This is a genomic window from Mucilaginibacter rivuli, assembly GCF_019391655.1.
GTDB classification, from domain to species: Bacteria; Bacteroidota; Bacteroidia; order Sphingobacteriales; family Sphingobacteriaceae; genus Mucilaginibacter; species Mucilaginibacter rivuli.
The window spans coordinates 346,029-576,714 of sequence record NZ_JAHXPQ010000001.1; the positions used below are offsets into that span (position 1 = coordinate 346,029).

Here is a 230,686-nt window from a genome sequence, read left to right on the forward strand (position 1 = left end):
TAGCGAACGCGTTGTTGATGCCGCATAACAGCATCACGGCAAGTAAAATTCCGGTAAATTGTTTCATGGTTGTTGCTTAATTGTTTTTTATAAGACGGGTTCCGATTTGAATACGTTACACCTAAAAACAAAATATCTCAATACAGTATGCGCAAACCTTTTATCTCCCACTATAAGGGCCAAAAAACTCCCCCGGAGGGCTAATCTATCAGCACCCCGATATAATAATTAAACGTATCTACTTCCAAATTATCTTTAGTTATACCCTGCAGATCGATAGGCTTAAAAGTAGTTGATGGCGATATGAATTTATATTCGCCACCTTTGGCGCGTACTTTAACAGGCATGGTAAATCCGTTAACATCAGCTATCCAACGGCAAAGAGCGCGGTCTTTCTCAAACCTGAACTCCAACGTGGGAATATTTTTATAGCGCAGGTATTGGTCAAATATCGAGGTCAGGTTCATGCCGGCTTCTTTGTTAATGTAGTTCACCACTTGCTCAGTGGTCACCGTCTGATGATAGAACACTTTGTTCAAACCACGCAGTATGCCGCGCCATTTTTCATCATCGTTTATAATGGTGCGTATTGCATTAAGCATGTTGCCGCTCTTATAATACATATCGCCCGAGCCTTCTTTGTTCACACCATAAATACCGATGATCGGTTCATCATTCGCAATTGCGCGACGAGTACCATGAACGTATTCCTGACCGGCTTGTTTGCCATAATACATTTCAGTAAACAATGATTCCGAGTAATTGGTAAAACCTTCGTGTATCCACATATCAGCCGGGTCTTTATCGGTAATGTTATTGCCAAACCATTCGTGGCCGCTCTCATGCACCACAATAAAATCCCATTTCATACCCCAGCCCGTACCCGATAGATCACGGCCTAAATACCCGTTCAGGTATTTATTGCCATAAGCCACAGCGCTTTGGTGTTCCATACCCAGGTGCGGGGTTTCAACCAGTTTATAACCATCCTCATAAAATGGGTAGGGGCCAAACCAATGTTCAAAAGCTTTGAGCATTGGTTTAACGTTATCGCCAAATTGTTTGGTGGCTTTCGCGATATGCTCGGGCAGCACCCAGTAATCCAGTGTCAGTTTGCCTTTTTCGCCATCGTAGCTGTCGCTAATATGCTGGTAATCGCCAATGTTGGCAGCTACATCATAGTTATTGATAGGATTAGCAACAAACCAATCAAAACGTATATAACCATCCGGCAGTTCGGTAGTTTTGCGCAGGCGGCCGTTCGATACATCTTTCAAGCCCTTTGGCACGTTGATGCTGATGAGCATGCTGTCTACCTCGTCGGCTACCTGATCTTTATTAGGCCACCAAACGCTGGCGCCCATACCCTCGCAGGCAGTAGCCACCCAGGGTTTGCCTACAGAGTCTTTAGCAAACACAAATCCGCCATCCCAAGGCGCATTTTTTGCAACGGTGGGCTTACCCGAATAGTAAACAGTAAAAGCATCCTTAGCGCCCTTTAAAATGGTTTTAGGGAAGGTGATAAATACCGCGTTGAACTCCCGTTTATAAGGCAGCGCTTTACCCTTGTAAACTATCTTATCTACCTTCAAATTAGCAAACAGGTCAAACTGCAATTTGGTAAAATTGCGTGTTGCCGTAAACTTAAACAGGTTGCTACCGCTGATGAATTTCTGATCGATATCAACCTTCACATCCAAATGGTAATAGTTGATATCATAACAGGTGCGTAAAGGCGAGGTTGTGCTGCCCCGAAGGCTATCAGCCCGGGTGAATTTTTCTTTTGGGGTGAGTAGTTGGGCATGAGCGGAAATTGCTCCCAAAATTAGTGCAGATGTAAATAACCTATTAAATTTCATTTTTCTTTTCTATACCTTGTATACTTACCGAATACGTTATTGTATCTATCACCAAATTGTACTTTTGTTATCATCTCATATTCGATCACCCTGAGATTTTTATCAAATAAACCTGTCGGGTCGTAGTTGTGAAAAGTAACATCACTCTTACTTACTTTGATGATATGGCCAATTGAAAAACTGTTGTATTCTGTTCCTTCACACTCAATAATTATATTTGAACCGTTTTTTTGCAGCGATTTGAAAACAGATTTCCAGTTTTTGAGGGCAACAGTATAATTTATACCAACAAGCTCCAATTGATTTTCCAATCCCATTATTTTATGGTAGTACTTATCCCATTTGTTATATCTTAGGTGATCAATATCTTTGATGGGTAATACACTATACCCATCAAAGATAAAATCATCTGTTTCTTGAAGTAAGATAAAATCATCAGAATAATCCAACATATATCCGCTGCTAAACTGGATATTATGTTTAGAAACTTTCCTGGTTAGCCTGCAATACTTCTTTGTTTCACAATGAAACTTTATCTTCTCAATGATCTTATCTTTTTTCATAATTATTGCAGCACCGTAACCTTCAAGCTTGATGGTGCCATAGTATCGTGGTATATCTTGATGGTTTCTTTTACAAAATCCGAATCCTTGGCTTTGTAAATGTCCACAAACTTCTGCGGGTTGCGGTCGGCCAGCGGGAACCATGAGCTTTGCACCTGTATCATTATGCGGTGGCCTTTTTTAAACTGGTGGCCAACATCGGGCAGGGCGTATTTTACCTGGGTAACTTTACCCGGCACAAATGCCTCAGGCTTGCTGAACGAGTTGCGGTAGCGCCCGCGGAATATCTCTCCCCGCACCAGCATCTGGTAGCCCGCCATGGTAACGCCTTTAGGGTTTGTTGTTGGGTTAGGGTAATCATCAGGGAAAACATCGATCAGTTTCACCACGTAGTCGGCATCGGTACTGCTAATAGCAGAATAGATGTTCGCCATTACAGGGCCGGTCATGGTGATATCTTCGGCCAACACGTCGGTTTGGTAAGTCTTTACATCCGGACGACGCGAGGCAAAACGCTGGTCATCCAGCATGTACTCTCGGGTGCGGCGCTCTTGTATACCATCCTGGTAAGGTACGGGTGCGGCGGGGTCGCTCACGTATTCGTCAAAGCTGTTGGTAACCTTTGGCGCGGTGAAAGATAGCTTGCCGTTAGGTTGAAAGTACAGTGTTTTCTCCACTGTGTTTTTTGGAGGCCAGGTATCAAATTTATGCCATTGGTTTTCGCCGGTTACAAATATCGTAGCCTCGGGCAAATCCATGGCGCCTTTATCTTTCAGGTAATAGTTAAAAAAAGGCAGCTCCACATTTTCGCGGAACCAAACACTGGTTTTCGAACCAAAATCCTGATCGCCGAACAGGTCGCCATCGCCACGCTCCCAGCCACCATGAAACCAGGGGCCCAGTACCAGCATGTTTTTAGTGTTTTGCGAGTTTTGTTTTTCGATGGCTTTGTAAACCGCTTGCGCGCCAAAAGCATCTTCGGCATCAAAAAAACCGCCAACGGTCATTACCGCGGGTTTAACATTGGTTAGGTGCGAAGTAATGTTGCGCGTACTCCAAAAGGCATCATAATTGGGATGGTTCATCATATCATCCCAAAACTTAACAGAATCTCCCAGGAATTTCTTTTTGTAATTTGGTAAAGCGCCCAGGTCAAGGTAAAACTTATAATTATCATGTTGGGTGAATTTTATGCCATTTTTAAATTGCTCGGGTGTTAAGGGCTTGGGGCGCGGCACACCAAAGCTGGTGAGGAATGCGAATGCATCCATCTGGAAAAAAGCACCGTTGTGATGAAAGTCATCACCAATAAACCACTCGGTAACCGGTGCCTGCGGCGATACCGCCTTTAGTGCAGGGTGAGCGTTAGGTAATGATGCGGTAGAGTAAAACCCCGGGTAAGATATACCCTCGATACCTACGCGGCCATTGTTATTCGGCAGGTTTTTTACAAGCCAGTCTATGGTATCATAAGTATCGGTGCTCTCGTCAATTTTGGAAGTGTTTGTGGTGCCGTTTATTTGCGGGCGCACATTTACAAAGTCGCCTTCGCTCATCCATCGGCCGCGCACGTCTTCGTACACAAAAATAAACCCCTCTTTGGCCAGCAGCATGTTTTGCCCCAATGCACCTTTATAACCTTCGCCGTAAGGGCCAACGTTGTATGGTGTGCGGGTCATCATAATGGGGTACTTCTTACTTTGGTCTTTAGGACTATAAATGGTGCAAAAAAGGCGTTTACCATCGCGCATGGCAATATATTGTTCTGTTTTGGTGTAATTGGCCTTAATGTAAGCCGCATCGTCAGCAGCTTGTGAAGATGGTGCACCACCTCTTTGGGCATCAACAGCGGTAAAGCATGCCGCCAAACAAAAAGCGAGTAAGAGTTTTTTCATGATATTGAAGTCAGTTTGAGAAGCTAATTTAAGTAAACGGTTCCATAGTATATAATTGCTGTAAAATTTGATAAAGGGCGCGTTATATTTCATAACCCTATTCATAATCATTAACTTTGCCCCGCTTAAATATTATACACTATGCAATTTGATGTTATTGTTATCGGATCTGGTCCCGGTGGTTATGTAGCCGCTATACGTTGTGCGCAATTGGGTTTAAAAACCGCTTGCATCGAAAAATATTCAACCTTTGGCGGTACCTGCTTAAATGTAGGCTGTATCCCGTCGAAAGCTTTATTAGATTCAAGTGAGCATTACCACAATGCCGCCCACACTTTCGAAACACATGGCATCAAGTTGAAAGACCTGAAGGTAGATATGTCGCAGATGATCAAACGTAAGAACGAAGTAGTTCAAAAAAATACCGCGGGCATTACTTTCCTGTTCAAAAAAAACAAGGTAACATCATATCAGGGCATGGGTTCGTTTGTGGATAAGAACACCATTAAGATAACTAAGGCAGATGGTAGTACAGAAACCATTACCGGTACTAACGTCATCATCGCTACAGGTTCAAAACCATCGCAATTGCCGTTTTTGCCAGTTGATAAAAAACGCATCATAACCAGCACCGAGGCTTTAACCTTAACCGAAGTACCGAAACACATGGTATTAATTGGTGGTGGCGTTATCGGTTTGGAGTTAGGTTCTGTGTACGCACGCTTAGGTGCCAAGGTATCTGTGATAGAATTTATGGATGGCATCATCCCAACCATGGATAAAGGTTTGGGTAAAGAACTGCAAAAGGTACTTACCAAATTAGGTATGGAGTTTTACCTGGGTCATAAAGTAACCGGTGCAAGTGTAAAAGGTAAAGAAGTAACTGTGAAATTTGATAGCCCTAAAGGCGATAAAATGGAGCTTAAAGGCGACTACTGCCTGGTAGCCGTTGGCCGTGTTGCTTATACCGACCAATTAGGTTTAGAGAACATTGGCATTACTGTTGAAGAGCGCGGCAAAAAGATCACCGTAAACGACCACATGGAAACATCGGTAAAAGGTGTTTACGCCATTGGCGATGTGGTACGTGGTGCCATGCTTGCCCACAAAGCTGAAGACGAAGGTACCATGGTGGCTGAGCTGATAGCCGGACAAAAGCCACACATTAATTATAACCTGATACCGGGTGTTGTGTACACCTGGCCTGAGGTTGCATCGGTAGGCCAAACCGAAGAGCAGTTGAAAGAAAAAGGCGTAGCATACAAAACAGGTTCGTTCCCGTTCAAAGCCAGCGGTCGCGCGGTTGCCAGTGGTGATATGGATGGTTTTGTAAAGGTATTAGCCGATAAAACTACCGACGAAATACTAGGTGTACATATCATCGGCCCACGTGCCGCGGATATGATAGCAGAAGCTGTTGTAGCTATGGAATACCGCGCCAGTGCAGAGGATATCAGCAGAATGAGCCATGCACACCCAACCTACACAGAAGCGATGAGAGAGGCTTGTTTAGCCGCTACAGATAATAGGCCGATACATATTTGATAGATTTCGGATATCGAATGTTCGATTTCGGATTTAAGCCCATTTCTTGATTTAAGGAATGGGCTTTATATTTAACGTCATTGTGAACGATAGCTAAGCAACCTCTACAGATGCTAATCTATGAGGCTTATCGGATACCTATCGCGCAGAGGTTACTTCGTACCTCGTAATGACGGCTTTTTTATATCTTTATCCGCCAATGACCCAAATTGCCCTCATCGTTCACACTTGCGACAGGTACAAACTTCTGTACCCGGGGTTTGAGTATTTCTTTAAAAAGTATTTTCCTTCCGGTGATATTCCTGTAAGCTATTACTTTTTAACGGAGGATGAGGATTTTCACTCGGATATCTTTACAAATATTAAAACCGGCAAAGGGGAGTGGTCCGAACGGTTATTACGTGGGCTTGAGGCGATACCTGAGCCGTATGTGATGTATTTCCAGGAAGATATGTGGCTTTGTAAACCTGTTGATGCCGACACGGTGAACAAGATCATTAGTTTTACCATTGAGCACGAAGCAGACCTTTTTAAGTTATCCAGCAATAGCGTTTACAAAACAGTTACTGCAGGCAGGTACATTAACGGGTTAGCAGTTACCTTGCTCGATAATAACCGCAGCCAATACCTTATGTCGCACCAGGTATCGATATGGGAAAAGAGCTTTTTTTCAGGACAGTTGAGGTTTAAAGAACACCCCTGGCGTAATGAACGGAAAGGCACAGAAAGATTGAAAGTACTTAATCCCGATATATATCATATTGATTTGTTTGTCGAGAACGAACAGCAGCCTATTAACAATAACAAAGAAGGGGCTATAATAAGCCGTTATTATACCGTATCGCAAAACGCGCAACTCAATGCATTCGCTTTACCCTTTATTGAGGAGATGAAAGCCGATGACGCTACAAAAGAGTACGCCGAAAAGCTTGAGCATAACATGAAGAACCAGCTTACCCATGATGGTTTAACACAGCCCCGTAAGGATGATATTTTTAAGAAGATAAAACGCTGGTTTAAAAAGTAACCCCCACAAAAAAGGCCCCGTAAAACGGAGCCCTTATGTTAGATGTACAAGTGGTTCTAATATTATGCAGATAATGCTGCCGCGCCGCTTACAATTTCCGAAAGCTCGGTGGTGATGGCTGCCTGGCGTGCCTGGTTGTAGCTTAGTTTTAAAGCATTCAACAGGTCGCCTGCGTTTTCGGTGGCTTTATCCATAGCCGTCATACGGGCGCCATGCTCTGATGCATGCGAATCCAATACTGCACGGTATAGTTGTATTTTGATATTTTTTGGTATCAGTTGCTCAACAATTTCCTCTTGCGATGGCTCAAGGATGTAATCGATGTTTGATGTTTTGGCATCAGCCTTCTTTTCAGCCTTTGGTACCGGCAGTAATTGCTCCACGTTGATGAACTGCATAGCAGCATTCTTAAAGTGGTTGTAAACGATCTCTACACGGTCATACTCGCCTTTTAAAAAGCCGGCCATAATAGCCTCTGTGATGAGCGATACATTATCGAAAGTTAAAGCCGAGAAAATCTCGTTATTATTACCGATCACATTGTACTTACGGCGTGCGTAAAACTCTTGCGACTTTTTACCGATAGCAACAATAGATACGTTGCCTGCCTGCAATTGCTTGCTGTATTTATCCGAGATCAACAGGTTAGCCGCTTTAATAGCGTTGGCGTTGAATGCACCTGCCAAACCACGGTTTGATGTTACAACAACAACCAAAACCTTGTTAGGCTCGCGTTCCTGTAAAAACGGCGAAGAACCATCCTCTAAACTTGCCGACAGGTTACTTAGTATGTCGTTCAGCTTATTGGCATAGGGCCTTAACTGCACAATAGCATCAGTAGCACGCTTCAGCTTTGCCGCCGAAACCATTTTCATAGCTTTGGTGATCTGCTGCGTTGATTTTACCGACGCGATCCGGTTTCTTACTTCTTTTAAGTTTGCCATTTACTATGAGTACATAGTAGTTAGTACATAGTAGTTAGATTGATTTCAGACTTGTGTCTAAATACTCACTACTATGTACTACCGTACTACAAATTAATATTTTCCTGTCAACTCCTTAGCTACTGTTTCCAGTGCGTTGATAGCATCATCCAGTTTACCTGCTTTTAAGCTTACTAAAGCTTCGGGGTTACGTTGCTCTAACTGTTGTAAAAACTCAGCCTCAAACTCCCTAACTTTGTTAATAGGTACGTTACGCATCAGGTTTTTAGTACCCAGGTACAATATCGCTATCTGTTTCTCAACAGTCATTGGCGAAAACTGGCCTTGTTTCAATATTTCCACGTTACGCGCGCCTTTATCAAGCACGTTTTTGGTAGAAGCATCCAGATCCGAACCGAATTTAGAGAAAGCCTCTAACTCGCGGTATTGTGCCTGGTCAAGTTTCAGGGTACCCGCAACCTTCTTCATCGATTTGATCTGCGCGTTACCACCTACACGTGATACCGAGATACCTACGTTGATAGCCGGGCGAACACCCGCGTTGAACAAGTTAGACTCCAAAAATATCTGACCATCAGTGATCGAGATCACGTTGGTTGGGATGTAAGCTGATACGTCACCTGCTTGTGTTTCGATAATAGGCAATGCCGTTAACGAACCGCCACCTTTAACCAAAGGTTTGATAGATTCAGGAAGATCGTTCATGTCTTGCGCGATCTTATCCGAAGAGTTGATCTTAGCCGCACGTTCTAATAATCTGCTGTGCAGGTAAAATACGTCACCAGGGTACGCCTCACGGCCCGGTGGGCGACGTAATAATAACGACACCTCACGGTAAGCAACAGCTTGTTTTGATAAATCATCATAAACGATCAACGCAGGGCGTCCGGTATCGCGGAAGAACTCGCCGATAGCAGCACCTGCGAACGGAGCGTAAAACTGCATTGGAGCAGGCTCTGATGCTGAAGCGGCAACAATGATAGTGTACGGTAATGCACCGTTCTCTTCCAACGTACGTAAAACGTTAGCTACGGTAGAGTTTTTCTGGCCGATAGCAACATATATACAATAAACAGGTTTTCCTGCTTCGTAAAATTCTTTTTGATTGATAATGGTATCGATACAAACAGCCGATTTACCGGTCTGCCTGTCGCCAATAACCAACTCACGCTGGCCACGACCAATAGGGATCATCGCGTCGATAGCTTTGATACCGGTTTGTAAAGGCTCGGTAACCGGCTGACGGTAAATAACACCCGGAGCTTTACGCTCTAAAGGCATTTCGTAAGTAGCACCAGTAATTGGTCCTTTACCATCAATTGGCTCGCCAAGTGTGTTTACCACACGGCCAAGCATGCCTTCGCCAACTTTTATCGAAGCGATTTTGCTGGTACGTTTTACAGTGTCACCTTCTTTAACAGCGTCAGACGGGCCTAACAATACCACACCCACGTTGTCTTCTTCAAGGTTCAATACAATACCTTGCAGGTTGTTGTCAAAATCAACAAGCTCGCCCGATTGTACTTTTGTTAATCCGTAAACACGGGCAATACCGTCACCTACTTGTAGCACGGTACCTACTTCTTCCAATTCAGATTCTGACTTAAAGCCCGCCAATTGCTGACGCAAAATTGCCGATACTTCGTCTGGTCTTACCTCTACCATTTTTTAATTTATTTAGAGTTGTTTTTAATTATTCAATTACTTTATGGGCAAAATCGCTTTTAAGTTTCTTCAACTTATCAGCAATACTGGTATTCACCTGCCTGTCGCCAACCGTTAGTACAAAGCCGCCAATTAATGCCGGGTCAATCTTGGTTTGCAATATAATGTTACCGCCAATTTCGGCTGCTATTAAAGCAGATATTTTGGCTTTATTATCTTCTGATAAAGCTGTAGCCGATGTAATGGTAGCTTTAACAATATTCTTTTTAACGTTGTATTGATTAACAAACTCCTGAGCGGCAAAATACAATAACTCGCCACGGCTTTTGTTGATCATGATCTTAAAGAAACCATCGGTAGCTTTGCTGATCTTGCCTGCAAAAACCGCTTCCAGTATCTTTACTTTTTTATCGTGACTGATAATAGGGTTACGCAAAACTGCCTGTAACTCTGTATTAGCCTTTAATGTATGCACAAATAGGTCCATATCATTTTTTACTTCCTCCAGGGATTTTTGCTCCTCTGCAAGATCGATCAATGATTTGGCGTATCTGGCTCCTACTGTTAATTCAGACATATTATTTTTTTAGTCTAAAGTCTATAGTCTTTAGTCGGTAGTCAATAGTCAAGTATCTTCAAAAGACTCCGGACTCAAGACTTGGGACTCAAGACCCGGACTTAGTTTAACTTCACTTGTTTTAACAGATCAGCCACTAAAGCGTCCTGTTTGCTTTGATCTTCAAATTGCTTTTGCAATATCTTTTCAGCTATCTCGATAGAAAGCGAAGCCACCTGGTCTTTAACCTGTGCCATTGCAATAGCGGTTTGGTTATCGATCTCGATACGTGCTTTTTCTATCAAACGAGCACCTTCTTTGTTAGCGGTTTCTTTTGCATCGCTAACAATCTGGTCTTTCATCTTTTTAGCTTCACGCAAAATGTTATCGCGTTCAATGCGGGCTTCTTTTAATAAAGCGTCGTTCTCGCTGGTTAAACGTGCCATTTCTTCTTTAGCTGCTTCAGCTCTTGATAAAGCAGTTTCGATAGAGGTTTCACGCTCTGTTATAGCTAATAAAATTGGTCCCCAGGCAAATTTGCCTAAAATGAATAATAGGATGAGGAATGATACCGTGGTCCAAAAAACCAATCCAATTTCCGGTGTAACTAATTCCATAGTATATTTTAATTATTGTCTTTTTTTTAATCAAGTTTAAAACATGCCCGGGGCCAATCGCACCGGGCTGTTTTTTTCTTTTTTTTGCCTGTTATTACAACAGGGCAACTACCACGGCAAACAAAGCAACACCTTCTACAAGGGCCGCAGCGATGATCATGTTAGTTTGGATTTTTGAAGCAGCTTCCGGCTGACGGGCAATACCCTCTACAGCTTTACCACCAATTTGACCGATACCGATACCGGCACCAATTACAGCTAAGCCTGCACCTAAAGCGCCAATTTTACCTGTAATACCTGCTGCAGCTACCTGAGCAATCATTGCGATCATTCCAACCATTGTTTGTTAAATTTAAAACGTGTATATATAATAGATAATTAATTCAAAAAAAATTAGTGAGCCTCTGCATGGTGTTCTTCTACCGCCATACCTATAAACAAAGCGGTAAGCATGGTAAAGATAAACGCCTGTAAAAATGCAACCAGTAACTCAATGGTATCCATAAACACTACAAACAGAACCGATACCGGCGACATCCACAGTGAGTTAAAAATAAATATTAAAGATATTAAGCTCAATACAATAATGTGACCGGCGGTGATGTTGGCAAACAAACGGATCATCAACGCGAACGGTTTTGATATGATACCGATGATCTCAACAGGGATCATGATAGGATACAACCAAACCGGTATGTGTGGCAGGAAAATGTGTTTCCAGTAATTTTTGTTGCCGCTAAAGTTTACAGTAATTAAAGTAATAGTAGCCAATACGATAGTAACCGCGATGTTACCTGTTAAGTTAAAGCCTCCCGGGAAGAAAGGTATTAAACCCAATAAATTACTGATAAGGATAAAGAAGAACATGGTTAGCAATAACGGCATGTACTTTTTGTACTTGTGGCCAATGTTTGGTATAGCAACCTCATCGCGAACGAAGAGAACCAACGGCTCCATAAAGGATTGCAAACCTTTTGGCGCTTTGCCCGCGCGGGTTTTGTATTTGCCTTTAACGCTAAGGAAGATGATGAGCAATATTGCCATGCCCATCCACATTGAAGCTACGTTGCGGGTGATAGAGAAATCCCAAACACGAACGGTAGTATCAATTTCACCGGCTTCTGTTACCGGTTTGATTTTATCCTTAATCAGGGCGTATTTATAATTGCCCTGGTATTCTTCTTTACCATGTTCAAAAACATGCGAAGAAAATACTTCGATGCCTTTGTTTGTATACAATATTACAGGTAGGGGTAATGAGTGTTCGCCAAACATATGCCAGTAGTGCGAGTCGGCAATGTGCTCAAGAATTGGTCCTTTAGGATCGTACTGTTCAGTCTTTTCAGCCGCTTTTTCTTCCGCGAAAGTTGGTGTTGTAAATAACATCGACATTAAAAAAACGCCGAAAACAAGCTGTAGGGTAAATATTTTTATTTTCAAAACCGAGTTTTTATTAATTCCAATCAAGTTTTTACCTTAAATTTTGGTTGCGCAAGTTACGCAACAAACCATAAACTTCAAAGACAGTATTTAAGAAATATATATAAAAAAAGTCGCCCATAAAAAACAGCTTATCAACCTGGTTTTTTCGCAAAAAAATCACCATAAAAATAAGGCATGCCAGTATCTTAAAGGTGGTTCCGCCTAAAAATGCCTGCGCGTAAAATTCGCTGTTGCTTTTTTGCACCATTAGTACCAACACAATTACAATAAGGGTTAATATAGCCATGTACCAAAACAATACCCAGAAATGTGGCACCAGCAAATAGGCATAAGCGGTTTCGGTAAGTACCATTGGTGGGATGGCTATTACAATAACAAAACCCAAATAGTATAATATAAAACGGAACAAACTCATCCTTTTAACGATTTGAAAACAATATACATGGAAATAAAAACGCCAATTAACGCCAATAGTGCTGTAACCCATTGGGTTTTGTGCCCGGTCGATTGATCTATGCGGTAACCGACATAAGCGAAAACACCAATAACAGCAATCATCTGGAAAGCGACACCGCCATACTTGGCAATGCTGTTTGCCCCGGCGGCATTATCATCGTCCTTAGGTTCAGAATTTTGCATCCGCGAAATTATTTATTCCAATGGAATTATCTGTGATTTTTATCACATTGAAAATAAGAATCCTAAAGTCAGGTTAAAAAACCGCTCTCGTTTGCATCAATTCAATTATTATGGTGTTAAAATAATCTGAAACAAATAATTAATAAAATACCTTTGTAAAGCGTTATTATTGTTTAATCGAACAAACTGATTTGAAACTGCTATTACCAAGGCTTTTTAATAAGCTTAACCTGTTTATAATGTGTGTTTTAGTTGCCGGTTGTACTTTCGAAAAAGAAAGTGCCTTTAACCGCTCTATGCAAAATTTAACTACACGTTATAATATACTGTTTAACGCAAACGATGTTTTGCGCCAAAAGCAGGAGGCATACGCGGCACTGTACCCCGATAATTATACCGAAATTTTAGATGTTTACCCGGATACCACGCTACGCAGTAAAACGCCCGATAAGGACCTGGAGGCCGTGGTGGCCCGTGGTAACAAGATCATCAGCGATAAGGAGCAGAGCCGTTACATTGGTGATGCCTACCTGATATTGGGCAAGGCCAATTACCTGCAGGCCAATTATTTTAACGCGGCCGAGTTTTTTAGTTATGTGGTACGCAATTATCCTAAAGATAAAAACCTTACCCAGGATGCATTGGTTTGGAAGGCCCGTACCCTGATGCGCAATAACCAATATAGTATTGCCGATAGTGTATTGGATACTGCCATGCTGAACATTTTCCCCAAGCAACAAAATATTGCTGATGTATATGCTACACGTATGCAATATGATATTGACAAGGAAAAATACGCTCATGCCGAAGAAATGGGCAAACAGGCCGTACACTATACCCATGATACTTACCACCGCCTGCGCTGGACATTCATTTTGGCTCAACTGCAGGAACTGAACCATCATATTACCGACGCTTATAATAATTATGTACGTGTTGAGAACAGCAATGCCCAGTTCGAAATGTCGTTCAATGCCAGTTTGAACAGGATACGGATACAGGAAAGTAAAGACGGGCACCCCATAAGCCGGATCGACTTGTTGCGTAAACTGCTGAAGGATGATAAGAATGCAGATTTTATTGACCAGATATATTTCCAGATAGGCGAATTGTACCTGGCGCAGAATAATGTGGACGAGGCTGTAAAAAATTACAAACTATCCGTACGCAACAGTACCAAGAATTTTAACCAAAAAGGCTTATCGTACCTGCGCCTCGCCGAGATCAACTTTAAGAATAAGGCTGATTACACTACCGCCAAAAAATATTACGATAGCACATTAACCAGTTTATCACCAACCTATCCGGGCTATCAAACCATCCTGAAAAAGAGCAATAACCTGCAATTACTGGCCGATAGGTTACAGACCATATCGCGCGAGGACACTTTGCAGATGCTGGCTAAACTGGATGAGAACGCGCGTTTGGCAAAAGTGAAGGAAATATCCAATCGGCAGCTGTTGCAGCAGGCTACAACAGCTACTGCTAAAGGTAATATGGCAGTTAATAGTTCTTCGGGTGTTCCCTCACCGGCACGTAATACCGGGGGCATTAGCGCTGCAAATAATTTTTATTTTAACAATGCCAGCGCGGTAAGCCAGGGATACAATGATTTTAAACGTGTTTGGGGTAACCGCCCCAATGCTGATAACTGGAGGCGCAGTGTAAAATCGGGCAGCGAATCAAACAACGTACAGGTGGCTGCCATACAGCAAAGTATAGCCAATACCGGGGCAGGTACCGGCCCTGTAAAAACTACTGATGATGTTGCCCATACCAAAATACAGCAGGACTTGTTGCAAAATGTACCGCTCAGCGCGGCGCAACTGCAGCAATCAAATACACGTATTTATAATGCCTACTTAGATATTGCCAATTTTTATCGTGATATATTGGATGATAAAAAAGAGGCCATTGCAACATACGAGATGCTACTGGCCCGTTTCCCTAATAATGTAAACAAATCGGTATTGTATTATAACCTGTACAGGCTTTACAGCGATGTTGACGATGCCCGGTCTGAAAAGTATAAGAACATACTGTTAAAGGGTTATCCCGAAACAGATTTTGCTAAAGTTATCCTCGACCCTCAGTATAACCAGAAACTGAATGATAAGAACGCCGAGTTTTCGGCATTTTACAGCAAACTGTTCGACCTGGTATCAAAACGTAAATATGCCGATGCCATTAGCCGTGCCGATGAACTGATCAAACTTTATCCTAATAACGAGTTTTTGGCACAGGTGTATTACCTGCGCGCTGTGGCATTGGGGCATCAGCAAAAGCTGGCACCTTTCCGCACCGAGCTGGAAGAGATACAGGAGAAATATCCGAATGACAGGTTAATAACGCCACTGATAAAACAACACATCAACTTTATTATAGCTAACCAGGATAACCTTGCGGCACGTGATACCGTGCTGATGGATAGCGACCCTAACGAAGTGCCGTTTATGCAACAGCATGAAAAATTTGACCAACCACGCAATTACCCTAACAACCCGGTAATAACCAAAGTACAGCCGCAGCAGCCTAAACCCGTTACAAAGCCTGCTGAAGTAGTTAAGGTTACAAAACCACAATTGCCAAAACCGGATAGCGTAGCTGTTGTAAAGCCTAAGGTTGTTAAGCCCGATAGTGTTATCGCGGCTAAGCCCCTTATCCCAATAGTAAAAACAGATAGCACAGCGATAGTAAAAGAAGTTGAAAAGCCATCCATATTTTCATTGCGCGATAGTACCAACTATTATTTTGTAGTTAATGTAAATACAAACAGAACAAATCTGGCACCATCACGTTTTGGTATTGGTCAGTTTAACAGGGCCAATTATCCTAATAACAATAATATAAAACACCAGTTAAAAGCTGTTGAGGGTAACCAGTTAATATATGTAGGCCGCTTTAATAGTTTAAGTAGTGTAAAAGCTTACGCGCGTGCCATTGCCCCGCTATTGCCCCAAATTATGAATGTGCCTGCAGATAAATATACCTTTTTTATCATCACACAAGAAAATCTGGATAAATTAGCCAACAAAAATACCCTGGATAGTTACTTTGATTTTTATCAAAAAAAATATTGACATGTACATAAGGAACCAGAAAGAAAAGTTAAGCCCCGAAGACATTAAACGCTATAATTTAGTGATCTGGAAAGTTATAGGCGGCTGCTTTTTGTTTTTTGCATTGCTGATAACGCTAACATGGCTGGGTGCTTTTGGCACATTGCCATCGTTCCGCGATCTGGAAAATCCTAAGAGTAACCAGGCGTCTATCATATTTTCGGAAGATAAAGAGGAGCTGGGTAATTACTACGTACAAAACAGATCGAGCGTTACGTATAAGCAAATATCGCCAAATGTAATTAACGCGTTAATAGCTACCGAAGACAAGCGCTTTTACGACCATTCCGGTATTGATTTTCGCCGTAATTTTACCAGTATCCTTTATAACATGGTGGGTAAAAAACAAGGTGGCAGTACCATTACCCAACAGCTGGCGCTAAACCTGTTTTCTGATAAAAGCCGCGAGAAAAATCGCGTAAAGCGTGTATTTCAAAAACTGAAGGAATGGATAACCGCCGTACGCATTGAGCGCCGTTATACAAAAGAAGAAATCATTACCATGTACCTCAATACGGTTGATTTTGGTGCTTACAATACTTTTGGCATTAAATCGGCTGCGCGTACTTACTTTAATACCTCGCCAGATAAACTGCAGCCCGAACAGGCGGCCGTTTTGGTTGGGATGTTAAAAGGTCCCGGGCTGTACTCGCCTATAACACATGCGCAAAACTCATTGAACCGCCGTAATACCATACTGGGCCTGATGGCCGATGCCGGTTTTTTAAGCGATGGGCAGGCTGCGCAGTTAAAACAAAAACCATTAGGACTTGATTTTAACCCTACAGATCATAATGAAGGTTTGGCGCCATATTTTCGGGCGATACTTAAAAAGGATATCCAAAAAATATTTGAGGAGCAGAATATCACAAAGGATGGCGTGCCGTATGACCTTGACCGCGATGGACTGAAGATTTATACTACCATAAATTCAACCATGCAGGAGTATGCCGAAGGCGCGCAAAAAGAATACATGATAAACCTGCAGGCCCAGTTCAATAATCATTGGAAAGGTATAAACAAGGCAAAAACGATCAGCAATTTTGACTTGCTGATGGACCAGGGTATGAAACGCTCTGATCGTTACCATGAATTAAAAGCCGAAGGCAAAAGCGATGAAGAGATACAAGCCGATTTTGATACGCCTGTAAAAATGAACCTGTTTACCTGGCATGGCAATATTGATACCCTGATGAAACCGGTTGACTCGATATTGTATTGCAAAATGCTGCTCCAAAACTCGCTGATGAGTATGGACCCTACAACCGGCTACATCAAAGCATGGGTTGGCGGTATTGATTTTACCCACTTTAAATACGACCACGTAAAAGCCGGCGCAAGGCAGGTTGGCTCAACAGCCAAGCCGTTTACTTATTCGGTAGCAATTGATAATGGTTACTCGCCTTGTATGGAGGTGGATAATGTACCCGTAACTATTACCGGTTACGGCGATCCGTGGACACCCAGATCATCAGCCGAAGATGCAAAGCCAGGTTTGGTAACTTTAAGGCAAGCATTAGGGCATTCATTAAACTATGTAATGGCCTATGTAATGCGCGAAGTTACACCTACACCCGTGGTAAGCCTCATCAAAAAAATGGGTATAACAACGGATGTGCCACCATACCCGGCTATCTGTTTGGGTACTTTCAGCGCTTCGGTATTTGATATGACGGGCGCTTATAGTGTTTTTGCCAATCATGGTTTTTGGAACGAGCCATCATACCTGCTGCGTATTGAGGATAAAAATGGTAACGTATTATATGAACATAAGCCCAAAGGCGTACAAGCCATGAACGAGCAAACCGCTTATGTAATGACTTACATGCTTAAAGGGGTAATAGAAGATGGTACAGGCAGCCGTGCCCGTTACAAGTATGGTTTAACAAACCCATTAGCCGGCAAAACCGGAACTACGCAAAATAACTCGGATGGTTGGTTTATTGGTGTAACGCCACAACTGGTTACCGGTGTATGGACAGGTTGCGAAGACCCTGATATACACTTCCGCTCTACATATTTAGGCGAGGGTGCAAACTCGGCACTGCCTGTTTTTGCGTTGTACATGAAAAAGGTATATGCAAACCCTGCGTTAGGCATTAAAAGGAGTGTTGATTTTGACCCGCCTAAAGCACCACTCACCATTACCCTGGATTGCAGTTCGTACAAACAGCAACAGCCCGGAAACACAGAAACAGAAAAGAAACTTAACTTTTAAAGGATAGCAAATAACCAAACAAAAAGAGGGAGCCTGATAACAGATCAGGCTCCCTCTTTTTGTTTTATTAGAAACCGGTTTACGGCCTCTGAATTTTTATTTCTTTTCAGACTCTTCTTTCGAAGCAGTTTTCTCATCTTTTTTGCCTTCCGAAGCATCTTTAAACTCACGGATGCCCTGGCCTAAACCTTTAGCAAATTCAGGTATTTTTCTGCCTCCAAATAGCAATAGGACAACAACAGCGATAATGATCAGATCTTGCCCGCTAATAAATAAAAGGATCCCGTGTGCCATGGTGCGTTTTTTTAATTTTGATTGTCAAATAATTCAGTAAAGGTACAAATTATAATTAAATCCAATTATCATAACCGTTTAATAAAAATGCCCCGATGTGTATTGTTACAAACCGGGGCACTTATAACCTATGTTAATTTATAATTAGTTAGCCGGTGGATAATCATCCTGGGGCTGCTGGTTTTGATCAGGACCGGGATTGGTTTCCAACTGGCCATCTTTTCCGGCTATCTGGTAGCTCACGCTGCCATCTTCGTTAGTTACAGGCTGGTAATACACACCATTTAATTCATAATACTGTACGCCATCTATCATGATGCTTTTAGCGCCTGCAGGTAATTGATTTACTTCGGCACCAATTGGCGGGGCTACAACCTGGTAGTCGTTATTGCCATATTGCTGGTAAAAGAAACCATCGTTATAGTAATACCGGTTATCGCCATAATAAAATGGATAATATCCAAAAGGCAATACATTAATATGGAAACCTAAGCGCGGGGCATAATACCTGCTGTAAAAACCACCTGAAAATATAGGACGGTTATAACCGTAATAACGGCCACCCCTGTAATAGCCACTACCTTCATACCTGCCGCCACGGCCTGCATAATAAGGTGTGCGGTACGCACCATAGCCCGGCGCCCTGTAACTTGGCACTATACGTGGCGAAGAATACGACCTTGTAACAGGCCCACCCTGCGGATATGCCCTTGACTGTGAGCCACCGCCGGGTGTAAAACCATTTGTACGTGGCTGCTGGTACTGTTGCCCGCCACCATAAGACCTTTGGCCCGGCGACGAATAATGCTGGTTACCACCACCGCCGAATGAACGTTGGCTACCACCACCATTAGAACGCTGGCTGCCGCCACCAAAGTGGCCACCACCGCCATTGTTACCACGGCCATGCTGGGCGTAACTAAATGAGAATGTGAAAACCGTGATCATTACCACTGCAAGAGAAGTGAATGAATATTTATGTGCTTTTTTCATGTGTTTAAAATCAGTTTTTATATAGATAAGACGGTGTTAGAATTAATTGGTTTAGTGATTTTGGATGATATCATCCATTTTACAATTTCATTACAATTTAAAATATATCGGTCGGCGTAATATTTGATAAACGAATTTAACCTTCAATTAATATAAGGGAATCTAAAATAATGTTACAGTTTGCCTAAAATAAAGGGGCGCAAAAAAGCCCCGTCTTCTGTTTTAAAGACGAGGCTGTAATTAAATAGGTTGCACGAGTTTTAGAAAATATATTTCGTGCTTAAAAAGTTGGAATCATGATTGTTTACGATCTCGTTTACCAAACCTTTATTGGTATCGTTCAGCTTTGTTGCTACTAATGAGCGTATGGAGAATGCCCGCAGCGCATCAACAACCGAAAGCGTTCCTTCGGCGCTGTCTTTTCGTCCTGTAAAAGGGAAAACATCGGGGCCGCGCTGGCATTGCGCGTTTATATTTACACGACTAACCAGGTTTACAAAAGGATCGATCAGGTCGGATATTTCCTTCGGGTCATTACTGAAGATACTCACCTGCTGCCCGTGTACCGAGTTGATCTGGTATTGGATAGGTTCTTCAATCGATTCGAAAGGTACCACCGGGATGATCGGCCCGAACTGCTCTTCGCGGTAAAGCTTCATCTTCTCGTTAACCGGGTAAACAATAGCAGGGAATACGATGGATGCCGAAGTAGCCCCGCCATTCTCGTTGATCACTTTGCCCCCGTTAGCAATGGCGTTGTCAATACACTCTTTAATATAATCCGGCTTGTGCGGTTCTGGCAGCGGGGTTATGTTTACACCTTTTTCCCATGGCATGCCAATTTTTAGTTTGGCAACTTCGGCGCTAAGCAAAGCATTGAACTCATCAGCTACCGATTTGTGCACGAAGATGATTTTTAGCGCGGTACAACGCTGCCCGTTAAAGGTAAGCGCACCTAACACAATTTCACCTACGGCTAATTTCAGATCAGCATCTTTGGTAACGATGGCTACGTTTTTGGCATCCAAACTTAAAACAGCACGCAGGCGATTTACCTTAGGGTGCATTTTTTTCAATTCGTTAGCTACCTTGCTCGATCCGATCAGCGTAAGCACATTTACCTTGCCCGATTGCATCAATCCCGGCACTGTATTAGCACCACGACCGTAAATGCTGTTTACTACACCTTTCGGGAAAGAGGTACGGAAAGCTTCTAATAAAGGGTAGTGTAAAAGTGTACCATGTTTCGGAGGTTTGAAGAGTACGGTATTGCCCATGATAAGGGCAGGTATTAACGTGGTAAAGGTTTCGTTTAAGGGATAGTTGAACGGCCCCATACAAAGTACTACACCCAAAGGCGAACGGCGCGCCTGCGCCACAATACCCTGCTCTATCTGGAAGCGCGACGACTCACGGTCGATGTCCTTTAGCGCGTCAATAGTGAGGTTAATGTATTCCACCGTACGGTCAAATTCCTTGGTCGAATCGGCCCATGATTTGCCGATCTCCCACATGATGAGCTTGATCACCTTGATGCGTTGCTCCATCATTTTAAACGTGAAGTTCTCTACACATTTAATACGGTCGGCAACACTCATGGTTGGCCATTCGCCACGGCCATTGTTGTAGGCTAAGGTAGCGGCATCAAGTGCCTCCATAGCTTCTTTGTCGGTACAGATGGGGTATGTGCCTATCAGCTTACGCTGCAGGCCATCTGCGCCCGGTATACACACCGGCGAATAAACTTCCTGGAAAGGGCCAGCCCATTGGCGCATTTCCCCGTTGCAGAGGTACTCCCGCTGGTGCACCTCGCCATCCAGCCGGTACTCCTCCGGGATGGCATCTTCCCTGATAAACAGGGATGTTAATTGTTCTGTAAAACTCATTTTTGATTGTGTGATAGGTAATTATTAATTGATATAAAAAAAGCGTGAACAAAAAAAGGGGGCTTTAAGCCCCCTTTAATAAAATATATAAGGCCTTAATTATACGCCGGGAGTTCCGCCTGTGATGGGCTTCATCTTGGGTACTAAAAAGTGCATAATAACCCATGCCAGCAAATACGCCGAGGCGCAAATAGCGAACATGATATAATAAGCTGTTTCGATATGGCCAATGCTGCGATAGTACACGAACATTTGCTTTTGTACGAACAGCGATAAGGCTATACCCCCCAATCCACCTGCCATGCCACCTATACCGGTAACCGAGCCTGTTGCCCCTTTGGGGAACATATCGCTCACGGTGGTGAAGATGTTTGCACTCCAGGCCTGGTGTGCCGCTGCGGCTATACCTATAACACCTACGGCGTACCACATGTTCATTTTACCTAATATCAATGCAAACACGATAGGGATAACAAAGAAGGCATATACCAACATCGACATTTTACGTGCTTTGAATACGGGAACACCTCGCTTAATTAACCACAAAGGTATCCAGCCACCGCCTATACTACCCACGGTTGATATGATATAAACCGTAGCTACCGGCCAGCTTGCAGCGTCTAATTTTGAGTGGAAAACACTTTCGAAATAATCGGGTAACCAAAAGAGGTAAAACCACCATATCGGGTCGGTTAAAAACTTACCGATAACGAAAGCCCAGGTCTGTTTATAACCCAACAACTGTGCCCAGGTGTATGTATGGTCTTTCACCACTACATTATCTACAACTTCTTTGTCGCTTTCAATGTAAGCTAACTCGGCAGCACCAACGTATTTGCTTTTTTGTGGTGTTTCGTAAAACATCAGCCAGAATATTAACCACACAAAGCCCAGTAAACCTGTGCTGATGAAAGCCCAATGCCAGCCCCAGTTAACCAATATAATAGGTACAACTATTGGTGTAATAATGGCACCTACGTTAGCACCAGAGTTAAATATACCCGTAGCCAGCGCGCGTTCTTTTTTAGGGAACCACTCTGCTACCGATTTAATTGCCGCCGGAAAGTTACCTGCTTCGGCAAGGCCCAAAAAGCTGCGCACAATGCCAAATCCCAATACTGTGTTAGCCAATGCCGTTGCAACGCCGGCCAAACTCCATAAAAAGGTGTAAACACCGTACCCAATTTTAGTGCCTAATTTATCTACAATACGCCCGGCACCCAACATACCCAGCGAGTAAAAGATCTTAAAGGCTATCTCGATATTGGCATAGTCGCCATCCGTCCAGCCTAACTGATCATGAAAGGTTGACTTTAAGTATGCTATTACGTTACGGTCAATATAATTGATCGTAGTAGCAAAGAAGATGAGACCGCAGATGGTCCACCTGTACTTTCCTATTGTTTTTTGATTCATTTTTGGTTGGTTTATAAAGCTGTAAAGTTATAAAATTGCTAATTGGTTATATGTAATTTATTGGTTGGATTGTATTGCCGGTTTAAAAAAGGTTTTATTCACCACGGTTACGTACACTATCGCGCCTAATAAAATGATAGCAATAGCACCCACGATAAACTTAACATCGCTGGTGAACATGATGAAAAGCCATATAATAATGCCCAGTATGGCAGGTATAGGGAACAATTTCATTTTATAAGGGCGTGGTTCTTTAGGCTTGTTATAGTGCCAGTAAATAACCCCCGCCGACTGGCCCACAAATTGCACCAAAATCCTCATCGTAATAATAGCCGTTATCACTTCTTTCATTTTGAACAATAAACTGAACGCGAAAGCGATGCCGCCTATTACTAATAACGATACATGCGGGAACTTTTTGGTAGGATGCGTTTTACCGAATACCGGGAAAAAGTTACCATCAATAGCTGCCGCGTAGGGTATGCGTGAGTAGCCCAGCATGCCCGCAAATAATGATGCCGCCGCGATAATGAGTATTAGCCCCGTAGCAATATTAGCTACCTGTACATTATATATCTGCTCAAAGTACGTACTGATAACAAAATCCGACTTGGCTATTTGCTGCCATGGCATCGCGCCAAGCACAACCAGTTGCATTGCCAGATAAATAAATGCTATTCCCGCTATCGAAATAAATATACTGCGCGGGATATTTATTTCGGGGTTCTCAATTTCGCCGCCAAGGTTACATACATTATAATAGCCTAAGTACGAGTACACCGTTTGCAGTGATGCCTGGCCTAAACCAACAAAGAATATAGGTGTCAAATCGAAAGCGTCCTTTGAAAATGTAAAAGCCTTTTTCGCATCAAAACCCATAATGCCCGAGCCCAGCAACCAAACGAAAGTAACGCCGGTAACTATCCATAAAAAAACGGATATTTTACCGATGCTCTTCACATCGCGGTAAAGCAAAGCCACAACCAATAGGACCAATCCGCCGCTAACGGCTTGTTTGGCATAATTACTTAGGGGGATAAGGTAGGCTAAGTATTTTGAGAAACCAATGGCTCCGCTGGCAATAACCAGGGGCGCCTGTATGCAGGTTTGCCATATTAACAGGAAAGACATCAGCCTGCCCCATTTATTATTGTATAGCTTTTGCAGAAAAACATAACTGCCGCCTGCTTCGGGCCATTTGGCGCCTAACTCGCTCCAAACTGAGCCATCCATAAAAGCCAGCAACGCGCCTAATAACCAGGCAAGCATACATTGCGGGCCTTTCATGGCGCCAACTACTATTGAAAGGGTAACAAAGGGGCCAATGCCAACCATGTAGATCATGTTGAGCGACGTGGCTTGAGTGAGCGATAGCCCCCTTGTTAACTTACCCGGTGCAATCACTATCTGCTTGCGTTAACTATGGCAATAGCTTCTTTTGTAGCAGCAGTTAGTTCGGCATATTGTTTCTTTTCCATAACCTCTTTGGTGATGAGCTTGCTGCCCATACCAACAGCGCAAACGCCTGCTTTAAACCAGCCGCCAATGCTTTCTTTGGTCATATCTACACCACCGGTAGGCATAAACAACAGGTTAGGGAACAATTCTTTTATCCCCGAAAGGAAAGATGGGCCCAGCATGTTACCAGGGAATAATTTGATAACCTTGGCGCCTAATTTTTCGGCCTTGATAATTTCGGTAGGCGTCATACATCCCGGGAACCAAAGCATGTTAGCTTTATCTGCAACCGGAACAACATCTTCTACCAATCCCGGGCTGATAATATAATCGCAACCGGCATCAATAAATTTTTGGGCGGTTTCGCCATCTTTTATGGTACCAATACCCAGGTACATTCCTTTTAATTCGGTATCGCAAACTTTACGCAGAGTAGCAAAGTTTTTTAATGCTGCTTCGCCACGGTTAGTGTATTCAACTGTACGGATGCCTGCCGCGTATAAAGCATGTAATAGCTCTATGCTGGTTTGCTCGTCCTTATTAAAATAAAGTGGTAAAATACCTTGCTCTGGTATCAGCTTTAAAAGTTCAGCTTTTTTATCCATGATGATTTTTTGAAGTAATAATTGATTTGACGGCTAAAGTAGAAAGAAATAAGTTAAACATTAAAAGTATAGGTAATTAGTGGTAAAAAATTTACGCAATCGTTCCCGATGATTTTTTATTTAAAAACTTAGTAATTAATGAGGTTTAATGTACTTTTGAATCGCTTTACATAAACCTGAAGCTTAATTTTATCTATTTTTCAATTAAATCATATAAAATCGATGTCTAAAAAAGTTGTAACTCTTGGAGAGATAATGTTGAGGTTATCCACTCCTGATTTCAAAAGATTTGTAACCAGCGATACCTTTGATGTTACCTATGGTGGCGGCGAAGCTAACGTTGCGGCTGCACTTTGCAATTACGGATTGAATGGCACTTTCGTGTCTAAGGTACCGGCTAACCCTATTGGCCAGGCTGCTATTAACCACTTACGCCGTTTTGGTGTTGATACCCAATTTGTTGCCCGTGGCGGTAAACGTTTAGGCATTTACTTTTTAGAAACAGGCGCTTCTATGCGTGCTTCGCAGGTTGTTTATGACCGTGCCGATGCTTCGATAGCCGAAGTTGAAGCCAGCGAATTTGATTTTGACAAAATTTTTGAAGGTGCCGATTGGTTCCACACTACAGGTATTACCCCGGCATTGAGCGATAAAGCTGCTGCTTTAACTTTAGCTGCTTTAAAAGCTGCTAAAGCAAAAGGCATTACAACCAGTATTGACCTTAACTATCGTAAAAAACTTTGGAGCAAAGAAAAAGCCCAGCAGGTAATGAGCGAGCTTTGTAAATATGTTGACGTTTGTATTGGTAACGAAGAAGATGCTGATACTACTTTAGGCTTTAAAGCTGCCGGTACTGATGTTACCAAAGGCGAATTGAACCTTGATGGTTACAAAGACGTTTTTGCACAAATGAAAGCTAAATTTGGCTTTAAATACATCGCATCAACTTTACGCGAAAGCCACTCAGCATCTGACAACGGATGGAGCGCATTGGTATATGATGGTACCGAGTTTTACCACACTAAAGAATATAATGTACGTATTGTTGACCGTGTAGGATCAGGCGACTCATTTGCCAGCGGTTTCATTTTCGGTTTAGTTACCGGTATGAAAATGGCTGACGCTGCTGAGTTTGGTGTTGCTGCATCAGCAATTAAACACACCATCCCTGGCGACTTAAACCACGCTACACTGAACGAAGTTCAGGAACTGGTTAAAGGTGACGGTTCGGGCCGCGTACAACGCTAAGACCGAAAGTCCGAAAGACAAAATATAATAATCCGCCTTGGCCTCGCTGGGGCGGATTTTTAGTTTGCTAATTATAATCAAACCATGATTGACAAAGACGAAATACTAAACACGTATAAATGGATCAAAGTCCCCAAATATGTAGACGATGTTACGTTATCATGGGAGGAAAGATATAGCCGACTAAATGAACATCATATCAAAGAAACCACATTTTTGATAGATAAGATTCGAGAAATTGTGGCAGAATCAACAAACCATCAATAACTTAAAAATAAAATTATGATCATAGATACTTTAGCGAACGGCGACCAGTACATCGCTTTGCACCCGGGCTTTAAAGCCGCTTTTGACCACCTGGCTTCTATCGACCTGAACGCGCTTGAGGTTGGCAAATACGAAGTTGATGGTGTTAAATACGCGGTAATGGCAAAAGATGGCGCTACAAAAGAAGCCGCCGCCGAAAAATTTGAGTGCCACGATAAAAATATAGATATCCAGGTGCTGATCAGCGGAGTTGAAACCATGGGCTGGAAAGCCCGCAACGATTGTAAATCGCTTAAAGGCGAATACAATGCAGAAAAAGACGTTTCTTTTTATAGTGACGCCGCCGAAATGTATTTTACACTAAATGCCGGCCAGTTTGTAATATTTTACCCTAATGATGTTCACGCGCCAATGATAGGCGACGGTTTTATTAAAAAATTGGTTGTTAAGGTGAAGATATAATTTTAAGGCTGAAGAATACATAACCCTGAAATACAAAAGCCCGCACATCATTTTTGATGTGCGGGCTTTTTGTTATATATGCTCTTATTCTATAATAGCGAATTGCGACAAGCTTACAAATTCCTGTATGCGTGCCGAAACTTCGGCAGGGGTAAGGCTCGTTAAACGCTCGGTACCAAATTTCTCTACACAGAAGGAGGCCAATGCCGAACCATATATGATGGCATTCTTCATGTTATTAAAGTTGATAGTACCAACTTTAGCCAGGTAACCAATAAAGCCTCCGGCAAAGGTATCGCCAGCGCCTGTAGGATCAAACACATCGGCAAGTGGCAGGGCCGGCGCCGAAAATATCTTGCCTTCGCTAAACAGCAATGCACCATGCTCACCTTTTTTAATGATCAAATATTTAGGGCCCATAGCAGCTATTTTACGCGCAGCCTTTACCAATGAATATTCGCCCGATAATTGACGCGCCTCGCTATCGTTAATGGCTAAAACGTCAACCATCTTAATAGTTTCAAGCAGGTCATCCATGGCAATGTCCATCCAAAAGTTCATAGTATCCATCACAATAAGCTTGGGGCGGTTTTTAAGGCGTTTAATAACCGTTTGTTGTATTTGCGGGGTAAGGTTGCCCAGCATCAGGTATTCGCAATCCTGGTAGCTCTCAGGTATAATGGGGTCAAAATCTGCCAGCACGTTCAGCTCGGTTACCAAAGTATCGCGGCTGTTCATATCATTATGGTACTTACCTGCCCAAAAAAACGACTTTTCGCCTTGTTTAATTTGCAAGCCTTCGGTATCCACATTATGATTGTTCAGGTTTTTTATTTCGCTTTCAGGGAAATCATCACCAACAACGGCAACAATTTTCACCTTGTCATAAAAGTAAGAAGCGGCCAAACTTGCATAGGTAGCGGCCCCGCCAACAATTTTATCTGTTTTACCAAAGGGTGTTTCAATAGCGTCAAATGCCACAGTACCAATAACTAATAAACTCATATAAATAAATTTGAAATTTTTTTTTGACAAATATTGTGAATTTAGCTGGATAATCATACTTTTGCACACTCCAAACCGGAAAACACTCCTGAGTAGCTCAGCTGGTTAGAGCATCTGACTGTTAATCAGAGGGTCGCTGGTTCGAGCCCAGCCTCAGGAGCAATTAAAATCAATGATTTAACCCCGCTTAGACAAGCGGGGTTTTTTTATTCGCATACTTTTCGCATAGTCTAAAAAAAATCTACATTCCCTTCCCCTGCTTAAAAATGCCGACGATGTGAGTACTATGGAAGACCCTGAATATAGTATTATGTGGGAGTAGATCGATTGGATTTTACCTTTTGCAAGCACTACGTGGATTACCTTTGTTCTATCTCTTTCAAGCTATCCATTTTTTTGTAGGCCAAAAATCCTTTAATATCCTCAAAGTGTTCGCGCACGCGTTTGTTGCCAAACTCGAATACTTTTTGAGCCAGCCCGTCCAAAAAGTCCCTGTCATGCGATACCAGGATCAGCGTACCATCAAAATCCCTGAGCGCGTCTTTAATAATGTCTTTGGTCTTCATGTCCAAATGGTTAGTGGGCTCATCCAGTATCAACAAATTTACCGGCTCCAATAATAATTTGATCATGGCTAAACGGGTTTTCTCTCCTCCCGAAAGTACTTTCACTTTTTTGGTGGTATCATCGCCGCTGAACATAAACGCGCCTAAGAGGTCTTTTATCTTTACGGTGCCATCGCTTAACGGTATCTGGTCAATGGTATCGAATACGGTCAGGTTTTCATCGAGCAATGCGGCCTGGTTTTGAGCGAAGTAGCCTATCTTGGCATTATGGCCAACTTTTAAGCTGCCTTCAAAATCTATCTCGTTCATGATGGCTTTGATCATGGTTGATTTACCCTCACCATTTTTGCCGACAAAGGCTACCTTTTCGCCACGCTCTATCACCATCGACGCGTTTTTGAATACAACATGATCGCCGTAGGTTTTAGTCAGGTCTTCTACCATTACCGGGTACTGACCCGAACGCGGCGATGGCGGAAACTTCAATCGTAATGCTGATGTATCTACTTCATCTATCTCAATAACTTCCAACTTTTCCAGCATCTTTACACGCGATTGTACTTGTAAGGTTTTAGAGTAAGTGCCCCTGAACCTGTCTATAAATTCCTGATTGTCGGCAATAAACCGTTGCTGCTCTTCGTAAGCTTTTAACTGGTGAACGCGGCGGTCGGCACGTAATTGTAAATAATGACTGTATTTGGCTTTATAATCATATATCCGGCCCATCGTCACCTCAATGGTACGGTTGGTAATGTTATCTACAAAGGCACGGTCGTGCGAGATCACCATTACCGCCTTTGCCGAGTTGATCAGGAAATCTTCCAGCCACTGTATACTCTCAATATCCATGTGATTGGTAGGCTCATCCAGTAAAATAAGATCGGGCTTTTTTAACAGAATTTTAGCCAGTTCGATACGCATGCGCCACCCGCCCGAAAATTCGGAGGTTTGGCGGCCAAAATCCTTACGTTCAAAGCCCAAACCTTTCAGCACTTTTTCTACTTCTGCATCATAGTTTGTTTCTTCTACGGTATAAACTATCTCGCTCAGTTCTGATACGCGTTCGATCAGCTTCATGTAGTCATCCGTTTCGTAATCGGTACGAATGTTAAGTTGCTCGTTCAATTCGTCAAGCTCTTTTTGCATCTGGTTGGCTTCGGCAAAAGCTTTCATGGTCTCTTCAAAAACAGTAACCTTATCCTGCGTAAGCAAATGCTGTGGCAAATAGGCTATTACCGCGTCTTTAGGGCCGGTTACGCTACCGGTGGTAGGTTTGGCCTCATCGGCAATTATTTTGAGGATGGTGGATTTACCTGCACCATTCTTACCCATCAGGGCTATTTTGTCGTTCTCGTTTATAGAGAAGGTTACATCACTAAACAAGGTGGTTCCGCCAAATGAAACGGAAATGTTATTTACATTGATCACTGTATGGGGTATTGAATTAACGACAAAGATAAACCAAGGCAAACGATTATGGTAATTGAAATATTAAGACGGCTTTGGCGGGTATAATGGTGTAAGATTACGGCGGTTACCAACGCAATATAAACCATTTTTAATTAATGTTATAATAAATGGTACTTTGTATTGCATAGTATTATATAAATACATAGCTTTGTTTATATCATTTAAAATTTATGAGATTAGTTACGTTTATATTGGCTTTTTTTGCCACGCTTACTTGCTTTGGACAGGCAGCGAAATTTGACCTGGTTATAAAAAATGCAGAGGTATTTAACAGTAAAACCGGGAAACTTGAAGTAAAGCAAACGATACTGGTAAAAGAGGGTATCATTACTGAAGTAACAGGCGATCAAAAAAAATATGCTGCTACAAAGACTATTGATGCCGGTGGGAAACTGGTAACTCCGGGTTTTATCGATACGCACATTCATCCCACTGATGTTTACCGCAGCTATGGCCCTTTACCTGATTACCTGTCAAAAGACTCACTGGAATTTTACAGAAAACGACTCTCTGATACTTTTTTGCCTTATGGAGTAACTACCGCCATGATAATGGGGCAGCCCGAAAAATGGATGCAGCCGATATTGAGTTGGCATAATGATTCGCAGCCCAATTACCTGGACATTTATACCGTTGGCGGGGCATTGGTTTCCAGCCAGAGCCGTAAACCCTATATTAACCATGCCGTTGTTAATTCGCCTGCGGAGGCAAAACAAAAAGTTATAGCATATTACCAATTGGGCATAAGGCATATTAAGCTTTACTGGAAATTGCGAAGACCGGAATTTGAAGCGGCGTTTAAAACTGCTGATAGCCTGGGGATGAAAGTTTACGGGCATGTTGACCAGAATGTAATGTTTATAGATACCGCGTTTGATATTGGCTTGCGTAACTATGAACATGCTTTGACTTTGGTTAACAGTGTTTTTCATGTTCAAACCGATGGTAAAGACCTTGATTTAGATATGCGAAAATATTATGCCCCGGGCGCCGAAAAGAACGGGCAGTTAGAGCGTTTGGAGATGTTTCGTTTTATTCACGATAAAAAGCCTGCAGTGATGGATGTTTTGATAAGCAAACTTACCAAAAGCAATACTACATTTTCTACATCTATACACCTGATGGCCGAGCCATTTGGATTAACCTATTTTACTAACAAGCAGGATACCTCGTTATCCGCAGCGCAGTTAGCCAGGTGCAGGGAAAACTTTAAAATATTTATGGGCTACGTAAAACAATTATCTGCCAGGGGAATAAAACTCCGGATCGGTACCGACTGGCCCAACGGTGGCAAGGCCATTATTTCTGAACAGCTGCTTTTGGCGGAATATGGTTTTACTATTCCTGAAATTCTGCAGATATCAACCATAAACGGAGCCGTAGCCCTGGGCTTAAATGATAAATATGGTTCGATTGAAAAAGGAAAGAAAGCAGATATACTTATTTGGGATAAAAACCCGTTTGATAATTATAAAAACTTTATGGCCGATAAAACAATTATTAAAGATGGCGTTGTTTTAAACAACTAACAATACTTTGTTGATCATTCTGAATGGCAGGCTTACTTCGGCTTTTACTGCTTGCTTTTTTAACACAAAGCTTAATGCCATAAGTTAAAACATCTGATACTTTTTATAGGGGATTTTGTAAGTTAGCGGCTAAAATATTAGGTAAACTAATATTGCTAAATCGGATTAGTTTATATTTACAACATACAACGCTAATAACATGCCATCAGGTTTTTTTGCGATATTGGATGATATAGGGGCTTTGATGGATGATGTTGCCGTAACAACCAAAGTTGCGGCAACTAAAACTACAGGCATATTAGGCGATGATTTGGCTGTGAATGCCGAAAAAGCTACCGGCTTTTTGTCTTCGCGGGAGTTGCCTGTACTGTGGGCAATTACCAAAGGCTCATTTGTTAATAAGCTTATTATTGTACCCATAGCTTTATTGCTCAATGTGTTTTTTCCTGTTGCTATTAAAATGGCATTGGTTTTAGGTGGGTTTTACCTGGCTTATGAAGGCGTAGAAAAAATAATTGAATACTTTTTTCATCGCTCAAAAACGGCTCATGAAGTAGTTGCAGATACCGGCGATAATGGTACAGAGGCAGAAAAAGCAAAAGTTAGAGCGGCCATATTAACCGACTTTATCCTGTCTATCGAAATCGTTATCATCGCGTTGGGAACCGTGTTAGAAAAACCCCTGCTGATACAGATCACAACGGTTACCGTTGTCGCGTTTTTAGCTACAATTGGCGTTTATGGCATAGTTGCATTAATTGTACGGATGGATGACGCGGGATACCGGTTGATGAGGCACGCCAATAACAAAGGTTTCCTTGCGGCACTTGGTTTGTTACTTGTTAAATCATTACCCATTATTATTAAGCTTTTAGCCGTTACCGGCACAATTGCCTTGATCTTTGTTTCGGGGGGTATTTTTGTTCATAACATTGAATATTTACACCATATATTTCCAAACCTGCACACGATGATTAAGGAGTTCAGTGCCGGATTGATAGCCGGGTTGGTTATGGTAGCAATAGTAACGGGTAGTAAAAAAGTGATCTCAGTATTTAAACGATAACAGTACAATATCAATTATGTCACGATTAAATCTTTTAGAAGAAACACGTTTTGAAAAGTTGGCGGTAAAGGTATTTGTTAACCAACTGGAAGCAAGCAAAGTTGTAGCCCGCCGTATTGCCGATATTATTGTAAAAAAGCAAAAAGCAGGCGAAAAAGCAGTATTGGGTTTAGCTACAGGCGTTACACCCATTAACGTATATAAAGAGCTGATCCGTTTGCACAAAGAAGAGGGCTTAAGCTTTAAAAACGTTGTTACGTTTAATCTGGATGAGTACTACCCCATGAAAGCCGACGCGGTACAAAGCTATGTAACCTTTATGAACGAAAACCTGTTCGATCATATTGATATCGACCGGGCCAATATTCACATCCCCGACGGAACGCTTTTACGTGAAGATATAGAAGCGTTTTGCCTGGCCTATGAGCAAAAAATAAGCACTTATGACGGCCTTGATATACAATTATTAGGGATAGGCAGAACCGGGCACATCGGTTTTAACGAACCAGGATCGGCCCCAAACTCGGGTACCAGGCTGGTTACATTGGATGATCTGACCCGCCGTGACGCATCGCGCGATTTTGGGGGTAAAGCTAATGTACCTACCAAAGCTATTACTATGGGTATAGGCACTATTTTTAAGGCCAAAGAAATTATCCTGATGGCCTGGAATGCTAAAAAAGCCTCAATAGTAAAAAAAGCGGTCGAGGGCGAAATATCATCAGAAGTGCCAGCAACATATTTGCAACTATCAGATCATGTGGAGTTTGTGCTGGATGAAGATGCAGCTTCGGAACTAACGCGCTTTAATACCCCGTGGTTAGTAAAAGATTGTTACTGGGACGAGAACCTGATAAAGAAAGCGGTGATATGGCTGGCTAAAACCGTAAACAAGCCGATATTAAAATTAACCGAAGAAGATTACAACACCCATGGCATGGCGCAGCTGGCTACCGAACAAGGGCCGGTTTACAATATTAATATTAACATTTTCAATAAAATACAACACACCATTACCGGTTGGCCGGGAGGCAAGCCCAATGCCGACGACAGCCAGCGGCCCGAACGTTCGCAACCTAATAAAAAGCGGTCGGTTATATTCTCGCCCCATCCTGATGATGATGTGATATCGATGGGAGGAACATTTATTCGCCTGGCCGATCAGGGTCACGAAGTACATGTAGCCTATCAAACATCAGGAAATACCGCGGTGTGGGACGATGATGCTTTACGATATGTAGAGTTTTCTATCGATCTGGCTAAAAGCGAGGGCCGGGATACCACCGAACAGGAATCGCTTTATATGCAGATGCGTTCGTTCTTCCAATCAAAATTACCTAACCAGGCCGATACCAAAGCTATACAAACCATAAAAGGCTTGATCCGTAAAGGCGAAGCTATTGCAGGTGCAAGATTTGCCGGTTTACCGGATAACAATATCCATTTTCAAAACCTGCCTTTTTACGATAGGCTAAAAACACAGAAAGCGGTAAGCTATGAGGATGATATTGTACAAACCATGGCGCTGTTAAATACCGTTAAGCCGCACCAGGTTTTTGCTGCAGGAGATTTTGCCGATCCGCATGGTACCCATAAAGTTTGCTTTAACATTGTGTACCAGGCCTTGATCCGCTTAAAAGCTACCGAAGACTGGGTAAAAGATTGCTGGCTGTGGTTGTACCGTGGCGCCTGGCACGAGTTTGAGATACACGAAATAGAAATGGCGGTACCGCTTTCGCCGGAAGAAGTTAAGCGTAAACGCTTAGCCATATTTAAACATCAATCTCAAAAAGATATGCCGGTATTCCCTGGCGACGATGCGCGTGAATTTTGGGTTCGAGCTGAAGAACGTACCTGCGAAACTGCCAAAGCCTACGACGGGCTTGGCCTGGCTAACTACGAAGCCATTGAGGCTTTTAAGCGCTGGGAGTTTTAAAATTGTGGCAAATTAAAACAGGCTACGATAAAGTAAGTTCATACTATCCAGAGGCAACTTAAACCTTTGGTATAATCTTCGGCGGAAGTATTGCCACTATCAGTATTTCAGCTTTACTTCAAATATAATTGCCACATCCCTGCCTCGGGTATTGTGGAATAGCGGAAATAAATATAAAAACCAAATATTTGCCCTCATTGGTCAATTTTTCGACCTGTAATATATCTGTTACGTTTAAGTTTGCTATGCAATTCAATCGATTGCGCAATATAGCCTTGTAACAAAGGCACCTATATAAACCATTATTATTACCTGCTTAAGATAATCTGAAGCATTTTTTTTGTAACCAATTATTTTCCCGCTAACATAGTCGGGATTGTTCTTTGTTTTAACCAATAAAACTTAATACATGATGAGAAAATGTTTACCCTTCTTTTTTGTGCCTGCAGTGCAATCACTCAAGGCAATTCCACAAATCGGGCAAACCGACGAGAAATCGTTAAGAGGCCCTACTAATTTTACCGCCAGTACAATGCACTAAGGAGCGGTTATGGCATGCTAAATTCCTGCAATATAATCATGTGTTCCAATTTATTCAGTAACTCAATTACATCAATAATTAAAGATCGCCCAGCGCGCGCCGTCAAAACTTCCATTCCGCTGGGACCTTATTTATGAACCTCTTATAAAACCTACGTTAATTATGAATTTTTTTAATCAATCATTATCTGATGCTAAGCATTGGCGACAAAAAATCCAACTTTTTAATTGCCGCTTTTTTCTCAGTATCGTTTTTATGTTAGTAATGGCCTCCCAGGTATTTGCGCAACAGGATAAAACCATAAATGGTACCGTTCGTGATGATAAGGGAGAAACCATGCCAGGTGTTAGTGTAACTGTTAAAGGCACAACTAATGGAACCGTTACGGATGTTAAGGGTCATTATACTTTAAAAGTTAATAACACAGCAGGCACGCTGGTATTCTCTTTTGTGGGCTTTACTACCAGCGAAGTAACGATCAATAAACGGACAAACATTGATGCTGTTTTAAAAGAAAGCGACAAAACCCTGAGCGAGGTTGTTGTTATTGGTTACGGTACGGTAAAAAAACGTGACCTTACCGGTTCTGTAGCTTCAGTTAGTGGTAAAGATATAGCGGCTACGCCTGTTCCCAATATTGCCCAGGCTATGCAAGGAAAGCTGCCAGGGGTAAGTGTTGTTTCGCAAGATGGACGCCCGGGTGCAAGTATCAATATCCGTGTTCGAGGCGGGGGCTCCATATCTCAAAGCAACCAACCTTTGATACTTATTGACGGGATACCCGGCAACTTGAGTGATATTGCTCCTGACCAGGTAGAAAGCATTGATGTATTAAAAGAAGCATCAACTTCTGCTATTTATGGTTCAAGGGGAGCTAACGGTGTGGTTTTGGTGACCACAAAATCGGCAAAAGCAGGCAAAACCAGTGTTAGCTATAATGGTTATGCTAAATTTAATACCCCAACTAAATATTTAGAAGCATTAGCGCCATATGACTATTTGAAATACGTTTGGGCAAACTCTGCAGCCAACGCGGTTGCTTTTCAAACTCCGTTTGAGCAATTATTTGGCCTTGGCTCATATACCACTAAAAACCCCGGTGGGATAGAAAGTTACCGGGATTTGCCAACTGATGATATTCAGCGACAAGTGTATGGCAGGTCTACGTCTATGAGCCACGCCCTTACCTTAACAGGTGGAACAGATAAAACAAAAATGCTGTTCAGCATTAATTACGCTGATGACCAGGGTATGAAGTTAAATTCATACCAAAAACGTACTGCTGCAAACTTCAAGGTAAGCCATAAAGTGTTTGACAACGTTACATTTGATTTGAATGCACGTTATTCATACGTCCCTACACTTGGCGATGAAAGCACAACCAGCGGCAGCGGCTCAATTCTTTCTTCTTCTTACCGTTTCCGCCCTATTGCTACCAATCATATTTTAGGCGACCTGGCTGCATTACAAAATAGCAATATACAGCAATACGGTACAGCCTCAATGTGGGACACGCATAGCCCTGTTGCGCGTACCATTGATAATGAGCCCCTCACTACAAATCAAAATTTTATTGGTATTGCATCATTAAATTGGGAAGTTGTTAAGGGCTTGGTTTATCATACTGATTACAGTATGGGTGGCGGATGGGGCCAGCGGCAAAACTGGTCGGGCGCTACTTACAATAATTATATTGATGATGTTACCGGTAATAAATTATATGCAGGTAATGCCGCCTATACCAAATCTGACAATTGGAATTTGCGTTGGGCAAATACACTCGCATATGAGTTCAATATCAATAAAGCGAACAAATTAAATGTTTTAGTAGGTACAGAAGTATCAAATACGGGCGGTACAAGCTTATCTATAACAGCAACCCGCTTCCCTTCAAATTTTACTAAAGAAACAGCCTTCGCTCAAATTAACCAATATGATTCAGTTAATGGATCATTGTCATTCTCTTCGGGTGTAAATTTCCCTGTACGTCTTAATTCTTATTTTGGGCGTGCTAATTATTCGTTACTTGACCGTTACTTGTTCACTTTCACATTCCGTGAAGATGGTTCGTCACAATTTGCTCCTGGTCATCAATGGGGTTTTTTCCCGGGTGCGGCTTTTGCATGGCGGGTATCCGACGAATCATTTATGAAAAACATCAGTTGGCTTGATAATTTAAAACTCCGCGTAGCTTATGGTTCAATTGGTAATAATCAGATTCCTAATGCTACGCAACAGCTTTTCGGATCAGTAACAGATCAGAGATTGCAATATGCCATTAATCATACACGTACATCTGCTTACCAACCTTCGTCATACCTGGCAAACCCTAATGTAACCTGGGAAACCACCGTTACCCGCGGTATAGGTACCGATTTTGGCTTGTTTGGAGGCCGATTAACAGGTACTGTTGATCTGTATTGGAATTACACTAAAGACCTGCTTTTCAACCTGCCAGTTGCGCCAATAACCGGTTATTTAACAACTTATGCCAATGTGGGTCAAACCAGCAACAAAGGTATCGAGATATCGCTTAACGGTACGATCTGGAAAAACAAAGACTGGAAGGTTACTGCAGGTGGCAATATTAACTTTAACAAAAATAATATCGATCAGATAGATCCGAACGTGAACCCGTATTATTCTGCCGGGTGGGCCGGTTCGGCATCATATCCATCGTCAGACTATGTGTTGTTACAGGGCAATCCGGTTGGTTTGATCCGCGGTTTAACTTATGATGGTATATATACTCCTGCAGATTTTACGTATAACGCAACTAATGGTATGTATACGCTAAAACCCGGCATCCCTGATATTGGTACCTTTGTTGGCGTAGTGCATGGGTTAGTAACCACTGACCGTCCTTCGGGCCAGGTCGCTTATCCGGGTCTTCCTAAATTTGTAAACAGGGATGATTCCAATAATAAGATCGATGATAATGATCTTTCCGTTATCGGAAAAACAGTTCCGGTTCATACAGGTGGTTTCAACTTTAATGTAAGTTATAAAAATATAGACCTGGGCCTTAATTTTAACTGGAGTTATGGTAATGATATTTATAATGCAAACAAACTGGCTTCATTGTATGGGCCTAAAGAGGCGGGTGTTTACGAAAACAAACTGGCGATTTTGAATAACGCCTATAAAATTTATGATGTTGTTAATGGCCAATTGGTAAGGTTAAGAACCCCCGACCAATTAGACGCGGCAAATGCAAACGCTACCTTACCGCTATCGTATGGCGAAATGGGCGTAACTTCTACCCTGGGCATCGAGAAAGGCTCATTCTTACGCTTGAACACACTAACCCTGGGATACAGTGTGCCAACATCTATACTTTCAAAAATTCATATCAGTAACCTTAGGTTATATGGTAGCATTTATAATGTGGCTACTATTACAGGCTATAGCGGCCTTGATCCGGAGGTTAACGTTGATGAAGGCAGGAGCAGCCAGTTTCCAACTACAGGTTTGGATTATGGTACCTATCCGCGTGCACGTTCATTCATTATTGGTTTGAACCTTGGTTTTTAACAATTAAAAGTATTAAAAGATGAAAAAGTCAATAAAATATATAGCAGCAGTTGCATTGTGCCTCAGTTTCACACAATGCAAAAAAGATTTCCTTAATGTATCATCTCCATCCAGTGTAGATGATAGTTTTGTTACAGCTACACCATCAGAAACATTCAAAACATTATCATGGTGTTATGCTAATTACCGCCAAAATTGTGTTATGGGTGGCTACCGCTGGAACGATCCTGTGGGATCTGATGGTGAGTATTACCCGGAATCTGGTTCTACCAATAACCTAAATGCCATTTTACGTTCAGATTTACTACCGGTAAGTACCGCCGAGGGTGCATTTAATGCCCTTTATGCTACTATTGCTCAAGCGGCTAAGATAGCTGATGTTATTGCTACAAAACCTGCTTATCTGGCGGATGTTGCTGCCAACAAAACTACCGACTGGACCCACCTTTATGGCGAAGCCTTAACCATTCGGGCATTTTGCTATTTTCAGTTAATTAAACATTTTGGCGATGTGCCATATGGTTATGAAAATACGGTTGTAACAGATTATTCTTTATCGTCGCGTTTTACTATCTATGATAATTTGATAGAAAGCCTTAAAAAAGCCGAGCCATTAATGTACCGGTTAGGGCAAGGCAATATAAATGCCGAACGTATGTCGAGAACGTTTTGTGATGCCCTTATAGGGGAATTGGCACTAAATTCGGGCGGGTATCAAACCATCCGTACTGATGTTGCAGGTTTATATGGTAATTTAACCTTTACCAAAAAGGGCAACGAGGCCAACAAGTGCGTTTACGCCCGCCGTGCCGATTATTTACCTTATTATCAAACAGCTAAAACATATTTCCAGGCAGCTATTGACAATAAAGGATCCTCAGGTTTAATTACCACCGATAGCAGGAGTACATCCAACAACCCGTTTCAAAGGCATTTTCAATATTTTGCTGACTTAACGGTAAGCCCGGAGTCTGTGTTTGAGCTGGGGAATATACAGGGAGGCACGTTAACAACTACAAGTGAGTATCCTTATGCATTTGGAAGACCGTCTGATGGTGGTAGCACGCTTGCCGCTCCTACAAAAACGTTTGGTGCTCTTCGCATTGTTCCTACTGTTTATTTTGGTGAGTATTTAAACGCTGATAAGCGGAGAGATGCCAGTGTAGCCGTTACAGGAAGCAATGGTGACGGTAACGAAAAAATGTTAACATTTGTTCCGGGCAGTAAAACAGCAGGTGGCGTATCTACAAATAAATGGGATGAGAACCGCATGAACCCGCCATACGTTGCAGCACAGAGGAACTCGGGGATAAACTGGCCTATTTTAAGGATGGCTGATGTGATACTGATGCTGGCCGAAGTTAAAGCTGAGCTTGGTGAAAATGATGCCATTGCTTTAGTTAATCAAATTAGGGAAAGAGCCTTTGGTAACGCAAAATATGACTTTGGTGCGCTAACCGGCCAGGCATTAAAAGATGCTGTACTGCAAGAACGCAAGCTTGAATTAATAGGCGAAGGTACACGCCGTTGGGACCTGATACGCTCGGGTACTTTTTCTGAAAGAGCGATCGCCGTTCAACAAGAAATGGCAGCAGTGGTAGCTGGCCTTAATGCCAACGGATTTTATCATTTTGCTAATGGTAATGATTTCTCAAAATACATCTGGACAAAAAAGGTTGCCTTAACCAACCCGTTAACTTTTGATTGTGCGGCAGCGGATACCGTTGCAAACCCGGCAGCATATCCCGCGTGGAGAGGCCAATATAACTATATCACACTTTCAACTGTAAGTAGCAAAGTGGTGGGTACTACGCATAATATTGCCATACAGGGCATGTTTAAGTACATTGATCCTGCCGGCCCGGTAGCTGCTGCCCTGGTATTGCAGGGATATGTTAAAACCAATTGGGGCGTTGACCTTGTTACCGGTTATGCTGATTATCAAAGAAATATTCTTTCAGGTATAACAACTGCCAATGATCCACCAAGGTATTACTGGCCTATTCCTTTCTCAACCATCAGCCAATCTAAAGGAAAAATCAGCAATGGTTATGGACTGCCACAGCAATAAAAACAGCTAACAAATAAGCAAATAATTAAGGGCTTGCCGGTAATACCGGCAAGCCCTTTTTTGTTGGATGAAATGGGTTAAAGCAAGGGCAACGTAAACCAAAAAGTACTGCCAACGCCCGGTTGGCTATCCGCCCATATCTCGCCATTGTGCCTGCTTACTATCTGGTGAGAAAGATAAAGGCCAATGCCCAGCCCCGAAATATTGGGGTTAACATCATCTACCCTATAAAACCGCGAAAAAATGTGTTTTAACTTATCGGCAGCAATGCCTACGCCAAAATCTTTAACGCCAATTTTTACCTTACCGGGATGCTGCTCCAGGAATACCTCGATCTGATTGGTGCCGGGTGAATACCGTATAGCGTTTGTAAGCAGGTTAATAATAACCTGCTCAATACGGCCCGGGTCGCCCTGCATGTTCAATTCTTTCACATCGGAATATAGTGTTATGCGGTATTGGGTATGCGTATGCGATAATAGCCCGATGGCATCATCCACAATTTCGCGGATGTTTAAATTTTCTATAGAAATTTGCAGTTTGCCGGCCTCTATTTTGGAAATATCCAACAGGTCGGAAACCAACGTACTCAGTTTTTTAACCTGGTGCTGTGATTTTTTCAGAAATTGCAATGCTTTTTCATCGGTTATCATTCGCTCAAGTATATGGAGGTAGCCATTGATGCTGGTAAGCGGTGTTTTTAACTCATGGCTGGCCAGCCCAATAAACTCGTCTTTCTTTTCGTTCAGTTTTTTGATCTGCTCGTAAAGTTGCTTCTTTTCCTCCTCATCTGCTTGTTGAACAGATATGTCCCGCGCAATTTTTGATGCGCCAATTACTTTGCCTTCCAGATCGGTAATAGGAGAAACAGATACCGAAATAGGTACCAAATGGCCATCCTTTGCTTGCCGAATGGTTTGGAAATGATCTACTTTATTTCCTTTTCGTATTTCACCAATAATATAATCTTCCTCATTCAACCGATCTGCGGGGATGATAAGGGATATGTGTTTACCAACAGCTTCTGCTTCGGTATAACCGAACATTTTTTCTGCTGCTTTGTTCCAACTGGTAATGATCCCATCAAGGGTTTTACTAAGAATGGTATCATCAGACGTATCTACAATAGCTGCCAGCATACTTTGTCTTTCGGCTGCTTTACGCTGTTCTGTTATATTTCGTGCAATTTTAGATGCCCCGATAATTTTACCTGTTGAATCTCTGATCGGTGAAACAGATATTGACAGGTTTACCAACGATCCATCTTTACGTTGCCGCATGGTTTCGAAATGATTAACCTGGTTACCTTGTGATACCTGGCTGATAATAAAATCTTCCTCCTTTAATCGTTCCGACGGAATGATCATGGTAATGTGCTGCCCAATGGCTTCCACGCTTGTAAACCCGAACAACTTTTCGGCAGCAGGGTTCCAACTGGTTATAATACCATGCAGGGTTTTGCTAATGATAGCATCGTCTGACGATTCAATAATGGCCGAAAGTAATGCACTTGTTTCCTCACGTAAAGTTAGTATAGGCTGATTTGTTTGTGAGAATTTAGGTGTATCATGGTCCATATAACAAACATAACCAATAACAAGGTAGATTGTTATTAAAAAGTTAAGCTTTTTATAGGTTGCAAATCCCGCAAAGGATAATTAAAAATCATTATAGATACGCCGTTTGTATACTCCCGGCGATATGCCTGTGATTTTTTTAAAGGTTCTTGAAAAGTGCGATAAGCTTTCAAAACCGGTCATTTCAGCAATCTCCGAATAGGTATCCTGGCTGGTTACCATAAGGTATTGCGCCCGCTCAATGCGTTTTTCCTGCAGGTAAGCCAACGGCCTGATGCCCGTGCCCTGCTCAAACAGGCGCGAAAAATAATCGGGGTGCAGGTTTACGCGGCCGGCAAGTAAGCTAATGGTAATGGGAGTATGCAGGTTAACACTAATAAAACTAATGGTATCCAGTACTTTGGCAGGAATAAAGCGTACAGGTTTTACATTGAGCAATTCGGGAATGGCAAAGCGCGATACCAGCTGCAGTAATATACCCTGTGTCTCTAAAAAATTGGCCATATTTTGATGGTTGTTCAACTCCTGGTATTCCTGGTAAAACATGTCTTTCTCGTATATCTTCGGATTGTCAGACCGGTTGATGCCCCGCCCCGGGTTAATGGCCACCAACCGCTTAAAGTTAATTACATCATTATCAGTAGCTGCAACCCGCGCTATTGAATGGTTGTTTGCAAATAACGAAATGCCATCTGATGATTCTTCGAAGAATTGTACAAAGTATTGGCTCAGGTAGCTTTTACATACCATGTTACACAAAGTAAAACTCGGAATGATGTAAAGAAAGCCTGCCTCTAATTGCAGTGTTTTCTCCATATCCGATAATTCACCCTTGCCCTCGTCAATATAATATATGCGGTGATAAGGGCTTATCACATTTTGATAGTTCCAACGTTCCCCAAGCCGCACATGGTCAGTGTTTAACAATGAAAAGCTATGCTTGAGAATACGTTTGATCATATTGTAACAAATATATGCAATATCTTTTTCAGACAAAAAAAAGTCGGTTTTTGTAAAACTTTACAAAAGCAAACCCTATAGCTTTGATTTTATATAAACCATCATTTTATTACATAAGGCCAATACAATTATGCTCATGGCAAACCTGTTAGCTATTGCTATCAATTATACTTTGCATTATACCATAACATTAATTTAGAATATGAAAACCCCGATCAAAATTTTAATAACCGCCCTCTTATTTTTTGTTGGTGTTAACGTCTTTGCGCAAACCGATTCGGTAACCGAGGCTCGTAAAAAAGCGCCCGCCCGCCAAACATTAAAACTGCCCAATGGCCGTGCGGCAGCTGGCCCGGCTGGTCCGTATAAACCTGATTGGGAATCTATCAAAGCTAATTACCAGGTGCCTGAGTGGCTTAAAGATGGCAAGTTTGGTATTTTTATGCATTTTGGCGTATACACCGTTCCGGCACATGGCAGTGAGTGGTACCCACACCACTTGTACACCAACCAGGGTTTTACACAATGGCATATTGAGCATTTTGGTACGCCTGATAAATTTGGCTACAAGGATTTTATACCCATGTTTAAGTGCGAGAAATTTGATCCTGATGAATGGGCGGATCTGTTTGCAAAAGCAGGCGCCAAATACATTTGCCCTACTGCCGAGCACCACGATGGTTTTGCCATGTATGATAGCAAACTAACCAAATGGAATGCCAAGAACATGGGCCCGCATCGTGATATTATTGGCGATCTGAGCGTATCTGTACGTAAAAAGGGAATCAAGTTTGGGATATCAAACCACAGGATGGAAAACTGGGACTTTTTGTATCCAACCATCAAAATGAAAACCGACGTGTTAGATCCTAAATACGCCGATTTTTATGGTCCGCCGCAGCCACCGCCAATACGTGGTGCAAAAGCCGCGGCAGGCACACAGCCCGGTGTTGAAATGGTAACCGACCCGGCTGCACCGCAAAGCCAGGCCTTTTTAGAAGAATGGCTGGCCCGGAACGAAGAGATAGTAGATAAATATAAACCAGATATGGTGTTTTTTGATAATGGCGTTAATCCGCGCAGGCTCGATTCCATAAAACTGCGTTTTGCAGCTTATTACTATAACAGTGCTGCCAAATGGGGTAAACAAGTAACTATTACCACCAAGAGCGATGCCTATTTAGCCGGTACTGTTACCGATTTTGAACGCGAAGGCCGTGCACCAAAACAACTCACCGATTTTTACTGGCAGGTTGATGACCCTATTGCCGATAAGTTTGGCTATGTAGAGGGTATGAAAGTAGTATCGGCAGCATCGGTAGTGCGTAAACTGATAGAAAATGTGAGCCGCAACGGTAACCTGATGCTGAATATATCGCCCAAAAGTGATGGCACCATTCCGGATGACCAGCGCGCGGTATTGCTTGGCATAGGCAAGTGGCTTGCCGTTAATGGCGATGCTATTTATAGCACCCGTGCATGGACTAAGGCCAGCGACGGCGACTACCGCTTTACCACAAAAGGTAAAACATTGTATGCGATAGCTGTAAAGTGGCCGGAAGGCAACCAAGGAACAATAGTGCCATTTGGCACTGCCATTGGTAAGGTGAAAAAGGTGAGCATGTTAGGGCATACAGGTGACCTGGCATTTTCGCAGGATGAAAGCGGCTTAAGGGTGACTTTCCCGACCGAAAAGCCATGTGATATTGCCTATTCATTAAAAATAGAGCGCGAATAATTATTTACCAATTATAGTTTAAAAATGTATTTCATATCGCAGGCAGGTTTATTGAACGCTCAGCCGGTTAAAGACCTGAGTAAGAACTATATGTTACGGAGTGCGGCAAATGAAATGGAAGGGCATGTTAATGCTTTTAAAATGAGTGGCTTGCCACAGTTAGAGTATTGCCGGTTAAATAAGGTAAGTTACAGCAGGTTAGTTTACTGGTTAAGAAAAGTAAAACTTAAAGAACAGGCAGAAAACAAAGAAACAACGGGAGACGAAAAACAAGAATGCTGCGAACAACATTCCCCGGAATATCACTATTAAGGATAAGTAAGTTGGCGGCCTGTATAAGTAGTATTGTTTGGTAATTGATATCGGTTTAAGTGTAAGCTTGTTAGCCGGTGTATCAACACTCTTTTACAAAAAAATGCAAGCGATTGCATTTTCTTTTTTACTATTGTAAAATAAAACCAACACAGCCTTTTTTATCCCAATGAAAAAACATCTTGCAGCAGCAATTATAACGTTTGCAGCCTTTACGGCAATGGCGCAGCAAAAAAAAGTAACCCCGGCGGCAACTTCGGCACAACCCCGGTACGTATCGAAAGTTTGGGTGGCCGATAACGGAAATGGTACTTACAAAAACCCGGTATTGAATGCCGATTACAGCGACCCTGATGCGATACGTGTAGGTGATGATTTTTATTTGGTATCATCAAGTTTTGAAGATATTCCGGGGCTGCCCATATTACACTCAAAAGATCTGGTAAACTGGAGTATTATCGGTCATGCATTATTGCGCCAGCCACCGTATGATCATTTTAATAAACCACAGCATGGCAATGGCGTTTGGGCGCCGGCTATCCGTTTTCATAATGGCGAGTTTTATATTTATTATCCCGATCCCGATTACGGCATTTACCTGATAAAAGCCAAAAATCCGGCGGGCCCCTGGTCTGAACCCTTATTAGTAATGGAAGGCGCGGGCTTAATTGACCCATGCCCTTTATGGGACGAGGACGGGCAACTTTATTTAGCACATGCCTGGGCAGGTAGCAGGGCAGGTATAAAAAGTATCATTACTGTAAATAAAATGAACGCCGCCGGTACCAGGGTAATTGATGAAGGTGTAATGGTTTTTAATGGCCACGAAACAGACCCTACCATTGAAGGACCTAAAATTTATAAACGTAATGGCTACTATTACATTTTTGCCCCTGCGGGCGGTGTACCAACAGGATGGCAACTGGTGTTGCGGTCTAAAAATATATATGGCCCGTATGAGCGTAAAGTGGTAATGGACCAGGGTAAATCAACTACCAATGGCCCGCACCAGGGTGCATGGGTTGATACCCAAACCGGCGAAGACTGGTTTTTGCATTTCCAGGATAAAGAAGCTTATGGCCGCGTTACCCACCTGCAACCTATGAAATGGGTAAATGACTGGCCTGTTATAGGTATTGACCCAAAAGGAACGGGCAAAGGCGAGCCGGTATTAACTTATAAAAAACCCAATGTTGGTAAAGTATATCCCATTGAAACACCAGCCGAATCGGATGAGTTTAATAGTGTTGTGTTGGGTAAACAATGGCAATGGATGGCCAATTCAAAATCAACCTGGTACGCTACTACAAATTCAGGCGTGCTAACCTTGTTCTCGTACATGGACGACAGTGCGAAAAACCTGTGGGATACCCCAAACCTGTTATTACAAAAAACACCTGCCGATGAGTTTATGGTAACCACAAAATTTACCTTTAAACCTAATATTAAGCTTGATGAAAGAGCCGGTTTGGTAATGATGGGTTTTAGTTATGCCGGTTTAACCCTGCATAGTAAGAAAGGTGAAATCAGCCTTGAATATATTACCTGTAAAGACGCTGTTAAAGGCAATGCCGAAAAAGCTGAAACCTTAATGAAAGTAAGCAGCCCAACTATCTATTTCAGGATGAAAGTTAGCGCAGGTGCAAAATGCAAATTTAGCTATAGCCTGGATGGGAATACGTTTACCGATACGGGTACGGAGTTTCAGGCTGAAGTTGGGCGATGGATAGGCTCGAAAATGGGTATATTCTGCTCGCGTACCACACAGATAAACGACTCGGGTTATGCCAATTTTGATTGGTTCAGGGTTGAGCCATTAGTGCGCTAAGTTTGTTTGATAATAGGCTATAGTACAGCAACATAAAATTGTGATAACATGAAAGCAGTTGGTGTAATAACAGCGTTAAGTTTACTTGCGGGTAGTGTATTTGCGCAGCTTCCCGAACCGCGCGATACCTCGTTCACTACTTACAGTGCATATAAGGGCGCGTTAAAAAAGTATCCGAATATCACTATCGCTAACCCACCTGCTCCCGCTACCATCACATCAAAAATGAATGTGGTTTATTGCACCATCAATAAGCGCGATCTGCATTTGGATGTATTTTATCCTACAGCAAATAAAGCGCCTTTGCCTGCATTGCTCATTATACATGGCGGGGGGTGGCGCTCGGGCGACAGATCGCAGCATATTCCTTTGGCGCAGCAATTGGCCGCCAGGGGTTATGTTACCATTACTGTGGAGTACCGTTTAAGCACCGAGGCACTTTACCCTGCCGCGGTGAACGATTTAAAAACCGCATTAAAATGGATGCGTGCCAATGCCAAAGCTTATCATATCGATCCTGATAAAATTGCCGCCTGGGGATTCTCGGCAGGGGGGCAACTGGCTACTTTAATAGGAACAACCGCGGGTGATAAAACCTTTCCCGGCGATGGCTGCTATGATAAATTTAGCGATAAGGTGCAAGCCATTGTTGATGCCGATGGTACGCTGGCCTTTATCCACCCCGAATCAGGTGAGGGGGATGACAGTAAGAAAAAATCGGCAGGCACGCTTTGGTTCGGTGCAAACAAAACAGAGCGCCCCGATCTGTGGATACAGGCAGGCCCAATTAGCCATATTAATAAAAATACTCCTCCTATAGCGTTTATCAATAGCTCGGTTGACCGTATGCATGCCGGCAGAACGGATGTTATACATAAACTCGACTCGATGCATATTTACAGCGAGGTACATTCCTTTCCAGATACTCCGCACCCTTTTCTGCTATTCAATCCATGGTTTGAGCCGGTGCTTAATTATACTGCCAATTTTTTGGATAAGATGTTTAAGAACCAATAACTCCCTACGGTAACGTTTGCATAAAATAATTTAGGCTTATATGGCGGTTGTGTAGCAAAATCTCCTTAAAATTGCTTTATAAACTAAATATTCCCTAAAACACACTACGCCGGTGACGGCAATTATACATGCAAATGCAAAAAATATTTGATCTGAGTGGAAAAACCGCTCTTGTTACAGGCTGTAACCGAGGTATTGGCAAGGCAATGGCTTTAGCTTTGGCAGCTGCCGGAGCTGATATTATTGGTGTATCGGCAAACCTGGCGCTGAGTGGCAGCGAGGTTGAAAAAGAAGTAAATGCCCTTGGCCGTAAATTCAAAGCATATCAATGCGATTTTGGAAATCGTATATCATTAGAGGCTTTTGCTAAACTGGTATTGGTTGAAAATGCTAAAATTGATATCCTGGTAAATAATGCGGGTACCATTATGCGTAAACCTGCCGCCGAGCACCCTAATGATTATTGGGATACCGTATTGAACATTAACCTGGATGCACCTTTTATCCTGACAAGGGAAATTGGCCGCCATATGATAGAGCAGGGTTATGGTAAGGTAATATTTACAGCGTCGTTATTAACTTTTCAGGGTGGTATCAATGTGCCGGGTTACGCGGCAAGTAAGGGCGCTATCGGCAGCTTAACTAAAGCTTTTGCTAACGAGTGGGCATCAAAAGGTGTAAATGTGAACGCTATTGCGCCAGGCTATATCTCTACTGATAATACTGAAGCTTTACGTGCCGATCCGGACAGGAGCAAATCTATTTTAGACCGTATACCCGCAGCACGCTGGGGTGAGGCAAGCGACTTAGGCGGAGCAACCATATTTTTAGCAGCGCCTGCATCTGATTATGTTAACGGCGTTATTTTGCCTGTTGATGGCGGATGGATGGGTCGGTAATTTAATGTGCAAATGAGTAGATATGTGCAGGTGAATTAAAAAACTGTGCGAATGAATTGGATTGGGCGATAGGCAATGACTGACCCCGATGACTTAATGATAAAATAAAACAGAGTAATAAAAAATATAATGGAACAAAGATATCATAACAGCCCAAAAGAGGTAAGCACCATGACCACCGCCGAGATGCGCGGCAATTTTTTAGTTGATGGTTTGATGCAGCCCGGCGAGCTGAAATTTGTGTATAGTCATTATGACCGTGTGATAGTGGGCAGCGCTGTGCCAACTGATAAAGCAATTGTTTTGGGTAACTACCCTAACCTGCGCGCCGAATACTTTTTGGAGCGCCGCGAATTAGGCGCCATAAACATTGGCGGCCCGGGTGAGGTTATTGTTGACGGGCAAACTTTTGCCGTTGACAAGCTTGACTGCGTTTACGCGGGTAAAGAAAGCAAGAACGTAGAATTTAAAAGTGTTGACCCTAAAAACCCGGCGATGTATTACTTACTATCGTACCCGGCGCATATGGTTTACCCTACTCGTTTGCTAAAGAAAGAAGAAGCTATGCCGGTAAGTATCGGTTCGCCGGAAACATCTAACGCGCGTACTATCTATAAATATATCCATCTGGAAGGTATCCGCAGTTGCCAGTTGGTAATGGGTTTAACCGTGCTTTCTACAGGTTCGGTTTGGAATACCATGCCATCGCACGTGCATGACCGCCGTATGGAAATGTACTTTTACTTTGATGTACAGCCGGGGCAGATTGTAGTTCACCTGATGGGCCAGCCACAAGAAACACGCCATTTGGTAATGCAAAGCAACGAGGCGGTAATATCGCCACCATGGTCAATCCACTCGGGTTGTGGTACAGCTAATTACTCGTTTATTTGGGGTATGGGCGGCGAGAACCAGGTATACAGCGATATGGACCCTGTTGCTATTAACGAGTTGAGATAATCAGGATATGATAAAAAGGATTATTGGCTTTAGTTTTTGCCTGGTGTTTGGCGCATCGGCGGTAATGGCGCAATTTGGTAACATAACTTTGCCGGTTGTGCAGCAAACCAAATTTAAAGCCGATACCTTTAATATAAAAAGCTTTGGCGCTATTAGCGATGGTGTTACCTTAAATACCATCAGTATTAATAAAGCCATAAGCATTTGCAGCCAAAAAGGTGGCGGAGTAGTTTTGGTGCCCGAAGGTATGTGGGTAACCGGCCCTATCGAATTAAAAAGCAATGTAAACCTGCACCTAAACCGCAACGCGGTGCTGCAATTTAGCGCTGATTTTAACCAGTACCCAATTATAGAAGGTTTTTACGAAGGCTTAAGGGCCGGTCGTTGTAAATCGCCTGTATCCGGGCGCGATCTGGAGAATGTGGCCATCACCGGTAACGGTATTATTGATGGTAATGGTGATGCATGGCGCATGGTGAAAAAGGATAAGCTAAACGCTACCCAATGGGCCGCTAAAATAGCTTCGGGAGGCTTATTGAGCGTTGATGGTAAAACATGGTACCCTTCTGAAAAATCGCTGAAAGGCGCTATGGCTAAAAGTCCGGGCGTATTGGCTGACGGCGTTACCATTAAGGATTTTGAAGCGTATAAAGACTTTTTGCGCCCCAATATGGTGGCCTTATACAGCTGTAACAAAGTATTGCTTGAAGGCGTAACCTTTCAAAACTCGCCCGCCTGGAACCTGCACCCGTTTTTATGTTCAAACATTACACTAAGGGGCGTTAACGTTAAAAACCCCTGGTACGCGCAGAATGGCGATGGCATTGACCTGGAATCGAGCGACCACGCGCTGATAGAGAACAGCACGTTTGATGTGGGTGACGATGGCATTTGCATTAAATCGGGCCGTGATGAGCAAGGGCGTAAGCTGGGCAAGCCAACGCAGGATGTTATTGTACGCAATTGTGTGGTTTACCATGCGCATGGCGGCTTTGTGATAGGCAGCGAAATGAGCGGCGGCGCTAAAAACATATTTGTAGACAACTGCTCATTTATGGGTACCGATGTTGGCCTGCGTTTTAAAACCACTCGCGGCCGCGGCGGTGTTGTCGAAAAAATTTACATCAACAACATCAGCATGAAGGACATTGGCGCCGAGGCGATTTTGTTCGACATGTATTATGAGGCCAAAGACCCCGTGGTTTTGGCAGGCGAAAACCGCCAGGCGCCTAAAGTGGTAACCATGCCCGTTACCGAAGCTACCCCGCAATTTAAAGATTTCCATGTGAGCAATATTGTTTGCTCGGGGGCACAAACGGCGTTGTTTATTCGTGGGTTACCCGAGATGAGCATCAAAGGTTTGTACCTGGATAACATGGTGATATCTGCCAAAAAAGGCATAGTATGCACACAAGCGGAGGATATCCACATCAAAAACTTTAAGATGATCACAACCGATACTAACCCGGTGATCAGTATCGATGAAAGTAAGAACATGAGCCTTGATGGCATTAGCTATAATAACGACAGTCAATTACTGTTCAAGATATCGGGTATGCGTACTGCCGGTATAGCGGTAAGCAATACCAACACTGCATCGGCAAAAAAAGAATTGGTCTTTGCTGATGGAGCAACAAGCAAATCAATCGAAATAAACAAAAAATAGGGATGAAAAAACTAAAACAGTTACCTGTTATTTTGCTGTTGTTCGCGGTGGGCGCGAACGTGCAGGCACAGGAAATACCGATGTCGCAAAAAATGGCGGCAACGGTAATGAAGGTATGGACAACAGATACCGCCGATAAAACACAAAAGCCATTTAGAAGATGGAACTATGATGAAGGCGTAATACTGAAAGGTATTGAAGGCGTTTGGCAGCAAACAGCCGACAGGACGTATTTTAAATACATCCAGCAAAGTATGGATAACCTGATAAGCGCCGATGGTAGCCAGATAACCGGGTATAAAAGCGAGGCTTATACCTTAGATAACGTTTTATGTGGCCGTAATTTGCTGATGCTGTATAACGTTACAGGTTTGCCAAAATACTACAAGGCTGCCACTACGCTATATGATCAGTTGAAGAAACAGCCGCGCACACCCGAAGGTGGTTTTTGGCATAAAAAGATTTACGAAGAACAAATGTGGCTGGACGGGCTGTATATGGCCGAATCGTTTTATGCTGAGTATGCAGGAATGGTGCATAAAGATGCCGATTTTGACGATGTGGCCAACCAGTTCATTTTGATGGAAAAACATGCCCGCGATGCAAAGACCGGCCTGCTTTACCATGGCTGGGATTATAGCAAAAAGCAAAAATGGGCCAACCCGCAAACAGGCCTTTCGCCCGAGTTTTGGGGCCGCGCAATGGGCTGGTATGGTATGGCTTTAGTTGACGCGCTTGACTATTTGCCCGCTAACCATCCAAAACGCGCTGAAATTATCGCGATACTAAACCGTTTTGCTGCTGCTGTTACCAAAGTACAGGATGCCAAAAGCGGTGTATGGTATGATATTTTAGATAAACCAAAGGAAAAAGGAAATTACCTGGAAGCTTCGGCGTCGAGCATGTTTGTGTATGCTTTGGCTAAGGGCATCCGTAATGGTTATTTGCCCGATAGCTATTTAGCTGTGGCCGATAAAGGTTACAAAGGTATTTTGAAGGAGTTTATTGAGACCGACGCCAGTGGTCAGGTGAACCTGAAAGGTACGGTAAGTGTATCGGGACTGGGCGGTAACCCTTACCGCGATGGCAGCTATGCTTATTACCTGAGCGAAAAGGTGATCGTTAACGATGCCAAAGGTGTTGGCGCGTTCTTACAGGCTTCGGTTGAGATGGAGCGTTTAGCTAAGCGCAATTTGGGTAAAGGTAAAACTGTTTTGTTGGATTCATACTTTAACAATGAGCACCGTGCGGATAAAATTATTGGCGACCCGGCACTATCTTTCCATTATAAATGGGAAGAGCAGGATAATAATGGTTTTTCGTTCTTCGCGAACGCTTTCCACAATTATGGTGTGAAGACGGAAACCTTGTACCAGGGCCCGACCGCGGATAACCTGAAAAAGGCCGATATGTATATCATTGTTGACCCGGATATCCCGAAAGAGAACCCTGATGCAAAATATATTGAAACACCGCATATTACCGCCATTACTGAATGGGTGAAAGCGGGCGGAACGCTGATCGTGTTAAACAACGATACCGGCAATGCCGAGTTTAAGCATTTGAACAATTTGCTGGCTAAGTTTGGTATTCATGACAACGAGGACAGCCGTAACCATGTGGTAACTCCGCATTTTGAAACAGGCGCGGTAATGATACCTGCAACCGACCCTGTATTTAAAACAGCGAAAAAGATATACATTAAAGAGATATCAACCTTCGCGGTGAAAGCACCTGCCGTTGCAAGTTTGGTGGATAACAAAGACATCATCATCGCGACAGCTAAGTATGGCAAAGGCAAAGTATTTGTAGTTGCCGACCCATGGTTTTACAATGAGTATACCGATGGCAGGAAGCTACCGGCAGATTATGATAATTTAAAAGCCGCCAACGACCTTATAAAATGGGCGCTAACGGTAAAATAATATACTATTGAGGTAATTGAGGTTATAAAGTGTTTGTAAAAATTAAACAATTTTGTCAGGATTATAAGCCAAACAAACACAAAGTATGTAAAACGTGTTTAGTATTTAACTATCACAGCAATTAACCATCAAGTTTTATGAAACAGCGCATTTTAAAAGTACACCCTTCCGACAACGTAGTTGTTGCATTGACCGACCTGCAGCCAGGCGAGCAGTTGGAATATTCGGGTAAAACTTATACTGTTAAAGAGTTTATAGCCGCCAAGCACAAATTTGCCGAGCATGATTTTGCCGAGGGCGAGAAGATAATAATGTATGGTGTGTTGGTAGGCAAGGCACAAAACGCTATCGCTGCCGGTAGCCTGCTAACCGTTGCCAATGTAAAGCACGCGGCAAGCGGCTTTTTAGAGGCACAGCACCATGATAACTGGCAGCAGCCCGATGCATCGAAATGGGCGGGCCGTACTTTTAACGGTTACCACCGCGAGGATGGCAGCGTAGGTACAGGCAATTTCTGGCTGGTGATACCAATGGTATTTTGCGAGAACCGCAACATAGAGGTATTGCAGGATGCCCTGGTAAAGCAATTAGGCTACGGCCGTAAAAACACGTACGAAAGCAAGGCGCAGCAGCTGATAAACCTGGTAAAAAATGGAGGCAGCGTTGACGAAATTTTATACACCGAAGTAAAAGGCGGCGAAGCTACTGCTAAGGAAGAGCGCCTGTTCCCGAATGTGGATGGGATCAAGTTTTTGATACATAATGGTGGCTGCGGTGGCACGCGCCAGGATGCGCAGGCACTTTGCGGTTTGCTTGCGGGTTACATTACCCACCCTAATGTTGCGGGTGCAACTGTGATGAGCTTAGGCTGCCAAAACGCGCAGGTAAGCATACTGGAAGAAGAGATAGCAAAACGCAGTCCGAACTTTAAGAAACCGCTGTATGTGCTGGATCAGCAAAAGGTAGGTAAGGAATCGGATATGCTGGAGTTGGCTATACGCCAAACCATGGCAGGCTTAATGGAAGCGAATAACAACCAACGCCAGCCTGCTCCTTTAAGCAAAATTACCATTGGTTTAGAGTGCGGTGGATCGGATGGTTTTTCGGGTATATCTGCTAACCCGGCTATTGGTTATACGTCAGACCTATTGGTTAGCCTTGGCGGGACAGTTATTTTATCGGAGTTCCCGGAGCTTTGCGGTGTGGAGCAAAACCTGATAGACCGTTGCGTAACCAAAGACAAGGCAGACAGGTTTAGTCATTTGGTAAATTTATACAGTCAGCGTGCCGAAGAAGTAGGTTCGGGCTTTGATATGAACCCTTCGCCGGGAAATATTAAGGATGGCTTGATAACAGATGCTATTAAATCGGCAGGAGCCGCAAAAAAGGGCGGTACATCACCTGTGGTAGATGTATTGGATTATCCCGAAAAGGTAACCAAACCAGGCTTGAACCTGCTGTGCACACCGGGTAACGATGTTGAAAGTACCACTGCCGAAGTAGCCAGCGGCGCTAACGTGGTATTGTTTACAACAGGTTTAGGTACGCCAACGGGTAACCCGATAACACCTGTGGTAAAGATATCGACCAACACCACGCTCTTCAACAAAATGAGTGACATTATTGATATTGATACCGGGACGATAATTGACGGTACAGAAACCATTGAGCAGGCCGGTGAACGTATTTTAGATTACGTGATCAGGGTGGCGAGTGGCGAGATAGAAGTTAGCGCAGTAAGGCACGGCCAGGACGATTTTATTCCGTGGAAACGTGGGATATCGTTGTAGTGAGTTGTGGGTTTTGTGTTGTTGGTTATGAGTTTTTAGGGTTGAATTGCGTATTTTTGTAGTGGTCGCGAAGCGCATGGGACGTAGCGGAAAGCGTTATAAAATTGTTCTTTAAAATACCTGTTTTTACCTGCTTTTTAACCATGTCATTGCGAGGAACGAAGCAATCACTGGGGCAGGTTGACGACATACATAGTTCGAGACTTGCCTCAGTGATTGCCACGCCGTTGAAGGAGCGGCTCGCAATGACATGGTGGGTGATGCGTGTGTAAAATACCCATAAATACCCATAAATACCCATGTGTTGGCCTCAATCCGGCCTTCTCCAAAAAGAAGGTTTAGGTGAGGATAATTGAGAATTTGATAATTGACATGGGTAAATTAATCGAAAAATACCCATGAATACCCAAGGATACCCATGGTTTTTTAGATGGGTATTGCGAAAATGATAATAAATACCCTTAATATATAATCGGTGAAATCAACTCTCATCGGTGAAATTGAATAACACAATGAAGAAGTTCTTAGACGAAAATTTTTTACTGCAATCGGAAACCGCTATTAAGTTGTATCACAACTATGCGAAGGATATGCCTATCATTGACTACCATTGCCACCTGCCACCGGATCAGATAGCTAATGATATCAGCTTTGAAAACCTTACCCAGATCTGGTTATATGGTGATCATTATAAATGGCGTGCCATGCGTACCAATGGTGTGAACGAAGATTACATTACCGGTAAAAAAAGCGACTTTGAGAAGTTTGAAAAATGGGCCGAAACTGTGCCTTATACACTGCGTAACCCATTATACCACTGGACACATTTAGAGTTGCAGCGTTATTTTGGTGTAGATGCCATCCTTTCGGGAAAAAATGCAAAAGAGATATATGATACCTGTACCGCTAAGCTGCAAACCAAAGAGTTCAGCATCCGTAGCCTGGTTACAAAAATGAAGGTAAAGGTGATCTGTACTACAGATGACCCGATTGATAACCTGGAGCATCACCAAAAGATAGCTGCCGATGGCTTTGAAACCAAGGTATTGCCTTCATTCCGCCCGGATAAAGCGATGGCTGCCGATGATATACCCGGCTTAAACGCTTATATTGATAAAGTAGCCGCCATAACCGGGATCACCGTTGACACCTTCGACGCGTATTTAGCTGCTTTAAAGCAACGCCACCAGTACTTTGTTGATAACGGCTGTAAAGTATCCGACCATGGTTTGGAGCAAATTTATGCCGAGGATTATACCGATGCCGAGATCGTAGTTATTTATAATAAGATACGTGCAAACGAGGCCATCAGTTACCATGAAATGCTGCAATTTAAATCGGCTATGCTGGTTCATTTCGCACACTGGGACCACGCGGCAGGTTGGGTACAACAGTTCCACTTAGGCGCGCTGCGTAACAACAATGCCCGTATGCTGAACAAGCTTGGCCCTGATACCGGTTGGGATTCGATAGGTGATTTTAGCCAGGCTAAAATGCTGTCGAAATTTTTGAACAAATTAGATTCCACCGACCAACTGGCTAAAACCATATTATACAACTTAAACCCGGCGGATAACGAGTTAATGGCCACCATGATAGGTAACTTTAACGACGGATCGGTAGCTGGTAAGGTACAGTTCGGTTCGGGCTGGTGGTTCCTGGATCAAAAAGACGGCATGACCAAACAAATGAACGCGCTATCGAACATGGGTTTATTGAGCCGTTTGGTAGGTATGCTGACGGATTCGCGCAGCTTCCTGTCGTTCCCTCGCCACGAGTATTTCCGCAGGTTATTGTGTAACCTGTTGGCTGAAGACGTAGAGAACGGCGAATTACCGTACGATATTGAATGGCTGGGCAAAATTGTTCAGGACATTTGTTACTATAACGCTAAAAACTATTTCGGCTTTTAAGTATGATAACTAAGGTTTTATGTTTCGGCGAGTTGTTGTTGCGGGTTTCGCCTGCGGCAGATGATGCGTCGGACAAAAATCCTTTTTTATTATACATGGGTGGCGCCGAAGCCAACGCGGCCACCGCTTTGGCGGGATGGAACGTGCCGGTAAAGTACTGTACGGTATTGCCCGATAACTTCATGTCGCGCCACCTGATAGATTATTTAGAATACAAAGGGATATTTACATCGTCGATACTGTTCAGCGGGAACCGTATCGGCGTGTATTACCTGGAGCGCGGCGCCGATCTGAAAGGCAGCATGGTATATGACCGTGACCGCTCCTCATTCTCGGAACTCAAAACCGGGATGATAGACTGGGATAAGGTGCTGAAAGATGTATCGTGGTTTAACTTTACAGCGATAAGTCCGGCATTGAACCAGAACGTTGCAGATGTATGCCTTGAGGCTGTTGAGGCGGCATCCCGCAAGGGAATTACCATATCGGTTGACCTGAACTACCGCTCACGTTTGTGGAAGTATGGTAAGCAACCCATTGAAATTATGCCCAAACTGGTGGAGCATTGTGATGTGGTAATGGGCAATATATGGAGTGCTAACCATTTGTTAGGGACGGATATTGACGAGCACATACACGGCAAGCAAAGTAAAGCCGCGTATTTAGCTCATGCCGAAGAAACTTCCAAACAGATCATCAGTATGTTCCCCAAAGTTAAAACGGTAGCCAATACCTTCCGTTTTGATAGTGATGATAAGCATTTGTTGTATTACACCAGCCTGTACACCAATGGGCAGCAATACCACTCGCACGATTTTAGTTGCGCCGGTGTGGTTGACCGATCGGGTAGCGGAGATTGTTTTATGGCAGGCTTGATATACGGTTTCTACAACCAAAACAAACCTCAGGAAATAGTTGATTATGCTACCGCCGCCGCCTTTGGCAAACTGCAGGAGCAGGGCGATGCAACCGGGCAGGATATTTTAACCGTTAAGAAGGTAAAAGCAGAAAATTAATCAAGAAATATCTATATCTTGACCAGGAATTTAGGATGATCTGATAAGCAACCCCGTGCTTTGACTTTACGCGTTAACAAGTTATATGTATAAAGTTTTACTGGTTTCTATAGCAAGCTTTTTTGACTCGACAGGGGAAATACCGTTTATGTTTAAACGGGCGGGTTGCCAGGTTGATGTTTTTTGCGACAAGGCGTCGTGGCTGTTATCCAACAAATACTATGATAATTGGATAGAAAGCGTTGATGACCACGAAACATTTAAGAACGACCTGGTAGCGCTGATAGAAAAAGACCCCGGCTATTATGATTGGGTGGTACTATTGGAGGATATTGTTGTAAAACTGTTAAACGATTCCATCTCCTCGGAATGGATGTTCAAAAAGTTGTTGCCCATTACTAAAATTGAGAACAGGGAACTGTTATCATCAAAAATGGGGCTGTCCAATGTTTGCAATAAGTATGGGATTGCCACACCCCGGTTTATCAATTATTCTGAAGAGCATGATATCGGATACATTCAGCAGCAGCTTCATTTTCCTATCTTATTGAAAGAAGACTTTAGTTTTTCGGGCATTGGGGTGCATTATTGCGAAGAGCCTGCGCTGTTTGAAGAATGTTTGAGCAAAGTGCGGGTAAAGGAAAACCTGGTTTTGCAGGAGTTTATAAAAGGTGAAGATGTTGGTTTGGAAGCTTTATTTAAAGATGGCGAACTGATAACCTACAATTGCGCCGAGGTTTTGACGTATATGTATAACCGTTTCTCGTTCACTACACGCAGGCGGTACTATCAAAATGATGAGATAACAGCCTTGCTTAAAACGCTTGGGAAAAGCATTGGGTTAAACAGTTTTGCCAGCATACAGTACATATATCATCCCGAAAGGCAAATGTATTACCTGATAGAGCTGGATGCACGTACCAACGCCTGGATGCCATATTCGCGCTTTACAGAGAACGATTTTTCGGACGGTATTAAACGGATCATGGAGGGCAACATCAGCTTTATGCCGTCAAAAACTACCTCATCCAAGAGGGTTGAAGTATTGATATTTGACCGCGACATCAGACGCTGCATTAAGCACAGGGATATTAAGGGCTTGCTAAAATGGGTATTCAACTATAATGGCTACTGGAAATTCATCCCATTTTATGATGGGAAGATATTTAAACGGGTAACCAAAAAGATAGTTCACGATTTTACGGCCAAATTCAGAAAAAGCGCGGCTTAAATAATAGCTTACTTTTTCAGCACATCGTTATCAGGTGCCCACTTTTTTTGCCATGCGGGATAGGTATCTAGCACTTTTTGCGGGTTGTATGTATACCATGCATAACCATCGCGGCGCTCGCGGTCAACCTCGGCAAGGGAGTAAACAACTTTGCTATCGCGGTTACAGAACAATGGTTTGTGGGTTTTTAACTCGTAGTAGCGTGTCCAGATAGGTGGCGCGCCTTGCTCTTCAACCACTATCCTGTCGGCAGTTGATACACGGAAAGGCGTTTGCATACGCTCGGCCGGGATGGTCTTTACGCGTGTGTTGTAAATTTTAGATGCCTCAAACCATGATACCGCGCCCTGTATCGCAGCTACCAGTTCTTTTGAAGGATGGTCAATAGTCATCAGGAAGGTAACCAGGTTAGCGCTTTCGCCGTTGCAAATGCTTGGCGGTTCAAACTTGCGTGCCCAGGCAGGTTGCAGGGTTACCTCATCGTGCTGCTGGCACCAGGCGGTCAGTTTACCATCGTCTTTTATCTGGGTTTTAAGGATACAATCGAGCCCTTTATTATAGGCTTCGGTTAGTGTAGCACGACGTTTAGTATCAACAAAGGTATATTGTGGTTTGTTATCCGCAACGTCCTTCAGCAAGCGCATAATGCCCTCAAAATTGCCGTCGTTATAGGTAATGTATTTGCTGTAATTGTTTTCGAGCGGGTAATATTGCGGGAAACCGCCATTCTTATATTGCGAAGCCAATATATAATCGAAACCCTTTAATGCCGCGTCCTTATATTTTTCAACCTGGGTAACTGTATAAACGCCTGCAAGTGCCGCTATCTGCGTATAGGTACTGCCGTTATCATAGGTGGTATTAAGGGTATTTTTGGCAGCTGCAACACTGTCTTTCTGCGCATCGTTAAGTATGGCAAATACATCATAATTTTTAGGCCAGCCGCCATTTGCCTTTTGGAACAGCAGGATGTTATCGGCAATGTTGGTTATTTCGGTAGGTTTATATTTTGGCCTGCCGGGGAGGGCGTTTATCATGTTGTGCTTATCGGAAATAGAATACCAGTGTCCGGCGTTATCTGCAAAAGGGCCGGGGTTTATCTGTGTAAACTTAAAGGTGCTATTATCCTGTGCGGATACTATTTGGGTAAGCAATAGTGCCGAACAGGTAAGTATCGCCCGCAGGCTGATATTATTTTTCATGAATAAGCGATTTAAATTGGTATTGTAAATTTAGTGTTTTAGAGGTGTGTTACAGCCATTTAGTTTAAAACGACTCGGTAATAATTCAGTTACCCGGTTTTCGTAAGGTTACCTTTTAGCTTATAACGCATTAATAATAAACCATTAAACTTTAAAAATTATGAAAACCAAGCTATTTTATTGGGGTGGATTGCTATGCCTTTTTTTTATTGCCGGCTGCAGCGGTAATAAATCACATCACTACGAAACTGCATCTGCCGATACGACAGCTATTGTATCAAACAATAGCACTGAGCCGGGGATGCCCAAACTGCTTAAAGTGGCAGATATGCATTTTAAAGTTAAAGATGTGCGACACACCGGAGAGGCAATTTCAGTATTAACAGCAGCATTGCAAGGCACTGTAATGCATCATTCATTGGTAACAGCAATACAGCATAGTACCGAAGTCGCTGCCAGTATCGATTCCACAATGCGTCTTTCATCCTATAATGTTAGTGCTGATATGACGGTAAAAATACCATCTGACCGGATGGAAGACTTTATGAACCAGGTTGGCCACATGGCAGCATTTGTTGACACGAGCAATATGGACATACAGGATAAAACATTAGACTTATTGGCATCTCACCTTAAAGCACCTAATCGCGATGAATTGATCGCAAAACAAAAGCAGGCAAATAATATTGACGACCTGCTTGCTCAAAAAAGTGCAAGTGTTGATAAGCAAATGGATATCCGACGCGTAGAAGATGCGGTTAAATACAGTACTGTTGGCTTAAAGTTCTATCAAAATAATACCGTAACCAAAGAACTGGTTGCAAATGACGATGCATTAGCTTATAGCTTACCGTTCACTAAAAGGCTGGGAAATGCGTTTATAAATGGATGGGTTATTTTTGATGAAGGGTTGATAGCTATAGCGAACATTTGGGTATTGTTACTTTTCATAATTGTTGCTGTGTTTGGATACAAGCGGTATAAAAGGAAACCATCAACGGGGGTTTTGTAAATGATGTAATAAATTTGTTGTAGTTTGGCCCGTGTGCTTACCTTTACTATTTAATTGTAGTAAATGAAAGTAGCGGGCTTTACCTTTATCAGGAACGCAGTAAAAAATGATTACCCGGTTGTTGAGGCCATAACCTCTGTACTACCACTATGCGATGAGTTTGTTGTGGCCCTTGGCAAATGCGATGACGGAACCGAGCAACTGATAGCAACCATAGGTTCGCCAAAGATCAGGATCATTCATACCGTTTGGGATGAAAGCAAGCGTGAGGGCGGGGCGGTGTTTGCCGAAGAAACCGATAAAGCCTTCGCGGCGATAAGTGCCGATGCCGACTGGGCATTTTATATACAGGGTGATGAGTGCGTACACGAAAAATACCTTGATACCATTAAAAAGGAAATGGAGGATACTTTACATGATAAGGAAGTAGAGGGCCTGCTGTTTAAATACCAACATTTTTATGGCTCGTACGATTACTATAGCCACTCGCGCCGGTGGTACAGGCGCGAGATACGGATTGTAAGAAATAACAAAGCTGTGCATGCTTACCGCGATGCACAGGGCTTCAGGATAGATGGCCGCAAACTGAACGTTAAGCTGATAGATGCCTACATTTACCATTACGGCTGGGTAAAACCGCCGAAAGGCATCATCAATAAAATGCACAACTTCGACCATTTTTACCAGGGCGAGGGCTGGACGGCACCAGAACCGGAATCGTACGATTTTGACTATGGCAATGCCGATAAGCTGATCACCTTTACAGGTACACACCCCGAAGTGATGAAGAAAAGGGTTGCCGCGGCTAACTGGAAGTTGAACATCGATCAGAAAAAGATAAGGAAGCAAATGGGCGCGCGAAGGCGGTTTCTGCAGTTTATAGAGGAGCTAACAGGCTGGCGCATTAGTGAGTACAAAAATTACAACCTGATTAAGTGAGCACGGGCCAACATATCCTCATTAGCCGTACCGATGCCATTGGCGACGTGGTGCTTACACTACCTATGTGTGGCTATCTTAAAAAAATGCACCCTGATTGCAAGATCACATTTTTGGGTAGAACGTATACCGGCCCGGTGATAAACTGCTGCACTGCTGTGGATACTTTTTTAAACTATGACGAGTTAGAAAAACTGGCGCTATCCGAACAGATTGAAAAACTGAAGGAGCTGAAAATAGATACCATCATTCACGTTTATCCCAAAAAGGCTATTGCCGACCTGGCTAAGCGCGCAGGTATTAAAATAAGGATAGGCACTACCAACCGCATACCGCACTGGCTGTATTGTAATAAATTAGTAAAGCTAAGCCGTAAGAAATCGGATTTGCATGAGGCGCAGCTGAATATCAGGTTGCTGGAGCCATTGGGAATAAAGCACATTCCGGCCATTAATGAGCTGCCGGAATACTATTGTTTTCGATCCGCGGAAGCTTTACCTGCTGAATTTGCAGCTTTGTTGGGTAAGGATAAGATCAATATCATACTGCACCCAAAATCGGCAGGGAGTGGCAGGGAGTGGGATATTACTAAATTTGCCGAACTGATTACATTATTGCCTCCGGATAAATACCGGGTATTTATTTCCGGATCGCAAAAAGAAAAAGAGCTGTTGAAAGACTGGATAACTAAATTGCCAAAGCATGTGGTGGATATAACGGGAAAGCTTACCTTGCCGCAGTTTATTACCTTTATAGCTAATGCGGATGGTTTGATTGCCAGTGGTACCGGTCCATTACATATTGCCGCCGAAACGGGAATAAACGCTATAGGTTTGTTCCCATCTGTAAAACGCATACACGCGGGCAGGTGGGGGCCAATAGGTAAAAAGGCGGTACATATAGAAAGCGGTCAGGATAGCCTGGACAGCATTAGCGCGAAAAGTGTTTTTAACAAGATAAAAGACTGGATAATTGGAGAAAGATAAAAAGCCGTCGGTACTGGTAACTGTAGACTCGATGCGGTACCCCAATACGGGCCTGTATTATTTTGGCAGGAGCTTGGGTAAAGCGTTAGCCGCGCAAAACAACGGCCAGTTTAACCTGAATTACTACGTACATGCTGATGCTAACGAAAAGTTTGATGAGTATAACGTAGGGAAAGTAGTACTGAAGAAATTTGACAAGATCACTTTTTTGGATGAGAAACGGTTTGACCTGTACCACTTTGCCGACCAGTTTTCGCGCCTGAAACCAAAAAAGGTTTGGAGCCAAAAAAAGATACTGACCATACATGATATTAACCAGGTGCACGAAACAGATATAGCGCCCGAGAAGCTAAAGCTGTATCTTAAAAAACTTAAAGAACGTATTGATAAGAGCCATAAAATAGTTGCCATATCGCAGTTTTCGGCTAATGATGTGGCGCATTATTTTCCTGAGGCAAAAAATAGGCTGAGTGTAATTTATAACGGCGCGGATAAGTTAGAATTAAAAGCCGGGCACCAGCCTGCTTATTTACCCACAGGCCCATTTCTGTTTACCATTGGTATTGTATCGGCAAAAAAGAACGCGCATGTTTTGCCTGCTTTGCTGGCGGATAATAACCTGCAGCTTATTATATCGGGCATAGAAACAGATTACAAGCAAAAAGTGTTAGACCAGGCCAAAAAGTTTGGTTGCGAAGACCGCGTGATCATTACCGGTCCCATCAGCGATGATGACCGGGCATGGTACTATAAAAACTGCGAGGCCTTTGTGTTCCCATCTGTAGCCGAGGGGTTTGGGCTACCTGTTATTGAGGCCATGCATTTTGGTAAAGCGGTCTTCCTGTCCACAGCAACATCATTACCCGAAGTGGGTGGCGATCTGGCCTATTATTTTAACAGTTTTAAGCCGGAGGCTATGCAACAAGTTTTTGCTGAAGGTTTAGCGCATTACCATGCGATTAACCCTGCCGAAGCCATTATGAAGCATGCCGCCAAGTTCGACTGGAACAAAACGGCACAGCAGTACCTGCAGTTATACCACGAGTGTTTGGCTATGTAGTGTGTTTGCGGGCGCGCCTGCGGTCTTTAGCCCGTCGCACCAAAAATCTTACCCATAGCCTGAAGCCAAAATTCTTTAATACAAGCATGGCTTTATCTTTTTCGAAAACAAGATCAAGGCTTTGGCCGGATGCCCCTGTATCGGCAAAGTTGGCTATCGTATAATCAAGATAAACGAGTTTAAAAGCCTTATCATTAAATGAGGCCATATTGAGGGCATAATCTGCCGAGGTTTTGTATTTGAGGTTATAACTATACTTTTTAAAAACCGCTTTTGGGTATATAATAGATTGCTGAATGATGCCATGTTTAGCCAGGTAATAGGTAGATACCGGGCCTAACGGTTTTAAACCCCGTGTAAGCACGCTGCCGTAATAAATGGTGGCCGGGTCGGTTAGTTCATTGGCCATTTTCGAAAAATCGGGCAGTATATCATCATCAGCACCTAAAAAGTAAATATAGTCGCCGGTAGCTTGGGCTATACCTTTGTTCATGGCATCATAAATGCCGGTATCTGGCTCGCTGATGTGGTAATAAAGTTTGGCGGCATTGGCTTCAATAATTTCCGTAGTGCCATCGGTACTTTTACCATCAATAACAATGATTTGGATATGCGGGTATGTTTGCCCGAAAACGCTATCGAGACAGGCTTGTAAAGTTTTAGCAGCGTTATAAGTAACAATAATTATTGATACAACCGCGCTGTTAGTATTTTGGTTAGACATTTATATATTTGATTATATATGCACGGCGGGCTATTTGTTTGACGGATATTAATAGTTTGCCGGCTGCAATTTACCTTTTTGTAAACTTAATAAAAAAATGATCTTATCCATTTGTATCCCCACTTATAACCGTCGGAATAAAATAGGGGCCACGCTGAAGCTTTTTTACGACCAGATCATATCATCCGGCTATGCAGTTGATATTGAGCTGCTGGTAAGTAATAATGGCTCAACAGATGATACGAAGGCGTTGCTGGATGATCTGAACTACACGGATATCGCGTTCAGCGTTTTTCATCAGCCGCAAAACCTGGGGTTTGATTTGAATATCAAATTCCTTTTTGCTGAGGCCAAAGGTAAATACGTATGGTACTTTGGGGATGACGACATTGTATTTGAAGGCGCGGTTAAAACAGTGTTTGATTGCATAAAGGGTGAAAATTATGGTGGGATGCGTTTTGAGTTTATGCAGCCCATAGGTAACCACGATTTGGACTTTGGCTTTTCTGATGAACTAACATCAGTTATTACTGATCCCGAAAGGATCGCGAAACTCTGCTTTACATTGCCTAAGGTATCAACCTATATCATTAAGCGTGTTGAGCCGATAGAAGAACTTTTTAACCCGATAGCACAGTATGAAAATGAGGGTTACTGGTTTATAGCCCTTTCGGTTCGGGTGTTTGAAATGATGGGTGATGATAGCGAAGGTTTGCTGATATACCATAAGCAGGTGGCGTCATGCGATGATGATATTTTTGAAGAGCTTAACGTACCACCCGCAGTATGGAACAACAGGACACGAATAGCCGAATACCCTTTTGTGAAGATGCATGCACCCACATTTGCTGCTAAGTTATTTAAGGATGATTACCGGTACACTATAGACTTTTTATGGAAACATAAAAAGGGTGACTACAAGGTGCGTAACCCGGAAGAGAACGACAGGTTTATTAAAAGCCTTAAAATACGTCTGCCCTTGCTTTTAAGCCGACGTAAACTACTGTTTAAATTGATTGTGCTAAAACTTAACCTGTTTCCGTTGGTAAGCCGGTTATCAAAAGGCAAATAGCCGGTATCAATAAGTAAGATAATATGACAGGCTTATTGCTATCTAATCCTTAATTTTGCTGACTTTGATCTTTTAAATGAAAACTTACTTCAGGCTGCTATCGTTTGCAAAACCAATTGAAAAATTTGCAATTCCGTATGTCTTATTCACTATATTCTCTGTTATATTCAGTACGTTAAACTTTGTTTTACTGGCGCCGCTATTAAAAACACTGTTCAATAAAAATCCGCCCGATCCAAAATTGCTTAACCCCTCAAACTGGTTTGATGTATTGGGCAAGTTTAATTATTACGCCAACCTTGCCGACTTAAAATTTGGCGCTACCCAAACATTGAAGATAGTTTGTTTGGTTATTGTTGTGTCGGTTTTGTTGGGTAACCTGTTCAGGTATTTGTCGCAGCGGATCATGGAGAACCTGCGTATCCATATTTTACTTAACCTGCGTAAATCTGTATTTGATAACGTGATGGACCTGCACATGGGATATTTCAGTAATGAGCGCAAAGGGGATATCATATCAAAAGTAGCATCGGATGTGCAGGTAGTGCAGTTTTCGGTTACTTCAACCTTGCAGGTTGTATTTAAAGAACCGTTACAACTGATCGCCTTTTTGTATATGCTGTTCAGCATATCGTTCAAGCTTACCCTATTTTCTATGTTGGTGATACCGGTATCGGCTTTTATAATCTCGCGCATAGTAAAGCGCTTAAAGCAACAGGCTATCGAGTCGCAAAAATCGTATGGTAACATGATCAGCTACCTGGATGAGGCTCTTACGGGCATAAAGATCATCAAAGCCTTTAACGCGGTTGATTTTATCAAGAACAAATTTAACAGCGAAAATGTAAGGTATTCGAAAATAGGTAAGTCAATGGCTAAGCGCCAGCAAATGGCATCGCCGGTATCAGAATTTTTGGGCGTTACCATGATCTCGTCATTAGTTCTATATGGCGGGTCGCTGGTAATCTCTGGTAAATCAGAACTGCCTGCCGAGAACTTTATAGCTTACATTATCCTGTTCTCGCAGGTGTTGAGGCCGGCAAAAGCCATATCCGACTCGTTTAGCAATATACACTCGGGTGTAGCCGCGGGCGAGCGTGTACTGGAACTGGTTGATGAAAAACCAATGATTAACGATGCCGCGGATGCTGTGGCGATAGATGGTTTTAAAGATAATATCAGCTTGCAAAATGTATCATTTGCATATAATGAAAAACTGGTTTTAAATGATGTGAGCATCACCATCCCGAAAGGTAAAAAGGTAGCGTTGGTTGGCCCGTCGGGCGGCGGTAAATCAACATTGATTGACCTGATACCACGGTTTATTGAGCCACAGCAGGGCGAAGTATTGATAGATGGTACAAATATACAGCAGCTTACTTCAAATTCATTACGCTCGCTATTAGGCGTTGTTAACCAGGAGTCGATATTATTTAATGATTCGATATTTGATAACATTGCTTTTGGCAAACCCGGCACAACGCTCGATGAGGTAATTGCCGCTGCAAAAATTGCCAACGCACACGATTTTATCATGGCTACCGAAGAGGGTTACCAAACTAATATAGGCGATAGGGGATCAAAACTTTCGGGCGGGCAAAAACAGCGTATCTGTATAGCACGCGCGGTGCTTAAAAACCCGCCAATTATGTTATTGGACGAGGCTACATCAGCATTGGATACGGAATCGGAAAAGTTAGTTCAGGATGCGTTGAACAATTTGATGCAAAACCGCACATCGCTTATTATTGCCCACAGGTTAAGCACCATCCAGAATGCAGATATTATTATTGTTTTGGAGAATGGCAGCGTAGTTGAACAAGGCACGCATACCGAACTCATTGACAAAAACGGCTTATACCGCAGGCTAATAGATATGCAAACGTTTAATAACTAACGCTTAACTACGGCCGATACTCCATTTAAATTTGGTTTTGTTGATGCCCATTACCAGCAACAAAGTGCTGCCATAGATCAGGATAAACCGCAAAAGTATATATCCCATTACCTGCCATAGCGGAAGTATGTTAACATCGCGCTTTAGCGTGATAAATATCTCGGGCAGCACAGAGCAGGCTATGATAAAGTGGATGAGGTAAATGCCGAAGGTAGTTTCGCGTGGTTTTATCCAATCGAGGAAATCGAATTTCCTGATCCTGAAAAACAGGAAGAAGCACGCTATAGAGTAAAAAATATTGGTAATGCGCAGGCTGTTATATGGGTCGATACTATCACGATAAAACAAGTTAACTTCTTCGCCCATGCCAAATATGAATGTGATGATTACAAGGATAACCCAAATGTAAATAGGTGTGCGATTGATCCAGTTGTCTAACTTCTCCAGGTTTTTATTTAGCTGGGCACCTAACCATAAAAAGAATACAAACCCAAGCAGGGCCGTAGTGTGGCGCGGTTCTACCCATCCCACATAAATATTTACCGCATATAATAGCGTGAAAAGCAGGAAAACTGCACCGAGATAATAAGAGTACAGGTAGCGCTTAAACAAAAGCAGTATGGTAATGCAGCATAGGAAATTAGGGATGAACCAATAACTTGAATGCAGGTAAACCATTTTAACATGATCAATGAATTGATCGGCGTAATCTGCATCCATATGCCCGTTCCCAAATTTGAATGCCGCTACTACGTTGCCAAGCACTATGGTGAACAGAAATATTAATGACCAGAACAACCAGGGGAAGAGGGTGTTTTTTATGCGTTTTTTAAGATATTCCCAAGCTGATGAGGTGGAGAATTTTTCTCCGATAAGGAAACCTGCCAGTAAAAAGAAGCTAATGGTCCCAAATTTGGTGAGCTGTATAATAAATGCGAATGAGAGCACCCCGGTGAGATCATGCGGCTGGAAGCTGGTAGGATAGATAAACATGGAATGCTCCGCGACGATAGAGATCATGGCGAGGCCACGGATGGAATCAATAAAGGCGTAGTTTTTTTTAGCAGGGGTATTATCTATCAAATTTTGCATGTAAGGTAGCTGTATTTCTATTGTACTGTTTTTATCACCAAAGGTTTAGTGTACAGATGAAATCAATATGAAAACTAACGGGGAAGTCAGCATTAGTACCGGGGATAAGTACTAAAAAGCCCCCGAAATTACTATTTCGGGGGCTTGTAATAAAATTATGCGACGTAAGTTGTTTGTTACAACTTACGCTTCACTTCAACATTCTCGTAAGCTTCAACAATGTCACCTACTTCAATGTTGTTAAAGTTATGGATGTTCAAACCACACTCGTAACCGGTAGCAACTTCTTTCACATCATCTTTGTAACGTTTTAACGAAGCCAGCTCGCCGGTGTAAATTACCACGCCTTCGCGGATAATGCGGATCTTGCTGTTACGGGTTATCTTACCATCCAGCACCATACAGCCTGCAATGGTACCCACCTTGCTGATCTTGAAGGTTTCGCGTATCTCAACATTCGCAACGATCTTCTCTTCAAATGTTGGTGCCAACATACCTTCCATCGCTGCCTTGATCTCGTTGATCGCATCGTAGATGATAGAGTAAAGGCGGATATCGATCTGCTCCTGTTCAGCAAGCTTCCTTGCACCACCCGAAGGGCGTACCTGGAAACCGATGATGATCGCATCAGATGCTGAAGCTAACAATACGTCTGATTCGGAGATCTGACCTACCGCTTTCGATATGATGTTTACCTGTATCTGGTCGGTAGATAGTTTCAATAACGAATCTGATAGCGCTTCGATTGAACCATCCACGTCGCCCTTAACAATAATGTTAAGTTCCTTAAAGTTACCGATAGCCAAACGACGACCGATCTCATCCAACGTAATGTGTTTCTGGGTGCGTAAACCTTGCTCGCGCTGTAATTGCAAACGCTTGTTGGCAATCTCGCGTGCTTCAGGCTCACTGGTAAGCGAGTTAAATTTATCACCCGCGGTAGGCGCGCCTTGCATACCTAACACCTGTACCGGTGTTGACGGGCCTGCAAATTCTACCCTTGCGCCACGCTCGTTGGTTAAGGCTTTAACACGGCCGCTATAGCAACCTGCCAAAATCGGATCGCCAACACGTAGCGTACCGGCCTGTACCAATACGGTGGTAACAATACCACGGCCTTTATCTAATGCTGCCTCAATAACGGTACCTACGGCACGTTTGTTAGGGTTAGCTTTTAATTCTAATAATTCAGCTTCAAGTAATACCTTTTCTAAAAGCAACTCAATATTTAAACCGGTTTTGGCCGATATTTCCTGGGTTTGATATTTACCACCCCATTCTTCAACCAAAATATTCATGGTTGATAATTGCTCACGTACCTTATCGGCGTTAGCACCCGGCCTGTCAATTTTATTGAAAGCGAATATAATAGGTGCACCTGCGGCCTGCGCGTGGTTTATGGCCTCGCGGGTTTGGGGCATCACACTATCATCGGCAGCTATCACAATAATAACAATATCCGTTACCTGGGCACCACGTGCACGCATCGCGGTAAATGCCTCGTGACCCGGTGTATCAAGGAAGGTGATCTTACCTTTATTTTCAGGCAATGTTACCTCGTAAGCACCAATGTGCTGGGTTATGCCACCTGCTTCGCCACCAATAACATTGGTTTTGCGGATAAAATCGAGTAATGATGTTTTACCATGGTCTACGTGACCCATGATCGTAACTATCGGTGCACGAGGGATCAGATCTTCAGGAGCATCTTCCTCGTTAAGGTTAGCTTCTTCATCCTGTGGTTTAACAAATTCAACTTCAAAGCCAAACTCTTCGGCAACAATGCTCAGGGTTTCGGCATCCAAACGTTGGTTAATGGATACGAACATACCCAGGCTCATACACGTCGAGATGATCTGTGTAACCGATACGTCCATCATCGAAGCTAACTCGTTCGCGGTAACAAACTCGGTAACCTTCAATACCCTTGATAGTAGTTCCTGATCCAAAGCATCCTGTTCTGACATTGCAGCAACATCATCACGCTTTTGACGGCGGAATTTAGCACGTTGAGCAAATTTTCCCGATTTACCTGCGCCACTTAAGCGGGCAAGTGTTGCTTTAATTTGATCTTGAATTTCCTTTTCTGAAGGCTCTTCTTTTTGGCCACCTGCCGAAGTAGGTTGCTGGCCTTTATTCCTGAAATCAGGACGTGATATATTGCTCTGTCCTTTTTTAAACTCAGGACGTGGCGCGCCGCCTGCTTGTGGCTGGCCCGGTGCACCCGGCTGACCCGGTGCATTGGTTTGCGGCCTTTGGCCCTGACCCTGTTGACCCTGGCCCGGGGCATTATCTTTACGTTTACGTTTACGTCTTTGATCGGCAGCACTGTTTGATGATGCTACAGGCTGGTTGCGTTTAGGCTGGCTTACAGGTAACTCTATACGACCAATAATTTTTGGTCCGCTTAGTTGTTCTGCCTTAGCCCTTATTACTTCGTTATCATCGCCGCCATCCGCTGTTTCTGCTGCTGGCTCGGCCACAGGTGCAGTAGCAACGGGAGGCTCAGTTTTAGCAACAGGCGCAGGTGCCGGAGCAGGCTCAGCCTTAGGTTGTTCAACGACAACGGGCTTAGGCTCCTCCTGCAGCACAGGCTTTTCTGCAACGGGTGCAGGGGCCGGTGCCGGCTCGGGTCTTGGTGCCGGTGGCGCCGCAACTTCTTCAGCCTTCTTTTCGGGACGTGTTTTACTGTTAAGATTATCCAGGTCAATTTTACCCACTACCTTAACACCTGGCAAAGCCGCATCGTCCTTATCCTCAGCCACAACTGGCGCAGGTTTAGGTTTTTCAACAGCAGGTGCCGGGGGGGTAAAAGTGTGTAAGTTTTTAACCAGAATTTCTTCGTGTTCAAAATCTTTTGCACGCGATGGGGCCGGGGTATGCTCGGGCAAACCTGTCTCTTCGCGACGAATTTTACCAATGCTTATTTGCTTGGCTTCTTCTTTAATGATCTTATCAACCTGAAACTCTTTTAAAAGTGCATCATACATTTCGCCTTCAATTTTGGCATTAGGTTGTTTTTCTATCTTGTAACCTTTTGATGCCAAAAAATCTACGATGGTACCTGTACCAATGTTGAGCTCTTTTGCTGCTTTAAATAATTTTATGCTTTTGTCGTCTGACATTTATATTTTATTACCTCTTTATTCTTTTTTGCAAAAATACGTTTTAATTTGGTTATTCTGCTTATTCAAATTCGGCCTGTAAAACAGAAAGTACATCTTTTATAGTTTCTTCTTCCAGGTCGGTACGTTTTACCAACTCGCCAACGCTTAGTGCCAGTACAGATTTTGCCGTGTCTAAACCAATACGTTTAAACTCATCCAGTATCCAGCCATCAATTTCGTCGCTAAATTCTTCAATGTCCACATCCTCTTCCTGCTCATCGGCATCACGGTAAACATCGATTTCGTAACCTGACAATTTTCCTGCCAGTTTAATGTTGTGGCCACCGCGACCGATAGCTAATGATACCTGATCGGGCTTTAAATAAACCGCTGCCGTTTTTTTCTCATCATCTAATTTAATAGAGGTGATCTTAGCCGGTGATAAAGCACGGGTGATGTATAGCTGGATGTTGTTAGTGTAGTTAATTACGTCGATGTTCTCGTTCTTTAACTCGCGAACGATACCATGGATACGTGAACCTTTCATACCAACACAGGCACCAACCGGATCAATACGGTCATCGTATGATTCTACCGCTACCTTTGCACGCTCTCCCGGTTCGCGAACGATCTTTTTGATGGTGATCAACCCGTCGAATATCTCGGGAACTTCCAACTCAAATAAACGTTGTAAAAACTCAGGCGCTGTACGCGAGATGATAATTTTAGGATTGCTGTTCATCATATCAACCTTGTGGATGATGGCACGAACGCTATCGCCTTTTTTGAAATAATCGGCAGGGATCTGTTCTGATTTTGGAAGTAACAACTCGTTACCTTCATCATCCAATACCAAAGTTTCTTTTTTCCAAACCTGGTAAACTTCGCCTGTTACAATTTCGCCAACGCGGTCTTTATATTTTTTGTAGATCTCGTCTTTCTCCAGTTCTAAAATTTTAGATACCAGTGTTTGGCGCGCGGCTAAAATAGCGCGGCGGCCAAAGCTTTCCAGCGTGATCAGTTCGATATGCTCATCGCCAACTTCCAGGTCGGCATCTAATAACTTAGCCTCTGCCAGTTCGATTTCCAGGTCGTCATCCTCACTAAAGCCATCTTCCATAACCACACGTGTGCGCCAGATCTCCAAATCCCCGTTGTCGGTGTTTACAATTACGTCACAGTTTTCGTCGGTGCCGTATTTTTTCCTGATCATGCTTCTGAAAACGTCTTCCAGAACGCTCATCATGGTTGGGCGGTCAATGTTTTTGAAATCCTTAAACTCCTGGAAGGAGTCGATCAAATTAATATTGCTCATTGTTTTACTTGAATGATATTAAAACTTTTGTTTCTGCAACCTCGCTTAAAGGGATAGTGGCTTCAACCACCTCAACCTTTTTGCCTTTGGCTGCCTTTACTTTTTCTTCTATTATTATGTTATCGTTATCTATACTTTTTAATGTGCCTTCGCGCTTGGCGCCATCCAGCATTTTTATGCCCAGGTTGCGGCCCACGTTTTTGGTGTATTGCCTTGGCAGGATAAGCGGACTATCAATCCCCGGCGATGATACCTCCAGGTTATAAGCCTCGGCAATCACTTCCTCTTCTTCCAGCTTAAAGCCAACAAAGCGGCTTATAGCGGCGCAATCTGCAATGCCTATGCCGTTATCGCCATCAACTAAGATCATCAGTTTGCGGCTAGGCAGCATTTTTATCTCCACCAAAAACAAGTCGGGCCTGTCGGCGATCTTCTCCTCGACAAGCATGGCAACCCGTTGTTCTATTTTCTTTTCCGACATTAATTTTTTGAAAATAAAAGAGGGGACTATTGTCCCCTCGCACTTATTGAATGCAAATATACGAATATTTATTTGAAAGTCAAGAGGAGGAGGTAAATGTGCTAATGAGTAAATATGCAGATGTGCAGATTTTCAGCTTATGGTCGGTGTTATCACCGCACCATTTGTAGGGTTGTGGTACGGTGATAACACCGATCACAGGCTGAAAAAACTTAACTCATAACCCGAAACATGCAACCCACAACTCAATTAGCCCTCACCAACACCTCATCTATCATTCCAAAATCTCTCGCTTCATGCGCCTTCATCCAATGGTCGCGGTCGGCGGCATCGTGTATGGTTTGATAATCCTGCCCGCTGTGTTTGGCTGTAATTTCGCAGAGTTCTTTTTTTAGTTGTGATATTTGGTTAAATGCTATCTCGATATCAGAGTGCATGCCCTGTGCACCGCCTGATGGTTGGTGTATCATCACTCTTGAATGCGTTAAAGCCGCGCGTTTTCCGGGAGCACCGGCGCATAACAATACTGCCGACATAGATGCCGCCATACCTGTGCAAATGGTAGCCACATCGGGCGATATGAATTGCATCGTATCATAAATACCCAGCCCCGCGTATACCACGCCCCCAGGCGAATTGATATAGATCTGGATATCTTTTTTATTATCAGTTGATTGCAGGAACAGCAATTGCGCCTGTATGATATTAGCGATATGATCGTCAACAGCAACGCCCAAAAAAATGATGCGGTCCATCATCAGGCGCGAAAATACGTCCATTTGGGCTATGTTGAGTTGGCGTTCCTCAATAATATGCGGCGTCATGGCCATGGGTGTAAAAGCCCGTTCGGCTTGCGCGATGTAACGATCAGTATGGTGCATAGCTATCCTGTGGTGCTTCACCGCATAGCGGCGAAACTCCTCTTTATCAATATTCATAAGCTTATGTTTATTTAGTTTTGAATAGGTTTAATATCCTTGTCGCGAAACTCCGGTACTCCGTTTGCGTAAATAGTTTTTGATGTACGGCTTCAATTTCCCGCTTCAATTGCCTGCGCCCGTAAAAGCTGATCAGCTCATATGTCTTTTGTTGATAATGTACTTTTTCTTGCAGTTCATCATCTAAGATAAGCTGTGCCTCAAAAACCAAAGCATCTCCCGGCGAACTGCGTTTCAGCAAATGCGCTTCTATTTCCTGCACTTCATTCAATAAAGTCCGCATAGCTTAAGTGTTTTTGTTTAACTTCAGTTCTTAATTTCTCCAGGCACTTGTATTTCTGCACCGTGGCTGAGCGTTCGCTGCTATAGCCAAAGGTTTTGGTTAATTTTTGCAGAGGCAAATGGTCGTAATAAAAAGCCTTGAGTAGTTCCATGCACTTGCCGCCTGAAGTTTCAATAAGTGTGGTTATCTTACCATACAATAAAGTCTGTTCCTGTTCGCCGCTTAATCCATCTGTGTGCTCATCCAATGGCGACTGCCTGCTATTTTCGCGATACTTTTTGTTCCACAAATGCTTCACAATACCCATAATGTAAGCTTGTGATGTACTGTGTATGCCATCGTTTGATGCGCAAGCCATCTGGTAATAAACAGCTACAGCATCCTGGAAAATATCCTTCGCGTCATCAAAGCTGCCACCTCTGCGGGCAATATACTTAGCCGCCGCCGGGAAAACTTTTTTGTATAAACTGATAAATAGTTCTTCACGCTCAAGCGCCGCTTCTGTTAGCATTATCGTATCTTCCATAAGCCTCTTTTTAACTATGTGTAAGTTATAGGCAAAATATCACCCGGGCAAGTAAAATTTATTTTGATGATTTAGATTTGACAACTTTTGGAAAGTTGTCAAATCTTTACGAAGCGATACGATCGCCCCTTTTTTGTTGCATTAAGCCCTTACGACGATAGCTGCAGTGTTTTATCTTTGATACGTTAATCAACAAAATTCCAATGAGAAAAGTAACCTTCGGCGTTAACCTCAGTATCGACGCCTGCTACGACCACACCAGGTTTAATGGCGATGAAGAAATTCACCAATATTTTGCCGACATATCGCAAGATGTTGACCTGGTGGTGTACGGGCGTAAAATGTACCAACTGATTGTGCCTTACTGGACAGAAGTAGCGAAAAACAAAACCGGGGTAGAAGGCACCGATAAATTTGCAAAGGGTGTTAACGACGTTGAGAAGATCGTTTTTTCGCGAACCCTCGAAAGCGTGGAAGGAAACACCCGCATTCTTCGGGGTAACCTGGAAGAAGAGATACGCAAACTGAAACAGCAACCAGGCAAAAATATTTCTATCGCCGGCATGACCCTGCGCTCCCAATTAACGGCGCTTGGCCTGATAGATGAATTTCATTTTGTGATTCATCCCGGCATTGTAGGACAAGGGAAAAGGTTTATGGAAGATGAAGGGCTTACAGAAACACTCAACTTAAAACTGGTAGCCGCTAAGGTATTTAAGTCGGGATGCGTAGCGCTACATTACGTAAAACAGTAGCATGTGGTCAGATTTGACAACTTTCAAACAAGTTGTCAAATCTTTACGAATCCAAAAGGTATCTGCACATTTACTATTTCTGCCTGAAAAATATCTGTATCGGCACACCGGAAAAATCAAAGTTTTCGCGAAGCTTATTTTCGATGAAGCGATAATAAGGCTCTTTGATATACTGCGGCAGGTTACAGAAAAACGCGAACATTGGCGCGGTGCCCTGTATCTGGGTGATGTATTTAATTTTTACGTATTTGCCTTTGATGGCTGGCGGCGGGAAAGCTTCGATGATAGGCAGCATTACCTCGTTCAGTTTTGAGGTAGGGATCTTTTTATTGCGGTTTTCGTAAACCTTATTGGCAGCTTCAATAGCACGGAAGATACGCTGCTTTTCCATTACCGAAGTAAAGATGATAGGCACATCAACAAAGGGCGCTATTTTTTGATGTATCAGTTCTTCAAAAACTTTGGTGGTTTTGTTATTCTTTTCAATCAGGTCCCATTTGTTTACCACGATAACCAGGCCTTTTTTATTTTTCTCCGCAAGGTGAAAAATATTGATGTCCTGGCTTTCGATGCCTTCAACAGCATCTATCATCAACAGTACTACGTCGGCTTCTTCCAATGCTTTAATGGTACGCATTACCGAGTAAAACTCGATGTTCTCTTTTACCTTTGTTTTTTTACGGAGCCCGGCGGTATCCACCAACATAAAATCATGACCAAACTGATTGTAGTGAATATGTATCGAATCGCGTGTGGTACCGGCAATTGGGGTAACAATATTTCTATCCTTCCCGAGCAAAGTATTAATGAACGATGACTTACCCACATTCGGCCTTCCGGCAATGGTGTATTTTGGCAGCGTGTTAGGCTCCAAAACTTCGTCGTCAAAACATTTAACAACCTCGTCTAATAAGTCGCCGGTTCCTGAGCCTGTCATGGATGAGATGTTGTATATCTCGCCTAATCCCAAGCTATAAAAAGCAGTAGCATCAATTTGTTGTGATGTATTATCAACCTTATTCACTACCACAAAAACAGGCTTTTTGCTGCGGCGCAAAACAGTAGCTATATCATCATCAAGATCGGTAATGCCTGTAGTAACATCAACCACAAACAATAATACCGAAGCTTCTTCTATCGCGATCAACACCTGCTCGCGGATGGCGGTCTCAAAAACATCCTCGCTGTTGGCTACATAGCCACCGGTATCAATTACCGTAAAATCATGACCTGTCCACTCTGATACACCATAATGGCGATCGCGCGTAACACCGCTCTGGTCATCAACAATGGCCTTACGGGCTTCAATTAAACGGTTAAATAAGGTAGACTTACCCACATTCGGGCGGCCCACTATGGCTACTATGTTACTCATGTTTTATTAAGATTCAAGAATTAAGAACCAGGAACCAAGACCCGAGCAAAGATATTCTCTTTTCTTGGTTCTTGTATCTTGACTCTTGCTTCTAATTTTCGTACCCAAATTTTTTCAGGTAATTTTTTTTGCTGCGCCAGTCGGGTATCACTTTAACAAACATCTCCAGGAAAACCTTTTGCAAGAAAAACTCCTCCATGTCCTTACGGGCGTAGGTGCCAACTTTTTTCAGCATTTCGCCGCCTTTGCCAATGATGATGTTCTTTTGCGAATCGCGCTCCACAATAATTTCGGCACTGATGCGGTATATCTTCGCCTCTTCTTTAAAAGCAGTGATAATCACCTCGGTGCTGTAGGGTATCTCTTTTTCGTATATTTTAAATATCTTTTCGCGGATGATCTCCGAAGCGAAAAAGCGGTCGTTACGGTCAGTTAAAAAATCTTTTTCGTAATAAGCCGGGTGCTCGGGTATCATTTCCATCACCAGTGACATAATGGCCTGCACGTTATGGTTTAACGTTGCCGAAACCGCAAAAACCGCCTTTGGCTTTAGGGTTTCTTCCCAGTAAGCTATCTTTTGCTTAACCGTTTCCTCATCCGATTTATCGATCTTATTCACCACCACAATAAGCGGTGCCTGGCTGCCTTGCAATTTTTCCAGAACATCGGCCTCATCATGCTTTTCGTTAATGTCGGTTACCAGTATCACTACATCGGCATCAACTAATGAGCCGCTTACCTGGTGCATCATGGTTTCCTGCAAGGCATAGTGAGGCTTAATGATGCCCGGCGTATCGCTAAACACGATCTGGTAATCTTCCTCGTTAACAATACCCAAAATACGGTGGCGCGTAGTTTGTGCCTTAGGCGTAATGATGGACATTTTTTCGCCCACAAGCGCGTTCATGAGGGTTGACTTACCCGCGTTGGGTTTGCCAATGATGCTTACGAAACCTGCCTTATGACTCATTTAAAAATATTTGAAATTTTATTTGGACTGCAAAGAAACGAATTATATCTTTGCAGTCCAATAAAAACGGAATACAAATTGCATTTCGATAATTGGAAAGCTTATTTTGGAGTAATGATCCAAGCCATACAATAAGCAAACATAGTGCGGGATGGAGCAGTTGGTAGCTCGTCGGGCTCATAACCCGAAGGTCGTAGGTTCGAGTCCTGCTCCCGCTACCGAATTGGACAAAGCGAAATGATTAAGCCCAAAAGCAATCATTTCGCTTTTTTCGTTCAGGATAACTTGCTTCAAATGAGCAAGATGCAAAAACATCGGATTTATTCTTGTGGTTCGAGACTGGTCGTTTTCACGATCATAGGTAACCCCCTCGGGAAAGAGCATATTTTGCAGTCTTTGCTTGGTGTGGTAATCGGCAGAAAGCCACTTTTTAGGCATGTCTACAGCGAATTTCACCGCTAAGTTTACGCACTCCGTAAGGTTCGAGACTTTTTCAGATGCCTTTTGCAAGTTCTCTTCTATCTCCTCCATTTCCTCGTTATACTTTGCGATGTACTTATTAATACAACTCGCTGGTGATGTCCTCCTCAATGAATCGCTCTTCCAGTCGGGCTATTTTGGTGGTTAATTCCTTGTGCTTTTTCTGCAACACGCTATAGCCGTCCTCATAGCCCTTGGTAAACTGGTTAAACGTGGCTATGGCTTGCTGTTTGATAAGTTTTAATACGTCCTTACCCACATCGAGTTTCAAGACCTCCAAGACCTCCGCAAAGCGATTATTTAGCACGTTTGCATTTCGGTTAGTCCCGCATCCGACCGTTGAGCATTTATAGTAATGAATGCCTTTCTTTTTTACCACGTAGCCGTGCAACATCTGGTCGCACTTGCCACAGCGCAGAAACCGCTTTAGAGGCAGGTGGTCGTTTTCCTCCTGCACCTTGTACCCGTGGGTGTTGTTGTCCATGAGACCGTTTACCCGTAAGAACAGTTCCTGGCTTATCAGGGCTTCATGGTTGCCTTTCACTACCGCACCGTCAAGCAAGTTGTGGGCGATGAACCCTGCGTAGAAAGGATTGCGGAATATATGCGCAAGTTTTTGTTTGTAGAGGGTGATACCGTTTGAAGCAAGCCTTTTAAGGATTGCTTCATTGGAAAGGTGCTCTTCCGCTTTCCATTCAAACGCACGGCGTAAGAGTTTGCCTCGTTCGTTTATAACGATCGTTCGTTTGCCGTTTTTTCGAATGCTATCATAACCGTACGGTGCAGTGGTACACCAATCACCTCGCAAAAGCATTTCGCGCATCCCCGCTGTACATTTGCTTATGCCAGTTCGTTTTCCCACGTAGAAAAAAGCAGTGTCATGTTAGCGTGCATTTGCCCTACTGAACTGGTCATATCAATGGGCTGGGTTACGCTCTCCACCAATATATTCAGTTTCTTTAACTCGGCAGTTACGGCGATGGAATGGAGGTTGCGGGAGAACCTGTCCAAACTGAACACGATGATATGCGATATTTTCTCATGCGACTTTTTCACAAATGAAAGCATGCTTGAAAACTCCTTGCGCTCGCTGTCGCTGGTTGCCGATTCGTACGTGGCACCAAAGAATTTCACGACATCATAGTTTCTTTTTAGGGCGTATTCGATACAGGCCTTGCGCTGCGTGTCGAGGCTAAGATTTGTTGCCTGATCCTTAGAACTGACACGGGTGTAAATCACCGCCCTTTTGCCGATGACTGATTGTTCCTTCGCGCCTTTTCCAAAGGCCTTTAAGATGGTTGCTCCACTCATAATAGTGAGATTTTCAATGTATTTCTATGCCTTTAAGATACGGTTTTTTAAGGTGCTTTCCAAATTTTGACCCCGTTTTTTTGTGAAAATCGAACACTATTTTAGTGAAGGTTTTGAGGGTTTCGATGACCTGCTGTGCCTGCTCATCTGTGAAGTGGGAAAATGACGGACACGCCCGTACTTCCTCAATGGTGAGGTCGTGTTCCCGTGCATAGTCAATCCGCTCCATATCCCTTTACCGCTTACAGTTCGAAATCATTGTCCCAATCCTCGTTCCGTATTTCCGCTTCGGTGTCCAAGTCGGCATAGATGTCGTTGAACTCCTCATCATAGGGGAACGGCTGCCTTTTTTCAAACAGGCGTATGGTTTCAAGTGCGCTGTCCAATGCCTCCTTTTCCTGCGGGCTGATTTCCTCCTCAATGACTTGGAAGGGGTTGAACGACACGGTTGACTTGACCGTGCCGTTAAAGGTCGTCAGGCTCGGTTCGGCCTGCCGCTCGAACGCCTTTATGCGGCTGATTGCCCGCACGTAGTCGCTCTTTCTCACTTCCCGTATTTCGTTGAATACTGCCTGCTGTTTTTCGTCCATTTGCTTTTCCATTGTCTTGTCGTTAAGGGTTATTGTGTATGTATTCCAAAAGCGTTGTTTCCGCTGTTTCTAAAAGTTTTGATACAGAAAGGATTGAGTTTGTGGATAGTGCATTAGTAGCCATGCTCACCAACTGCAATACCCGCAACAGCGTGTCCCTATCCGCAATGAGGTGCGTTCCTTCCTCCTCTGCGATAATGACATTTCGTGCGTAGGTAATTGGGCGTTGGTTGTATTTTCGTGCCCGTGCCTTGATGATGCCGTATTGTTTGAGCGTTACCTCGAAGCGGATTTCCTTCCGTGGTCTGCTTTGCCTTTTCCATGCTCGTTTATACTGCGTTCTGTAGTTTCGCTTGGCTTGCACAATAGCCTCCTTAGTGCCGTGCAAGACATCGGCATCAAGTAAGAATTGATACAAGGGTTTGCTACGGATTTTCATTTATGCAAACAGTGGGATTTCTGTATCGGAGGCATTGGATTGCAATTGCACTGGCGGCATGTTGGCGTACTGCCTAAAGTTCAGGTTGCGCCAGTATGGGCTTAGATACCCACGAATAATGGGCACATTGGAGGCTATAATAAGCGACCTCCATTTTGGCAGTAACCGTGCTTCGGCAACGGTAACGAGGCTTTTAGTTTTCTTTGTACCGTCTTCGTCAATATAATTACACTTTCCACTAAGGGCTTCGATGTCCCTCAAAACGTCAATATTTGAATTGCCCCCCAAGAAAATTTTGGTGGCGCAGTTGACCGTAATGTTTGGGGCTTCTTCGCCGTAGCGGGACTTCAATTGGGTAACGCTTTGGAGGCACAACAGCGTTGATATGAGGTGTTTTCTGCCATTAGCCAAGGCGAGGGGTAGGATTTTTATGTAGTATGCCGCACACTCCTCCAAAATGACGTGTATGGGTAGTTCCTTTTTGGTCGGTATTCGAGATAAGGCGTGATTGAAGAATTGCTGAAAAAACATTCCCGTCAAAATTTGGCAGTATTCCGCTGTTCCAACGCTTCCCAAAAGATAGACTGCGGTCGGTGTACGCCGTAACTCTGCAAAATCAATTTTGGTAGTTGTCGAGGTAGCCTTGGCGATGTCGGGATCTGAGAAGATGACCAAAGCGGCCTTTGCGGAAGCCAAAATATTCTGCAATGTTTTTTCGCTGTTACCGATAAACGACATGTATTCGGTGATAAGCTTTTTGTCTCCCGTTTGCGCCACCAGTTCGTCTACTTTTTTTGACGAAGCAGGGGAACAGAGGCAGTGAACAAGGTGCAGAACGTTCGCAAAATTGCGGTATTCTTCGGGTTGATACAGCGTTAGTTGCGCCAGTAAGACCAAAATCGTCTTCACGGAAAGCGACCAGAATTTGTCCCCTTTGGAGCCTGCATCGAGCGTTGATGCTACCAGAATGTCAATGACCTGGTATATCTCGTTGGGATTTTCGATGTTGACTATGGGGTTGTACCCAACGCCAACTGTAGGGTCTGAAAGGTGGACGGGTAGTATCTTAGTGTGGCTTGATTTAAACCCGGAAGTCTTAGTTATCAACTCACCGCTTATATCTGTAATTAAAATACTGCACTGTCGGAGTAGGAATAAATTTTGACAGATTAACGTTGAAGTTTTGCCCGAACCTGACGGTCCGAACACGGCGGCGTTTGCCATCGAGCGCCTGCGGGACATTCTGCGGTTGCGCCCGATATACAGGCCCTTTCCCCACGGCGTGGCAATCCGCAGCGTGCTGCTGAATGAGGCGTTCTCGCCGTTTTGCCTGCTTAGCAGCAGACCAATTGCTTGAAAGAACTCCACGATAATCATTATCACGCCTCGTATGAAAGATAGTATGAATGAGGTTGCTGTTTCCATGGGTTTTAAATCAGGTGAATGTTTTTTTTGCTTGTAAAACAATGTCTAATGCCATTTTGAGGGTAAACTCTGCTACCGCCAACAGGCAGTAGCAGAGGAATTTCAGGAACTGAACAACTACCCTCATAGTAGTTGAAATTTGGTGGCTATGTGAGTGGTTGCGCCGTGTGCGGTGAGCATGTGCTGATAGAACCCTGCAATCTTCATATAAGTATTGTTTTGTGTGAAGGATTGCGGGTTATAGATAAACCACATTTCGAGGCCATGTAATTGTGTTAGCGATACTTCTGCCTGTAATTGGTTTTCTATATCGTGAGGCGTTGCGTGCAATCGGGCAATGGTGCGGGCATCGTAAAAATTGGCAACGTTGCTGTTCTCCATTAGGTCGCTGTAGATTAAGAGGTATTGATGTGTTGCTTGAGACACGGCAAGTTTATTGGCCTGCCTTGCGATGGTGCGAAATGCGATTGAGTAGGGTCGGGTGGTAGTGTGGATGCTGACGTCAAGGCCTTGTTGCACCTGTTGGATGAACTGCTGTATTTTCGCCTTACGCATGGGGAGGTTGCCCGTCCACTGGCTCTCTGCATCCAATGTTGCCACCTGCACATCATTCACGTCTAAGTCGGATATATAGGTGGTGGTAATGCGGACGCTTTGCCACGGGTTTGCCTTTAGCCCTAATTGCGAAACAACTTTTTGGGCTGTGGGTGTGACCGTCATGCTGTCCGTTATATCACGTACAATAACTATATCAGTATCAATAACGGCGGTTCTTCCTGTGCAACCTATCGCCAGCGTATACATACTATAAGCGAGGCGTATTTGATGATCGTTTTCATGGATTCGGTTGTTTGGGATGAAAATTGGTGTTGAACTCAAAAGGGTAATGATCAGCGTACTGTGGGTGTGCATTATCCCTTCGGTGCATCATGTTGTGCTTTATAAACAGTGACAGGCCTTCGTGTGCCTTGTTAATGATAATTGCTTCAAGCGATTGGCCGTATTCGATTATTGAGGCATTCAGTTGCCGAACTTCGAGATATTCAATTTCAATTGCTCGTTCCTCTTGTTTCAAGCGTTCTAGTTCGACCTCATTTTCAAGTTTGTCGCTTATCAACTTTCTATACTCCCGCATCTCGTGGCGCAGTTCTCGGGACGGCACATAGAAGTAGTTGATAGCAACCGTTGCGCTAAAGATGAGTTGTGAAATGATGATAAATGGAATAGGGGAATACTGAAAATGAACTTTGGTATTTTCGAGTGCCTGCTGTTCGAGGTATAAGGCACGGTGCATTGCCATGTAGGTGAACAGGCAGGCCATAACAGAAAAGATAACTGTCACTATGAGACGTTTTTGGAAGGGCGTTTTGCCAAACGATACAATCCATTTAAAGAAATGAGTTACAGTCGCCACTAAAAAACCAAAGAACAAGCCTAACACCATCGCTTCCGCATACCCCGATCCCCAGGCGGTGAATACCTGAATATTGTATATGCTGTCGAACATGCAGAGGATGCCAGTTGCCACGTGAGCCAACAATACTATGAGGTGGCTGTACGGTTCTTTCTTTCCTTTCAGGCGTACTTCTATCTGATGGCCTTTCTCTTTATTTGCTGTTTGGCGATTGTGGACATCTTGCAAACGGCTTTCGGTTACCTGCTTATGCTCGGCTACCTCATGGATACTCGTTTTAATTTGCAGGTGGCGATTAACTTCATCTACCAGACCTTGAAACTTTCGATGGTCTTCTCCCCAGTACACCCCTATATTGTTGTTGTCAGGAGGGGGTAGATTACGATGTGCGTAGGTCTCTGCGTTGATGGCAATCAGCCTGCGGATTTCCGCAAGCTGATGCGCTACCAGTTCGTCCAGTTCGGGCAAACAGTATCGGTTTTTACTTAGTGTCATGCTCTTTTGGCTTTATGTTATTGATTTGTGTTGGTTCGGTATATCGCTCCTTGAATAGCTGAGTTGCTTGCACGGCGTTTATTTTTGATTCGATTGCATATAAGTATGCAATACTTATCTTGTTATCGATTTCCGCTTCGAAGTGGGAAATGTTTTTCTTTTTTTGCTTTTTCATATCTTTCGTATCTTGTTAATACAAAGATTTCAATCTAAAAAATCACCATAAAGCCAATGATGCGCACATTGCGCCCTTTTGCGCGCACATTGGCCTATTTGAATCAAGAATATGAATGCAAGAAATCCTAACGGCGATCCTTATACTGTCAGTTTTCTTATTAACTTAAGAGATAAGATTATCTGGCGATATGGATTAAACAAAAAAGCGGAGAAAGATAATCCTACGTTGCTAATACCTGACAGTAAAAATAGCCCACACATAAAAAGACTGAAAGAGGATATTAAGATTAGGACTGGTAGAGAAATTTCAACCGGAAGTTTACATAATGCCTTATATCATGAAGATAACGATGACAACAGGAAGCTATTAAAGTGGTTAAAAAAGAAGACAATCGATACTCTAAATGATTATATATCTACGGTACACCCTAATGATTCAACTTTTGAAGAAGCGGGAGAAAACAATTTATTGGGAGCAAAGGAAATTAGCAAAGGGTATAAAAACTATCTTGAAAACAGCACATTGGCATTTTCTCCCGAAGACTTTTATATATACAAATTACTTGATGACTGCCAATGGTATGGCGTCGCTAAAGGTTGGGATAAGGAAAGAAAACGCCATGGTTTTGCAAAACAACAGATATTATTATCTTTTAAGGTGCCAAGCGCAGTATCCATAATTATGAATGGCGATCATGGCTCCGGCAAATCTACTTTCTTAAGGCGACTATGCCTTTCTATTACTGATTTCGATTTTAAGGTGCTTTGGATAACAGACTTTGTTTATTTTACCGACAAAGAACTGCTGGAACTATCGAAACAAAAAGAAACCAATTATATTCTTTTTGTTGAAGACTGGACTAAATACGCAAAGCACATTATCTCAACCCAATTTTTAGACCGTATCAATAACATCAAAAACGTCAGAGTTGTGATAGGTGACATATTGAGAACAAATAGGCAGGATTACGAAAATTATCTTAGTTCACCCAAAAATGTAATCACACTTAGAGCCAATGAAAATAAAATCATACTTGATCATGTTTTTGGTTATATGAAGACATGGAAGGAAATTTCCGAAAAAACGTTACCAGATGACTTTTTTAAAAGCCAATTATTTATCATTTTATTTGTTTTGGCTCGTTCTCAATCACAGGACGAAAACGCTTTTAATAAGACTGAACCAGTAGCAGGTCAATTTAGAAAGATTGTTTTTAAAGACTTGAATGTTTTGATGAACTTATGTCCAGCTATATGTTTGGGAATTTTTTTTCTACGCATTTTTATATTCAAAACATAAAGTAACAATAAGTCATAACTCGTTTTTGTGGCTTGTTCACCATGGTTCTCGCACAAAAGAAGAAGGATTAAAATTACAAGATCGATTTAGCAAACCTGACGAGAATGATCCTGTATGGCAAATACTATCTCGCTATATACATTTAAAGTGGGAGGTGCTTTCTAATCGCCGTGACGGATATTTTAGTTGCTTTCATCATGATTTGTTAGTCAGTGAAGGTTTTTTGCCTTATATCGAAGAAAGAGGCCTACCTCTTGAATCAATAGAGAACAAATTAATTGGGATATTACAACGAGCAGGTGAAATACATTTCTATGATACAAATGATGGGACTGTAAAATGGGACTGGATGAAGAATTTACGTTGGGGACAAATAATTGGTAATAAATTTGAGGGGATGAATGACGTCCTTAACGCAGCCTTAAAAGCTATGTTTTTGGATTCTTATGGCCCAATTAAACCCTGATATTTACAAATTCCAAGCAATTTAGTATACTGCCTGAAATCCTGCAAAATCATGTTGCTAGGTAATTAGAGTAAAGTCGAGAATTATTTACTCTAATTACCTAACAACAGAAACCATGAAAATAATATCTTTGACTGATGAACAACACACCCATCTAAAGAATCTCCACAATGAATTACTAACCTCAAATTCACTTACTATTGCTGATCGAGAATGTATCATTGACTTAATTTCCCCGTTTTTGACTTCAGATAATGTTATTTTCACTAACAATGTCCCAGAATTACCACCGCAACAGGATTATACGATAAATGAGCACATAAAGATGTTACTCAGTGATTGGAAAAAATTGTTGCTCAGTTTGCCTGGCTTCGACTTTTGCCCTACTTGTTATATCGTTAATGATGATGCAAAAGAGTTTTTAGAAAAAAATATAGTTATGATTTCTGAATTTTCTCCAACGATGTCTTTTAATATGAAAAGAGACAGTGGATTTGAATTGCGTCTAAAAAATGATGGAACAGGAGATTTTTGGTTCCCAACTTTCGAAGATGCAAAACAATATCCCGAACTGTACAACTTCAAAGGTTCGTGGAAAGAAGCGTACGACCTCCTTATTGAAACATTGAAAAAAGGCTGGCCGATGGAAGAGTTCCCCGAAGAGCTGTTACCGCTCTTGAAAAAGTAACACCCCAAGCACCGATATAAATGTATCGGTGCTTTTTATGGATTGGCAAATACATTGAGTAGCTTTAGCTATGGCAATCGTCAAAATTCTTGCTCGGCACAGTCCCTCCTACACTTCGCTTATCAAATACATTTTGAACGAAGCAAAGGCGGACAAGTTGCAGATGTTTACCAACAATCTGCGTTCTAATACTGTAGACGAATATGTGAAGGAATTTATCACTAACGAGGCTTTTCGCAAACAATCACGCTCCGACCAAATATACTTGTTCCATGAGATAGTGTCATTTAGTGCGGTTGAAAACAACACACTCCTTACACCTGAATTGCTCGATGATTTGGCGCACGAATATATGCGGCTGCGTGGTAATACTGGCGTGATGCTCGGTGCAGTGCATCGAGATAAAGGCCACGTCCATATTCATTTTTGCGTATCAGCCCTACATTTTCGCACAGGCAAATCGTTTGGACTTGGCAAGGCTCAATTGTTAGAACTAAAATCATCCTATCAGAAATACCACCAGTTACACTATCCCCAACTTTCAAACAGCGCACCCGCTCATGGCAAGGGTGGACGGTATATGAGCGACAGGGAACGCCGGGCTAAAATGAGGGAGAGCGTCAAAGAGAGGGTATCGCACTGCCTTTTGGAGGCTAAGTCCCAAAGCCACTTTCTCGAATTGCTTCGACAGGCAAGCCTGCCTCATTACGAGCGAGGTGCCAAGCCCGCTGGCGTGGAAGTCGAGGGGATAAAATTCAGGTTTTCCCGCATTCTTGAACCCAACGTGTTTGAACTGCTGCCAAATGAGCGAAGTGAGGAGCAAAGAGTGCTTTCGGAAATCGCTGCCATCAGAGCCAGGCAGAAAGGGCACGATAGGGATATTGAGGAAAGGGAGCGGTAATTTTGTACTTTTATCAATTATCAATTTGCCATGGCATTCAAAGCACTGTTCAGCATCCGCCACCTTATTCTCAGCGACTTGGAGGTGGCGCGAACCCCCTCATTTCACCTTACCAACCACCATCCGATCAAAAGCCGTATTCTCGATGGCGACATATTGCAAGTTGTCGGGGTAAAGGCGGCCCGTTCATTTTTAAAACACACCTTAGGATACGCGATATTTGACATAGGGAGCGATGATGCCAGCTATTCAGCCGTAAGCGGCAACGCCTTCAGAATTACGACATATAGCATACAGACGTTTCTTGCGTTCCTGTGGTTCGTAAGGGACAACAGCATAAAGGTGGAAGAGGCGTACTTCGTGGATAGCGAAACTGGACAATGGCGGTGGTGGAACAGCCACCCCGACTGCTCCCTTAGCGACGGCACGTCAGGGGACACGCCATTCACGAAAGCCGAAATACATGCAGCGACAGGCCTCTTGCTGACATATACCAAAGTCTGTCCGAAGGATTTTGCCAGCCCCAACCCTGATGACATTGTAACCGAGGCAAAAAATCTTGACGAAACCGTTTCAGCCCGCAAGTTAAACTCAGCGTTTGACAACAGCATCGAAAGAGCCATGGCGTTCCTAAACACCGCACGATGGACTTCGAATATCCCCCAGAAGATCACGCACTACATGTCAATTTTGGAATGCCTGTTCTCGGTTGACGCAAACGAGATAGTCCACAAGGTTTCCGAAAGGGTAGCGCATTATGTCGGTGGAAGCAGCACGGAAAAGTTGGAGATTTTTAAGCTCGTGAAGGCGGCATATGGAGTTCGGTCTACCTATGTGCATGGCGGTACAAGCAAGATGAGTTCCGTTCAATTGTGCGAACTGTCAAAACAGACCGATGACATTATTCGCAGGGTACTGACCAAAGTGATAACGAAAGACCATGTTCAGTTCTTGAAGTCAAACAATTCCATGACGGAATATTTCAACAGCCTCATTTTTCAATAGAGTGAGTAGGAGTAGCAAGATAGTGTGTCCCTCCGAGACAGATTGGTATCTTGCCTTGTCGTCGGGACACACTATCTTGCGGGGATATCCCCGTACCCCTTAGGCGCATCGCAAAAACTAAGCCCCTCAAATGCAAGGGGTGCAATTACGGGGAAAGAGACATTGGCCGAGTGTAATTGTACCGCATCACGCCGAGCGTGACGGAATCGCCGTTCACCGCACCTATTGATTGAGCAGCTTTTTCTTCTGAACGTCGTATTCTGCCGCCGTGATTGCGCCGCCGTCATACAGGGCCTTAAGCTTCTTCAACTGGTCAAACTTGTCACCGCCTTCCGCAGCCGTAGTCGCAGCGGCATTCGCCTTGCAGGCGGCGATTTCGCAGGAGGCTATGCAGTCCTCGATCCAGAGGTCGAAGTTGTTTGCGCCGCCCATTCCGACCGCAAACACCACCTTCTCTGCTCCGTTCGCCTTGGAGCTGTGAATCTTTTTAATCACGGTGTTGTACCCCGAGCCGTTCCGCTCCAAGTTGTGGCTGTCCGCACCCTTGGTAGCCGTGCTCATGAACGTCATCCACCCCGCATACTGCACGTACCGGAACGTCCCGTTTGGCGCGGAGCCCTGCCCGAGCCTTACGGTGTCGCCGATGCGATACGTGATGCCGTTTGACGCCTTGTATTCGGTGAGTTTCTTGCCCAGGCCCAATATCTGGGCGAACGACGCAAGGGGCAGCAGCAGGAGGAGAAAGGCGAGTTTTTTCATGATTTCTGGTTTAAGGGTTTAGTGCATTGATGGTTATGTTACTTGTTAGGCCAAATCTAAAAAACATAAATGAAAAATACAACTGATGCGTTGTACAACATGTAAGTTGTTTCCTATTCTTTTATACTTCCAATGGAAAAGGAAGTACTACTCAAAAAGCTTGGCGCGCGAATACGTGAAATTCGTTCTGGAAAGAACATTTCACAGTTAAAGTTGGCGCATAGCATTGGAAAAGACCAGCAATCAATACAGCGATTAGAGGCGGGCAATATAAATCCCTCCTATTATTACCTCTATGAGATAGCGACAGGGCTCGACATTACAGTCTCTGAACTGCTTGCGCCTTTGTATAATAAGGGTTAATCATCCTTTGAGGAACAGTTGATACCTCTCTTATCGCTGGAATGCAATGCAAACCCGTTAGTTTATTAATAAGCAATCACCAGCGAGGAAAGTTATGTGTTTAGGCATAATATCATGACGGTGCGTAATAATATCTTTATAATTCTTGGATTAAATAAATAATCTATATTTGGGTCTCTCAAACGATAACGATCGTTTGAAATGATGACCGTTTCCCCCTGTCATCTGAAACTGTTTCCTACTTAATTTAAAAAATATGAGAAAACTCATCCCTTTGGCTGCGCTGTGCGCAGTGACCATTTCTTTGAAAGCGCAAACTACCAACACCTATCCAACAAGCGGCAACGTTGGCATAGGGAGTCTTTTTCCAGATGCAGGCTTGGAATTGAGAAAAATCAGTGAACAATTAAGGATTGGCTATGATTCGACACACTATACATCCTTTACGGTAGCCAGTACTGGCGGGCTAAAAATACAATCGCCGTCGTCTCAAACATTCATCAATACACATAGGGAGCTTGCTGGTAACAATATAGGGTTAACAATAGATGTCTACCATGGGGTTAAAATTGCGCGGGGCACGGGGGTGCATGCGGAATCGCTTCTTGATATCTACACGGTAGATCCATATGTAACTGGAGCACCTTTATTAAGGGTGCGCAACAGTGACCATGATTTCTTTGGTGTGGCCAGTAGCGGTAATGTTGGAATAGGTGCCGATAATCCTTTATCACTCCTCCAAGTTGATGATGGGTGCACAAAAGCATCTATAGGCGATGCAAGCGGCGCAGGGTTGAACTGGGGAACAAGCTACTTGGGATTTAATGCCACAAGGTCTGACACGACTTGGCATATAAATAATGACACCCATTACAACGGCGGGGGCGTCATCTATTCGAACATTTACGGGGATATGTATTTTGCGCCAATCGCCTCAACAGGAACGGGCAACCAGACACTGACTGATTCACAGATAAAAAACAAAATCACGTTTCGAATAGCAGCCGACGGCATCACGTACGCCAAAAAGGTCAAAGTGGAAGCTACCAGTTGGCCCGATTATGTATTCCACCCAAAATATACGCTTAAGCCGCTTTCAGAAGTTAAAACATATATAGACCAAAATCATCATTTACCCGACATGCCATCGGCGGAAAAGGTGGAAAAGGACGGCTTGGATTTGGGCGAAATGAACAAGACGCTCGTCAAAAAGGTCGAGGAGCTGACCCTGTATCTTATTGAGCAGAACAAGCGCATTGAAAAGCTGGAGGAAAAATTAAGATCCACTCAAAAATAACACCATTACTCACTTCCAACCTGCCAACAAATGTTATTTAGATATCTTACCATACCAAAATTAGGAACGGTCTTCTTGCTTGTTTTGCTACTGTCCCAAAACGTGTTTGGTCAGCAGCCCAACCAGCCAGCCGTTTTGCCGCCGTCCCCGCAAGCCCATGCGCTCATTCAATACAATTCGCCTGAAATAGGGCTGAACACGGGCACGCTGCAACTCTCCATTCCCTTGTTCGAGCTGAAGGACCACGATTTCAGCATGCCCATAAGCCTCAAGTATGCGACCAACGGTGTAAAGGTTGATGAGGCCGCTTCGCGGGTTGGCATGAGCTGGGTGCTAAATTCTGGAGGCGTGATAATCAGGTCAGTGAACGGACGCCCCGATGAACTGAGCACGCGCATCCACCCGCCAAATGACGGAACCGCGTTAGACCAAAGCATGCTGACGTATCTCCAAAACGTTACCCAGATAGCGACATATGATTCAGACCCCGACGAGTTCTATTTCAATTTCAACGGGTACAGCGGCAAGTTCATATTGGACAGCAATATGCATCCCGTATGCATCCCCTACATGGGATTGAAAATCGATTACTCCGGCGGCACAACCCCGACGATTGCCATCACTACTCCTGATGGCACCGTTTACAGTTTCCAAGACATCGAGCAAAGCACCATTGTGCCATTCTGTTACGGAGACAGCAACCCAATCCAAGGTTCACCTATTCCCACCGCATGGTATCTTTCCAGTGCAATAAACAAGGATGGAAATGGATGCAATTTCCACTACGAGGACGTGAACCTGCAGCATATCACTGGGGTAACACAGACTACGCAACGTTCAGATGATCTTTGGAATCTAATAAACGGTGGAGATCACATAGGTGAGTCAACCTCTTGCCAAACCAATCAAACATCATTCTGTACCAGCTATGTTTACCTATCTACGAAGCGAATAGCCAGTATTAGCTGCGGTAGCGCAACAGTGAATTTTTATTATAAAGGCAGACAAGACTTGCTTGATGATAAGCTGGTAGATTCAGTTACATTAAAAACAGGTGCGAAACTAATCGACAGGTACAAGTTTGACTATACTACCGCCACGGCGAGCACCGCTTACGAAAATCCGCAATTGCTTATTGACACCACATTGGTGCATCGTCCGTTCCTAACTGGCATACACCACTTGGGCGGTTCAAACGGGCCCGATCAGGTGTATCACTTGACTTATAACGACATTCAGGCGTTGCCGCAACGTTCATCTTTTGCACAGGACTATTTTGGCTATGCAAATGGCAAGCACAACTTTAATTTCCTGCCCATTCAGACGGATTCTTTAATGGCGCATATTTTCCCCTCCAATGCGACTGCATCGGCCGATCGCTCGATAGATTCAGCATACGCGGCAAAAGGCGTTTTGAAAACGATACAATATCCTTCGGGCGGGTTGGATAACTTTTATTACAAGGGGAATGATTACCCTACAAGGGACACCATACCGCCAGGCAAAACCACCTTGGGTAACAACCAAACATCAGGTAGCACGGTTCCTGTTTCCCGCAATTCAGCTAACTTTCAAATACTTTATAATTACCCGCCATTCCTCAAGCTTTTTGCTGGCACGTTGATTCTTGCAGACGGTGATGGGAATACAAGCGTTGATCCCGATGCCGATTTGGTCAATGTACAAATAATCAGGACATCTGATAATGCCAGTATGTTCTCGCAAACATTGAAAGCGGGGCAACAAATCAATCAAAATATTACGGGGCTTTCACTGAGTACTAATTACTATCTCCATATCGAGGTGCTATACCCAAACATTAAAGCAACCAGCAACATTACATACCCCAATGGTGATGCGGTGGTAAGCAATGTAAATAAACCCACCGGAGGTGTTCGGATAGATAAGATCGTTACCAGTGACGGACTTGGCCATAACACCATTAAAAAATACTATTACTCCAACATCGACAGCCTAAGCGTGTCGTCAGGCGTAAAGCCCAAAGACCCGATATTTATCAGAATGATGGACTACATCTACAGGACTGGCATCCAATTGTATTTCTGCAGAAAGTATACCCTAAGCTCAAACACCTGCTATCCCTTATACCAGTACGGGCAATCAACTATTCAGTATGGGACGGTAACGGAAAGCCTGGGTGGTGACAGTTTCGAAGGCGGCGGGATAATGCACCAATTTAATTATCAAAGGGACGGGTTAACTAAAACTTTGATAGCGGCGACCTTTAACCTGGGATTTAAATATTCTAATACCGGCTATCTAAACGGATATGAAAAGGAAACGAATTACTACAAGCATTCAGGCGATATATTGTCCAAAGTCAAGCAGGTATTCAATTACTACTCTGTAAATTCAATCGTTGGAACTACAATACCAGCCTACATAGCGAACAGGTATTTCGATGGCCCGGATCATTACAGCCCTCCTATATGGATGGAGTTTGCGGGATACGAACTCTACAAATACACGCAAAACTCACGCTGGGTGATGCTTGATTCCACCAAGACACTGGATTATCAAACCGGCACTACACCGATTATTTCAACGGTAAAGCGAAGCTATGACAACATCTATAACCTACTGCCCACGCAGGTAAGCAAACTAACAAGCAAGCAGGAGAATTTGGTGTCTGTAACCCGTTATCCCCATGAAATGGTAGCGGCGGCGCATGATCCGCAAGGGACGTATCAGGACATGATCGACAACCATATTTACACTATTCCCATTGAAGAGTCGGTTACCCTGAACAGCTCACCCATTTCGCTGAAGCGGACTAATTACAACAAGCCCGGAGGTAAATTCAAGCCTGATTCAATAGAGTACCAAACCAACAGCAACCCAGTCCAAACCTATACGATTTTCAATTCGTATGATGCCTTTGGGAATGTCACTTCATTGAAAAACCACGGAGGGCCCACCACCTCCTATCAATGGGGATACAACCACGAATATCCAGTTGCCGAATGCAAGAACGCATCCAACACCGAGTTTTATTACGAGGGCTTTGAAGAAAGCACGGCAAGCGGTGTAACCACCGGAACGGCGCATACGGGCAGGAAATATTCAACCAGCGCCTCGGTAAGCTGGACACTGCCCAACAGCCGTACGTATGTCATCAGCTACTGGTACTTAAGTGGCGGTGCGTGGCTGTTCTCAGGCGAACAGGCGTTTACCGGATCGTTCACGATGCAAACCGCATCGGGATATGACGATATCCGCATACACCCTACAGATGCGCAGATGACGACATATACCTATGACTTGTTAGTGGGCATGACGAGTGCGATAGGTGGCAAGGGACAGACGACATATTACGAGTATGACAGCTTCCAGCGTTTAATTAACGTAAAAGACCAGGACGGCAAGATACTGAAACATACCGATTACCATTACCAAAACCAATAGCCATGAAAAACATGATCAAAAAATATCATAAGAGGTTATTGGTTGTAGCAGGTTTGCTATTCAGTATATCGACAGCCTATGCGCAGGTAGCGGATACGACGCTGCGTTCTGCCAATACTACGGGAAACATAATCGCCACCCACAGCATTATGCTTGACACGGGGTTTTCGGCAGGATTTACAGGTGCATTTAGTGCAACTATCGTCCCATCATCTTTGTTCAACTGCGGCGTTTTAGGTATTCCGAGCAGCACGATGAACTACGTAGCCACCTATGTGCCGAGGATACCCATCGCCGATGCAAGTACATTTGGCTCGCATACCATATGCGAGGTCAACCAGACAATACAATACCTTGATGGCTTGGGCAGGCCATTGCAGACGGTGCAGGTAAAGGCCAACCCCAAGGGCACAAAAGATGTAATACAGCCGGTGGCATACGACGCGTTGGGAAGAGAACCCATCAAGTACCTACCTTATACTACCAATGCAGGTACATCTGGCAATTACCGTTCGGATGCATTAACGGGGACAAGCGGATACAGTAACAGCGGACAATACAGTTTTTACAATCCAAGCACACCACAAAACTACAGTAGCAATACCAGCCCGTACGCAGTCACTATATTTGAGCCATCGCCATTGAACAGACCGTTGGAACAGGGTGCACCTGGCAGGGTATGGCGGCCTTCAAGCAGCCGCACCGATACGGCAGGCAGAACGGTAGTGATGGATTATGGTACCAATGCAACAAGCGAAGTATTGCTGTGGGTGGTGAACAGCACGGGTGCAACGGCAAGCGCAAGCTATGCGGCAAATACATTATACAAAACCATTACCAAGGATGAAAACTGGACAAGCGGGAAAATTGGTACGACGGAAGAGTTCAAGAACATGGACGGCCATGTTGTTTTAAAAAGAATATGGCAAAGCGATACCAGCAGTTTGAATACTTACTATATTTATAATGACAACAACCTGCTAAGCTATGTAGTACCTCCACTGGTAACAGCTACCACTTTTTCCGAAAGCAATGCTATATTTACCAACTTGATCTACGGTTATCATTATGATGAACGCGACCGCCTTGTACAAAAAAAGATTCCGGGCAAGGGTTGGGAGTACATGGTGTACAACAAAATTGACCAGGTTGTCGCCACACAGGATGCCAACCAAAGAACGAATAACCAGTGGATCGTCACTAAGTATGATGCTTTAGGCAGAACGGTGATAAGTGGCATACTGTCAACAACAGACAGCCTGACAACGCTGCGAACTACAGTAAACTCGGCCACTACCTTATGGGAGAGCCGTGCACCGGGAAGTGATTATACGAACGTAGCCTGGCCTACAGCTGCCATTACCAAATTATCAGTAAGCTATTATGATAATTACGATATTCCCAATTTGCCCTACGACCACCATACAGAGAACTGCATAATGACAAGGGGCCTGACCACAGCAACGAAAATAAACGTGCTGGGCACAACCGATATGCTGTGGACTGTGAACTATTATGATGACAAGGGCAGGGTAACCAGTACCTACGCGCAACATTACTTAGGTGGCACGATTAACACAGGTAATTATGATAAGATAGTAAATACTTACGACTTTACCAATGCTGTTACGGCCAGTACACGGAACCATTACACAGCGACAGCAGTCAGCAGCCCTGCCGTAACCATTGCCAATACCTTTGTTTACGACCACGTGGGCCGCAAACGCCAGAGCTTTGAGAACATCAACAGTGCGGCAAGCGCGACACTGATAAGCCAGGTTGACCTGAACGAAACAGGGCAGGCTTATCAAAAGCATTTGCACAGTACGGATAATGGTTCGAACTTTTTGCAGGATATAACATACAGCTATAACGAACGTGGATGGTTAACGAATAGCAGCAATAGCAAATTTAGCCTGACATTGGATTATAATACCAATATTAGCACAGGTGCAACACCGCAGTATAACGGCAATATAGCACAGATGTACACCACATCCGACCATACTGCTGCAGGCAGTAAGATGAAATACACCTACGATGCATTGAACAGGCTGACAGCAGCGGACCATTCCAACTCATTGTTAACAGAGAATGGCATCAGTTATGATAAGATGGGTAACATTTTAGGGTTAACAAGAAGCGGAGCGAGCGCGGCGGTATTGGCTTATACTTATACAGGCAACCAGCTAACCGCGGTTACCAACAGCGGAAGCGCATTCAGAAGTTACAGTTATGACGGCAACGGCAACGCGACGACAGATGGCACAAACAAGAATATCAGTTATAACATACTGAACCTGCCGCAAACAGTAACGCAAAGTTCAGCAACCTTAGCTACGTATACCTACGAAGCATCGGGAGTGAAGGTAAGAAATACAGGCAGCGATGGTACATGGGATTATGTCAGTGGCATAGTTTATCATAATAGTGCGATAAGTTTCATTCAAACCGAGGAAGGGCGCGCAGTGCCAAACGGGGCGAACTATAGTTATCAATATAACCTGAAAGACCATTTGGGTAATAATCGTGTAAGCTTTGATAAAAATGGCGTGTTACAGGAAGATGAATATTATGCCTTTGGTTTACGTAACCCTAAATACGATAATTCCAACAACAACCGTTATCTTTATAATGGAAAGGAGATGCAAACTGACCTTGCTAACCAATACGATTATGGCGCAAGATTCTATGATGCGGTGATTGCAAGGTGGGGGCATATAGACCCCAAGGCTGAACTTTATTTTAACTGGTCTCCGTATAATTATGCATTGAATACTCCAATCAACGCTATTGATCCAAATGGTCATTTAGTGATATTTATTAATGGATGGCAGGCGGGAAGTGGTGTAAATACCAACTATTGGTTAGATTCAAAATCGGGGAAAAGATTCGACTGGGACGTTCAATGGCACTTTAATGATTTGAAATCAAGATATTATGATGGCAATTTGGGCGGGTATGTAAATACCGCCGTATCGCTAATTACTGATGTTAATGAGGGAAATCTTTCGGGAAGTAACAGATATAATGCAGGTAAAAATCAAGGCGACCATGATGCAGAAGCAATTATTACAAGTTTGAGCAGGTCAGGTGGAGTCATTACGGAAAGCCTTAAAATTGTTAGTCATAGTATGGGAGGTGCTTACGCAAAGGGCTTTGTGCAGGCGATAGTTAATTATGCTGTAGCGCATCCAGAACTTTGCAATGGTCTTAAAATAAGTGAATTTGATTTTGACCCATTACAAGCTGCGCAACTGAGAGCAATAGCCGGTGTACACACACAACAATTTACACACAATGCTAAGAAACATGGCAAAACACACCTTAACGATCTGCTTAATAGAATAGCTGATGGCAAACAACAGGGGCTTGATGACGAACAAGGTAAAAAGGATGGCAATTCATACACAGAAGATCCGTCAAAGACCGAGCACTCCATTTCAACATTCGTCAATAATATTGCCCAATTAGAAGAGGGCAAATATGTTCTTCAAAACGGAAAATGGGTAAAACAATAAGAAAGCTATGAAAAATTTATTTTTTATTATCAGTATTTGCTTTGCAGTGTCTTGTAATAGTCAACCTTCAACTCTCTCAATGCAATATAAAAATGTCGTAAACGTCAGCAAAAAAAATTATTCGAAGGATTCTTTGCAAATTGACGGTGTTTTAAGAATGATGCTCAATAAACATCTTCATCCTTTTAAACCCGATGAGCAGTTCGATCTTAATACACGAATACTTATTGATTCAATAATATATAGTAAAGATATATTGCACATGATAGTGTTTGTTATCACAAAAAACAACACAAATAAATTATTAAAAAAGGAAAATAGTGAAATGTATTTTTACAATGGCAATTATCTGTTTTGTTCGAGAGAAAATAAAAACTCGCCAATTAAGGTTTATGATTACACAGGATTCAATCTTGTTTATTATTATAATTATAAAGATTTAAAAAAACGCTTGAGAGAATATTGTTTCATAGACATGGGAAAAGAAAAAGGAAAATACAATATTGATGATATTAGGTTTTGGAAATCAGATGATTTTAAATGGGTTATAAATAATTCTGAGGCAACGCAAATCCGATGATGGGTCACGTATCAAGGTTGCTTAGATAATTAATTGAAAAGCTACAGCTCAGCACAAATTGGGCTTTGTTGTTTACTTACCCCTTAGCATCTCTAATGAGGGCATCTACAAATTTAAAAATATGTTCTCGATCGGCATCAGTTTACAGGATCTATTGGTTCTTAGTGCTATTGGACTAAAATGATTGCCAAAGCATTATCAATTAACAGCAATGAATATAAAAAACAGAGCATTTCGCTCTGTTTTTTTACTAATACCTAACTTGGAAACAAGCAGGACTTGTCCGTCCGTTCGTAATAAATACGCGCAGCCAGTATTGCCTCGAACATCTTCTTGTAGTACCGCTGGTCGCCATCAGCAACTTTTTGATAGTAGGATGTCAATTCGGGATAGACAAGCCGTGCATATTCAAACAGAGAGCTTGTGGAGTGAAGATTAAGCAGGTTGCTTATGTCCTTCTTGGTAAAGAGGTTGAATGAGCAGTTATGCTCGATTGCAAGTGCCTCGATGCGGCCGATGAGCGTAGACACCGCCTTGGTGTGCTTTCTAATGGGTGGAATTTTAACTACGATAGCCTCCACTTTCCGCTTCCGCAGGTAGCGCTTGTATCGGTTGATGATGATGCGTAACTTGTTGTCCGACCACACCACCTGAAAGTTGTGTACGTTTCGGTCAAGCAGTACCCCGTCCTTTATCACGCAGACACCAGTCCTATTCGTCCCCACGCTAATTCCGAGTATGGTCATGCGTGTTGTAGATTGAGTTGGTAACGATGTTGGTGAAAAGGCGGGCGCGTGTTGTGTACACCTTGTGGTCGGGCAGTCCCATCACGTGGATGAGTTCGCCGAGCAGATAGTCCTTGGGGTATTTCTTCGTGCAGAACAGGTAGAATGCAAGCGACTTTTGGTCGTCAAGCGATTTGGCCAGGTTATGGGCCAGTTGCACCTCGTCAGGGGTGTAGATGGAACTTTTTATTGATTTCATAAGGAACATAAATTAGGCTGATAATCCACCTTTGACGTTCGAACGTAATATTTTTTTATAAATACGTTCGTTCGTTAGATTTTTTCAAAAAAAGGGTGTTTGCAAACCACGGCTACAACATATTGTAGATCCTGTCCGCTAATCTCTCAAAGTATTCAGGGTATAACTGCTTAGGCGTTTTATTGTAGATGATGCACAATTTCATAAGGTTGATACTACTTGGCATAGCCTTGGCATTTTCCCAATCAGAGAGCATTGCGGAGCGCTTGTGGCCTAACAACTTGGAGACGTGTTTTTGGTTCAAGCCCAGATTTTGGCGAATTACTCTTAACATATTTGGATAATGTCGGTGGTTGTAATTCACATCAATACAATAGCAATTGTATCAAATATTTGTAGTACACTCTTTTTCATGGTTTCAGGAAATTTCCTAAGCTAATGTTAAAACCAAAATCAATTGTGTGGATAAAGCTTAAATTATTCTATCAACTGCTCCTTGTCATGCTTCCATGTTTCGGTAATTGGAAACCACCTCGCATCAGGGTTTTTGATAAAGGAGTTCCTAACGTCCTGTAGTAGGGAGCACATAAAGGGACTTTCAAGCAAATTTTCAATTTTATTCTTATTTTCCAAGGGTGAAAGAGGTTCCAGCGTTGATAGTTCCTCATTTAGCTTTTTAGCTATCTGTTTTACGGGTTCTATCCAATCTTCCTTTGATAAATCAAGCTCCTTTTCAGTTATAGCGAGGTTCCAGCCTAAACTGATCATTATTCCCCTTTGGAGTTCTGGAGAAGCTTCCTTGAAGCGTGTAGCCGCTAATTCGGCAAACGTAAATAACTTGTCCGCTGTAGATAACCATGTAACTTTATTATCATCGGCATCTTTGACCAATTGTGACAGTCTTGCGTTCTCGTTATCTAAATCCGTTTTCCTTTCCTGAAATTCGTCATCGGTAATTAGGCCAGATGCTCGCATATCAATGAGGCCGTCTTTCTTTTTGACGTTAAAATCCAATGCCTTTTTGTTGCTATCGGAAATGCCGTCTATCGCCTCAAATTGCTTATTATTCTCTTTAAGCACCCATTGCATCAGAAAATCGTGAAGCGATTGCGGTATGGTGAGAAGGCTGAGTATTGTTTCGACATTGAGGATTATTTCTTTTTCAGTCAATGGCTTTTGCTTGCAAGGCCCTCTTTTCTTGGTACAGCCATAGTAGGCGTAATGGTGGACGTTGCCATTTTGTTGTCGCTTTGTTTTAGCCATGCCGACAATGGTACAACCGCACTCGCCGCAATGGAGACAGCGCCCGCCAAACGTGAAGTAATGTTTGATAGGTCGGGCATTGGTCTTTTTTCGCAACATTTTTTGCACTCTATCGAACTCTGCTTTTGTAATCATTGGTTTGTGATGACCTGGGTAAAATATCCCGCTCTTTTTTGGAAATTCAAACTCCCCGTAATAGAACGGATCATGAAAAATTTTATAAATGGTTGATTGAGACGGTATCTTGCCTGTTCGGGTGCGTAGCCCCCACTCTTCAATTGCAATGGTTAAAATTTGATACGGTGTATGTGTTCCCATGAGCATCAGTTCCCACATGCGCCGAACAATAGGAAAGTTAATTGGGTCGATAAGTCGTTTCCTTGCCCCCTTGATTCCGAATTTATCAGGCAAATAGCCCAAGGGTGGGCAAGCAGGGTAGATACCGTTTTTCGCGCACTTGACCATTCCGCCTTTCACGTCTATTGCCTTGTTGTCATTTTCAAGCTTAGCCTGCAAGCCGTGAAATCCGAGCATGAAAATATCCATCGGATTGTTCCGAAAGGTATGACTTTCAGTCACTATTTCTTTTAGTAAGCCAATATCGAAAAGATTGATTATCTCTCCTAAGTCGCTTACGTTTCGTGTTAGGCGATGGGGTGCCCACGTAACAATACCGTTTATTTTTCTTTGCTTTATCAAGGTCATCAGACGACCAAAACCCGGTCTTCCGGGTCGCTTTGCTGACATCTTTTCTTCGATAGTTTCAATGACGGCGAGGTTGTGATTTGTGTGCAACCTGTCGAGCACGTCCCGCTGGCTTCCCAACGAAAGCACCTGCTTTTCCTTGTCATCGGTGGATTTGCGCAGGTACTCGCCGTATCTCAATGGTGCGGTTGTTTCTGTTTTCATAGGCAATGTCAAAATTCAAAAGAGGGGAAAGCGGTAATCGTCTTAGGTTGCTACACATAAGACTCCCGCTTGCCCCCTCTTTTGAACCTAAAATCGATTAGCTGATAATCTTATGTGTAGCTTTTGCAGTATATCATAAGTGATTGGCGGTATGCGGTGCTGAATTACGGCGTTCAGGAAGTATGTCTGAAAGATATACCAGTTTGTATAACTGGCGTAATTTTGCCAATTCTTCTGTAGCCTCGTCCGTAGAGAGGGTTCGGGTATACTCCTTTTGATACAACTCTATAAAGGCCAGTAATTCATCTTGCGGAACTTCCATATTCTAATAATGGCAATAAGTGGTGACTATTGGTAGTACCAACAAATTCGCGAAACCATGAAAAAGAGGGTACTACTATAGTATTCCCAGTTTCGCTACGCTTATTGCATGTATGAAATGAAACCATTTACACCAATAGCGAAAACCAACTTTCGAAATCATAATCAGTTATTTGGAATTAAACCCGCTGATAGATTGCACCACATATATTGCCTCGGCAAAACGGGTATGGGAAAGTCGCATTTGCTTATTAACATGGCGCTTGACGACATCATCAAGGGACAGGGGATATGTGTACTCGATCCGCACTCTGATACGGTAACGGCAATCCTGAAACGCATTCCCGAATACCGAAAAAAGGACGTGGTGTATTTCGATGCGACTAACAAGGTCTCACTTCCTGCCTTTAATCCGCTGTATAATATCGCTGAAAGCCAACGGCAGTTGGTAGCATCTGAAATAATCGCAACATTCAAAAAGCTGTTCTTGGAATCGTGGGGGAACAAGCTTGAATACATCTTGCGGTTCGCAATTCTCACGCTGCTTTCATACCCAGGCGCAACGCTTTTGGATATAAATGCCCTGCTGCTTGACAGGGATTTCAGGGCAAAGGTGTTGGGGCATATCAATGACGAGTACATCATTAACTTTTGGGTGCGAGAATACAATCTGTATAACGCAAGCACGCAAGCCAGCACCGTTTTGCCCATTCTCAACAAGGTAGGCGTGTTGATCGCGAACGATACCTTACGGGGCATTTTTGGGCAAAATGAGGGTATCTCAATAGAGCAGTGCATGAAAGAAAACAAGATTGTGCTGTGCAACTTGTCGAAGGGAGTTATTGGGGAGGATGTTTCAACGGTGTTGGGCAGTTTCCTTATCACCATTATTCAGGCGACCGCCATGCGCCGGGCAATACTGCCGATACACGAACGCAAGCCATTTTATCTGTACATTGACGAAGCGCATAGTTTTATCTCCACCACGTTCGCCACCATGCTTTCACAAATCAGGAAGTTCGGTGTTGGGCTGTTTCTCACGCACCAATACCTTGACCAGTTGGAGCCTGAAACTAAAAGCGCGGTACTCGGGAACGTTGGTACAATAATCTGCTTTCGCTTGGGTTTGCCCGATGCAAAAACAATGGAGAAGGAGTTTTACCCCGTGTTCAGCTACAACGATTTTGCCACGTTACCGAAGTACAATATTTATTTGAAACTGCTTATTGACGGGACGGAGAGTAAAGGGTTTAGTGCGGAAACGTTGCCAAATTTTTAGCATAAATAAATTGTCGATTAAATTTTTTCGTCAATGATTTGATATTCTGACGGGACATTTTGATTGAGATATTTTATCATTGCTACTCTGATAGTATTTATAGAATTGATATAGCCTTGTATGTCGGTAACACCGTTTGTCATTATAGGATAGCCATATTTTTCAGTATCATAAGAAAATGTAATTTTTATTTTTCCTCTAAATTCATTTTCAGCCAAAAATTCTAATCCTTGTGGCAGGTTGGACAAAATCAGCATTTTCAATTCATATGGGAAATAATGGTGTTCCAATTGATTTTGAAAATCCATTAAATATTCAAGTATTTCGAGTGATAAGATTACAGGCTGCGTTTGACAATTATCTTCATTCAGTACCTGTAAGCAGTTATCAAGCCGCTGTTTGGTGTTATATGAGAAAAAGGTATGTTCTCTATCAGTTATTATCAAAAATCGTTTCGTAATGAAAAAAGCTAAAGCACTATCTACTAATTCAAATCGCTTTTTTTGAATGTCTGCTGGGGCATTGTATGTTATGAAAATTACATAGGCGACATACAATGTAGCAATAGTTCCAAATGAACCAAGACAGGCAATACTCAAAGCCAATTTATCATTGTAGTTAAATAAAAAGGGAGTAGCCACACTTACAACAAGAACGGCAATACATAACAGAAAGAATTTTAATTGCGACATATCATGGGAAGGTTAGCGATCACATATATACTTATTTAATAATGAAGACGGGTAATTGAAGTTTATATAAATTACTTGTTATGAAGATTTTTATAATGTGCAGTCTAATAATTAGGTAATTTATTTTAGTTGAAAATATTTAAGTAAATAAGCACCAAGAATTGAGGCCGCGACACCAAGAACTAACAATGGAAATACTTTATCCCAAAAGTAATGTGAGACTTTTTTTAACGACTTTATCGTTCTATAAAATTTAAAATTTTTGAATTTCTCGCCACTTTCGGACAACTTTGAATTATAGTTTTCGTCCATTTTTTTCATCAAATTCATTTCGTATAATTCATCAAGTATTACCTTCGCCACGAATATGTCTAAACGCCTGTCGCCGTCGTTATTTCTCCTTATTAAGTAGCCTCCTAAATGCAACCAGTGGTTGGAGTTTTTTTGTGTGTACTTAATTATTTCCTCTGCTAATTTCTCCTGGTTCTCTGTCATCTACGGTGTCCTTTTCCGAAATAATAATTAAATATCGTTAAAATCTTCTTCAACAGTTTTTGGGATAAACCAATTCTTAGTAACATCGTTGTCATTACTATGCGGAGTTGGGTATGCATTATTTACCTTAAACAGTGTCGGAATTTGAACGGCGTGCCCAAATACCAAAGCATGTTGCCTTGGTATTGAAGGTAGTCTACTTAAAATACCGGCAGAAATATGAGGCGTCATTTGTCTAATCTGGGACAAATCCTCGGGGTTCTGAATACGATGAATAATAAAGTTACTGCATTGTGAAAGTACTGTGCGAGAAAGTTCACTTGGTCTTTGGGAAGATGCCAATAGAAACAAGCCATATTTTCGACCTTCTTTTGCAATTCTTTCAAATATTTTATTTGCGCTTCCAAATACGCTTTTAGGGTCATTGGAAATATAGCGATGTGCTTCTTCCAAAACAATATTTATGGGAAAGGTATTGCGAGGTTCTATCTTTTTCAACTTTTCAAAAATCATTCGTGAAATCACACAAGAAATGACCTCCACTATTTCATCTTCGACAGAGTTTAGATCAATGATCGAAATTTGAGTTTTTTTAGTTTTATTGGGATTAATACCCAATAAGTCATCTATAAATTTACTTTTATCAATATCTTCATTATTTGCTGTTAAAAAGAGAAACTCCTCACGCTCTTTAAGACTTTTATATCTTGTTACAAGACTTGAGCAATAATCTCTGATTTGTTTATTACCATGATATTCTTCATAAAGTATTGCATCTTCAATATGTTCTTCCAAAGCTGAAAACTCAAACATATTGTTACTGTATTTTGGAAACACAAATTCATCAATTTTGATGTTTGCCGAAATTGCAGATTTAAAGGCATTTTCTTGGGCAGGCGATTCGAAGTTTCCATATCTTGCACTGTAACCAGCAACATTTACATCTGAAAAATTACTTTTACCAATTAAAGAAAGAATCCTTTGTCGCTTTGCTACGGGTGAATCCCAATTTTCAAAAACATACATAATATTACTTGCATAGATGTGGTTTTTTGAAACGTCATTCATGTTTTGGGAGAACCCCAACGCTGAACGCAACATTGGCATTTGAGTTTTTTCACTCGCCTGTAATAGTAAAGCCCATTCATCAATATTTAAAAACCAGTGTGGTAAAGTGAATTTCTCATATGAAATATTGTCGCAAATACCACAATCTTCACCATAATTAAAATTGTCTTTATCCTTTTGAGTATCTAATGAATAGTATTTAATTTCAATATCGGGGTTTTTAATTTGACTAAACGCTTTATGGTATTCGCCATTAACATCAAAAAAAATGAATGATGCTCCTACGGCACTAAATCCTTCTTTAACCAAAAGACTTTGCATCATTGAAGCTATAGTGCAAGATTTACCACTACCTGTATTTCCAAGAATGGCAGAATGTGCTCCAAAGAAACTATTAATATCTATCTTCACTTTATAGTCCGGAAAAATCGTTGAGGTACCGATATCCAATAAGTTCATTTTGGTGCCCTCAACTTCTCCAACCGTAATTTCAACAGTTTCATTTAGTACCTCGAAAACGATATCTAATTCTTCTTTTTTTACATAAAGCACATCTGAATATAAAGTAGGGAAAACAGATACCCCATATTTAAATTTGTTTCCTTGAATTGTTCCTATAGGGGTTATATCTAAATACTTCACAGAATTTGACTTACTCAGTACTTGTTCTTTGACGCCTCTCCAGTTAGTATCAGAATCCCTCTCTCGCACGCCAAAAATTTCCGCAACTATGTAAAAGTCCTGATAGGGCAGAATTACATAGCCATTTATCTGAGCATATTGATATATGTCATCAAATCCATTAACAGTAAAATTAATGGATTGATTGAGTAATTCTACGGTAAACTTTTCAGAGTTAATATTTACCAATTTACCTATTACCCGTTGTTTGTCGTCTCTAATCATTAGTTGCTCCTTCGGAATTGCTCTTTTTGGAATTGATAAGATTTAATATTTGTTCGTTGTGATCCTCTATAATATTTTCAGACCAATCCGGTAACAAATCATCACATATTGTATTGAAAAAATGCAAGTGCTTTTCTGATTTACCCGCTGGCGTAGTTGTTGTGGTTTCAGGCTTTTCGAAAGTCTCCTCGTCTAAGGAAGTCGTTGTAGGTAAAACCGTTGTATCTTCCTGATCAATCGTTACCTGATGTGAATTAGTTTCATCATCACTCCCTATAATCCAAATTCTTGGGTCATTTAATGCTTTTAATTTTTCAATGTTTGCTTTCGTTGATATATGCTTACCGTCGGAATGGTAGCCTAAATCTGAAAATATTACCAATCTAAAAGTTGGTATTGTTAATGCCTGAAATATCAAGTTATTAATGTGTTCATCAGCAAAGCTGTATCCCATTGTTACTAATACACTTTGATTTTGGGCTATCCGTTTTTGAAATTCTCTAAATAAATCGGTGTAGGGTGTACCCAAACTTGCATTTTGCTTTATTGGAGAGGGGTAAATCATCAAGTTAGTCTGCTCTTTCAAAAACTCAAATTTAGAATCCTGTAATTCTTTAATTCTAAATAACTTATTACTGTCCTCTACTTCTATCCAGTTAACCGAACCATGTATTTTGAATAGGTAAACATAACTATCTATCACATTCCACTTTGATGAACTTACATCCATTTGCTCGGCCAAAGCATAGTTAAAAATTGAAGGGTTAAAATACCGTTCAATAAAACCTGAAAATCCATTAGTATAAGTAATACCTAATTCGTCCATTGCTTTTTCAGAATACAAATCGTAATTCGTGGTAAACACGTTCGGCTTTGGTAAATTACTATCTCTAAGTGAAAGTTTTCGATAAAAACTTTTATAGTTATTTTGAATATCTATGTCTTTACCTTCATTGTCCTTATTTAGGCATTGATAGAGGATAAAATGCTTAGTTTCATTTATTACTATATCAACTTTGACTAATTGAACGTCATCTTTAATCTGTTCGAGATAAAACCTTAAACTGTACAATGTGCCTAAAAACGTTTCAAGATTTTTTACAAAAGGGTCTTGATTAAATGCGATTTTGTATTCTCCTAATAATTTTTTGCTTTCATCAGACAATATCAACCCCCTTAATTTAGGAGACATTGCCAATGTAATTTCTTCAGTTGGTTCGAAAAAACCTTCAGCTAATTTCATCATTGTAGGTATGCCATGTGCCCCTAATGAACAACCGGAGCCAATAAGAAATGAAAGATTGCGACTTTCCAAAAGTTTAGAAAAGTCCTTTTTTACGATTTTTATTTTTTCACCAAATTCCTCTAAATCTTTCGATTGCAGGACGTTGTTTTTTCCTTTGTAAAAAAAGTGTTTCATAAATTATCGAGATTTGATCTTATAAATGTAGACATATTATATTCTTGATTATTATAATTAATGTTACACAAACTAACTTATACTATTGGTTGATAGTATCATTAAATAAAAGTATTTCATACATTGCATGAAACTACTTTTCATGAGTGAGGCAAGCTTTAACATCGGGACAAAATTGCAATCGGTCAAGATTACGCCGACTAATATCAATGGCAGTAATGATAATCTAAATGCATATCTTATAGTACCTATTCAATTTATTTTACGGCCTGAAAAGGAAGGATATGGTTTTGATATTCCGTCAATTTCGACGAAATTGAAGCTACAAAGTACAGGGCAATTCTTGTCCGAAACCTTTTTGCAAACAGATATGTCTGTAGGTAGAAATGGGACGGATCGGACATTTTCTCCCCTTTTTCTATTAAACGAAAATGCACTTCAACATATTGAAAAAAGTAGGTCAGGGGATTTGTTGTTTTCGGTCGAAATTACAATTCAAAGCTATTTAAAATATATTCCTGATGTTGGTAATGGCGTGAAGTTTTACGTGCCAACAAGTATTCAAGTTGATAAGATTCAAATTTTAGTGAATATCCCTCGTTCAGAGTGGATTGATAAATTGCTACCGTCTTTAGGGTATCGCAATTTGCGTTTGATTGAATTACCTATTTTTCACCCGAATATTACGGAAGCGTACGAGGGGATTATTAAGGAGTTTAATTTGGCGGAAAAATATTTTAATACGCACGATTACAATAAATGTGTGGGGCATTGCAGAAATGCAATGGATAAGCTCACCAATAGTTTGAAGGCAATTAAAGAACAAACCAAATCAAAAACTGCTTATAATTGGCTAAAAGATGTTAATAGTGAAACCATGACATGGATTGATAATGTGAATAGGGCAACCTCCACGATAACTTCGAAATCACATCATGCTGGGCAAGACGTTGACTTTAAGCGGTATGAGGCAGAATCCATTTATATGGTGGTCTTAGGAATACTACATTACATAGGAAATAATGGAAAATAACAAGTTTATCGCCCAAATTTAATTACTATATTAGTATTAGAGATGACAATAATAATTTCGTTGAAAAAGGAACATGAAAAACAATAAGAATAAATCATCTAAAGACGATAAGAAGGAAAAAGCAACCGTTAGAATAAATCTTGAAGATCCCCAAACATTTGAGTATTTGGATTTATTAGTCAAAACAGCAAAAATTAAAATGGATACAGATGAGAACTTAATGCAGGGTAGCATTTCGGGAACTTATTGGGCGGATAGTTTGGCTGATAAAATAACACAGGAGAGCGGCGATTTAGTTAACGTAAGAAACGAAAGCAATTCTATTTCGATAATATTGGATCGAGGAACTGCCAATGATAGTGATATTGCAGATATTTTATCAGATATTTCTTTGCTCTATAAAATGAAAGGTGGTTCAGGAGTAAATTTTGAACTTGTAGGGGTGAAAGCCATAGACAACGCTTAACCATGGAACAATCAAACGAACTAAAAACTGATATTACTTTGGAAAAGTATCAGGGCGTTCCAAAAGGTAGCTCACTTAAAGACAAATCAAATTGGCGCAAATTCGTTGAATTCTTTTTGCCTTGGCTGAATGAAAAACGTAAATTAGGTGAACGATATCTTATGGCTGAAGTTATTAATAAAGAGGCTGATGCAATGAGTAAATTTGCAGATGTCGAATTAAAAAACGAGCAGGCAAATAGAATCAGAGTTGAAACAGCCTTACTTGAAAAAGATAAGCTGGAAAAAGTTAATGTTGAAAGGATGTCCGAAAATGACATTACAGAATTTATAAACAGTTTTCATGACAAGCTTAAATATTTGTCAGCAGTTAAAGGTTTAAAAATTGAAATTATCATCACAAAAGAAAAAGCAAAAGATTGATAAGTTATTAAATAGGCTCAAATCGAATATCAAGCCCATTGACGCTCATAAAGGGTAAACATTGGATTTTTAGTAATTGAAATTATTTTAAGATACTTTTAACACTTTTCACATCCTCTAAAAAGTTCGATATTTGGCCTGTTCCTCTTACCTAAACAGAAAAGTTCAAAAGGGGTATAGCAAAATCACCGTTTTATAATTACGTATTATTCTTATTATTAATATGTTAATGTTTTTTCTAAATTAGCATAATGCATAATACATAATACTTAAAATAATCATCATGAAAACAAAAAATCATCTTTTGGTGCTTTTGATCATGCTTAGCTTCAACGCCTTTTCACAATCTCAATGGCTACGATTAAATTACCCTCAGTCAAACATCTTAGGAAAAGGCGTAATATCATACAGAGCCGGTGAAATCACTTTTAAATTAGATGGTGATAATATTGAAAATCCCCAAATTGACAATTCAATTAGCGCAGATGAGTTAAGCGAGTATAATCAAGAATATAAAAATTTCATCACTAAATATTTTTCCATTAACCGGTACAAAATAACACAAGTTAAAGCCAAAAAAATGGTAATTAAGAGTTTAAACTATGTTTCGCTTTTGAAAATGAATGTTGGAAGCAATTATGTTTATTCGGGATTATCTGCAGACAGTGTAGAAGTTACCGTAAAAACGCGCAAAGACAATAAGTTTAATTATTCAAAGGTACTAAAAGACGTAACAAGTATAATAACTGCTGGTCAGGAAGTGTCCATAGTATCAAAAATAATCCCTCTTCTTGACAGCATATCTTCAGAATCAAAAGACAGTGTGTCCTATAAAATGCTTGTTGCAAATCCTGACGTTTTTTATAAGGTCAAAATAGTCAAACTATTAAACGGGTCGTCCCATGATTGGAATAAATATTTTCTATACTTTTCAAGTAATCTCCATGTTAGAGACGATGGACAAAATGCACCTACCAATATTGATAGTACCTTCGAATTAGAGTGGACACCTAATGAAACACGAAACGCATCCTATTCTCGTTATCCTGAATTTTGGGGGAAAGATCGAAAAGATGTGGAATTTCGACTTTTGACCAAGAAAATCAGCAACGATTTAAGGCTGTTTATTTCCTATAAAAGTGGGAAATTTAGCAATAACTGGGTCAATATAGAAGTACCGTACTCAGTCATTGATAACAAAAGGTATTGGAATATGGACAGGCAATTAGTTTATACTTTTGAATTTAAAAACGTCATTAAATTAGTTTACGTTCAAATTCGTGCGTATCAAAAAAATGATAACGTTATTACTATAATTAGCAGTGATAGTGGCGATAAGCAAACCTTTATGCAATATCCGGAAGTTAGCCTCGAATATATTAAAGGTTAATATCATACCCAACAATTTTTAGTCATCTACATGATATTTGCCTCTTTGATTGATTTTAAATCTCCCAAAAAGTTCGAGATTTGTCCAATTCCGCCTACCTCAAATAAATGAAGCCTTTAGCTGAAAAGTTAAAGGCTTTTTTGTGGTCTAACATTTTTGGTAGCTCTTTGGATGGACACCCATAGAGTTGACAATTTAGTTTTTGAGCGTTATTCAATAAAAATAAACCCCTCCAAAATGGAGAGGTTTTGTTAAATTAAGAGAAAGAAGGACTTTTTGAGTTGTTATCCGTTTACAGCGCCTATTTTTTTAAGCAGTTTGCGGTTCTCTCGCTTATGTATCAACCGGTGTACCAATGCGTAAATGCAAGGTAAAATCAACAGGGTTAATATCGTCGAGGTAACCAGGCCACCTATTACTACCACTGCCAGAGGTTTTTGAGTTTCGGAGCCTATACCGGTTGATATGGCGGCAGGCATGAGGCCAATGGCGGCCATCAGGGCCGTCATTACTACGGGGCGCACGCGGGATATTACGCCCTGTAATATGCCTTCGTCAAGGTGCATGCCGGCTTCCAGGTTCTTTTTAAATACCGATATGAGGATAACCCCATTCTGGATACAAACGCCAAATAAGGCGATGAAGCCGATACCTGCCGAAATGCTGAAATTAATATTGGTGATATGTAGTGCCAATATACCGCCAATGAGCGCGAAGGGGACGTTCATAATCACCAGCGTGGCATCCTTAACATTGCCAAAGGTGATGAACAGGATAAGGAATATAGCCAGCAAACATAAAGGCACCACGTGTGCCAGGGTGTTTGAGGCGCGGGTCTGGTTTTCAAACTCGCCGGCCCAGGTAATAGAATACCCCTGATCAAGCTTAACCAGCTTTGCTACTTTTTGTTGCGCTTCGGCAATGGTACTGCCTAAGTCGCGACCACGGTTGGAGAATTTTACGGCAATGTGACGGGTATTATTGTCGCGATAAATAAACGCCGGGCCGGTAAGTGTTTTGATGTCGGCTATCTCTTTGATGGCTATTTTTGAGCCGTTCAGTGTGGGCACCATCAGGTTTTCAATTTTTTCCTGTGTATCCCTGTAATCCTTTTGATAACGTATCCTGATATCAAACCGGCGTTCGCCTTCGTATAGTTCGGTAGCAGCCTTGCCGCCTATAGCCATTTCAATAACGGCATTGGCATCGGCTGTAGCCACACCATAAAGCGCCATTTTGCGCTGGTCGAGCTCTATCCTGAACTCGGGCTGGCCCAGGTTGCGCAATACGCCCAGGTCATCAACACCCTGCACCGTTTTGAGTACTTTCAGTACTTCGTCGGCTTTTTCGTCAAGCACCTTAAAATCGGGGCCGAATATTTTAACGGCAAGGGCGGCATTCACACCGGCAACAGCTTCTTCTACATTATCACGTATGGGTTGCGAATAATTGAAAACCGCGCCCGGTATCTTTTTCAACTGTGTGTCCATCTGGTCGATAAGGTCATCTTCTGATAATCCTTTGGGCCAATCTTTTTTATTTTTCAGGTCAACCTGTATCTGCACATCAAAAAAACCTTTGGGGTCAGTGCCATCATTGGTGCGGCCCACCTGTGCCAGGGTTTGTTTTACTTCCGGAAACTTTTCCAATATCTGCATCATCTTTTGGTTGATGCTTTCCGCTTCGGGTAACGACACGCTCATCGGCAATTCGGCTTCCACCCACAACGCGCCCTCGTTCAGGTCGGGCAAAAACTCAGTACCTAAAAACTTGGCCGAAAAGAAAGTAAGTGCCATAAATATAACCGCCACCAGTATACTTGCTTTGGGGAATTTATAAGTGTAGGTAAACATGCGCCGCACACCGTTCTCAAAAAAGTTAACCACCGGGTTGTGCTTTTCGCGAACGTTTTTGTTTAGTAAAATGCTCGATAAAGCGGGTACCAGTGTTAAGGTAAATATTAAAGCGCCCAGCAAAGCAAAGCCCAGGGTATAGGCCAGCGGCGAAAACATTTTGCCCTCTACCTTCTGGAAAGCGAAAATGGGTACCAAACAGGTAATGATGATGAGCTTTGAGAAGAAGATGGCCTTACCCATTTCGGCACCCACATTTTTAAACAGGCCCAGTTTAGCCAGGTTGTTAAATTTTTGCATACCAACCTCTTTGGCCCTATGGTCGAGCGCGACGAAGATACCCTCCACCATCACCACGGCACCGTCTATAATAATACCAAAATCTACCGCGCCCATGGAGAGCAGGTTGGCGCTCATGCCTTTTATGCGCATACAAATAAAAGCGAACAGCAGCGACAAGGGGATGATGATGGCTACGGTAAGCGTAGTACGCCAGTCGGCCATAAACAGAAATACGATAACTGTTACCAGGACAATACCTTCCAGCAGGTTATGTATCACCGTTTCGGTACAATAATCCATCAGGTTGGTGCGATCATAAAAGGTATCTATCTTCACATTTTTGGGCAGCACGCTTTCGTTCAATTCTTTTACTTTGGCACGTACACGATCCAATACCTCGGCGGGGTTTTCGCCTTTGCGCATCACAATGATACCTTCTATCACGTCTTTTTGCTTGTCGCGACTAACCTGCCCTAAACGCGGCAGGCCCGCTTCTTTGACTTCGGCAACATCTTTGGCAAGAATGGGAACATTGTTCACGTTTTTAATGATGATGTTTTGCATCTCATTAATGTTGTTGATCAACCCGATGCCCCGAACCACATAGGCTTGATCGTTTTTCTCAATCACATCGCCACCCACATTGATGTTGCTGCGGTTGATGGCACTATATACATCCAGCGATGTAAGGCCGTACTTTTGGAGCAATGCCGGGTTAACACTTACCTCGTAAGCTTTCTCTTCGCCACCAAAACTGTTCACATCGGCCACACCCGGCACAGATTTAAACTGGCGGTCGAGTACCCAATCCTGTATGGCGGTCAATTCATGCAGCGATGCCGTTTTGCTTTTCAGCGTGTAGCGGTATATTTCGCCGGTAGGGCCATAGGGGGGCTCTATTTCAGGCTTTACACCATCAGGCAGGTCGGCATTAGCCAAACGGCTCAGTACCTGTTGCCGGGCGAAAGCGTCATCCACATCATCATCAAAAATAATGCGGGTATATGATAAGCCAAAGGCCGAGGTAGTGCGCAGATTGGATTTCTTCTGCACCGAGTTAAGCACCGTTTCTATCGGGATGGTGATGAATTTTTCCACCTCCTCGGCACTGCGGCCGGGCCATTGCGCTATGATGATGATCTGTGTATTGGTAACATCTGGAAATGTTTCTATCGGTGTATTGCTATAGCTCCATGCCCCTATCACCACCAGGACGGCGGTCATACAAAACACAAAATAGCGGTGCTTGAGCGAAAAGTAGATGATATTTTTTATGAACTTATTCATGTTGGTTGATTAAGTGAGTAGTTGGTTGAGAGAATGGTTTTTGTGTTGGTTATGAGTTTATGCCCGGCAGATAGTAGTAATTATTACCACTCACTATTCACCGCTCACTACTAACTAATTAATCCCCCGTTATGGCATCATACAATAGCAATTGGTTTTTAGATATTACCTTATCGCCGGGCTGCAGGCCCGAGCCTATATAACTTACATCATTAACTGTTTTTATCACACTTACCTCGCGCACCTTCAGGTCGCATTTGCTGTTGTACACTACCACAAAATTTTTGCTGTTATCAAAAACGATAGCTTTTGCCGGCACCGATACCGATTGGCTATGTTCATTATTGGTGATAACCACATTGGTGAACATTTGCGGCTTAAGCAACATATCAGGGTTGGGTAAGGCTATCTTTATCTTCATCACCTTATTATCCGGGTCGAGTACTGAGCTTACCTCGTTTACCTTGCCCATAAATACCTTGCCGGGATAAGCGATGGTGGTTACCCTGGCAATATAGCCGGGCTTTACCTTGCTGATGTCGGACTCAAAAACATTTGCCCAGATCCAAACATCCTTCATATCCGAGATGGTGAACATGCTGCCGTTGTTATCCTGCCGGATAAAGCTGCCCGAAGTAATATTCTTCTCTACAACATAGCCACTTTTTGGCGCCCTTATTACCAGCATGCCATTGGCGCTTGTATTACCGCCGCCGTTTATGGATAGCTGCGATTTTACTTTGTTGTTGGCTGCCACCGCCTTATTGTAGTTCTCCTTAGCTTCGGTAAAATCGCGCTCGCTGGCTATGCCGTTTTTGTAAAGGTACTCGGCTTGTTCGAGCTGCCTTTTGGTTACCGCGATATCAGATTGGGTTGACGACAGATCGGTATAGTTACCTGCCACATCGGCACTGCGCATTACCGCCAGCGTTTGCCCTTTGCTTACTTTATCGCCAAGCGAAACCTTAACTTCCAACACCTGCCCGCTACTAAAGGGGAACACCTTTACTACGTTATTATCATCATTTGCCACTTCGCCCGAAAGATTCAGTTCATCTTTCATGGCGGTAGTTTTTGCGGTATCTATCGTTATCATTTTCGCCAGCGAGTCGCTGATGCATACCTGTTTACTTTCGGTAACTTGTTCAACTTTTCCCTTGCAGGCAGCAAGTAATGCTAAAGCGGTAAATCCGGCCAATAATTTATGTGTATTCATTATCTTAATCTATCAGGAGTGTATTTTATCAGGGTTTAATTACAGTGGTGCCAGTGGCTAAATTCAGGTCGGTAATTGCTTTTTGCAGGTTATATTGCTGTTGCAGTATCTTTAGTTTGGTGTCTTTATAGGTATCAAAAAAATCAACAAACTCAACCAGGCTTATCTGTCGTTCTTTAAAGCCCTTCATCATGTTTTTAAACAGGGTGTCGTACTGATCATTAAACTCCAGTTGCTGTGTAGAGAATAGTTGCTGATTAAGCTGATACTCGTTAACCGCGGCAACCACATCATTTTTCAGTTTGGCTTCATTGTCTTTCAGTGTGTTTTCCTGGCTCAGTATGCTGTACCTGGCCGATTTGATATTGCCCTGGTTACGGTTAAAAAATGGCAGCGGCAAGCCAATTTGTAAGCCGTAGTAGTTTTGGGCGTAACTGCTGTTTTTATCGTAAGATGCGCCAATAGTTACATCGGGCACAGCCATAGCCTTTTGCAGATCAAGGTTATGCTGTGCCGATGTGAGTTGGTATTGGTTGGATAGGTAATCGGCACGGTTAGTTTTGGCCTGCTCAATAAGCGATGGTACATCAAGGTTGATGCTTTTGATCGGCGCATTGTTTATTAAGGGTACTATAAAAGCAGTTTCTTTTGCTTGCACCAAGGTTTTTAATTCGGTTTGCAGGTCGTTTATCTGGCGGCTGTTCTCTACCATATCGTTCTGTAAGCCAAACAGCAACGCTTTGAGGCGGATAAGGTCTTTCATCGAAGTATTGCCCGCATCGAAAGACTTTTGTATGGCGTTCACCAAATTGCCCGCCGCCGATACCTCGTTCTGATAAACTTTATTTTGCTCTATCAGGGTTGATAGCTGGCCGAAATCCAGTTGCAGGTTATAGCGCAGGTTGCGCATCAGGTCGTTAAACTCAGCTTCCTGCACTTTGGCGTTGTCTTTAGCAACCTGCACCTGTTTGCCGCGTTTGCCCGCGGTTGTAAACACCTGGTTTAACTGAACAAATACCTGCCCCAGTCCCTGGGCGGTATTGTGATAAAAGAACTTACCACTGCCGCTGTCGTAAATGTTTTGGTCGGTGCTTAAAACCGGGTTGTCCCAGAGTTTGGCCTGGTCTGCAAGCGCTTTGCTCGATTCGATGTTATATTTTTGCGCAAGTAACGCAAAGTTGTTTTCGAGAAACTGCTTCTCAGCATCCTGAAACGTTAGCCGCAGTGTATCTGTTTGGGCTTTGGCATCGAATATAAAAACACAAAATATCAGCGTTGCCGCATATCTCCATCGCATAGTATAAATTTTGGAAGAGCAAAATTAAACTACGCCAACCCGCCCGAGATTAGAACGGGATTAGAATTGCTACACAGCGTGTAAAAATTGTATGGTAATTGCCGTGCCCATACCTTCGGTAGAGTGGATAGTTAGCCTACCGTTAAACAACTGGACAATTTTTTGGGTAATAAATAAACCAATACCGGTACCTGCAAATTTGCGGGCGTTGTCGCTACGGTAAAATGATCTTACCACCTTATCAATATCATCGGAAGGTATGCCAATACCCGAGTCGGTTATTTTAAGGCGTATCAGTCGTTCATCGGCGTAAAAATCACAGGTAACGGTTTGCCTGCCCGAAAATTTAAAAGCATTGCCTACCAAATTATTCAACGCAATGAACATCAGCTGGCGGTTTGCAGAGATATTGAGCAGGCCTTCGTGTTCGGGTAGGTTTAGGATGTTTATTTTTAATAAACCCGCGCCGTACCTGTTGGTCCAAAACTCATTCACTTCCCATAAAAGTTCATCCATGCGTACAGGGTTTAGCTCTGCGGCGGTATAGTCCATATCCACCTGCGCCAGTTCCATAAGGCCCGATATGGTATCGCGCAAGCGTTCAGTTTCTTCCAATACCAATTGCAGGGTCTTTTCGTTTTCGGCTGGGGTATGTTGTTTGTTCAGGGCAAACTCAACTTCGCCAATAATGGTGGTAATAGGTGTGCGTAGCTCGTGCGAGGCATTGGCCACGTAAGTTTTTTGCAGTTCGAAGGCGTTTTCCAAATGTGCCAGCAGCCGGTTAAAATTGCGGGCCAGTTCGCTTATTTCGTCTTTGCCGTTACCCTCGTTAACACGCAGGTTAAGGTTGGTGGCCTTTATCAGTTGCATTTGCTTTACCACTTCGTTTATGGGCGAAAGTGCCTGCGTTGCCAGTAACCTGCTTACAAAATAAAGCAGGCCGCCTACAATAAAAAATACAACTATCATGGTTTGAAGCATTTTATCAAGCCTATGCTGCCCCTCAATATCGGTAGCCGACACAAGGATAACAAAGTTGCCCTGGTTGTCTTTATAATAAATACCCAGCACCTGCCTGCCGCCATCGGTAAACTCCACATATTTTTTTTTGCGTACGGTTTCTATGGTCTGCAAATCCCAGTGTTGTTTATTATCGGGTATAAATGCTGAGCTGTTTCGGCTGTCGTATAGGCGCACCAACTCACCGGGCAAGCTTTTAAGGTAATGCTGCCGCACTTTACCCAACGAGTCGGCTGTAATTTCATCGGCCTTTAAATATAGTTGCGCTGCTACATTGGCCCTGTCGTTCAAATGCGTAAAAAAATCATTGCGGATAAACGAATGGAACCAGAGGTATATAACCATGAGTACCACGAGCAAAACACCCGAGCCCAATAATGAAAAATATAACGAAAGGCGGTTTTTTATTTTCAATTGCCAGGTTCTGTTTTAAATATATAGCCTTTGCCAATAACGGTATGAATGTACTTATCAGTAAAGCCCTTTTCAACCTTATTACGCAGGTAGTTCATGTACACATCAACCACATTGGTGCCGGTGTCAAAATCAATACCCCATACTTTTTGCGCTATGGTTTGCCTGGTTAGTATTTTGTTGCTGTTGCGCATCAGCAGTTCTAACAAGGCATATTCTTTTGCGGTTAAGGTTATTTTACGCCCTGCACGTTCAATTGTATTATTGTAGGTGTTGAGGGTGATATCGCCAAGTGTAAGTATGTTGTCGCTATCAGTATTCTTCCTTCTTAATAAAGCTTCGATACGGGCCAGCAACTCTTTAAAGTGGAAAGGCTTTACCATGTAATCATCAGCACCGGTATTCAAGCCTTTTACCTTATCATCAATGCTATCTAAAGCGGTAAGCATCAAAATGGGTATATCTTTATCCTTTTGCCTGATGTGGCGGCAAACTTCTATACCATTCAAAAAAGGCAGCGAAATATCCAGTATAATGAGGTCGTACAGGTTACAAGCGAACAGCTTAACGGCTTCGGCTCCGTCGCGGCATAGGCTAACCTTATGGCTGCTTTCTTCGAGCGCTTTTTGTATAAAAGCAGCTACCCGTTCTTCGTCTTCTATCAAAAATATATTTGCCATATGGTTAACTAAACAAATATATGCCTTGTGCCCCTAATGTGGTTAGCCATCAGAAAGTTTCGGTAAGGTATTTGGAAAAATAGTTTTTATTTCAATGTTATTTTTAACTCTTCATTTTTCAATGGGTTGAGTATTGCTACCGAATCCTCCAAAAAGAACAGGGATATAGTAAATCAACTATATCCCTGTTCTTGTTTGTAATAACTTGCTTAAAATGGGCAAGATATAAAAGCAAAAAATTATATGGCTTCAGTACTACTGAACACGATTTACGCCTACATCAACATAGCCGGATGAGTCAACCACAACACCTTCCATTACGCCGTCCTCACGAGTGGTGTTTACATCATGCGATGCATACACGCCACCGGCATACATCTCATAAAAATTGCCAACGCCACTAATGTCTTTTATCCTCACAGTGTATGTACCCGGCGGAACGTAAGTAGTAATGCCGTTCCATTGCTCATCAGTTGACGAGTAAGTTGTCCACGAATAATAGTAATCATTTGTGGTAAATTCAGCTACTACACTGCCATTTTGCTCAAAAGTTACATCCCAATCATAAGTGCGGTACAAGCTACCTTGTGAGGCTGTTTCGTGAAAAATAACATTATCAGAAAAAAACGCACCATACAAGCTATTCGGTGAGTGTTTGGCAATGTAGCTTACTGTGTAAGGCACACCTAGTTTTTCTGTCAAAGCATTAATTTTTGGAGTGGCCAATGCTGTGCATAGTGCACCACTTACCAGTGCTATCAGTGATAGCATAAGTTTAGCTGTTTTCATAAAGAAGTTGATTATTGGTTATATACAAATTTAACCGACGATAATATCTATTTATTATGACATATTATCTTTTCCTTATGATAATTTACCTATAAGTAAAAATAAAATTTCTGAACGAAAGTTATTCCAGGTAACTGAATCCCTTTTACAAGCAGACATACAATAGTTGCGCCGATGACATGTGGTTCAAAACATATTCTTCCTATAATTGCATGCCTAAACCAAATGACCGGTTCCGAACAAATAGATACGGCCAATATCGTTGCATATATCATGACCACTGACATATAGTAATAAACTGACAAATAATTAAAAAATGGAATTTAATCCAAGCAACATTGTTATTAAGCTTTGTCTTCAAGGTATGGACATGGAGGAAAAAGGCAAGCCTGAAGAGGCAAGCAAACTATTTCTTCAGGCCTGGAACGAAGCGACAGACGACTTTGAAAAGTTTACTGCGGCTCATTATGTGGCCCGGCACCAAAAAAATATTCCCGACAAACTAAGATGGCATGAAACGACTTTGCAGTTTGCATTAAAAATAAATAACGATGCCGTTAAGAGTGCTTTTGCTTCTCTGTATTTAAATATTGCCAAATGTTATGAAGATTTGAATGATGTGGATAATGCAAAAAGAAATTATGAATTAGCAGCATCCTTTGCAGACAAGCCTTCTGACAAAGGGCCATTTTATCACGGAACGAAAGCAAACCTGCAGATTGGTGATTTGCTGACCGCAGGGCGTATGTCTAATTATCACCCGCACGTAATAATGAATCATATTTATTTTACAGCCCTGGTTAATGGGGCAGGATTTGCCGCGGCATTGGCAAAAGGAGACGGACATGAGCATGTTTATATAGTGGAACCGACAGGGAGTTTTGAAAATGACCCAAATGTTACCGATAAAAAATTTCCGGGTAATCCAACGCGTTCATACCGAACCAAGGCACCAATGAAAATAGTTGGCGAAGTAACAGATTGGATGAGGCAAACACCTGAAGAGCTACAAAAATTCCGCGAAAAATTGGCCAATAATAAAGGCGAAATCATTAATTAATTGTAAGATACGTTGAAGCCACGGATTAGAAGTGATGGTGTTAGTAATCTTATTGATTTTTTAAATCAAAACCGGCTGATGGAGTGATACGCCATACTAAGAATGTCTCTGGTACAATCAACATTATCAAGGCAGAAATATTAAAATAATAATACATCTTTACATCAGAAATTTCAATGTACTTGTTGATATGAAAAAGAAAAGCCAATTACTTTTATCCTTTTTAATTTTAGTTTCGGCCTGTAAAGTATACGGGCAAGCTATTTCTGTTAGCCCGGCAGCAGCCGTAAAACTAACAGATTTTAGTCTGGTAGGTAATAAAACAGCCGCGCCAATAGTAATTGACGATGCTGATCACCAATCAGTAAAAATTGCTGCTGGTTTATTTGCACAGGATGTTAAGCGTGTTACCGGCATATTGCCGCAGGTAGGCCCTCTTGGTACCGCTAAACCGGATATGGTAATAGCCGGAACAATTGGCAAAAGCACCCTTATCGATAAACTCATTGCCCAGGGCAAGATCGCTTCGGTAGATAAAATAAAAGGAAAGTGGGAAGCCTCATTATGGCAGGTGGTTGCTAACCCTGTTGCGGGTGTTAAAAAAGCACTGGTAATTGTGGGCAGCGACAGGCGCGGAACCGCGTATGGCTTAATGCAGCTGTCAAAAAAAATAGGCGTGTCGCCCTGGTACTGGTGGGCCGATGTGCCGGTAAAACAGCAAACCGCCCTTACCTTAAACGTAGCCCAACCTACCTGGGATGCCCCCGCTGTAAAATACCGAGGTATATTTATTAATGATGAAGATTGGGGCATTAACCAGTGGGCGCGCAAAACATTCGAAAAGGAGTTTGGTGCCGGTGTTGGCCCTAAAACCTACGAAAAAGTTTTTGAACTGATGTTACGTTTAAGGCTCAATTATATTTGGCCGGCCATGCATGAGGTATCAAAAGAGTTTGGCGATACCCCCGAAAATGCTGAATTGGCCGACCGCTACGGTATAGTTGCCGGTTCATCGCATTGCGAACCTATGTTGTATAACAATGTACATTGGGATAGCAAACTTAAAGGCGGCTGGAACTACAGCACCAATAAAGACAGCGTTTATAAATACTGGAAACAAACAACTTTAGACCGGAAAGATAAAGAGGCGGTATGGACGGTAGGTATCCGAGGCATACATGACAGGGGGATGGAAACGCCTCCCGGCGGTATTCCCGACCGAATTAACCTGATGGAGCATATACTTAAAGATCAGCGCGACCTGATAAATAACTATGTAACCAAACAATACGGCCCTGTAGCGCAATGCTTTGTACCTTACAAAGAAGTTTTAACACTGTACGATGCCGGGTTAAAAGTACCAGAAGATGTAACGTTGATGTGGGTAGATGATAACTTTGGCTACATCCGCAGGTTCTCTAACCCCGATGAGCGTAAGCGTGCGGGTGGTAGCGGGGTTTACTGGCACCTTTCTTATTACGGTCAGCCGCACTCATACACCTGGATAAATACCACGGCTCCGGCGTTAATATGGGAAGAGTTGCATAAAGCCTGGGAAAACCAGGCACGTTCCATGTGGGTGATAAACGTGGGCGATATTAAACCGATGGAAACAGGTATTGATTATTTTTCGCGCCTGGCCTGGGATCCGGAAGCGCAACACAACGATACGCAGCCACAATTCTTAAAGTCGTTCCTTGAGGATAATTTTAATGCTGAGTTAGGGAAGCCTCTTAACCAGTTATTGACCGATTTTTACCGTTTGGGAACAACCAGGAAACCTGAGTTGATGAACCGTGAATGGGCGCTTACACTTAGCGACCAAAATGCCCGTCAGTTACAGTCGGAATACGAAAACATATTACAACAGGATCGTACCATCTCGGCCAGGGTTCCCGCCGCAAGTACCGATGCCTATACCGAACTGGTAGGTTTCCCGGCAAGGGTATTGGCCGCAACCGGTTTGATATTTATGAACGACAGGAGCAAAGTACTTGGTGCCGACTCAATAACGGCTAACGTTGAAATAGAAAAATTAAAGCATTACCTTGAAGGTGAAGTAAGTAATTATAATACTAAAATTGCAGGTGGTAAATGGGCTTATATGATGCCCGGTTTAACCACAGGTAAATTTTTAATGGCCTGGAACAGCCAGGTTGCCTGGCCGTGGGGCGAAAAAAAACAACCCGATGCCATAAATAAAACGATAGATTCGTATATCATCCGCAAAGCATCATCTGCCGATGGGCGTACAGTATCAGGGCCGGCCCAGTGGACAGCTATACCCGGTTTGGGCAATTCCGGCGAAGCCATGGCCTTACAACCGGCCAGCCTGTCATCATCATGGAAACCGGGCGATCAGTCTGCCCCTACGCTAACCTATAATTTTAAGGCTAACGGTAAACCAACGCAGGCACTAATTGATTTTATGCCAACTTTCAGGCTCTATCCCGGGATGCAATTACGTGTAGCCATTGCTATTGACGGTAAATTATTGAGTACTGTAGAAGTGCCCGGATCTAACGGAAAAGAAGATGAAAAAGGGCCAAACCGCAACCAGGGCATCCGTAATAATTATGTGAGGAGTGTTATTGACTTGTCGGCTATGAGTGCAGGCGATCATAAATTATCCATTATGGCTGTAGATCCCGGGGTGGTTATAGATAGGGTTTCTTTTTCAAACTGATAAAATATTTAGACCTATGGAAAGTTTGTCCATATTATGGATATTGAAGGCAACAAAATAGAACTATGGGAACCTAATGATATTGAATATGAAAAGTTAGGTGTAAAAATGGGCAGCAAAACCACTAAATAAATAGTAATCAGGCTGCCCGCGCTACTGCAAGTATTTATCAGCAAAAACCGGTATCAACAGGTTTTAGTTATATTATTTTTCATATTTCCAAAACCGGGCTTTGCCTTCTGCTATCCATGCTATGGCTTCTTCCATTCTTTTTTGGCGGGTAGCATCTGTTTTGGCATCAGTTATCCAAATAATATAATCTTTGCGAAACGAGTCTGATTTATTTTCAAAAACCTCTTTCGCGATAGGGTTAGCGGCTAACTTTTCCGAAAAGTAGTCAGGCATTTCAAGCACTTTTGGCTTATCAGTTTTTTGGACAATTACTTTTATCCCTTTCTCATTCAAAACCATCGCTTCTTTTATCAATGCTATAAATTCGTCATCTGCCGGCAGATCAGAAAGGTTGGTAACCTTACCTAAAAATCGTTTTATTGGTTTCAATGCCTTACTTTCTTTCAACCGGGCATCATTCATTAACTCAGCCTTTAAAAAGGTAAAAGAGCAGTGGTTTGCGTAAGCAGCTATCACACACATAAAATCGCCTTTATAATCAAAATGCGGAAACCCCCATTTAATGGCCTCGTCCACATCAGGGCAGGTATTATGAATGAGCTGCCGCCAGTGTGCTAAAATTGGTTTTGCAAAAGCCGCCGCTTTGTCAATATATACATCAACTGTTGGATTGAACTTTGTCATCGCTGCGGTGATTTATTGAATCATGGGTAAATATTTTTGCCTGTTTTCATAGATCACCCAAAGGTTGATGGCAAGTAAGGCCAGTGCAACGGGTAAACCTGAGGGCATTGCAGCGTAGTTTGTCAGCAGGATACCTATCATAACCGGAAAAATCACTATTGCACCTAAAGCTCGTGTTTTGGGAATGATAAAAAGTAGGCCCCCTATAATTTCGGCAACACCCGTTAATGGCATTAGCCAGCTTATCTCCATAAAAGCGGCGCCCATTTTTTGCATTTTTTCGGGCATATCTTTGGGAGCAGGCATATAATTCACAAATTTATTGAGGCCTGCATTAATAAACATCAAACCAAAAAGAAGGCTTAATATAAATAGCACTTTCTGTTTCATAATAATTTATTTGTTAAGGGTTAATAATAATTCGTCTAATCTTTCTAAAGTCGAAGTCATTCCTTCCTGCATGCCCATTTGGATAACCGTTTCCAGATCGCTCAGCGATTTGTAGGTAACAACCGTTTGTACAACAGCATTATCACCCAGATCTGTAAAGGTTACATCCCAATTAGCACGTGGCAGCTCCGGATCGATCTCTCCTTCGTTATTGCAAAACGCATCCATGGCTGTATAGCTGTCTATAGGTTGAATAGCAAGGTAATCCAGGCGTGCCCAATATTCCGTGCCGTTTGGCTCAACCATGGCATAGATCCAGCGCCCTCCGGCACGGAAGTCCATCTCCTTGGTTTTAGTAGTGAGTGGTTTGGGTGCAAACCATCGGTCGAGTAATTCACTTTTGGTGTGAGCATCCCATACCAGTTGGCGGCCGGCCCTAAACTCCCGTTTAATGGTCAATGTGTTTTTTGCCTTGTCTGTTACAAATTCGAATTGTAGGTTGTTTTTCATTGGTCTTGTATATGCTGTATAGTTAATAGTAAATCATCAAGTTGGTCATAACGGTTTTCCCATATCTTTCTAAACTGCGCTATCCATTTATCTATTTCTTTTATTTTATCTACTTCCAGTTGATAATAGATCTCGCGACCCCGGTGTTCCTGTTTCACTAACTGGCATTCGGTTAGTACCCTCAAATGCTTTGAAATGGTTTGCCTGGTGGAGTCAAAATGTTCTGAAAGGGCATTTGGTGTCATAGCTTGTATTGCGATGAGTGCAATAATTGCCCGTCTGGTGGGGTCTGCAATGGCTTGGAAAACGTCTCGTCTCATTTGTTGATCCTGTTATGAAGCTAATCGGTTGCAAATATATATGCAGCCAATTGGATGCGCAAATTTATTTTTTATTTTATGGATCCCGAGGGCGCCATTGGCTCCTGCCCGTGATGTTAATAAAAGCTTTATTTTGTTTGAATGCTGATACGCTCGTTGTAAACAAAAACAAAATTTTTGTGTGTTGAATTTTGTAGATTAGTACTGCTTAAACGCCAGCTACAATATGAAAAAGGTATTACTTTTTATCGTATTCTTCTACAGCGGTTTTTTAATGGCGCAATCGCCCTTGCTGGTTGCTGTTCAACAACAGTACGATTCGGTAGTTGTTTTTGATCTGGTGAGTAAGCAAAAGCGGGTATCGGCAAAGGTTGGTTTTAAGCCACATGAGGTTACTTATGATGCGGTTACAAAAAAGTGCTTTATCAGTAATTTTGGGCTGGAAGATTACGATCTGAAAATAGGTAAAACAGGGAATACCATTTCTGTTTTCGATCCTTTTACCGGAGAAATATTAAAACCGTTATATACTGCTGCAGACACCTCCGTTCATAACGGCCCGCATGGGATAAAAGTTAGGCCGGGCAAACATCGCGAGCTTTTTGTGAATACCGAAATAGGTGGCGATGCGATGATGGTGTATGATATCAATAATTATGCAGTGAAAAGAAGTTTTGCTTTGCCGCAGGGAACGCACAATTTTATTTTTTCAACAAATGGCGATAGTTTGTGGGTAATGTCGGGCCTTAATGGGGTTTACCGTATCAATACTGAAAATGGTGCGGTTTTAAGCCATGTGGTCCTTCCATCAGCAACAAGGGGCGTATTGGCGGCAAAACAATGGTTGGTAGCATCATGCAAAAACGAAGTATTTCTGCTCTCTAAAAAAGATCTCAGCATAGTAAAACACTTTGGTAACCTGCAACTAAAAACCGGGCTGATCACTTATTCGAATATCACTAACGATCAAAAATACATACTTGCACCCGCGCCCTTGGATAGCGTTGTTTTGGTAATAGCTGTGAGTAACGGGCAGGTAGTTCATCGGCTGCAAACCGGCAATACGCCCTTAAATGTACAGGTGGACGGAACGAAAGCCTATGTAACGCATGCTTATGATGACTATATTGCAACTATAGATCTAAGTAATTTTACTTTCACCAGGTATTTAAAAGCATATGGTACAAACGGGCTTGTGCTGGCAAAATGATCTCATACTATTTTTTCTTTACTTTTTTGGTTTTGTCTAATTTCCAGGGATTAACACCGCTGCTTTTATAAGTTTGGTAGGCTACCAGCAGTGCTACTATAGCAGGTACACTCCATGCGTAGTTCAACATTAATTGCTCAACACTTATACCAATACTACCGGCATAGCTATTTAATAATGAAACAGCTTGTTTACTGCCAAGCCCTAAGCCAGTGGCAATGCCGGCTAAAAGCGTAGTTTTCGCGGCAGTCCAAACATCTCTTTTATCAGCAAAATTAACTGTTTTACCGGTGGCGGTTTTTATAAAATATTCATTCTGGATATCGCCGGTATGCATCTGTTCAATGTACTCGTTCAATACCTCTATGCGCTTGCCGCTTGTTTTGTCATATATCCATAATTTACACCAAAGGCCCTGCGGAACGTAACTTTCGGCTGCTGCTACTTTTGCGGCATCCTGGTCACCAAAATAATTTAATGCATTTAAAATGTACCTCGGCAACTCAAACGGGCGCCCGTACTGTGGTATAACCTGGTAACAAACAATATCTTTTTTTGAATTTGTATGGTCTTTTACTGTTTCTTCAACCTTTTTTAAATGGCCTTCGGTACTGTGGTTATTAGTACGTTGTGTTAAAGGCGTTAAATTTGACCAGGTATCGCCGGGGCCATGTATATTATCGTTTAATAAGTGGCCCCTTACATAATAGCTTGATGCACCACCGGCATTTTGCATCCTTTTTAACAAAATATTCCATGTGGCATTGCTTACACTTGGGCCGCTGCCCGCATCGCCCTTAACGGTTAAAGGGTCGGCCAGCATATATGTGCCAAAGCCTGCACTGGTAAGGGGGCCATACGTAATATTGGTTTTATCATCATCTTTGGGTTTAGCCCTTACCATATCCCTTAAGGTGGTGTACGAGCCTAATACACCCCATATGGCCCAATCTGTTACCACATTACCAACGGCTTGTTCTAATATCCAGAAAGGTGGTGAGGCTACCAACCCGATTTTTGGTTTGCCTTTTTCTGTTGAATCTATCAAAATATCATCCAGGAAGAATTTGCTTTTAGCTTCCGTGAGCACCATAAATATCTGTTCGGGCTCAGCCATTTCTAAGCCTTGCAATGCTCCATCCAACCATTGTTTTGCGGCTATTTTTTTCTCGCCAGGTAAAGACTTTTCAGTTATTTCGGTAGGAGGGGTAGCACCGGGTGCCTGGGTTTTTTGTTCGCTATTAGTGGCTGTTGGTAGTTGTTCTTGCCCTGATGGCTGTTCTGTTTCGGTTTTGTTTTGTATTACGGGTACCGCGGGCATAGTTTTGCCCCTGCTGCTATGTTGCTGACCTAAGCTTTGCTTTTTTTGAAAAACGGATATTGCAGGGAGCCGCATAGCGCCTGCAGAATCAGTTTGATTTGCTATCGCTCTTGTTGGATTGACCTGTACATTTTTGGCAAGAGTGTTTTCCATTTATTGCCTCCTTAGTATAAAAATAGTTTATTTTATGCTAACCATAAAGGTGTTTTTTCAAATACCATCGAAATGTTGTATATTGTAGGTAAGGATAAAGGAGCAATAACATGTGGAGAACAGGATGTATATTGTTGTTTGTAATAGCCAATTTACCACCTGTTTTTAATGATTGATTGACTGATCGAAAGCTTTTCAAAATCTATAAAATCAACTTCCTCATTAAGCATCATTTTTACCTTACGGTTTATCATAACTTAATCTATCTTTGGGCACAAAATTCAAAATCGCATTTACATGGCAAAGGCATCCGAAATTAAAGTAGGCAATATATTACGGTTTAACGGCGAACTGGTAACCGTTACAGAGGTTTTACACCGCACACCGGGCAAAGGTGGCGCATTTTACCTTGATAAGTTTCGCAACATTAAAACAGGTAAAATTGTAGAGGCCCGCCTGGGCACCGATGAGCAGGTAGAGATATGCCGCGTTGAAACCAACGATTTTCAATACTTGTATGAGGATGGAGATGCTATGGTGATTATGGATAATACGAATTACGAGCAGCATAATATCCCGAAATCATTATTCGGTCCGGCGGTTAGGTTTTTGAAAGAAGGAATGAATGTGATTGTTTCTTTTGAAAGCGAAGAGCCGATAATGGCAACTGCGCCTAATTTTGTGGAACTTGAAATTACCTATACCGAACCTGCTGTTAAAGGCGATACTTCGTCGGGTGCGCTTAAAAATGCGACGACCGAAAACGGCGTTGAAATAAAAGTGCCGCTTTTTGTAAACCAGGGCGACAAAATAAAATTAGATACACGTACAGGCGAGTACGTTGAGCGTGTGAAGTAATAACCATTTGGTTATTACTTATTGACTACGCACCTGAATCCGAGGTGTTCCATGCCGCTGTCTTCGGTTGTTTTCATGCGGCGCGATACCCGGTAGCCGGTGCAGTAGCTTTCGTTACACAAAAATGAGCCACCCCTAACCACTCTTTTTGGAGCAAGGGGCTCATCCGGGTCATAAGCCTTGTTGGGGCCTTTAGGGTTATTAACGCCTTTAGGGTCGAGCGAGTTATAATAGCGGCTGTCGTAATTATCGGCACACCATTCCCATACGTTACCGGCCATATCATACAGCCCATAACCATTAGCCGCGAAAGATGCTACAGGTGCTAAACCATAATAGTGATCATTCAGCGTGTTTTTATAAGGGAAGTTTCCTTCCCATGTATTGGCTTTTGGGCTACCCTCGTTTATGTTTTGGTTGCCCCAGGGGTAAATATTGTTAGTTAATTTGCCACGGGCAGCCCATTCCCATTCAGCTTCGGTAGGTAAGCGTTTGCGGGCCCATTTGCAATAAGCCAAGGCATCGTAATAAGAAATGTGTACAACAGGGTAAGCGTCTTTGCCTGCAATAGTACTGCCCGGGCCATGCGGGTGTTTCCAGTTGGCGCCTTTTTTCCATTGCCACCATTGGCTGTAATCATCCAACGCGACAGCTTTTTTAGAGGGCACAAATACCAATGATGCTGCAACAAGCAAACTATCAGGTGGTTTGGGTGTACCCGGAGGCTGCTGCTTTTTTAATACCTCCCAATCCGGCTTTTGCTCGGCGGTGGTTACGTAACCGGTGGCTTTTACAAATTTGGCAAATTGGGCGTTTGTAACTTCGGTAACATCTATCCAAAATCCATCAACCCTTACTTTATGCTTTGGATATTCGTCGGGCAAGGCTTGTTTGTTATCGGCACCCATCATAAATGTACCCGCGGGTATCCAAACCATATGGTCGTGTTTGGTACTATTGCTTTGTTCTGCTTCCGCGGGGTTAACATTAGCCGCTGTTTTAAAACGTGCCGGGATATTAGATTCGCAGCAGAGTGCTGTTTTTTTTATAACAGGTATGTTTGATTCGATAGTATGCGGTACAAAAGCTTTTTTTTCGGTATGCCGGCACGAATAAATGGAAATGCTGAATACACACAACAGGTAATACGCGGCTTTTATTTTATTGATCATGTTTTTTTGAAATTTGATAGCCTTATTTAAAATTCTTTATCACCGAACTCACTATTCGGTAATTTTGATTTTTTGCTGAGTTGATTAAGATTAAAACTTAGGTTAACTACAAACATATCGGTTTCCTGAATATAGTTAGTAGTGGTATAAAAATTACTACCCGATGTAGTAATACGCTGCTTATTTGTACCGAGTAAACCCATATCAATGTTTTGCCATTGCAGGGTAGCACTCATAGCGCCTTTAAAAAACGTTTGCCTGTATGATGCGTTGGGTGTTATAAAACGTGAATCGCGCCCTTGTGCTGTAGCCCGTTCTGATAGGTAATTGATGTTAAGCTGCAACAGGCTCTGCTTTGTGATTTTAAAGCCCGTGTTGGCATTAAACGAATAATTTAAGCTGGAATTATTAACCTGTACACTATTACCAAACAGGTTGCCTTTAATGTTATAGTTGTAAATATTGGCACCCGCATAAAGCTGCCACCAATCAGTTAATTTTAAATCGGTGCCAAATTCGGCACCCCATAAGCTGGCATTACCGGCATTGGTGTAAACCCGGTATAAAATGGTGTCGGTTAAAACCTTATTTACCCGGTTTATGGCATTTTTAATATCCTGGTGATACAGTGTTGCAAAAGCAGAGCCTTTACTAAATGTCTTAATTACGCCTAATTCATACAGGTTAACAAACTCGGGCAATAGGTCAGGGTCGCCAAGCTCTTGGGTTTCGGAGTGCTCTCTTTCGGGATAAGGGTTTAGTTCGTTAAAGTTGGTGCGCTGTATGCGTCTGCTGTAACCGGCCTTTGTTTTCCACCCATTTTTAAATGTATATAAAAAATTAGCCGATGGGAAAAGGTTATTCAGGTACAGGTTATTTAAGCCCTGGCTTTGATTAGCCGAAAAGTTACGCGCGGAATATTCATACCTTAAACCACCTACATATTGTAGCTTACCCCTAACCGCCGAATATTGTGCATATAAACCCTGCACTGTGTTGAGCACATCGGTAACATTGTAGGATAGCTGGGCGAGCGGCCCCGATGCGAGATTTTGCTGCTGTGTTAAAAAGGTGCCGTTTTGCTTTTGGTATTTAAACTGGTAACCGGTTTCTAATTTTCCGGGTCCAATATTAACCGAGTAATCCGCCTGCAGGCGATACCCATGCAGGGGGTTAGTATTTGTATTGGCAGTGTATTGTTGTAAGGTATTAGTATCAGGGTAGTTAAGGTTACGGTTATGGGTAAAACCGTCTAACTCGTCGTACTCAAAAAGCCCTGATAAAGCTAATGCTGATTTATTATTGAACTTGTGATTATAATCCAGGTTAGCTAATGTGAAATTGCCTTTCCGTTGTACCAGGTTTGAGTTATAATAGGTGATTTTGCCTATTTGCTGCCCTGTATTAATATCGGTTTTGGTGTTGTTATAAACTAAGTTTGCTATACGGTATTGTGTACGGCTACCATGATAAAACCCGGCTGTAATAGCGTCATCATTACCGGGTGCATAAGTTACTGTAGCCCTGGCAGCATAGGTACTCCTTTTAAAACTCCGTTCACCAGATGACGGAAACGAGGTATAGCGGTTTGCTACAGTTGTATTCACATCGCCATCCCTTTGTCCGGCAATATCATTACGCAGGTAATTCCCGCCAACGGTAATATCCCATTGATTAGTTTTATAATTCAATGTAGCATCGGCGCCGTAGCGGTTGGGTTCTGTTTTATTGTTATAAGTCTGCGTTGATGGCAAACCGTATTGACCGTTGGCCGCTATAGAAATTCCATTGTTTGCACCCTTTTTGGTGGTGATGTTAATAATGCCGCCTTTGCCATCTGCATCATATTTAGCCGATGGTGAGGTAATGAGTTCTATGTTTTCGATAGCATTGGCGGGTAGCTGGCTAAGTACTGTTCCGGCATCGGCTTGTACGGGTTTGCCATTGATAAGCACTAAAAAACCGCTTGAACCACGCATACTGATCTCACCTTGTGAATTAACGGTTATTGATGGCATATTTCTGATCACATCAATGGCATTACCGCCTTTTGCAGCTTGAAACTGACCCGCGCTGTATACCTGTTTATCAATTCTATTTATAACACCGGCTTTTTGCTCATTAACCCTTACCTCATTTAAATACCGCTGATCGGGGCTTAACTTTATCTGGCCAATATTAACTACCTGGTTGTTGGTTAAATTTAAATTGTTCACCAGTTTGGTTGCATAGCCTACAAAATGGACCTTAAGGTAATAGTTGCCTGTTTTTAGCTTTGTAAATTCGAACGAGCCATTTGCCTTGGTTAAGCTACCTGTTACCTGCGACGAGTCTGTGGTCCGGTACAGCGTAACTGCGGCAAACTCAATTGGTGTACCCGATAACTGATCAATAGCTACACCAGTTACTGAGCCACTTTGGGCATACAGGCAAGAGGTTATAAAAAGTAATAGTAAAGCAAGCCCTGTTTTTTTTGAAAAGTATTGGGCTGTTACAGTTATTTTTTTAAAATGGTTTGCCGGGCACTTTGTTAGTTGATACATTGTTTTAGTTTCGAGAGGTGTGAGGGCGGATTCGAACCGCCGTAAAAGGTTTTGCAGACCTCCGCCTAACCACTCGGCCACTCCACCTTGTTTATTTTGTTTTAACTGCTACGGGGCTTTCCCAACAATTGTTTGGCATAAATAATCATTCTAAAATTAAGTAATCATAGTCACTATATTAATTTATGATGCTTAAGGTTTGCTCATAAAACCTTTCACCATCCTTACTAAATTGAGCATCCGCGGTATTGCTGATATACACCATGTGCCCCGAATCATAATAATGCATACTGATATTGTTGCGCAACTCAGGCTTTAATCCAAGATGGCGGATAACATATTCTGTACTGCCAACAGGTGTAGCCAGATCATATAAACCGCAAACCACATTAACTTTTAAACCAGGGTTTTTTGCCATTACATTTTTTAATGTTTCCGAAATATTGAGGTAACTGTTCGAAGCATCAGGGCCATAATTCCAATCGCCTGTAGCGGTGGTGGCCATATAGGGTAGCTTATTCAAATATTTCAGGTCGTTGTTTACATATTGTGCAAAAGCCGAAGTAAATAGCCTGCTTATATTGGTTTCGCTTGGGTCGGCCTTAAGTTTGTTATCACCGGTAAAGCGGCTGTCAAATCCACCAATGGTAAGCCCGTCTTTTTTTAACAAAGCCTGGCAAAATTGCCTGTCGGTAATGCGGCCATTTATTTGGCGAATGTAATTTAGAGGCAGACTTGTAAAGTAATGTAACGAGTCGATTACTTTATTGGTTAACTCAGCCGACGCGGCTTCGCCCTGGTTTAAAAAGAAAGTATAAGTACCCTGCGCAAATGATGATGCTTTAGCGATCAATTGTTGGGGCGACAGGCGTTGTAATTCATTATTTAACCGTTGATGATACTGCGCTGCAACCGCGTATGATGGTAAGTAGTAGCTATAAGGTGTTTCGTTACCGTGATGGAAATCGATCAGTTGGTAATTCAGTGCCGGCGATATTAGTGTTATGCCATTGAAGGCTATTTGATATTGATCTTGTAAATATGCTGCTAAACCTACCGCGCGTACGGTACCGTAGCTTTCGCCCGCCAAAAATTTCGGGCTATTTTCGCGGTGATGCTGTGTAAGGTAAAGATGGATAAATTGCCCTATGGAAGCGATATCGCCATCATAGCCATAAAATTGCTTAACGTTCACTTCGTCTTCGGGGCGGCTGTATCCTGTCGAAACAGGATCTATAAATACCAAGTCGGTAAAGCCCAGCCAGCTATAGGGGTTATCTCCATATTGATAAGATGCGTCGGGCGCATCGCCCTTATCATTCTTAAACAATACCCGTACCGGCCCGAACGATCCCATGTGCAGCCATATTGCAGCAGACCCGGGGCCACCGTTAAAAACAAAAGTGATAGGGCGATCAGCGCTATGTAGGCTATCGGTTTGATATGCTACATAAAAAATATTAGCTGATGTCTGTCCATCTGCTCCGGTCAATGGCATATATCCTGTAGTTGCAGTATAACTTAGTTGTTGACCGCCAATATGTAATTGATGGGTAGTAACAGCCAATTGATAGGCCAGATATCCCGCTTTGTATCTATAGGAAGTACGGTCTGATTTACCCCACGAACTGAAGAGTAATATTACTAAACCGGTTATGGTAAACAGCCAAACCGGTTTAGTGTGTTTTTTTGAAATAAGAGTAGCGCGTAACATAAAGAGAAAGAGTTTATAAAATTTAAATACGATTAGCTTTGCCGGATCAACAACAGCAACTGCACATGACCCTTGGAGAGCGGGACATTCGCATCGTAAAAATGGATTTTATATAACTACTTGCTTTCAATCTATAAAGTCTATCGAATTAATAGACAATGCAAATGTACGAAAGGTTTTTGAAAAAGCTAATTTTGGTAAAAGTATACTAATTAAATATTGCAATCGATTGCAATATTTAATTAGTATATGCTGGTTTTGGATATAGCAATTGGCGGTGCTGTAGAAGAAAGTTATACTCAATTTGTATTTATCTGAACATTTTAGGCCAATTTATAGATGTAATTTATAATTGTATCATAAAAGTTACAAATTAACCGATTGCATAAATTATTGCAATGCTTAAGTTTGCCTAACCTCTTGTATTCCAATTATGCCTGAAAAAAGTGTTCACATTAGTAGTGGCTGTCGCTATTCTGCTATCTTAAAGGTGCCTAAAAAAGCGTTTACCGGTAAATTAAGGCTATTGGAAAGTTTTAATTCCTAATTATATTTAGTATTTCAAAGATCATGAAAATATTATCAGGGCGTTTATGTTTTTTCTTTTGCTGCATCTTAATAACCAACAAAGTTTGGGCCGATGATGGGCATGGCTATATTTCACTTGTGGCAGGTAAAGGTTATTTTCAGCTTTCGGCAAAGGGAGCCTCCACCTCGTTATGGACAGATGCTAATGATTATAAAGGCGTAATAATAGCGGCTAAGAACTTTCAGAACGATATTTTGGCGGTTACTGATAATAAACCACAGTTGCTTACTGGCAAACAAACCAGTAAACGAATGGTGATTATAGGCACCATAGGTAAAAACAGAATCATAGATGATCTCATCAAAAATAAAAAACTAAACGTAAGTGGTGTTACCGGTAAATGGGAAACCTTTACCATACAAACTGTGCAGAATCCTTTGCCGGGTGTTGATGAAGCTTTGGTAATTGCAGGTAGCGATAAGCGCGGAACTATTTACGGTATTTATGATGTATCGGAGCAGATCGGTGTATCGCCCTGGTATTACTGGGCCGATGTGCCGGTAAAAAAGCATACTGCTTTGTATGTAGTTCCGGGTAAGTATTCAATGGGTACGCCTGCTGTAAAATATCGCGGTATATTTATTAATGATGAGGCTCCGGCATTTTCGGGCTGGGCCAAAGAAAAGTTTGGCAGTGTAAACCACATGGTATACGAAAAAATGTTCGAGCTCATCCTTAGGCTTAAGGGTAACTACTTATGGCCTGCCATGTGGGGAAATGCATTTAATGATGATGATAAAGCTAATCCTGTACTTGCCGATGAATATGGAATAGTGATGGGCACATCACACCACGAACCTATGGATAGGGCACAACAGGAATGGAAACGTTATGGCAAAGGCGATTGGAATTACGAAATAAACAAACAAAACCTGCAGGATTTTTGGCGCAAGGGTATCGAAAATATGGGCAGCAAAGAAACCATTGTAACGGTAGGCATGCGTGGCGATGGCGATAAACCCATGACCGAAGGCAGCAACATTGCCTTGCTCGAAAATATTGTGAAAGACCAGCGCCAAATCATTAGCGATGTTTTGAAGAAAGATGCTTCGGAAGTGCCGCAAATGTGGGCCCTGTATAAAGAAGTGCAGGATTATTATGATAAGGGCATGCGCGTTCCGGATGATGTGACCTTATTATTATGCGATGATAACTGGGGGAATATCCGCAAATTACCTTCGCTTACCGAAAAGCCACGCAAAGGGGGGTACGGTATTTACTATCACTTTGATTATGTGGGTGGCCCACGCAATTATAAATGGTTAAATACAAATACCATAAGTAAAACATGGGAGCAGATGAACTTGGCCTATGCCTATAATGCCCGGCAGCTGTGGATAGTTAACGTAGGCGACCTGAAACCGATGGAGTACCCCATCAGCTTTTTTTTAGATTACGCCTGGAACCCCGATAACATACCTGTAACCAAACTGCATCAATATACGGTAGAATGGGTAGGCAAACAGTTTGGCAATGAACATGCCGTTGCAATTGCCGATATGCTTACCCGCTATACCCGGTACAATGCCCGCCGAAAACCGGAATTGCTTGACCAAACTACATACAGTTTAACCAACTATAACGAGTTTGAAAACGTAGTGAATGATTATAAATTACTTGAAAAACAAGCTCAGGCATTAAACGATAAACTACCAAAGAATTATCAGGACGCGTTTTTTGAATTGGTGCTGCACCCTATAAAAGCATGTGCCAACTTAAACGAGATGTATTTTGAAGCCGCGAAAAATAAGTATTATGTGCAGCAGCGTAATGCCATTGAAGCCAATAAAGCGGCTGCTATGGTAAAAACGCTGTTTGAGAAAGATCAGCAGATATCCGATTATTATAATAAAACCCTTGCGGGCGGTAAATGGAACCACATGATGGATCAAAGCCATATGGGATATACCTCATGGAACGACCCGCCTAAAAACCGCATGCCCTATGTTAAAACGCTAAATACGGATAGTAATACAAATACTGCTTTGTTACCTTCAACTGTTGTTCAACCTGCACCGAAAGAGGATGGGATACCTGCCGATAAATATGGTTATTTAGTTTTCGAAGCCGAACATTATTCGCGTGCTGTAGCTGCAAATGGGGTAGGCTGGCTAACTATTCCTGATTATGGCAACACACTTTCGGGTGTAACCCCCTGGCCGGTAACCGCTGCCAGAATGCAGCCCATTGATAAAAGCGCGCATCTGGAATATGATATCAGTGTTAAAGACTCCGGCATAGTTGCCATTACCTCTTATATATCGCCTTGTTTGGATTTTAAAAATGGTGATGGAAGGTATTACGCCATATCTGTTGATGATGAGTTGCCGCAAAAGGTAAATGCTGCAACCCGGGTTGATGGTCGCGATTGGGCAGCGGCGGTTTCAGACAATGTTAGAAAAATCATCACCAAACACCATATCACACGTGCCGGCAAACATACCATCAAATACTGGATGGTAGATCCGGCGGTGGTATTGCAAAAAATAGTAATTAATACAGGCGGATTAAAACCAAGCTACCTCGGCCCCGGGGAATAAAAACGCCACCGATACGATAAAACTTGTGGTGATGATCCGATTTATTGCGGATTATCACCCTTGTAAACATCTGTTGTATCAAAATCCACAAATAGCTTATCTCGGGTAAACCGAGCCAATTAGCTTTGAAGCGTGGCTTATGCCATTAATTAAACCAATTAGCCTGTTCGCCTTTTACAATCTGATAAAGAGGTGTTACCTGCTGATAACCTATTGTATTTACTGTAACGCTATAAAATTCGAATATGAGAAGAGCCATATTGTCGCTTTCCTTTTTTACACTGATGTTTAGTTTGGTGTCGGCACAAATTAAAACACCTGCTAAACCGGCTATTGAATCGGGCGTGTACCGTAATGTTTTCCTTGAAGCAGGCCATAAGCAAGCCGATATCGATGCGAAATTAGCCAAGGCGTATTATGATGTATTTGAAGGCCCCAATAAAGTTTATTTTGCTGTAGGCGATACCATGGCTTACGTATCTGATATTAAAAATCATGATGCGCGTACAGAAGGGCTTTCATACGGAATGATGATAGCTGTTCAGCTGAATAAAAAAGACGTTTTTGACAGGATATGGCGATGGTCTAAAAAATACCTGCAGCATCAGAACGGCCCCCGTGAAGCTTACTTTGGCTGGAGTATCAACCCCGAAACTACAAAGCGCAATTCTGAAGGCTCGGCATCAGATGGGGAGCTATATTTTGTTACAGACCTTTTATTCGCTTCAAACCGGTGGGGAAATAATGCCGGTATCGATTATTATAAAGAAGCGCGCCGGATATTGGATGCCATGTGGAAAAAGAACGGCGAAGGCAATATTTTCAACGTTATCAATATCGAGCATAAACAAATAACCTTTGTCCCGGAAGGAAATGGGTACACCTGGACAGACCCATCATACCATGTGCCTGCCTTTATGGAGGTTTGGGCACTATATGCTAAAGACGGGCATGAACAATTTTATAAGGACTGCGCCGATACTTCGCGCGCGTTTTTACACCGGGCCTGTAACCCGGTAACTGGCTTGAATACCGATTATACCGAATTTAGCGGCAAGCCCCACAGTACCTCATGGATGCCCGCCGCTTTCAGATATGATTCATGGCGTGTACCCATGAATATCGCGATGGACTATATCTGGTTTGGTAAAGACAAAGTATGGCAGGAAGATTATGCCAACTGCTTCCAGGGCTTTCTGCGTTCAAAAGGCATTAATAGTTTTGAAGACCAATTTAACCCCGATGGCACCCGGCCCGATTTTATTTTGCAGGCCGGTAAAGTACCTAAACTGCGCCACTCAATAGGTTTGGTTGCTACATCGGCAACGGCATCTTTAATAAATACCGGCCGGCAGAATCTTGATTTTATAAACGCGCTGTGGAACGCCAGGCTGGAGCCTTATAATGACGGTTATTTTGACCCGTATTATGATGGGCTGCTATACCTGTTTAGTTTGATGCACCTGAGCGGTAAATACCAGGTAATAAAACCCCATGCCTGATAAGGTTCAATTAACCTGCTAAATAACGGATGTGATACTATGAAAAAAAGTCCCAAAGCGTATATGTTAACCATCCTGGTAGCGTTTGCCCTGCAGTTTTGCTTTGCACAAAACCCTATGGTGCAAACTAATTATACAGCAGACCCCGCACCAATGGTTTACAATGGTAAAATGTATCTCTATACCAGCCATGACGAAGACAATTCTACCTGGTTTGTAATGAATAATTGGAAGCTGTATACTACCGAAGATATGGTAAACTGGACAGACCATGGTGCAGTTGGAGGGTACAAATTATTTGATTGGGCAATTGGCGATGCCTGGGCCATACAGGTAGTACAGCGTAATGGAAAGTTTTATTTGTATGCACCTGTTAAGTCAAAAGATAAATCGCGTTCTGCTATTGGCGTAGCAGTGGCAGATAGTCCTTACGGGCCTTTTTACGACGCACTTAATAAGCCACTCGTTAGTGTTAGTGACGGTGATATAGATCCTACGGTATTTATTGATGACGACGGCCAGGCATATCTATACTGGGGAAACCCGGATTGTTATTACGCAAAACTGAATGAGAACATGATTTCTATTAATGGCGATGCGGTTCACGTTCCCATGGTAGAAACATCATTTGGTAAAAGGGACGGAAATGTACGCCGGCCAACTCGTTATGAAGAAGGCCCCTGGTTGTATAAAAGGAATAGCTTATATTACCTCATTTGGGCAGGTGGCCCAATACCTGAACATATTGGTTATTCTACCGGTAAAAGTGCTACAGGACCTTGGCAATACGCCGGCACCTTAATGCCTAAGGAAGGGAAAAGTTTTACCAACCACCCCGGTATTGCTGATTATAAAGGCAAAACATACTTTTTTTATCACAATGGTGCATTGCCTGGTGGAGGTGGTTTTAACCGTTCTGTCTGTGTTCAGGAAGCATCCTTTAATAATGACGGTACATTGAAACAAATGAAAATGGAACCGGGTATCGCCAAAGGCCTGCAATACTTAAATCCATATCAAAAGGTAGAGGCGGAAACAATTGCCTGGTCCGAAAATGTAAAAGCTACACAGAATAAAGAAGTAGGGGTTTTTATTACCGCAATGGCAAACGGCGCTTACACAAAGGTAAAGGATGTGGATTTTCGAGATGGTGCCTCATTGTTTACAGCACGGGTGGGTACCACACATAATACAGGCATAACAATGGAAATCCATTTGGATAGTATTGACGGCAAGTTACTTGCTAACCCTAAAATTCCGCTCACCGGAGGCGATGACCGCTGGGCGCTGGTATCGGCCAGTGTGCCAAAAATACCAGGTGTGCACGATCTGTACTTTGTTTTTAGAGGAGAGAATAAACCCGGTGTAATACTGTATTTTGATTATTGGAGCTTCTCTAAATAGTACAGGTACATCAAATTAATGAAACGTAACAGAGGCTATTCTGTGGCAGCAATATCTTAGTAACAATTTAAAGCTAAAATGAAAACATTAACATCCATAATCATAAAGGTGTCTATATTCTTTATCCTGATATTGATGATATCAAAGCTTTTCGCGCAAAGCCTACATAGCGATAACGGAAATGGTACATATACCAACCCGGTAATCCCGGCCGATTTTCCAGACCCGGATGTGGTTAAGGTAGGCGATACCTATTATATGGTGTCAACTACCATGTTTATTTTTCCGGGAGTACCTATTATCAAATCGCACGACTTGGTAAACTGGGAATATTGCAGCAACGCGGTACCAAGGTTTGATTTTGGTAAGTGTTATGATCTGGAAGATTGCAACCGCTACGGGCATGGCCAGTGGGCTACCAGTATCAAGTACCATAACGGTAAGTTTTACCTCTTATTTATTACCCTTAACGAAGGTGGCTTTATGTGTACAGCATCAAAAGCCGAAGGCCCGTGGGAAGTGAAAAAATTACCCAAAGGATTTTACGACCCGGGTTTGTTTTTTGATGATGATGGCCGCATTTACGTAGCGCAGGGCTATGGCAAAATTTCGATAACAGAGGTTGATGAAAATTTAGCGCCTAAAACAAAAGACTCATTGGTATTTACCGGCAATATACGTGGCGGGCTCGAAGGCACCCACGTTTATAAAATTAATGGCTATTATTATTTGTACAGCACTTATGGTGGCGGCAATGGCATACAGGTAGCCTTGCGGTCGAAAAATATTTATGGTCCGTATGAGCAAAAGATAGTAATAAGCGATACCACCCCCGGTGTAACATTCGGCGTGCACCAGGGCGCTTTAATACAAACCAATACCGGCCAGTGGTGGACCATGCTTTTTGTTGATAGTGGCCCATTTGGCCGTTTCCCCTCATTACAACCCGTTACCTGGGTTGATGGCTGGCCAATGGTAGGCGTTAATGGCAAGGGCGTTATCACCTACAAAAAGCCTGATGTGGGTAAAACATATCCTATAAAAACATTCCCAACATCCGATGAGTTTGACAATAAGATACCTGGCATGCAGTGGGGCTGGAACCATAATCCCGATCCGGCAAACTGGTCACTTTCGCAAAGGCCGGGTTATTTAAGGCTTACTACAGGCAGGCTTGCGCCCGATTTAACTTTGGCCCGCAATACACTCACCCAAAGGCCATTTGCAAAATACACGCAGACCACTCCTACAATAGGTGTAACCAAACTGGATGTAGACCATATGAAAGATGGCGATAATGCAGGGATAGCGGTTTTTCAGGACCCTTATGCTTATATCGCCGTAAGGCAGCACAATAACAATAAATATATTGTGATGGTAAATAACGGTAAAACTATCGATTCGGTAGCTATCAATAAACCAACGGTGTATCTCCGTACCATAGCATCCAACGCTACTAAAAAAGCAAACTTTGAATACAGCTTCGATAATCAATCGTTCACTACTATTGGCAACGATTTGACAATGAAGTTTAACCTGAAAATATTTACCGGTAACAAATTCTGCCTGTTTAACTATGCTACCAAACAAACCGGCGGATATGTTGATTTTGATTGGTTCAGGATGGAATAGGAATGGTTTACACAATAACTAAATAAAATGAAGAAGATAAGATTACAAATGTTAGTAATAATTTGCCTGTTTTTTTACAGCGTAACGGCTTTTGCGCAGGATAAAAACTTTTATATATTTCTGTGTTTTGGTCAGTCGAACATGGAAGGGAACGCCAAAATTCAACCGCAGGATACTACCGTTGATAGCCGTTTCCAGGTTTTTGAAACGGTTGACTGCCCTGCCCTGGGCCGAAAAAAAGGTAATTGGTATCCTGCTGTGCCGCCACTGTGCCGCTGTAATACGGGGCTAACCCCGGCTGATTATTTCGGCAGGACATTAGTTGCCAATTTACCCGAAAAAATAAAAATAGGTGTTATCAATGTTTCGGTAGCGGGTTGTAAAATTGAATTGTTTGAGAAAGGCAAAAATAAAACCTACATACCAACCGCGCCGCCATGGATGGTGGGCATGATAAAAGAATATGACGGCGACCCCTATGAGCATTTAATGGAGATGGCAAAGCTTGCCCAAAAATATGGCGTGATAAAAGGCGTGCTTTTACACCAGGGCGAATCAAACACGAACGATACCCTTTGGACACAAAAAGTTAAGGGCATATATGGTAATCTGTTGAAAGACCTCAACCTGAAATCAAAAAAGGTGCCTTTACTGGCGGGCGAAGTAGTAAATGCCGATCAAAGTGGTATATGCGCCTCTATGAATAAGATCATCGCAACGTTACCCGGAGTTATTCCTAATTCGTATGTTATTCCATCAGCGGGGTGCCCGGCAGGAGCAGATAAATTGCATTTTACCGCCGAAGGCTACCGCATGTTAGGAAAAAGGTATGGCGAACAAATGTTGACCTTGTTGGGATACAAAATTAAAACGGAACAATAACTCGAATTAGTTTTTATAATAATTTATAAGGACTTTAATAATAACATTATGCATCATAGAGTAAACACTCTTTTAATATCGATAAAACCCAGGCACTCATTTGCGCGGGTAGTGATTTTAGGCTTGCTGTTGTGTATGCTTACATTTTTTGGCTTTTCAAGGCCACCTGCTGAAAAAAAAACATCTCCACCTAAAAAAAACTGGGTAGGTACATGGGGTACAGCCCGGCAACTTGTTGAACCGGGTAATATGCCGCCCGCGCCGGGTCTGAGCAATAATACACTGCGCCAGGTGGTATGTGTATCTGTTGGCGGCAAAAACCTGCGGCTAAAGTTTTCGAACGAGTTCAGTAAAAGCCCGGTAACCATTAAATCAGTCCAGATTGCTGCTTCAATGGGTGGGAGTGTAATTGATGCAGCCACTACAAAAACTTTAAAATTTAACGGTAAGCAAGAGGTTATTATGGATGCAGGCAGCGAACTGATTTCAGACCCCGTAGCATTTGATCTGAAACCAAGGCAGGAGGTAGCCATCACTATTTTCTTTGGCGAAACATCACCAACAGTTACAGGCCATCCGGGATCGCGTACTACATCGTACCTGCTTGCAGGAGATCATACTTTGCCTGGTGATAATTTTGCTGATGCTGTAAAAACCGACCATTGGTATATGATAACGGGAATTGATGTGGAAGCTAAAAAAACGGCTGCGGCTGTTGTTGTTTTTGGTGATTCAATTACAGATGGCAGAGGTTCAGGAACAAATAAACAAAACAGGTGGCCGGATATATTGGCGCAATGCCTTTTAAAAAGCAGCACCAAACAAGTTGGGGTGCTTAATATGGGTATTGGCGGTAACGCTGTGCTTAAAGGCGGGCTTGGGCCAACCGGGTTAAACCGTTTTGAACACGATGTATTGAAACAAAGCGGTGTGCACTGGCTAATTATATTTGAAGGCGTTAATGATCTTGGTGGCACGCGGGATAGTATCGCGGCTTTCCAGGTTGCAAATTCGCTTATTGCCGCTTACCAAAAAATGATTGGCGATGCACATGCCCAGGGTATTAAGGTTTATGGCGTTACCATTACTCCGTTCAAAAAATCGGGGTATTACCGTACTTATCGTGATGCCGCCCGCACTACTATTAATGATTGGATACGGGCGAATGGAAATTTTGATGCAGTTATTGACCTGGATAAAACCATACGCGACCCCAATGATATAGCCACTTTACTGGCCGAAGCACAAACAGGAGATTATCTTCATCCCAATGAATTGGGCTATAAAATGTTTGGCGAAGCTGTGGATCTTTCTCTTTTCAAATAATGGTTGATCGAATTAATCAAAAGTTTTGATATGATAAGTGTAAATCACTGCAGGCAGAATAACCATGGTTTGTTTTTAGCATTTAGCTTCATATTAATAGTCTAAATCATCTTTCCAATATATCTAATTACTACAAAAAATGATCTTTTTTAAAGAAATATGAAGTATAATTAATTGATTATAAGGTGTTTAATTAAATTGAACATTCTTGCTACTATATTATACAATTGTTACATAGGCCATACCTGTACTACTTTACTTTTACAACAACCAAATATAACCTGGTATAAACCAGAGTAACCAATTTATTGAACCTAAACCTATACATTATGAAAATGGATAGTACTTAACCCGGTCGGCTGCGGATTTGTGATCTTTTATTTTTCCGCAATCGGTTGAAATTTTGATGGCCTTGTAGCTGAATAAGTACAATACGCTGTCTGAAATTCGATCAGCATTCTGTAGCCCGGATGGCATGATTTACCTAATACAGACTTTCTCTAGTTATTTAAGCATGATTAAAATTATACCAAAGCATTCCACTTCAAACAAAATCTGGCTCCTTATATTAATGATGGCGGCCGGTTGTTTGCTTATAAGCAGTTGCAAAAGCAGTTTTGACGATTATTACAGCAATAATTCGAATACCAAAGGCGGGTATTTATACAGCAAACTGCAAGGCAACCCCAAATTTTCAATTTTTACAGCCGGGTTAAAACGAGCCAGTATTGATCCCTTTATATCTTCCGGAGGCTTATATACTGTTTTTGCACCTACCGATAGTGCTTTTAACGTTTACCTGAAAGCTAAAAATTACAGCACAATTAACGATGTGCCTATTGATACCTTGTTCTCTGTGTTGAGCTATCACATAGTTAACAATATGTGGTATTATTACGATTTTAAAGTTCGGTTCCAGGGCTTTCAACAAAGCTTGTTCCTTACCCGGAGTAAAAAATTTGTAAATGTGTCGGTTGCAGCACTTGATACGCTGAGTGTTAACGGCGTACCTGTTATAAAAAGTTTAAGGGATATAGGTGCAGATAATGGGGTAATACATGGCATTGGCCAGGTGTTGATACCCAATGCCAACCTTGAGCAAAAATTACTTACCGACCCGCAGCTTAACACCAGTACATTTTACCGGTTAATGAAGGTTTGCTCGGCACGTACTTATGACAGGTTTAACAGTTATGATAAAAATCACGATGGCTTGCTCGATTCTGTTTTTTACACGGCATATCCTTATCTGTCTACCGTATATACGGCAATTGAGTATCAAACCAATACTTTAGCCAGTGATCAGGGAGGCGACCCGGTTTTCACTACCATTTTAATGCCTACCAATGCGGTTTTAGATCCTATAATTGCCCCGACATTAGCCAAAATAGGAAGTACTGTTACAGATAAGATCGCAGCCCTATCACCTATCTATGCAAAAGCTGTACTCGAATCGTATTTCATAGGTTTACAGAGTGTTTCGTCAAACACACTCATTAAACGGCCAACAGTTTTAAGCACTGTTAACGGAGCAACAATACCCGCGCTCACGGCCGGGGCATTTGTAAGGCCGGATATTATTGCCAGCAACGGGGTTATTCATATCATCAATACCACATTCCCTACCTCCGATTTGTTGAAGAGCGGCATTGGACAGGCTTTGAGCGATCCCGAACTTTCAACCTTTTGGTTAGCTGTTCAAAAAGCAGGCTTATTGTCAACCTATGGTGTAAGTTCACGGGCCGGAACGCTGTTTGCGCCAACCAACGCTGCTTTAGCAAGTGCCGGTTTAGACTTAACCGCCATGACCCTTAACGGAGCCCCGCTTACCACGGCTACATTAACCAATCTGATCAAGGTGCACATGATAAACTCCAACTTAGCCTCAACGGCACTGCCAAATGCAGTATTGGGCACAGATCTGAGTTCTACCGAACAGCTGACCTTTGATAGTACAGGTAAAAAGGTAACCAGCCCGACAGGCAATGTGGCCAACATTACATTGCCGGCGGTTGGTATAGGCCCAAGCAATATAGGTTATGTGTACAAGATAGACCAGCTGTTGATACCACAATAATCAGCCAGGCACATCTTATAAAACTGAATTAAAAAACTCATTAGCGATGTTAAAATATAAATTAAAAAAATACATCCTTTATATAATTCCAATTGTGATAGTTTGCAGCATGGGTTTTAATGCCATGGCGCAAACCCCAACAGTTGCAGTAATTAAAGGCTCTGTTATTGATTCGAAAGATAAATCGCCGTTACCCGGTGTTACTGTTGTTGAAGTAAACCAGAACGACAGGCAGGTAGCCGCAACCTCTACTGACGATAAGGGCCGGTATGTACTTAAAATATCCAGTAAAAGTAATAAGGTCAGGTTCTCATTTATCGGTTACCAATCTCAAACTATTACTATTGATGATAAAACTACTATTGATGTATTGCTGAAAGAAGCACAGTCGAGAGATCTGGACGAACTTGTAGTAAGATCAAAAGTAACCGAGCGTATTTCCACAGGGTTTGGCGATCAATCTCCGCGCGATAAGATAGGCGCGGTAGCTTCTGTTACTGCTGATATGTTGGCCGGCCAACCGGTTACAACTATCGATCAGATGATACAGGGCCAGGCGCCGGGCGTACAGGTTGTATCAAACTCGGGCGATCCGGGCGGTGGTACAAGCATCGTTATCCGTGGCCAGGGTTCTATTTCAGCCGGGAATGATCCTTTGTATGTTATTGATGGTATCCCAATCATTTCTACACCGTTTGATAACAGCAACGCTGCAGCAAACTACGCGCGTTCAAACCCGATAGCGGATTTGAACCCCAACGATATCCAAAAAATAGATATTTTAAAAGACGCCAGTGCCGCTGCCATTTATGGTGCCAGGGCGGCAAACGGTGTAGTGCTCATCACAACAAAACGAGGTAAACCCGGCGTAACCAGCATTATTGTTAACTCGCAGTTTTCTTTACAGCAAAGCCCGCGGCCTATCCCCGTACTTAACGCTACCGATTATAAGGTTATGCGTTTGGAGGCGGAGCAAAATAATAATAATATTAACCCATCAACCACAACATTATTGCCTTTGGTTGATGACCCTACCTATCAAAACTTTTGGCTGTATCAATCAAATACCAATTGGTTAGCCGCGTTAAGCCGCCTGGGCTTTACACAAAACTACAACATGTCATTAAGCGGTGGCGGCGAAAGCGCCCGTTACAATTTCAGTACATCATACAGCGATGCATTGGGTTCGATGATAAACACAGGCTTTAAACGCTTTACGGGCCGATTTAACCTCGACTATAAAGTGTCGGACAGGTTACGTTTTACCGCTAATATTGCTTATTCGCGCAGTAAAACCAATAGCTACGCAAATAATGGCGGCGGTACACTTTATTACAACGCCCTGGTGCGCTCACCGGCAATGCCAATATATGATGTAAGTTATGTTGATGGCAGCTCGTTGCCTAACTATATGTCGTTAGGTGGTGTTAACGGTTCACAGGATAACCCGATAGCATTTGCCAACTCGGTTGATAATGCTTCATACAGTACCAATCTTAAACCAAATATCAGGGCCGAATTGCAGATTGCCAAAGGGCTTAAATTTACCAACAACGCTTCGCTTGATTTTGTAGGCGATAATGCCAGTTACTTTCAGCCTGCTATAGCAACCGGCGTTATCTGGAACAGTAACCAGTTTAACCGGGTTGACACACGCGATTTTGAGCGTACACAAATGATATTTGATAACCTGTTAAGTTATACCAAAACCTTTGGTAAAAAGCTGGTTTCAAACTTTTTGTTTGGCAACACATTCAACACCTTCAAATCAAACCAATTAACGGCTCAGGCCTATGCCACTGCCGATGGCAGCATGAAAACGCTGGGTAATGGCGGTGGTTATAACAGCATTGGTTCAAACTCTGCCACCGAAACCATCCTCTCGCAGTTTGTAAGAGCTGATATGGTTTATGCCGATACCTATGGTTTCAACTTTACCATGAGAAGAGACGGCTCGTCTAAATTCGGGGGATCTAACAAGTATGGTTACTTCCCTTCTGTTGGTGGCTACTGGAGGCTCTCCAACAAAAAAGCCCTGAAGGATAGTAAGCTGGTATCCGATCTGAAACTAAGGGCATCATGGGGCCAGTTAGGCAACAGCGGTATCCCCAACTACGCTTACATCAGCCAGTTTGCACAAGGTACCAACTATATGGGTTTAAGCGGCGTTAGCCAAAACAACCCACAATTAAATCACCTGAAATGGGAAACCAGCGAATCAACAAACCTTGGTTTAGACGCGTCATTCTTTAAAGACAGGATTGGTATTACCCTCGAAGTGTATAACCGTATCACTAAAGATCTGTTGTATAACCTGGCTTTACCAACAACCAGCGGTTTAACAAGCTCAATATTAACTAACCTGGGTAACATACGTAACCGTGGTATCGAGTTAAACCTTACCGGTACGCCTGTAGCGCTTAAAAACTTCAGCTGGAACACTTCATTCAACATCGCAACCAACATCAATAAAGTGCTATCGTTACCGGGCGGTACCGTTACAACATCTGATAGTTATGGAGGCTTTACCTCGCAAATAAAAGAGGGCGATGCTTTGGGAACATATTATGGCCTGGTTTTTAAAGGTGTTTACGCGCGTGATGCTGATGCTATTGTGCACGATAAGAATGGTAACATCATATATGAACTGGATGGGATAACCCCACGTTCATTGCATATAGGAAGCGAAACCGGGAACGTGTATAAAGGTGGCGACGCGATATTTGAAGACTTTAACCATGATGGTATTATAAACGATCAGGATAAAGTACGTATAGGCGATGCGAATCCAAAGTTTTTTGGTGGATACAATAACACCTTTACTTATAAAAACTGGAGCTTCCGGTTCTTCATTCAATACCAATATGGTAATGATATTATCGATGGTATCCGCTTACAGCTCGAAAGCATGACCAATTCAAACAACCAGGCTTTATCTGTACGCAGGCGCTGGCGCACACAGGGCGATGTTACCGATATCCCCCGTGCCCTGGCTACTGATACACGCAATGTTCTGCCTTCTACAAGATGGATAGAGGATGGTTCTTACGCGCGGATAAAGTTTGTGACATTGAGTTACAAAGTACCTGCTGCATTTTTAAGGCGCATTAACATATCAGGCCTGGATATGTTTTTTACAGCAAACAACCTGTACACCTGGACAAAATACACAGGTGCTGATCCGGAAATTTCATTGGGAAGTAACCCCGCGTTTATTGGGGTAGATCAGGGTTTAACGCCACAAACTAAGGGTTACACATTTGGCTTTAACCTTAAATTTTAATACGCAGAACGTTTTATAAACAAAATTGATAAGAGATGAATTTTATAAATATAAAAAAACGTGGTTTGGGTTTGGCGGTAATGCTGATAGCTGTACTAAGTTTTGGCTGTGGTAAATACCTCGACCAAAAACCATCGGACTCATTAACCCGGCAGGAGTTTTTTAAAAACGAAGCCGATGCTAATGCCGCTATGATAGGTGTTTATGATGCCTTGCAAGGCTGTGTTACACAATTTTTAAGCTGGGGCGAGTACCGTGGCGATTTGATAAGCCCTACCATCCAGAGCACAACAAATTATCCGTATTACGAAGCATTTTCATCTGATAATACAACCAATATCAGCTCCGCTTCTGATTGGTCGGCAGTTTATAAAATGATCGGCCGTGCAAATATTGTTATCGAATCGGTGCCGGGCATTGTTGGTGCTGATCAGAACTTTACACAGGCAAAAAGCGATGCGATTGTTGGTCAGGCACGTTTTTTAAGGGCGCTGGGTTATTTTTACCTGGTGCGTACCTTTAAAGAAGTGCCGCTGATATTAAGCGCATCAAGCAATGATGATGTAAACTTCAGGTTACCAAAATCGTCAGCTGATGTGATTTTAGACCAAATTGAAACAGACCTGAGCTTTGCAGAAGGTGTAGTACCTGCACAGTATTCAACAGACCAGGCAACCAGGGGTACCGCAACCAAAGGAGCTATTAATGCTTTGCAAACCGATGTGTACCTGTGGCGGGCCAAGTATCAGCAAGCTGTTGATGCATCACAAAAATTGCTGAACAACAGTTTATATACGTTGGTACCGGGAAGTAACTGGTTTAGCCTTTTCGCGCAAAAAAATACTTCCGAAAGCATTTTTGAAGTTCAGTATGATTATAAGATATCCGAAACTAACGGTCTTCGCGGTGTATCGGGTAATTTTATTGTTAATCCGGGGCTGGTAAGTTCTTATACTATAGAACAGGATAAAACACGTGGTTTAAACTATACTTACGTTAATGCCGGATCGAACGTTTTTTGGAAATACACGGGCTTAAGTGTTAATGGTACCACAAATATTGGCAGGCCAACAGATGACCCTGACTTTATTATTTACCGTTTGGCAGATGTAATGCTTTTACGTGCCGAAGCGCTTACACATTTAGGCGTAACGCAAAAACAGGAAGCGATAGATATTATCAATGCCATCCGTACCAGGGCCGGCATAGCAAACTATGTTGGAGTTGATGGCTCTGCATCCACTGCTTTATTGCAAAGCTATGTTTTAAAAGAGCGCGGATTAGAGTTGGCCATGGAGGGGAAAAGATGGTTTGACCTTGTGCGCGAAGCCACAAATGATAACAACCCCGACCTGCTCATTAATGCTGTAGCCTTATCGCGTACAGTTGCCGAGCGGGCGCTCATCAGATCAAGAATAATTGACCCGAGGAGCTGGTATTTGCCAATATTAAGTACAGAGCTTAATAAAAACCCCTTATTGGTACAAAACCCTTACTATTTATAGCCTGAAACTTTTGATTAGATATCAATATAATAGTTATGAAAATATTCGACATTAAAAATTGGGGGGTAACACGTGTATTCACGCGGCTCTCTATTATTGCCCTGATGGCAGTTTCACTGTCTGCCTGCAGGGATAACAGCCTTTCTTATATGGTAAAAGACAGGCAGGTGTATATGTTTGATCAGATCTCGCAAGACACTTCTTTGTCGTTAACCGTTCAGGCGTTGCAAATTGCAAATATGGCGCCCACCCTTAACACTTACGGGCCGTTCACGTTTTTCGCACCTGATAACGCCGGCTGGAAACAATATTTTAAAAACAAGGGTAAAACCAGCCTAACAGATTTTACCGCGGCGCAATTAAAAACGGTTTTAACCTATCTTATTATGCCCACACGTTTGTACGCGGCTAACTTTATACAAGGCCCGCAGGCTACAGCATCAGGCGCAGGCGATTTTTTAACGCTCGATATATCTAAAGGCTATAAGTATAATGCCATAGCTAACGGTATAGCACATGTTTACCAAACCGATATTGTTTTTTCAAACGGGCTGGTGCATAAAATGGATGCCGTAATTGACCCGCCTACCCTTACCATTGGCCAGTTCCTATCACAAAACCCCAATACCTACAGTGTATTAACAGCCGGCCTGCAACGTGCCGGGCTGTTAGATACGCTTACCCTGTTAAACGACAAAAATAATACCCGTGTTGCATTAACGCTGTTTGCAGAAACCAACGATGTTTTGAAAGCGGCAGGGATAACAACATTTGCTAATATGCCATTACCTGAGCTGAAGAGCTTTATGTTATACCATATTATCAAGGGGGCTAATTTTAGCTCAAGTTATACGCCATACACAGCCCCTATAGCCGGTATAAAATTAATTGAGCGGTATGATAATACGATTTTGACGCTTGATAACCAGAATTGGATCTATTTCAACCTTGCTGATTTAAAACTGATCAATAACTCCACTATTGGTTTATCAGCAAGCGATATATTGATGCGCAATGGCATCATTCATAATGTGGATAAGCACATGGTATTTGATACTACTATTGATAATCAAACTACTAAACGGACTCAGATTTATCACTATTTCAGTTTAGCGAGCAGCTTTGCATACGGTGTTACCGGTTTTGCAGCAGGCGCCCCACCGCCAACTACCACAAGCGGTAACTGGCGTATATATGCTGAAAGCGGAACAGGAACCACACGCGGAACTATCAATTGCTTGTTTTATAGTCCGCATGCCACAAACGACTCATTGACATCAATAGTTAAAAACATTAGAAGGGGTACTTACCGCATCGAAGCGAATTACAAAGGCGGCGGCCGTGGTACATACCAGTTAATGTGCGGTAACGATCTGATCGGAACACCACTTAACTATGGCCTTGGCACTACCTGGGAACAAAAGGTTTTTGTTGGCAACTACACATTTAAGCAAAGCGGTGATATCAAGTTAAAACTTGTTTGTACTGTAGTGGGTGGCCTTGACCTGGATTGTTTTGTATTGACGCCGGTGTATAAGTAGCATGATTGAATGAACAGAAACGGGGTAACATATTTTTTGCCGGGTACGGACAAAACTAATGCCCCGTTTCTTAAAAATATTGACTTTTTAAACTAAAAAAATGATAAAAATTCAACTCCAAACAATTCGTTTTTTGGGTTTGGTGGCATTAGGGTTAGTACTGTTTTGCCCTGCTTTTGCGCAAAACAAAACCGCGCCCAAATTATCCAAAATAGATTCACTAAAGGCTTTAATATCTCAAAGAGATAACCAGGAGGTTCAAAACCCCGATGTTGGGTACCTGGGTGTTAAACAACAACCCTCAATAGGCACGGTTACTACCATTGCAGATAGCCGGTATAAAGAACTTACTTCGCAATCAATCGGTGCCTTGTTGCAAGGCCAGGCTCCAGGTGTGCATGTGGTAAATACATCGGGTGCGCCGGGTGCCGGTGCTTTGGTAAATATCAGGGGAGTATCAACTATCAATTCGGGTACAACACCATTGTATGTTATTGATGGTATCCCGGTAAGGGCAATACGTAACCCGTCCCCGTTAGCGCTCAATGCTGATAACGATCCGCTGGCCGATATCAACCCGCATGATATTGCTTCGATAAGTATTTTAAAAGATGCTTATTCAACGGCGCCGTATGGTGTGCGTGGCGGCAATGGTGTGGTTATAATTAACACTTACGGTGGCACCAGCGGTAAAACCCTGCTTGATATTACTCTTAACTCGGGGCTTTCATGGGCACCTAAAACTTTACCTGTGTTTAACGCAGATCAGTACCGTTCATACATTGTTGATGAGGAAACCTCAAGGGGCCAAACAGCCGCCCAGATTAAAACCGGTATGGGGCGTTATTTATTGCTCTCTACGCCGGCAAATCAGCTTTGGAGGTATAATAACAATACCGACTGGCAGCAACAGGTGCTTCAAAACGGCAACCTTAATGATCTGCATATGGTATTACGTGGCGGCGATGCTGTGGCAAAATACTCGCTCATTGCAGGGTACACTAATCAAAAAGGTGTTATAGCTACTACCAACTTCGATCGGTTTAGCGTGAGGTTTAACCTTGATTATAAAGTTGGCCGTAAGCTAACATTTATTAATAGCCTGGCTTTTATCCGTACCGATAAAACACTGAAAGACGAAGGAAATGTAAAGGCCTCAAACCCTCTGCTTTTGGCTACTTTAAAAAGCCCTACGCTTACCTCTTTACAGCAGGATAATTTTGGAAACGTATTGCGCGATCCGGACAGTTCCGACTATGCAGGCCGCAACAACCCCTATGCCGTGATCAACAAAATGCGTAACGAAAACAACACTAACCGCATATTTGGCAGAATTACAGGTCAATACACATTTTCGCCTAATTTAAACCTGCGTATTGGTATAGCTGCTGATTTTGACAGGTTGAACGAGATACGCTTTGTGCCATCGGCAGGCTTTGCACCAATTACTTATGTTAACAGATATTCGGCACAGGCAAACAGTACCGAATTGATGGTATTGAATGAGAACACGTTAAACTACGAGAACAAATCAAAATCAGGCGATCATGTAGTATCTGCATATTTAGGTAACTCGTTTCAATCAACTTCGCTTGATTCTAAATACATCAAAGCGATAAACTCAACAGCCGATCAATTCCTTATCAATACAAACGACCCCAATTTTATCGATTCGATAAGCTCATCTCAACCCACCTGGAAACTTGTTTCGTTTTTCACAGGTGTGCAATACAGCTACAAATCTAAATACACCATAGGGGCTAATATCCGTGCCGATGGCTCAAGCCGTTTTGCGCAAGGGCATCAATGGGGTTATTTTCCATCGGTAGCCGGTTCATGGCGTGTATCAAAAGAGAATTTCTTTAACCTGAACCCTGTATTGTCCGATCTGTCGCTCAGGGCAAGCTACGGTATAACAGGCAATGATGATGTTGGCTATTATAATGGCTATAACTCTTTTGTAGCTGCAGAATATCAAGGCTATTCGGCAGTTAAACTGGGTTTTTTGGGTAATGCCAATTTTACCTGGGAAGAAACAAAGCAATTTGATGGTGGCATTGATATAGGTTTGTTTAAATCAACGGTTGAGCTTACGGCTAACTACTATAGCCGTGTTACCAATAACCTGTTAAATTCTATTAATCTTCCGGGCATCAGTGGCTTCAAATCGTATTCAGTTAGCGAGGGCTCAATAAGGAACCGCGGCCTTGAGCTTGGTTTAGCCATTAAAGCTAAAAAAGGTGATTTTGCATGGAACTCCGGCTTTAACATCACCTTTAACAACAATACAATAGTATCCTTACCCGATAGGATAAATCCTGTTGTTAATTACCCGGGCGGCTTTAGTTCTGTTTTACAGGTAGGTAGCCCTATAGGTGCATTTTATGGATACAATACATTGGGTGTTTATAGCAAAACAGCGGATGTTAATGTGAAAAATGGTGCAACTAACGCCGCGCCGTTTAAAGGTGGCGATATTATTTTTGAAGATGTAGATAAGAACGGTATAATAGACACTAACGACCGTAAAATAATAGGTAACACCAACCCTAAATTTTTCGGAGGTTTCCATAATACTTTTTCTTACAAAATGTTCGATTTGACGGTGTTTATGGATTTTGCTTACGGCAATCAGGTTTACAATGCACAGCGCGCCGCGTTAGAGTCAATGTCTAACTATGATAACCAATCAACCACCATACTTAACCGCTGGCGCCAGGATGGCGATATCGCTACCATGCCACGTTTGCAGTACGGCGACCCTGAAGGTAACAACCGTTTTTCGAGCCGCTGGATAGAGGATGGATCATACGTACGTTTCAAGTCGGTAACATTTGGATACAATATGCCGCTTAAAAGTAAAAAGCTCGGTAGTGTATTTAAGAGTGTAAGGATACAGGTAACAGGCCAAAACCTGTACACTTTTACAAAGTACAAAGGCTACGGGCCCGAAGTAGGCAGTGCCGTAAACCAGATTATGTATGGTGCCGACTATGCAAGTTTACCTCAATACAAAACGGTTTACCTGGGTGTTAAACTTGGTTTATAACAGTTGAATATTTATAAAAAGACAATTATGAAAGTTTTTTCAAAAAATAAGTTAGTATCATACACGGTGTTGTGTGTGGCTGTGCTAACCATAGGCACTATATCATCCTGCAAAAAGTTTTTAGATGTTGCTCCAACAGACGTAACCCGTGATAAGGATTTTTTAACCGATTATTGGGATGCGCAATACATGTTGCGCGGCGTTTACCAGGAACTGCAGCCTTTAACAGATTATATGTTTGTGTTAGGCGAAGTACAGGGCGATTGGGCCAAACCGGGTACCGGTGCTGATAGTGATATTATTCAGCTTGCCGAGCACCGGGCTAAACCAACAAACAGGTATACCAACTGGAGCCCATATTACGATTTGATAAACAGGGCAAATTACCTGATAAAAAACATTTCGCGAGTTCCCCGCGATCAGAATAATTTTTCGGAGTTTATGATGAACCAGTACATTGGCGAGGTAAAGTATTTGCGGGCCTTCGCCTATTTTCACCTGGTGCGTAACTGGGGCGATGTGCCTTTTACAACTACTCCGGTAGATGATATCAGCAAAGTGGCTTACCTGCCTGTAACGCCGCAAAATACCATATTAGATTCAGTAGAGAACGATTTAACACAGGCATTCGCTAAAACAGATTTTGCCATTAATGTTTTTAATGAAGATGGTACCCTAAGGCAAAGTAATGAGCAAACCAGGCACCGTGTTTGTAAAGGTACCGTATGCTCGCTGCAGGCCGAAGTATATTTATGGCGAAACAAATATGCCCTGGCCAATACTGCCTGCCAGGCATGGCAGAATACCGGCCAGTACCCGTTTATTTTAAATGGCAGCGCCAGTTGGTATGATATTTTTACATTGGGTAACCAATTGTTTAACGAGCCCATGTTTATGGTAAGCTTTGTTTATGCCACCCGCGAAACAAGCACACTTATGGCTTTAACATCTAATGATCCGGCATCAGGTGGTAAGTATGTTATTGCTCCATCTGATGTTGCTATGAAAACGTATAACCCTAACTGGCCAAACAGCATAGGTACATCAAACACTACTGATGAGATATACCGTGGCTTTGGTGCAAGCTATGCAGGCAGCGCGCCTTACTACAACAGGGTAGGCAGCAGCGCGCCTGTAATATGGAAGTATTTAGGTACCGCCAGAGTTGCCGCTGCAACTATTGATGTGCCGGCACCGGTTAGGTTGCCTTATCGCAGTGAAGGTGATTTTCATATCACGCGCCAGGGCGATTTATATTTGCTTTGGGCAGAAGCATTGAACAGGCTGGGCGATAAAGCCAACGCGATTTCAAAGATCAACAGCGTTAGGGGCCGCGCGGGTATGCCTGCAAGTACCGTAACAACGGCTTCAACCAATGATCAGATAGAGGATTATATTTTAAGAGAAAGGGGCCTTGAATTAGGTTACGAAGGCAGGCGCTGGTATGATTTGATGCGTATTGCAAGGCATGGTCGCCCACGCGTTTTGATTGATGCTGTAGAAAATCGTGCTCCGGCTTCGTTAAAGCCGTATCTCGAAGCAACGCTATCAGATCCTGCTAAGTGGCTTTTACCATACAACGCCAATGAACTGCAATTGAACCCTAATATCAAACAGCATTAATAATAGCAAGGTATCTTAAGCAAGTAATTAAGCATTTGACCCCGATTAATTACAAGGCTGTTCATGAATGTATGAACAGCCTTTATCGATAAAATAATTAACGGATCAAGGTTTTACTGCCTGCATTAATTTACCCGGATAAGCTTGTTTAATAATTATTTATGAAAGTACGCTCAATAGCATTAATAGTTCTAATTATATTAGTAATTAGCCAATTTGCAAAGGCCGAGAACGGATATGACCTGTGGTTGAGGTACAAACCCGTTACTAATGCTATATTAAAAAGCCGGTATCGCAGCATGTTGGATCATGTTTTTTTTCCGGCAGAGTCCGACCGGTTAAAGGTTGCCGAAAACGAACTGGGTATTGGTTTGGCAGGTATGATTGGTACTAAATTGCAAGAAACCACTATAGCGCAAAGCGGATTAGTTATCGCGACAATTGATAAGATAGGCCAACTCAAAAAGTTTATACCTGCCGGCACATCAGAAAAGATAGGTGCAGAGGGCTATATTATAAAAACCGTTAATAATGCCGGACACTTAACTGTGGTATTAACCGCTAACTCAGATCTGGGTATTCTGTACGGTACGTTTCATTTTTTAAGATTATTACAAACAGAAAAAAGCCTTACCGCCTTAAGCATTATAGATTATCCTAAAACAAATTATCGGGTGCTTGACCACTGGGATAACCCTACACGAACTGTTGAGCGTGGCTATGCGGGTTTTTCTATCTGGAACTGGCATAAACTGCCTGGTTATATAGATACCCGTTACCTTGATTATGCCAGGGCCAATGCATCGGTCGGTATTAATGGTACGGTACTTAATAATGTTAATGCCAACACGCAAATGCTTACGCCGGCATACCTGGTAAAGGTAAAGGCACTGGCCGATGCTTTTCGCCCGTATGGTATCAAGGTATATTTATCTGTAAAGTTTAGCAGCCCTGTAGAGTTAGGCGGATTAAAAACAGCCGACCCGCTCAATGCCGATGTTAAAAAATGGTGGCAGGATAAGGTTGATGAAATATACGGGTACATACCCGATTTTGGCGGGTTTTTAGTAAAGGCAAATTCCGAAGGGCAGCCCGGCCCGCAAACATATGGCCGCAGCCATGCAGATGGTGCAAATATGCTTGGCGATGCCCTGGCCGCACACCATGGAATAGTGATGTGGCGCGCCTTTGTTTATGATGATAAAGTTCCGGATGACAGGGCAAAACAAGCATACAATGAGTTTAAACCCTTTGACGGTAAATTTAACAGTAACGTAATTATACAGGTAAAAAATGGCCCCATCGATTTTCAGCCACGGGAGCCTTTCCATCCTTTGTTTGGCGCGATACCAAATACTGCGGTAATGCTCGAAGTTCAACTGACGCAAGAGTATCTGGGCTTTTCAACACATTTGGTTTACGAAGCTCCGTTGTTTAAAGAGTGCCTTAATGCCGATACCTACACTAAAGGTAAAAACAGCACAGTGGCCCGCATATTGGAAGCAAAGGATAACCCTAAACTGATAACAGGTATGGCCGGTGTTGCCAATATAGGTACCGATGTTAACTGGTGCGGGCATCCCTTCGCGCAAGCCAATTGGTATTGTTTTGGCAGGTTATCCTGGAATCCCGAAGAAACTGCTGCTGATATTGCCGATGACTGGCTGCGCATGACGTTCACAAATGATAATGCTTTTATCAAACAAATGAAAGCGGAAATGCTACAGTCGCGAGAGAATACAGTTAATTATATGACGCCCCTAGGCCTGCACCATATTATGAGCGCAAACGGCCATTACGGCCCGGGGCCATGGGTGGATAATTTAGGCAGAGCCGATTGGAATGCTGTGTACTACCACAAAGCCGACACTGCAGGCATCGGGTTTGACCGTACACATACAGGAAGTAATGCATTGGGCCAATACTCGCCCGAGGTGCGCAATTATTTTGAGAATTTGAATACCTGCCCCGATGAATATTTACTATGGTTTCACCACCTGGCATGGAATTATAAAATGCGGTCCGGAAAAACACTTTGGGAAGAAATGGTACATCACTATTACATCGGTGCCGACTCGGTAAAGCACATGCAACAGGTATGGAACTTGCTGCAGCCCTACGTAGACCCGGAGCGTTTTAACGAAGTTAAGCAACTGATGGCCATACAATATGAAGAGGCCATACGCTGGCGGGATGCTTGTGTACTTTATTTCCAAACTTTTTCGCGGCAGGCTATACCGGCCGCTTATCCAAAACCCGAGCATGACCTGGCTTATTACCGCAATTTGCGGTTCCCAAATACACCGGGGCAAGGAGTTAATTAAACTGTAATCAATTTTAATACATACAAATATTTATGAAACGAAATTTTAAACTGATAAGGCTCATCATCACAGCCGTAATCCTATCACCCGCATCAATGGCGATTGCACAATCTTCTCCCAAATACCTATCACAGCCACTTATCAAAACTATTTATACTGCCGACCCATCTGCACATGTGTTTAACGGTAAGATATATATCTATCCTTCGCATGATATTGATGCAGGTATACCCGAAAACGACAATGGCGATCATTTCGCTATGCGCGATTATCATATCTTATCAATGGATAATATTAATGGCCCCGTTACCGACCATGGCGTAGCCCTGGATATTAAGAACATCCCCTGGGCAGGTAGACAATTATGGGCGCCCGATTGTGCTTATAAAAATGGTACATACTACCTGTACTTCCCCGTAAAGGATAAAAATGATGTATTTCATATCGGTGTAGCTACATCTAAAAATCCGGCAGGCCCGTTTAAAGCCGAACCGCAGCCCATGAAAGGCAGCTTTAGTATTGATCCTGCTGTTTTTACTGATACCGATGGTCAAAGCTATATGTATTTTGGTGGGATATGGGGCGGCCAGCTACAACGTTGGGCAGATGGAAAGTATGATGCAAATGGTTCAAAAACTGATTTGAAAAAAGATGATGAGCCCGCACTTAGCTGCAAAATAGCTAAGCTAAAACCCAATATGAAAGAGTTTGATGGCCCGGTAAAAGATATCACCATTCTTGACAGTAACGGAAAGCCTTTATTGGGTAAAGATCATAACCGCAGGTTTTTTGAAGGCTCATGGATGCATAAATATCACAATAAGTACTATTTTACCTACTCAACCGGCGATACTCATTACTTAGCTTACGCTATAGGCGATCATCCTTATGGCCCGTTTAATTATAAGGGAATATTTTTAAAACCGGTTCAGGGCTGGACAACACACCATTCCATTGTTGAATTTAAGGGTAAATGGTATATGTTCTATCACGATACTCAGCTTTCGGGTAAAACACATTTGCGCAATATAAAAGTAACGCCCCTTACGCATAATGCAGATGGCAGTATTGCCATGATTGACCCGTTTAAATAGGGAAATAAAGGACAGCCTTGTGCTGTCCTTCGTAATTTCCAGCAGGATACATTGCTGGTAGCATTATCAACAAAAGTGGCACATGCTGTGGTGGGCTAAATCTATTTTAGTGGCCTATAAACTTATTATTCATGTATTTCAGATCTGTAAATTTTTGCGGCAGCATTTCTGCCGCTCTTTTGGTATTTGCATTATTGGGTAGCCCTTCATCAATCAAGGGGCAGGATACCCAAAAACTTGCTGCCGGTGTAAAAACCTATGTTAACCCGGTAATTGCAGGCGATCACCCCGATCCCACTTTACTTAAAGTTGGCGATGATTTTTATATGTGCGGGTCAAGCTTTCACTTTGTACCCAATCTTCCTATACTGCACTCGCGTGATCTTATACATTGGGAAACCATTGCACGCGTTGTACCGGCTAACTGGTCGGACCTAAAATCGGGTGCTCCCGGCGCAGGGGTATGGCAGGGGGCAATTACCTACTTTTATGGTTCGTACCGCATTTATTTTTCGAATGGATCGGGCGGGGGGCAGTATTTTTCGACAGCGGTAAGCCCAGCCGGACCGTGGACATTACCTGTAAAGGTTAAAACCACTGCCGAAACAGGTTTCATCGGTTACGATAACTCCATTTTTGTGGATGATGATGGTACACCTTATATGATCATCAAGCCCGGACAAACCACCAACAGGATGCAGCAGATAGGCCGCGATGGTCACCTTACCGGCAAGCTCATTAACATGGACTGGGTAAACCGTAATAAAAAATATAGCTGGGCCGAAGGGCCGGTTATGTGCAAACGCGATGGCTGGTATTATTATTTGATGGCAGGCGATGTTACCGGGGGGCAGTTTATATTGCGTTCCAGATCGTTGACTGCTGACTCGAGCAAGTGGGAAAATTTGGGTAATGTTTTTGATTTTTCTAAAGACCCGAAAAACCGTTTCCGCTCAGTTAATCACATGTCAACTCCTTGGATGCTGAAAGACGGGACCTGGTGGTGCATTGCACAAAGTTATGATGCGCCTATAGGAAATGATTGGAGCGGACAAGGGCGGCAAGACCTTTTACTGCAGGTACAATGGACACCCAACGGTAAACCATTTGTTCCTTACCCGTCTGATGAGCCGCTCGCGAGGCCAAATCTTCCGGATGACGGCTCGCACTGGTGTTTCCCTGTTTCTGATGAATTTGCCACATCATCACTCAATTTAACATGGCACTTTTTAAATAAGGAGGCAGCAGGGTCATATTCGCTCACTGAGCGCCCCGGATGGTTGCGATTAAAGCCACAGGGAGGTAAAACGCATATTCTGCAAAAGGAAGCCGGACACGATTATGCTTTGGTTACAAAGGTTGATATTGATGCTACAGCCGCAAATGAGCAGGCGGGCATATACATCACATCGGGCAATGAAACGGAGCATGTGCGGCTTTACAGCGGTTATGATGAGGGTAAAAAAATAGGCTTTTCGTTTGGCAAACAATCGTTCAATGTAAGTAATACTATTGGTAATATAGTTTGGTTGAAGTTAGAACGCCACAACCATGATCTTTCCGGATTTTGCAGCCCCGATGGTGTTAAATGGACAGCCATTGGCAATGTTATTGATGCCCGCGATATAGATAAAACACAACCAAATTATAATGCATGGGTAGGTACAAGCGATGGACTTTTTGCACAGGGTAAACAAGCTGATTTTGATCTGTTTTTATATAAAGATGGCTTTGCACCGCTTGCAATAGCAGGATGTAATAATTATTACGGACTGAAACTATCTGATAATGGGGTAACAAATACAGGCAATTGGGGATGGGCAATGCTTGGCGGTATTGATATTGGAAGTGTAGCAAGGCGTGCTAAATCTGTATCAATAACAGCGGCCGGTACAGCAGTTGCTAAGGTTGAAGTATGGATAGACAATATTGGCGGCAACGGAAAGTTAATAGCTTCTATTGCTATGCAGGCGACCGGTGGAGAGAATAAATGGGACACTTTTTCAGCCAATATTAAACCTACAACTGGCCAGCATGATGTGTACCTGCGCATTGTTGGCAGTGCACAACCGACAATATTAAAAACGTTAAAGTTTAATTGATAAACAGGATATGATTAACATAAAAAGCCAGGGTTATATATTATTTAACCCTGGTTTTTTGCTGTAAAAGGCTATTTTGATTCTGCTTGAGGCCGTATAAATTTATCGGCCCATTTGATAAAGTATTTGATGTTTGGCGCATCGGTATGGCCACCGTCGTGCTGCCGCCAGGCTAACTGCCCATCCAATAAGCCGGTATTAACAGGTGGCATTTTCTCGGTTTTATAATTGTTTGAAAGGCCAAGATCTTTAGCTCCAAGTAACTTAAATACCTGCCCGGCCGCTATTGTTGCCATATAACTGCCTTGGTGATCGAGCCAGTGAGCATCACCTTGTTCGGGAACGCCATAACTTACAAATGTTAGCCTTGGTGCACAAAGCGCTATTAATTCGTGCGAATCAACCGGTATATCATTGGCTGTTTTGCTGCCGAAAACTGATTCAGATGTGGCATACTTCATATAGTTGCCGGCCATCCAGTAATGCGCTCCGTTAGCAAGGCTTTCTACAGCTTCGCCAAAATTGCGCCGGTTGGGTTTGGTGCCCCCTTGCCCTGATGAGCCAATAAGTACCATAGCAAAGCGCTCATCAAAAGCCATGGTTACCAGTGCTGCCTTACCATATCGCGAAACGCCTTCAATGCCTACATGCTTACTGTCAACCATGGGCTCGGTTGCCAGGTAATCTAAGCCACGCGAAGCGCCCCATGCCCAGGCACGCAAAGCGCCCCAATCATCGGGTTTACGTGGTTGACCTTTGTTTACCAGGCCAATAATGCCTTTAGTAATACCGGCTCCGTTATCGGCCTGTATACTTGCAGGCTCAATAAGAGCGTAACCCCAGCCATCGGCAATTAATTGCTGTGCCGCCGGCAGATCGCCGGCGGGCCGGGGTGCAAACGGATTGATACCCGAACTTTGTGGTGCTACAGGCTGGTAAGCCGGATAACGGTCAAATACCTGCTTCAGTTCGGGGTGCTCTTTTATCAGCAATTCCTTCATGGCATCATTTATAGTCTTAAGGTCTTCTTTATTAGGTTGTGCCGGGGCAGGCAAGGTACTTTGGGCAAACATCATTAAAACAGGTACAGGGCCTTTTGCATTGGCTGGTAATACCAGTGTCATGGCAATATTTACATCAAGCAGGGGGTAATTGCTATTATCTACATGGCCAATAAGTTGTTTGGCTATAACCGGTGTAAAGCCTATAAATTCTTTATCAGTTATTTTTACTACCCAGGTAACCTTAGGTACTTGTTTGGGTACACGGCCATATACTTCGCGTTCAAAATCTTCTATAATCTCCGGGCGTCGTTGCTTCCACCATTGCTCGGCGGTGGTTATTTTTTTTCCGTTTTTAAGTGTTAATGCGTCTGGGTAATCGAGGTAAGGATTTGCCAGGGCTTCGTCGTTATTTGCATGGTTAGGTGCTTTTTCATCACCACTTGGTCCGGGTCGCATCGCTTTTATTCCCAGCTGCCTCATCATATCCTCTTTGTCCTGCTGCGAAGTAAAATTAACCGGGGCCGGAAAGCTACCTGCGGCCGGTTTCCCTTTATCCTGCGCGGCAATATGTGTTGCTGCGAAAAGCAGGAGGAAGGTAATTCTTCTCATTTTCATGTGCTTATTATTAGGTTTTATTAACTCAATAATTATGTGAAATACTATTCACTATTGTGGCATGCATTTGATCAATATAGTTTGGCTTACTAACCCTTCAGATTCTGCTTTTAGTTTTATCATGCCTGTTTTGCCTGCTTTGGCACGTACAATAACAAGACATAAACCGTTAAAAACTTCGCGCGTATGCGAGGCGAACGACTCCAGGTTTGTGGCATCGCCATTATCAGTAGCCACTATCTCGCCCGGCCCTTCGATAGAAAAGCTGATTTTGTTTTTTGTACGTGGTACCATACGCCCATCATTGTCGCTCACCTGTACGGTAATAAATGCAAGGTCTTCGCTATTATCCTGTATAACTGAACGATTGGCGAATAGCACCAGTTTACTGGCTGCACCGGTTGTTTTAACCATATCTTCGGCCCATTTTTTACCGTTTTTGTAAGCGGTTACTTTTAGCTCACCGGGTTCATACTTTATACTATCCCAGCGTAAGCGCGATTCATAAGGCTGCATTTTTTTACGCCCCATCGATCTTCCGTTCAAAAACAGTTCTGCTTCATCACCCGATGTAAAAACGTGCACGGGCGTTATGGCGCCAATGCGGTCGGCCCAGTTCCAATGTGGTAATATGTGTGCCATAGGTAACTCGGGCCGCCATTTTGATTGGTATAAATAATAGCGATCCTTTTTAAAGCCGGCCAGATCAATGATCCCGAAATACGAGCTTCTTGACGAATAGTAAGGGGTAGGTTCGCCAAGGTAGTCCCAGCCGGTCCACACAAAACTGCCTGCTACAAACGGGTGCTTATCCATTGTGGCGAATACCTTATCTGCCGAAGCGCCAAAATCTACCGAATAAAGCTCGTAGGCACTTACCTGGTGCTGTTTAGGGTCGCCACCAAAATTGTCTTTTACGGGTGCGCTGTTGCCTCCATAAACAGGGAACATATATTCGCCCCGGCTACTCAAAGCTGCTGCATTTTCGCTGCTGATAATTACCTTGCCGGGAAATTTTTTATGAAATGCCGGAAATAACGGCGGGGTACTGATACCTTTTAAACCCGCATAAGCATCGCCGTTACGGATACCTTCGCCCTGGTAATTAAGGCTGATCACATCAACAACAGCAGGCAAGGGCATGCCCGGCTTGGCATAGTTCATGGAAACAGTGGCCGGGCGGGTAGGGTCCTCATCTTTTAATATGCTGTAAAGCATCTTTGCTACTTTTGCGCCTTGCTCATCGGTATATTGTTCACCTACTTCATTACCAAAGCTCCACATAATGATAGAGGGGTGGTTTTTATCGCGACGAACCATAGCCCTTACATCCTGCTCATGCCAATCAGGAAATACGAGGTGAAAATCAAGCGCTGGTTTCTTTAACTCCCAGGCATCAAATATTTCATCCAATACCATAAAGCCCATTTTGTCGGCCATGTCGAGCAACTCGGGGGCAGGTGGGTTATGGGATAAACGGATGGCATTGCAACCCATTTCTTTGAGCATTTCGAGTTGGCGCCGGGCGGCAGTGGCATTAAAGGCCATGCCGAGCGCCCCCAGGTCTGAGTGTTGGTTCACGCCATTTAAAAATACTTTTTCGCCATTTATAAAAACTCCTTTATCGGGATCAAAGCGCACATCACGAATACCGAATGGGGTTCGATAAGTATCGATAACTTTTCCTTTATACGAGGTGGTAGTAACAGCTACATAACGTGCGGGGTTTTGTTTGGGCAGAGGTTGCCATAATTGAGGCTTCAAAATGAGGGTATTCCCCAAAACGGTATCGCCGGATCTCGCTTTTATAGTAATATTTTGCGGGCTTATTTTCGCGACAGGTAAACCAAGGGGTTTATCGTTTACACCCATCAAATAAATTTGAGTGGCTACGGTATAGGTACCGGGTGTTTTGCTATCATTATTAAGCACAACTTTTAGCGCAACTTTGGCAGATGCTTTAGTTACATCGCTGGTTTTTACAAAAGTACCCCAATGCGCCACATGGGTAGGGTTTACAATGTTTAACCAAACATTACGGTAAATGCCCCCGCCCGGGTACCAGCGTGATGAATTTGCCGGGTTATCCAACCGTATAGCCAACTGGTTTTTTCCTCCCGGGATAATATAAGGTGTAAGGTCAAGCCGCCATGAGGTATAGCCGTAGGGCCAGCCACCCACTAATTTGCCATTCAACCATACCATCGCGTATGACATGGCGCCATCTACATCTAAAAACACGGATTTTTCGGCATCAGATAAAGGTATATCGAGCTTTCTGCGGTACCATGCCACACCCTGAACGGGAAGCCGCCCCATTCCGCCACCTATAATAGCATTACCTGCTTTGTAAAAAGGCCCTTTGATGGCCCAATCATGAGGGAGGTCTACATTTTCCCAGGCTTTATCATCAAAGTCTGGTTGTACGAAAGGGAAGTTTGAACCGGGGTTGCCTTTAGGCCGTGAATGCCATTGAGCCGGATTTTTGATAAAAGGGTTACCTGCAGGCAATATATAGGGTTTAAGTACAGCCCCATTAGCGGTTACTTTTACGGCCTCAGTAGGTCGTGCATCAGCAGGGCGGCCGTCTATCTCACCCTTTGTATCGGGCCTTACATCGTAAATTAAACTGTCGCTGTTGCCTGCGGGGTCATATCTGTAAAATTTCCAACCGCTATTGATCAAAATTTTTTGCGCGACAGATGAAGATAGATCAGCAGGTTTGGTTTGCGATAATAATACATTGCAGCAAAGTGTATTGGTCAGCAACAACAAAAGGACCTTTCCCAAACCATTAGGGCAGCGGTTTGAGAACAATGAAAACAAATATTTCATATTTCTTTACGGTGTATTATCGGTGTGTGCCTTTACTGAATTAAAAATTTACTACCGACCAATATGCCTTTTTGGGCTGTAAGTTTTCATCGAACAGGAGCGGGTATGCTTTTTTTATGGTTCGGCTTACAGTTTCGGTAGCTGCTGCCCCGCCGGCTAATCCGCCACCCCTGGCATCGAGCCAGCTATAGCGGTCGGATAGATTCCAGAAGGTAACACCGGTGATATTCTTTTTATATGCCCTGAAAACATCGAACATCTCTTTGTATCTGTCCGCCTGGCGCTGCGCCAATGCCGGTGTTAAACCCGAGTCGGCCTGTAGTTGTGGTTCACCGGGTGCAGGTCTTTTGCGCTCACGTACGGTCATGTCCAATTCAGTTACCTGTACCTTTAAGCCAAGGGATGTGTATCTGTCTAATGCTTTGCGCAGCATATCGGGTGTAGGGGAGGTTAAATTCCAGTGCCCTTGCAGCCCTACTCCATTAATTGGAACTTTGGCGTCAATAAGGTTTTTTAATAATTTGCAGATCTTTTCGCGTTTTGATTCATTCTCGCTGTTATAATCGTTGTAATAGAGCGCCGCGCTAGGGTCGGCCGCATGGGCGTATTCAAATGCTTTGGCAATAAAATCTTCGCCGCATATCTGGTACCATAAAGAGTTACGCATGTAATTGTTCGGGTTATCGTCAATAGCTTCATTAACCACATCCCAGGCATATATTTTGCCCTTATAATGGTTAACAACAGTAGTGATGTGGTTTTTTAACCGGGCTAATAATACCTCTTTGCTTACCTTATTTCCCAGGCTGTCTTTAAACATCCACTGCGGTGCCTGGGCATGCCACAACAAATTATGACCCCTTATGCGGATGTGGTGCGCTATAGCAAAATCAACAATCGCATCTGCATTTTTCCAATTGTATTCATTTTCCCGTGGGTGTATCGGCGCCATTTTCATATCGTTCTCCGGGGTGATGCTATTAAATTCACGAATGATCAATTCTGATTGCGCTCCCTTTAATGCGGCTATGTTAACAGCCACGCCGATGGGGAAATAGCTTTTATAGTAATCCTTCAATCCCTTTTGGGAGGCAGTGTGTAACGGCATGTTAGGCTTGGGCTCCGGTTTGCCCCCCGTCCATTGGATACTACTAATGGCCATTGTAAACACCGCAATAATTACGGTATACTTTACCCTGTTTTGTAATAAGTTATTTATCAAGCTAGCCATATCAGACATAAAAGTTCATGTTGGTTTGTATGGGGGCAATTTCAATAAAAGTCATTATTTATAATGCTACGTATTAAGTTTTTAATATAACCAAATGTTCAATCAGTTCTATTAATAAGTCCCTTTAAATAAGAAATAAATTATTTAGCATATAGCTAAGCTTTTGCTAACAGATAAATGCCGGCCTCAAAATAGTGAGTTTAACATTTATACTATAAAACTTGAAGATTTGACCCCCTTGAGCATAGTGTAAGTACCTAAATTTATTAATCGGGCATAAAACTAAATCCCGATGGTAATAATAATGGCCTACAAAACTGTCACCATTAAACAAATTGCAGATCAGCTGCAACTTACGCAAGGTACCATTAGCCGCGCCTTGAGAGATGACCCCAAAGTTAAACCGCAAACTAAGGTAAAAGTAAACAATATGGCCCGGCAACTTGGTTATGTTGTTTTGGAAAGAAATATTAACCCGGTACCCTTTATATCGCCAAAAGCAGGAAAATCAGGCGTTACCATTTATGATATTGCCGAGGAGCTTAATTTGTCGCCTTCTACAGTTAGCCGGGCCTTAAACGGGATAGGTAAGGTGAGTAAAACCACGGCAAAAAATGTGTTTGATGTTGCCATGTTTTTAGGGTATTCTGTAAATGATGGTGCAAGGGCCTTACGCTCATTAAAAGTTTCGTCCGGCCAGGCCAATACAAAAAAAATCACCATTTATGATATTGCGGATGAGTTAGGTATTTCGCCGTCAACTGTAAGCCGGGCCTTTATCAAAAACTCCGGTGTGGCAAAGCAAACCCAATTACGGGTATTAAATGCAGCCAATAAAATGGGTTTTACACATCATGAAGGCGCACGTAAACTACGGGGCTGTAAAATAAAGGTATAGCTTATTGTTCTATAAACCATCTATCATATCATTCCCCAATCGCGATTTACTATCCTTGCGCTTTGCACTAATGTACTCTGATGGCAGCACGCCATACTTTGCTTTAAATAAGCGCGAAAAGTAGCTTGGCGTGCCAAAGCCCGTCATGTAGGCTATTTGGGCAACGTTATAATCGCTTTTCTCTAAAAACGTTGCTGCCCGGTCAAGTTTAATTGAACGTATGTATTCGATGGGGGTAAGGCCGGTAAGTTCGAGCAATTTATGATAAAGTGAACCTCTGCTCATACCAATGTGGCGGCTAAGTTCTTCTACAGATAATTCTGAGTCGTTTAGTTTTTCATCAATATACTTTACAACATTGTTTAATAGCCTGGCATCATTGGATTCTATTTTTATCTCTTTGCCAACCACCTCAATTTGTTTGGAATAGGTATCTTTTAGTGATCGTTTATAAAGTAGCAGGTTTTTTATCTTGGTATTTAAAATATCGAAATTAAAAGGTTTGGTGAGATAATCGTTCGCGCCTGATTCCAACCCTTTTATCTGGTCTTCTTCCGCGTTCATGGCCGTAAGTAATATTACCGGTATCTGGCTTGTTCTCTTATCATTTTTTATTTTCTGACTCAGTTCTATTCCACCCATATAGGGCATGTTAATATCACTCACAATTAATTGCGGGTGGCTTGCCAATGCCTTTTGCCAACCTTCTTTTCCGTTTGAAGCCTCTATAATATGATAGAATGATTGTAAGCTATCTTTAAGGTGAAACCTAAACTCTTCGTTATCTTCAACCAGCAATATGGTAGCTACTTTAAGGTCTTGCGGGGTGGGTATATTGTCAACCAATTCATCCTGAATTGAAGGGCTTTCGTCAGTATCGGTTACCTGGTCAATCGTGAAATTATCAGATCTCACTACGGGCAGTGTCAGGTAAAAGGTAGTGCCCTCGGTAACCTCACTTTTAACAGTAATTTCGCCACCATGCAACAGCACAAATTCTTTAACGATAGAAAGGCCGATACCACTGCCTTGATTTAAAATAGTGCTGCCCGATGAATTCATAAAGAAGCGGTCGAATATGCGGTTCTGGATGTCACCTGGTATCCCGATACCCGTATCAGAAACGGTGAGGCAGAACGTTGACATTTGTTGAATTTCATCATCTATTATCGACATTCGTACACTGATCAGGCCACCTTCTTCCGTAAATTTAAAAGCATTGGAAAGTAGATTGAAAACAATGCGTTCCATCTTATCAGGATCAAAGCTGGTTGGCAAAGTATCAATAGTGCTTTCCACCAGTAATGATATTTTTTTCCTGTCGGATAGGTCCTGGAACGATTCAGCAGCTTCTTTGATAAAGGCCACAAGGTCGGCCTGCGAAAGATTGAGTTTTAATTCCTGCTCTTCCATTTTTCGGAAATCGAGCAATTGATTAACGAGGTTAAGCAATCTGCGGGCATTTCGCCGTATCATTTTAACCTGGTTGCCAATGGCAGGGTCTTTAGGTAGGGAAAGTAATTTATCAGCAGGTGCCAGTATTAAAGAAATAGGCGTTCTGAACTCGTGACTCAAATTGGTAAGGAACTTTATCTTCTGCAGGTCCAATTCATGTATCCTTTCTGCTTCCTGCCGTTGTTGTTTTACCAGTTGCTGAGCGTTTATCTTTTCCTGCTCCAGTTCAAGCTGGTTCTTTATTTTTTGTATGCCACGTTGTCTAACATAAAAAAGCAGGCTGGCTGCTAAAATAAAATAGCATATATAGGCATATACGGTACGCCATAACGGTGGTGCAACGTGCACATTTATGGTTGTTACCTTATTATTCCAAACGCCATCGTTGTTACTGGCCCGCACTTCAAAAACATAATCTCCCGGATCAATATTGGTATAGTATGCTGTTTTTTCCTGGTTTACATAATTCCAATCACGATCAAAGCCCTTAAGTTTATAGGAGTAATGGTTTTGTTGAGGGGCAGTGTAATTAAGTGCCACGTAGTTAATAGAAAAGTTTTGTCCATACGGCAAATGAATATCTGTGGCCGAACTTATTTGCTGATCGATAGGAGCATTTGGGCCGGGTATTACAGTGTTGTTTGATACTTTTAATTCGGTAAGTAATATAGGTGGCATAAAATTACTTGTCGGTAAAGTTTCGGGCGCAAAGTAGTTGAAGCCATCCTGTCCGCCGAAAAACAGTTCACCACCTGATGTTCTTATTCCCGAACCAAGTATAAAAGGGCTATCCTGTACACCATTAGGGCGGCTAAAGTTTTTGATCTTTTTAGTTGCCGGATCAATGCTACTGATGCCTTTATCGGTACTTATCCATATTATGCCCCGTGTATCCTGCAGTATTTTGTACACAATACCATTTGATAAGCCATTGGTTTCATTGAACTGCGTAAACCGGTTACTTTTTTTATCAAATAAATTTAAGCCTCCATTGTTGGTACCCGCCCAAATATTGTCAGCCCTGTCATGATAAATGCAAAGTACGCCATCATCAGACAGGTTACTGTTTGCTTTATTGTAAACTTTAAAAGTTTGGGTTGATGGGTGTAAAACAGCTATACCTGTACCTACCGATCCCAGCCAAATATCGCCGGCATCATCTTCGGCCATAGTCCGCATAAATCCGTTTAATGGCAGGGGCACAGTGCTCTTACTATTATACCTGGAAAAAGTTTGAGTTTTAGGATCAAATACATCAACGCCGCGCCCGTTGGTGCCAAGCCACATTAAACCATGCTTGTCTTTCTTAATAAAGAAAATATCATTTTGACTAAGGTCGTGGTTTGTTGGGCCGGCTAAGTATTGTTTATACTGTTTTGTGATCGGATCGTAAACAAACAAACCGTTCTGGAAGGTGCCTATCCATAATTTATTATTCAAATCAAAATCCATTGCCTGTATAGGCAATGAATTATCTGAGTTGGTCACTTTACTTTTTATTGTACAACGTTCAAACAAACCTGTATTACGGTCAAATAAATGCAGGCCTCCGCCATCAGTACCTACAAATATTTTATCGCTGGTGTATTCAGCAAATGAGGTAACAGCCGGTGAGGCAAGGCCCTGAGGATCGAACGGGCTACTGCGCTTGAGGTTGAAAAGAGCCAGGTTGGGGTCGTATTTATTAACGCCACCCTGGTAGGTACCAAACCATATAATACCTCTTTGTGCCAGGTAAATGCTTCTTACTGATTTATGGGTAAGACTGAATGATTTACGGCGATTTGGCCTGGCGTTCAACGAGGTTTGATTTGAGGGGTCGAAAACGCTTATTCCGTCTTCTGTACCTATCCATACTTTTCCTTCAGCATCAACAATAGCCGAGTAGACCACATCATTAGTAATTGATGAAGGCTGCTGCTCTGAGTGGCGGAATGTTCTGAACTCCTTTTCGTTGGGCAGCAACATACTAAGGCCCTTATCCGTTCCAAAAAATAAGCGCCCCTGTTTATCCTGTGTAATTGCTTTAATGTTATTACCGCCTATACTCGCAGTATCAGATGGCTTTGGGGTAAAGCTGATGCTTTTTTTTGTTTTTTCGTCAAACAGCAGTACGCCACTGCTCGTACCCATCCACATGCGGTGTTTGTTATCTTCAAAAAGAGATAATGCTGCCAAAACCTCATCGGAATTGTTTAGCAAATGTGTAATATCAATAAATTCTACTTTTCCGCTAACCGGGTCAATAATGCTGAAACCGTTATAACTACCTGCCCATATTTTACCGGTATGGTCTTCGCACAAAGAGCGAACGCTCCATATGTTTCTTTTTCCGTTTGCTTTGTAGGTAATAAACGTATTATGCCGGCCGTCGTAATACGCAAGCCCGCTGCCCGAAGTACCTACCCATAACCTACCCGAATGATCTTCTAAAAGTGAAATGACCTCGTTTGCCGGAATGCTGTTATTATCACGTTCAATATGGGTATAAACGGTAACGTTTGTACCATCAAATTTATTTAAGCCATCGCTTGTCCCAAACCACAGCAAGCCGTTATGATCTTGCAAAATAACGTTAATGGTATTTGATGAGAGCCCGTTTTTTGTGGTTAATGATGTGAAGTTAAAGTCTTTTTGCGCAAAAACATGTTGAAGGCCCAAACACAGCGATACAATAAGTAAACAGCAACGTATAGTAACTTTGTTAACCATATAGGTTTGTTTAGCGTTTAGAAATATTTAAGATAAAGCTTTGGGGGATGAATGACTGGAAATAGCATTATTTCCTTTAGTTTACCCGCTTAGCTTAATAATTGGTACCACAAATATAGCTTACTATGCCAAAATGTAGTAGTACAAATGTTCAAATGGTTGTTTAATATGTTTGAAATCAAGCATTCAATATCCGGATGACTATATAATAGATGAATTGCTAATTAACTTCTTGCATTACCGGTTTAATGGTTTGGATTAGCTATTGTTTGATAGTAAACAGTTATAAATAAAATCTATAGCCTATCTAAAAATAAGATGGTTAATAAAAGGGTATTAGCTTGCTATCTCAAAATAGATTTTCATAAATTTAAACTTAAAACCAAGAAGAACTAATTATGGAAAATCATACCGATCACACCACCAAGCTGTCTGACATGAACGACCCGGGCGCGGCTGCAAAATGCCCATTTTTACATGGCGCGTTAAAACAAAGCGCAGGAGGCGGAACCCGTAACCGCGACTGGTGGCCAAATCAATTAAAACTGAATATCCTTCGTCAAAACTCTTCGCTGTCAAACCCGATGGATGAAGGCTTTAATTATGCCGAAGAGTTTAAGAGCCTTGATTTTGATGCGCTTAAAAAAGATATTTTTGAATTGATGACAACATCGCAGGCATGGTGGCCGGCAGATTATGGGCATTATGGTCCGTTTTTTATCCGTATGGCATGGCATAGCGCAGGTACTTATCGTGTTGCTGATGGGCGTGGCGGCGCGGGTTTTGGTACGCAGCGTTTTGCACCGTTAAACAGTTGGCCCGATAATGCCAACCTTGATAAGGCACGCTTGCTGCTTTGGCCTATCAAACAAAAATATGGTAAGAAAATTTCATGGGCCGATCTGATGATACTTACCGGCAACTGTGCATTAGAGTCGATGGGATTTAAAACTTTTGGTTTTGGCGGCGGCCGCGCTGATGTTTGGGAACCTGCCGAAGATATTTATTGGGGATCGGAAAAAGAATGGTTAGCCGATAACCGTTATACCGGTAACCGCGAATTGGAAAACCCGCTTGGCGCGGTACAGATGGGGCTTATTTATGTGAATCCTGAAGGCCCCAACGGAAACCCCGACCCGCTGGCATCCGCGCGTGATATTCGTGAAACATTTGGCCGTATGGCCATGAATGATGAAGAAACAGTGGCGCTTATTGCAGGCGGCCACAGCTTTGGCAAAACCCATGGTGCTGCCGAACCTGGCCCGCACGTGGGCCATGAACCGGCCGCTGCAGGTATAGAAGAGCAAGGCATGGGTTGGAAGAATAGTTTTGGTACCGGCAACGCGGGCGATACCATCACCAGCGGAATTGAAGGTGCATGGACAACCACGCCAACACAGTGGAGCAATAACTTTTTTGAGAACTTGTTTGGTTTTGAGTGGGAACTGACAAAAGGCCCCGGTGGCGCTCACCAATGGAAACCTAAAGATAATGCAGGTGCCGATACCATACCTGATGCGCATGATCCGGCAAAGCGCCACGCGCCATTTATGTTAACATCCGATTTGGCTTTACGCATTGACCCGGCTTACGAAAAAATATCAAGACGCTTTTTGGAGAACCCCGATCAGTTTGCCGATGCCTTCGCGCGTGCCTGGTTTAAACTTACACACCGTGATATGGGCCCGATTGCACGTTACCTTGGCCCTGAAGTACCTGCAGAAGAATTGATATGGCAGGATCCTATCCCGGCGGTAACATATCAATTGATTGATGATAATGATGTTGCCTCATTAAAAGGTAAAATATCAGATTCTGGTTTATCCGTATCCGAATTGGTATCTACGGCATGGGCATCTGCATCAACATTCCGTGGTTCTGATAAACGTGGCGGTGCTAACGGCGCGCGTATTCGCCTTGCACCGCAAAAAGATTGGGAAGTGAATAACCCGGCCCGTTTGGCTAAAGTATTAGCTGTATATGATGGTATCCGGGCAGCGTTTAACGCGCAAGCGGGTAGCAAACAGGTTTCAATTGCCGATCTGATCGTGTTAGGAGGAAGTGTGGGTATAGAAAAAGCGGCTAAAAACGCAGGTTTTGATGTTAAAGTGCCTTTTACACCGGGACGTGCCGATGCATCGCAAGAGCAGACAGATGTGGAGTCGTTTGATGTTTTAGAGCCATCTGCAGATGGTTTCCGCAATTACCTTAAATCGTATCACACTACCGCGGCCGAGGGTATGCTGGTAGACAAAGCGCAATTGCTGACACTAACCGCTCCCGAAATGGTAGTGTTAATAGGCGGAATGCGTGTATTGAATACTAATTTTGACGGATCGCAGCATGGTGTATTCACCAAAAAGCCCGAAACATTAACAAACGACTTTTTTGTAAACGCGCTTGATCTGGGTACCACCTGGAAAGCTACATCGGATACCCAAAAGATATTTGCCGGATCGGACAGAATATCCGGCGAGATAAAATGGACAGGTACACGTGTTGATCTTATCATAGGTTCTAACTCAGAGCTTCGCGGCATTGCCGAAGTGTATGCATGTAATGATGGCAAAGAAAAGTTTGTACATGATTTTGTAGCCGCATGGACCAAAGTAATGAACCTGGATCGTTTTTGATCTTGTTTAATTAAGAATAAAAAAAAGACGGCTTGGAAACGAGCCGTCTTTTTTTATGAATAAGCTATAACAAAACAGTAGTTAACCGGCAATTAAGCCTGACTGATTTTGATATATTATTTCTTCGGTAAGGCCAAAAGATAGTGTCATACCGGCACCGCCTAAAGCATTTATAATAGTCACACCGGGTTCGGGCCAGGTAATAAACTCTGTTTCCCCATTGGTCATTTTAGGGTATATTCCGTTCCAGCTTTGTACCAGTTGCCAGTTTTTAAAATCGGCAAAAGTTTTCAGGTAGTCAGTTATCATTTTATTGATAAAGGTTTTGTCAAACGGGTCGTGCACCAGGCCATATTCATGCGAGTCGCCAATGGTCAATTCGCCGCTACCGTTTTGCGATACCATTACGTGGATACCCCAATCCAGGTAATCGCCATACTGCTGCTTGTAGCGCTCTTTTAATTTGTTTAATGATGGCGCCGGTTTAAACCCTGCATAATGTATCATGGATAAGCCGCCGCATAATGATGGGCCTATACGCCAGCCATTAGGCTGCGTGGCCAACCGCATCATCTGTAGTTTACATTTGGTTATCCCGCTTTCAGAAAAGATATCGGGGTAGAGCGTTTCAAAATCGGCACCGCTGCACACGTAAATCTCATCGGCCTGCCATTGTTTATTGCCCGAACTTACTGATGGGTGTTGTACCCCGGTAATAGCGGTGTTCCAATAAAATACAACACCGTATTTTTGCTGCAGGTAAGCTGCTACTTGCCCTATGGCATCACGGGCTTCAACAATCATTTCATCGGCACTCCAAAGTGAGCCTTTAAGGTCATTACTATTAACCGCGCCCGATTTTTTTAATGTTTCGGCGGGCGTTAACAATGCGCAGGGTCGGTCGCTGTTTAAAGTGGCATATTCTTCCATCACCTGTAGTTCATCATCATGGTAGGCAAGGTGCACCGAGCCAACTTCATCGTGCCATATACCGGCTTCCGTGCAAATCTCTTTCCAAATGGAGCGCGATAGCATTGCCCTGTTATACATTTTACCTTCAGGCTGCCCTATGGGCCATATCATACCAAAATTGCGAATAGATGCTCCAACCGCACGTTCATTACGCTCAAAAACGGTAACCTTATAGCCCCTTATAGCTAATGCCCTTGCTGTAGCCAGGCCAACAATGCCCGCGCCAATTACTATGGCTGTTTTTTTCATACGGTTTGAATATTTAGCGTGCTTGTATCAGTGCCGGGTGCATTGTGCTGTTTGCGCGAAGTTTGGAGGAAATAAATGAGTGATAATACTGCGCAAACGCCTCCAATACCCCCCGCTATTAAAACGGCATCTTTAAAAAATATGGCCCAGCTTACATTAGGCCGGCCAAACTCTTTTACCATCAATATGCTCACACTTGCCAGGTAACCCAGCGAATCTGAAACATACATCAGGAAACCAACATTGCTGCGGTAGTTAAAAGAAGCGATCATCCGCTCAAAAAAGATAGCGTTGTAGGGCACATATCCTAAATATAAACCAAGCCCTGTTATGGTCATCCATACCATTGGGCTTATCATACCAAGGGTGAATAGCAATGTACAGGCGCTGATAAGGAAACAGCCTGTTATGATCATCAGGTGGATCATGCTGAAAGCTCTCAGATTTTTTTTCACGAGGATAAGCAAACTCATGGCAACCAGCACAATAAGCGAGATCATCGTATCTATTTTAGCATAGATGGAATTATCTTTTATACCTAAGCCCGCCCATATCTCAACTTCAAAATTATCGCGCACATCGCGCATTACGGTAAGCAGTACGTAAATAACTATGGTTAATAAAATACCGGGTAAAAAACGTATTAAAAAGCTCTTGCGTTCGGCGGCATCCATTGGTGATCTTTTAGTGCGCAGCTTTACATCTTCGGCAGTGGGTGGTGGCATTAACTCCAAACAAAAAACAAAAAATACAAGCGGTATAACAAACAGCGCGCCGGTTATAAAGGGCATCCAATACTCATTGATGCTGGGGTTACCTACTAAAGTGCGGCCAATTGTTTTGATAAACCCTGATGCGAAAATAAGGCTGATGGATAATACCGCGGCCATAAACTCGGTTGATTTGCGGCCTTCGAGATAGCTAAAAACCAAGCCCCATATCATACCAAGTGGGAAACCATTTAGCAGCAGGCAAACTATGTTGTACGGCGCGGGTATAACGGCAAACAGTAATAATGCAAGCCAGCCAAAGCCTATCAGGCCGATAATATAGATGGCCCTGCGGCTTTCTTTTAATTCGGATATGAATTTTATACCGTAAAATTTACTTATGGTATAGCCTATTACCTGTGCAATAACAAGCCATACCTTATAATCGATATGGAAATATTGCTGACCAATAAAAGTGCCCGCCGAGAACGCTTTACGAAATGCGTACATAGAAGTATAAGCGCCAAAGGCGGCTATTGCAGCCATAACAGATACTATCCCGTAAGGCCATTTGGCAACCTTTGCGCGCAGGTTTTCGGTGATCGTCATATCAATCCTTTTGACTGATGATATCAATTACCTGTGCAATATCATCAATGATATGATCGGGGTGATAAGCTTCAAGCTCCTGACGCGAGTAGGAGCCTGTCGTAACGCCAATAACATATTTGCAGCCTGCATTTTGGCCTTCGTGCATATCCACTTCAGTGTCGCCAACCTTTGCAACTTCCGATGGATCGGTTATGCCGGCCTGGTGCATAAACTTATGTATCATAAAAGGGTAGGGGCGACCCAGTTCTACTTCGTCCGATCCGCATAGGTAATCGATCAGCCCTTTTTCCTGCCAATGCAGGCGGTCAATTATAGTCTGTGCAATATCGCGCGAAAAGCCGGTGTTGATGCCAATTTTAATGCCCTTGTTATGTAATGCAGCAAATGTATCCTCAACGTTTGGTAAAGCAGTTATATCATTGGCAGTACGGTAGTAATGTATCATTCCATTAACAAATGCCGTGTGTATATTGCTAACCAGTTGGTCGGTTATATTGTCTTTGTTAGGTTCGTAGCGGTCAAGCATCAATCGTATGGCATGGGTTTTTTCGTAACCCATATGGAGGTCTATAACCGGCGAAGGCACCTCGTAGTTGTATTGTTGAAGCGATGCTTTGAAAGCTCCTGTTACTTTATGGTCGTCGGCTACTGTTGTACCTGCCATATCAAAAACCACTAATTTTATCGACATGCTATTGCTCTTTATTTTATTGAGCAATACTAAAGGTTGTTTATTAATGACAAACTCAATTAGTATTAACTTTATGTTTAATACGTTGATTATTATTACCATAAGGGCTCGTTTTTTCAGATTGATAATCTCCGATTTGTTAATGCATGTTAAGTTGTACTACAGGTTTATAAGCGAAGCAAAAGGATGATCAGTATTGCTGAAAATATATTGGCAGAACACATAGGGCTTAACAATAAGGTAATAGCAATCTGTTTTATTTGTGCTAAACTTAAAGCATGGCACAATTACCTACCGACCCGGAAATTATAGTGGATGAAGTGTTTGCATTATATGAGCAGCATGGTAATGATGATTATATAGGTGAGCCGGTATCGCAACTTGAACACATGTGGCAGGCAGCCCTGCTTGCTGAAGGTGAAGGTTATAGTGAAGAGATCATATTGGCTGCATTTTTTCATGATATAGGCCACTTGTGCGCTGCAGATAATACAGTCGCCAGTATGGATGGTTTTGGAAATGTTGACCACGAGCATTTAGGTGCGGATTACCTGCGCAAAAAGGGATTTTCTGAAACAGTTGCAGAGTTGGTTGAAAGCCATGTTACAGCCAAAAGGTACCTTACCTACAAGTACCCTGAATATTATCACCAGTTGTCGCCCGCAAGTAAAGCCACGCTGGCATTTCAGGGAGGTGTAATGTCGGCTTTGGAAGCAGCAGAATTTGAGATGAACCCTTATGCAAATGTGATAGTAAAGCTAAGGCAATGGGATGACGAAGCCAAAGTAACAGATATCCCGGTTGATGGTATATCCCGTTTAAAAATGATGGCTGTACGGCATCTTACAGCAAATAACGCTGTAGACTAATATATAAAGTTCATTCAAAAATACTGCAGCTTATTAATGCATCTTTCTGCCGGGTGCCTTACCTACTTTATTGTAGCATATATTTTACCCGCCTGTTAGCCTTGGCTAATGATTTGAATGTACGTGGCTAGGCTATATTCTTGCTGATGATTCTCAGTGGCTTAAAAATTAATTTTATTTGCAACCGATTGTATTTTATTTAATTTTGAATTAACCATTTAAGCCATAAACTCCAATACGGTTAATAAATTTAGCGGGTGTACATTTTTTGCAGCAATAATGTTTGTACGGGTTAAAAACCGTAACGGCAAATTTATAACAACAGGATAGGCACATAATGTGGTTGATTTATTGAAAATCTGGTATTAATGCCACCTTAATTTTGAAGGCAATTATTTGTGCGTATGAAAAAGAGCTTATTATTTATTGCAATCATCTTATTTGGAAAGTCATCGATTGCACAACTGCCCGATAGTATCAACAATAACATTACGGTTATTAAGCAACATATCTTTAGCGATTATAAGGGTATGCTTAAAAAACCTACCGGCATTTTGCATTATCCGTTTATTACCCCCGGCAGTAATGCCTATGCCAATGACCTTTGGGATTGGGATTCGTGGTTAAGTAATATTGCCCTGCGCCAGGTATTGGAAGATCAGGGTACTGTTAAAGACAAAAGCGATGCTATTGCCTACGAACAAGGTTGTGTGCTTAATTTTTTAGAATACACTACCTTTGATGGTTATATGCCCATCCTGATAGGGCAAAAGTCAGATCCGGCTAAGTTAAAACCGCAGAATATTTACCGCACCAATATGCATAAGCCGGTAATTGCGCAACATGCCGCGTTTTTAACCCGCCTTAACAATGGCAATGCCGAGTGGCTCCGTGAGCGATTTAGCTTTATGCAAGCCTTTATCAACAATTACCAATCGCACCACCGCAACCGTGCAACAGGGTTGTATTACTGGCAAAATGACTTAGCTATTGGCGTAGATAATGATCCATCTACGTTCTTCCGTCCCGATGGCAGCTCGGCGTCTATTTTTCTCAACTGTTTAATGTTTAAAGAGCTTAAAGCTATGGTATACCTGGCTAAATGCCTAAAGCTCGAAGATATTGCTGTGGAATATGATAATGATGCCGAAACATTGAAAGTGGCTATTCAGAAAAACTGCTGGGATGAAAAAGATGGATTTTATTATTCGGTAGACCTGAACCTGAGGCCTGTCAGCGAAGAACCTTCGGTGATATTCGGGCAGCAAATGATTCTGCATAGCGGCCTGCCACGTACTTATGATGGCCTGATACAGCGCATAGGCGTTTGGTCGGGCTTTATGGCCATGTGGGCAGGCATTGCTACGCCCCAACAGGCTAAACGCATGGTTGCCGAAAACTACCAAGACAAAAGAACCTTTAACGCTACTTACGGTATACGTACTTTATCAAAACTCGAAAAGATGTACAGCGTGCGTGCCAGCAGTAACCCATCAAACTGGCAAGGGCCAATTTGGGGGATATCCAATTATTTAACCTACCGTGGCTTAGTTAAGTATGGTTATACACAGGAAGCGCGTGAGCTTGCTTATAAAACGATCACCTTATTTGGTAATGATTTTAAGAAAAACGGCGCATTACATGAGTACTATGAACCTGATACCGGCGAACCGATATTAAATAAAGGTTTTCAAAATTGGAATTACCTGGTATTGAACATGGCCGACTGGCTGAATGGAAGTAAAGTAATTGAAGAGTTTTAGTAATTAAAAACACGGTCAGGAAAAATCAAAATATGAAAAGTAAAAGTATATTGTTTGTTTGTTTGGTAGTAATGCTGGCATTTCCAGCTTTGGTAAATGCCCAGGCAGGCAGGGCCGAAATTAATTTATCACAATTAAATTGGTCGCTTTGGCTGGATACCGCTGCAAAATGGCAAACCGACAAACTATATACACCACCGGTTAATATTAAAGAAGTTCCGGTTAATATACCAACAGGTGGCTGGGCTGCTTTGCAAAGTAAAAATACAAAAACGGTGCACCTGCCTGCAACTGTAGAGGAGTATTATTGGGGTGTTAACGGTAATAAGTTTGGGGTATCGGGCAATTACCTTGGCGTATCGTGGTTCTCTGCCAAAGTAAATGCGCCCTTAACTTTTAAAGGCAAACACATTAGTTTACATTTTGAGTGCGTACGTTTCAGGGCCGAAGTATTTGTAAATAAAAAACTGGCGGGGTATGATTTGGTTAACAGCACCCCTTTTGATGTAGATATCAGTAATTTGTTGATCCCGGGTGCTGTAAATGACATTGACGTTAGGATAACCGACCCGAATGGTAATTTTGACTGGCGCGATAGCCAAACCTTTATGTGGGGCGATTACCGTACCCAACCTACTCACGGTTTTGGCGGTATTACCGGCAAGGTGCATTTGGTTGCTACGGATAAAACGTATATCAGTGATGTATTTGTTGAAAATAAGCCCAATGTAAACCAGGTTGATGTACAGGTAACAACAAACAACCTGTCGGGTAAAGACAGCGAAGGTGCTTACCAGCTTTTGATAAAAGAGAATAATTCCGATAAAGTTGTATTCAGCAAACAATATCCGGCACAACTTTCGCAGGATATAAATACGCAAACCTTTACGGTAGATGTTCCGGGCGCAAAATTATGGGATGTTGATCATCCAAACCTGTACTCCTTAACCGTACAATGGTCAGGTAAAAATGGCACAACTGATAGTTATCAAAAACGTTTTGGTTTCAGGTGGTTCGAGATCAAACATGTAAACGGCGATGAGCAATTTTACCTGAACAACAAACGTATTGTATTACGTACCGCTATATCATGGGGTTTTTGGCCGGTGAATGGTATAATGCCTTCGGACGAGCTGGCCAGGAAGCAAGTTGTTGATGCCAAACGCATTGGCTTAAATATGCTGAACTTTCATCGCACCATAGGGCAAACAAATGTATTGGATGCCGCCGATGAACTTGGCCTGTTATATTTTGAAGAACCGGGCGGTAACCAGTATCCTGAAAATCAATTTCATCCGAGAAGTGAACAGGATAAAAAGCTGACCGATTATTACATGGCGGCGCGTAACGAAAAGTTTTTCAGGATGATACGCCGCGACAGGAGCCATCCGTCGCTCATCATTTATAACATGCATAACGAGCGTGGCGCGCAGCCGCAAGATCTTGACAGGGCCGAAATGCAAAGCGGCCATAAGCTTGATCCAAGCCGTATCATAACCTATAACTCATCAAACGGGAATATCAAGTTAAACGAGCCTGATCCAAAATTCAAATTACATTTACTGCCTTATGACAGTACCTTTTATGATTATGGCTGGTTTGATCAGCACCATGCAGGTGGCCCGGGCGTTTATCATGATAACCTGTATAATAACCCAAGCAATTATGCTAAATACACAGATCATAAAAACGAGATTGTTTATTATGGCGAAGAAGGTGCTATTGGTACGCCGCCGCGTTTGCAGCTTATTCGCGATGAAATATTAAAAACAGGTATAGACAGGGGCTGGGAAACAGATACTTATTTAAAATGGTATGATGCTTACGATCAGTTTTTGAAGAAGAATGGTTTTACCAAGGCGTTTCCGAATGTAGATAGCCTTACCCGCAAAATGGGTAATGTGGCCTACTATTACCAGGGCCGTGTAATTGAAAACGTACGGATAAATAATACCATTGATGGTTACGCGGTTAACGGCTGGGAAAGTATGAAACTGGAAAACCACTCGGGAATTGTTGATAATTACCGGAATTTAAAAGGGGATCCGGAGCTTATTGCACGTTATAATCAACCCTTATACCTTGCCGTTAAGCTTAACCATAAAGTAGTGGCTACGGGTGACAGCACTACGGCCGATATCTATATCGTTAATGAAAAGAATATAAATGGTATTGCCGAATTAATGCTTACTACTACTGATGCGCAAGGCAAAGTTACTTTTAAAAAGAGTTTTGCAGTGAATGTTACCGGTGGCATACAATACGGCGAGTTACTGGTAAAAGGTATAAAGCTGGCAGTAACCAATGCCGGTTACTCAACAGTTAGCGCGGTGTTAACACAAAACAAAGCTGTGGTTTGCCGGGGCGATGATAAAATATTTGCTGTAAGCTTAAACACAGCCGGAGTAAGCCGCCAATTGGTTGTTGCAGATACATCGGGAGTGATAGGCAACTTTTTGAAAACAGTTAAGATTGACCATAAAACATTCAGATCGGGCAGGCCGGATGGTAATACTTTATTGGTAGGTAATTTTGAGCCACAGCAAACCGGCAATCCACTGGTAACCGATATATTGGAGTGGGTTAACAATGGTAATACCATGGTAATTACCAATAATATTGATAAATGGGTAACCTATTTGGCTAAAAAAGAAGTTGTACAATACCAGGGCTTACAAGTGTTGGGAACAAGCTGGTACGGAGGCAACTTTTTTGTAAAACAACATTCTTTATTTGCAGGTTTACCACAACAATGTGTGTTTAACTGGGAGTACCAATGCTTTGCTGCTTACAATAAAGTTAGGCAAGGCATGCGTTTATTAAACGGCGAAACCGTTGTGGGTTGTGTATCCGATCATAAACAGGAGGTGTACTCGGCATTAAGTGTTATACCACACGGCCGTGGCAAAATTATTATTTGCGCGCTCGATATACAATCATGCATAAAAGACAGTAAAACGGGTAAAAAGGCAGAAGGTGATGGCGAGAATGCTGCTATGGATACTTTTAACAGCCAGGCAGCGAACCCGGCAAATATAGTGGGTCAGCAATTATTGTTAAATATGATAAAGGGAAACTGATAGTATGATATAAATGCGTTTTTTCGTATAAATTACCTACATTACGGACTCTTATCCTGATCAATAAAACGATTTTTTGCTTGCAATGAACCCGAAAATGAAAGTTTGTATAATAAAGTTTTTTGGCTGCTTACAGGCCGTGATGCTTGTATTGTGCAATTTTTTATACGGACAGCAGATAAAGTGCCAGGTGAAACATTACTCGGCAGAGGACGGCCTTTCGCATGAGAAAGTGACCAGCATACTGAAAGATAAAGCAGGCTTTATATGGTTTGGTACCTGGGATGGTGTTAACCGTTTTGATGGCCATACCTTTGTTAATTATAAATCGTACGCGGGTGATAATTCAAATTTAAGGAACAACCGTATATTCGCATTAACGGAAGATCATGCAGGTTATTTATGGATACTTACTGATGAACGGCAGGTATACAGGTTTGATAAAAAAAATGGTCATTTCTTTCCGGCGTTAAAAGTTTACGGTGATGTAAAACCCAGTAAATATTTATGTACTAAAATAGTTCCGTCAAAAACAGGAACAATTTGGCTGCTGAGCGATGAGCAAGGGGTAGTTGCCGTATCAAAACCATATACCGATGACCCGGTAATTACCAAATATGCGTTGAATGTTAGCGGGGCATATCATTTACCAGCAAAAAATATCAGTTTTTTTCATGAAGATAAGCAGCAGAATATCTGGATAGGTACAAGCAACGGCCTTGTGCAGCTTATTCCTGATGCCTCGGGTAAATACGCTACTTCCCTGTTAGACCATCAATATGCAGATCATAGTTTTACTTCCATAGTTGAGGATGATAAGAGTATCATATTTACAACTAAGGATGGTTTTTTGGTTTTTTATGATAAAAGATCGCGCCAGTTTGTACAGACACAGTTTGCGCAAACACAAGGATTGAACGGCGCATGTATCTCTAAAAAAAATAACATTATTTATTGCACAACCGGCACTGGCGATTTACTTACTGTTAGCCGGGCGGATATGAAAGTACTGTCAGCTGTTAAAGTTGATACTAAACCGATCTTATCTATTTACGAAGACCATGCAGACAGGCTATGGATAGAACCCTTTGATAACGGGGTATTTAAATATGACCTCATCAGCAAAACGCTTAAATATTTTACCCATAAACTTTACTCTGCAAATAACATCGGGACAACTTACAGTGCCTTTGAGGATAGTAAAGGCTACACCTGGATAAATATGAAAGGCCACGGGTTTGGTTATTACGATGCTGACAAGGATGCCATCGACCCTTTTTATAATGACCCTAATTTTGAGAACTACAAATTCTCAAATAAAGTGATCCATTATTATTATGATCCTACCGGAGTGTTATGGCTAAGTACCGAAAAACGGGGGCTCGAGAAAATAGTGATGCTCAATAACAGTTTTCATCAGCAGTTACTGGTGCCACGTACCTTTATCCAGACCGAAAATGAGGTGCGTACCGTGTACCAGGATCGTGAAAGCAGGTTGTGGGTGGCTGCAAAAGAAAAACTGTATACATTTTTTGCAGGTAAAAAGATCGATGATGTTTTTATTAATCCTCCTGCCCGTGGTTTACACCACGTTTATGGCATGTGCGAAGACAGGGATAATAATTTTTGGTTTGCTACAAGAGAGAATGGTTTATACAAAGCAGAGCCGGTTGATAATACAAGAACCAAATACCGGCTAACCAACTTTGTGAACAATGCGAATGATCCTTACAGCCTGAGCAGTAATACCGTTTATTCGGTAATTGAAGATAAAATTGGCCAGGTTTGGGTGGGTACGTATGGCGCGGGTTTAAACCTTGTTGATACTAAAAATAATCAAACAAAATTCTATAACCTGAATAATGTTTTTAAAGGCTATCCAAAGAGCATATATCAGCGAATACGCCATTTAGCGACCGACCCGGCAGGCAACATATGGATGGGTACAACAGACGGGCTTTTAATACTTGACCCTGCACGGGGAGATATCAATAAGTTTCGTTTTAAAGGCTACAACAAAGTAACCGGCGATAAGGAGAGCCTGGGCAATAATGATGTGCAGTTTGTTTATAAAGATAATACCGGGCGAATGTGGCTTTGCACAGCAGGCGGCGGATTAAATTTAGCCCTTGGTAATGATCCTTTTAAAAAAACCAGGTTTAAGGCATATACCATTAAAAACGGCTTATCAAACGATTATACACTGAGCTGTGTGCAGGATAATAGTGGCAAATTATGGATAGCTACCCAAAAAGGTATATCAGAATTGAATATTCCGCTGCAGCAGTTTAAAAACTACGATTCAAACGACGGTTTGCCGCAAACAGGCTTTTCTGAGAGCTGCAGTTTAAAGCTTCCTAACGGGAATATAATTTTTGGTATGTTTTCGGGGTACCTTCAGTTTAAACCGGAAGCCATGGTCGATCAAAAGATAGACGCTAAAATGGCGTTAACAAGCTTGCAGATAGATGGTAAAAACGTTAGCGCTGCCGATGATGAACAATCTATCCTTAAAACAGATATCAATTACACACCGGATATTACGTTGAACTACGATGAGAACGACCTGAACCTGGCTTTCAGTATTCTTGATTACCGCACAAGCGACAGGCAATCATACACGTACCGTATGCTTGGTTTAGATACCGGCTGGACTCAAAGCGGCATTAACCATTTAAACGCCAACTACTCTAACTTACCGCCGGGCAATTACACTTTTCAGGTTAAAAGTATTAACGAAGATCTGTATTTACGTACGCCGTATAAGCAGCTCTTTATAACTGTTTTGCCACCGTTGTGGCGCACCTGGTGGGCATATCTGGCCTATGTTATTATGGCCTTAATAGGCCTGGCTATTATACGCCGTACAATTTTGACAATGCTGAGGCTGCGGCACCGCATAGCCGTAGAGCAGCACCTTACCGAGTTGAAACTTAACTTTTTTACAAATATTTCGCATGAGTTGCGCACGCCATTAACACTCATTCTTAATCCCATTAACGCGATATCGAAAGATGAGACACTTTCGGCTCATGGCCGTGAGTATGCACAGATCATCATGAAAAATGCCAACAGGATGGTCCGTTTTATTAACCAGTTGCTCGATCTGAGAAAAGTGCAGAGTGGCAAAGCGGTAATGAATATTACCGAAACAGAAATTATAGCCTTTGTTGAAAACATAGGCAGCTATTTCGATGAATTAGGAAAAGAAAAGGAAGTTGGGTTGAAAATTACGTCTAACGTTAAAAAACTACATGCATGGGTTGATTCGGAAAAACTGGATATCGTTATCTACAACCTGTTAAGCAATGCCTATAAGTTTTCAGAAAAAGGCAGTGAAATAGTTATCAGGATTGAAAAGGACACAACATTGGGGTGTTTCAGCATAAAAATTATTGACCAGGGAATTGGTGTGCCGCAAGATAAACTTGAAGATATTTTTGAGTTGTATTACGAAGGCGAGCATAAAACAACCGATAATCAAAAGGGTACAGGTATTGGCCTTGCCCTGGCCAAAGAATTGATCGTTTTACATCATGGAAAAATTTCTGCTGCCAACAATGCAACTAAAGGCCTAACCGTAGCTATAGAGTTGAAGTTAGGTAAACCTGAAGTTACTGATGAAAAGGTGAATTTTTTAACCGGCGATGAATCGCATTTAAATCCTGATGAAGATTTTGAAGTATCAACCGTTTATGATAATGTTGATGCAATGGATGATGAGGTTGATCATCCACTGATACTTTTAGTAGAAGATAACAGTGATCTGAGGCGTTTTTTAGTAGTTCAGCTAAATGAAAGTTACAGGGTAGCCGAAGCAGAGAACGGCCAGGATGGTTACGAGAAAGCATTGAACTTATTGCCCGACCTGATTTTGAGCGATGTGATGATGCCGGTAATGGATGGCATTCAAATGTTGGATAAACTGAAAAACGATGTATCAACAAGCCATATCCCGGTTGTGCTACTATCGGCCAAGTACTCTATCGAGAGCCAGTTGGAAGGGTTAAAATACGGAGCCGACCTTTATATTGCCAAACCATTTAATAATGAGCTTTTACTGGCATCATTAGCCAATATAATAAAGCGTAAAAAAATGTTTGAAACCGTTGTTAGCGGCCAGGGTAAAATAGTGCTGTCGCCCAGCGATGTGGTTATAACAGCTAAGGATGAAGATTTTCTTAAAAAAATAATAAACGTTGTTGAAGAGGGTATGAGCGACCCTGATTTTAATATAGATGATTTTGCCGATGCCACCGGCATGAGCAGGTCGGTGTTTTTTAGGAAGCTAAAAACCCTTACCAATAGTTCGCCGGTTGAATTTCTGCGTGATATGCGTGTAAAGAGAGGCAAGCAACTATTAGATGCCGGCGAAACCAACATTGCCCAGGTTGCTTATGCAGTAGGTTTTAATGATGCCAAGTATTTTGGCGCCTGTTTTAAAAAACAATACCACTATACTCCGAGCGAATATGTCAAAAATTTAAACGCTTAGTCTTATCAAAACAACAACTAAGGCTCACTTACTAATATCTCTTTAAAAATTCAATCGATTGCGTAATTTCTCACCAATTAGGAACTGCCTATCAATGTCATTCGCATCAAAAGGGCGTTAAAGGGCATTTAAATCAGTTTTTTGACCAAAATTTATGCCTAAATGGTCAATTTTTCTCCTTGATAAACGATATTAAATTGCTATGTTTGACATTAGAAACTCAGTGTTATTATAGATGTGATAACTGAGTTAAGAGCCAATAAACAATTATAACCGAATAGCAGGTTTAGTATTTTCTTGAACTAACTAACTAATAGCGTATGTAAAAACTTTACTACTTATCGCCGCGAGCTATGCTTGCCCATTTCCCTGCATCTTTTGTTTCTTAAATGAATAATTGATTTAATTAAATAATTATGATTAGAATTTTTTACGGTACAATTTTTATTTTTTTCATTGTTTTCCTTACATCTTCCTGTAAAAAGAAAGCGTTTGACGATTACTTTGCCCGCCCTGATTCATTAGCTCAGCCTATTTATCAGCAACTGCAGGCTAAAGGTCGTTTTACCAATATATTGGCTTGTATTGATAAAGCCGGTTTTAAAACAACTTTAGGCACGGCCGGGTTTTGGACTTTTTTCGCCCCAAATGACGATGCTTTTAAAGCATATTTTCAAGCAACCGGTATTTCCGGTGTGGCAGCAATGGATTCGGTGACCGCGGCGTCCATCGTATCTTTCTGCCTGGTCCAGAATTCTTACCGCAAAGATCAGTTGGTTCAGTTTCAAACTTCAAAAGGTCCTACGCCAAACGACTCTTACCGCAGAAAAACAGCTTATTACGATTTTACTTATAAAGATCCCAGCCACTCGGGCGTGGTTGTAGCCAATAACCGTAATGGTAACTATGTTGTAAACGATAATAATAATAAATACATCCCTTATTTTATCGATGGATACTTTAACGTACAAGGCTTAACAGCCACGGATTATACATCATTTTTTCCGGGCTCAACTTACACTGGTTTTAACGTTGCCGGAGCAAGGGTAATAAACGCCGATATTCCTGCAGAAAATGGTATTATTCATGAAATTGATAAGGTAATAACGCCGATACCTAATATTGAGCAGTATATAACCAATAACCCTCAATACAGCGAGTTTAGAAAGCTGCTGGATATGGTAGCGATATATAGCTACAATGCTACCCTTACCCGCCGATACAATATTTTAACGGGTAAAAGCGATTCGGTTTTTATTAAATCTTACCCTACTTCGCTGGCATTTGCGCCTAATAACGAAAGTTATTTAAACCTTACACAAACAGACGCGCAAGAGTTAGCGTGGACGATTGCTATCCCTACAAATACTGCCCTCCTTGCGTGGGAAAAAGAAATACTGGTTAACCTGGGTTCTTTTAAAAACGCACCATCTTCTGTTTTGATCGATTTGATAAACTCTTTCATGTGGAATACTACGGTATGGCCTAAAGATATTTTGACCACAAAAAACTTCCAGGTTCAATCGTCATCATTTGCAAGCGGCGATATTACTGACAGACAGGTGTTGAGTAACGGTAATTTTTATGGAACAAAGCTGGCGCATCAGGCCAACGTGTTCCGTTCGGTTTACGGCAAGGTTTACCTCGATCCTAAATACAGTTTAATGAACCGGATATTTTATGAATCGGATTTGAAAATAAGTACATCAAACCCGGCTTTTAAATATACCGTTTTTATGATGTCGGATGCTGAGGTGAAAAATCTCGGGTACAATTATGATAATGATCGCATTCAATGGTCATACCTTGATCCGGCTACGCCAACCGCCACACCTACATTGAGTTTAAACCAGGACAGGCTTACCCGTATAGCCAGCATATCTGTAGTTAATACACCTAACGGAGAGTTTGATAATTTATCAGGCACAGGTGTTGGCGAAACATTTAACGGCGAGTATGTCAAATTTATAAACAATAAAGTTTACGGCTCCGGTAACGTTGTTGATGGAACTTCGGTTAGTATTGACAGTTCAAAACTGGCCTATAATGGTAAGGTATATTATACCAAAGGGCTGTTGCATTTTGCCGAGAATAGCGAAACTATGGCAAAATCTATCAAACGCCTGGGCACCTCAACCGATCCGGCTACCTTGGCAAGATTCAGCTATTTTTATCAATACTTAATAGGTTCGGCATCGCTTTATAACGTAACGGTTGATGGTAGCGGTGTAGTAACATCAGAGAACATTATTGGGGTTCCGGTAGGTACTTTTTATACCGTATTTATCCCAACCAATGCAGCAATAACCCAGGCTGTAAAAGATGGTTTGCTACCGGGTAACAAAACAACCGGCGCACCTAATTTTACTAACTCAACTCAAACAACCGCAGAGCAACAAGCAGTAGCCAACTTTATTTTATACCATATACTTAATAAAAATACCGTTGCGCAAGACGGGAAAAAATCAGGGGTTTATGGAACCTTGCTGAACGATGTTTCGGGCAATACTAAAACAGTAACAGTTTTCTACTCAAACCCAGCTGATCCAAATACGATGGAGGTGAGAGATGCGCGCTATGTAAGCGGACAAGGTTCAACTGTAACACTTGCGGGTAGCAATAACCTGGCTAACCGCACCTTGATCCACTCTATTAACAAGGTATTGAATTTTAATTAAGTAGTTTATGAAAATAACATTATTAAGAATAACTTATTTTTTATTGATGCTAAGCACCTGCTTACCTTTAATGTTAAGTGCGCAGGCACCTGCAAAGGTTATTGTACGCGGAAAGGTTATTGATGCTAAAGATAAATTGGGCATACCCGGAGCATCTGTTGTAGAACTGGATAAAGATAAACGCGTTATAACGGGTATATTAACAGATCTGGACGGAAACTTTGCATTGCGCGTATCTGATGTTCATAACCAGATACAGGTTTCTTTTATCAGCTATAAAACATTTTCGGAGCCAATAAATGGCCGTACGGTAATTAATGTATCACTTACTTCAACATCTAAAACACTAGCGGGTGTAGAAATTACAGGTGTTGCCACGCCAAATACCGGTAATGGTTTAAATATCGATAAACGCGACCTTACCACCTCAACAGCAACTATTAACGCAAAAGATCTGGCAGAACTTTCTGCCACCTCGATTGACCAGGCTTTGCAAGGCCGTTTACCCGGTGTTGATATCGGTACCACATCGGGCGATCCCGGTGCACCAATGTCTATCCGTATCAGGGGTACCAGCGCTATAAACGGCTCGTCAAACCCGCTTATCGTATTGGATGGATTGCCTTATGATATCAATATTCCTTCTGATTTTAGTTTTCAATCAGCTGATGAGCAGGGGTATGCTCAATTGCTAAACATTGCCCCCAGCGATATTAAAGACATTACTGTATTAAAGGATGCTGCATCAACTGCAATTTGGGGCGCAAGGGCCGCAAATGGAGTACTGGTAATAACAACCAAACGTGGAGCCATTGGTAAACCAATATTTAATTATAATTTCAGGGGTACTATCCAAAACCAGCCTAAACCATTACCGCTATTAAATGGTGATCAGTATTCGGAGTTGATCCCCGAAGAGATAGCAAACAGGGGGGGCTTGCCTATTAACATATTAAACTTCCCTGAGTTTAACTATGATAAGCGTGACCCTTTCAATTACTACAACTATAGTAACAATACCGATTGGATTGGCGCTATTACACAAACAGGCTATATCCAGAATCATAATATTTCGATGCAGGGTGGTGGCGATAAGGCCAGGTATTTTGCATCTGTTGGTTATATTAACCAACGCGGTACAACCCTTGGTACTGCGTTAAGCAATATTACCAGTAGAATTAATCTTGACTATACTGTTTCAAACCGGATATCTTTCCTTACAGATATTGCTTACACTCATGTTGATAATAATTTAAACTATACAACCGCTTTGCGTAGTATGGCTTATAATAAAATGCCTAACATGAGCATTTATCAATATGACGAATATGGTAACCAAACTCCTGTTTTCTTTTCTCCGGCATCAAACATACAGGGCCAGTACCCATCAACAGCAAACCCTGTTGCACTGGCCAAAGCTGCCGTAGCTACACAAACCGGCGAGCGTATCACCCCACGCTTTAACCTGAGGTATTCTATATTACCATCGGTACTGCAAACTACTTTTGATATACGTTTTGATATCAACAATGTTAAATCAAAAAGCTTTTTGCCACAAATTGCAACAGGGCGGCCTTCAACAGAGGCTGTAGTTAACCGGGCTGCAGATGTTGATGGCGACTCTTATGCTATAGATAGCAAGTTTAACCTTATCTATACACCGCGCTTTAAATCAGATAAGCACACTTTGCAAACCTTGTTATCATTCCAAACCAGTGATGCTAAAACGTTGTCGCAAAATATTACTACCGCCAACTCTGCATCATCAAACCTGCAGGATGCTGCCGATGCGGCAAGGATACAAAGCGGTGATTTTGTTTTAAGCACCACTAATGTTCAAACCCGTTCAATAGGGCTTGTGCTATCAAATCAGTACTCGCTTTTAGATAGGTACATTATTAATGTTGGCGCCCGTTTAGATGGTAACTCGTTAATTGGAAGCACTAACCGTTATAGGATATCACCGTCTATCTCGTCAAGATGGCGTGTTTCCGGCGAGCCTTTTATGGCTAAAGTAAAAGCGATAAACGATCTGAGTCTCAGATTCAGTTTTGGTGCTACACCGCAAGCCCCCGATCCTAAATACGCTTATGGTTATTATAATACCTATTCGCCTACTACATCATCTTATGCCGGCCAATCTGGCATACAAGCCAGCAATATCGGTTTAGATAATCTTAAGTACCAAACCTTGTACGGAACGGATCTGGGCCTAAACTTCTGGGCGTTTAAAAATCGTGTGATGATCGATGTTGATTATTATAATAACAAAACTAACGACCTTTTATTTAACGGGTTAAATATACCGGCATATACCGGCTTTACAACCCTTAATGCAAACGTTGGTACATTGGTTAACCGTGGCCTTGAAATAGGTATTACCACAATAATAGTTAAAACCAAAAAACTACAAGTAAATTTTGACTTTAACATAGCTAAAAATGAAAACGTTATGGAAAGCATATCCGATCAGTACCCAAGCTCGGATGGAAAACGTGTAGATCAGAATGGTGTTTACAGAACATTTTTACAGGTTGGCAATCCATTTGGTTCTTTTTACGGGTTTAGGTATAAAGGGGTTTATAAAGATCAGCAAGCAACTATTGCTACAGGTATATCAGGTAACCCAATTATCACACCGAGTGGCCAAACAGTTTACATGAGGTTTAACTACCCACAAACGGATTATGTTTTCCAGGCCGGCGATGCGAAGTATGAAGATATTAACCATGATGGTAATATCAACGCAGATGACATAGTTTACCTGGGTAACGGTACACCAAAAGTAACTGGTGGTTTTGGGCCCACTGTAACTATAAACGGTAACCTGAAGATAAATGCCTTCTTTGTATACAAATTAGGTTACCAGTTAATTAACCAAAACTTAATTACTACCACCAATATGTATGGTTACAATAACCAGAGCACGGCTGTATTGCGCAGATGGCGTAACCCTGGCGATATTACAGATATGCCAAGAGCTTTGCAAGGAACCGGATATAACTGGTTAGGATCTGACAGGTATGTTTCAGATGCATCGTTTTGCAGGTTACAGTCGGTTACGGTTAGGTATAGTTTAGCTAAACAGTTACTTGATAAACTGCAGTTAAAATCTGCCAGTATTTATGTAACTGCCGAAAACCTGTTTACCATAACAAATTATCTTGGTGTTGAACCTGATGTATCTACCAGAGGATTAAATACACCGTTTAGTTATGCCTCAGATGCATCATTAACACCTGCATCAAAGAATTTTTCATTAGGACTTACAGTAGGCTTTTAAGATTAGATCAATATTATGATAAAGAAGATAAAATTTTCAGTACTAATAATTATCACCATTGTTTGTTCTTCATCATGTTCAAAATGGTTGGAAACAAAGCCTGTTGATGGTAGGATAAGAGAGGATTATTGGAAAACACAAGAGCAGTTGCGCGCCGCGGTTGTGGGCTGTTATGTATCGTTGGCAAACTCAACACTTGTTCAAAATATGTTTTTATGGGGCGAGTTAAGAGCCGATATGATTAGTTTAACACCAACCACTACCCCCGAAGAAATACAATACGCATCGGCAAACATATTATCTACCAGTTCGATAACCAAATGGAACACAGTTTACTCGGTTATAAATAACTGTAATACGGTAATACAATTCGGTCCTTCGGTTTTACAAAATGATCCAACTTTAACACAGGCCCAGCTAAATGCTTATTTAGCCGAGGCAAAGGCAATGAGGGCCTTGATGTATTTTTACCTTGTTCGCACATTTGGCGAAGTACCTTTGCAACTTAAAGCATCATCAAGCGATTCCGACATTCAATTGCTTGCTAAAAGCAGTCGCGAAGATGTTTTAAAAGTTGTAGTTGATGATTTAACATTTGCAGAGCAGTATGCGGTATTAAACTTTGGCACAGATGCAAGGCTGAATAAAGGCAGAATAACCCGCTACGGTGTATATGCCATAGAAGCAGACGTGTACCTGTGGATGGCAGGTGCTGATCATCCTGATTATTATACCAAATGTATTGATGCCTGTGATAAAGTGATCAATTCGGGCTCATTCGGGCTTATTGATGGTTCATCGCAAATTGATTGGTACACCAACCTGTATTTCAATGGAAACTCAAACGAAAGTATTTTCGAAATTCAGTTTGATAGTCAGTTGCTCAATCCTTTTTATAGCATGTTTGGCGATCCGTCGAAAAAACGTTTCTTAGCAGCTCCCACACTTATGGATCAGGTTTTTACAACAGACCCTGTTGATCCTAATAAAATAAAAGATATCCGTGGCGATGCAGGATCACTGCGTGCAACTGATAACGTGATATGGAAATTTGCCGGAACGCCTGCAATAAACACCATCAGAACCCAGCCTTTATCATACGCTCACTGGTTTTTTTACAGGTATGCCGATATCTTATTATTGAAGGCAGAGGCCTGTGCCTGGAGCTCAAGGGGGCAGGATGCTTTAGATCTGATCAACGCTGTACGTAAAAGGGCAGGTGCTCTTTCCGGTTCACAGCAATTTCCGTCGTTAACCGATGCCGAAGATATTACTGAATATATCCTGGCCGAGCGCCAGCGTGAATTTGCTTTTGAAGGCAAAAGATGGTTTGATGTATTGAGATGCGCCAAACGCGATAATTACGCTCATATGGACCTCATATTCCCTATAGTAGGAACAAATGCAGGTTCGGGCAAAGGATTATTAATACAAGGGAAATATGCTGATGTCCGCAGCCATTATTTGCCTATCAACATAGATGAGTTAACAGCGGATAAAAACTTAGTTCAAAACCCTTTTTATCAATAAGTCATGAAAAAAGAAACTACATTTAAACTCGCACCCGGTTTGCTAATCGGGGTGATTGCATTAATTATGGTTGTGGTAAGCTGTAAAAAAGCTCAATTGGTGTACACAGTTAGTACAAACACCAATGTAACCACGTTCCTTGATAAAAACGCAGATAAATTTTCAATCTTCCGCCAGGTACTTGCCCGGAGCGGAACGGCTGATTTTCTTCAGGCGTACGGAACTTATACGGTGTTTTTGCCTAATAATACCGCTATGACTGCTTACCTGAAACAGATAGGTAAAAATTCGGTTGATGATATCAGCATTAGCGACCTGACCGACCTTGTTAAATTTCATGTGCTGCCCGACACCGTTAGTACCGCCAATTTTGGTGATGGAAAAATAAATACACTTACTATGTATGGCCAATACCTTACCACCGGCGCCCTTGTAACCAATGGCGAAACTAAAGTAAGGATCAACAAACAAGGTAATATCCTTACATCTAACATTAGGGTAGGTAATGGTATTATACACGAAATAGATGGTGTATTGCTTCCGGCAACAAAAACGCTGGCACAAACTATTGAGGCCGATCCAAAACTTGCCATATTTACTCAAGGCTTAAAAGTAACAGGCTTGTATGACTCATTGAACGTTATACCTGCTTTAAACCCCGATGCTATGCACAGGTGGTTAACGGTAATTGCCCAAACAGATTCAGCGTTTAAGGCAGCAGGGTATGCTAACTTTGCTGCATTGCAGGCACGTTATGCCAAACCAGGCAGCGACCCTAAAACGATAACCGACAGCTTACACATCTTTTTCGATTACCATATTTTAACAACAGTAAAATATTTAGCTGATATTGGTTCAGGGGCTAATCATACTACACTTGCACCATCTGAAGTGATCGGCGCTAAATTAGTAGATAAGCAAGTATTAATAAACGATATTTTGTTTAACGGAGTTTATGAACCGGGCGTATTGCTTAACCGTAGCCGAAGCGATGTTAGCGCTTCGAATGGTGCGCTGCATTATACTGCTCCATACGCATCAAGCGCAGGTACAACTACCGGCCATATTGCGCCAAAAGTAAGGGTGCCTGTACCGGTTTATTGGGATGTAGCTGATTTTCCGGAAGTAAGAGCTTTGGGAAGCGTGTTCAGGAAAACTGCAGTTAGAAAATACTTTCCAAAATTATCAGCCACTACCACGCCGATAGATGGCTGGGATTGGCCAAAAACAGAAGCTGCATCGGGCGAAAAATACGGCATGAATTATTGTACGCCAGGTGGAAAATCGCCGGCTGGTGCAGCAGTACCTTCTGCAAACGCAAGCTTTGTTTATGGCGATTATATGGGTATTGCATTAGGTGTAGCAACTGCGGCTAACCCGGGTTCAGCTACCAATGCCTGGATGCAAATGAAAACACCGGTATTAATTAAAGGCCAGTATAAAGTTTGGATATGCTACGAAAGAAGAGAACAAACCGGAAAATGGCCAACAGGCAGAAGAACACAATGCCAGGTTTCAATTGATGGTGTTATTATGGCTAAGCCATTTGATTTTGCTGAACCTGCACCGGTTGGCACAACTGCTGAGCTTGAATCACAGGGATGGAAATATTATACCAACGATCCGTTAAGGGCAACAGCGGCAGCACCTATACCAAATGTACTTATTGGTAAAATGATAGGTATCATAAATATCGCTTCAACTACCACGCATACCATCAGGCTTGATGTGATCCAGGGAAATAGCAATACTGATATTTTAGATATGATCCATTTTATCCCGGTAACGGCTGCATCGCAAATATTACCAAGGTTTAAGCCGGATGGATCAATGGATTACACACCTATCCCTTAAAAATGAAAACCATGTTGCGTAAATATTCACACCAGGATATTTACGCAACATAAATATCATTAGACTAACTAATAATACTAAAAGAATGACAATAAGAAAACCTCCTATTATTTTATTTGCATTGTGTTTATTGCTTGCTTTTTCTTGTAAAAAGTGGGATAATTATAATGCAAGTCAAGATTCGGCGCTTAACAATAATGTTTTAACCGCTATTAACAATAATGCTGATCTGAGTGTTTTTGCCGGGTATCTCGCAAAAACAGGATATGATAAAATAATCGCTTCTTCAAAAACTTTTACCGTTTGGGCACCAAATAACGCTGCCATGCAACTGGTTGATCCAACCATACTATCAGATACAGCTAAGGTTAAACAATTTGTTGGTAACCATATAACTACACAGCAGTACTTTACAGCCGATGTAAAAACGTTTTTATACATCAAAACCCTTAATGGGAAAAATATTACGTTTACTAAAACAACGGTAGATGATCAGCCTATAGTAAAGGCCGATCAGTACGCAGCTAATGGTGTTATACATATCATTTCATCGGCAATTATTCCTAAGCCTAATGCGCTGCAATATTTATTGTCAACATCTCTGAAACAAAAAACTGAGATGGTATCGTTAAACTACACAGCGTTTGATAAAACAATTGCAGTACAAACAGGCATCGATCCCAAAACCGGTTTACCTATTTACAAAGCAGGTACAGGTATCGTAAACCTGAACAGGTTTACAGATCTGGCCCCGATAGGTAACGAAGATTCACTATACACTTACGTAATACTTACCGATGCGGCATATAATACTGAAAAGGCAAATCTTGCTAAGTTTTATGCTTCAACATCGCCTACAGTTAGCGATAGCATCACAAATTTTAACGTAATAAAATCACTTTCATTTAAAGGGTTGTATAATTCAGATGCTTTCCCGGATACCGTATACTCAACGGTTGACAGTGTTAAGTTCAAATTGAAAAAGAGCGATATTGTTGAAACACACAGGGTAAGTAACGGAATAGTTTATGTGATGAATAGCATCAGCTATAAATTATACGGGCAGGCTAATGATAGATTTACCAAAATTAAACCTATAGTGATACAGGGCGAAAAGATAGATAGCATGTTGTCTGCTAAATCGCCTATTATCAGAACGAGAAGGAACCCGGACAGTAGTTTATATAAAGATATTATACTGGAAAATCATGGCGTCTCGTCCTTCTGGTTCAATTACCGAACGCCAGCAAACGCTGTTAAATACAAAGTTTATTGGAGGGTAACCCGCGATTATAGCCTTACCTTAAGCGGTACTGCTACCGATCTTACTTATTTCCCTATGTCTGTTGCTTTTGGTTCACAATCTGCCATAGCCTTTACACAGCCTAAGCCGGGTGTTATTGATAATGGTGTAAGCGCTCCGGCAGGAAAGAGGTTTACGGCCAACTACTCTGAAGTGTACCTGGGCGATTATGTATCACCATCTTTTTATTCAGGAAATAAGAAGGACGCGGGTGGTTTATTAAACTTCCTCAGCATTTTCCTTGTAGGCAATAACGTTACTACCAACGGTGCAAATACCTTGTTGTTAGATTACATTAAATTAGTTCCAACCCCATAATTCTGAAATTAAACTTATGATCTATATAGTTACTAAAGTGGTAAAAAGGATAGCCTTACCGGTGCTGATTATGGGACTGACCACCATTAATTTGCAGGCTCAGCAAGCTGATACAGCTAAACTGGCACCTAATATTGCTATTAAAAGAGGTACTACCGTTACCGGGACGATAAAAGACGCGCAAACCGGAAAGCCCGTTGCAGGCGTAAATATTAAAGTTGCCGAGTACGACGCGGCAATAACAGACGAAAAAGGCCAGTTCTCAATTTCGGTGCCTAACCTGGATGCCTTGCTAATTGTATCAAGCCCGGGCTATCAGAATAAAGAAATTGCCTTAAAAGGTCGCAAATCTGTTAGTGCAAACATTTACGGAGATACTTTTAACTCTATATACGGCGCGGTAGAAATGCCTTACGCATCCAAATCAAAATTGCACACCGTTAATTCAGTATCATCTGTTGATGTTGCTGATGGATGGCAGCGTTCTGTTGTTGAGGGTTCTGATACCTATTTACAAGGAAGAATGGCCGGACTAAACGTAACCCGCAGATCGGGTACTCCCGGAATAGGGGGCAATATGCTTGTTAATGGCTTTACATCATTATATGCTACTAACCAACCTTTAATTGTGGTTGACGGGATGATATATGATAACACAAGCTACGGAAACTCGCTCATGACGGGGCACGTAGGAAATCCTTTATCTAATATTGATATTAAAGATATTGTTTCTTATACGCTGATAAAAGACGGCGCATCCATGTACGGTACAAAAGGTGCCAATGGTGTTTTGTTAATTACAACAAGCCGTGCAAAAAGCCAGGCAACTACTATTGATTTTGCAGCTTATGGCGGGTATAACAACAAGGTTTCAAACCAACCTGTAATGAAATCAAATGATTTTAAGGTATACCTGTCTGATCTTTTGAAAACAGTTCCGGGCCAAACAGATGCTACCATTAAGGCTAAGCCATATCTTAACGATAACCCTAATCCTGATTATTATCGCTATCATAACGAAACCAACTGGCAAGACCAGGTAATGAGCAACAGTTATGATCAAAATTATTATCTTAAAATAACCGGGGGGGATAATATTGCTACCTACGGTTTATCAGTTGGATATTTAAAAGAGGAAGGTATTACCAATAAAACCGACCTTCAGCGTTACCAAACACGTTTTAACGCGGATTTGAACCTGTCGAAGAATTTCACTTCAACAGTAAGGCTTGCATTTGTAAATACACAGCAAAACATAGCCAACCAGGCTATTGCACCTAAAACAAACCCACTATACCTTGCTTTAATAAAAGCACCGTTTATGGATCCGCATGATATTGGCGTTACAGGTGCGCAATCGCCAAATTATGCAGGTTATGATAGTTTGAATATATCTAACCCATCCGCATTGCTTAACAAATACCAGGGTATCAATAAAAACTATAGGTTTTCGGGATCGGTTAACTTTAAATATGTAATATCCAGAAAATTAACCGCTCAAACATTATTGGGTGTTACTTATGATAAAATACGTGAAAACCAATTTATACCTGCTTTGGGTGTAGTGCCCGATACATTAGCGCAGGCCGTTACCACAAACGAATCGGCTACTAATACACAACGCCTGTATTCATTATATACAGATACCCGGGTATCTTATCAAACCTTTATTGGTAATAACCAAAAACTATCGGCCAATGTTGGATTAAGGTATAATACTAACGATCGTGAGGTTGATTTTGGACGCGGTTATAACTCTGCAACTGATGATTACGTTAGCGTTACAGGCGGCTTGCCAGCTTTACGTGTTGCAGGTGGCGAAAATGGAAAATGGAACTGGATGAATGTGTACGCGAATGCGGATTATGAGTTTAAAAACAGGTATTTTGCGTCATTCAATATCGCCTCTGATGGTTCATCCAGGTTTGGTACTACTGCAAACGCGCCATTAACGATTAACAGCAATAAGTTTTCGGTGATGCCTTCGCTCGCTATAGGATGGTTGGTTTCTTCAGAGAAATTTATGGCAAAAGTTAAATTTATCGATGCGTTAAAACTTCGCGCCAGCTATGGTTTGGTAGGGAACGATGATATTGGTAACTACTCAGCAAAACAATATTATGTTTCGCAAAACTTTTTAGGTAGCCAGGGCCTTGTTCGGGGTAACGTTGCCAATTCTTCGTTGAGATGGGAATCGATAACTAAAGCAAATGCGGGTTTAGATGCTTCATTATTTAATGAACGGTTAAACATAAGTTTTGATTATTTCAACAATAAGTCAAACAGCATGATCACTTATGATCCGATAGCAAGCATAACCGGTTTCCAATACGCGTTAACCAACAATAGTGCAATGTCAACTAACGGAATTAGTTTAGGTGTTGCAGGTAGGTTGCTCAATAAAAAAGTGATCTGGGATTTGGGCATAAATATATCTACTTATAAAAATAAAGTGACCTCCATTCCTGGTAATGTAATGCTTACCAGCTATGCCGGTGGTACCCTTATTAGTCAGGTAGGCCAGGCAGCTAACTTGTTTTATGGCTTTAAAACAGCCGGAGTTTACAGCTCTGATGCTGAAGCCACTGCTTCAGGTTTAAAAAACAGGCGCGAAGACGGATCGGTTACAGCTTTTAGAGGAGGTGATGTACGTTTTGTTGACACTAATAATGATGGCTTTATTGATAATACCGACAGGCAGGTTATAGGTAACCCTAACCCAACTATTACTGGTGGTATAAACACTACGCTTGCCTATAAAAGGTGGTCAATGGATGCTTTGTTTACTTATAGCTTAGGTAACGATATTTATAATTACACACGCAGGCAGCTATCTGCCGAAAGCGGTTATCAAAATCAGTTATTGAAAGTAAATAACAGGTGGAGGGCTCAAGGCCAGATAACAGATGTACCAAGGGCCGAATATGGCGATCCGGCTGGAAATTCAAGATTCTCTGATCGCTGGATAGAAAGCGGATCATACCTGAGGTTGAGAACAATGTCGGTATCATACAATGTTCCTGTAAAAGCAGGTATAGGAATAAAATCAGCTAAGGTTTACCTAACGGGTAATAACCTGTTTACACTAACCAATTATCTTGGTTACGATCCTGAGTTTAGCGCGGCCGGAAATATTTTTAGCCAGGGAACAGATATAGGATTAGAGCCACAATTCAGAACGGTACAAATTGGCATTAGGGTAGGCTTGTAAATTATAGATAGTTTAAATACGATTTGAAAATGAATACACCAAAAATATTAAAGCACGCTCTTTTAATTGCCATATGTTTATGTAGCGTTGCGTGTAAAAAAACCTTTGATATCACTCCTGAAAACGTGATAACGCCTGAAAATGCTTATCGCGATGTGAACGATGCCGATGCCGCCATCTTTGGCATCCTGGGCAAATTTGTAGGGGTAATGGACAGGTTTGTAGTGCAGAATGAGCTACGGGGCGATTTGATGGACGTTACACAGAACGCCGATAAGTACCTGAAGCAACTTAATGAGCACAACGTAACTACTGATAATCCCTGGGCCGATCCGAAACCATATTTCAGCATCATACTGAACTGTAATGATGTTATGAATAATTTTAATGCGATGCTGCAGGATAAGCGCATGAGCCAGGCTAACTATAATATTCGTTATAGCGAAGTAGCGGGCATTTGGGCATGGGTATACCTTCAATTAGGCATTCATTATGGCTCTGTTCCGTATGTAACCAGCAGCCTTTCTTCAATTGAGGAGCTTAATGATACGTCTAAATATCCAATGGTCACTTTTGACCAATTGTTGGATAAGTTGATCAACGTAATTCAAAACGTGCCGGTAATGCTGCCTATACAATTAATAGGCCCCGGAGGCAGAACTGCTATTAACGTACCCGAAGGGCTTTCGCTAATCCGTACCATAGATGGGTACAGCACTGCACGGATGTTTATAAACAGGCCATTTTTATTAGGTGATTTGTACCTGTGGAAAGGTAACTACCCAATGGCGGCACATAACTACAGGATAGTACATAATTATGCCGAACTGATTGACCCAACGAAGGCAGATGTATGGTTACAGTATATGAAGGAGTATCCGTCTGTCAATGGTTATGATGGCAGCAGAACCCCGCCTAATGCATGGCCTCAAATGTTCAACTCACCTTACGGTAATGATGACCTTACAGATATTTTGACCGTTTTACCATTTGATAGGAACTTTGCACCAGCTAACCCATTTGTTACCTTGTTTTCGCATGGTGGAAAATACCTGCTCAAACCTTCAGCTCTGGCAATAAAAAACTGGAACAGCCAAACCAGGAGTGATGGCACGCCCGGCGATACTTTCCGTGGTGCAGGTATATCCTATTCAACAGGTGCCGAACCTGAAGTTCAAAAACTGCTTGGTCAGTATTCTCCTGCAAACCCATTTGCTACAAACGGGAAGGTTATATTACAGCGTGGGGGAGGTATACTGATGCACTTAGCCGAAACAGCGAATAGAGATGGCCGCGATCAGCTCACATCGGGCATACTGAATACAGGATTCCTGAATGGTATTTTCAAAGGGCCGCCGCCTATTCCAACTAACGTAGTTAATATCGAACAAAACTTTGATCCTAATCCCGACTATTACTTCGATGCAAGGTTTGGCCAATTCCCTGCTTTTGCAGGCTCTTGGGAACGCTTTGCCGGAATGAGGGGGCACGTTGCCTTGGCTCAAAACCTTGTTGATTCTACCAAATACTTCGATATGTCAAACCCGGGTTTATGGGATAAGCCTGTAACCAATGCGAAAGGCTTAATGCTGGTATTGGAAGACAAAATAGTTGACGAAAATGGATTAGAAATGGCTTACGAAGGTGTTCGCTGGTCTGATCTGTTGCGTGTTGCTTTGCGTAGGGAAAAAGAAGCCCCGGGCACAGGTTTATCGTTCCTTCGTAATAAGATAGCGTCAAAATTTGTTGCTGCAGGTTTACCTATACCAGATAGTGTTAATAAGCTGGGCGCAAGTACAAGTAATTGGTACATGCCGTTTAAACTATGATAAACTATAATTAATTACTAATTCTCGTTAATTAATCTGTCTGACTGCCCGGGTACCCATCCGGGCAGTTTAGGCTTAAAAGGGAACAATGTGTTTTAATTAATATCCAGTTTGTTCTTATAAATAAACTAAATCTACAAAAATGAAACCTTTTAAAAACTTGTTTAAAGTTATTACAGGCAGCGTAATTTGCATGCTTGCCATGCAGGCTAATGCACAAGACCTACAGGCCGATAACATGTTGCTCTTTCAACGCCCTTCCGGCGGGTGGTTTAAGCAATTTCATGGTAAAGCATTTACCTATAATAGGGAGTTCTCGGCAGATGAAAAGGTAGATATTGCTGCCGAAGTAAAAGAAGGCGCTGCCACAATAGATAACGAGGCTACCAATAAAGAGATAAGGTACCTGGTAAATATCTATAAAACGGTTAAAAATCCCTTGTACCTGGCTGCTGCCGAAAATGGTATCAGGTATTTGTTAAAAGCGCAGTATGCAAACGGCGGATTCCCACAATATTATCCCGATCATGGTTTGTATCGTAACGAAATCACCTATAACGATAACGCGATGATCAATTCTTTAAAAGTATTAGAGGACGTTGCTTTGCGTAGAAATGGTTTTGAGATAGTTAATGCGCAGTTAGCTGAGCCATGTGCCAAAGCAGTAGCCAAAGGTGTACTTTGTATTGTAAATACCCAGATCAAGGTGAACGGAAAACTAACCGCCTGGTGCCAGCAATATGATGAAAAAACGCTGCAGCCCGCAAAAGCCAGGGCTTATGAGCTGCCATCAATAAGTGGCTCGGAAAGTGTGGGTATTATTCAGTTTTTGATGAGCCAACCTAACCCGTCAAACGAAGTTAAAGAAGCCATAAAGACCGGTGTGCAATGGTTGCAGGACGTTAAAATAGTTGGTTACAAGGTGGCTCAATACGCTGCCCCTGGTACAGCCAAAGGAAAGGATAGGCGTTTGGAAGCCGACCCATCATCAACAATGTGGGCAAGGTATTATGAGATTGAAACTAATAAACCGTTTTTCTGCGACCGTGATGGGGTGAAAAAATATTCGATAGAAGAGATTGGATACGAAAGGCGTAATGGCTACGCCTGGTATGGCGAGTGGGCTAAAAAATTACTGGAAAAAGATTACCCTGCATGGGTGAAAAAGTGGGGGTGATAAATAAACACATTTAATGATTTTAAAGAACAAAATATGTATAAAGTTATTATAGCATGTGCCGTGTTGGTACTGTTTAAAGTTTCATCGTTTGCGCAGGCTGTTACCTGGAAAAGCAGCGCCGAGCCATTAGCCGAAATGGCCAAGCTGCGCAAGCTCATCAAATCGCCCGATTTTAAAAATGCTGATTACCCGGTTACTAAATATGGCGCGGTTGGCGATGGAAAAACCAATAATACCAATGCTTTTAAACTGGCTGTTGAGGCATGCAGCAAAAATGGCGGCGGCAGGGTAACTGTTCCGGTTGGGACATGGCTAACGGGGGCAATTTGCCTTAAAAGTAATGTTAATTTACACCTGGCAGACAGTGCTAAACTGTTATTTAGTCGCGATACTAAAGATTATCCTATTGTTTTTACCCGTTGGGAAGGCATTGAGTGTATGAATTACTCGGCCCTTATTTATGCGAGTGGTGCAACCAATATTGCTGTTACCGGCAACGGTATATTAGATGGAAATGCTGATTGGGGACACTGGTGGAACTGGGCGAAAGGCGGATCGGCCGAAATAAGCCAAAAACCGGCCCGCGATAAACTGGCCGATCTGATGCGCAAGAAAACCGCCGGAGAGACACGCGTTTTTGGCGATGGCTCATTTTTAAGGCCAAATATGGTGCAGTTTATCAACTGCAAAAACATTCGCATTTCCGATGTTAAAATGCTGAACTCGCCCATGTGGTTTATACACCCGGTATTATCAGAAAACATTACTGTCGAAAATGTAAAGGTGGTATCGCATGGCCCTAATAATGATGGTTGCGATCCGGAATCGTGCAAAAATGTACTGATCAAAAATTGCTTGTTTGATACCGGCGATGATTGTATCGCTATAAAATCGGGCAGGGATGAAGATGGCAGGCGCATAGCACGCCCCGCCGAAAACCATATTGTTGAAGACTGTATAATGAAAGATGGTCATGGCGGTGTAGGTATAGGCAGCGAAATATCAGGTGGAGCCAAAAACATATATGCAATAAATTGTAGCATGGACTCGAAAAACCTTGATCGTGTACTCAGGTTAAAAACCAGTTCTTCGCGCGGTGGTATAATTGAGAATGTTTTTATGAAAGATATTAAAGTAGGAAGCTTTAAAACCGCTGCATTTTCATTTGATATGTTTTATGAGATCCCGGGCAACTTTATGCCCACCATCAGGAATATCTGGATAGAGAATGTAGATGTTGAAAAAGGTGGTAACTACGGCGTATTTGTAAAAGCTTATGCCGAATCGCCGGTGGAGAACCTGCACGTAGTTAACTGTAATATTCGTGGGGTTAAAACGCCATCACAAATAGATCATGTTAAAAATATGAGCTACGATAATGTTATGATAAATGGTGCCGTAGCTAAAGTGCCCGATAGTAAATAATTGCAGGCTAACAGGTAATAATTTGATATTCCCCATCAGTTAATTTAACCGATGGGGATTTTTTTGTTTGATAGTTACGTTTTCGGTTGGTTTTATTACTCTTCTGATCTTTTTAGGGCTTTGATCTTATAACCACTCAACGCGAAATAGATGATAAACAAAAAGCAAACCAAAGGTACAATGTACCCTGCTTGTATATTATCATGGTTTTTATCTATCACGGTACCCATAATGTAAGGCAATATAGCACCGCCAACTATCGACATGATGAGCCATGATGAGCCGGGTTTGGTATCATCGCCAATACCATCAATCCCCAAAGCAAAAATAGTAGGGAACATGATTGACATAAAGAAGCCTATTGCCCCGAGGCAATAAACAACATAAGCGCCTTTGCCCAAAATGGCTATCGCGCAAAGCAAAGTGGAAATAACAGCGTAAATAGCCAGCAGTTTATGTGATTTGATAAATTGCAGGAACACCGTACCCACAAAACGGCCGCCCATAAACAGCAATCCGTACATAGCTAAATAATATCCTGCCGTCTTTTCATCAAAACCCGCGCCTTGTTTTGCCATACGGATAAAAAAGCTGGTTACGCAAACCTGTGCACCTACATAAAAAAATTGTGCCACAACCGCCCATGATAGGTGCTTGTGCTTTAACGCCCCAAAAAAACTGCCACCACTGGTTTCCTCTTTAGCTACGTTTTTAATTTCGGGCAATTTGGAAACTAAGAAAAGTATGGCAACTAAAGCCAATGTGCCTGCTAATATCCCGTAAGGTAATTTTACAGAAGATGCTTCATGTAAAAAGTAAGCAGAACGCTCCGCTGCCGACATAGCTTTAAGCTCTGCTTCGGTATGGTCTTTCCCCGAAAGGATAAGTACTGTACCCACATAAGGTGCTACCATAGCCGCTATGCCATTAAAAAAAGCCGCTATGTTTAACCGTGTTGTTGCACCTGCCGGGTCGCCCAAAATAGCAGAGTATGGGTTAGCTGCTGTCTCCAATATGGCAATACCGCAGCCAATGATAAATAAGGCCACCAAAAAGCCGGTATATGCCAAAGCATTAGCCGCGGGAATAAATAAAGCCGCCCCAACAGTAGCCAAAAGCAAGCCGATAACGATGCTTTTTTTATACCCAAACTGCTTTAATAAAATCCCCGCCGGGATAGCCATCATAAAATACGCCAGGAAGATCGCCGTATCTACTAAGGTAGATTGCCTGTTATTTAACTGACAAGCCTTTTTTAAATGCGGTATCAGTATCCCATCGAGGTTATGCACCATTCCCCATAAAAAGAACAGGGAGCAAATGAGGATAAAAGGTAAAAGCAGCGTTTTGCCTTTTAGTGAGCTTTCTGAGATAGCTTCGGTTTGTTGAGTTGGTTGCATGGTTAGGGTTTAAGCAATGTTTTGTTTTTTTACGAGTAAGATATGGTCGCATACCTGCACCACTTCGCCGTGCTGGTTTATAATTTCCACGTGTTCGGTCACGTTGCCGTATTCTGGTTTTTTATGGTCTTCCTTTACGGTGATGGTGATTTCGGAATGTATCGTATCTCCTATAAACACAGGTTTTAAAAAACGAAGCCTATCATAGCCTTTCGACATGGCCTCGGGATTGATCTCCGAAGCGGTCAGCCCGATACCGATGCTGAACACCATGGTGCCATGCGCAATGCGTTGCTTAAAGGGCTGTGTTTTGCACCACTCGGCATCCATATGGTGCGGGAAGAAATCGCCGGTATGGCCCGCGTGTACCACAAAGTCGGTCTCGGTAATGGTGCGACCAAGGGTTACGCGCTTGTCGCCAATGGTGTACCCTTCAAAAAATGTCGATTTAAAATACATGTTGTTTTAGTTTATCGTTTTTTAAATCCCCTCTTGAGAGGGGGCGCATAGGGCTTTGCGTTGGCAGGGGTGTGTTATTCGCTTTGCCGGTAACACACCCCTGTACCCCTCTCAAGAGAGGAATCGCACGACCCCGTTGCTTTTTATTTCTGTTTCATTATTCAAATCTCTCCGCCACAATAACCCCGCCGTTATCACTCGAAATATAAGCGCTCTCCACAACCGCCATGGTCTTTATCACATCTTCAACGCTGGTAGGTAATATATCGGTTTCGCCGTTTTTGTAGCGCATTACACTGGACATGGTTCCCACAAAAGCGTCGGGAAACCAGGAGCCTTCTAATTTTACTTCGGTCCATTCAGGGGCTTTACCTTCTTCTATAATGCAATATTCAAACTTATCGGGTACGCCATGCGGGTAATCCATCAACAAACCCATGCGGGCTTTAATGGCGCCTTTGGTGCCTTCCCACTTAATAAAACTTTCCTGGTTATGTGGCCCGAAGGAATGATCGTGATTGGTATTGATCACCGCGTGCATCGTATCATCATAATCAAATAGGATCGTCGAGCGTGATGAAGATAGTGTTTTGGCCGGGTGTTTTAGGGTTTTAGCCATTACCGTGTGTGGGTCGCCCAAAAAGGAACGCATCAGGTCGATGTAATGGATGCTGTGGTATTGTATCTCCAGCCTGGGGTGAATGATTACATGCGGGAACAGCTCCCATGGCGTTTGCAGCGTTACCCGGACTTCCATATCGTATAGTTCCCCAATTAAGCCCTGCTCAATTAAGTATCTCGCTGCACTCACAAAGGGTGCAAAGCGTAGCTGGCAATTGATAGCCGCTGCCAGGTTTTTGCGCCTGCATACTTCCAGTATCTCTTTGCTTTGCCAAAAGTAATCGCCCATGGGCTTTTGGATGAGTACCCCGGCACCGTCGGGCAGTTTGCTCAGCGTTTCCACAAATTGCTCGGGCATTATGGTAATATCGTAAACGGCGTTGGCTGGGGCCTTTGCAACGGCCTCGTCTACGCTATCGTACACGTTTGGGATGTTCCATTCGGTAGCTAATTTTTCGGCACGGGCGCGTGTACGGTTGGTAATGCCAAACACAGTAAAGCCTGCTTTTTTGTAGGCTGGTAAATGCGCGTCGCCAACAATACCGCCCGCGCCAATAATAACGATGGGTACAGGGTTTGCCGGCAATATGGGTTTATAGGGTATCTCCATGTTATGGTTTATCTATCAGGGTTATTTTATGTTGGGCGGCAGCTAAAAGTTCAGTAACAGGCTTGTCGGTATCAATAGCATTTAATACAGCTTCATCAATAAGCTTAGCTATTTGCGCCCAATTTGCCTTTTGCGGCAGCGAACGCGCGTTTTGATGCAATTGCTCTAATTTATGGTAATAGGGGATAATAGCATTTACGCCGCTATCGCGCCAGGTAGAAATGCGACAGCCAATGCCGCCTTCTAACGTGAGTAGTTTGTCGTTGCGGTGGGTAGTGCAATAGCGTATAAAATCATAAGCCGTTTGCTTGTGCTTGCTGCCCGAGCCAATGGTGTACAGCCAGTACACATTTAATGATGCCGATTGGTTACCCGCCGTGCAAGGTATAGGCACTATGTCCACCTTACCCTTCACCGCCGATTCATCTATCACTTCGCACATCGATGCAAAGCCGAACCAGTTTACCATCATTGCGGCCTCGCCCCGTGCGAAGGTCATACCTGTTGCCACGGATTCATATTGCATGGTATTAGGGTGTACGGCAGATTTATCCTTCAAAATATCCCTGTAAAACGTAAGTCCCTCTGCAGCTGCAGCGGTGTCAATACGAACCAGCCCTTTATCATCTGTCAGGTTGCCGCCGCGTGTCCATAACTGCAGGCAAAAATCGAACACGGTGTTATGCCCATCGGGTAAGCCCGCAAATACAGTTCCGTAAAGGTTATCTTTGGGCCGGTTAAAAAACCGGGCGATGGTTTTAAAATCGTCCCATGTTTTAGGCACGGTTAATGGCTTGCCATGCAGCGCTTCAAAGTTTTTCTTTTCGGTTGCATCATTGAACAGGTCCTTACGGTATATCAAACACTCCGGCCCGTCATGAAAGGGCAAACCGGCCACTGAGCCGCCAAATTGCTGCATATCCCTCAATGATGCACTCCATCCATCCGGAAAATCATCTGGTGCGTTTTGCGCGATGTATGGTTGCAGGTTTTCCAGCGCACCATTTTGCCATGCTTCAAAAAGCCAGTCGGTAACTACATGGGCAATATCCCAATCGCCGTTTTTCAGGCCTTGTTTGCCGAGGATAGCATGGTGCAGGTCATCCAGATCCATAGGTGCCATTTCGGCTTTTAGCGTGCAGCCTGTTTCAGCGCAAAAGCCGTCCCAAAACTTTTGCATCGCACTTTCGAACGGACCGAACTTGCGCACGGCAATTCTTATGGTATCATTTGCCATGTCCGTTCCTTTCTATCAACCCGTTTGTTATCGTATCATTATCCTCACCCAGTTTTGGCGAGCCTTTCGGCGATCTGAGCAATTCGCCATCAATTGTAATGGGGCTACGCGTGGTGCGATATTTATAACCATCGCTCATCTCCACCTCCTGCAACATATCCAACACTTTAAAGCCTTCCTCCTGCATCAGTTTATCCCAGCTTAATACTTCGGCACACCAGATATCGGCTTTAAGTAAAATGCCCAGCCAATGTTCATTGGTATCAGTCAATAAGTGTTTTGCAAGGATAGCTTTGATCTCATCGCGCTTATGGAAGGCTTCGGCAACGTCGGTATATTTTAATAAGTCATCGCAGCTCAGCAAGCCACCCAATTGCGGTATCGAACCCATGGCCAGCGCCATATAACCGTTGGCGCTTTTGTATATCCCGTAAGGCGCGCCCAGATAGGCATGCGCGTTATTTTTCTCCGACCGCTCGGGCAACTTGCCATCATAATAATAAGTGGTAATGGCCTCAAACTGGAAATCCATTGCCGATTCCAGCATGCTTACCTGTACCAAAGCACCCTCTCCGCTTATAGTTTTGCGGACAAGGCAAGCCAGAATACCTTGTGCCAAATGATTACCTGCCAGCATATCAATAATGGAGAGGCCCATCGGGGTTGGCCCGCCAGCGTTGCCGCTCAACCAGGTTAAGCCGGTTAATGATTGCAGTAACAGATCCTGACCCGGTTTGTCTTTCCACGGCCCGGTATCGCCATAGCCCGATATCTCGCCATAAATCACGAAAGGGTTAACTGCCTTTACACTGGCATAATCAAAACCCAAACGCTCCATTACGCCGGGGCGGAAGTTGTGCATCACCACATCGGCCTGTTTTACCAGTTCCCATATTTGGGTTTTATCTTCTTCATTTTTTATATCTGCGGCAAAGCTTTCTTTATTGCGATTAATGGCGTGGAACACCGACGATTCGCCGTTCATAATCACATTCGAAGTGTAGAGGTGCCTGCAAATATCCCCTGTGCCCGGCTTCTCTATTTTAATAACGCGTGCACCCATATCAGCCAATTTTAAGCTTGCTGATGGACCCGAAAGGAACTGACTAAAGTCTACCACCAGGTAATCTTCCAATGGTCTCATATCAACGCGAATTGAGTGTTAATGACCTCTGTTTGTTGACCCGGCCTCGGCGCCGCAATGGGCGAATATAGCCGCTCACCGTTAATACGGATAGGGCAGCGGGGAGTACTTAGTGAACTGCCATCAGGTAAGCTAACTTCCTGTTTTATACCTTGCGCTAAATAACCTTCGTGTTGCAGTGCTTCTTTATAAGTTAGTACTTCGGAGCACCAGATGCCTTGTGTTTCTAAAATTTCCAGCCAATTAGCAGTATTTTTGGTCTTTATCTTATCGGCCAACAGGCTCATAATTTCATCGCGGTTATCAAACCATTGTTCCTTGTCGGGATAAGCGGATAGGTTGCAACCAATGGCGTTACCTATTTTTTGCAGATCGCCCATGGCAAGTGTGAGATAGTTATCCTGTGTTTGGTATATCCCGTAAGGAGCGCTCAAATAAGCATGCCCATTACCTTTTACACTGCTGCGCTGTGGTAATTTGCCGCCATCGTTCAGGTACGTAGTGATCACCTCAAACTGCATATCCAAAACGGATTCAAGCAGGCTCACTTCTACCAAAACACTTGCATTGGTTTTGGCACGCTTTATCAGTGCTGCCAATATGCCCTGCACAAAATGCGCTCCGCATATCATATCGGCAGTAGCCAAACCAAATGGAACAGGGCCATCGGCATTAGTGCCGGACAGGTAGGCCAATCCTGATAAGGATTGTATCAACAGATCTTGCCCCGGCCGTAAAGCCCAGGGGCCTTTGGTGCCATAGCCCGTAACCACACCATAGATAACGCGTGGGTTTATGGCCTTAACAGAGTCATAATCCAAACCTATTTTCTCCATCACCCCCGGGCGGAAGTTATGAGTGATGACATCCGCCTGCGCGATGAGTTTTTTAACGCGCTCCATATCCTCCGGATCCTTGAGGTCGGCGGCGTAGGATTCTTTGTTGCGGTTTATGGTATGAAAAACCAGACTGCTGCCGTCAACAAAAATATTGCGGATGGCAATTTGCCTGCCTGCCTCGCCTTTAACAGGGCGCTCAATTTTGATGACACGAGCACCCAGATCCGCCAGGCGTAAACCGGCCGTAGGCGCCGCCATAAACTGGGCAAACTCCAGTACTAATAAGCCTTCTAATGGTTTCATAGGCTTTGTACCTTTTGTTTCGATTCGATGTATAATTCGTTCAGCTTATCCAAAACCTGTAACTCGTTGGTGCCATACATCAGGTAATCGCGCACGATATCTCCTGCGTGATCCTGGAAAAACATATGCCCAAAATAACGCGGGCGCAAGTAGGCGCGTTGCAGGGCAGGCAGCGTATTACTGAAATAGTTATGCGTTTTGGCATTATTATCTGTGTCCGTCCAGGCGGTTAAATGCCCCGGCTGGCCACCGTTATCTGTAAATAAACCTTGTTGGCATTGCGGCGAAGCCACATATTCGGCATAAGCCATGGCAATATCCACATGCTTGCAATTTGCCGAAACAGCCAAACCTGTACCCCCAAGCGAACTGCGCAAATTCATCGTCCCGTTTAGGGTAATCATATCATGAAAATGCAGCAACTTGCGTGCATAACACTTGCGCGAATAATTGGAGTAACCGTAGCCAAAAGGGCAGTAGGCAATATCGTCGCTCAAAGTCATGGCCTCATAGGTTTGGATAGGGTTACGGTTAAAGCAAGCCTCATCAATATGCATAGCCAATTGGCGGTATAGTTTTAAAGCTTCAACACCTGTTGCCTCGCTAATCACCTTATCTTCCGTTTGGCAAGGGTCTTCGCCCAGTGAGCAGCAAAAGGTGTAAAAGGTCATCAATGAATCTATTGGTATTGCAGGGAACGCTACTAAGCCTTTCTTAGCCAGGGTCAATAAGTCATCATATGTTTTGGGTAGTGATACACCGTGTTTTTCCAACAGATCGGGCCTGCTGGCCGCAACAGGGGTAGCCGCATCTATAGCCAAAGCCCATTGGTGGCCATCGTAATTATAACTTTCGTAGGAGTGGCCCACCGTGTTCTGCTCCTGGTCGGCTAAAAATTCCTTGCTTAAATATTTATCAAAGGGCAATATCGATTTCGTTTTGGCCGCGAAGCCCGCCCAGGGATGGTCAATCACCAGCAGGTCGTATCGCTCGGCGAGTTGCTGGATAGATAGATCTGCAAATTGCTGAAGCGAGCGTTTCTCCCAGGTAATGGTCACATTTGGGTTCAGTTCGGCAAAGCGTTGCGCTGTGGCTGCCATTGGCGTAAAGCCGCGGCTATGGTTCCAGGTAATCCCTTTTAGTATAATGTTATCGGCCATAATTTATTTGTATTCATCACTGCTTAACAGTATGTACAAGTAAGATGAATGTTAGTTTGTTATAATCCGTGGCAACACGGGTGTAATTGGTTAGCTATTAAAAACAAATTTATTCGGATTGAGGGTTAATGTGCTGTATAATTTATGCAAGGCATTGTACAATGTTATCATGAGTAGTAATTTAAAACAGCAATACAGTAATTGGCAGGGTAGTTTAATTTACAAAAATGATTTCGAAAATAAATTTATTCAACCGATTGCATAAAATATTTTTCTGCCTATATTTACCCCATTATTAACCAACATAAACCTTGTTGCCACTATTTTTAGTAGTCACTTTAACCAGATAAATAATGAAAAGGTCGATCATGTTTAGCTCATTAGGGCTAATTTTAACAGTTATCCTGTTTTTTTCTTTTAAACCTAAAGATAAGCCTTATGCTTATAAGTTTCAGGATCCTTCTTTGAGTACAGAAGAACGGGTAAATGATCTGATCTCGAAAATGACGCTCGAAGAAAAGGTAGGCCAGATGCTTAACGCCGCGCCTGCAATACCACGCCTGGGTGTACCTGCCTATAATTGGTGGAACGAGTGCTTACACGGTGTAGCGCGTACTCCATTTAAAGTTACCGTTTACCCGCAGGCTATTGCTATGGCAGCAACATGGGATAAAAACTCAATGCATACCATGGCTGATTATACAGCAGAGGAAGGCCGTGCGGTATATAACGAAAGTATTAAGAATGATAAACATGGTATTTACCTTGGTTTGACCTACTGGACACCCAACATCAACATATTCCGCGACCCGCGCTGGGGCCGCGGACAGGAAACTTATGGCGAAGACCCATACCTTACCGGAGAAATGGGCCGGGCTTTTGTAACCGGTTTACAGGGCAATGATCCAAAGTACCTTAAGGCGGCAGGATGTGCCAAGCACTACGCCGTACACTCAGGCCCTGAAGATGTACGACATAAATTCAATACAGATATCAGTGATTATGATCTTTGGGATACTTACCTGCCTGCTTTCCGCAAATTGGTAGTTGATGCCAAGGTAGCCGGCGTAATGTGTGCCTACAATGCCTTTAAAGGGCAGCCATGCTGTGGCAGCGACTTGCTGATGAACAATATTTTACGCAATGATTGGAAGTTTACCGGCTATGTTACGTCTGACTGTGGGGGCATTGATGACTTTTACAGGAACAATGGACATAAAACCCACCCTGATGCAGAATCTGCAGCTGCTGACGCTGTGTTGCACGGTACAGATGTAGAGTGTGGTAAAGTAACCTTCAAGTCGCTTTTCCAGGCGGTTAAGGATGGCAAGTTAACCGAGAAACAGCTTGATGAATCTCTTAAAAGGTTATTTACAACACGTTTCAGGCTTGGTATGTTCGATCCGGTGGAAGCCGTAAAATATAACAGCATAGGTAAAGAAGTATTGGAAGCACCTGCACATACTGCACAGGCACTTAAAATGGCGCGCCAGTCTGTTGTATTGCTAAAAAATGAGAATCACCTTTTACCCTTAAGCAAGGGTCTTAAAAAAGTAGCCATATTGGGCCCAAATGCCGATAATGCAGTAAGTGTGCTTGGAAACTACAATGGTACACCTTCGCATGTTACATCAGCTTTGGAGGGTATTAAAAGTAAATTAGCTCCCGGTGCCGAAATTATTTATGACAAAGGTGTAGATTTTGTTGGCGACTCCATTACACATTATGATTATGCTCAAACAGCCGCTAAAGTTAAAGATGTCGATGTGATCATTTACGTTGGTGGTATTGCACCACAATTAGAGGGCGAAGAAATGAAGGTAAACAAACAAGGCTTTCACGGTGGCGACAAAACTTCTATCTTATTACCTAATGTACAAACAGAGCTGCTTAAAGCATTGCAGGCTACAGGTAAACCGGTAGTTTTTGTAATGATGACCGGATCGGCAATTGCTACGCCCTGGGAAGCGCAAAATTTACCTGCAATTGTAAACGCCTGGTATGGCGGACAAGCAGCAGGAACAGCAATTGCTGATGTTCTTTTTGGTGATTATAACCCCGCAGGCCGCCTTCCGGTAACTTTTTACGCCAGTGATAATGACCTGCCTTCGTTTACAGATTACTCGATGAATAACCGCACTTACAGGTATTTTAAGGGTAAGCCATTATATGCTTTTGGTTACGGATTGAGCTATTCAACTTTTGAGTACAGCCCGCTTACCGTGGTGCCAACATTAAAAAAAGGCAATAGCCTTACCGTTACTGTTAAGGTAACAAATACCGGTAAAGCCGATGGTGAAGAAGTTGTGCAATTGTACCTGTCGCACACAGGCATCAAACAAAAAACTGCCATCAGGGCGTTAAAAGGTTTTGAGCGCGTATTCATCAAAGCAGGTGAAACGAAGAGCATCATATTTAAAATACCCGCTACCGATCTGTCGGTAACCGATGCGAACGGTGCGCTGGTTCAAACTCCCGGAAAGATAGAGATCAGCGTGGGGGGCAGCCAGCCTGATAAAACTACTATAGCTGCAAAGAAAACTGTTACTAAAACGATTCAGGTGATATAGCATCATCTGTTCTTCTTCTTATTTAATAAAGCTACCATAATGGTGGCTTTATTAGTTTTTAGGCTTCTTTATAAACCAGAGGGAATAACGTAAAAATAATTTCAAAAAAACTTGCAACTGATTGATTGCGTATCTATATTTGCAATCAATCAGTTGCAAATAAGATATGAGACGAGACGTATTCCAGGCCATTGCCGATCCAACCCGCAGAGCGATATTAACCCTGTTGGCTTTACAAGCCATGACACCTAATGCCCTTGCCGAGCATTTTAACAGCAGCAGACAGGCAGTATCAAAACATGTGCAAGTATTAAATGAGTGTGGCCTGGTGCAACAAAAACAAAGTGGGCGCGAAATTCATTACCAATTAAATACAGATAAAATGAAAGAAGTTGATGCCTGGCTTGCCCCCTTCCGCAAATTATGGGAAGACCGCTTTAACCAATTAGACGACGTATTAGCTAACCTAAAAAAGAACAAATAACATGCAAACTCAATTTGAAAAAGACCCGAATGGTAAAAAAATGATTGTTACCAGGGATTTTAATGCACCATTAGCCGATGTTTGGTCGGCATGGACTGAAAGCGAACTGCTCGACCAATGGTGGGCGCCGCGCCCATGGAAAGCTATAACCCAAACCATGGATTTTAAAAATGGCGGCAGCTGGCTTTACGCGATGACAGGCCCCGATGGCGAAAAACATTTAAACCGGGTAGATTTCAAAACCATTGAGCCACCAAAACATTTTACCGCAACCAGCTTTTTTGTTGATGAGAGCGGTAACCCTATCGAGAGCTTCCAGCCGATGCATTGGGATAATCACTTTTCGGAAACGGCAAGCGGTACACAGGTGGTTTGTCACATCAGTTTTGAAACTACCGAAGGCCTGGAGCAAATTATCCAAATGGGCTTTGAAGGCGGCTTTAACATGGGGCTATCCAACCTGGACGAGTTACTGGCAAAATAATATGCCTTGTGGTTCAGGCAGCCTCGCGCTTCCTGAGCAGTGCCACCAAACCCAACATAGGGCCAATGGCAAGCAGCATATAAATATATTGCGCGTTACCATCGTTGCGCAGCGCGTTAATTAACTGTATGCTGGCTATGGTAATGGCAAAGCCAATACAATTTACAATAGTAAGCGAAGTGCCCTTGGTTTCGGCCGGGGCATTTTGAGCTACTAAGGTGGAGAACAAAGGCGAATCGGCAATAACGGCCATGCTCCATATAAAGAGGAAAACAATAAGCGCTGTTTGCGATTGATTGAACAGCAATACCGGTGAAACAATACAGCATAAACATGATGCTGATAAAGCAACAGCCGCCACTTTTTTTGTACCGAAACGTTGTGATACAAGCCCGCTGATTACACATGCAACACTGCCAAGCGCAATAATGCAGAAGGATAACAGTGGTACATTCAATTGCGCAGCAGGGTAACGGTTATTATAAGCCGATAATATCACCGGTACAAATACCCAAAAGGCATACAGCTCCCACATGTGCCCAAAATACCCAAAGGCTGCAGAGCGGAAACTTTGATTCTGAAATCCCTTCAAAAACCCTGACAGGTTAAGCTTTTGCCCCGGCTTTCTTCCCGGCCCATCGGATACCAGCGCCAGCATGGCCAGTCCGCCTGCTGCGGAGAGGAGCGAGGTAGAATAGATCACGTACTTCCACGGTAGGCCCGTCGTCATGCTTTTCAGGAAATGTGGGAAGGCTGTTCCCAAAACCAACGCGCCCACTAAAAAACCAAGCGATTTACCCAGTCCCTGCTGGTAATGGTCGGATGCGATCTTCATGCCTACGGGGTATATTCCCGCAAGGAAAAAACCTGTAATGAACCTGAAAGCGAATAAACCCGGTAAGTTGATGCCCTCAAAACTTACCGCCATATTAATGGCCGCCGCTACAAGTGCGCAGGCAAAGAAAACCTTCGATGGCGAAAACCTATCCGAAATGCTCAGTATGGCAAATACCAGTGTACCTGTTATAAAACCAAGCTGTACTGAACTGGTCAGGTAAGCCAGGTAACCTGCGTCAAGCCCAAATTTCCGGGCAATATCGCCCATTACAGCATTACCCGCGAACCACAGCGAGGTGCAAAAAAACTGCGAAATAACAATGGTGGGTAATATCCGCTTCATACTTATAGCGCAGGTTTAAGCAGGTAAGGCATTACCGCTTTCTCCCAAATGGCATATCCTTTGGCGTTCATGTGCAGCTTATCACCAACAAAAAGTTCGGGCATCATTTTTCCGTTCTTCATCATTAACGGGAAAACATCCACAAACGTTGCCTTGCTTTGCGAAGTTATAAACTTGCGGAGTAGCTGGTTCGTCGCTATAGTTTTCTGTACATATTTCTCCCGCGAAGGGCTGGGCTTAAACCCGATATAAATTATCGGCACCTCAGGCATTTTAGTACGGATCGCTTTGAATAAACGCTCCGTTCTATTCAGTATGGTATCGGCGGTTTCATCAGCCGATGTAATGTCGTTCTCACCCACATAAATTACAATTTGCCTTGGCTGGTAGCGTAATACCATATCGTCCAGGTAAAATATAATATCGTTTATAAAAGTCCCGCCGATGCCCCGGTTCAAAACATTGTACCCGCCAAAGGTCACCTGCAAACCATCCCACTTGCGTATGGATGAACTACCCACAAATACGATAGGCTGCGCAGGCACCTGGTACATTTTATCATAAGCCTTAATGGCCTGTACATCATCCCAAAAAGCAGGCTTTGTCTGCGCCAACCCCGCACCTGCAAAGCAGACAAACAATACCAAAACCAGAAAATGTTTTAAAAAAGACATGGGTAAATATGGGTATTTTATTTTAATGATTGATTTATTGAATGATAGATTGATTGAATTTTCAAAAGAAAAAAACAAGTAAAACAGGTGTTTTTTTAATTTCGAATTTCGGATGTTCGATTTCGGATTTATTGTATATCTACTCAATCATTCAATAAATCGATCACTCAATAATTGAAAAAGCAGGTAAAAACAGGTATCTTTTCTCCACCATATCATTGCGAGGAACGAAGCAATCTTTGATAGACATTCACAAGCGAGATGGGTAAATATGGGTGTTTGACTTTTAATTCTCTTTTATCCTTATTCCTTGCTCTTTGTTCCTTCATCCAAGCAAAGCAGGGGATCAGCCTATCACTTTATCTCTTCCTCTATCCTCAAACTCTCTTTATGTACCGCGTTCAATAATTCGGTAATAAACGTTTCGGATAGGCCCACGTTTTTACCGGCCGCAATACCTTTATTCAGAACCTGCTGAAAGCGTGCCGACTGCAAAGCAGGGATATGGTTTTTGGCCTTATAAATACCTATTTCTTTAACCACGCTTTCACGTTCGCCCAATAGTTTTATCAATTGGCTGTCCAGGCTGTCAATCACCCTGCGTTTCAGGGTCAGGGTGTTATCGGCGGGAGGGGCGGTTTGCGCCAAAACATTGCAGCTGCACAATGTTATGAATAGGATCAGGCTCAATAATTTAATGTTCATAGCGGTTGTTTTTTTAGGATGAATGTAAGCAATGTCCGGTAACAATTTGTTCAATTACATGTCAAAGTATTGTTTAACTACGTTTTACCTTAACCAAAAAGTCATACCCATGGGACTATTCAGCGCCGAAGAACCGAAACAATACGAAATTGACAATAAACAACTCAAATGTACATTTTGCAGTAACGATACTTTTTACACCAGGCAAGAGCAATTGCACTCGCCCGCCCGCACATTTTTTAATGTAGAATGGACCGACAGCACGGCTACCTGTTTTGTTTGTAGCAACTGCGGGTATATGCACTGGTTTTTAAGATAGCCATCTTCTTCATAGCGATGGGTTTCAAACTCATCGCTAATAATATACGTTGCCACTGCCAATCAAACCTGCTACTTCACCGTTGCTGGCGCACGCGTGCCGCGTGTGTCAAACCCGACCTCTGGCATCATTTCACTTTAGCAGCAATCTTCCCAATCGCCCTCACCAACTTATCCAGATCCTGCAAAGTAGTATACACATGTGGTGTTATACGCACGCATTTAATATTTTCAATAACAATGCTGGTGGTATGTATTTTATAGGTGCCAAACAGGGTGCTGTCCAATTCGCCGGGCGTCATGCCGTCAATGCTGATGCCGCAAATGGCGCAGCTGTATTCGGGTTTGAGCGAGGTATGCAGTTTTACTTTGGGGATGTGCAGCACTTTTTCGGCCCAGTAGTTTTTTAGGTAGCGTATACGTTCTTCCTTGCGTTTGGTGCCAATAGCCAGTTGAAAATTCACGGCCTCGCCAATACCCTGCTCTATCGGGAAACTCCGTGTGCCAATGTTTTCAAACTTGCGAATGTTGGGTCCGTTAGGTGTATCATCGCACAACAGTGGCCATACTTTTTCAATCTTTTCGCGCTTTATCCAAAGCATACCACTGCCAATAGGGGCGCTCAGGAACTTGTGCAAACTGGTGCCAAAGTAATCGCAATGCAGGTCGGGTATTTTATAGTCAAGCAGGGCAAAGCTGTGCGCGCCGTCGCATATTACCTCAATGCCGCGTGCATGCGCCATATCGGCAATTTTGCGTACCGGCATAATCTGGCCTACCCAGTTGATTATGTGCGTAACATGTATCAGCTTGGTTTTGGGCGTAATGGCATCGGCATAAGCCTTCACTATAACGTCATCATCCTCTATCGGAAAATCGAAACTCAGTTGCTTGTATACAATCCCTTCCCTGCTGGCGCGCTGGCGGTAGGCCTGCACCATGTGAGGGTAATCCTGTTTAGTACCAATCACCTCGTCGCCGGCTTTTAGCGGCAGTCCGTAAATAATGGTATTGAGCGCTTCGGTAGCGTTGCGGTTAACCGCTATCTCTTCGGGCGGGCAGCCGCCCAGCAAAGCCAGCTTTTCGCGCAAGGGTTCGCGGCCCTGGTCCAGTATGCGCCACATGTAATAGCTTGGCCCTTCGTTACTCAGGCGGTTATAGCGCTCAACAGCATCCTGAACTACTATTGGCGATGGAGATACCCCGCCGTTGTTCAGTATCATAATATTGGTGCTTACGCTGTAGGCGCGTTGTATGGTGGCCCAGTAATCCTCATCCTGCGCGGCCTGTTGCGGCGTTAGGTGGGCTATCTTTTTATTTGCTTGCGCGAATGTTTCGGCATGTGCCTGGCTAAACAAGCTTGTAGCGCTAAAGGCACCGGTAAGTAAAGTGGCCTGCTTTAAAAATATTCGTCGGTTATGGGTCGTCATGTTAAAAACGAATTTAAGCTATTGTGATAAAATACACAACAGACTTACAAACCACTTAAACAGGTATTTAAGCTTATATTATTACTGGCTACATATTAAATTAATAAATAACTTTGTAGCAATTAAACTGATTCCCCGTACAGGTATATGTCATCGCAACAGAAAGATCCCGAAAAAGAGCCCCTTAACACAGAGTGGGCCAGGTTTTTTGATGCGATGGACGAAGTGTTTTTTTCGTTCAATCCGGCTACAAAAAGCCTTATTCAAATATCGCAAGGTTGCCAAAAGCTTTATGGTTATGCTGTAAATGAACTTACCAGCGATAACCGCCTATGGTTTAAAATGATACATGATGAGGACAAGCACATTGCCCTTGCCGAACCTGAAAAACTGCAACGCGGCGAACAAGTAAACAGCCAGTACCGCATTTTTCGTAAAGACGGCGGAATGCTGTGGGTAGAAAAAAAACTGATCCCATCATTTGATGGCGCCGGCAAGCTGACCCGCGTTGACGGTGTTACCCGCGATATTACCGCCCGCAAAGCAGTTGAAGAAAAACATCGGGAAAGCGAAACCTTTTACCGCCAGATAGTGGAAACCGCGCAAGAGGGTATCTGGACTATTGACGCCAACAACAAAACCAGCTTTGTTAATAAAACTATAGGGGATATTTTAGGCTATAGCCCCGAAGAAATGATGGGCAAAGAGCTATACGACTTTATGGATGAAGAAGGTAAAGCCTATGCCATAGCATGCATGGAGCGCCGCCGCAACGGAGCCAAAGAAAAACTCGATATCCGTTACGTTACCAAAACAGGTAAACATGTTTGGACCAATATTTCGGCTAACCCGATATTTGATGATAAAGGAGCGTATAAAGGTGCCCTGGCTATGGTTACTGATATTACACAACGACGGATAGATGAAGACGCCCTTAAAACTTCGGAAGCCAACTTGCGTACCATTTTTGAAAATACGGCATCGGCTTATGTTTTGTTTAATGATGAGTTGCGCATAGTATCATTTAATGCCATGGCTCAGCAATATTCAGAGGAGCAAAACAACAAGAGCTTAAAAATTAACGAGGATATCAAAAACTATTTTGCGCCCGAGCGTTGGGGCTTTATTTTAGAGCTGATAGAAAAAGTTAAACGCGAGGGCAGCTATACCTACGAAATAACCTATACAAGCACTAACGGCGAAGTAAAATGGCACAGCGTGCGTTGGGTTATGGTAAAGAACAATGAAGGTAAGCACTCGGGCTATATTTTATCAAACAAAGATATTACCCGGACTAAACTTGCCGCGCTGGAGCGGGAAAAAATAACCACCGACCTTATACGTCACAATAAAGACCTGGAACAATTTACCTATATCGTATCGCATAACCTGCGCTCGCCTGTTGCTAATATCATCGGGCTAACCAATATTTTGAATGATATAGATGATGATGCCGAAGTAAGGCAGGAAATAATTGAAAAAATATCGGCATCAGTAAATAGCGTTGAGCATGTGATACGCGACCTTAACCAGATACTGCAGGTGCGTAAACCAGGTACTGAGTTGAAAGAAGATGTTGATTTCAGGGCTATATGCGAAGATATTAAAGCGGGTATATTTACCATCATGCACAAAGAAAACATTCAGCTTGATTGTGATTTTACACAGGGTGCCTCCATGTATACTATACGCAGCTACATATACAGCATATTTTATAACCTGGTGTTAAACAGTATAAAATATCGCCGTAAAGATGTGGAATCGCATATCCTCATCAAAACAATAAAGCTGGGAGATAAGATCGAGATCCGCGTTAAAGATAATGGAAAGGGTATTGATTTGATAAAGAACCGTGACCATCTTTTTGGCCTCTATAAACGTTTTGATACTACGGTTGAAGGTAAAGGTATGGGCTTGTTTATGGTGAAGACACAGGTTGAAACCCTTGGCGGGACGATAAGGGTAGAAAGTGAACCCGGTGTAGGGACCGAGTTTATTATACAATTTTAGTTGTGGAAATATGAAAAAACTTACCCTATTATTTGTTTTGATAACGGCATGCCTAAATCTATCAGCGCAAAAACGTATTGGTACAAGTAAGGCCTTAAAATACAAAGGCAAACTTGTTGAAGTTGTGGGCCATGCTTACTATGTAAGTTCAGCTAATAAAGACGATGCGGTTATAAAAGTTGGTTACAACCAGGCCTCGGCTAATTTTTTGGTGCACCTCAAATTTAACTCGGCAGAAACCATGGCCAAATTAACGGATACAAAATTCGGCCATTTTACGGGTAAGGTAACTGTAGTAAAGGGTAAGCCTGAAATGGTCATTACTGATATCAAGCGTGTAACGTTTTATGCCCCCCGCACGGGATCGATCGATTCGGCACTTATTTATAAATAAGTAATTTCATGGTATAAGCAATGTAGCCGCCGATATGGGATAAAGCGGATAATCTTCTGTTTGTATATTACATCATTCCAAATAGTGATCGCGGGCATATTATATAGCCGTTACCATCCGCATCTTTGTTTACCTATTCTTTATCGAGTCACATTAAACCACTAAAAACATGGAAACATTAATGTACCGCGGCGGAAAAACCCAGGAAGAAAAATCTGTCGCTCAAACGATGAAGGCCTTAGTTTATCATGGGCCCGGTAACAAAGCGTTCGAAGATAAGCCTCGCCCCACTATCAAAATAGCAACAGATGCTATTGTAAAGATCCTAAAAACCACTATTTGCGGTACCGACCTGCATATCATGAAGGGTGATGTACCGGCAGTAACAGATGGCCGCATTATCGGCCACGAAGGTGTAGGTATTGTTGAAGAAACAGGCAGCGCGGTAACTAATTTCAGAAAAGGCGATCATGTGATTATCTCCTGCATCACATCATGCGGTAAATGTAGTTATTGCAAAAAAGGGATGTATTCCCACTGTACAGATGGTGGCTGGGTATTGGGGAATACTATTGATGGTACTCAGGCCGAATATGTCCGGATACCTCATGCCGATAATAGCCTATACCCTATCCCTGCAGGGGCTGATGAAGAAGCATTGGTAATGCTGAGCGATATTTTGCCTACCGGCTTTGAATGCGGCGTATTGAACGGGCAAGTTAAACCCGGCGATACCATTGCTATTGTAGGAGCAGGACCGGTAGGTTTGGCAGCTTTGTTAACCTCCCAGTTTTACTCGCCCGGCGAGATCATCATGATCGACCAGGATGATAACCGACTGGCAGTAGCCAAAACTTTCGGCGCAACTAAAACCATTAACAGTTCATCAGCCGATGCTGTAAAAAAAGTAATGGAGCTTACACAGGGTATCGGTGTTGATGTAGCCATCGAGGCTGTTGGCATACCGGCAACGTTCGAGTTGTGTACAGCTATTATTGCTCCGGGCGCTCACATTGCCAACATAGGTGTTCACGGTAAAAGCGTTACACTGCACCTCGAAACTCTGTGGTCGCAAAACGTAACTATTACCACGCGTTTGGTTGATACGGTTACCACGCCACTTTTACTAAAAACGGTACAGGCTAAAAAGATCCAGCCAAAGCAACTCATTACCCACCATTTCAGGTTAGACCAGGTAATGGAAGCTTATGAAACCTTCGGCAACGCGGCTAAAGAGAAAGCATTAAAAGTGATATTGACAGCATAAAATACCGCGACGTTAAAAAAGCGCCCGGTAGTATATCGGGCGCTTTTTTTCTTAAGGTGTAATTATTTCCTGTTAGGCAACAAAAACAATTGCCCAAGGTGGTTACTGATGTGGTTGGTGCGGCTCATCAGTACGTTCAGTTTATTGCGTGTTGGCTCCAAAGCAAAGTCCTCGTCAGATACGCGCGTATGTTTGTCCAGCCATTCTTCAGGTTGCATGCTGTCGAAATGTGCAGCAAGGGCTATGTTCACTGTTTCCCAGTTTTGTTTTAGCTCGGCTATGGTAGGTATATCGGCAAATGTAAGGTCGGGATTGGTGCTGAACAGTCTTTCCAGTTTAGGAAAAATGCGCTCTCCTAAACCAAACAGCGGGAACAAGCCATCGCTTGCCGAAACCAAATGCCCCAATAAATAAATGGCCCTGTTACGGCCGGGCGCTACCTCATTCAGGTAAACGGCGTCATCGTATTTATTAAAAAAGGCGGTAATTGTATTGCTTTGAGCTTTCCAGGCATTAATTACCTGTTTAATGATCTGCGTAGTTTGTGCCACGGCAGGGTCTAAGGTCAGTTCTTCTGTCATGATATTTTTGTTTGATTGTTGTAGGGTATAAAAACAGCCCGGCATATTTAAACCGGACTGCCAGATTAATTAGTTCAGGTTACGGATGCCGCCGTCAAGTAGTAATTCGCTTCCCACCATAAATTTTGAATCATCTGATGCCAGGTACAGGAAGCCTTCAGCTATCTCTTCCGAGGTGCCCAGGCGTTTCACCGGAGTAACATTTGTCAGGTACTCTTTAAAGCCATCTATCTGTTCCTTGGTAGCACCATTACGGCCGAAGATCGGTGTTTCGATAGGGCCGGGAGCCAGCACGTTCACACGGATGTTCCTGTCTAACAACTCCACCGAAAAGCTCCTTGCTAACGAACGCACTGCCGCTTTGCTGGCCGCGTAGGCAGCACCTGTAGCCATACCATACTCGCTCACGGTCGATGAAGTGATGATAACCGATGCCTCGTCGTTTAAATAAGGCAAGGCCTTTTGTACCGAGAAGAACGCACCCTTAAAGTTAATATCACTTGTCTGGTCGAACATTTCTTCGGTATAATCTGCCAATGGTGCAGCTATAAATACACCTGCGTTTACTACCAATACGTCTATCTTACCAAATGTATCTTTCACCTTTTCGTAAGATGATGTGATGCTTTTCAAATCAGCAGTGTCGCTGATAAAGCCTTTTGCATTGCTGCCTATTTCTGCAACTGCGCTGTCAATAGTGGCTTGGTTCCTTCCGGTAATGGTTACTTTTGCGCCATGTTCGGCAAATAGTTTAGCCGTTGCTAAACCGATACCGCTATTACCTCCTGTAACTACGGCTACTTTATTTTCTAACTTTTTCATGATTTCTTTTTTTAATTATTGTGATATTATATTGATGTATTTAAATTATTCGATTTGTTTTTCTAAAATTTTTTACCGGTTAAGGTATAGGCTAAGCAAGGGGTAAATAGATTGATATATAGAAATAATTCGATTTATTTGATCGTTCTTTTTCCAATTGGTAATTTTTGTATTCATGATATTACTTTTTGATTTGGTGATGCAATA

170 protein-coding genes and 3 tRNA genes (1 of these 173 running past the window's edge) are annotated in these 230,686 nt (G+C 42.5%); 88 read left to right on the forward strand and 85 right to left on the reverse strand.

Annotated elements, in window-relative coordinates:
• The 4 genes from KXQ82_RS01620 to KXQ82_RS01635 form a co-directional block, all read right to left on the reverse strand.
• A protein-coding gene (locus tag KXQ82_RS01620; RefSeq protein ID WP_219486218.1) for a head GIN domain-containing protein crosses the window boundary here: on the reverse strand, window positions 1–67 show its 5' portion. Its footprint begins 629 nt before the window's first position; the window shows 67 of its 696 coding nt (coding positions 1–67); it begins with the start codon at window positions 65–67; the stop codon falls past the left edge of the window.
• 133 nt (window positions 68–200) lie between these two features.
• Window positions 201–1,859 (reverse strand): M1 family metallopeptidase, encoded by a 1,659-nt coding sequence (locus KXQ82_RS01625; protein ID WP_219486220.1) that lies wholly within the window; start codon window positions 1,857–1,859, stop codon window positions 201–203.
• The gene (locus tag KXQ82_RS01630; protein ID WP_219486221.1) at window positions 1,856–2,422 is read right to left on the reverse strand and encodes a hypothetical protein; all 567 of its coding nucleotides are present in this window, start codon (window positions 2,420–2,422) and stop codon (window positions 1,856–1,858) included. The genes KXQ82_RS01625 and KXQ82_RS01630 overlap by 4 nt, the downstream gene beginning before the upstream one ends.
• A gap of 2 nt (window positions 2,423–2,424) precedes the next feature.
• Window positions 2,425–4,317: a CocE/NonD family hydrolase gene (locus KXQ82_RS01635; RefSeq protein ID WP_219486222.1), complete on the reverse strand. Its 1,893-nt coding sequence runs from the start codon at window positions 4,315–4,317 to the stop codon at window positions 2,425–2,427.
• Between the two features lie 141 nt (window positions 4,318–4,458).
• On the opposite strand from KXQ82_RS01635, the gene lpdA reads away from it, so the two are divergent.
• Both lpdA and KXQ82_RS01645 read left to right on the forward strand, forming a co-directional pair.
• The gene (gene lpdA, locus KXQ82_RS01640; protein ID WP_219486223.1) at window positions 4,459–5,862 is read left to right on the forward strand and encodes a dihydrolipoyl dehydrogenase; all 1,404 of its coding nucleotides are present in this window, start codon (window positions 4,459–4,461) and stop codon (window positions 5,860–5,862) included.
• Between the two features lie 199 nt (window positions 5,863–6,061).
• The gene (locus tag KXQ82_RS01645; protein ID WP_219486224.1) at window positions 6,062–6,889 is read left to right on the forward strand and encodes a hypothetical protein; all 828 of its coding nucleotides are present in this window, start codon (window positions 6,062–6,064) and stop codon (window positions 6,887–6,889) included.
• Window positions 6,890–6,951: 62 nt separating this feature from the next.
• Here the strand turns inward: KXQ82_RS01645 and atpG are convergent, their stop codons facing one another.
• The 8 genes from atpG to KXQ82_RS01685 form a co-directional block, all read right to left on the reverse strand.
• Window positions 6,952–7,833, reverse strand: a complete 882-nt coding sequence (gene atpG, locus KXQ82_RS01650; RefSeq protein ID WP_219486225.1) for an ATP synthase F1 subunit gamma — start codon at window positions 7,831–7,833, stop codon at window positions 6,952–6,954.
• 93 nt (window positions 7,834–7,926) lie between these two features.
• Window positions 7,927–9,498, reverse strand: coding sequence for a F0F1 ATP synthase subunit alpha (gene atpA / locus KXQ82_RS01655; RefSeq protein ID WP_219486226.1), 1,572 nt, complete (start codon window positions 9,496–9,498; stop codon window positions 7,927–7,929).
• 28 nt (window positions 9,499–9,526) lie between these two features.
• Entirely contained in the window at window positions 9,527–10,075 is a 549-nt protein-coding gene (gene atpH, locus KXQ82_RS01660) for an ATP synthase F1 subunit delta (RefSeq protein ID WP_219486228.1), read from the reverse strand.
• Between the two features lie 101 nt (window positions 10,076–10,176).
• Window positions 10,177–10,671 carry a F0F1 ATP synthase subunit B gene (gene atpF / locus KXQ82_RS01665; protein ID WP_219486230.1) on the reverse strand — a complete coding sequence of 165 codons (495 nt, stop codon included), beginning with the start codon at window positions 10,669–10,671 and terminating at the stop codon, window positions 10,177–10,179.
• Between the two features lie 94 nt (window positions 10,672–10,765).
• Window positions 10,766–10,966, reverse strand: coding sequence for an ATP synthase F0 subunit C (gene atpE, locus KXQ82_RS01670; protein ID WP_219486879.1), 201 nt, complete (start codon window positions 10,964–10,966; stop codon window positions 10,766–10,768).
• A 98-nt stretch (window positions 10,967–11,064) separates the two neighbouring features.
• Complete coding sequence (gene atpB / locus KXQ82_RS01675) at window positions 11,065–12,057, reverse strand: F0F1 ATP synthase subunit A (RefSeq protein WP_369412407.1); 993 nt, start codon at window positions 12,055–12,057, stop codon at window positions 11,065–11,067.
• 85 nt (window positions 12,058–12,142) lie between these two features.
• Complete coding sequence (locus KXQ82_RS01680) at window positions 12,143–12,529, reverse strand: hypothetical protein (RefSeq protein WP_219486232.1); 387 nt, start codon at window positions 12,527–12,529, stop codon at window positions 12,143–12,145.
• Window positions 12,526–12,753, reverse strand: a complete 228-nt coding sequence (locus KXQ82_RS01685; RefSeq protein WP_219486233.1) for an AtpZ/AtpI family protein — start codon at window positions 12,751–12,753, stop codon at window positions 12,526–12,528. The genes KXQ82_RS01680 and KXQ82_RS01685 overlap by 4 nt, the downstream gene beginning before the upstream one ends.
• 191 nt (window positions 12,754–12,944) lie before the next feature.
• Between KXQ82_RS01685 and porW the strand changes: the two genes are divergently transcribed.
• Window positions 12,945–15,833: a type IX secretion system periplasmic lipoprotein PorW/SprE gene (porW, locus tag KXQ82_RS01690; protein ID WP_219486234.1), complete on the forward strand. Its 2,889-nt coding sequence runs from the start codon at window positions 12,945–12,947 to the stop codon at window positions 15,831–15,833.
• Window position 15,834: 1 nt separating this feature from the next.
• Window positions 15,835–18,090, forward strand: a complete 2,256-nt coding sequence (locus KXQ82_RS01695; RefSeq protein WP_219486235.1) for a transglycosylase domain-containing protein — start codon at window positions 15,835–15,837, stop codon at window positions 18,088–18,090.
• A gap of 96 nt (window positions 18,091–18,186) precedes the next feature.
• Here KXQ82_RS01695 and KXQ82_RS01700 read toward each other — a convergent pair whose 3' ends face one another.
• The 6 genes from KXQ82_RS01700 to KXQ82_RS01725 form a co-directional block, all read right to left on the reverse strand.
• Entirely contained in the window at window positions 18,187–18,384 is a 198-nt protein-coding gene (locus KXQ82_RS01700; RefSeq protein ID WP_219486236.1) for a Sec-independent protein translocase subunit TatA/TatB, read from the reverse strand.
• 144 nt (window positions 18,385–18,528) lie between these two features.
• Window positions 18,529–19,377, reverse strand: a complete 849-nt coding sequence (locus KXQ82_RS01705; RefSeq protein WP_219486237.1) for a DUF6515 family protein — start codon at window positions 19,375–19,377, stop codon at window positions 18,529–18,531.
• Between the two features lie 260 nt (window positions 19,378–19,637).
• A complete protein-coding gene (locus KXQ82_RS01710) occupies window positions 19,638–21,263 on the reverse strand; it encodes an NADP-dependent glyceraldehyde-3-phosphate dehydrogenase (RefSeq protein ID WP_219486238.1) in 1,626 nt (541 codons plus the stop codon).
• A gap of 99 nt (window positions 21,264–21,362) precedes the next feature.
• Window positions 21,363–22,679 (reverse strand): MFS transporter, encoded by a 1,317-nt coding sequence (locus tag KXQ82_RS01715; protein ID WP_219486239.1) that lies wholly within the window; start codon window positions 22,677–22,679, stop codon window positions 21,363–21,365.
• A gap of 57 nt (window positions 22,680–22,736) precedes the next feature.
• On the reverse strand, window positions 22,737–24,083 hold the full coding sequence (locus KXQ82_RS01720; protein ID WP_369412408.1) for an APC family permease: 1,347 nt from the start codon (window positions 24,081–24,083) through the stop codon (window positions 22,737–22,739).
• Window positions 24,083–24,742 carry a bifunctional 4-hydroxy-2-oxoglutarate aldolase/2-dehydro-3-deoxy-phosphogluconate aldolase gene (locus KXQ82_RS01725; protein WP_219486241.1) on the reverse strand — a complete coding sequence of 220 codons (660 nt, stop codon included), beginning with the start codon at window positions 24,740–24,742 and terminating at the stop codon, window positions 24,083–24,085. The genes KXQ82_RS01720 and KXQ82_RS01725 overlap by 1 nt, the downstream gene beginning before the upstream one ends.
• Window positions 24,743–24,964: 222 nt before the next feature.
• On the opposite strand from KXQ82_RS01725, the gene KXQ82_RS01730 reads away from it, so the two are divergent.
• On the forward strand, window positions 24,965–25,990 hold the full coding sequence (locus tag KXQ82_RS01730) for a sugar kinase (RefSeq protein ID WP_219486243.1): 1,026 nt from the start codon (window positions 24,965–24,967) through the stop codon (window positions 25,988–25,990).
• 282 nt (window positions 25,991–26,272) lie between these two features.
• Entirely contained in the window at window positions 26,273–26,719 is a 447-nt protein-coding gene (locus KXQ82_RS01735; RefSeq protein ID WP_219486245.1) for a NanQ anomerase/TabA/YiaL family protein, read from the forward strand.
• Between the two features lie 84 nt (window positions 26,720–26,803).
• On the opposite strand, the gene KXQ82_RS01740 is transcribed toward KXQ82_RS01735, so the two are convergent.
• The gene (locus tag KXQ82_RS01740; RefSeq protein WP_219486246.1) at window positions 26,804–27,724 is read right to left on the reverse strand and encodes a PfkB family carbohydrate kinase; all 921 of its coding nucleotides are present in this window, start codon (window positions 27,722–27,724) and stop codon (window positions 26,804–26,806) included.
• Between the two features lie 86 nt (window positions 27,725–27,810).
• Here KXQ82_RS01740 and KXQ82_RS01745 point away from each other — a divergent pair.
• Window positions 27,811–27,884 (forward strand) — tRNA-Asn (locus KXQ82_RS01745).
• A gap of 199 nt (window positions 27,885–28,083) precedes the next feature.
• On the opposite strand, the gene KXQ82_RS01750 is transcribed toward KXQ82_RS01745, so the two are convergent.
• Entirely contained in the window at window positions 28,084–29,718 is a 1,635-nt protein-coding gene (locus KXQ82_RS01750; protein WP_219486248.1) for an ABC-F family ATP-binding cassette domain-containing protein, read from the reverse strand.
• Window positions 29,719–29,930: 212 nt separating this feature from the next.
• Between KXQ82_RS01750 and KXQ82_RS01755 the strand changes: the two genes are divergently transcribed.
• The 5 genes from KXQ82_RS01755 to KXQ82_RS01775 all read left to right on the forward strand — a co-directional run bounded on the left by KXQ82_RS01755 (window position 29,931) and on the right by KXQ82_RS01775 (window position 40,437).
• Complete coding sequence (locus tag KXQ82_RS01755) at window positions 29,931–31,289, forward strand: amidohydrolase family protein (protein WP_219486250.1); 1,359 nt, start codon at window positions 29,931–29,933, stop codon at window positions 31,287–31,289.
• Between the two features lie 199 nt (window positions 31,290–31,488).
• Complete coding sequence (locus tag KXQ82_RS01760; RefSeq protein WP_219486252.1) at window positions 31,489–32,355, forward strand: DUF808 family protein; 867 nt, start codon at window positions 31,489–31,491, stop codon at window positions 32,353–32,355.
• 16 nt (window positions 32,356–32,371) lie between these two features.
• Window positions 32,372–34,291 (forward strand): glucosamine-6-phosphate deaminase, encoded by a 1,920-nt coding sequence (gene nagB, locus KXQ82_RS01765; RefSeq protein WP_219486254.1) that lies wholly within the window; start codon window positions 32,372–32,374, stop codon window positions 34,289–34,291.
• Between the two features lie 805 nt (window positions 34,292–35,096).
• A complete protein-coding gene (locus KXQ82_RS01770) occupies window positions 35,097–38,366 on the forward strand; it encodes a SusC/RagA family TonB-linked outer membrane protein (RefSeq protein WP_219486256.1) in 3,270 nt (1,089 codons plus the stop codon).
• Between the two features lie 19 nt (window positions 38,367–38,385).
• Window positions 38,386–40,437, forward strand: coding sequence for a RagB/SusD family nutrient uptake outer membrane protein (locus KXQ82_RS01775; RefSeq protein ID WP_219486257.1), 2,052 nt, complete (start codon window positions 38,386–38,388; stop codon window positions 40,435–40,437).
• 77 nt (window positions 40,438–40,514) lie between these two features.
• Here the strand turns inward: KXQ82_RS01775 and KXQ82_RS01780 are convergent, their stop codons facing one another.
• Complete coding sequence (locus tag KXQ82_RS01780; protein ID WP_219486258.1) at window positions 40,515–42,014, reverse strand: sensor histidine kinase; 1,500 nt, start codon at window positions 42,012–42,014, stop codon at window positions 40,515–40,517.
• Between the two features lie 81 nt (window positions 42,015–42,095).
• Entirely contained in the window at window positions 42,096–42,974 is an 879-nt protein-coding gene (locus KXQ82_RS01785) for a helix-turn-helix domain-containing protein (protein ID WP_219486259.1), read from the reverse strand.
• Between the two features lie 202 nt (window positions 42,975–43,176).
• On the opposite strand from KXQ82_RS01785, the gene KXQ82_RS01790 reads away from it, so the two are divergent.
• The 12 genes from KXQ82_RS01790 to KXQ82_RS01845 all read left to right on the forward strand — a co-directional run bounded on the left by KXQ82_RS01790 (window position 43,177) and on the right by KXQ82_RS01845 (window position 59,269).
• The gene (locus KXQ82_RS01790) at window positions 43,177–44,712 is read left to right on the forward strand and encodes an alpha-L-fucosidase (protein WP_219486260.1); all 1,536 of its coding nucleotides are present in this window, start codon (window positions 43,177–43,179) and stop codon (window positions 44,710–44,712) included.
• Between the two features lie 24 nt (window positions 44,713–44,736).
• Window positions 44,737–45,024 carry an IS66 family insertion sequence element accessory protein TnpA gene (gene tnpA, locus KXQ82_RS01795; protein ID WP_219486261.1) on the forward strand — a complete coding sequence of 96 codons (288 nt, stop codon included), beginning with the start codon at window positions 44,737–44,739 and terminating at the stop codon, window positions 45,022–45,024.
• 169 nt (window positions 45,025–45,193) lie between these two features.
• Window positions 45,194–46,852 (forward strand): glycoside hydrolase family 43 protein, encoded by a 1,659-nt coding sequence (locus KXQ82_RS01800; protein ID WP_255563352.1) that lies wholly within the window; start codon window positions 45,194–45,196, stop codon window positions 46,850–46,852.
• Between the two features lie 48 nt (window positions 46,853–46,900).
• Window positions 46,901–47,869, forward strand: a complete 969-nt coding sequence (locus KXQ82_RS01805) for an alpha/beta hydrolase (protein ID WP_219486262.1) — start codon at window positions 46,901–46,903, stop codon at window positions 47,867–47,869.
• Between the two features lie 128 nt (window positions 47,870–47,997).
• Entirely contained in the window at window positions 47,998–48,768 is a 771-nt protein-coding gene (locus KXQ82_RS01810) for an SDR family NAD(P)-dependent oxidoreductase (RefSeq protein WP_304610797.1), read from the forward strand.
• Window positions 48,769–48,897: 129 nt separating this feature from the next.
• On the forward strand, window positions 48,898–49,728 hold the full coding sequence (gene kduI, locus KXQ82_RS01815; protein WP_219486264.1) for a 5-dehydro-4-deoxy-D-glucuronate isomerase: 831 nt from the start codon (window positions 48,898–48,900) through the stop codon (window positions 49,726–49,728).
• Between the two features lie 7 nt (window positions 49,729–49,735).
• A complete protein-coding gene (locus KXQ82_RS01820) occupies window positions 49,736–51,394 on the forward strand; it encodes a glycoside hydrolase family 28 protein (protein WP_255563353.1) in 1,659 nt (552 codons plus the stop codon).
• 2 nt (window positions 51,395–51,396) lie between these two features.
• The gene (locus KXQ82_RS01825) at window positions 51,397–53,319 is read left to right on the forward strand and encodes a DUF4350 domain-containing protein (RefSeq protein WP_219486266.1); all 1,923 of its coding nucleotides are present in this window, start codon (window positions 51,397–51,399) and stop codon (window positions 53,317–53,319) included.
• 137 nt (window positions 53,320–53,456) lie between these two features.
• Window positions 53,457–55,109, forward strand: coding sequence for a UxaA family hydrolase (locus KXQ82_RS01830; RefSeq protein ID WP_219486268.1), 1,653 nt, complete (start codon window positions 53,457–53,459; stop codon window positions 55,107–55,109).
• Window positions 55,110–55,621: 512 nt separating this feature from the next.
• On the forward strand, window positions 55,622–57,022 hold the full coding sequence (uxaC, locus tag KXQ82_RS01835; RefSeq protein ID WP_219486269.1) for a glucuronate isomerase: 1,401 nt from the start codon (window positions 55,622–55,624) through the stop codon (window positions 57,020–57,022).
• A 2-nt stretch (window positions 57,023–57,024) separates the two neighbouring features.
• Window positions 57,025–58,038 carry a sugar kinase gene (locus KXQ82_RS01840; protein ID WP_219486270.1) on the forward strand — a complete coding sequence of 338 codons (1,014 nt, stop codon included), beginning with the start codon at window positions 57,025–57,027 and terminating at the stop codon, window positions 58,036–58,038.
• A gap of 85 nt (window positions 58,039–58,123) precedes the next feature.
• Window positions 58,124–59,269: an ATP-grasp domain-containing protein gene (locus tag KXQ82_RS01845; RefSeq protein ID WP_219486271.1), complete on the forward strand. Its 1,146-nt coding sequence runs from the start codon at window positions 58,124–58,126 to the stop codon at window positions 59,267–59,269.
• An 8-nt stretch (window positions 59,270–59,277) separates the two neighbouring features.
• On the opposite strand, the gene pelA (KXQ82_RS01850) is transcribed toward KXQ82_RS01845, so the two are convergent.
• Window positions 59,278–60,471 carry a pectate lyase gene (gene pelA, locus KXQ82_RS01850; protein ID WP_219486272.1) on the reverse strand — a complete coding sequence of 398 codons (1,194 nt, stop codon included), beginning with the start codon at window positions 60,469–60,471 and terminating at the stop codon, window positions 59,278–59,280.
• Window positions 60,472–60,631: 160 nt separating this feature from the next.
• On the opposite strand from pelA (KXQ82_RS01850), the gene KXQ82_RS01855 reads away from it, so the two are divergent.
• The 4 genes from KXQ82_RS01855 to KXQ82_RS01870 all read left to right on the forward strand — a co-directional run bounded on the left by KXQ82_RS01855 (window position 60,632) and on the right by KXQ82_RS01870 (window position 64,468).
• A complete protein-coding gene (locus tag KXQ82_RS01855; protein WP_219486273.1) occupies window positions 60,632–61,483 on the forward strand; it encodes a DUF4349 domain-containing protein in 852 nt (283 codons plus the stop codon).
• A 63-nt stretch (window positions 61,484–61,546) separates the two neighbouring features.
• Window positions 61,547–62,422 (forward strand): glycosyltransferase family protein, encoded by an 876-nt coding sequence (locus KXQ82_RS01860; protein WP_219486275.1) that lies wholly within the window; start codon window positions 61,547–61,549, stop codon window positions 62,420–62,422.
• Entirely contained in the window at window positions 62,419–63,408 is a 990-nt protein-coding gene (locus KXQ82_RS01865) for a glycosyltransferase family 9 protein (RefSeq protein ID WP_369412410.1), read from the forward strand. Before KXQ82_RS01860 ends, KXQ82_RS01865 begins: the two co-directional genes overlap by 4 nt.
• On the forward strand, window positions 63,395–64,468 hold the full coding sequence (locus tag KXQ82_RS01870) for a glycosyltransferase family 4 protein (protein WP_219486277.1): 1,074 nt from the start codon (window positions 63,395–63,397) through the stop codon (window positions 64,466–64,468). The genes KXQ82_RS01865 and KXQ82_RS01870 overlap by 14 nt, the downstream gene beginning before the upstream one ends.
• On the opposite strand, the gene KXQ82_RS01875 is transcribed toward KXQ82_RS01870, so the two are convergent.
• Window positions 64,461–65,192 carry a glycosyltransferase family 2 protein gene (locus tag KXQ82_RS01875; protein ID WP_219486278.1) on the reverse strand — a complete coding sequence of 244 codons (732 nt, stop codon included), beginning with the start codon at window positions 65,190–65,192 and terminating at the stop codon, window positions 64,461–64,463. The two genes, KXQ82_RS01870 and KXQ82_RS01875, sit on opposite strands and share 8 nt — an antisense overlap.
• Before the next feature lie 97 nt (window positions 65,193–65,289).
• Between KXQ82_RS01875 and KXQ82_RS01880 the strand changes: the two genes are divergently transcribed.
• A complete protein-coding gene (locus KXQ82_RS01880) occupies window positions 65,290–66,264 on the forward strand; it encodes a glycosyltransferase family 2 protein (RefSeq protein WP_219486280.1) in 975 nt (324 codons plus the stop codon).
• Between the two features lie 76 nt (window positions 66,265–66,340).
• Complete coding sequence (locus tag KXQ82_RS01885; RefSeq protein WP_219486282.1) at window positions 66,341–68,161, forward strand: ABC transporter ATP-binding protein; 1,821 nt, start codon at window positions 66,341–66,343, stop codon at window positions 68,159–68,161.
• 3 nt (window positions 68,162–68,164) lie between these two features.
• Here the strand turns inward: KXQ82_RS01885 and KXQ82_RS01890 are convergent, their stop codons facing one another.
• The 7 genes from KXQ82_RS01890 to KXQ82_RS01920 form a co-directional block, all read right to left on the reverse strand.
• On the reverse strand, window positions 68,165–69,253 hold the full coding sequence (locus KXQ82_RS01890; RefSeq protein ID WP_219486284.1) for an acyltransferase family protein: 1,089 nt from the start codon (window positions 69,251–69,253) through the stop codon (window positions 68,165–68,167).
• Window positions 69,254–69,429: 176 nt separating this feature from the next.
• Complete coding sequence (infB, locus tag KXQ82_RS01895; RefSeq protein ID WP_219486286.1) at window positions 69,430–72,378, reverse strand: translation initiation factor IF-2; 2,949 nt, start codon at window positions 72,376–72,378, stop codon at window positions 69,430–69,432.
• Window positions 72,379–72,439: 61 nt separating this feature from the next.
• Window positions 72,440–73,675 (reverse strand): transcription termination factor NusA, encoded by a 1,236-nt coding sequence (gene nusA, locus KXQ82_RS01900; protein ID WP_219486288.1) that lies wholly within the window; start codon window positions 73,673–73,675, stop codon window positions 72,440–72,442.
• 4 nt (window positions 73,676–73,679) lie between these two features.
• Entirely contained in the window at window positions 73,680–74,156 is a 477-nt protein-coding gene (rimP, locus tag KXQ82_RS01905; protein WP_219486290.1) for a ribosome assembly cofactor RimP, read from the reverse strand.
• Window positions 74,157–74,401: 245 nt separating this feature from the next.
• The gene (locus KXQ82_RS01910) at window positions 74,402–75,094 is read right to left on the reverse strand and encodes an ATP-dependent Clp protease proteolytic subunit (RefSeq protein WP_219486292.1); all 693 of its coding nucleotides are present in this window, start codon (window positions 75,092–75,094) and stop codon (window positions 74,402–74,404) included.
• A gap of 10 nt (window positions 75,095–75,104) precedes the next feature.
• Window positions 75,105–75,377 carry a hypothetical protein gene (locus tag KXQ82_RS01915; protein WP_219486294.1) on the reverse strand — a complete coding sequence of 91 codons (273 nt, stop codon included), beginning with the start codon at window positions 75,375–75,377 and terminating at the stop codon, window positions 75,105–75,107.
• On the reverse strand, window positions 75,358–75,903 hold the full coding sequence (locus tag KXQ82_RS01920; protein WP_219486296.1) for an RNA polymerase sigma factor: 546 nt from the start codon (window positions 75,901–75,903) through the stop codon (window positions 75,358–75,360). The genes KXQ82_RS01915 and KXQ82_RS01920 overlap by 20 nt, the downstream gene beginning before the upstream one ends.
• 203 nt (window positions 75,904–76,106) lie before the next feature.
• On the opposite strand from KXQ82_RS01920, the gene KXQ82_RS01925 reads away from it, so the two are divergent.
• Complete coding sequence (locus tag KXQ82_RS01925) at window positions 76,107–76,658, forward strand: dihydrofolate reductase family protein (RefSeq protein ID WP_219486298.1); 552 nt, start codon at window positions 76,107–76,109, stop codon at window positions 76,656–76,658.
• A gap of 73 nt (window positions 76,659–76,731) precedes the next feature.
• Here the strand turns inward: KXQ82_RS01925 and der are convergent, their stop codons facing one another.
• Window positions 76,732–78,033, reverse strand: a complete 1,302-nt coding sequence (gene der / locus KXQ82_RS01930) for a ribosome biogenesis GTPase Der (protein WP_219486300.1) — start codon at window positions 78,031–78,033, stop codon at window positions 76,732–76,734.
• A gap of 91 nt (window positions 78,034–78,124) precedes the next feature.
• The gene (gene era, locus KXQ82_RS01935; RefSeq protein WP_219486302.1) at window positions 78,125–79,003 is read right to left on the reverse strand and encodes a GTPase Era; all 879 of its coding nucleotides are present in this window, start codon (window positions 79,001–79,003) and stop codon (window positions 78,125–78,127) included.
• A gap of 145 nt (window positions 79,004–79,148) precedes the next feature.
• On the opposite strand from era, the gene KXQ82_RS01940 reads away from it, so the two are divergent.
• Window positions 79,149–79,221 (forward strand) — tRNA-Met (locus tag KXQ82_RS01940).
• Window positions 79,222–79,562: 341 nt separating this feature from the next.
• On the opposite strand, the gene KXQ82_RS01945 is transcribed toward KXQ82_RS01940, so the two are convergent.
• From KXQ82_RS01945 to KXQ82_RS01980, 8 genes are all read right to left on the reverse strand, one after another.
• Window positions 79,563–80,306: a recombinase family protein gene (locus KXQ82_RS01945; RefSeq protein WP_219486304.1), complete on the reverse strand. Its 744-nt coding sequence runs from the start codon at window positions 80,304–80,306 to the stop codon at window positions 79,563–79,565.
• 17 nt (window positions 80,307–80,323) lie between these two features.
• Complete coding sequence (locus KXQ82_RS01950; RefSeq protein WP_219486306.1) at window positions 80,324–80,794, reverse strand: recombinase family protein; 471 nt, start codon at window positions 80,792–80,794, stop codon at window positions 80,324–80,326.
• A 242-nt stretch (window positions 80,795–81,036) separates the two neighbouring features.
• Entirely contained in the window at window positions 81,037–81,396 is a 360-nt protein-coding gene (locus KXQ82_RS01955; RefSeq protein ID WP_219486308.1) for a hypothetical protein, read from the reverse strand.
• A gap of 10 nt (window positions 81,397–81,406) precedes the next feature.
• A complete protein-coding gene (locus KXQ82_RS01960; RefSeq protein ID WP_219486309.1) occupies window positions 81,407–81,823 on the reverse strand; it encodes a hypothetical protein in 417 nt (138 codons plus the stop codon).
• Window positions 81,824–83,248: a type IV secretory system conjugative DNA transfer family protein gene (locus KXQ82_RS01965; protein WP_219486310.1), complete on the reverse strand. Its 1,425-nt coding sequence runs from the start codon at window positions 83,246–83,248 to the stop codon at window positions 81,824–81,826.
• A gap of 123 nt (window positions 83,249–83,371) precedes the next feature.
• Window positions 83,372–84,052, reverse strand: a complete 681-nt coding sequence (locus tag KXQ82_RS01970; RefSeq protein ID WP_219486311.1) for a hypothetical protein — start codon at window positions 84,050–84,052, stop codon at window positions 83,372–83,374.
• Window positions 84,053–84,083: 31 nt separating this feature from the next.
• Window positions 84,084–85,157 (reverse strand): hypothetical protein, encoded by a 1,074-nt coding sequence (locus KXQ82_RS01975; protein WP_219486312.1) that lies wholly within the window; start codon window positions 85,155–85,157, stop codon window positions 84,084–84,086.
• Window positions 85,144–85,332: a hypothetical protein gene (locus tag KXQ82_RS01980; RefSeq protein WP_219486313.1), complete on the reverse strand. Its 189-nt coding sequence runs from the start codon at window positions 85,330–85,332 to the stop codon at window positions 85,144–85,146. The genes KXQ82_RS01975 and KXQ82_RS01980 overlap by 14 nt, the downstream gene beginning before the upstream one ends.
• A gap of 111 nt (window positions 85,333–85,443) precedes the next feature.
• Between KXQ82_RS01980 and KXQ82_RS01985 the strand changes: the two genes are divergently transcribed.
• From KXQ82_RS01985 to KXQ82_RS02005, 5 genes are all read left to right on the forward strand, one after another.
• Window positions 85,444–86,634 (forward strand): P-loop NTPase, encoded by a 1,191-nt coding sequence (locus KXQ82_RS01985; RefSeq protein ID WP_219486314.1) that lies wholly within the window; start codon window positions 85,444–85,446, stop codon window positions 86,632–86,634.
• 25 nt (window positions 86,635–86,659) lie between these two features.
• Window positions 86,660–87,100: a hypothetical protein gene (locus tag KXQ82_RS01990; protein ID WP_219486315.1), complete on the forward strand. Its 441-nt coding sequence runs from the start codon at window positions 86,660–86,662 to the stop codon at window positions 87,098–87,100.
• Window positions 87,101–87,215: 115 nt separating this feature from the next.
• A complete protein-coding gene (locus KXQ82_RS01995) occupies window positions 87,216–87,788 on the forward strand; it encodes a hypothetical protein (protein WP_219486317.1) in 573 nt (190 codons plus the stop codon).
• 133 nt (window positions 87,789–87,921) lie between these two features.
• Entirely contained in the window at window positions 87,922–88,689 is a 768-nt protein-coding gene (locus KXQ82_RS02000) for a relaxase/mobilization nuclease domain-containing protein (protein ID WP_219486319.1), read from the forward strand.
• A 30-nt stretch (window positions 88,690–88,719) separates the two neighbouring features.
• The gene (locus tag KXQ82_RS02005) at window positions 88,720–89,694 is read left to right on the forward strand and encodes a HEPN domain-containing protein (RefSeq protein ID WP_219486321.1); all 975 of its coding nucleotides are present in this window, start codon (window positions 88,720–88,722) and stop codon (window positions 89,692–89,694) included.
• Between the two features lie 222 nt (window positions 89,695–89,916).
• Here the strand turns inward: KXQ82_RS02005 and KXQ82_RS02010 are convergent, their stop codons facing one another.
• Complete coding sequence (locus KXQ82_RS02010) at window positions 89,917–90,453, reverse strand: SHOCT domain-containing protein (RefSeq protein ID WP_219486323.1); 537 nt, start codon at window positions 90,451–90,453, stop codon at window positions 89,917–89,919.
• A gap of 132 nt (window positions 90,454–90,585) precedes the next feature.
• On the opposite strand from KXQ82_RS02010, the gene KXQ82_RS02015 reads away from it, so the two are divergent.
• The 5 genes from KXQ82_RS02015 (at window position 90,586) to KXQ82_RS02035 (ending at window position 99,640) form a co-directional block, all read left to right on the forward strand.
• Window positions 90,586–90,816, forward strand: coding sequence for a helix-turn-helix domain-containing protein (locus KXQ82_RS02015; RefSeq protein WP_219486324.1), 231 nt, complete (start codon window positions 90,586–90,588; stop codon window positions 90,814–90,816).
• 256 nt (window positions 90,817–91,072) lie between these two features.
• The gene (locus KXQ82_RS02020; protein ID WP_219486325.1) at window positions 91,073–92,113 is read left to right on the forward strand and encodes a hypothetical protein; all 1,041 of its coding nucleotides are present in this window, start codon (window positions 91,073–91,075) and stop codon (window positions 92,111–92,113) included.
• 30 nt (window positions 92,114–92,143) lie between these two features.
• Window positions 92,144–95,539, forward strand: coding sequence for an RHS repeat domain-containing protein (locus tag KXQ82_RS02025; RefSeq protein WP_219486326.1), 3,396 nt, complete (start codon window positions 92,144–92,146; stop codon window positions 95,537–95,539).
• A 2-nt stretch (window positions 95,540–95,541) separates the two neighbouring features.
• Window positions 95,542–99,060: a DUF6443 domain-containing protein gene (locus KXQ82_RS02030; protein ID WP_219486327.1), complete on the forward strand. Its 3,519-nt coding sequence runs from the start codon at window positions 95,542–95,544 to the stop codon at window positions 99,058–99,060.
• A 7-nt stretch (window positions 99,061–99,067) separates the two neighbouring features.
• Complete coding sequence (locus KXQ82_RS02035; protein ID WP_219486328.1) at window positions 99,068–99,640, forward strand: hypothetical protein; 573 nt, start codon at window positions 99,068–99,070, stop codon at window positions 99,638–99,640.
• 257 nt (window positions 99,641–99,897) lie between these two features.
• Here the strand turns inward: KXQ82_RS02035 and KXQ82_RS02040 are convergent, their stop codons facing one another.
• The 5 genes from KXQ82_RS02040 to KXQ82_RS02060 form a co-directional block, all read right to left on the reverse strand.
• Window positions 99,898–100,386: a hypothetical protein gene (locus KXQ82_RS02040; protein ID WP_219486329.1), complete on the reverse strand. Its 489-nt coding sequence runs from the start codon at window positions 100,384–100,386 to the stop codon at window positions 99,898–99,900.
• Window positions 100,367–100,624, reverse strand: a complete 258-nt coding sequence (locus KXQ82_RS02045) for a hypothetical protein (RefSeq protein ID WP_219486330.1) — start codon at window positions 100,622–100,624, stop codon at window positions 100,367–100,369. Before KXQ82_RS02045 ends, KXQ82_RS02040 begins: the two co-directional genes overlap by 20 nt.
• A 112-nt stretch (window positions 100,625–100,736) precedes the next feature.
• The gene (locus KXQ82_RS19925; RefSeq protein WP_219486331.1) at window positions 100,737–100,958 is read right to left on the reverse strand and encodes a helix-turn-helix domain-containing protein; all 222 of its coding nucleotides are present in this window, start codon (window positions 100,956–100,958) and stop codon (window positions 100,737–100,739) included.
• Window positions 100,959–101,101: 143 nt separating this feature from the next.
• A complete protein-coding gene (locus tag KXQ82_RS02055) occupies window positions 101,102–102,796 on the reverse strand; it encodes a recombinase family protein (protein ID WP_219486333.1) in 1,695 nt (564 codons plus the stop codon).
• A gap of 133 nt (window positions 102,797–102,929) precedes the next feature.
• Window positions 102,930–103,118: a hypothetical protein gene (locus KXQ82_RS02060; protein ID WP_219486336.1), complete on the reverse strand. Its 189-nt coding sequence runs from the start codon at window positions 103,116–103,118 to the stop codon at window positions 102,930–102,932.
• Between the two features lie 117 nt (window positions 103,119–103,235).
• On the opposite strand from KXQ82_RS02060, the gene KXQ82_RS02065 reads away from it, so the two are divergent.
• Complete coding sequence (locus KXQ82_RS02065) at window positions 103,236–104,396, forward strand: type IV secretory system conjugative DNA transfer family protein (protein ID WP_219486338.1); 1,161 nt, start codon at window positions 103,236–103,238, stop codon at window positions 104,394–104,396.
• 17 nt (window positions 104,397–104,413) lie between these two features.
• On the opposite strand, the gene KXQ82_RS02070 is transcribed toward KXQ82_RS02065, so the two are convergent.
• From KXQ82_RS02070 to KXQ82_RS02080, 3 genes are all read right to left on the reverse strand, one after another.
• Window positions 104,414–105,088, reverse strand: a complete 675-nt coding sequence (locus KXQ82_RS02070) for a hypothetical protein (RefSeq protein WP_219486339.1) — start codon at window positions 105,086–105,088, stop codon at window positions 104,414–104,416.
• 522 nt (window positions 105,089–105,610) lie between these two features.
• Window positions 105,611–107,557 carry an ATP-binding protein gene (locus KXQ82_RS02075; protein WP_219486342.1) on the reverse strand — a complete coding sequence of 649 codons (1,947 nt, stop codon included), beginning with the start codon at window positions 107,555–107,557 and terminating at the stop codon, window positions 105,611–105,613.
• Window positions 107,550–108,977, reverse strand: coding sequence for an SIR2 family protein (locus KXQ82_RS02080; protein ID WP_219486343.1), 1,428 nt, complete (start codon window positions 108,975–108,977; stop codon window positions 107,550–107,552). Before KXQ82_RS02080 ends, KXQ82_RS02075 begins: the two co-directional genes overlap by 8 nt.
• A gap of 127 nt (window positions 108,978–109,104) precedes the next feature.
• On the opposite strand from KXQ82_RS02080, the gene KXQ82_RS02085 reads away from it, so the two are divergent.
• The 4 genes from KXQ82_RS02085 to KXQ82_RS02100 all read left to right on the forward strand — a co-directional run bounded on the left by KXQ82_RS02085 (window position 109,105) and on the right by KXQ82_RS02100 (window position 112,288).
• The gene (locus tag KXQ82_RS02085; protein WP_219486345.1) at window positions 109,105–110,010 is read left to right on the forward strand and encodes a hypothetical protein; all 906 of its coding nucleotides are present in this window, start codon (window positions 109,105–109,107) and stop codon (window positions 110,008–110,010) included.
• 73 nt (window positions 110,011–110,083) lie between these two features.
• A complete protein-coding gene (locus tag KXQ82_RS02090) occupies window positions 110,084–110,476 on the forward strand; it encodes a hypothetical protein (protein WP_219486347.1) in 393 nt (130 codons plus the stop codon).
• 2 nt (window positions 110,477–110,478) lie between these two features.
• A complete protein-coding gene (locus KXQ82_RS02095; RefSeq protein ID WP_219486348.1) occupies window positions 110,479–110,898 on the forward strand; it encodes a hypothetical protein in 420 nt (139 codons plus the stop codon).
• 283 nt (window positions 110,899–111,181) lie between these two features.
• Window positions 111,182–112,288 (forward strand): hypothetical protein, encoded by a 1,107-nt coding sequence (locus KXQ82_RS02100; protein WP_219486350.1) that lies wholly within the window; start codon window positions 111,182–111,184, stop codon window positions 112,286–112,288.
• A gap of 284 nt (window positions 112,289–112,572) precedes the next feature.
• On the opposite strand, the gene KXQ82_RS02105 is transcribed toward KXQ82_RS02100, so the two are convergent.
• The 6 genes from KXQ82_RS02105 to KXQ82_RS02130 all read right to left on the reverse strand — a co-directional run bounded on the left by KXQ82_RS02105 (window position 112,573) and on the right by KXQ82_RS02130 (window position 121,126).
• Window positions 112,573–115,710 (reverse strand): efflux RND transporter permease subunit, encoded by a 3,138-nt coding sequence (locus tag KXQ82_RS02105; RefSeq protein WP_219486352.1) that lies wholly within the window; start codon window positions 115,708–115,710, stop codon window positions 112,573–112,575.
• Window positions 115,711–115,828: 118 nt separating this feature from the next.
• Window positions 115,829–116,926 carry an efflux RND transporter periplasmic adaptor subunit gene (locus KXQ82_RS02110; RefSeq protein WP_219486354.1) on the reverse strand — a complete coding sequence of 366 codons (1,098 nt, stop codon included), beginning with the start codon at window positions 116,924–116,926 and terminating at the stop codon, window positions 115,829–115,831.
• A 28-nt stretch (window positions 116,927–116,954) separates the two neighbouring features.
• Complete coding sequence (locus KXQ82_RS02115) at window positions 116,955–118,223, reverse strand: TolC family protein (protein WP_219486356.1); 1,269 nt, start codon at window positions 118,221–118,223, stop codon at window positions 116,955–116,957.
• A 69-nt stretch (window positions 118,224–118,292) separates the two neighbouring features.
• Window positions 118,293–119,588 (reverse strand): sensor histidine kinase, encoded by a 1,296-nt coding sequence (locus KXQ82_RS02120; protein WP_255563360.1) that lies wholly within the window; start codon window positions 119,586–119,588, stop codon window positions 118,293–118,295.
• Between the two features lie 65 nt (window positions 119,589–119,653).
• On the reverse strand, window positions 119,654–120,337 hold the full coding sequence (locus KXQ82_RS02125; RefSeq protein WP_219486359.1) for a response regulator transcription factor: 684 nt from the start codon (window positions 120,335–120,337) through the stop codon (window positions 119,654–119,656).
• A gap of 255 nt (window positions 120,338–120,592) precedes the next feature.
• On the reverse strand, window positions 120,593–121,126 hold the full coding sequence (locus KXQ82_RS02130) for a hypothetical protein (protein WP_219486362.1): 534 nt from the start codon (window positions 121,124–121,126) through the stop codon (window positions 120,593–120,595).
• Between the two features lie 619 nt (window positions 121,127–121,745).
• Between KXQ82_RS02130 and arr the strand changes: the two genes are divergently transcribed.
• Both arr and KXQ82_RS02140 read left to right on the forward strand, forming a co-directional pair.
• Window positions 121,746–122,186 (forward strand): NAD(+)--rifampin ADP-ribosyltransferase, encoded by a 441-nt coding sequence (arr, locus tag KXQ82_RS19930; protein ID WP_369412419.1) that lies wholly within the window; start codon window positions 121,746–121,748, stop codon window positions 122,184–122,186.
• Between the two features lie 190 nt (window positions 122,187–122,376).
• Window positions 122,377–124,872 carry a glycosyl hydrolase 115 family protein gene (locus tag KXQ82_RS02140; RefSeq protein ID WP_219486366.1) on the forward strand — a complete coding sequence of 832 codons (2,496 nt, stop codon included), beginning with the start codon at window positions 122,377–122,379 and terminating at the stop codon, window positions 124,870–124,872.
• 204 nt (window positions 124,873–125,076) lie between these two features.
• Here KXQ82_RS02140 and KXQ82_RS02145 read toward each other — a convergent pair whose 3' ends face one another.
• From KXQ82_RS02145 to KXQ82_RS02160, 4 genes are read right to left on the reverse strand one after another with little or no spacing between them, the layout of a single operon-like run.
• A complete protein-coding gene (locus KXQ82_RS02145; protein ID WP_219486368.1) occupies window positions 125,077–125,688 on the reverse strand; it encodes a YdeI/OmpD-associated family protein in 612 nt (203 codons plus the stop codon).
• A gap of 12 nt (window positions 125,689–125,700) precedes the next feature.
• Window positions 125,701–126,078, reverse strand: a complete 378-nt coding sequence (locus KXQ82_RS02150; RefSeq protein WP_219486370.1) for a DoxX family membrane protein — start codon at window positions 126,076–126,078, stop codon at window positions 125,701–125,703.
• 6 nt (window positions 126,079–126,084) lie between these two features.
• A complete protein-coding gene (locus KXQ82_RS02155; RefSeq protein ID WP_219486372.1) occupies window positions 126,085–126,588 on the reverse strand; it encodes an SRPBCC family protein in 504 nt (167 codons plus the stop codon).
• A complete protein-coding gene (locus KXQ82_RS02160; RefSeq protein WP_219486373.1) occupies window positions 126,585–126,908 on the reverse strand; it encodes an ArsR/SmtB family transcription factor in 324 nt (107 codons plus the stop codon). The genes KXQ82_RS02155 and KXQ82_RS02160 overlap by 4 nt, the downstream gene beginning before the upstream one ends.
• 226 nt (window positions 126,909–127,134) lie before the next feature.
• Between KXQ82_RS02160 and KXQ82_RS02165 the strand changes: the two genes are divergently transcribed.
• On the forward strand, window positions 127,135–128,118 hold the full coding sequence (locus tag KXQ82_RS02165; RefSeq protein WP_219486374.1) for a YncE family protein: 984 nt from the start codon (window positions 127,135–127,137) through the stop codon (window positions 128,116–128,118).
• Window positions 128,119–128,125: 7 nt separating this feature from the next.
• Here the strand turns inward: KXQ82_RS02165 and KXQ82_RS02170 are convergent, their stop codons facing one another.
• On the reverse strand, window positions 128,126–129,592 hold the full coding sequence (locus tag KXQ82_RS02170; RefSeq protein WP_219486375.1) for a DNA/RNA non-specific endonuclease: 1,467 nt from the start codon (window positions 129,590–129,592) through the stop codon (window positions 128,126–128,128).
• Window positions 129,593–129,889: 297 nt separating this feature from the next.
• On the opposite strand from KXQ82_RS02170, the gene efp reads away from it, so the two are divergent.
• Window positions 129,890–130,450, forward strand: coding sequence for an elongation factor P (gene efp / locus KXQ82_RS02175; RefSeq protein ID WP_219486376.1), 561 nt, complete (start codon window positions 129,890–129,892; stop codon window positions 130,448–130,450).
• Between the two features lie 14 nt (window positions 130,451–130,464).
• Here efp and KXQ82_RS02180 read toward each other — a convergent pair whose 3' ends face one another.
• The 4 genes from KXQ82_RS02180 to KXQ82_RS02195 all read right to left on the reverse strand — a co-directional run bounded on the left by KXQ82_RS02180 (window position 130,465) and on the right by KXQ82_RS02195 (window position 135,879).
• Window positions 130,465–131,622, reverse strand: a complete 1,158-nt coding sequence (locus tag KXQ82_RS02180) for a formylglycine-generating enzyme family protein (protein ID WP_219486377.1) — start codon at window positions 131,620–131,622, stop codon at window positions 130,465–130,467.
• A gap of 26 nt (window positions 131,623–131,648) precedes the next feature.
• On the reverse strand, window positions 131,649–134,165 hold the full coding sequence (locus tag KXQ82_RS02185; RefSeq protein ID WP_219486378.1) for a TonB-dependent receptor: 2,517 nt from the start codon (window positions 134,163–134,165) through the stop codon (window positions 131,649–131,651).
• A gap of 15 nt (window positions 134,166–134,180) precedes the next feature.
• Window positions 134,181–134,252 (reverse strand) — tRNA-Cys (locus KXQ82_RS02190).
• Between the two features lie 91 nt (window positions 134,253–134,343).
• Entirely contained in the window at window positions 134,344–135,879 is a 1,536-nt protein-coding gene (locus tag KXQ82_RS02195; RefSeq protein WP_219486379.1) for a S10 family peptidase, read from the reverse strand.
• A gap of 570 nt (window positions 135,880–136,449) precedes the next feature.
• Between KXQ82_RS02195 and KXQ82_RS02200 the strand changes: the two genes are divergently transcribed.
• The 15 genes from KXQ82_RS02200 to KXQ82_RS02270 all read left to right on the forward strand — a co-directional run bounded on the left by KXQ82_RS02200 (window position 136,450) and on the right by KXQ82_RS02270 (window position 164,352).
• Window positions 136,450–139,008 carry a glycosyl hydrolase 115 family protein gene (locus tag KXQ82_RS02200; RefSeq protein ID WP_219486381.1) on the forward strand — a complete coding sequence of 853 codons (2,559 nt, stop codon included), beginning with the start codon at window positions 136,450–136,452 and terminating at the stop codon, window positions 139,006–139,008.
• A gap of 245 nt (window positions 139,009–139,253) precedes the next feature.
• On the forward strand, window positions 139,254–140,510 hold the full coding sequence (locus KXQ82_RS02205; protein WP_219486383.1) for a family 8 glycosyl hydrolase: 1,257 nt from the start codon (window positions 139,254–139,256) through the stop codon (window positions 140,508–140,510).
• Between the two features lie 39 nt (window positions 140,511–140,549).
• On the forward strand, window positions 140,550–141,914 hold the full coding sequence (locus KXQ82_RS02210; RefSeq protein WP_219486385.1) for a glycoside hydrolase family 43 protein: 1,365 nt from the start codon (window positions 140,550–140,552) through the stop codon (window positions 141,912–141,914).
• Window positions 141,915–141,992: 78 nt separating this feature from the next.
• Complete coding sequence (locus KXQ82_RS02215; protein ID WP_219486387.1) at window positions 141,993–143,546, forward strand: glycoside hydrolase family 43 protein; 1,554 nt, start codon at window positions 141,993–141,995, stop codon at window positions 143,544–143,546.
• 27 nt (window positions 143,547–143,573) lie between these two features.
• Complete coding sequence (locus KXQ82_RS02220) at window positions 143,574–144,428, forward strand: sialate O-acetylesterase (RefSeq protein WP_219486389.1); 855 nt, start codon at window positions 143,574–143,576, stop codon at window positions 144,426–144,428.
• 135 nt (window positions 144,429–144,563) lie between these two features.
• The gene (locus KXQ82_RS02225) at window positions 144,564–145,754 is read left to right on the forward strand and encodes an SGNH/GDSL hydrolase family protein (protein WP_219486390.1); all 1,191 of its coding nucleotides are present in this window, start codon (window positions 144,564–144,566) and stop codon (window positions 145,752–145,754) included.
• A gap of 571 nt (window positions 145,755–146,325) precedes the next feature.
• Window positions 146,326–147,831 (forward strand): fasciclin domain-containing protein, encoded by a 1,506-nt coding sequence (locus tag KXQ82_RS02230; RefSeq protein ID WP_219486392.1) that lies wholly within the window; start codon window positions 146,326–146,328, stop codon window positions 147,829–147,831.
• A gap of 109 nt (window positions 147,832–147,940) precedes the next feature.
• Window positions 147,941–151,114 carry a SusC/RagA family TonB-linked outer membrane protein gene (locus KXQ82_RS02235; RefSeq protein WP_219486393.1) on the forward strand — a complete coding sequence of 1,058 codons (3,174 nt, stop codon included), beginning with the start codon at window positions 147,941–147,943 and terminating at the stop codon, window positions 151,112–151,114.
• Window positions 151,115–151,149: 35 nt separating this feature from the next.
• A complete protein-coding gene (locus KXQ82_RS02240) occupies window positions 151,150–152,619 on the forward strand; it encodes a RagB/SusD family nutrient uptake outer membrane protein (protein ID WP_219486394.1) in 1,470 nt (489 codons plus the stop codon).
• A gap of 104 nt (window positions 152,620–152,723) precedes the next feature.
• Entirely contained in the window at window positions 152,724–154,160 is a 1,437-nt protein-coding gene (locus KXQ82_RS02245) for a fasciclin domain-containing protein (RefSeq protein ID WP_219486395.1), read from the forward strand.
• Window positions 154,161–154,260: 100 nt separating this feature from the next.
• Complete coding sequence (locus tag KXQ82_RS02250) at window positions 154,261–157,209, forward strand: SusC/RagA family TonB-linked outer membrane protein (protein ID WP_219486396.1); 2,949 nt, start codon at window positions 154,261–154,263, stop codon at window positions 157,207–157,209.
• A 27-nt stretch (window positions 157,210–157,236) separates the two neighbouring features.
• Window positions 157,237–158,832 (forward strand): RagB/SusD family nutrient uptake outer membrane protein, encoded by a 1,596-nt coding sequence (locus KXQ82_RS02255; RefSeq protein ID WP_219486397.1) that lies wholly within the window; start codon window positions 157,237–157,239, stop codon window positions 158,830–158,832.
• A gap of 161 nt (window positions 158,833–158,993) precedes the next feature.
• The gene (locus KXQ82_RS02260) at window positions 158,994–161,156 is read left to right on the forward strand and encodes an alpha-glucuronidase family glycosyl hydrolase (RefSeq protein ID WP_255563362.1); all 2,163 of its coding nucleotides are present in this window, start codon (window positions 158,994–158,996) and stop codon (window positions 161,154–161,156) included.
• Window positions 161,157–161,188: 32 nt separating this feature from the next.
• The gene (locus KXQ82_RS02265) at window positions 161,189–162,250 is read left to right on the forward strand and encodes a glycoside hydrolase family 43 protein (protein WP_219486398.1); all 1,062 of its coding nucleotides are present in this window, start codon (window positions 161,189–161,191) and stop codon (window positions 162,248–162,250) included.
• A gap of 131 nt (window positions 162,251–162,381) precedes the next feature.
• Window positions 162,382–164,352, forward strand: a complete 1,971-nt coding sequence (locus KXQ82_RS02270) for a family 43 glycosylhydrolase (protein ID WP_219486400.1) — start codon at window positions 162,382–162,384, stop codon at window positions 164,350–164,352.
• 71 nt (window positions 164,353–164,423) lie between these two features.
• Here the strand turns inward: KXQ82_RS02270 and KXQ82_RS02275 are convergent, their stop codons facing one another.
• From KXQ82_RS02275 to KXQ82_RS02285, 3 genes are read right to left on the reverse strand one after another with little or no spacing between them, the layout of a single operon-like run.
• Window positions 164,424–165,971, reverse strand: coding sequence for a glucuronyl esterase domain-containing protein (locus KXQ82_RS02275; RefSeq protein WP_255563363.1), 1,548 nt, complete (start codon window positions 165,969–165,971; stop codon window positions 164,424–164,426).
• A 51-nt stretch (window positions 165,972–166,022) separates the two neighbouring features.
• Window positions 166,023–168,806, reverse strand: a complete 2,784-nt coding sequence (gene galB, locus KXQ82_RS02280) for a beta-galactosidase GalB (protein ID WP_219486403.1) — start codon at window positions 168,804–168,806, stop codon at window positions 166,023–166,025.
• 40 nt (window positions 168,807–168,846) lie between these two features.
• A complete protein-coding gene (locus KXQ82_RS02285; protein WP_255563364.1) occupies window positions 168,847–170,037 on the reverse strand; it encodes an endo-1,4-beta-xylanase in 1,191 nt (396 codons plus the stop codon).
• A gap of 292 nt (window positions 170,038–170,329) precedes the next feature.
• Between KXQ82_RS02285 and KXQ82_RS02290 the strand changes: the two genes are divergently transcribed.
• Complete coding sequence (locus tag KXQ82_RS02290; protein WP_219486404.1) at window positions 170,330–170,935, forward strand: LacI family DNA-binding transcriptional regulator; 606 nt, start codon at window positions 170,330–170,332, stop codon at window positions 170,933–170,935.
• A gap of 9 nt (window positions 170,936–170,944) precedes the next feature.
• Here the strand turns inward: KXQ82_RS02290 and KXQ82_RS02295 are convergent, their stop codons facing one another.
• Window positions 170,945–175,102: a hybrid sensor histidine kinase/response regulator transcription factor gene (locus KXQ82_RS02295; protein WP_219486406.1), complete on the reverse strand. Its 4,158-nt coding sequence runs from the start codon at window positions 175,100–175,102 to the stop codon at window positions 170,945–170,947.
• A 398-nt stretch (window positions 175,103–175,500) separates the two neighbouring features.
• On the opposite strand from KXQ82_RS02295, the gene katG reads away from it, so the two are divergent.
• Complete coding sequence (katG, locus tag KXQ82_RS02300; protein WP_255563365.1) at window positions 175,501–177,735, forward strand: catalase/peroxidase HPI; 2,235 nt, start codon at window positions 175,501–175,503, stop codon at window positions 177,733–177,735.
• An 81-nt stretch (window positions 177,736–177,816) separates the two neighbouring features.
• On the opposite strand, the gene KXQ82_RS02305 is transcribed toward katG, so the two are convergent.
• From KXQ82_RS02305 to KXQ82_RS02315, 3 genes are read right to left on the reverse strand one after another with little or no spacing between them, the layout of a single operon-like run.
• On the reverse strand, window positions 177,817–178,956 hold the full coding sequence (locus KXQ82_RS02305; protein ID WP_219486408.1) for a TIGR03364 family FAD-dependent oxidoreductase: 1,140 nt from the start codon (window positions 178,954–178,956) through the stop codon (window positions 177,817–177,819).
• The gene (locus KXQ82_RS02310) at window positions 178,953–180,275 is read right to left on the reverse strand and encodes a DUF5690 family protein (RefSeq protein WP_219486410.1); all 1,323 of its coding nucleotides are present in this window, start codon (window positions 180,273–180,275) and stop codon (window positions 178,953–178,955) included. Before KXQ82_RS02310 ends, KXQ82_RS02305 begins: the two co-directional genes overlap by 4 nt.
• Window position 180,276: 1 nt before the next feature.
• Window positions 180,277–180,969, reverse strand: coding sequence for an HAD-IA family hydrolase (locus tag KXQ82_RS02315; protein ID WP_219486412.1), 693 nt, complete (start codon window positions 180,967–180,969; stop codon window positions 180,277–180,279).
• 278 nt (window positions 180,970–181,247) lie between these two features.
• On the opposite strand from KXQ82_RS02315, the gene KXQ82_RS02320 reads away from it, so the two are divergent.
• The 13 genes from KXQ82_RS02320 (at window position 181,248) to KXQ82_RS02380 (ending at window position 209,787) form a co-directional block, all read left to right on the forward strand.
• On the forward strand, window positions 181,248–181,838 hold the full coding sequence (locus KXQ82_RS02320) for a phosphonate degradation HD-domain oxygenase (protein WP_219486414.1): 591 nt from the start codon (window positions 181,248–181,250) through the stop codon (window positions 181,836–181,838).
• Window positions 181,839–182,242: 404 nt separating this feature from the next.
• Window positions 182,243–183,601 carry an MGH1-like glycoside hydrolase domain-containing protein gene (locus tag KXQ82_RS02325; RefSeq protein WP_219486416.1) on the forward strand — a complete coding sequence of 453 codons (1,359 nt, stop codon included), beginning with the start codon at window positions 182,243–182,245 and terminating at the stop codon, window positions 183,599–183,601.
• 32 nt (window positions 183,602–183,633) lie between these two features.
• Window positions 183,634–186,681, forward strand: coding sequence for a glycoside hydrolase family 2 protein (locus tag KXQ82_RS02330; protein WP_219486418.1), 3,048 nt, complete (start codon window positions 183,634–183,636; stop codon window positions 186,679–186,681).
• 97 nt (window positions 186,682–186,778) lie between these two features.
• Complete coding sequence (locus KXQ82_RS02335) at window positions 186,779–191,176, forward strand: hybrid sensor histidine kinase/response regulator transcription factor (RefSeq protein WP_219486421.1); 4,398 nt, start codon at window positions 186,779–186,781, stop codon at window positions 191,174–191,176.
• 416 nt (window positions 191,177–191,592) lie between these two features.
• Entirely contained in the window at window positions 191,593–193,854 is a 2,262-nt protein-coding gene (locus tag KXQ82_RS02340; protein WP_219486422.1) for a fasciclin domain-containing protein, read from the forward strand.
• Window positions 193,855–193,861: 7 nt separating this feature from the next.
• Window positions 193,862–197,137, forward strand: a complete 3,276-nt coding sequence (locus KXQ82_RS02345) for a SusC/RagA family TonB-linked outer membrane protein (protein ID WP_219486424.1) — start codon at window positions 193,862–193,864, stop codon at window positions 197,135–197,137.
• 15 nt (window positions 197,138–197,152) lie between these two features.
• The gene (locus KXQ82_RS02350; RefSeq protein WP_219486426.1) at window positions 197,153–198,667 is read left to right on the forward strand and encodes a RagB/SusD family nutrient uptake outer membrane protein; all 1,515 of its coding nucleotides are present in this window, start codon (window positions 197,153–197,155) and stop codon (window positions 198,665–198,667) included.
• 3 nt (window positions 198,668–198,670) lie between these two features.
• A complete protein-coding gene (locus tag KXQ82_RS02355; protein ID WP_219486427.1) occupies window positions 198,671–200,521 on the forward strand; it encodes a fasciclin domain-containing protein in 1,851 nt (616 codons plus the stop codon).
• An 85-nt stretch (window positions 200,522–200,606) separates the two neighbouring features.
• Window positions 200,607–202,142, forward strand: coding sequence for a fasciclin domain-containing protein (locus tag KXQ82_RS02360; RefSeq protein ID WP_219486430.1), 1,536 nt, complete (start codon window positions 200,607–200,609; stop codon window positions 202,140–202,142).
• Window positions 202,143–202,158: 16 nt separating this feature from the next.
• Window positions 202,159–205,353 (forward strand): SusC/RagA family TonB-linked outer membrane protein, encoded by a 3,195-nt coding sequence (locus KXQ82_RS02365; protein WP_219486432.1) that lies wholly within the window; start codon window positions 202,159–202,161, stop codon window positions 205,351–205,353.
• A 29-nt stretch (window positions 205,354–205,382) separates the two neighbouring features.
• Entirely contained in the window at window positions 205,383–207,182 is a 1,800-nt protein-coding gene (locus KXQ82_RS02370; protein WP_219486436.1) for a hypothetical protein, read from the forward strand.
• A 142-nt stretch (window positions 207,183–207,324) separates the two neighbouring features.
• Window positions 207,325–208,359, forward strand: a complete 1,035-nt coding sequence (gene pelA, locus KXQ82_RS02375; protein ID WP_219486437.1) for a pectate lyase — start codon at window positions 207,325–207,327, stop codon at window positions 208,357–208,359.
• A gap of 36 nt (window positions 208,360–208,395) precedes the next feature.
• Window positions 208,396–209,787, forward strand: a complete 1,392-nt coding sequence (locus tag KXQ82_RS02380; protein WP_219486439.1) for a glycoside hydrolase family 28 protein — start codon at window positions 208,396–208,398, stop codon at window positions 209,785–209,787.
• 95 nt (window positions 209,788–209,882) lie between these two features.
• On the opposite strand, the gene fucP is transcribed toward KXQ82_RS02380, so the two are convergent.
• From fucP to KXQ82_RS02415, 7 genes are all read right to left on the reverse strand, one after another.
• Window positions 209,883–211,187 carry an L-fucose:H+ symporter permease gene (gene fucP, locus KXQ82_RS02385; RefSeq protein WP_219486441.1) on the reverse strand — a complete coding sequence of 435 codons (1,305 nt, stop codon included), beginning with the start codon at window positions 211,185–211,187 and terminating at the stop codon, window positions 209,883–209,885.
• 9 nt (window positions 211,188–211,196) lie between these two features.
• Window positions 211,197–211,646: a MaoC/PaaZ C-terminal domain-containing protein gene (locus KXQ82_RS02390; RefSeq protein ID WP_219486443.1), complete on the reverse strand. Its 450-nt coding sequence runs from the start codon at window positions 211,644–211,646 to the stop codon at window positions 211,197–211,199.
• A 157-nt stretch (window positions 211,647–211,803) separates the two neighbouring features.
• Window positions 211,804–212,877, reverse strand: a complete 1,074-nt coding sequence (locus KXQ82_RS02395; RefSeq protein WP_219486444.1) for a Gfo/Idh/MocA family protein — start codon at window positions 212,875–212,877, stop codon at window positions 211,804–211,806.
• Window position 212,878: 1 nt separating this feature from the next.
• Complete coding sequence (locus KXQ82_RS02400) at window positions 212,879–214,114, reverse strand: extracellular solute-binding protein (protein WP_219486445.1); 1,236 nt, start codon at window positions 214,112–214,114, stop codon at window positions 212,879–212,881.
• The gene (locus tag KXQ82_RS02405) at window positions 214,104–215,258 is read right to left on the reverse strand and encodes a CaiB/BaiF CoA transferase family protein (protein WP_219486447.1); all 1,155 of its coding nucleotides are present in this window, start codon (window positions 215,256–215,258) and stop codon (window positions 214,104–214,106) included. Before KXQ82_RS02405 ends, KXQ82_RS02400 begins: the two co-directional genes overlap by 11 nt.
• Window positions 215,255–216,400 carry a CaiB/BaiF CoA transferase family protein gene (locus tag KXQ82_RS02410; RefSeq protein ID WP_219486449.1) on the reverse strand — a complete coding sequence of 382 codons (1,146 nt, stop codon included), beginning with the start codon at window positions 216,398–216,400 and terminating at the stop codon, window positions 215,255–215,257. Before KXQ82_RS02410 ends, KXQ82_RS02405 begins: the two co-directional genes overlap by 4 nt.
• Window positions 216,397–217,560: an ABC transporter substrate-binding protein gene (locus KXQ82_RS02415; RefSeq protein ID WP_219486451.1), complete on the reverse strand. Its 1,164-nt coding sequence runs from the start codon at window positions 217,558–217,560 to the stop codon at window positions 216,397–216,399. Before KXQ82_RS02415 ends, KXQ82_RS02410 begins: the two co-directional genes overlap by 4 nt.
• Window positions 217,561–217,913: 353 nt before the next feature.
• On the opposite strand from KXQ82_RS02415, the gene KXQ82_RS02420 reads away from it, so the two are divergent.
• From KXQ82_RS02420 to KXQ82_RS02430, 3 genes are all read left to right on the forward strand, one after another.
• Entirely contained in the window at window positions 217,914–220,130 is a 2,217-nt protein-coding gene (locus tag KXQ82_RS02420) for a glycoside hydrolase family 3 C-terminal domain-containing protein (protein ID WP_219486452.1), read from the forward strand.
• 166 nt (window positions 220,131–220,296) lie between these two features.
• Window positions 220,297–220,614 carry an ArsR/SmtB family transcription factor gene (locus KXQ82_RS02425; RefSeq protein ID WP_219486454.1) on the forward strand — a complete coding sequence of 106 codons (318 nt, stop codon included), beginning with the start codon at window positions 220,297–220,299 and terminating at the stop codon, window positions 220,612–220,614.
• Between the two features lies 1 nt (window position 220,615).
• Complete coding sequence (locus tag KXQ82_RS02430) at window positions 220,616–221,098, forward strand: SRPBCC family protein (protein WP_219486456.1); 483 nt, start codon at window positions 220,616–220,618, stop codon at window positions 221,096–221,098.
• 13 nt (window positions 221,099–221,111) lie between these two features.
• On the opposite strand, the gene KXQ82_RS02435 is transcribed toward KXQ82_RS02430, so the two are convergent.
• The 3 genes from KXQ82_RS02435 to KXQ82_RS02445 form a co-directional block, all read right to left on the reverse strand.
• A complete protein-coding gene (locus KXQ82_RS02435) occupies window positions 221,112–222,278 on the reverse strand; it encodes an MFS transporter (protein WP_219486458.1) in 1,167 nt (388 codons plus the stop codon).
• 2 nt (window positions 222,279–222,280) lie between these two features.
• Window positions 222,281–222,952 carry a GDSL-type esterase/lipase family protein gene (locus tag KXQ82_RS02440; protein ID WP_219486460.1) on the reverse strand — a complete coding sequence of 224 codons (672 nt, stop codon included), beginning with the start codon at window positions 222,950–222,952 and terminating at the stop codon, window positions 222,281–222,283.
• Between the two features lie 354 nt (window positions 222,953–223,306).
• A complete protein-coding gene (locus tag KXQ82_RS02445; protein WP_219486463.1) occupies window positions 223,307–223,657 on the reverse strand; it encodes a chorismate mutase in 351 nt (116 codons plus the stop codon).
• A 109-nt stretch (window positions 223,658–223,766) separates the two neighbouring features.
• On the opposite strand from KXQ82_RS02445, the gene KXQ82_RS02450 reads away from it, so the two are divergent.
• Window positions 223,767–223,976, forward strand: a complete 210-nt coding sequence (locus KXQ82_RS02450; RefSeq protein ID WP_219486465.1) for a hypothetical protein — start codon at window positions 223,767–223,769, stop codon at window positions 223,974–223,976.
• Window positions 223,977–224,103: 127 nt separating this feature from the next.
• Here KXQ82_RS02450 and KXQ82_RS02455 read toward each other — a convergent pair whose 3' ends face one another.
• Window positions 224,104–225,405 (reverse strand): aminotransferase class V-fold PLP-dependent enzyme, encoded by a 1,302-nt coding sequence (locus KXQ82_RS02455; RefSeq protein WP_219486466.1) that lies wholly within the window; start codon window positions 225,403–225,405, stop codon window positions 224,104–224,106.
• A 147-nt stretch (window positions 225,406–225,552) separates the two neighbouring features.
• On the opposite strand from KXQ82_RS02455, the gene KXQ82_RS02460 reads away from it, so the two are divergent.
• From KXQ82_RS02460 to KXQ82_RS02470, 3 genes are all read left to right on the forward strand, one after another.
• Entirely contained in the window at window positions 225,553–227,415 is a 1,863-nt protein-coding gene (locus KXQ82_RS02460; protein WP_219486468.1) for a PAS domain-containing sensor histidine kinase, read from the forward strand.
• Between the two features lie 10 nt (window positions 227,416–227,425).
• Window positions 227,426–227,809: a hypothetical protein gene (locus tag KXQ82_RS02465; protein ID WP_219486470.1), complete on the forward strand. Its 384-nt coding sequence runs from the start codon at window positions 227,426–227,428 to the stop codon at window positions 227,807–227,809.
• A 169-nt stretch (window positions 227,810–227,978) separates the two neighbouring features.
• On the forward strand, window positions 227,979–229,076 hold the full coding sequence (locus tag KXQ82_RS02470; protein ID WP_255563367.1) for a zinc-dependent alcohol dehydrogenase family protein: 1,098 nt from the start codon (window positions 227,979–227,981) through the stop codon (window positions 229,074–229,076).
• 62 nt (window positions 229,077–229,138) lie between these two features.
• Here KXQ82_RS02470 and KXQ82_RS02475 read toward each other — a convergent pair whose 3' ends face one another.
• Both KXQ82_RS02475 and KXQ82_RS02480 read right to left on the reverse strand, forming a co-directional pair.
• Complete coding sequence (locus tag KXQ82_RS02475) at window positions 229,139–229,657, reverse strand: DinB family protein (protein ID WP_219486471.1); 519 nt, start codon at window positions 229,655–229,657, stop codon at window positions 229,139–229,141.
• Between the two features lie 69 nt (window positions 229,658–229,726).
• On the reverse strand, window positions 229,727–230,479 hold the full coding sequence (locus tag KXQ82_RS02480; RefSeq protein WP_219486473.1) for an SDR family oxidoreductase: 753 nt from the start codon (window positions 230,477–230,479) through the stop codon (window positions 229,727–229,729).
• Between the last annotated feature and the right edge of the window lie 207 nt (window positions 230,480–230,686).

Coding starts and splice junctions, on each gene's coding strand:
- KXQ82_RS02130 (WP_219486362.1), bottom strand. CDS start 121,126: ATGAAAACAGCTAAACTTATGCTATCACTGATAGCACTGGTAAGTGGT.
- KXQ82_RS02340 (WP_219486422.1), top strand. CDS start 191,593: ATGATTAGAATTTTTTACGGTACAATTTTTATTTTTTTCATTGTTTTC.
- KXQ82_RS02250 (WP_219486396.1), top strand. CDS start 154,261: ATGATAAAAATTCAACTCCAAACAATTCGTTTTTTGGGTTTGGTGGCA.
- KXQ82_RS01695 (WP_219486235.1), top strand. CDS start 15,835: ATGTACATAAGGAACCAGAAAGAAAAGTTAAGCCCCGAAGACATTAAA.
- KXQ82_RS02380 (WP_219486439.1), top strand. CDS start 208,396: ATGTATAAAGTTATTATAGCATGTGCCGTGTTGGTACTGTTTAAAGTT.
- KXQ82_RS01985 (WP_219486314.1), top strand. CDS start 85,444: ATGAATGCAAGAAATCCTAACGGCGATCCTTATACTGTCAGTTTTCTT.
- kduI (WP_219486264.1), top strand. CDS start 48,898: ATGGAACAAAGATATCATAACAGCCCAAAAGAGGTAAGCACCATGACC.
- KXQ82_RS01910 (WP_219486292.1), bottom strand. CDS start 75,094: ATGAATATTGATAAAGAGGAGTTTCGCCGCTATGCGGTGAAGCACCAC.
- KXQ82_RS19925 (WP_219486331.1), bottom strand. CDS start 100,958: ATGTTAAGAGTAATTCGCCAAAATCTGGGCTTGAACCAAAAACACGTC.
- KXQ82_RS02425 (WP_219486454.1), top strand. CDS start 220,297: ATGAGACGAGACGTATTCCAGGCCATTGCCGATCCAACCCGCAGAGCG.
- KXQ82_RS01880 (WP_219486280.1), top strand. CDS start 65,290: ATGATCTTATCCATTTGTATCCCCACTTATAACCGTCGGAATAAAATA.
- katG (WP_255563365.1), top strand. CDS start 175,501: ATGGAAAATCATACCGATCACACCACCAAGCTGTCTGACATGAACGAC.
- KXQ82_RS02415 (WP_219486451.1), bottom strand. CDS start 217,560: ATGGCCGATAACATTATACTAAAAGGGATTACCTGGAACCATAGCCGC.
- KXQ82_RS01810 (WP_304610797.1), top strand. CDS start 47,998: ATGCAAATGCAAAAAATATTTGATCTGAGTGGAAAAACCGCTCTTGTT.
- efp (WP_219486376.1), top strand. CDS start 129,890: ATGGCAAAGGCATCCGAAATTAAAGTAGGCAATATATTACGGTTTAAC.
- KXQ82_RS01685 (WP_219486233.1), bottom strand. CDS start 12,753: ATGCAAAATTCTGAACCTAAGGACGATGATAATGCCGCCGGGGCAAAC.
- KXQ82_RS02155 (WP_219486372.1), bottom strand. CDS start 126,588: ATGAAAAACAACCTACAATTCGAATTTGTAACAGACAAGGCAAAAAAC.
- KXQ82_RS02240 (WP_219486394.1), top strand. CDS start 151,150: ATGAATTTTATAAATATAAAAAAACGTGGTTTGGGTTTGGCGGTAATG.
- KXQ82_RS01915 (WP_219486294.1), bottom strand. CDS start 75,377: ATGCGGACTTTATTGAATGAAGTGCAGGAAATAGAAGCGCATTTGCTG.
- atpG (WP_219486225.1), bottom strand. CDS start 7,833: ATGGCAAACTTAAAAGAAGTAAGAAACCGGATCGCGTCGGTAAAATCA.
- KXQ82_RS02105 (WP_219486352.1), bottom strand. CDS start 115,710: ATGAATAAGTTCATAAAAAATATCATCTACTTTTCGCTCAAGCACCGC.
- KXQ82_RS01780 (WP_219486258.1), bottom strand. CDS start 42,014: ATGGACCATGATACACCTAAATTCTCACAAACAAATCAGCCTATACTA.
- KXQ82_RS02285 (WP_255563364.1), bottom strand. CDS start 170,037: ATGGCTAGCTTGATAAATAACTTATTACAAAACAGGGTAAAGTATACC.
- rimP (WP_219486290.1), bottom strand. CDS start 74,156: ATGTCGGAAAAGAAAATAGAACAACGGGTTGCCATGCTTGTCGAGGAG.
- KXQ82_RS02180 (WP_219486377.1), bottom strand. CDS start 131,622: ATGATCAATAAAATAAAAGCCGCGTATTACCTGTTGTGTGTATTCAGC.
- KXQ82_RS02045 (WP_219486330.1), bottom strand. CDS start 100,624: ATGAAATCAATAAAAAGTTCCATCTACACCCCTGACGAGGTGCAACTG.
- KXQ82_RS02195 (WP_219486379.1), bottom strand. CDS start 135,879: ATGTTACGCGCTACTCTTATTTCAAAAAAACACACTAAACCGGTTTGG.
- KXQ82_RS02035 (WP_219486328.1), top strand. CDS start 99,068: ATGAAAAATTTATTTTTTATTATCAGTATTTGCTTTGCAGTGTCTTGT.
- KXQ82_RS01860 (WP_219486275.1), top strand. CDS start 61,547: ATGAAAGTAGCGGGCTTTACCTTTATCAGGAACGCAGTAAAAAATGAT.
- KXQ82_RS01920 (WP_219486296.1), bottom strand. CDS start 75,903: ATGGAAGATACGATAATGCTAACAGAAGCGGCGCTTGAGCGTGAAGAA.
- KXQ82_RS02075 (WP_219486342.1), bottom strand. CDS start 107,557: ATGATTAGAGACGACAAACAACGGGTAATAGGTAAATTGGTAAATATT.
- KXQ82_RS02055 (WP_219486333.1), bottom strand. CDS start 102,796: ATGAAAACAGAAACAACCGCACCATTGAGATACGGCGAGTACCTGCGC.
- KXQ82_RS02205 (WP_219486383.1), top strand. CDS start 139,254: ATGAGAAGAGCCATATTGTCGCTTTCCTTTTTTACACTGATGTTTAGT.
- KXQ82_RS02255 (WP_219486397.1), top strand. CDS start 157,237: ATGAAAGTTTTTTCAAAAAATAAGTTAGTATCATACACGGTGTTGTGT.
- KXQ82_RS02010 (WP_219486323.1), bottom strand. CDS start 90,453: ATGAAAAAACTCGCCTTTCTCCTCCTGCTGCTGCCCCTTGCGTCGTTC.
- KXQ82_RS02210 (WP_219486385.1), top strand. CDS start 140,550: ATGAAAAAAAGTCCCAAAGCGTATATGTTAACCATCCTGGTAGCGTTT.
- KXQ82_RS02220 (WP_219486389.1), top strand. CDS start 143,574: ATGAAGAAGATAAGATTACAAATGTTAGTAATAATTTGCCTGTTTTTT.
- KXQ82_RS01875 (WP_219486278.1), bottom strand. CDS start 65,192: ATGTCTAACCAAAATACTAACAGCGCGGTTGTATCAATAATTATTGTT.
- KXQ82_RS02030 (WP_219486327.1), top strand. CDS start 95,542: ATGAAAAACATGATCAAAAAATATCATAAGAGGTTATTGGTTGTAGCA.
- KXQ82_RS02040 (WP_219486329.1), bottom strand. CDS start 100,386: ATGACCATACTCGGAATTAGCGTGGGGACGAATAGGACTGGTGTCTGC.
- KXQ82_RS02095 (WP_219486348.1), top strand. CDS start 110,479: ATGGAACAATCAAACGAACTAAAAACTGATATTACTTTGGAAAAGTAT.
- KXQ82_RS01770 (WP_219486256.1), top strand. CDS start 35,097: ATGGCCTCCCAGGTATTTGCGCAACAGGATAAAACCATAAATGGTACC.
- KXQ82_RS01680 (WP_219486232.1), bottom strand. CDS start 12,529: ATGAGTTTGTTCCGTTTTATATTATACTATTTGGGTTTTGTTATTGTA.
- KXQ82_RS01625 (WP_219486220.1), bottom strand. CDS start 1,859: ATGAAATTTAATAGGTTATTTACATCTGCACTAATTTTGGGAGCAATT.
- tnpA (WP_219486261.1), top strand. CDS start 44,737: ATGTATTTCATATCGCAGGCAGGTTTATTGAACGCTCAGCCGGTTAAA.
- KXQ82_RS01755 (WP_219486250.1), top strand. CDS start 29,931: ATGAGATTAGTTACGTTTATATTGGCTTTTTTTGCCACGCTTACTTGC.
- KXQ82_RS01730 (WP_219486243.1), top strand. CDS start 24,965: ATGTCTAAAAAAGTTGTAACTCTTGGAGAGATAATGTTGAGGTTATCC.
- era (WP_219486302.1), bottom strand. CDS start 79,003: ATGAGTCATAAGGCAGGTTTCGTAAGCATCATTGGCAAACCCAACGCG.
- KXQ82_RS01955 (WP_219486308.1), bottom strand. CDS start 81,396: ATGGAAAAGCAAATGGACGAAAAACAGCAGGCAGTATTCAACGAAATA.
- KXQ82_RS02100 (WP_219486350.1), top strand. CDS start 111,182: ATGAAAACAAAAAATCATCTTTTGGTGCTTTTGATCATGCTTAGCTTC.
- KXQ82_RS02245 (WP_219486395.1), top strand. CDS start 152,724: ATGGCAGTTTCACTGTCTGCCTGCAGGGATAACAGCCTTTCTTATATG.
- KXQ82_RS01715 (WP_219486239.1), bottom strand. CDS start 22,679: ATGAATCAAAAAACAATAGGAAAGTACAGGTGGACCATCTGCGGTCTC.
- atpF (WP_219486230.1), bottom strand. CDS start 10,671: ATGGAATTAGTTACACCGGAAATTGGATTGGTTTTTTGGACCACGGTA.
- KXQ82_RS02450 (WP_219486465.1), top strand. CDS start 223,767: ATGGGACTATTCAGCGCCGAAGAACCGAAACAATACGAAATTGACAAT.
- KXQ82_RS02310 (WP_219486410.1), bottom strand. CDS start 180,275: ATGACGATCACCGAAAACCTGCGCGCAAAGGTTGCCAAATGGCCTTAC.
- KXQ82_RS02445 (WP_219486463.1), bottom strand. CDS start 223,657: ATGAACATTAAATTATTGAGCCTGATCCTATTCATAACATTGTGCAGC.
- KXQ82_RS01885 (WP_219486282.1), top strand. CDS start 66,341: ATGAAAACTTACTTCAGGCTGCTATCGTTTGCAAAACCAATTGAAAAA.
- KXQ82_RS02465 (WP_219486470.1), top strand. CDS start 227,426: ATGAAAAAACTTACCCTATTATTTGTTTTGATAACGGCATGCCTAAAT.
- pelA (WP_219486272.1), bottom strand. CDS start 60,471: ATGAAAAATAATATCAGCCTGCGGGCGATACTTACCTGTTCGGCACTA.
- KXQ82_RS02400 (WP_219486445.1), bottom strand. CDS start 214,114: ATGGCAAATGATACCATAAGAATTGCCGTGCGCAAGTTCGGTCCGTTC.
- KXQ82_RS01645 (WP_219486224.1), top strand. CDS start 6,062: ATGACCCAAATTGCCCTCATCGTTCACACTTGCGACAGGTACAAACTT.
- KXQ82_RS02440 (WP_219486460.1), bottom strand. CDS start 222,952: ATGTCTTTTTTAAAACATTTTCTGGTTTTGGTATTGTTTGTCTGCTTT.
- KXQ82_RS02360 (WP_219486430.1), top strand. CDS start 200,607: ATGACAATAAGAAAACCTCCTATTATTTTATTTGCATTGTGTTTATTG.
- KXQ82_RS02225 (WP_219486390.1), top strand. CDS start 144,564: ATGCTTACATTTTTTGGCTTTTCAAGGCCACCTGCTGAAAAAAAAACA.
- KXQ82_RS02365 (WP_219486432.1), top strand. CDS start 202,159: ATGATCTATATAGTTACTAAAGTGGTAAAAAGGATAGCCTTACCGGTG.
- KXQ82_RS01965 (WP_219486310.1), bottom strand. CDS start 83,248: ATGGAAACAGCAACCTCATTCATACTATCTTTCATACGAGGCGTGATA.
- KXQ82_RS02390 (WP_219486443.1), bottom strand. CDS start 211,646: ATGTATTTTAAATCGACATTTTTTGAAGGGTACACCATTGGCGACAAG.
- KXQ82_RS01630 (WP_219486221.1), bottom strand. CDS start 2,422: ATGAAAAAAGATAAGATCATTGAGAAGATAAAGTTTCATTGTGAAACA.
- KXQ82_RS01830 (WP_219486268.1), top strand. CDS start 53,457: ATGAAACAGCGCATTTTAAAAGTACACCCTTCCGACAACGTAGTTGTT.
- KXQ82_RS02230 (WP_219486392.1), top strand. CDS start 146,326: ATGATGGCGGCCGGTTGTTTGCTTATAAGCAGTTGCAAAAGCAGTTTT.
- KXQ82_RS01700 (WP_219486236.1), bottom strand. CDS start 18,384: ATGGCACACGGGATCCTTTTATTTATTAGCGGGCAAGATCTGATCATT.
- KXQ82_RS02005 (WP_219486321.1), top strand. CDS start 88,720: ATGGCATTCAAAGCACTGTTCAGCATCCGCCACCTTATTCTCAGCGAC.
- KXQ82_RS02080 (WP_219486343.1), bottom strand. CDS start 108,977: ATGAAACACTTTTTTTACAAAGGAAAAAACAACGTCCTGCAATCGAAA.
- KXQ82_RS02305 (WP_219486408.1), bottom strand. CDS start 178,956: ATGAAAAAAACAGCCATAGTAATTGGCGCGGGCATTGTTGGCCTGGCT.
- KXQ82_RS02395 (WP_219486444.1), bottom strand. CDS start 212,877: ATGGAGATACCCTATAAACCCATATTGCCGGCAAACCCTGTACCCATC.
- KXQ82_RS02115 (WP_219486356.1), bottom strand. CDS start 118,223: ATGCGATGGAGATATGCGGCAACGCTGATATTTTGTGTTTTTATATTC.
- KXQ82_RS02345 (WP_219486424.1), top strand. CDS start 193,862: ATGAAAATAACATTATTAAGAATAACTTATTTTTTATTGATGCTAAGC.
- KXQ82_RS01740 (WP_219486246.1), bottom strand. CDS start 27,724: ATGAGTTTATTAGTTATTGGTACTGTGGCATTTGACGCTATTGAAACA.
- KXQ82_RS02290 (WP_219486404.1), top strand. CDS start 170,330: ATGGTAATAATAATGGCCTACAAAACTGTCACCATTAAACAAATTGCA.
- KXQ82_RS02350 (WP_219486426.1), top strand. CDS start 197,153: ATGATAAAGAAGATAAAATTTTCAGTACTAATAATTATCACCATTGTT.
- KXQ82_RS02410 (WP_219486449.1), bottom strand. CDS start 216,400: ATGAAACCATTAGAAGGCTTATTAGTACTGGAGTTTGCCCAGTTTATG.
- KXQ82_RS01855 (WP_219486273.1), top strand. CDS start 60,632: ATGAAAACCAAGCTATTTTATTGGGGTGGATTGCTATGCCTTTTTTTT.
- lpdA (WP_219486223.1), top strand. CDS start 4,459: ATGCAATTTGATGTTATTGTTATCGGATCTGGTCCCGGTGGTTATGTA.
- pelA (WP_219486437.1), top strand. CDS start 207,325: ATGAAACCTTTTAAAAACTTGTTTAAAGTTATTACAGGCAGCGTAATT.
- KXQ82_RS02125 (WP_219486359.1), bottom strand. CDS start 120,337: ATGGCAAATATATTTTTGATAGAAGACGAAGAACGGGTAGCTGCTTTT.
- KXQ82_RS02070 (WP_219486339.1), bottom strand. CDS start 105,088: ATGTCGCAATTAAAATTCTTTCTGTTATGTATTGCCGTTCTTGTTGTA.
- KXQ82_RS02270 (WP_219486400.1), top strand. CDS start 162,382: ATGTATTTCAGATCTGTAAATTTTTGCGGCAGCATTTCTGCCGCTCTT.
- KXQ82_RS02150 (WP_219486370.1), bottom strand. CDS start 126,078: ATGAAACAGAAAGTGCTATTTATATTAAGCCTTCTTTTTGGTTTGATG.
- KXQ82_RS01840 (WP_219486270.1), top strand. CDS start 57,025: ATGATAACTAAGGTTTTATGTTTCGGCGAGTTGTTGTTGCGGGTTTCG.
- atpB (WP_369412407.1), bottom strand. CDS start 12,057: ATGTTATTTACAACACCAACTTTCGCGGAAGAAAAAGCGGCTGAAAAG.
- galB (WP_219486403.1), bottom strand. CDS start 168,806: ATGAAATATTTGTTTTCATTGTTCTCAAACCGCTGCCCTAATGGTTTG.
- KXQ82_RS02215 (WP_219486387.1), top strand. CDS start 141,993: ATGAAAACATTAACATCCATAATCATAAAGGTGTCTATATTCTTTATC.
- infB (WP_219486286.1), bottom strand. CDS start 72,378: ATGTCAGACGACAAAAGCATAAAATTATTTAAAGCAGCAAAAGAGCTC.
- KXQ82_RS01760 (WP_219486252.1), top strand. CDS start 31,489: ATGCCATCAGGTTTTTTTGCGATATTGGATGATATAGGGGCTTTGATG.
- uxaC (WP_219486269.1), top strand. CDS start 55,622: ATGAAGAAGTTCTTAGACGAAAATTTTTTACTGCAATCGGAAACCGCT.
- KXQ82_RS01845 (WP_219486271.1), top strand. CDS start 58,124: ATGTATAAAGTTTTACTGGTTTCTATAGCAAGCTTTTTTGACTCGACA.
- KXQ82_RS02330 (WP_219486418.1), top strand. CDS start 183,634: ATGAAAAGTAAAAGTATATTGTTTGTTTGTTTGGTAGTAATGCTGGCA.
- nagB (WP_219486254.1), top strand. CDS start 32,372: ATGTCACGATTAAATCTTTTAGAAGAAACACGTTTTGAAAAGTTGGCG.
- KXQ82_RS02065 (WP_219486338.1), top strand. CDS start 103,236: ATGAAACCATTTACACCAATAGCGAAAACCAACTTTCGAAATCATAAT.
- KXQ82_RS02370 (WP_219486436.1), top strand. CDS start 205,383: ATGAATACACCAAAAATATTAAAGCACGCTCTTTTAATTGCCATATGT.
- KXQ82_RS02430 (WP_219486456.1), top strand. CDS start 220,616: ATGCAAACTCAATTTGAAAAAGACCCGAATGGTAAAAAAATGATTGTT.
- KXQ82_RS02185 (WP_219486378.1), bottom strand. CDS start 134,165: ATGTATCAACTAACAAAGTGCCCGGCAAACCATTTTAAAAAAATAACT.
- KXQ82_RS02085 (WP_219486345.1), top strand. CDS start 109,105: ATGAAACTACTTTTCATGAGTGAGGCAAGCTTTAACATCGGGACAAAA.
- KXQ82_RS01995 (WP_219486317.1), top strand. CDS start 87,216: ATGAAAATAATATCTTTGACTGATGAACAACACACCCATCTAAAGAAT.
- KXQ82_RS01960 (WP_219486309.1), bottom strand. CDS start 81,823: ATGAAAATCCGTAGCAAACCCTTGTATCAATTCTTACTTGATGCCGAT.
- KXQ82_RS02325 (WP_219486416.1), top strand. CDS start 182,243: ATGAAAAAGAGCTTATTATTTATTGCAATCATCTTATTTGGAAAGTCA.
- der (WP_219486300.1), bottom strand. CDS start 78,033: ATGAGTAACATAGTAGCCATAGTGGGCCGCCCGAATGTGGGTAAGTCT.
- KXQ82_RS02435 (WP_219486458.1), bottom strand. CDS start 222,278: ATGAAGCGGATATTACCCACCATTGTTATTTCGCAGTTTTTTTGCACC.
- KXQ82_RS01925 (WP_219486298.1), top strand. CDS start 76,107: ATGAGAAAAGTAACCTTCGGCGTTAACCTCAGTATCGACGCCTGCTAC.
- KXQ82_RS01980 (WP_219486313.1), bottom strand. CDS start 85,332: ATGAAAAAGCAAAAAAAGAAAAACATTTCCCACTTCGAAGCGGAAATC.
- KXQ82_RS02295 (WP_219486406.1), bottom strand. CDS start 175,102: ATGGTTAACAAAGTTACTATACGTTGCTGTTTACTTATTGTATCGCTG.
- KXQ82_RS02470 (WP_255563367.1), top strand. CDS start 227,979: ATGGAAACATTAATGTACCGCGGCGGAAAAACCCAGGAAGAAAAATCT.
- KXQ82_RS02120 (WP_255563360.1), bottom strand. CDS start 119,588: ATGGTTATATACCTCTGGTTCCATTCGTTTATCCGCAATGATTTTTTT.
- KXQ82_RS02015 (WP_219486324.1), top strand. CDS start 90,586: ATGGAAAAGGAAGTACTACTCAAAAAGCTTGGCGCGCGAATACGTGAA.
- KXQ82_RS02460 (WP_219486468.1), top strand. CDS start 225,553: ATGTCATCGCAACAGAAAGATCCCGAAAAAGAGCCCCTTAACACAGAG.
- KXQ82_RS02025 (WP_219486326.1), top strand. CDS start 92,144: ATGTTATTTAGATATCTTACCATACCAAAATTAGGAACGGTCTTCTTG.
- KXQ82_RS01890 (WP_219486284.1), bottom strand. CDS start 69,253: ATGCAAAATTTGATAGATAATACCCCTGCTAAAAAAAACTACGCCTTT.
- KXQ82_RS02480 (WP_219486473.1), bottom strand. CDS start 230,479: ATGAAAAAGTTAGAAAATAAAGTAGCCGTAGTTACAGGAGGTAATAGC.
- fucP (WP_219486441.1), bottom strand. CDS start 211,187: ATGCAACCAACTCAACAAACCGAAGCTATCTCAGAAAGCTCACTAAAA.
- KXQ82_RS02265 (WP_219486398.1), top strand. CDS start 161,189: ATGAAACGAAATTTTAAACTGATAAGGCTCATCATCACAGCCGTAATC.
- KXQ82_RS01945 (WP_219486304.1), bottom strand. CDS start 80,306: ATGCGCGAAATGCTTTTGCGAGGTGATTGGTGTACCACTGCACCGTAC.
- KXQ82_RS01735 (WP_219486245.1), top strand. CDS start 26,273: ATGATCATAGATACTTTAGCGAACGGCGACCAGTACATCGCTTTGCAC.
- KXQ82_RS02320 (WP_219486414.1), top strand. CDS start 181,248: ATGGCACAATTACCTACCGACCCGGAAATTATAGTGGATGAAGTGTTT.
- KXQ82_RS02355 (WP_219486427.1), top strand. CDS start 198,671: ATGAAAAAAGAAACTACATTTAAACTCGCACCCGGTTTGCTAATCGGG.
- KXQ82_RS02140 (WP_219486366.1), top strand. CDS start 122,377: ATGAAAAAGAAAAGCCAATTACTTTTATCCTTTTTAATTTTAGTTTCG.
- atpH (WP_219486228.1), bottom strand. CDS start 10,075: ATGTCTGAATTAACAGTAGGAGCCAGATACGCCAAATCATTGATCGAT.
- KXQ82_RS01970 (WP_219486311.1), bottom strand. CDS start 84,052: ATGTATACGCTGGCGATAGGTTGCACAGGAAGAACCGCCGTTATTGAT.
- KXQ82_RS02060 (WP_219486336.1), bottom strand. CDS start 103,118: ATGGAAGTTCCGCAAGATGAATTACTGGCCTTTATAGAGTTGTATCAA.
- KXQ82_RS02275 (WP_255563363.1), bottom strand. CDS start 165,971: ATGAAAATGAGAAGAATTACCTTCCTCCTGCTTTTCGCAGCAACACAT.
- KXQ82_RS02335 (WP_219486421.1), top strand. CDS start 186,779: ATGAAAGTTTGTATAATAAAGTTTTTTGGCTGCTTACAGGCCGTGATG.
- nusA (WP_219486288.1), bottom strand. CDS start 73,675: ATGAGCAATATTAATTTGATCGACTCCTTCCAGGAGTTTAAGGATTTC.
- KXQ82_RS02020 (WP_219486325.1), top strand. CDS start 91,073: ATGAGAAAACTCATCCCTTTGGCTGCGCTGTGCGCAGTGACCATTTCT.
- KXQ82_RS02165 (WP_219486374.1), top strand. CDS start 127,135: ATGAAAAAGGTATTACTTTTTATCGTATTCTTCTACAGCGGTTTTTTA.
- KXQ82_RS01800 (WP_255563352.1), top strand. CDS start 45,194: ATGAAAAAACATCTTGCAGCAGCAATTATAACGTTTGCAGCCTTTACG.
- KXQ82_RS01775 (WP_219486257.1), top strand. CDS start 38,386: ATGAAAAAGTCAATAAAATATATAGCAGCAGTTGCATTGTGCCTCAGT.
- KXQ82_RS02200 (WP_219486381.1), top strand. CDS start 136,450: ATGAAAATATTATCAGGGCGTTTATGTTTTTTCTTTTGCTGCATCTTA.
- KXQ82_RS01950 (WP_219486306.1), bottom strand. CDS start 80,794: ATGAGTGGAGCAACCATCTTAAAGGCCTTTGGAAAAGGCGCGAAGGAA.
- KXQ82_RS01790 (WP_219486260.1), top strand. CDS start 43,177: ATGAAAACCCCGATCAAAATTTTAATAACCGCCCTCTTATTTTTTGTT.
- KXQ82_RS01825 (WP_219486266.1), top strand. CDS start 51,397: ATGAAAAAACTAAAACAGTTACCTGTTATTTTGCTGTTGTTCGCGGTG.
- KXQ82_RS01785 (WP_219486259.1), bottom strand. CDS start 42,974: ATGATCAAACGTATTCTCAAGCATAGCTTTTCATTGTTAAACACTGAC.
- KXQ82_RS01710 (WP_219486238.1), bottom strand. CDS start 21,263: ATGAGTTTTACAGAACAATTAACATCCCTGTTTATCAGGGAAGATGCC.
- KXQ82_RS02405 (WP_219486447.1), bottom strand. CDS start 215,258: ATGAGACCATTGGAAGATTACCTGGTGGTAGACTTTAGTCAGTTCCTT.
- KXQ82_RS02235 (WP_219486393.1), top strand. CDS start 147,941: ATGGGTTTTAATGCCATGGCGCAAACCCCAACAGTTGCAGTAATTAAA.
- KXQ82_RS02145 (WP_219486368.1), bottom strand. CDS start 125,688: ATGACAAAGTTCAATCCAACAGTTGATGTATATATTGACAAAGCGGCG.
- KXQ82_RS02160 (WP_219486373.1), bottom strand. CDS start 126,908: ATGAGACGAGACGTTTTCCAAGCCATTGCAGACCCCACCAGACGGGCA.
- KXQ82_RS01705 (WP_219486237.1), bottom strand. CDS start 19,377: ATGAAAAAAGCACATAAATATTCATTCACTTCTCTTGCAGTGGTAATG.
- KXQ82_RS01975 (WP_219486312.1), bottom strand. CDS start 85,157: ATGACACTAAGTAAAAACCGATACTGTTTGCCCGAACTGGACGAACTG.
- atpA (WP_219486226.1), bottom strand. CDS start 9,498: ATGGTAGAGGTAAGACCAGACGAAGTATCGGCAATTTTGCGTCAGCAA.
- KXQ82_RS02315 (WP_219486412.1), bottom strand. CDS start 180,969: ATGTCGATAAAATTAGTGGTTTTTGATATGGCAGGTACAACAGTAGCC.
- KXQ82_RS02475 (WP_219486471.1), bottom strand. CDS start 229,657: ATGACAGAAGAACTGACCTTAGACCCTGCCGTGGCACAAACTACGCAG.
- KXQ82_RS02420 (WP_219486452.1), top strand. CDS start 217,914: ATGAAAAGGTCGATCATGTTTAGCTCATTAGGGCTAATTTTAACAGTT.
- KXQ82_RS02455 (WP_219486466.1), bottom strand. CDS start 225,405: ATGACGACCCATAACCGACGAATATTTTTAAAGCAGGCCACTTTACTT.
- KXQ82_RS02170 (WP_219486375.1), bottom strand. CDS start 129,592: ATGGAAAACACTCTTGCCAAAAATGTACAGGTCAATCCAACAAGAGCG.
- KXQ82_RS01820 (WP_255563353.1), top strand. CDS start 49,736: ATGATAAAAAGGATTATTGGCTTTAGTTTTTGCCTGGTGTTTGGCGCA.
- KXQ82_RS02110 (WP_219486354.1), bottom strand. CDS start 116,926: ATGAATACACATAAATTATTGGCCGGATTTACCGCTTTAGCATTACTT.
- KXQ82_RS01725 (WP_219486241.1), bottom strand. CDS start 24,742: ATGGATAAAAAAGCTGAACTTTTAAAGCTGATACCAGAGCAAGGTATT.
- KXQ82_RS01805 (WP_219486262.1), top strand. CDS start 46,901: ATGAAAGCAGTTGGTGTAATAACAGCGTTAAGTTTACTTGCGGGTAGT.
- KXQ82_RS02090 (WP_219486347.1), top strand. CDS start 110,084: ATGAAAAACAATAAGAATAAATCATCTAAAGACGATAAGAAGGAAAAA.
- KXQ82_RS01635 (WP_219486222.1), bottom strand. CDS start 4,317: ATGAAAAAACTCTTACTCGCTTTTTGTTTGGCGGCATGCTTTACCGCT.
- KXQ82_RS02260 (WP_255563362.1), top strand. CDS start 158,994: ATGAAAGTACGCTCAATAGCATTAATAGTTCTAATTATATTAGTAATT.